This is a genomic window from Proteus sp. TJ1640, assembly GCF_003144445.1.
Lineage (GTDB): Bacteria > Pseudomonadota > Gammaproteobacteria > Enterobacterales > Enterobacteriaceae > Proteus > Proteus penneri.
Window position 1 is genome coordinate 57,672 of sequence record NZ_PENY01000018.1, and the last position, 218,391, is coordinate 276,062.

190 protein-coding genes, 14 tRNA genes, 1 rRNA gene and 4 pseudogenes (1 of these 209 cut by a window edge) are annotated in these 218,391 nt (G+C 38.9%); 67 read left to right on the plus strand and 142 right to left on the minus strand.

What is annotated here, in order from left to right; all coding sequences use genetic code 11:
- The 4 genes from DK861_RS06460 to DK861_RS06475 all read left to right on the plus strand — a co-directional run.
- On the plus strand, window positions 1–1,032 hold the 3' portion of the coding sequence (locus DK861_RS06460; RefSeq protein WP_109399611.1) for a restriction endonuclease subunit S. Its footprint begins 198 nt before the window's first position; only the last 1,032 of its 1,230 coding nucleotides appear in the window; its start codon lies off the left edge, out of view; it ends in the stop codon at window positions 1,030–1,032.
- Between the two features lie 14 nt (window positions 1,033–1,046).
- Window positions 1,047–4,271, plus strand: coding sequence for an HsdR family type I site-specific deoxyribonuclease (locus DK861_RS06465; protein WP_109399612.1), 3,225 nt, complete (start codon window positions 1,047–1,049; stop codon window positions 4,269–4,271).
- 421 nt (window positions 4,272–4,692) lie between these two features.
- The gene (locus tag DK861_RS06470; protein WP_109399613.1) at window positions 4,693–4,950 is read left to right on the plus strand and encodes a YjhX family toxin; all 258 of its coding nucleotides are present in this window, start codon (window positions 4,693–4,695) and stop codon (window positions 4,948–4,950) included.
- A gap of 10 nt (window positions 4,951–4,960) precedes the next feature.
- The gene (locus DK861_RS06475; protein WP_109399614.1) at window positions 4,961–5,707 is read left to right on the plus strand and encodes a class I SAM-dependent methyltransferase; all 747 of its coding nucleotides are present in this window, start codon (window positions 4,961–4,963) and stop codon (window positions 5,705–5,707) included.
- A 422-nt stretch (window positions 5,708–6,129) separates the two neighbouring features.
- Here DK861_RS06475 and DK861_RS18275 read toward each other — a convergent pair whose 3' ends face one another.
- The 28 genes and pseudogenes from DK861_RS18275 to DK861_RS18425 form a co-directional block, all read right to left on the minus strand.
- Window positions 6,130–6,561, minus strand: coding sequence for a hypothetical protein (locus tag DK861_RS18275; protein ID WP_202608836.1), 432 nt, complete (start codon window positions 6,559–6,561; stop codon window positions 6,130–6,132).
- A gap of 49 nt (window positions 6,562–6,610) precedes the next feature.
- Window positions 6,611–6,994, minus strand: coding sequence for a hypothetical protein (locus DK861_RS18280; RefSeq protein WP_204101257.1), 384 nt, complete (start codon window positions 6,992–6,994; stop codon window positions 6,611–6,613).
- Window position 6,995: 1 nt separating this feature from the next.
- Window positions 6,996–8,210: a hypothetical protein gene (locus DK861_RS06490; protein ID WP_239452144.1), complete on the minus strand. Its 1,215-nt coding sequence runs from the start codon at window positions 8,208–8,210 to the stop codon at window positions 6,996–6,998.
- 255 nt (window positions 8,211–8,465) lie between these two features.
- Window positions 8,466–8,731: pseudogene (locus tag DK861_RS18420) on the minus strand (PAAR domain-containing protein); the annotation flags it as partial.
- Window positions 8,732–8,821: 90 nt separating this feature from the next.
- The gene (locus DK861_RS06500; RefSeq protein ID WP_109399615.1) at window positions 8,822–9,658 is read right to left on the minus strand and encodes a DUF932 domain-containing protein; all 837 of its coding nucleotides are present in this window, start codon (window positions 9,656–9,658) and stop codon (window positions 8,822–8,824) included.
- Between the two features lie 698 nt (window positions 9,659–10,356).
- Complete coding sequence (locus DK861_RS06505; protein ID WP_109399616.1) at window positions 10,357–10,617, minus strand: IS1-like element transposase; 261 nt, start codon at window positions 10,615–10,617, stop codon at window positions 10,357–10,359.
- A gap of 183 nt (window positions 10,618–10,800) precedes the next feature.
- Window positions 10,801–11,715 carry a serine/threonine-protein kinase gene (locus DK861_RS06510; protein WP_162556767.1) on the minus strand — a complete coding sequence of 305 codons (915 nt, stop codon included), beginning with the start codon at window positions 11,713–11,715 and terminating at the stop codon, window positions 10,801–10,803.
- 12 nt (window positions 11,716–11,727) lie between these two features.
- Entirely contained in the window at window positions 11,728–14,376 is a 2,649-nt protein-coding gene (gene tssH, locus DK861_RS06515; RefSeq protein ID WP_109399618.1) for a type VI secretion system ATPase TssH, read from the minus strand.
- Window positions 14,377–14,408: 32 nt separating this feature from the next.
- A complete protein-coding gene (tssG, locus tag DK861_RS06520) occupies window positions 14,409–15,428 on the minus strand; it encodes a type VI secretion system baseplate subunit TssG (RefSeq protein ID WP_109399619.1) in 1,020 nt (339 codons plus the stop codon).
- Window positions 15,425–17,320, minus strand: coding sequence for a type VI secretion system baseplate subunit TssF (gene tssF, locus DK861_RS06525; protein WP_109399620.1), 1,896 nt, complete (start codon window positions 17,318–17,320; stop codon window positions 15,425–15,427). Before tssF ends, tssG begins: the two co-directional genes overlap by 4 nt.
- Before the next feature lie 4 nt (window positions 17,321–17,324).
- The gene (tssE, locus tag DK861_RS06530; RefSeq protein ID WP_109399621.1) at window positions 17,325–17,873 is read right to left on the minus strand and encodes a type VI secretion system baseplate subunit TssE; all 549 of its coding nucleotides are present in this window, start codon (window positions 17,871–17,873) and stop codon (window positions 17,325–17,327) included.
- Between the two features lie 12 nt (window positions 17,874–17,885).
- Window positions 17,886–18,689: a type VI secretion system accessory protein TagJ gene (locus DK861_RS06535; RefSeq protein ID WP_109399622.1), complete on the minus strand. Its 804-nt coding sequence runs from the start codon at window positions 18,687–18,689 to the stop codon at window positions 17,886–17,888.
- Window positions 18,686–19,489 (minus strand): protein phosphatase 2C domain-containing protein, encoded by an 804-nt coding sequence (locus DK861_RS06540; RefSeq protein WP_109399623.1) that lies wholly within the window; start codon window positions 19,487–19,489, stop codon window positions 18,686–18,688. Before DK861_RS06540 ends, DK861_RS06535 begins: the two co-directional genes overlap by 4 nt.
- Window positions 19,486–21,300, minus strand: a complete 1,815-nt coding sequence (gene tagH / locus DK861_RS06545) for a type VI secretion system-associated FHA domain protein TagH (RefSeq protein WP_162556768.1) — start codon at window positions 21,298–21,300, stop codon at window positions 19,486–19,488. Before tagH ends, DK861_RS06540 begins: the two co-directional genes overlap by 4 nt.
- Window positions 21,301–21,456: 156 nt before the next feature.
- Window positions 21,457–21,939: a type VI secretion system tube protein Hcp gene (locus DK861_RS06550; RefSeq protein WP_109399712.1), complete on the minus strand. Its 483-nt coding sequence runs from the start codon at window positions 21,937–21,939 to the stop codon at window positions 21,457–21,459.
- Window positions 21,940–22,102: 163 nt separating this feature from the next.
- A complete protein-coding gene (tssC, locus tag DK861_RS06555) occupies window positions 22,103–23,599 on the minus strand; it encodes a type VI secretion system contractile sheath large subunit (protein WP_109399625.1) in 1,497 nt (498 codons plus the stop codon).
- Window positions 23,600–23,602: 3 nt separating this feature from the next.
- Complete coding sequence (tssB, locus tag DK861_RS06560) at window positions 23,603–24,139, minus strand: type VI secretion system contractile sheath small subunit (RefSeq protein ID WP_109399626.1); 537 nt, start codon at window positions 24,137–24,139, stop codon at window positions 23,603–23,605.
- 73 nt (window positions 24,140–24,212) lie between these two features.
- Window positions 24,213–25,241: a type VI secretion system protein TssA gene (gene tssA, locus DK861_RS06565; protein WP_109399627.1), complete on the minus strand. Its 1,029-nt coding sequence runs from the start codon at window positions 25,239–25,241 to the stop codon at window positions 24,213–24,215.
- Window positions 25,242–25,302: 61 nt separating this feature from the next.
- Window positions 25,303–28,932 carry a type VI secretion system membrane subunit TssM gene (tssM, locus tag DK861_RS06570; RefSeq protein WP_109399628.1) on the minus strand — a complete coding sequence of 1,210 codons (3,630 nt, stop codon included), beginning with the start codon at window positions 28,930–28,932 and terminating at the stop codon, window positions 25,303–25,305.
- The gene (gene icmH, locus DK861_RS06575) at window positions 28,932–30,203 is read right to left on the minus strand and encodes a type IVB secretion system protein IcmH/DotU (protein ID WP_109399629.1); all 1,272 of its coding nucleotides are present in this window, start codon (window positions 30,201–30,203) and stop codon (window positions 28,932–28,934) included. Before icmH ends, tssM begins: the two co-directional genes overlap by 1 nt.
- A 38-nt stretch (window positions 30,204–30,241) precedes the next feature.
- Entirely contained in the window at window positions 30,242–31,579 is a 1,338-nt protein-coding gene (tssK, locus tag DK861_RS06580; protein ID WP_109399630.1) for a type VI secretion system baseplate subunit TssK, read from the minus strand.
- Between the two features lie 29 nt (window positions 31,580–31,608).
- A complete protein-coding gene (tssJ, locus tag DK861_RS06585) occupies window positions 31,609–32,172 on the minus strand; it encodes a type VI secretion system lipoprotein TssJ (RefSeq protein WP_109399631.1) in 564 nt (187 codons plus the stop codon).
- Window positions 32,173–32,222: 50 nt separating this feature from the next.
- Window positions 32,223–32,612, minus strand: coding sequence for a DUF4150 domain-containing protein (locus tag DK861_RS06590; protein ID WP_109399632.1), 390 nt, complete (start codon window positions 32,610–32,612; stop codon window positions 32,223–32,225).
- Between the two features lie 24 nt (window positions 32,613–32,636).
- On the minus strand, window positions 32,637–33,275 hold the full coding sequence (locus DK861_RS06595; RefSeq protein ID WP_109399633.1) for a DUF3540 domain-containing protein: 639 nt from the start codon (window positions 33,273–33,275) through the stop codon (window positions 32,637–32,639).
- Window positions 33,276–33,320: 45 nt separating this feature from the next.
- A complete protein-coding gene (locus DK861_RS06600; RefSeq protein ID WP_109399634.1) occupies window positions 33,321–34,364 on the minus strand; it encodes a pentapeptide repeat-containing protein in 1,044 nt (347 codons plus the stop codon).
- Window positions 34,364–36,889, minus strand: coding sequence for a DUF2169 domain-containing protein (locus tag DK861_RS06605; protein ID WP_109399635.1), 2,526 nt, complete (start codon window positions 36,887–36,889; stop codon window positions 34,364–34,366). The genes DK861_RS06600 and DK861_RS06605 overlap by 1 nt, the downstream gene beginning before the upstream one ends.
- A 95-nt stretch (window positions 36,890–36,984) precedes the next feature.
- Window positions 36,985–38,868 (minus strand): type VI secretion system tip protein TssI/VgrG, encoded by a 1,884-nt coding sequence (gene tssI, locus DK861_RS06610; RefSeq protein WP_109399636.1) that lies wholly within the window; start codon window positions 38,866–38,868, stop codon window positions 36,985–36,987.
- 968 nt (window positions 38,869–39,836) lie between these two features.
- Window positions 39,837–40,067 carry an IrmA family protein gene (locus DK861_RS18425; protein ID WP_275425645.1) on the minus strand — a complete coding sequence of 77 codons (231 nt, stop codon included), beginning with the start codon at window positions 40,065–40,067 and terminating at the stop codon, window positions 39,837–39,839.
- A gap of 53 nt (window positions 40,068–40,120) precedes the next feature.
- On the opposite strand from DK861_RS18425, the pseudogene DK861_RS06620 reads away from it, so the two are divergent.
- A pseudogene (locus DK861_RS06620) lies at window positions 40,121–40,300 on the plus strand (hypothetical protein); the annotation flags it as partial.
- Between the two features lie 8 nt (window positions 40,301–40,308).
- On the opposite strand, the pseudogene DK861_RS06625 reads toward DK861_RS06620, so the two are convergent.
- Both DK861_RS06625 and DK861_RS06630 read right to left on the minus strand, forming a co-directional pair.
- Window positions 40,309–40,419: pseudogene (locus tag DK861_RS06625) on the minus strand (Arm DNA-binding domain-containing protein); the annotation flags it as partial.
- A 197-nt stretch (window positions 40,420–40,616) separates the two neighbouring features.
- Window positions 40,617–40,701, minus strand: a tRNA-Leu gene (locus tag DK861_RS06630).
- A 1,324-nt stretch (window positions 40,702–42,025) separates the two neighbouring features.
- Here DK861_RS06630 and ampH point away from each other — a divergent pair.
- Window positions 42,026–43,255 (plus strand): D-alanyl-D-alanine-carboxypeptidase/endopeptidase AmpH, encoded by a 1,230-nt coding sequence (gene ampH, locus DK861_RS06635; RefSeq protein ID WP_109399637.1) that lies wholly within the window; start codon window positions 42,026–42,028, stop codon window positions 43,253–43,255.
- A 75-nt stretch (window positions 43,256–43,330) separates the two neighbouring features.
- Here ampH and lptG read toward each other — a convergent pair whose 3' ends face one another.
- The gene (gene lptG / locus DK861_RS06640) at window positions 43,331–44,410 is read right to left on the minus strand and encodes an LPS export ABC transporter permease LptG (RefSeq protein ID WP_072064532.1); all 1,080 of its coding nucleotides are present in this window, start codon (window positions 44,408–44,410) and stop codon (window positions 43,331–43,333) included.
- Window positions 44,410–45,507 (minus strand): LPS export ABC transporter permease LptF, encoded by a 1,098-nt coding sequence (gene lptF / locus DK861_RS06645; protein WP_072064533.1) that lies wholly within the window; start codon window positions 45,505–45,507, stop codon window positions 44,410–44,412. Before lptF ends, lptG begins: the two co-directional genes overlap by 1 nt.
- Before the next feature lie 286 nt (window positions 45,508–45,793).
- Between lptF and pepA the strand changes: the two genes are divergently transcribed.
- From pepA to DK861_RS06675, 6 genes are all read left to right on the plus strand, one after another.
- Window positions 45,794–47,302 (plus strand): leucyl aminopeptidase, encoded by a 1,509-nt coding sequence (pepA, locus tag DK861_RS06650; protein WP_006535637.1) that lies wholly within the window; start codon window positions 45,794–45,796, stop codon window positions 47,300–47,302.
- Between the two features lie 105 nt (window positions 47,303–47,407).
- Window positions 47,408–47,857, plus strand: coding sequence for a DNA polymerase III subunit chi (locus tag DK861_RS06655; RefSeq protein ID WP_006535638.1), 450 nt, complete (start codon window positions 47,408–47,410; stop codon window positions 47,855–47,857).
- Between the two features lie 13 nt (window positions 47,858–47,870).
- Window positions 47,871–50,759, plus strand: a complete 2,889-nt coding sequence (locus DK861_RS06660) for a valine--tRNA ligase (protein WP_109399638.1) — start codon at window positions 47,871–47,873, stop codon at window positions 50,757–50,759.
- Between the two features lie 374 nt (window positions 50,760–51,133).
- Entirely contained in the window at window positions 51,134–51,643 is a 510-nt protein-coding gene (locus tag DK861_RS06665; protein ID WP_109399713.1) for a GNAT family N-acetyltransferase, read from the plus strand.
- Between the two features lie 420 nt (window positions 51,644–52,063).
- Window positions 52,064–52,231 (plus strand): YhfL family protein, encoded by a 168-nt coding sequence (locus tag DK861_RS06670; protein ID WP_006535641.1) that lies wholly within the window; start codon window positions 52,064–52,066, stop codon window positions 52,229–52,231.
- Window positions 52,232–52,584: 353 nt separating this feature from the next.
- Window positions 52,585–53,454 carry a pirin family protein gene (locus DK861_RS06675; protein WP_109399639.1) on the plus strand — a complete coding sequence of 290 codons (870 nt, stop codon included), beginning with the start codon at window positions 52,585–52,587 and terminating at the stop codon, window positions 53,452–53,454.
- A 110-nt stretch (window positions 53,455–53,564) separates the two neighbouring features.
- Here the strand turns inward: DK861_RS06675 and rraB are convergent, their stop codons facing one another.
- Window positions 53,565–53,999 (minus strand): ribonuclease E inhibitor RraB, encoded by a 435-nt coding sequence (gene rraB, locus DK861_RS06680; protein WP_109399640.1) that lies wholly within the window; start codon window positions 53,997–53,999, stop codon window positions 53,565–53,567.
- 184 nt (window positions 54,000–54,183) lie between these two features.
- Between rraB and argF the strand changes: the two genes are divergently transcribed.
- From argF to DK861_RS06755, 14 genes are all read left to right on the plus strand, one after another.
- Window positions 54,184–55,188: an ornithine carbamoyltransferase gene (gene argF, locus DK861_RS06685; RefSeq protein WP_109399641.1), complete on the plus strand. Its 1,005-nt coding sequence runs from the start codon at window positions 54,184–54,186 to the stop codon at window positions 55,186–55,188.
- Between the two features lie 178 nt (window positions 55,189–55,366).
- Window positions 55,367–55,537: a hypothetical protein gene (locus DK861_RS18170; RefSeq protein ID WP_162556766.1), complete on the plus strand. Its 171-nt coding sequence runs from the start codon at window positions 55,367–55,369 to the stop codon at window positions 55,535–55,537.
- Complete coding sequence (gene pyrB, locus DK861_RS06690) at window positions 55,537–56,472, plus strand: aspartate carbamoyltransferase (RefSeq protein WP_109399642.1); 936 nt, start codon at window positions 55,537–55,539, stop codon at window positions 56,470–56,472. The genes DK861_RS18170 and pyrB overlap by 1 nt, the downstream gene beginning before the upstream one ends.
- 13 nt (window positions 56,473–56,485) lie before the next feature.
- The gene (pyrI, locus tag DK861_RS06695; RefSeq protein ID WP_006535648.1) at window positions 56,486–56,944 is read left to right on the plus strand and encodes an aspartate carbamoyltransferase regulatory subunit; all 459 of its coding nucleotides are present in this window, start codon (window positions 56,486–56,488) and stop codon (window positions 56,942–56,944) included.
- 324 nt (window positions 56,945–57,268) lie between these two features.
- On the plus strand, window positions 57,269–57,655 hold the full coding sequence (locus tag DK861_RS06700; RefSeq protein ID WP_006535650.1) for a RidA family protein: 387 nt from the start codon (window positions 57,269–57,271) through the stop codon (window positions 57,653–57,655).
- Between the two features lie 344 nt (window positions 57,656–57,999).
- Window positions 58,000–60,138, plus strand: coding sequence for an anaerobic ribonucleoside-triphosphate reductase (nrdD, locus tag DK861_RS06710; RefSeq protein WP_072064538.1), 2,139 nt, complete (start codon window positions 58,000–58,002; stop codon window positions 60,136–60,138).
- Window positions 60,139–60,142: 4 nt separating this feature from the next.
- On the plus strand, window positions 60,143–60,607 hold the full coding sequence (gene nrdG, locus DK861_RS06715; protein WP_109399643.1) for an anaerobic ribonucleoside-triphosphate reductase-activating protein: 465 nt from the start codon (window positions 60,143–60,145) through the stop codon (window positions 60,605–60,607).
- A 26-nt stretch (window positions 60,608–60,633) separates the two neighbouring features.
- Window positions 60,634–60,843, plus strand: a complete 210-nt coding sequence (locus tag DK861_RS06720; RefSeq protein WP_109399644.1) for a hypothetical protein — start codon at window positions 60,634–60,636, stop codon at window positions 60,841–60,843.
- A gap of 436 nt (window positions 60,844–61,279) precedes the next feature.
- Window positions 61,280–62,065, plus strand: a complete 786-nt coding sequence (locus DK861_RS06725; protein ID WP_109399645.1) for an arylamine N-acetyltransferase — start codon at window positions 61,280–61,282, stop codon at window positions 62,063–62,065.
- Window positions 62,066–62,070: 5 nt separating this feature from the next.
- Entirely contained in the window at window positions 62,071–62,634 is a 564-nt protein-coding gene (locus DK861_RS06730; protein ID WP_109399646.1) for an alpha/beta hydrolase, read from the plus strand.
- Between the two features lie 2 nt (window positions 62,635–62,636).
- Entirely contained in the window at window positions 62,637–63,818 is a 1,182-nt protein-coding gene (locus DK861_RS06735) for an MFS transporter (RefSeq protein WP_109399647.1), read from the plus strand.
- 27 nt (window positions 63,819–63,845) lie between these two features.
- Complete coding sequence (locus DK861_RS06740; protein ID WP_006535660.1) at window positions 63,846–64,751, plus strand: diiron oxygenase; 906 nt, start codon at window positions 63,846–63,848, stop codon at window positions 64,749–64,751.
- Window positions 64,752–65,052: 301 nt separating this feature from the next.
- A complete protein-coding gene (locus DK861_RS06750; RefSeq protein ID WP_109399649.1) occupies window positions 65,053–66,303 on the plus strand; it encodes an ATP-grasp domain-containing protein in 1,251 nt (416 codons plus the stop codon).
- Window positions 66,304–66,480: 177 nt separating this feature from the next.
- Complete coding sequence (locus tag DK861_RS06755; protein ID WP_109399714.1) at window positions 66,481–66,843, plus strand: hypothetical protein; 363 nt, start codon at window positions 66,481–66,483, stop codon at window positions 66,841–66,843.
- 23 nt (window positions 66,844–66,866) lie between these two features.
- Here DK861_RS06755 and DK861_RS06760 read toward each other — a convergent pair whose 3' ends face one another.
- Both DK861_RS06760 and DK861_RS06765 read right to left on the minus strand, forming a co-directional pair.
- Complete coding sequence (locus DK861_RS06760; protein ID WP_072064541.1) at window positions 66,867–67,307, minus strand: YhbP family protein; 441 nt, start codon at window positions 67,305–67,307, stop codon at window positions 66,867–66,869.
- A 114-nt stretch (window positions 67,308–67,421) separates the two neighbouring features.
- Window positions 67,422–67,673, minus strand: coding sequence for a YdgH/BhsA/McbA-like domain containing protein (locus tag DK861_RS06765; protein ID WP_072064542.1), 252 nt, complete (start codon window positions 67,671–67,673; stop codon window positions 67,422–67,424).
- Between the two features lie 287 nt (window positions 67,674–67,960).
- Between DK861_RS06765 and DK861_RS06770 the strand changes: the two genes are divergently transcribed.
- A complete protein-coding gene (locus tag DK861_RS06770; RefSeq protein WP_072064543.1) occupies window positions 67,961–68,251 on the plus strand; it encodes a GIY-YIG nuclease family protein in 291 nt (96 codons plus the stop codon).
- Between the two features lie 2 nt (window positions 68,252–68,253).
- On the opposite strand, the gene DK861_RS06775 is transcribed toward DK861_RS06770, so the two are convergent.
- Together DK861_RS06775 and DK861_RS06780 are read right to left on the minus strand one after the other, a co-directional pair.
- Window positions 68,254–68,760, minus strand: coding sequence for an N-acetyltransferase (locus DK861_RS06775; RefSeq protein WP_006535668.1), 507 nt, complete (start codon window positions 68,758–68,760; stop codon window positions 68,254–68,256).
- On the minus strand, window positions 68,754–69,287 hold the full coding sequence (locus tag DK861_RS06780; protein WP_006535669.1) for an SCP2 domain-containing protein: 534 nt from the start codon (window positions 69,285–69,287) through the stop codon (window positions 68,754–68,756). The genes DK861_RS06775 and DK861_RS06780 overlap by 7 nt, the downstream gene beginning before the upstream one ends.
- Window positions 69,288–69,503: 216 nt before the next feature.
- Between DK861_RS06780 and DK861_RS06785 the strand changes: the two genes are divergently transcribed.
- Window positions 69,504–70,499 (plus strand): peptidase U32 family protein, encoded by a 996-nt coding sequence (locus DK861_RS06785; RefSeq protein WP_006535670.1) that lies wholly within the window; start codon window positions 69,504–69,506, stop codon window positions 70,497–70,499.
- Between the two features lie 13 nt (window positions 70,500–70,512).
- The gene (locus DK861_RS06790; RefSeq protein WP_109399650.1) at window positions 70,513–71,391 is read left to right on the plus strand and encodes a U32 family peptidase; all 879 of its coding nucleotides are present in this window, start codon (window positions 70,513–70,515) and stop codon (window positions 71,389–71,391) included.
- 39 nt (window positions 71,392–71,430) lie between these two features.
- On the opposite strand, the gene DK861_RS06795 is transcribed toward DK861_RS06790, so the two are convergent.
- The 3 genes from DK861_RS06795 to DK861_RS06805 are packed head-to-tail and all read right to left on the minus strand — an operon-like array spanning window position 71,431 to window position 74,720.
- Window positions 71,431–72,594 carry an ABC transporter permease gene (locus DK861_RS06795; protein WP_072064545.1) on the minus strand — a complete coding sequence of 388 codons (1,164 nt, stop codon included), beginning with the start codon at window positions 72,592–72,594 and terminating at the stop codon, window positions 71,431–71,433.
- On the minus strand, window positions 72,594–73,739 hold the full coding sequence (locus DK861_RS06800; protein WP_109399651.1) for an ABC transporter permease: 1,146 nt from the start codon (window positions 73,737–73,739) through the stop codon (window positions 72,594–72,596). Before DK861_RS06800 ends, DK861_RS06795 begins: the two co-directional genes overlap by 1 nt.
- A gap of 9 nt (window positions 73,740–73,748) precedes the next feature.
- A complete protein-coding gene (locus DK861_RS06805) occupies window positions 73,749–74,720 on the minus strand; it encodes an efflux RND transporter periplasmic adaptor subunit (protein WP_109399652.1) in 972 nt (323 codons plus the stop codon).
- A 233-nt stretch (window positions 74,721–74,953) separates the two neighbouring features.
- Here DK861_RS06805 and DK861_RS06810 point away from each other — a divergent pair, with 233 nt between their 5' ends.
- Together DK861_RS06810 and btsR are read left to right on the plus strand one after the other, a co-directional pair.
- Complete coding sequence (locus DK861_RS06810) at window positions 74,954–76,657, plus strand: sensor histidine kinase (protein WP_109399653.1); 1,704 nt, start codon at window positions 74,954–74,956, stop codon at window positions 76,655–76,657.
- A 2-nt stretch (window positions 76,658–76,659) separates the two neighbouring features.
- Window positions 76,660–77,376 carry a two-component system response regulator BtsR gene (gene btsR, locus DK861_RS06815; protein WP_006535679.1) on the plus strand — a complete coding sequence of 239 codons (717 nt, stop codon included), beginning with the start codon at window positions 76,660–76,662 and terminating at the stop codon, window positions 77,374–77,376.
- A 274-nt stretch (window positions 77,377–77,650) separates the two neighbouring features.
- On the opposite strand, the gene DK861_RS06820 is transcribed toward btsR, so the two are convergent.
- The 16 genes from DK861_RS06820 to rlmE all read right to left on the minus strand — a co-directional run bounded on the left by DK861_RS06820 (window position 77,651) and on the right by rlmE (window position 95,746).
- Window positions 77,651–79,507 carry a DEAD/DEAH family ATP-dependent RNA helicase gene (locus DK861_RS06820; protein WP_109399654.1) on the minus strand — a complete coding sequence of 619 codons (1,857 nt, stop codon included), beginning with the start codon at window positions 79,505–79,507 and terminating at the stop codon, window positions 77,651–77,653.
- A gap of 171 nt (window positions 79,508–79,678) precedes the next feature.
- Complete coding sequence (nlpI, locus tag DK861_RS06825) at window positions 79,679–80,566, minus strand: lipoprotein NlpI (protein WP_072064550.1); 888 nt, start codon at window positions 80,564–80,566, stop codon at window positions 79,679–79,681.
- 112 nt (window positions 80,567–80,678) lie between these two features.
- Entirely contained in the window at window positions 80,679–82,808 is a 2,130-nt protein-coding gene (pnp, locus tag DK861_RS06830) for a polyribonucleotide nucleotidyltransferase (RefSeq protein ID WP_036914690.1), read from the minus strand.
- Between the two features lie 250 nt (window positions 82,809–83,058).
- Window positions 83,059–83,328 (minus strand): 30S ribosomal protein S15, encoded by a 270-nt coding sequence (gene rpsO / locus DK861_RS06835; protein ID WP_023583571.1) that lies wholly within the window; start codon window positions 83,326–83,328, stop codon window positions 83,059–83,061.
- Between the two features lie 123 nt (window positions 83,329–83,451).
- A complete protein-coding gene (gene truB / locus DK861_RS06840; protein WP_109399655.1) occupies window positions 83,452–84,405 on the minus strand; it encodes a tRNA pseudouridine(55) synthase TruB in 954 nt (317 codons plus the stop codon).
- On the minus strand, window positions 84,405–84,806 hold the full coding sequence (rbfA, locus tag DK861_RS06845) for a 30S ribosome-binding factor RbfA (protein ID WP_006535687.1): 402 nt from the start codon (window positions 84,804–84,806) through the stop codon (window positions 84,405–84,407). The genes truB and rbfA overlap by 1 nt, the downstream gene beginning before the upstream one ends.
- 302 nt (window positions 84,807–85,108) lie before the next feature.
- Window positions 85,109–87,865, minus strand: a complete 2,757-nt coding sequence (gene infB / locus DK861_RS06850) for a translation initiation factor IF-2 (protein WP_109399656.1) — start codon at window positions 87,863–87,865, stop codon at window positions 85,109–85,111.
- A gap of 22 nt (window positions 87,866–87,887) precedes the next feature.
- Window positions 87,888–89,396: a transcription termination factor NusA gene (gene nusA, locus DK861_RS06855; RefSeq protein WP_006535691.1), complete on the minus strand. Its 1,509-nt coding sequence runs from the start codon at window positions 89,394–89,396 to the stop codon at window positions 87,888–87,890.
- 20 nt (window positions 89,397–89,416) lie between these two features.
- Window positions 89,417–89,869, minus strand: a complete 453-nt coding sequence (gene rimP, locus DK861_RS06860) for a ribosome maturation factor RimP (RefSeq protein WP_036914691.1) — start codon at window positions 89,867–89,869, stop codon at window positions 89,417–89,419.
- A 202-nt stretch (window positions 89,870–90,071) separates the two neighbouring features.
- Window positions 90,072–90,148, minus strand: a tRNA-Met gene (locus DK861_RS06865).
- Between the two features lie 60 nt (window positions 90,149–90,208).
- Window positions 90,209–90,298 (minus strand) — tRNA-Leu (locus DK861_RS06870).
- A gap of 58 nt (window positions 90,299–90,356) precedes the next feature.
- Window positions 90,357–90,701 carry a preprotein translocase subunit SecG gene (gene secG, locus DK861_RS06875; RefSeq protein WP_036914692.1) on the minus strand — a complete coding sequence of 115 codons (345 nt, stop codon included), beginning with the start codon at window positions 90,699–90,701 and terminating at the stop codon, window positions 90,357–90,359.
- A 165-nt stretch (window positions 90,702–90,866) separates the two neighbouring features.
- A complete protein-coding gene (glmM, locus tag DK861_RS06880; RefSeq protein ID WP_075673622.1) occupies window positions 90,867–92,204 on the minus strand; it encodes a phosphoglucosamine mutase in 1,338 nt (445 codons plus the stop codon).
- Window positions 92,201–93,043 carry a dihydropteroate synthase gene (gene folP, locus DK861_RS06885; RefSeq protein WP_109399657.1) on the minus strand — a complete coding sequence of 281 codons (843 nt, stop codon included), beginning with the start codon at window positions 93,041–93,043 and terminating at the stop codon, window positions 92,201–92,203. Before folP ends, glmM begins: the two co-directional genes overlap by 4 nt.
- A gap of 82 nt (window positions 93,044–93,125) precedes the next feature.
- A complete protein-coding gene (gene ftsH / locus DK861_RS06890) occupies window positions 93,126–95,069 on the minus strand; it encodes an ATP-dependent zinc metalloprotease FtsH (protein ID WP_109399658.1) in 1,944 nt (647 codons plus the stop codon).
- Between the two features lie 47 nt (window positions 95,070–95,116).
- A complete protein-coding gene (gene rlmE / locus DK861_RS06895) occupies window positions 95,117–95,746 on the minus strand; it encodes a 23S rRNA (uridine(2552)-2'-O)-methyltransferase RlmE (protein WP_006535698.1) in 630 nt (209 codons plus the stop codon).
- A gap of 145 nt (window positions 95,747–95,891) precedes the next feature.
- On the opposite strand from rlmE, the gene yhbY reads away from it, so the two are divergent.
- Entirely contained in the window at window positions 95,892–96,185 is a 294-nt protein-coding gene (gene yhbY, locus DK861_RS06900) for a ribosome assembly RNA-binding protein YhbY (RefSeq protein ID WP_036914752.1), read from the plus strand.
- 121 nt (window positions 96,186–96,306) lie between these two features.
- Here the strand turns inward: yhbY and greA are convergent, their stop codons facing one another.
- Window positions 96,307–96,783, minus strand: a complete 477-nt coding sequence (gene greA, locus DK861_RS06905; protein ID WP_006535701.1) for a transcription elongation factor GreA — start codon at window positions 96,781–96,783, stop codon at window positions 96,307–96,309.
- Between the two features lie 408 nt (window positions 96,784–97,191).
- On the opposite strand from greA, the gene dacB reads away from it, so the two are divergent.
- Window positions 97,192–98,634 (plus strand): serine-type D-Ala-D-Ala carboxypeptidase, encoded by a 1,443-nt coding sequence (gene dacB / locus DK861_RS06910; protein WP_109399659.1) that lies wholly within the window; start codon window positions 97,192–97,194, stop codon window positions 98,632–98,634.
- Window positions 98,635–98,715: 81 nt separating this feature from the next.
- Here the strand turns inward: dacB and cgtA are convergent, their stop codons facing one another.
- The 3 genes from cgtA to rplU all read right to left on the minus strand — a co-directional run bounded on the left by cgtA (window position 98,716) and on the right by rplU (window position 100,604).
- Complete coding sequence (gene cgtA, locus DK861_RS06915) at window positions 98,716–99,888, minus strand: Obg family GTPase CgtA (RefSeq protein ID WP_109399660.1); 1,173 nt, start codon at window positions 99,886–99,888, stop codon at window positions 98,716–98,718.
- Between the two features lie 130 nt (window positions 99,889–100,018).
- The gene (rpmA, locus tag DK861_RS06920; RefSeq protein WP_006535706.1) at window positions 100,019–100,276 is read right to left on the minus strand and encodes a 50S ribosomal protein L27; all 258 of its coding nucleotides are present in this window, start codon (window positions 100,274–100,276) and stop codon (window positions 100,019–100,021) included.
- 19 nt (window positions 100,277–100,295) lie between these two features.
- Complete coding sequence (gene rplU, locus DK861_RS06925; protein ID WP_006535707.1) at window positions 100,296–100,604, minus strand: 50S ribosomal protein L21; 309 nt, start codon at window positions 100,602–100,604, stop codon at window positions 100,296–100,298.
- Between the two features lie 263 nt (window positions 100,605–100,867).
- On the opposite strand from rplU, the gene ispB reads away from it, so the two are divergent.
- Window positions 100,868–101,839: an octaprenyl diphosphate synthase gene (ispB, locus tag DK861_RS06930; RefSeq protein ID WP_006535708.1), complete on the plus strand. Its 972-nt coding sequence runs from the start codon at window positions 100,868–100,870 to the stop codon at window positions 101,837–101,839.
- A gap of 37 nt (window positions 101,840–101,876) precedes the next feature.
- Here the strand turns inward: ispB and DK861_RS06935 are convergent, their stop codons facing one another.
- Together DK861_RS06935 and DK861_RS06940 are read right to left on the minus strand one after the other, a co-directional pair.
- Window positions 101,877–102,293 carry a DNA-binding protein gene (locus DK861_RS06935; protein ID WP_006535709.1) on the minus strand — a complete coding sequence of 139 codons (417 nt, stop codon included), beginning with the start codon at window positions 102,291–102,293 and terminating at the stop codon, window positions 101,877–101,879.
- An 82-nt stretch (window positions 102,294–102,375) separates the two neighbouring features.
- Window positions 102,376–102,726 (minus strand): DNA-binding protein, encoded by a 351-nt coding sequence (locus DK861_RS06940; protein WP_109399661.1) that lies wholly within the window; start codon window positions 102,724–102,726, stop codon window positions 102,376–102,378.
- Window positions 102,727–102,912: 186 nt separating this feature from the next.
- Between DK861_RS06940 and DK861_RS06945 the strand changes: the two genes are divergently transcribed.
- On the plus strand, window positions 102,913–103,179 hold the full coding sequence (locus DK861_RS06945; RefSeq protein WP_006535711.1) for a helix-turn-helix transcriptional regulator: 267 nt from the start codon (window positions 102,913–102,915) through the stop codon (window positions 103,177–103,179).
- A gap of 103 nt (window positions 103,180–103,282) precedes the next feature.
- Here DK861_RS06945 and mdh read toward each other — a convergent pair whose 3' ends face one another.
- Window positions 103,283–104,221: a malate dehydrogenase gene (mdh, locus tag DK861_RS06950; protein ID WP_072064560.1), complete on the minus strand. Its 939-nt coding sequence runs from the start codon at window positions 104,219–104,221 to the stop codon at window positions 103,283–103,285.
- 447 nt (window positions 104,222–104,668) lie between these two features.
- Between mdh and argR the strand changes: the two genes are divergently transcribed.
- Complete coding sequence (gene argR, locus DK861_RS06955; protein ID WP_006535714.1) at window positions 104,669–105,139, plus strand: transcriptional regulator ArgR; 471 nt, start codon at window positions 104,669–104,671, stop codon at window positions 105,137–105,139.
- Between the two features lie 57 nt (window positions 105,140–105,196).
- On the opposite strand, the gene mpl is transcribed toward argR, so the two are convergent.
- Window positions 105,197–106,576 (minus strand): UDP-N-acetylmuramate:L-alanyl-gamma-D-glutamyl-meso-diaminopimelate ligase, encoded by a 1,380-nt coding sequence (gene mpl, locus DK861_RS06960; protein ID WP_109399662.1) that lies wholly within the window; start codon window positions 106,574–106,576, stop codon window positions 105,197–105,199.
- 164 nt (window positions 106,577–106,740) lie between these two features.
- On the opposite strand from mpl, the gene fbp reads away from it, so the two are divergent.
- Together fbp and ppa are read left to right on the plus strand one after the other, a co-directional pair.
- A complete protein-coding gene (gene fbp / locus DK861_RS06965; protein ID WP_006535716.1) occupies window positions 106,741–107,748 on the plus strand; it encodes a class 1 fructose-bisphosphatase in 1,008 nt (335 codons plus the stop codon).
- A gap of 203 nt (window positions 107,749–107,951) precedes the next feature.
- Window positions 107,952–108,479, plus strand: coding sequence for an inorganic diphosphatase (gene ppa / locus DK861_RS06970; protein ID WP_006535717.1), 528 nt, complete (start codon window positions 107,952–107,954; stop codon window positions 108,477–108,479).
- A gap of 93 nt (window positions 108,480–108,572) precedes the next feature.
- Here ppa and DK861_RS06975 read toward each other — a convergent pair whose 3' ends face one another.
- The 6 genes from DK861_RS06975 to DK861_RS07000 form a co-directional block, all read right to left on the minus strand.
- On the minus strand, window positions 108,573–109,751 hold the full coding sequence (locus tag DK861_RS06975) for an MFS transporter (RefSeq protein ID WP_109399663.1): 1,179 nt from the start codon (window positions 109,749–109,751) through the stop codon (window positions 108,573–108,575).
- A gap of 8 nt (window positions 109,752–109,759) precedes the next feature.
- Window positions 109,760–111,052, minus strand: a complete 1,293-nt coding sequence (locus DK861_RS06980) for a dTDP-4-dehydrorhamnose 3,5-epimerase family protein (RefSeq protein ID WP_109399664.1) — start codon at window positions 111,050–111,052, stop codon at window positions 109,760–109,762.
- 47 nt (window positions 111,053–111,099) lie between these two features.
- Entirely contained in the window at window positions 111,100–111,363 is a 264-nt protein-coding gene (locus DK861_RS06985; protein WP_109399665.1) for an XRE family transcriptional regulator, read from the minus strand.
- Window positions 111,364–111,719: 356 nt separating this feature from the next.
- Window positions 111,720–112,067, minus strand: a complete 348-nt coding sequence (locus tag DK861_RS06990) for a gamma-glutamylcyclotransferase (protein WP_036939401.1) — start codon at window positions 112,065–112,067, stop codon at window positions 111,720–111,722.
- A gap of 5 nt (window positions 112,068–112,072) precedes the next feature.
- Window positions 112,073–115,894: a translocation/assembly module TamB domain-containing protein gene (locus tag DK861_RS06995; protein ID WP_109399715.1), complete on the minus strand. Its 3,822-nt coding sequence runs from the start codon at window positions 115,892–115,894 to the stop codon at window positions 112,073–112,075.
- Window positions 115,894–117,636 (minus strand): autotransporter assembly complex family protein, encoded by a 1,743-nt coding sequence (locus DK861_RS07000; RefSeq protein ID WP_109399666.1) that lies wholly within the window; start codon window positions 117,634–117,636, stop codon window positions 115,894–115,896. Before DK861_RS07000 ends, DK861_RS06995 begins: the two co-directional genes overlap by 1 nt.
- A 138-nt stretch (window positions 117,637–117,774) precedes the next feature.
- Between DK861_RS07000 and msrA the strand changes: the two genes are divergently transcribed.
- Together msrA and DK861_RS07010 are read left to right on the plus strand one after the other, a co-directional pair.
- Complete coding sequence (gene msrA, locus DK861_RS07005; RefSeq protein WP_006535727.1) at window positions 117,775–118,401, plus strand: peptide-methionine (S)-S-oxide reductase MsrA; 627 nt, start codon at window positions 117,775–117,777, stop codon at window positions 118,399–118,401.
- A gap of 150 nt (window positions 118,402–118,551) precedes the next feature.
- Window positions 118,552–119,937 carry a hemolysin family protein gene (locus tag DK861_RS07010; RefSeq protein WP_072064569.1) on the plus strand — a complete coding sequence of 462 codons (1,386 nt, stop codon included), beginning with the start codon at window positions 118,552–118,554 and terminating at the stop codon, window positions 119,935–119,937.
- A gap of 79 nt (window positions 119,938–120,016) precedes the next feature.
- Here the strand turns inward: DK861_RS07010 and DK861_RS07015 are convergent, their stop codons facing one another.
- Complete coding sequence (locus tag DK861_RS07015) at window positions 120,017–120,223, minus strand: DUF1107 domain-containing protein (protein WP_006535730.1); 207 nt, start codon at window positions 120,221–120,223, stop codon at window positions 120,017–120,019.
- A gap of 282 nt (window positions 120,224–120,505) precedes the next feature.
- Between DK861_RS07015 and DK861_RS07020 the strand changes: the two genes are divergently transcribed.
- Complete coding sequence (locus tag DK861_RS07020) at window positions 120,506–121,066, plus strand: YtfJ family protein (protein WP_072064570.1); 561 nt, start codon at window positions 120,506–120,508, stop codon at window positions 121,064–121,066.
- Between the two features lie 53 nt (window positions 121,067–121,119).
- Here the strand turns inward: DK861_RS07020 and cysQ are convergent, their stop codons facing one another.
- Together cysQ and DK861_RS07030 are read right to left on the minus strand one after the other, a co-directional pair.
- The gene (cysQ, locus tag DK861_RS07025) at window positions 121,120–121,860 is read right to left on the minus strand and encodes a 3'(2'),5'-bisphosphate nucleotidase CysQ (protein ID WP_006535732.1); all 741 of its coding nucleotides are present in this window, start codon (window positions 121,858–121,860) and stop codon (window positions 121,120–121,122) included.
- Window positions 121,861–122,002: 142 nt separating this feature from the next.
- Window positions 122,003–122,623, minus strand: coding sequence for a peptidylprolyl isomerase (locus DK861_RS07030; RefSeq protein ID WP_006535733.1), 621 nt, complete (start codon window positions 122,621–122,623; stop codon window positions 122,003–122,005).
- A gap of 274 nt (window positions 122,624–122,897) precedes the next feature.
- Here DK861_RS07030 and DK861_RS07035 point away from each other — a divergent pair, with 274 nt between their 5' ends.
- Window positions 122,898–124,346 carry an NAD-dependent succinate-semialdehyde dehydrogenase gene (locus DK861_RS07035; protein ID WP_109399668.1) on the plus strand — a complete coding sequence of 483 codons (1,449 nt, stop codon included), beginning with the start codon at window positions 122,898–122,900 and terminating at the stop codon, window positions 124,344–124,346.
- A 138-nt stretch (window positions 124,347–124,484) separates the two neighbouring features.
- Here DK861_RS07035 and zinT read toward each other — a convergent pair whose 3' ends face one another.
- The 3 genes from zinT to DK861_RS07050 are packed head-to-tail and all read right to left on the minus strand — an operon-like array spanning window position 124,485 to window position 125,521.
- A complete protein-coding gene (gene zinT, locus DK861_RS07040; RefSeq protein WP_109399669.1) occupies window positions 124,485–125,132 on the minus strand; it encodes a metal-binding protein ZinT in 648 nt (215 codons plus the stop codon).
- A gap of 4 nt (window positions 125,133–125,136) precedes the next feature.
- Window positions 125,137–125,262 (minus strand): type B 50S ribosomal protein L36, encoded by a 126-nt coding sequence (gene ykgO, locus DK861_RS07045; RefSeq protein WP_006535739.1) that lies wholly within the window; start codon window positions 125,260–125,262, stop codon window positions 125,137–125,139.
- Between the two features lie 10 nt (window positions 125,263–125,272).
- Window positions 125,273–125,521 (minus strand): type B 50S ribosomal protein L31, encoded by a 249-nt coding sequence (locus tag DK861_RS07050; protein WP_072064574.1) that lies wholly within the window; start codon window positions 125,519–125,521, stop codon window positions 125,273–125,275.
- A gap of 235 nt (window positions 125,522–125,756) precedes the next feature.
- On the opposite strand from DK861_RS07050, the gene DK861_RS07055 reads away from it, so the two are divergent.
- The gene (locus tag DK861_RS07055; RefSeq protein ID WP_109399670.1) at window positions 125,757–127,451 is read left to right on the plus strand and encodes a hypothetical protein; all 1,695 of its coding nucleotides are present in this window, start codon (window positions 125,757–125,759) and stop codon (window positions 127,449–127,451) included.
- Between the two features lie 53 nt (window positions 127,452–127,504).
- Window positions 127,505–128,167 carry a LysM-like peptidoglycan-binding domain-containing protein gene (locus DK861_RS07060; RefSeq protein WP_109399671.1) on the plus strand — a complete coding sequence of 221 codons (663 nt, stop codon included), beginning with the start codon at window positions 127,505–127,507 and terminating at the stop codon, window positions 128,165–128,167.
- A gap of 82 nt (window positions 128,168–128,249) precedes the next feature.
- Here the strand turns inward: DK861_RS07060 and rplI are convergent, their stop codons facing one another.
- From rplI to tsaE, 17 genes are all read right to left on the minus strand, one after another.
- Window positions 128,250–128,699 (minus strand): 50S ribosomal protein L9, encoded by a 450-nt coding sequence (gene rplI / locus DK861_RS07065; protein WP_023583606.1) that lies wholly within the window; start codon window positions 128,697–128,699, stop codon window positions 128,250–128,252.
- A gap of 40 nt (window positions 128,700–128,739) precedes the next feature.
- Window positions 128,740–128,967 (minus strand): 30S ribosomal protein S18, encoded by a 228-nt coding sequence (gene rpsR, locus DK861_RS07070; RefSeq protein WP_000135199.1) that lies wholly within the window; start codon window positions 128,965–128,967, stop codon window positions 128,740–128,742.
- 4 nt (window positions 128,968–128,971) lie between these two features.
- Window positions 128,972–129,292: a primosomal replication protein N gene (gene priB / locus DK861_RS07075; RefSeq protein ID WP_006535746.1), complete on the minus strand. Its 321-nt coding sequence runs from the start codon at window positions 129,290–129,292 to the stop codon at window positions 128,972–128,974.
- An 8-nt stretch (window positions 129,293–129,300) separates the two neighbouring features.
- Window positions 129,301–129,699 (minus strand): 30S ribosomal protein S6, encoded by a 399-nt coding sequence (rpsF, locus tag DK861_RS07080; RefSeq protein WP_006535747.1) that lies wholly within the window; start codon window positions 129,697–129,699, stop codon window positions 129,301–129,303.
- Window positions 129,700–129,861: 162 nt separating this feature from the next.
- On the minus strand, window positions 129,862–130,605 hold the full coding sequence (gene rlmB / locus DK861_RS07085) for a 23S rRNA (guanosine(2251)-2'-O)-methyltransferase RlmB (RefSeq protein ID WP_006535748.1): 744 nt from the start codon (window positions 130,603–130,605) through the stop codon (window positions 129,862–129,864).
- 89 nt (window positions 130,606–130,694) lie between these two features.
- Window positions 130,695–133,184 (minus strand): ribonuclease R, encoded by a 2,490-nt coding sequence (gene rnr, locus DK861_RS07090; RefSeq protein ID WP_072064577.1) that lies wholly within the window; start codon window positions 133,182–133,184, stop codon window positions 130,695–130,697.
- Window positions 133,185–133,223: 39 nt separating this feature from the next.
- On the minus strand, window positions 133,224–133,652 hold the full coding sequence (gene nsrR, locus DK861_RS07095; protein WP_036914714.1) for a nitric oxide-sensing transcriptional repressor NsrR: 429 nt from the start codon (window positions 133,650–133,652) through the stop codon (window positions 133,224–133,226).
- Window positions 133,653–134,079: 427 nt separating this feature from the next.
- Window positions 134,080–135,378: an adenylosuccinate synthase gene (locus DK861_RS07100; protein WP_006535751.1), complete on the minus strand. Its 1,299-nt coding sequence runs from the start codon at window positions 135,376–135,378 to the stop codon at window positions 134,080–134,082.
- Between the two features lie 102 nt (window positions 135,379–135,480).
- Window positions 135,481–135,651: a hypothetical protein gene (locus tag DK861_RS18285; RefSeq protein WP_164525857.1), complete on the minus strand. Its 171-nt coding sequence runs from the start codon at window positions 135,649–135,651 to the stop codon at window positions 135,481–135,483.
- Window positions 135,652–135,837: 186 nt separating this feature from the next.
- A complete protein-coding gene (hflC, locus tag DK861_RS07105; RefSeq protein WP_006535753.1) occupies window positions 135,838–136,842 on the minus strand; it encodes a protease modulator HflC in 1,005 nt (334 codons plus the stop codon).
- Between the two features lie 2 nt (window positions 136,843–136,844).
- Window positions 136,845–138,122, minus strand: a complete 1,278-nt coding sequence (gene hflK / locus DK861_RS07110) for an FtsH protease activity modulator HflK (RefSeq protein WP_109399672.1) — start codon at window positions 138,120–138,122, stop codon at window positions 136,845–136,847.
- A gap of 92 nt (window positions 138,123–138,214) precedes the next feature.
- On the minus strand, window positions 138,215–139,498 hold the full coding sequence (gene hflX, locus DK861_RS07115; protein WP_109399673.1) for a ribosome rescue GTPase HflX: 1,284 nt from the start codon (window positions 139,496–139,498) through the stop codon (window positions 138,215–138,217).
- 94 nt (window positions 139,499–139,592) lie between these two features.
- On the minus strand, window positions 139,593–139,880 hold the full coding sequence (gene hfq, locus DK861_RS07120; RefSeq protein WP_075672788.1) for an RNA chaperone Hfq: 288 nt from the start codon (window positions 139,878–139,880) through the stop codon (window positions 139,593–139,595).
- A 109-nt stretch (window positions 139,881–139,989) separates the two neighbouring features.
- Window positions 139,990–140,931 (minus strand): tRNA (adenosine(37)-N6)-dimethylallyltransferase MiaA, encoded by a 942-nt coding sequence (gene miaA, locus DK861_RS07125; protein WP_072064581.1) that lies wholly within the window; start codon window positions 140,929–140,931, stop codon window positions 139,990–139,992.
- On the minus strand, window positions 140,900–142,912 hold the full coding sequence (gene mutL / locus DK861_RS07130) for a DNA mismatch repair endonuclease MutL (protein ID WP_109399674.1): 2,013 nt from the start codon (window positions 142,910–142,912) through the stop codon (window positions 140,900–140,902). The genes miaA and mutL overlap by 32 nt, the downstream gene beginning before the upstream one ends.
- Before the next feature lie 23 nt (window positions 142,913–142,935).
- Entirely contained in the window at window positions 142,936–144,261 is a 1,326-nt protein-coding gene (locus DK861_RS07135) for an N-acetylmuramoyl-L-alanine amidase (protein ID WP_072064582.1), read from the minus strand.
- Window positions 144,262–144,274: 13 nt separating this feature from the next.
- Window positions 144,275–144,742 carry a tRNA (adenosine(37)-N6)-threonylcarbamoyltransferase complex ATPase subunit type 1 TsaE gene (gene tsaE / locus DK861_RS07140; protein WP_072064583.1) on the minus strand — a complete coding sequence of 156 codons (468 nt, stop codon included), beginning with the start codon at window positions 144,740–144,742 and terminating at the stop codon, window positions 144,275–144,277.
- Between the two features lie 228 nt (window positions 144,743–144,970).
- On the opposite strand from tsaE, the gene queG reads away from it, so the two are divergent.
- Window positions 144,971–146,125 (plus strand): tRNA epoxyqueuosine(34) reductase QueG, encoded by a 1,155-nt coding sequence (gene queG, locus DK861_RS07145; RefSeq protein WP_109399675.1) that lies wholly within the window; start codon window positions 144,971–144,973, stop codon window positions 146,123–146,125.
- 716 nt (window positions 146,126–146,841) lie between these two features.
- On the opposite strand, the gene DK861_RS07150 is transcribed toward queG, so the two are convergent.
- The 6 genes from DK861_RS07150 to orn form a co-directional block, all read right to left on the minus strand.
- Window positions 146,842–146,917: transfer RNA gene (locus DK861_RS07150), tRNA-Gly, on the minus strand.
- A 37-nt stretch (window positions 146,918–146,954) separates the two neighbouring features.
- Window positions 146,955–147,030, minus strand: a tRNA-Gly gene (locus DK861_RS07155).
- A 37-nt stretch (window positions 147,031–147,067) separates the two neighbouring features.
- Window positions 147,068–147,143: transfer RNA gene (locus tag DK861_RS07160), tRNA-Gly, on the minus strand.
- 37 nt (window positions 147,144–147,180) lie between these two features.
- Window positions 147,181–147,256: transfer RNA gene (locus DK861_RS07165), tRNA-Gly, on the minus strand.
- 36 nt (window positions 147,257–147,292) lie between these two features.
- A tRNA-Gly gene (locus DK861_RS07170) sits at window positions 147,293–147,368 on the minus strand.
- Between the two features lie 166 nt (window positions 147,369–147,534).
- On the minus strand, window positions 147,535–148,080 hold the full coding sequence (gene orn / locus DK861_RS07175) for an oligoribonuclease (RefSeq protein WP_006535770.1): 546 nt from the start codon (window positions 148,078–148,080) through the stop codon (window positions 147,535–147,537).
- A 115-nt stretch (window positions 148,081–148,195) separates the two neighbouring features.
- On the opposite strand from orn, the gene rsgA reads away from it, so the two are divergent.
- From rsgA to DK861_RS07215, 8 genes are all read left to right on the plus strand, one after another.
- Window positions 148,196–149,254, plus strand: a complete 1,059-nt coding sequence (gene rsgA, locus DK861_RS07180) for a small ribosomal subunit biogenesis GTPase RsgA (protein ID WP_109399676.1) — start codon at window positions 148,196–148,198, stop codon at window positions 149,252–149,254.
- Window positions 149,255–149,341: 87 nt separating this feature from the next.
- A complete protein-coding gene (gene asd, locus DK861_RS07185) occupies window positions 149,342–150,238 on the plus strand; it encodes an archaetidylserine decarboxylase (RefSeq protein WP_072064586.1) in 897 nt (298 codons plus the stop codon).
- Window positions 150,239–150,260: 22 nt separating this feature from the next.
- The gene (gene mscM / locus DK861_RS07190; RefSeq protein WP_109399677.1) at window positions 150,261–153,596 is read left to right on the plus strand and encodes a miniconductance mechanosensitive channel MscM; all 3,336 of its coding nucleotides are present in this window, start codon (window positions 150,261–150,263) and stop codon (window positions 153,594–153,596) included.
- A 1,326-nt stretch (window positions 153,597–154,922) separates the two neighbouring features.
- Window positions 154,923–155,798 (plus strand): LysR family transcriptional regulator, encoded by an 876-nt coding sequence (locus tag DK861_RS07195; protein WP_109399678.1) that lies wholly within the window; start codon window positions 154,923–154,925, stop codon window positions 155,796–155,798.
- Between the two features lie 205 nt (window positions 155,799–156,003).
- The gene (locus DK861_RS07200) at window positions 156,004–156,525 is read left to right on the plus strand and encodes a fimbrial protein (RefSeq protein ID WP_109399679.1); all 522 of its coding nucleotides are present in this window, start codon (window positions 156,004–156,006) and stop codon (window positions 156,523–156,525) included.
- Window positions 156,526–156,583: 58 nt separating this feature from the next.
- Window positions 156,584–157,243, plus strand: coding sequence for a molecular chaperone (locus DK861_RS07205; RefSeq protein WP_109399680.1), 660 nt, complete (start codon window positions 156,584–156,586; stop codon window positions 157,241–157,243).
- Window positions 157,244–157,255: 12 nt separating this feature from the next.
- Window positions 157,256–159,781, plus strand: coding sequence for a fimbria/pilus outer membrane usher protein (locus tag DK861_RS07210; RefSeq protein ID WP_109399681.1), 2,526 nt, complete (start codon window positions 157,256–157,258; stop codon window positions 159,779–159,781).
- A 9-nt stretch (window positions 159,782–159,790) separates the two neighbouring features.
- Window positions 159,791–160,813 carry a fimbrial protein gene (locus DK861_RS07215; RefSeq protein WP_109399682.1) on the plus strand — a complete coding sequence of 341 codons (1,023 nt, stop codon included), beginning with the start codon at window positions 159,791–159,793 and terminating at the stop codon, window positions 160,811–160,813.
- A 70-nt stretch (window positions 160,814–160,883) separates the two neighbouring features.
- On the opposite strand, the gene yigL is transcribed toward DK861_RS07215, so the two are convergent.
- From yigL to pldA, 4 genes are all read right to left on the minus strand, one after another.
- Complete coding sequence (gene yigL, locus DK861_RS07220; protein WP_109399683.1) at window positions 160,884–161,684, minus strand: sugar/pyridoxal phosphate phosphatase YigL; 801 nt, start codon at window positions 161,682–161,684, stop codon at window positions 160,884–160,886.
- A 12-nt stretch (window positions 161,685–161,696) separates the two neighbouring features.
- Window positions 161,697–162,701, minus strand: a complete 1,005-nt coding sequence (gene pldB / locus DK861_RS07225; protein ID WP_072064589.1) for a lysophospholipase L2 — start codon at window positions 162,699–162,701, stop codon at window positions 161,697–161,699.
- An 18-nt stretch (window positions 162,702–162,719) separates the two neighbouring features.
- Entirely contained in the window at window positions 162,720–164,549 is a 1,830-nt protein-coding gene (recQ, locus tag DK861_RS07230) for an ATP-dependent DNA helicase RecQ (protein ID WP_109399684.1), read from the minus strand.
- Window positions 164,550–164,663: 114 nt separating this feature from the next.
- The gene (gene pldA, locus DK861_RS07235) at window positions 164,664–165,539 is read right to left on the minus strand and encodes a phospholipase A (RefSeq protein WP_006535791.1); all 876 of its coding nucleotides are present in this window, start codon (window positions 165,537–165,539) and stop codon (window positions 164,664–164,666) included.
- A gap of 232 nt (window positions 165,540–165,771) precedes the next feature.
- Between pldA and DK861_RS07240 the strand changes: the two genes are divergently transcribed.
- Entirely contained in the window at window positions 165,772–166,239 is a 468-nt protein-coding gene (locus tag DK861_RS07240; RefSeq protein ID WP_109399685.1) for a thioesterase family protein, read from the plus strand.
- A gap of 145 nt (window positions 166,240–166,384) precedes the next feature.
- Window positions 166,385–167,278 carry an EamA family transporter RarD gene (gene rarD / locus DK861_RS07245; protein WP_109399686.1) on the plus strand — a complete coding sequence of 298 codons (894 nt, stop codon included), beginning with the start codon at window positions 166,385–166,387 and terminating at the stop codon, window positions 167,276–167,278.
- A gap of 11 nt (window positions 167,279–167,289) precedes the next feature.
- Here rarD and DK861_RS07250 read toward each other — a convergent pair whose 3' ends face one another.
- The 7 genes from DK861_RS07250 to DK861_RS07280 all read right to left on the minus strand — a co-directional run bounded on the left by DK861_RS07250 (window position 167,290) and on the right by DK861_RS07280 (window position 173,535).
- On the minus strand, window positions 167,290–167,685 hold the full coding sequence (locus DK861_RS07250; protein WP_109399687.1) for a hypothetical protein: 396 nt from the start codon (window positions 167,683–167,685) through the stop codon (window positions 167,290–167,292).
- A gap of 146 nt (window positions 167,686–167,831) precedes the next feature.
- On the minus strand, window positions 167,832–169,985 hold the full coding sequence (uvrD, locus tag DK861_RS07255) for a DNA helicase II (protein ID WP_072064593.1): 2,154 nt from the start codon (window positions 169,983–169,985) through the stop codon (window positions 167,832–167,834).
- A gap of 144 nt (window positions 169,986–170,129) precedes the next feature.
- Window positions 170,130–170,846: a 5-amino-6-(5-phospho-D-ribitylamino)uracil phosphatase YigB gene (yigB, locus tag DK861_RS07260; RefSeq protein WP_109399688.1), complete on the minus strand. Its 717-nt coding sequence runs from the start codon at window positions 170,844–170,846 to the stop codon at window positions 170,130–170,132.
- A complete protein-coding gene (gene xerC, locus DK861_RS07265; RefSeq protein WP_109399689.1) occupies window positions 170,846–171,769 on the minus strand; it encodes a tyrosine recombinase XerC in 924 nt (307 codons plus the stop codon). The genes yigB and xerC overlap by 1 nt, the downstream gene beginning before the upstream one ends.
- Window positions 171,766–172,476 (minus strand): DUF484 domain-containing protein, encoded by a 711-nt coding sequence (locus DK861_RS07270; RefSeq protein WP_072064596.1) that lies wholly within the window; start codon window positions 172,474–172,476, stop codon window positions 171,766–171,768. The genes xerC and DK861_RS07270 overlap by 4 nt, the downstream gene beginning before the upstream one ends.
- 25 nt (window positions 172,477–172,501) lie before the next feature.
- Window positions 172,502–173,326: a diaminopimelate epimerase gene (gene dapF, locus DK861_RS07275; protein WP_072064597.1), complete on the minus strand. Its 825-nt coding sequence runs from the start codon at window positions 173,324–173,326 to the stop codon at window positions 172,502–172,504.
- A 41-nt stretch (window positions 173,327–173,367) separates the two neighbouring features.
- The gene (locus DK861_RS07280) at window positions 173,368–173,535 is read right to left on the minus strand and encodes a lipoprotein (RefSeq protein WP_006535806.1); all 168 of its coding nucleotides are present in this window, start codon (window positions 173,533–173,535) and stop codon (window positions 173,368–173,370) included.
- A gap of 79 nt (window positions 173,536–173,614) precedes the next feature.
- Between DK861_RS07280 and cyaY the strand changes: the two genes are divergently transcribed.
- Window positions 173,615–173,932, plus strand: a complete 318-nt coding sequence (gene cyaY / locus DK861_RS07285) for an iron donor protein CyaY (protein ID WP_109399691.1) — start codon at window positions 173,615–173,617, stop codon at window positions 173,930–173,932.
- Window positions 173,933–174,002: 70 nt separating this feature from the next.
- Here cyaY and DK861_RS07290 read toward each other — a convergent pair whose 3' ends face one another.
- On the minus strand, window positions 174,003–176,597 hold the full coding sequence (locus DK861_RS07290) for a class I adenylate cyclase (RefSeq protein ID WP_072064600.1): 2,595 nt from the start codon (window positions 176,595–176,597) through the stop codon (window positions 174,003–174,005).
- Window positions 176,598–177,595: 998 nt separating this feature from the next.
- Here DK861_RS07290 and hemC point away from each other — a divergent pair.
- The 4 genes from hemC to hemY are packed head-to-tail and all read left to right on the plus strand — an operon-like array spanning window position 177,596 to window position 181,785.
- Window positions 177,596–178,537: a hydroxymethylbilane synthase gene (gene hemC, locus DK861_RS07295; RefSeq protein ID WP_072064601.1), complete on the plus strand. Its 942-nt coding sequence runs from the start codon at window positions 177,596–177,598 to the stop codon at window positions 178,535–178,537.
- Window positions 178,534–179,271 (plus strand): uroporphyrinogen-III synthase, encoded by a 738-nt coding sequence (hemD, locus tag DK861_RS07300; protein WP_109399692.1) that lies wholly within the window; start codon window positions 178,534–178,536, stop codon window positions 179,269–179,271. Before hemC ends, hemD begins: the two co-directional genes overlap by 4 nt.
- Window positions 179,272–179,291: 20 nt before the next feature.
- On the plus strand, window positions 179,292–180,560 hold the full coding sequence (gene hemX, locus DK861_RS07305; protein WP_109399693.1) for a uroporphyrinogen-III C-methyltransferase: 1,269 nt from the start codon (window positions 179,292–179,294) through the stop codon (window positions 180,558–180,560).
- A gap of 4 nt (window positions 180,561–180,564) precedes the next feature.
- Complete coding sequence (hemY, locus tag DK861_RS07310) at window positions 180,565–181,785, plus strand: protoheme IX biogenesis protein HemY (RefSeq protein WP_072064604.1); 1,221 nt, start codon at window positions 180,565–180,567, stop codon at window positions 181,783–181,785.
- An 82-nt stretch (window positions 181,786–181,867) separates the two neighbouring features.
- On the opposite strand, the gene DK861_RS07315 is transcribed toward hemY, so the two are convergent.
- The 19 genes from DK861_RS07315 to trxA all read right to left on the minus strand — a co-directional run bounded on the left by DK861_RS07315 (window position 181,868) and on the right by trxA (window position 199,256).
- The gene (locus tag DK861_RS07315) at window positions 181,868–182,185 is read right to left on the minus strand and encodes a hypothetical protein (protein WP_109399694.1); all 318 of its coding nucleotides are present in this window, start codon (window positions 182,183–182,185) and stop codon (window positions 181,868–181,870) included.
- Between the two features lie 942 nt (window positions 182,186–183,127).
- A tRNA-Pro gene (locus DK861_RS07325) sits at window positions 183,128–183,204 on the minus strand.
- A gap of 28 nt (window positions 183,205–183,232) precedes the next feature.
- Window positions 183,233–183,319, minus strand: a tRNA-Leu gene (locus tag DK861_RS07330).
- A 22-nt stretch (window positions 183,320–183,341) separates the two neighbouring features.
- Window positions 183,342–183,417 (minus strand) — tRNA-His (locus DK861_RS07335).
- 64 nt (window positions 183,418–183,481) lie between these two features.
- Window positions 183,482–183,558 (minus strand) — tRNA-Arg (locus DK861_RS07340).
- 227 nt (window positions 183,559–183,785) lie between these two features.
- Window positions 183,786–184,523 carry a lipopolysaccharide N-acetylmannosaminouronosyltransferase gene (gene wecG / locus DK861_RS07345; RefSeq protein WP_109399695.1) on the minus strand — a complete coding sequence of 246 codons (738 nt, stop codon included), beginning with the start codon at window positions 184,521–184,523 and terminating at the stop codon, window positions 183,786–183,788.
- Window positions 184,523–185,890 carry an ECA oligosaccharide polymerase gene (gene wzyE / locus DK861_RS07350; protein WP_109399696.1) on the minus strand — a complete coding sequence of 456 codons (1,368 nt, stop codon included), beginning with the start codon at window positions 185,888–185,890 and terminating at the stop codon, window positions 184,523–184,525. Before wzyE ends, wecG begins: the two co-directional genes overlap by 1 nt.
- The gene (locus tag DK861_RS07355; RefSeq protein WP_109399697.1) at window positions 185,887–186,972 is read right to left on the minus strand and encodes a TDP-N-acetylfucosamine:lipid II N-acetylfucosaminyltransferase; all 1,086 of its coding nucleotides are present in this window, start codon (window positions 186,970–186,972) and stop codon (window positions 185,887–185,889) included. The genes wzyE and DK861_RS07355 overlap by 4 nt, the downstream gene beginning before the upstream one ends.
- Complete coding sequence (gene wzxE / locus DK861_RS07360; RefSeq protein WP_109399698.1) at window positions 186,969–188,225, minus strand: lipid III flippase WzxE; 1,257 nt, start codon at window positions 188,223–188,225, stop codon at window positions 186,969–186,971. The genes DK861_RS07355 and wzxE overlap by 4 nt, the downstream gene beginning before the upstream one ends.
- Before the next feature lie 2 nt (window positions 188,226–188,227).
- Window positions 188,228–189,358: a dTDP-4-amino-4,6-dideoxygalactose transaminase gene (gene rffA / locus DK861_RS07365; RefSeq protein ID WP_109399699.1), complete on the minus strand. Its 1,131-nt coding sequence runs from the start codon at window positions 189,356–189,358 to the stop codon at window positions 188,228–188,230.
- Window position 189,359: 1 nt separating this feature from the next.
- Window positions 189,360–190,073: a dTDP-4-amino-4,6-dideoxy-D-galactose acyltransferase gene (gene rffC, locus DK861_RS07370; protein ID WP_109399700.1), complete on the minus strand. Its 714-nt coding sequence runs from the start codon at window positions 190,071–190,073 to the stop codon at window positions 189,360–189,362.
- Window positions 190,051–190,932: a glucose-1-phosphate thymidylyltransferase RfbA gene (rfbA, locus tag DK861_RS07375; protein ID WP_072064612.1), complete on the minus strand. Its 882-nt coding sequence runs from the start codon at window positions 190,930–190,932 to the stop codon at window positions 190,051–190,053. The genes rffC and rfbA overlap by 23 nt, the downstream gene beginning before the upstream one ends.
- Before the next feature lie 19 nt (window positions 190,933–190,951).
- Window positions 190,952–192,019, minus strand: coding sequence for a dTDP-glucose 4,6-dehydratase (gene rffG, locus DK861_RS07380; RefSeq protein ID WP_109399716.1), 1,068 nt, complete (start codon window positions 192,017–192,019; stop codon window positions 190,952–190,954).
- Entirely contained in the window at window positions 192,016–193,278 is a 1,263-nt protein-coding gene (gene wecC / locus DK861_RS07385) for a UDP-N-acetyl-D-mannosamine dehydrogenase (RefSeq protein ID WP_109399701.1), read from the minus strand. The genes rffG and wecC overlap by 4 nt, the downstream gene beginning before the upstream one ends.
- Window positions 193,275–194,405, minus strand: coding sequence for a UDP-N-acetylglucosamine 2-epimerase (non-hydrolyzing) (gene wecB / locus DK861_RS07390; protein WP_006535832.1), 1,131 nt, complete (start codon window positions 194,403–194,405; stop codon window positions 193,275–193,277). Before wecB ends, wecC begins: the two co-directional genes overlap by 4 nt.
- Window positions 194,406–194,524: 119 nt before the next feature.
- Window positions 194,525–195,592, minus strand: coding sequence for an ECA polysaccharide chain length modulation protein (gene wzzE / locus DK861_RS07395; RefSeq protein ID WP_109399702.1), 1,068 nt, complete (start codon window positions 195,590–195,592; stop codon window positions 194,525–194,527).
- A gap of 24 nt (window positions 195,593–195,616) precedes the next feature.
- A complete protein-coding gene (gene wecA / locus DK861_RS07400) occupies window positions 195,617–196,705 on the minus strand; it encodes a UDP-N-acetylglucosamine--undecaprenyl-phosphate N-acetylglucosaminephosphotransferase (protein WP_036914738.1) in 1,089 nt (362 codons plus the stop codon).
- Window positions 196,706–197,103: 398 nt separating this feature from the next.
- Complete coding sequence (gene rho, locus DK861_RS07405) at window positions 197,104–198,363, minus strand: transcription termination factor Rho (RefSeq protein WP_023583649.1); 1,260 nt, start codon at window positions 198,361–198,363, stop codon at window positions 197,104–197,106.
- A gap of 566 nt (window positions 198,364–198,929) precedes the next feature.
- Window positions 198,930–199,256, minus strand: coding sequence for a thioredoxin TrxA (trxA, locus tag DK861_RS07410; RefSeq protein ID WP_006535838.1), 327 nt, complete (start codon window positions 199,254–199,256; stop codon window positions 198,930–198,932).
- A gap of 119 nt (window positions 199,257–199,375) precedes the next feature.
- Here trxA and rhlB point away from each other — a divergent pair, with 119 nt between their 5' ends.
- The gene (rhlB, locus tag DK861_RS07415) at window positions 199,376–200,680 is read left to right on the plus strand and encodes an ATP-dependent RNA helicase RhlB (RefSeq protein WP_109399703.1); all 1,305 of its coding nucleotides are present in this window, start codon (window positions 199,376–199,378) and stop codon (window positions 200,678–200,680) included.
- Between the two features lie 3 nt (window positions 200,681–200,683).
- Complete coding sequence (gppA, locus tag DK861_RS07420) at window positions 200,684–202,192, plus strand: guanosine-5'-triphosphate,3'-diphosphate diphosphatase (RefSeq protein WP_109399704.1); 1,509 nt, start codon at window positions 200,684–200,686, stop codon at window positions 202,190–202,192.
- Between the two features lie 76 nt (window positions 202,193–202,268).
- Here gppA and rep read toward each other — a convergent pair whose 3' ends face one another.
- On the minus strand, window positions 202,269–204,293 hold the full coding sequence (gene rep / locus DK861_RS07425; protein ID WP_109399705.1) for a DNA helicase Rep: 2,025 nt from the start codon (window positions 204,291–204,293) through the stop codon (window positions 202,269–202,271).
- Between the two features lie 172 nt (window positions 204,294–204,465).
- Here rep and DK861_RS07430 point away from each other — a divergent pair, with 172 nt between their 5' ends.
- Window positions 204,466–204,714, plus strand: coding sequence for a hypothetical protein (locus DK861_RS07430; RefSeq protein WP_004253075.1), 249 nt, complete (start codon window positions 204,466–204,468; stop codon window positions 204,712–204,714).
- Window positions 204,715–204,984, plus strand: a pseudogene (locus DK861_RS07435) (type II toxin-antitoxin system YafQ family toxin). It begins immediately after the preceding gene.
- A 258-nt stretch (window positions 204,985–205,242) separates the two neighbouring features.
- On the opposite strand, the gene ilvC reads toward DK861_RS07435, so the two are convergent.
- Entirely contained in the window at window positions 205,243–206,718 is a 1,476-nt protein-coding gene (gene ilvC / locus DK861_RS07440) for a ketol-acid reductoisomerase (RefSeq protein ID WP_109399706.1), read from the minus strand.
- A 170-nt stretch (window positions 206,719–206,888) separates the two neighbouring features.
- On the opposite strand from ilvC, the gene ilvY reads away from it, so the two are divergent.
- Complete coding sequence (ilvY, locus tag DK861_RS07445; RefSeq protein WP_006535847.1) at window positions 206,889–207,776, plus strand: HTH-type transcriptional activator IlvY; 888 nt, start codon at window positions 206,889–206,891, stop codon at window positions 207,774–207,776.
- Here ilvY and ilvA read toward each other — a convergent pair.
- The 6 genes from ilvA to ilvL all read right to left on the minus strand — a co-directional run bounded on the left by ilvA (window position 207,762) and on the right by ilvL (window position 214,351).
- Window positions 207,762–209,336 (minus strand): threonine ammonia-lyase, biosynthetic, encoded by a 1,575-nt coding sequence (ilvA, locus tag DK861_RS07450; RefSeq protein ID WP_109399707.1) that lies wholly within the window; start codon window positions 209,334–209,336, stop codon window positions 207,762–207,764. The two genes, ilvY and ilvA, sit on opposite strands and share 15 nt — an antisense overlap.
- Window positions 209,337–209,338: 2 nt before the next feature.
- Window positions 209,339–211,189, minus strand: a complete 1,851-nt coding sequence (gene ilvD / locus DK861_RS07455; RefSeq protein ID WP_072064621.1) for a dihydroxy-acid dehydratase — start codon at window positions 211,187–211,189, stop codon at window positions 209,339–209,341.
- A gap of 71 nt (window positions 211,190–211,260) precedes the next feature.
- Window positions 211,261–212,187 carry a branched-chain-amino-acid transaminase gene (gene ilvE / locus DK861_RS07460; RefSeq protein WP_109396579.1) on the minus strand — a complete coding sequence of 309 codons (927 nt, stop codon included), beginning with the start codon at window positions 212,185–212,187 and terminating at the stop codon, window positions 211,261–211,263.
- A 10-nt stretch (window positions 212,188–212,197) separates the two neighbouring features.
- Window positions 212,198–212,473, minus strand: a complete 276-nt coding sequence (gene ilvM, locus DK861_RS07465; RefSeq protein ID WP_072064623.1) for an acetolactate synthase 2 small subunit — start codon at window positions 212,471–212,473, stop codon at window positions 212,198–212,200.
- Window positions 212,470–214,119 carry an acetolactate synthase 2 catalytic subunit gene (gene ilvG / locus DK861_RS07470; protein ID WP_109399708.1) on the minus strand — a complete coding sequence of 550 codons (1,650 nt, stop codon included), beginning with the start codon at window positions 214,117–214,119 and terminating at the stop codon, window positions 212,470–212,472. The genes ilvM and ilvG overlap by 4 nt, the downstream gene beginning before the upstream one ends.
- Before the next feature lie 130 nt (window positions 214,120–214,249).
- Window positions 214,250–214,351: an ilv operon leader peptide gene (gene ilvL, locus DK861_RS07475; RefSeq protein ID WP_071788577.1), complete on the minus strand. Its 102-nt coding sequence runs from the start codon at window positions 214,349–214,351 to the stop codon at window positions 214,250–214,252.
- A 450-nt stretch (window positions 214,352–214,801) separates the two neighbouring features.
- Here ilvL and DK861_RS07480 point away from each other — a divergent pair, with 450 nt between their 5' ends.
- Window positions 214,802–216,334: a YifB family Mg chelatase-like AAA ATPase gene (locus DK861_RS07480; protein ID WP_109399709.1), complete on the plus strand. Its 1,533-nt coding sequence runs from the start codon at window positions 214,802–214,804 to the stop codon at window positions 216,332–216,334.
- A gap of 45 nt (window positions 216,335–216,379) precedes the next feature.
- Here DK861_RS07480 and DK861_RS07485 read toward each other — a convergent pair whose 3' ends face one another.
- A complete protein-coding gene (locus DK861_RS07485; RefSeq protein WP_072064627.1) occupies window positions 216,380–216,718 on the minus strand; it encodes a DUF413 domain-containing protein in 339 nt (112 codons plus the stop codon).
- A 115-nt stretch (window positions 216,719–216,833) separates the two neighbouring features.
- Between DK861_RS07485 and hdfR the strand changes: the two genes are divergently transcribed.
- Complete coding sequence (gene hdfR, locus DK861_RS07490; protein ID WP_109399710.1) at window positions 216,834–217,655, plus strand: HTH-type transcriptional regulator HdfR; 822 nt, start codon at window positions 216,834–216,836, stop codon at window positions 217,653–217,655.
- Window positions 217,656–217,898: 243 nt separating this feature from the next.
- Here the strand turns inward: hdfR and DK861_RS07495 are convergent.
- The 3 genes from DK861_RS07495 to rrf all read right to left on the minus strand — a co-directional run bounded on the left by DK861_RS07495 (window position 217,899) and on the right by rrf (window position 218,224).
- A tRNA-Trp gene (locus tag DK861_RS07495) sits at window positions 217,899–217,974 on the minus strand.
- Window positions 217,975–217,981: 7 nt separating this feature from the next.
- Window positions 217,982–218,058: transfer RNA gene (locus tag DK861_RS07500), tRNA-Asp, on the minus strand.
- Between the two features lie 50 nt (window positions 218,059–218,108).
- Window positions 218,109–218,224 (minus strand): 5S ribosomal RNA (gene rrf / locus DK861_RS07505).
- Window positions 218,225–218,391: the final 167 nt, after the last annotated feature.

The following is a 218,391-nucleotide window of genomic DNA, read 5'->3' on the forward strand; positions in this document are numbered from 1 at the left end:
CTAGTAAAAAACTACTATGGGATTAAAGCCGGTGATTATCTGATATCAAAGCGACAAGTCGTTCATGGTGCTAATGGAATAGTACCAGAGAGTCTAGATAATGCTGTTGTATCTAATGAGTATCTTATCGTTACAGATAGCGATGAAATTACAGCTAAATTCTGGTCAGTCATTTCAAAAAGACCTGAAATGCATAAACTGTTTTTCATTAGCTCTTATGGAGTTGATATTGAAAAATTAGTATTTGATGTTTCTGATTGGAAAAATAGAACTATCACAATCCCTGATGTGGCAGAACAAAATGCGATAACAGACCACTTTCAAAAACTCGACAGCCTAATCAACCAGCACCAACAAAAGCATGACAAACTCAGCAATATTAAAAAAGCCATGTTAGAAAAAATGTTTCCTAAACAAGGCGAAACCGTACCTGAGATTCGCTTTAAAGGATTTAGTGGAGAGTGGGAAGAAATTCAACTAGAGCAGATCGCTGGGGTAAGAAGAGGACTTACCTACAAACCAAGTGATATTTCTGAAGATGGGATTGTTGTATTAAGGTCTTCAAACATTAATGTAGATAAATTTGAACTAAGAAAAGATGACGTTAAAGTTAACCAAGAAGCTGTAAAAATTGGCTTAATAAAAAACGGTGATATCTTAATAACTTCTGCAAATGGTTCTAGTAACTTAGTGGGAAAACACACCGTAGTCAAAGGATTAATAGTAAATGCAGTACATGGCGGCTTTATGCTTGTGGCCACAACAAAAATCCCTTACTTCTTAAACGCCTCAATGTCTACTTATTGGTATCAGCGATTCCTTTCAATTAATGTATCTGGTGGTAATGGGGCTATAGGAAATATTAAGGGTAGGGCTTTAGAAGAAGTACGTTTGTATATCCCAAAACAAGAAGAACAAATCGCCATCGGCAATTATTTCCAAAAGCTCGACGAACTAATCCACCAGCACCAACAACAGATCACTAAACTTAACCATATCAAGCAAGCTTGCTTAAGCAAAATGTTTATCTAGCAGGGAGTGCCATTATGACAACGTTTAAAACTGAAGCAGAATTCGAACAGGCTTTTATTAACGTTCTCACCCAAAAAGGGTGGGAGCCTGAAATACTGAAAAACAAAACCGAAGCGGATTTACTGCAAAACTGGGCAAATATTTTATTTGAGAATAATCGCCAGCGTGATCGTCTAAACGATGTGCCATTAACCGATGGCGAAATGCAACAGATTATTGAGCAAATCAAAGCGCTAAAAACGCCAATCAAATTAAACGGTTTAATTAATGGCAAAACTATCGCCATTAAGCGCGATAACCCTGACGATACCTTGCATCTTGGTAAAGAAATCAGCTTAAAAATTTACGATCGCCAAGAAATTGCCGCCGGCCAAAGTCGTTACCAAATTGCACAGCAACCCGAATTTGAACGTGGTAGCCCTTTGCGTAACGATAGGCGTGGTGATGTATTATTACTTATCAACGGCATGCCTGTGATCCATGTTGAGCTAAAACGCAGTGGTATTCCTGTTAGCCAAGCCGTCAACCAAATCGAAAAATACAGTGCAGAAGGGATATTTAGCGGACTGTTTTCACTGATCCAAGTATTTGTGGCAATGGAGCCAAACGAAACCAAATACTTTGCTAACCCAGGAATGGACGGTAAATTTAACCCCAACTATCAATTTAACTGGGCCGATTTTAATAACGAGCCGATGAATCATTGGAAAGATATTGCATCAACCTTGCTTTCCATTCCCATGGCACACCAGTTAATTGGCTTTTATACCGTTGCAGATGATACTGACGGCATTCTTAAAGTGATGCGTAGTTATCAATATTACGCAGCCAATGCGATATCGGATAAAGTCGCTAAAACGCATTGGCACCAACTGGGTAGTGCAACAAATAATCCTGACCGCCTTGGCGGATATGTGTGGCATACCACCGGTTCAGGTAAAACCATGACCAGCTTTAAATCAGCACAGTTGATTGCACAATCCAAAGATGCCGATAAAGTTATTTTTTTAATGGACAGAATTGAATTAGGAACCCAGTCGCTTGCCGAATATCGTAATTTTGCAGGAGATGGCGAAGACGTACAAGCCACTGAAAATACCTATGTTCTTATTACTAAATTAAAAAGCAATAATCCAGCCGATACCTTAATTGTGAGTTCCATTCAGAAAATGAGCAATATTTTTGAGGAAGTTGATGATGAAGGAACGGCGACGAACTCTGCGGATATTGAAACAATACGTGCCAAGCGCTTAGTGTTTATTATTGATGAAGCACACCGCTCTACTTTCGGCGATATGCTGGTTATTATTAAACGAACCTTTCCACGCGCCCTCTTTTTTGGCTTTACAGGTACGCCGATCCAAGAAGAAAACGAAAAAAATGGGAATACGACTAGCACCGTTTTTGGCAATGAATTACATCGTTATAGCATTGCTGATGGAATACGCGATGGCAACGTACTGGGTTTTGACCCTTACAAAGTCCCTACATTTAAAGACAGTGACATAAGAAAGGCTGTCGCATTAGAGCAAGCTAAGGCTAACTCCGTGCAAGAGGTCATGGGTGATCCGGCCAAAAAGAAAAAATTTAATTATTTTATGAATGATGTTCCTATGGCTGGCTACAAAGATGCCAAAGGTAAATATCATAAAGGAATTGAAGATTATATTCCTAAAAGCCAATATTTGACGGATGCCCACCAAGAAAAAGTGGTAAGTGACATATTAGATAAGTGGGATGTCCTTAGCCAAGGTAATAAATTTCATGCCATTTTAGCCACTAATAGTATCGCCGAAGCCATTGATTATTACCGTCGTTTAAAAAAAGCCAATCCTGAACTAAAAGTATCCGCCCTATTTGATCCCCATATTGATAATGACGGCAGCGGTAACCGTGGCCCCACTTTTAAAGGCGATGGCTTAGAAGAAATTATGGCTGATTATAATGATCGTTATGGTCAAGATTTTGATTTTGCTCGCCACGCTGCTTTTAAGAAAGATCTAGCTGCTCGTCTTGCTCATAAAAAACCTTATGAGCGCATTCATACAGAGCCAACAAAACAATTAGATTTACTGATTGTTGTAGATCAAATGCTCACAGGTTTTGATTCTAAATGGCTAAATACGTTATATTTAGATAAAGTCATTAAATATCAAAATATTATTCAAGCATTCTCACGGACTAATCGCTTATTTGGCCCAGATAAACCCCACGGTATTATTCGTTATTACCGCTATCCACATACTATGGAACAGCACATTAACGATGCTGTAAAACTCTATTCGGGTGACAGACCGATTGGCCTATTTGTTGATAGATTAGAAAGCAATCTTGAGGCCATGAATACGTTAATGGTGGATATTTCAGAGTTGTTTGTTAACGCGGGTGTTAATGATTTTCAAAAATTACCTGATGATATCGAAGCTTGTGCCAAATTCGCTAAATTATTTAATACCTTTAACCAACATTTAGAGGCGGCTAAAGTACAAGGTTTACATTGGGATCAATTAGTCTATTCATTTACTGAAAACGATGAAGAACATGAAGTCACACTGTCCATTGATGAACAAACCTATTTAAGCCTCGTCCTTCGTTACAAAGAGTTAGTCAGTAAAGCGGATAGTAGTGGTTCTGATGGTGGGGATGTTCCTTTTGATATCAGCGGTTATTTAACTGAAATAGATACTGGAAAAATTGATGCTGACTACATGAACAGTCGCTTTGATAAATATTTAAAAGAACTTAATAATCCTCAAGACGTTGCAAGTATTGAAACCACATTAAACGAGCTGCATAAGTCATTTGCATCACTGACACAAAGCGAGCAGAAATACGCTAAGCTTTTCTTACATGACTTACAGCGCGGCGATGCGCAATTAATTGAAGGCCATACTTTTAGAGACTATATCAATACCTATAAAGATAACGCCGAGAATGCACAGATAGGTGCCGTTGTTAATGCACTTGGTTTAAATAAAGCATCACTGATGGCGTTAATGGCGGATAGTGTTAATGAGAAAAACCTTAACAATTTTGGTCGCTTCGATGCATTAAAAGCAACTGTAAATAAAGCGAAAGCGAAAGCTTACTTTGAAAAACAAGATGGTGTCACTTTACCTCCATTTAAATTAAATATTCGTATTGATCAGTTTTTAAAGCAGTTTATTTTTGCAAAAACAGATGATCTCTTAAGTGATGTTGTTGACACAACAGACAGCGAATGCGGTTTTCCATCATAATAGACATTTAGATTAAAAAACCTCTGTCCAATAAACTGGGGTCAGTTCATTTTCACTGCGCGTACGTGTGCGATCCGGATGGGAACAAGCTGGCATTTGTCTATTATGCCAAAACAGTCTGACACCTTCATTTCATAGCGACAATCCTACCGGTAGTTCGACACACTGCCGGCAGGGTTGCCTGTTTGAGATCACACTTTTCACTTCAGCTTTTTCACTTATAATAAACAGGTGTTATCATTCACTCTGTAAATACCTTTTCAACTCAACCCGAGGCTTTGATGCTGGAGAATGTCATCATCTGATAATCAGTTCCTTCGACCTTTACAGGCCGGACTGATTATCAATGCGCCGAAATCGAATGCGGACACTGCTGTGTGTTTGCACATTTTGCACATGATGATTAAACAGGTTTTCCAGTATGAATTTATCCCGTCAGGAACAACGTACCTTACACGTTCTCGCTAAAGGTGGACGTATTGCGTACGTCCGCGATGCATCTGGCCGCGTCACTTCCGTTGAATGCTACAGTCGCGAAGGGCTGTTGCTTGCCGATTGCACGCTCGCCGTTTTCAAAAAACTCAAAACCAAAAAGCTGATCAAATCCGTCAACGGTCAGCCTTATCGTATTAACACCACCGGACTGAATAACGTCCGCGCCCAGCCCGATAACCGTTAAGGAGAGGATCATGGATATCCCACGCATTTTTACTATCAGTGAAAGCGAGCACCGCATTCATAACCCTTTTACGCCTGAAAAGTACGCCACACTGGGACGTGTGTTACGCATGAAGCCGGATGCCCGCATCCTTGACCTCGGCAGCGGCTCGGGAGAGATGTTATGTACTTGGGCGCGCGACTACAACATTACCGGTATCGGTATCGACATGAGCCCGCTTTTCACTACTCAGGCAAAGCTACGCGCAGAAGAACTTGGCGTCAGTGAACGCGTCCATTTTATTCATAACGACGCGGCGGGTTTCGTGGCGGATGAAAAATGTGACGTTGCGGCCTGCGTAGGTGCAACATGGATTGCAGGCGGCGTCGCCGGGACGATCGAACTCCTGGCTAAAAGCCTCAAACCGGGTGGGATCATGCTTATTGGTGAACCCTACTGGCGTCAGATACCGGCAACGGAAGAAATAGCCCAGGCTTGTGGCGTTAGCTCGACGACTGATTTCCTGACGTTGCCAAAGCTTGTCAGCGCGTTCGACGACCTCGGCTATGACGTGGTGGAAATGGTACTGGCAGATCAAGAAGGCTGGGATCGGTATGAGGCCGCGAAATGGCTGACGATGCGCCGCTGGCTCGAGGCTAATCCTGATGACGACTTCGCTGAGGAAGTCAGGGCCGAGCTAACACTCTCGCCGAAACGCCACGTAACGTACGCGCGGGAATACTTTGGCTGGGGCGTGTTTGCGCTCATCGCCAGGTAATCACAGATTCCCGGTGTTTCTGGCTAGAAATACCGGGAGCTTCGCCTTTGCTTTGATCTTATCCATCACCTGTACAAAAATTATCGAAGTGACGTATATACTCACACGGAGGTTAATGTGGGTTGACCTTAGTATACTTGGAAAGACTGAAAAGTGGGGAAAAGCCTTGTAAAACTGGGATTTTAGATACAAAAAAAGACGTCTGTTGACGTCCATTGATGTTCTTATGGTGCGAAGACCGGACTCGCTTTTAGTAGACAATGCATTGTTTTTATTTGGTATAAATTTATAGAAAAAATTTTGTATACTTAAATGTATACTCAGTAGTTTGGGGTTTGAAAAATGAGTTAACCAATACTTACGCTAGCAATTACTAGCATTAGTGATTTTAACCAAATATTTTACATAGAAACTACTAACTTCTATTTAACGGTTATCTCATAAACCTTACTAAAATCTTTGCCTAGATACATTGTTCCATACGTGAATCCACTGACTTTAATTGTAACCCTACCTTTCTTTAATGGCTTTCCATAAATAGTTATATTATGAAAATCTTCTTTTTTAAAAGTTTCACCATTCCATTCTTGATTCCAAGTTTTTGGCTTCCAGCTTAAGCCTGAATCTGTTGGATTGATTATCACTCCAGTTGTTTTACCACCCAATGCACCTCCTGATATTTGGATAATCTGAGAATACATCTGATTAATCTTTGCATCTGGAAGCTGACTTGGCATTATTTTAGGTGTCGAATTAACACACCCAGCTAATATAAAAAAGAAACAAAAAATTATAAATTTCACCTTAAGCTCTTTTTTCAAACAAACACGAGCAAGACATAAATCAATAAACACTTATTAATCATATCGATAGGTTAATTTGAATTTCAGTAAATTTTATTGTTTAGTCAATTTCTATTTTATAGGTTTTATGAAACTCCTTGCCTGCGTACATAGTGCCAGAAGTATATCCATCAATTTTAATCTGAATAACTCCCTTTAATAATGGTATTCCAGTGATACTAATCTCATGGAAGTCCTCATCTTTTTGGGTTTTACCTTGAAATGTTAGATATGAAATCTTCGGACTCCATGTCAATCCAGAGTCTTGAGGTATTATTTTGACAGAAATACCTTTGGGGCTAATATACCCTCCGGATATATTAATTGTCGCATTATACGCAATGCCGGAGGTTCCTACTGGTAACTGATCAGGCGTTACTTTTGGAGTCGGGTTGCCGCACCCCATCAATATTAGTGATGCAAAAAATAAAATTATAATCTTCATTTTACAATATTCGCTTGAAAACAAGTGCACCAAATATATGGTTTAATACATAATTCAGTGATTTTTCTTTCTTAACCCAAGCCTTAACTTCACCCCAAGAAAAACAATTTAAATTCACTACGGTATCTAAATTAGTTTCATTAGTAAGAACCGAATCATCTGCTCCAGCAAGAGTTCCGTTCCAGACGACCCAATGATTTTTACTTGACGTGTCTTGGTTTGGTAAACCAGTTAGCATACCAGCAGATATTAACGAAACGACCAGATATCCTTTTCTCTGATATTCATTTAAATCAAGAATATCTTTAAAATTAGAGGAGGATAAACTTATGTTATCAAAAACTTTTTGGTAACCGACCTTTTCAAACCACTCAGATAACATCCCCCACATTGTGACCCCAGCAGCTTCATCTTCAGCTGAGCTATAACTAAATATGGCATTTTCAGAGTCTCGCAAACTCGCCAAAGTGATCCAATCTAATCCGCTAACTTTTACACTCCCATTGTCATAATAAAATGAGCCAGATGGCCTTTTGCAACTATTACCTGGTGTTATTCTTAGTTTTCCTATTTTTGTTGTTCCATACTGCCATAATTCTCTAGCTGCCTGTTTGTATATATCAGGCCTATCAATAAGCAAACTATAAAATAATGCAGCTGGCCCACAGAGACTAGTTGAACCTTGGTATGGATAATCAAAATGATCTAATCGTTGTACTAATTCAAACTCAAATAAATCCTTTTTGAAAAGGTCTCTAGGGCTTCCTACAGGATATTCTTTGGCAATAAATTGTCTTTCCGGTACGGAGATACGAAGCTCTATCGTATTATCCCCTTTGCTTTCTAGCTCAGTTTGTCCTGTAGATTCAAAGTAACATGCATTTTCTCTTTTTTTCTCGGAACAAGCTTTTCCTGCTATCAAGTCATCTAAGGTATACATTCTGATGAAAGATTCTTTTAACGCAGGAGATACATTACCTAAGTGCTTGCGATACAGCATAATCTCAACCATATAAATGGTTGTTGTTAAGTCAGTAGTCTCAGAAGTTTGATGCTTTAATGTTTCATAGTTTGACTGCACTGGTTGCTTAGAAATACCCGACAATATGTAATGTTTTTTCTTACTAGAATCCATCCTATAAATGGTTAAATCATATAACAAGTTATCGGCAGGAATGTTAGATTCTATTTTTGTAGAAACAGTATATATAGACATGATTTAATCCATTAACAAGTGAATAGTAACTTCATCTTTTCCTTTAGTATCATGCCATTGAGTATAGCCATCACTATCTGTTTTACCCTGAAATATCTGTCCATCAGGTAGATATATTTGATATTCACGTTGTGCAAATGGCTCACCATTATCATTAAGGCATCGGTAACGAATATGATGCTTTTGAATTGATACAGGTACTTTTTGAATCTCAGTGGATTGAGTATCTTGATAAGAGCGATTACTCTCATTACTATAACAATCTTGAATGGAATTAATGAATCGTGAATGGCAAGGGCATGAACTCAAACTTTCAAGTGTCCCTGCCAATTTTCGCCCTTCATCCCAAACACTATCACAGCCACCTATGATATAAAAGCGACCTGAATGCTTGCCACAACTGACTATATCGCCTTCACGAGCGCCAGCAACACATACCATTGCATGGTATTGTCTCCCGTTAATATTTGTCCTCCACAAGTGGTTCTATCACCGACTCGCAAAAAATATCCTATTGCCATAATCTACCCTCATCCTTAACTGAGGATAGATTATTTTACACTTAAGCCAAACTTACAATACTTAAATAAAACTCACCCTTATTTATGCGACTAAGTGCACTCTCTTCCAGAAAAATGCTCATACATCTTTTCCGTCATCACCCACAGCGCCTTATTCAATTTAATATCCCCATCGATACCATTGACAGAGCAAGTACGAGCGCGCTTACCTTTCGCATTCCTACCCGATAATCCACCCTTGATTAAATTCTCCTGCAACCGTTGATATACCGTCCAAAGATCATCTTTTTTATCCTCCCAGCGACGTGGCTGTAATACTTGTTCCTCAGTAATCGGTTGATATTCCTCACCGAAGCGATAAGTTAAAGCCGTTTGCGCCAAGGCTTGTTGTGCTGGTGGAGGTAACAAAAGAGATTGCATCTGCTCACGCTTTTCAGCAACCATATCAAACGTTTCTAGTACCTCATAAGCCTCTTCAATTACTTTACCCACCACATCACCTTTATGTGGCACTCGCACCTCACCAAAGGTATCTCCACAAACCAAACAATTTTGGCATACTGCTCTAAATAGACCCGGTAACATTTGATAGCTGCTTGAACCATCATGACTATTTAAAAGAATAATTTCAGGCACTTGAATACCTGTAATTTGATCATGTCGTCGAAGTCTTAATATATGCTTGGTATGCTCTCGACGATTCGTATCACGAACACGAGTCTGACAGGCAAAGAACGGGTAGAAACCTTCCTTTTGAAGGCTATCAAGTAAAGTAATGGTTGGGATATAGGTATACCGGTCACTTCTGAATTCGTGTTTTTCTTCAGAGAAAACACTCGGTACAGTACGGAATAATTCTTCAATGGTGAGTGGGTGGTCACGACGAATACTATTGGCACGCCCAAAGCGTGAGGCTAATCGACTCATCATCAATTCCTTAAATAATATATTGGGTTGAATAAATACATTAAATACAGTGAAATAATGCAAATAGAGATAAGAAAAGCAGGGGTGAATATAGGGGGGAGAGGAAAGCGTAAAATACGTAAAATAATAGATTAATCAATCAAAAAATTAGTTTAAAAAATATATTTTTTATAACATGCCGATATTTATCGTAAACAATAAGCTTTCAATAGTAAAAATGACATGTTTTTTATATATTTTTATACTTTGTTACACGATATATTAAATAGAAGTATGCTTACTAACAATATAAGCAATATAAAAAACTTAAAAAGCTATATATTAAGCTTATTTCACTAATAATCATAAAACATAAGAATTAACAACTAAAGTATGTTGAGATTGGATTTGGCTATTTAACAGATAAATATATCATTTATTTAGCTTAAAAAGATTCACCAGACTAATAAAAACAAATTTAAAGTGTAAAACTATACATTAATATTCTTATAAAGAATAACTGATAGATGAAATAATTAATAATAAGAACTATCATTAATCTATATCAACAACATTGACAATATTTATATTCTTAAATTATTTTCAAAAAGAAAATTAAGATAAGAGGATAAATAAATCACAGGTTTTGAATAGATTTTTTTGTTAGTGCTTTTTGAGTTATCTTTAATATAAAATTAACTCTCAAATTCACCACATAGCTATCCTTTTAAATGTCTTAATACTGTATTTAGGCTAACACCTAAGATACGTGCAGTAGCTCGACGACTTAGCCCATTTTTTATCATATTAATAATTTGTTCATGTGTTCCTGGTTTTGAGGCGTTATGGATAAAATTAAGTTGGAATGTTTTTTGACATTCACTGCACAAATAACGTTGGACTCCTGTAGGAGTATAACCATTGCAAACCACTTTTTTCTCAGAATTACAATAAGGACAAGTGACATTAATTATAGCCATTATAATACCTATAATTTATATTATATAAGTTAAATTATAGATAAAAAGACAGCTAATTCCATTAATTAAATGATATTTTGTGATGTTATTATCTATTAAAATAAATATTTTTAAATATAATTAGTTTTAAATCTATTTATGAAAGTCATAATACGCTAATTTCGTCAATAGATAATATGTTAATTAATATTTAAGTGCCCTATTAAGCTGTTGTATTAATATCTCAACGGTTTGAGGACGATCTTCTATCTTAAGAGAAAGTGCATGATCAATTAGTAATAAAAAATCTGTCGAATATCCCTCAAGCATTGTCAATGCTAAAGGTTGATAATTATCATCTATCGTACGGACTAAACTCACTGGAGGTATTTTCCCTGTAATCAAAGCATACGCCAATGCACCAATAGAATAAATATCAGACCAAGTCCCTATTTTTGTCATTCCTTCGGGATAATAAAGCTCTGGCGGTGAAAAACCTGGTTTTAAAATAATCGTATTTTTTTCATCTTGCTGTAATAATGAACATGCTGAGCCAAAATCGAGTAAGATAGCACTACATCTATTCTGTAGTTGAATATTATCCCATGAAATATCTAGATGTAGATATCCCTCTTTATGGACATCGCGAACAATCTCCAGCAAAGAAAGCAGAAAACAGATCAGCCAGTCTTGACTCAATCTCTTATTAGTTTGTTGATACCATTTTTTTAAATTTATTCCTTCAAAATAAGTGGTAATAATATAAACAGTCTTATTTTTATTTATATAATCAATATAGTGAGGAACATTAGGATGTGAAAGGTTCCGAAGGATCTCCGCTTCTTGATGAAAACAAGCCTTTCCAGTATTAAAAGTGGTTAATAAAATATCATCACGAACAATAATTTCTTGTTGAGAATTTCGTATCGACACTGATAAGGGAAAATATTCTTTTATCGCCACTTTTTGATGTGTATGTTTATCAATTGCTTGATAAACCAGACTAAATCCACCTTCACCTATCAGCTGTTGGATTTTCCATTGATCTAAATGATACCCAGGACGCAATGCGTGCTCACTACGCCCTGAGGTAGATAAAATCGTTGTTCTGTGCGACATTACCATTAACAGTTATACCTGAAAATCATATGCAAAATCTTGATCGATATAATCAATATCAAGATGGCGGTATTGATGTAGCGTTTTGCTTGCAATTAATAAGCGATGACTGATCTGAGGTAACAATGTATTGGTAATAATGGTATCGATTAGACGTCCCCCTGATTCAACTTCAGTACAACGATTAACGATTTGTTGCACCACTCTGTCGTTAAAGGAACAAGTCATATGATGGTTTTCTTGTAGTCGCTGACAAACTCGATTAAGTTGTAATTTTACAATATCGCCTAGCACAACATCACTTAATGGATAATATGGGATCACAGTTAATCGCCCAAGAAGAGCCGCGGGAAAGACTTGCAATAGTGGCGTTCTAAGTGCTGTTGTTAATTGCTCTGGATCAGGACATAAATCAGGATCAGCACAGAGCGAACTAATAATATCAGTCCCGACATTCGATGTTAAAATAATAATGGTATTACGAAAGTCAATTTGTAAACCTTCACCATCTTCCATCCAACCTTTATCAAAGACTTGATAGAATATTTCATGAACATCAGAGTGTGCTTTTTCTATTTCATCAAGCAAAACAACACTATAAGGATGACGACGTACTGCTTCTGTTAATATACCTCCTTCCCCATAGCCTACATATCCCGGAGGCGCACCTTTTAAGGTAGAAACCGTATGTGATTCTTGAAATTCACTCATATTAATAGTGATGACATTATCTTTACCGCCATAGAAACTTTCTGCTAATGCGTGAGCCGTTTCTGTTTTACCCACTCCTGATGGACCGCATAGCATAAATACGCCAATCGGTTTATTAGGGTTATCTAATGAGGCACGAGATGTTATTAAACGTTTAGTTATCTGATCTAAGCTATATCGTTGTCCAATAATACGTTGATTTAATGTATCTGCTAAACCTAATACCGCATCAATTTCACTTTGAACCATTCGACCTAATGGGATCCCCGTCCAATCAGAAATCACTGACGCAACGGTATTTGCATCTACAGTTGGGAAAATTAACGGTTCTCCTTGTTGTAAGGCTGTCAGTTGTTGCTGTAATTCATCTAAACGTAAACCCAATACTGTCAATTCTTCACTGTCTCTATCCTCCTCAACGTCATTTTCTTCTTCTCGTTGGTCTAACTGACAAATTTGACTGCGTAATTCAATGATCTCTTTAACTATTTCTAGTTCAGCATGCCAGCGTGAAATCAATGTTTCTAAACGCTGTTGAGCAATCACTATTTGTGCTTCTATTTTTTCAAGCCTTTCATTATTCATAGTGCCAATACGTATTTCACGTTTAGCAATATCGCGTTCAATTTCAAGTGATTCAATTTGACGACGGCAATTTTCTACTTTTGCTGGCTCTGAATGTTGGCTAATAGCACATCGTGAGCAAGCCGTATCCATAAGGCTAATCGCTTTATCTGGAAGTTGCCTATCTTGAATATAACGATGAGAAAGATGAACAGCGGCTTCAATAGCCTCATCAAGAAGAATGACTTGATGATGTTCTTCCAAGGTCTGGCGTAAATGTCGTAACATAATAATTGCTTTGTTTTCATTCGGCTCAAGAACTTTAACAACCTGAAAACGACGCGTTAAAGCAGGATCTTTTTCTATATATTTTTTATATTCAGACCATGTTGTTGCACCAATAGTACGTAATTGACCACGTGCTAATGCGGGTTTCATCAAATTGGCGGCATCGCCCGTGCCTTGGCTTCCACCAGCACCGATAAGCATATGGATCTCATCGACAAATAAAATGATTGGCGTAGTGCTTGCTTGAACTTCATCAACAATGGTACGTAAGCGCTGTTCAAACTCACCTTTCGCACTTGCTCCAGCTTGTAGCATACCAATATCAAGGAGATATAAAGTCACATTCCGCAATTTAGGAGGAACTTCTCCTGTGACAATACGAGAGGCTAATCCTTCAACAATCGCCGTTTTACCAACCCCTGCATCACCAATTAACAAGGGATTATTTTGCCGACGACGCATTAATATATCGATAAGTTGACGAATTTCTTCATCGCGACCCACTACCGGATCAAGTTCATGACGACACGCTTTTTCTGTTAAATTACTGCAGTATTGTTCAAGGGCACTTTGGCCTTGATAATTATTCGTCGATGGCGTTTCGTGAAACGCGAATGTTTCATCATCAATATCATTAAGAATTTGATTAAAATTACTCACCAGAATGTCACGATTGATTTGTGAGAAACAAGAAGAGATATCTAACATTTGATGATATAAATTGGGGGTGTTAAGCAAGCTTACTAATAAGTGACCACTACGAATCTTGTCTCCACCTAATGTTAATGAACAATAAGTCCAAGCTCGTTCAACAGCATTATCAATATGTTCAGATAAATCGCTGATAGAGCTAGCACCATGTGGAAGTCTGTCTATTGCAGTAATAATGTCATTTTTAAGTACCACACTATCAATATTGAAGTAATCGATAATGCGTGGCCAATCTCCCTCTGTTGTTTGCATTAACTGATGTATCCAGTGAGCTAATTCAACATAAGGATTTCCGCGTAATTTACAAAAAGCGGTAGCATTTTCTAAACTTGTCAGCAATTGCGTATTTAACTTGTTAAACAAAACACTGCGGCTGATTTCACTCATAATCATCCCTTAATATCTATTTTAAGTAATACCTAATATTCAGATTCAAAATTTTCGGGCATAAAAAAGAGGTCATTGGCATCTTCACTATTGTCTGCATCACGTAACCAGCTATCCAATCCTAATCGATGCATTCCCCCTAATTGGGTTCGAGTCACTTCTTCTTTATGAAGGATCAAACGCACATCCCACAAATATTCAATACCAACATAATGTCGAACCCAATCGCGTAATTCTGTGGCGTATTTATTTCCAGGTAAAAAGAGTTGGTACTGTGATAGCGTCATTGGCCCTAATTCGATACGAAATTTATGTTGTATATCGCGAGTCATTAATCCTAAGAAGGAGTTTTGTCCTAACTTTGCCGATTGCTCCATAGAGAGCCGAGTCTGTTGCTCTGTTTCAATCGGTAACCAAACGGGGATATTTTCGATTATTTGAACGGGCAGCTGAAAATAATGAGAAAGAATTTTTGCTAATCCTTCAGCATCATAATGCTGTCTAACGAAATGACCCGCCATATAACATTTAGCATCACAGGGAATAAGTCCCTTATCACTTCCCATACCAATCAAACTAGAAATATAGTGACTAAAGGCTTGATTATCTTCTCTATCAAGAGAAACCGTAGGTTGGCTATCCGCCCAAGCTCGATAAAACAGTAAGATTAAGCGGTGATGAAATAAATTAAGAAAATCAACGAAAGTACGATCTTGATGGTGCAAATACCGTTCTCGCACATATTCAGTAAAATGCAAAGGCATGGGGCCATTCGGACCTAAAAGACCAAAGCTATAAATCATCAACTCATGTAAATCACACTCTTTTTTAGCTTCGACACTAGCCAATGTCGAGGGTGCAAATGAAAGTGAGGGTTGTTGTCCTAAACGAATAGGCTCTTGATAAGGGTGCGGGGCTTTTCCTAATGGCCACGTAGCTCCCCCTTGAGCATCTAATAACCTAAGCACTTGAAATAAATCGAATTCATAAGGGTGATTTTTAAGTGAGATCCAAAAATCGTCGGCTAAACGAGAGGGTTTCTTTACACTCATATTAATGTTTTCCTACCCACTCGAGCAGGCCATTGAGCAATTTTACCTCGCTGAGGAGTACTCAATGTTGTTGCTACAAACGAATTCATGGAAACCATTCGACTAAAAAGACGTTCTAGTACGCAACCTAATAAATAGGGTGTTCCGCCAGAAAAAGCCAACTCATCAATCATAAGATTAATATTGATTCCTCGAGAAAAAGCGATAGGACCAGGACAGGGACTTCGTTGATAAGTCGGCGTTAATTGACAATTTTGTACACCACTTATCTCTTTTAATATATGTGGCTCTTCTAATTTTGCATATAACGTTAAAAACTCTCTGAGTTTACTGGAACAATTAGTGTTATCGGCTTCCATTAAACTGAGATAATCAAGCTGTAATTGGCTAATCAATCCCCAAGATATACGATCCTCTTCTAAAGCACCTTTTGGTAAAGAGGGAGTCTTTTTTAACGTTATTTGATGCAAAGGAATAGAGTCAGAAACGGTAAAAGCATAAAACTCCTGCTTTTGAAGTAATAAAGGTAAATCACGATTTGTCACTAATACTTCAGCAGTAATATATTCAAGATCATGACGCCAAGGTGTATTGTTCGCATCGACTAAAGAGAGAAAAACTTCTGAACCATGATAATTACTCCGTGAGCCCCGAGCTTTGTTCGTACTTGATGGAATGCGGGGCAGACGAGCTTGCGAAAAGTAAGCGCCATAATTTTGTCTATCTCGTCCTTGGGTACAATAAAAAGGGCGAAACTCTTGTTCATATTTATTATCTTTTTGCGTTCCCCACAAACGTTTAATAGAGAAAACTTCATAATCTAATGGCTGAATATTATCGACAATAAGATGATAATCGTTGGTTTTATTATTGAGCGTAATACGCTCAGCAACCTTAGGAAATAAATTAACAACCGGTGTGCAATATAAAGATAAATGACTGCGATCAATTCGTTTGGCTAAATCAGTTACCGTCTTATCTAGCAAAAGGATAATTTCAAATTCATTCGTCTTTTCATTTATTAGACTTTTTTGTAATTTTTCCCCATTAAATAGGCGAGATAATCCTGAAATACTAAAAAAGAGAAAACGAGCAGGGAAAGCAAAATATTCTTGTAATAGTCGATAACCATCAAAATTACGTAAATCATTCGGCAATAACGCTTGTTCAGGCTCAAACCCTTCATGTACTAGTTTATCTTTAGAAATATAGTAACGTAAGCTGGCATTATTGGTCGGTTGACAAAAAATACCTGTCGTATGTTGCATTAAAAGCTCAAGCAGTTGTGTTGCTTCAAGATCAGGTCCACTAAGATAGAATGTCAGCTTATCGAGGGTTAAATCTTGTAATTTGGTATTATCATTAAGCTGCAAACGAATACGTAAAGCATGGCTACTCTTTTCTCGATTAATCCTTTCAAACTCTATGATATCATTAGGTGCCGCGTCTAATGAAACATGGCTTATATTGAGAGGATAAAGCATCACATCATGTGCTGTACTATATTTACAAGTGATCCCTTTCTTTTTAAATACATCACACGTCATAAGGGTTCCCTTAGGAACGAGAAAACCATTATTAATATTCCCTTTTCGTCCATCAGGATGAAGTTCGGCAATTGCCATAGAAGGAATTGGCGCAAGATAATTAGGGTAGAGAATTTCAAGGATACGCTGTGAAAATTTAGGAAATTCCGCATCCATCTTTAGTTGGATCCGTGAAGTTAAAAATGCAAAACCTTCCAATAACCTCTCAACATAGGGATCATTAATATCGATACCTTGCATACCTAATCGTCCTGCGACTTTCGGATAAGATTTAGCAAATTCAGCGCCCATTTCACGCAAGTAAATTAATTCACGATTATAGTATTCAAGAAGTTTATTATTCATAAGGTTACCCTATATCTTTGAGATCAAAATAACCATTTTCCAAGTCCACATCGGAACGAAAACAGAATTCTAGCGGGTAAGGCGAATACCATAAAAAACCATGGATTTGAATGGATAACACATTGTGTAAATTCAGATCATCTTTATTAGAAATACACTGCAAAACTAACTGATCAGGAATAATTCTTGGCTCAAAATTAATGATCGCTTGAGTAAGATTTTTTTCTATATCAGACCACTCTATTTCTGACATCCTTTGGCCCGCTAAAGTGGCAACACCATAATTCAATGTCGAACGTCGAACTTCTGGATAATTATCTAACTCAAGGAGTGATTCATTATTTGTACAATTAAATAACCACTGTAAATCACGCAAAATCAATTTCTTAAGAGTACCATGTGAAATACTTTGATTTCTTTGTACTTCATGTTTTTTCCTCGGTTCTAAATCCGTTAATCTATCAAATAGAGTTGGCAACGTTCTGCTACGAGAAATGGTATCTCTTTCTTTTTTAGTCGGCATCCTTTCTGTTGTATCATAATGGTTAATCATCTTCCCTCCCTATTAATGTTCATCCCGTAAAAAATCCACTTGATGTAAAGTTAATAAAGGGTATTCATTATCTTCTGTTATCCAAGACTTTTGCCCTTGCCCTGCGTAATGCCCATCACCATCTAACAGGCTCCACTGCGTACAGCGTCCTAAACGGTGCATCTCTTCGCTTGCTTGCGTAAGGGGATAACGAACAGGAATTTGACAAACTTTTTGTTGTCCTGAATGTAACTTGACCAACGAATGTCGCCAGACCAAATGCACGATATTCATGGTTTTTTGAAAAGTAATCGATTTAATTTTATCGAACGGCACCCAGTAATACTCATTATCTATTAATAACTCACATACAGGCCCGAGACGATTATCCGCATCTGCAAGCCAGATAAATTTATATGATTCACTTGACTCATCAATAATAGTTCCAGCACTTTCCTCAGCGAGACTATAGGCATCATTTCGTTGCTGATATGCTTGTTCACCTGAGAGTGTTAAGGCTTGTGCTAATGTCGATAACCACTGTTGTGGCTGATCCATAAAATGCGGTTTTGCTTTTCCACAAAAAACCGCTTCTCGATAACGTTCAGCCTCTACCGTTGCTAATAACTGCTGAGTGATTGGCCGCGCTATTGGCGTCAATGCCTCCCACGCTTTGAGCTGTGTTTGCGCCCTGTCCCAATCACCATAAAGTAATAGAAGCTGTGCCCAATATGCACGCTTATCCGCATCAATTGGCGCGGCTTTAACCTGAGCTTCTGCCTCACTTAAAGCGGTTAATAAAGAGCCATTTTCCAGAACTGATAAAAGTGATTTCAATGTTTATCTCCAATAAATGGGTTAATAACGGCTGGACAGATAACTTTTTCATCCAAGGGAAGTGTTTGTAATAACGTAGACTCTTGCGGTGAGCCTATCCATACAGCGATTGCGCTATAGTTATCATCTTGTGGTTGATGTTGAGATAAGTGATTGATAAGAAGTAACCAATCTTCAGGCGTTTGTGCGAGCCGTAACGTATGTTCTAAAAGTGCTAAGTGATGGCGTTTCCAAAAACCATCACTGCATAATAAAAAAGCATCACCGTCATGAAGAGGTAAGATAGCGCTATAAGTCATATCTTGTTTTTGACTACCTAAAGCGCTCATTAATAAATTATCAGGAATATCATGCATCTGATAACCCATCTCTTTCATTTTTTGCGTTAAGCTGTGGTCTGAAGTGACTTGGCTAAGATAGCCGTGGCGAAAGAGATAAAGTCGGCTATCTCCGACATGAACCCAATGCGCTTGCTGTGTTCTTCTATCAATAAAAAGCGTCACTAATGTCGTCTGCATTTGTCTATATGCATAATTTTTTTGCTGTGCTTGCTGAATATATTGCTGGAGTTGTTTTACTAATAAAGGCACATTCTCTGGCGAATAAGGCTCATCATTGGAGAGTTTATTTAATAGAAAATGACAACTTAGCGATGCAGCTATTTCACCACCTTTATGTCCTGCGACCCCATCACATAGAATAAAACAGGCTGAATTATCACCGATATAGTGTGCTACTTTATCTTGATTTTGTGGACGAGCACCTTGATGTGAACAAGCAAAAAAACAGAGATCCATCATAATTCCTTACTCTTTTGCGTTGCTCGATATTGCCGAACCTCGAGATCATACGCAGGAAGAAAGGCATGACTAAATAACGTATAAAAATCATTATCTGCCGCTTCTACCATTTTTTTATGTTCTGTTTCCAAAACATGCCATAAAGCGTTTTTACGAGGCCTAAAGAAAGATTTTTTACTGTTAAGATCCCCTTGTTCTACAGCTTGCTTTTCCAGCTCTTCGGGTGAAAATTTTTGTAGCAGTGCTGTTATGATAGCGCGCACACCTGCGATCATACCGAGTTGATGCGCTTGTAGATCGATAAGGGCATCACGAACGGCACTTTCAGGCTCCATAAAACCCGGCATTGGCGTACTAAAAAGTTGCATAAGTGCCGTTTTACCAGAAGGCAATAATTTAAACGGATTATTTCCTTCCTCTAAAATCATGGTCATTTCTGCATTAATACCTTGTTTTAGCAGATGACGAGACGACAATAATGCCACTGCACCTTGCGAAAAGAGGCTTAATAATTTCCCGGCTTGATAAAGTTGTTCGGGTGAAAAATCGGGACGATTTGGAATATCATCCAAGCCTAACCCAGCAATCAAAGCCTCATAAAGTTCGCCATTTAATTGTGCTTGTGACGTTGATTTAGGGGTTTTTAATGGTTTGTGTTCGACGGGATCTATCCCCATTCGAGCTTGTTTCGTCGGTAATGTATCCGCAGTTTTTTCGCGAGATGGTTTTTTTTCTGGTGTTATTTGAAAAAGCGTTTCTTCAAATACGAAAGGCTCGTCATCCGTCAGTGATCCCTCTACGTTGTGAACAAGATTGTGCTCCTGCTCAAATAGTGGGTTATCTATCATCTCGTGAAGATCAGATGAAGGTACTGAGTTGGGCTGACGTTGTGGTTGCTGTTTTGACCATGGCGTTTCATCTGATGCTAATATCGCTAGATTATCGGGCGCAGGTGTTAATGGAACCGCATTATTTATAAATAAATCATCAACACCACTAAAGTCATTTTCATCATGATATTCATCGAGAAGAGGGCTACTAATAGACCATTCTGAAGCAGAATGATGGCGAGTTTCAGCCGGTGATGTTGTATTGATAACTATTTCAGTAGCCGTTTTTTTCTCCATTGAAGACGAGGATGATAAAGAGAGATCTTGTGGTGCTTGTAATACACTGGGCGTCGTATCTTTCATTATTGTTGGCTGAGAAAAGACATCTTCTTGTGCAAATAAACTTTCAGGCACATCATGCTGTTGATAAAGATCTTCGAGACTTGTTTCTTTTGACATTGCCAGTGGATCTTTTAATGTGGTTGATCCAGAAGGAGGAGTAAACAGTGGGTGGGTAGGATCATTATTGATTTCAGGTACCATCTCAGGCAAAGGCGATGGAAATTCAGCTTCTAATTCATCCCATATTGCATCATTAATATGGCAAACAGGTGTTACTACCTTACTGGCGTCTTCCTTTGGTAAGGGTGTATCAAGACCGGTGTTGGATTGAAAGGTCACTTTGAGTTGGTAGTCACCAACCGTAAGAATATCGCCCTCCGTCAAACTATGCTGACTATCATAAGACAAGTGATTACCATTCAATAAAAATGGAAGCGTACTTTTATGACTGGTGATAAAAGCCTCACCTGTAGTAGCAATATCTACCGTTGCCTGTAAACGAGAGATTGCACGGGAAGCGTCAGGTAGCACTAATGTATTATCAGCGCCTCGACCTATTGTTCCTTTTGGCGCAAGGAAATCACAATAGTCCTGAGATAACGTTTCATTATCTTTAGTTCTGATTATTATTAGCCGCATAGGTGCTGTTTCCATTTTTGTTTGCTACAAAGCTTAATCATTATCCTTCATCGCCAGTGACCAGTGACGTACAGGAGCGAGATAAATTTATTTTGCGAAGATGAGAGTTATCGAAATAACAATTTCCCCAATATCTGAGGAAATTGTTATCATTAATTAAGCTTCGCAGTTTTGCTTAATATCCCAGCCAGAACTACTTTCAGCACCTTTACCGCCTTGATCAGTTTGTTCCCAATACTGCTGCTGAACTTTGGATGCTTGGAAAGAATAAAGCACACCAACGGTGTCATCGTTATCTGCACCGATATACTGGATATTGGTCACTAATACATCGTCCAAGGTGATTTTGGCGTATTCCATTTGTCCACCACCGGCTTTACAAATAGATAGTTCAACTTTGGCTAAATGTTTACCACTCGCACAATGTTTCAGTAACGCCGGTGTTGATTTGTCAATTAATGCTTTAACATGCAAGTCATTGAAGCAAACTTTACCTGTACCGCCACCACCACCAACACCCATATTGCCTGGCTGAGCAGCGCCCCAAGAGAACGACACAATATCTGTCCAACCTTTATGGTTAGAATCTTTAGATTCACCGTTCGCACCATCAACTTTCATAAACATGTCAATTGCCATAATTAATGCCTCTTTTTTAGTTAAATAAAAAACATCGGTGACCACATAAAATCGGTATTATCGAAAATGATAAATCGTCTCTTTTACGTGGCTTGTTATGCTCTATATATTTAAATGACGAGATAACGTGCTTTTAAAATATGGTGAGCAAATTTCTCTCTCTTTATTCGCCTTGTTTTAATGACGGAAGTTTTGAAACTAGGCGTAAAGAAACAGTTAAACCTTCTAATTGATAATGAGGACGCAAGAAAAACTTAGCAGAGTAATAACCCGGAGAGTCTTCAATCTCTTGCACTTGAACATCCGCCGCAGCCAATGGTTTTCTCGCCTTGGTTTCTTGTGAAGAGTTCGCCGGATCACCATCGACATAATTCATAATCCAGTTATTCAACCACAGCTCCATTTCATCGCGTTCACGAAACGAACCGATTTTGTCGCGCACAATACATTTCAAATAATGTGCAAATCGACAGCAGGCAAAAAGATAAGGGAGACGAGCAGCCAACTGAGCGTTAGCCGTTGCATCGGGATCGTAATATTTTTCGGGTTTTTGCAGTGATTGTGCCCCAATAAAAGCAGCAAAATCAGAGTTTTTACGGTGGATAAGTGGCATAAAACCGTTAGAGGCTAATTCAGCTTCGCGTCTATCACTAATAGCAATTTCCGTTGGGCACTTTATATCTACGCCACCATCATCACTTGGGAAAGTATGACAAGGTAGATTCGCTACAGCCCCTCCAGATTCGACGCCACGAATAGCAGTACACCAACCATACTCTTTAAATGAACGATTAATATTGGCTGCCATAGCATAAGCCGCATTCGCCCAGGTATAATTTTGATGATTAGCACTATCGATACTTTCTTCAAAATTAAACTCATCCACCGGATTTGTTTTAATACCGTAAGGTAAGCGGGATAAAAAACGAGGCATAGCAAGCCCGATATAACGAGAATCCTCAGACTCTCGCAGACTACGCCAAGCCGCATATTCAGTATTTTGGAATATCTTGACTAAATCACGAGGATTACCTAATTCTTGCCAAGATTGCATTTGCATCACATTAGGTGATGCTCCGGTAATAAATGGACAGTGAGAAGCCGCACTTATTTTTGACATTTCACCTAATAATTCAACGTCTTGAGGACTATGATCAAAATAATAATCACCAATCAAACACCCAAAAGGTTCACCACCAAATTGCCCATATTCTTGTTCATAAATACGTTTAAAGAGTGGGCTTTGATCCCAGCCGACACCTTTATAACGTTTCAATGACCGACCTAACTCTTTCTTCGAAATACTCATAAAACGGATCTTTAACATCTCATCCGTTTCAGTATTATTCACAAGGTAATTCAGACCATGCCACGCACTTTCAATTTGTTGGAATTCTTCATGATGGATAATTTTATTGATTTGCTGAGAAAGCTTATTATCGATTTCAGCAATCAAGTCTTGGATGGTTCTATAAGCATCTTCAGATACAGTAACCGTATTTTCTAAAGCCTGCTGTGCCAAAGTCTTAACGGCATTTTCTACCGCTTTTTTAGCTTGTTCCGTTCTTGGTCTAAACTCTTTTTGCAGTAACGCATTGAACTCATTATGGCTATCTAATGTGGCTGCTTTGGTAGGTTGTACTTGAGATTGTAAACTCATATCTTACTCCTCCGATCCTTGTTGAACGTCTTGACTAGTTGGCTTTGGAGTTTGAGTTAATGATTGCAGCAACTCTGGGTTACTGAGTACTTGAGCAATTAACTCTTCTGCACCACTTTTACCGTCCATATAAGAAAGTAAATTCGACAGTTGAGTACGAGCATCTAATAGCACTTTTAAAGGTTCAACTTTACGAGCAATACTTGCGGGAGAAAAATCATCCATACTTTCAAAGACTAACTCCACATTTAAGTTACCTTCTTGATTCAAGGTATTTTCTACTTGAAAAGCAACGCGGGGTTTTAATGACTTCATGCGATCATCAAAATTATCAATGTCTATTTCTAGAAATTTACGCTCTTCAAGACTGGGCTGTGGTTCGAGTGGTGTTCCGATTAAATCGGACATTACACCCATAACGAAAGGCAATTGAATTTTTCGTTCTGAGCCATAAATTTCAACATCATATTCAATCTGCACTCGGGGGGCTCGGTTACGGGCGATAAATTTTTGCCCGCTATGAGATTTCATATTTGCCATGATTTTCTCCGTAACTCTATATTAAAAAAGCGTGTAATATTTATTCAGTACTGTTATGAGTAAATAGCCGATGCTATTTTTTTTCAGTCTCTTGTGTTCCTAAAATCGTTTCTAATTGACGCAGACTATCTGGCGCCAAATCCTGCATAATTTGCATAAAATTAAGATTAATAAGCTTTTGTAGTCGGTCGATCATTAAAGGGGCTGGATGGCTTGGTTCATACTGCACAAAGTACTCTTTAACTTTTTCTAATAAATGCATAGCATCAGCGCGAGATTGTACTTTCCCATAACCAAACTCTATTGGTGTTAGCGAAATAGCATCATCGCTTAAAGGAGTGGCGAGAGGGTCTAAAATACATTCCGGCTCCGAATCGACATCGGTGATACTATTAGCCTGCACAATGGCTTGACTGAGAACGTCAAAACCATCTAACAACAACGCCATTTCAGGTAACGCACTTTCATCTAATAGCAACACAATGGCATGTCGCAATTTAGCCAGTGAGTCTGTAATAGGCGCGATTAATTGAACGTTTTCTTGTAGTGGATTACCTAATTCACTCCTTAAACGAGGTAAACCATCAGGAAAGTGCTCTAATTCTTGTTTACTGCCATCCAGCAATGAACAAGCATCCCTTAGTGATAATTCACTATTGCTTCCTTTGATAAAAGGTGCAGAGCGCACCGCGTAAGTTAGCGGTGAGTTATCACCTAATAAGGCGAGTGCGTTAATTCGATAAATAGGATCATTTTCACCCTCTTCATCTAATAAGGGGTATAACTGAGGCCAATATTGTTCAATAGCAGAATAAATAAGTTGTAAACCATCTAAATATCCTTGTAATCCACGCAGTTGTGTCCAAGCTAAAGTGAGATATGACATCACCCGTAAATCTTTTGTGCGTGATAATAAATTAGATGCTATACGCTCTACAGCTGCCCAATCGGGTAATTCAGCGGGAATTATCGTATCGCCAAACTGTTGTTCTGTTTTACCTTCAGTAAACTGCTCTAATTTCATAAACTCTGCGTCATACTCCAAATTATCACCACAAGGGTTTTCTGGAGATATAGGCGTTAACAGTGATCCAATGGTCATAGATGCTCCCTAGCCAAACTGTTTAGTAAATAAAGACGCTTTTGACTCATCGCTTTTTCTCTTATGGGCAACGAAATGAAACTGGCTGAAACGGATTTCTGGCACTATTAGGTGTGAATTCCATCACCACACGGTGTCCATCAATATTGAAAGTCGCGATTTGCGCGAGAGAGGCGTTATGTGTTTCTATCGTTGCTTTATCCATTAAACGATGTAGCGCCCAATCACCAAAAGTCACTAATGTTGCTGTTTTGCCATTTGCGAGATTAAGCTGTAGCGTAATTTGATTGGTGTTATTAGGACCTGGCCAACTGACAATTAAAGGAACAAGTGGGCCATGGCTGTACCGAAAGACTTGTCCATCTAAGTCCAGCATAATATTAAGAATGTCGTTATCCATACTAATAGGCCTTATCGCAAGGGTGTAATAAGGCTTTTGACTTTGACCACTAAACCACGTATCTCTGATGATCCGTGCTTGTTGAAAAGAGCGTAATATATTCGACTTACTAAATAACGAACTACTTCCATCAACACCAGGATAAAAACGCCAAGTCGAGCGCGATGTATCCACTTTTCCATTCAAATTTTTATAGAAAAAACTATCCATAATGCCGGTATTAGGGGCAAACATCTGAGAGAAATCTTGGCTAGTGATCTCTTTCTGTGCATCACGTACTAATGGGTAACGCCCTTCAATCGCTTGATGGCAAAAATTTCTTACTTCAAATTCAACATTTTTCTGTAGCGCCTCTAATTCTTTGACTTGAGAATCACGACTCGCGCCATTAGCCAATGAGAGGATCATTTTTTTGAAAGGTTGAGGTAAACGCCCAGCTTCTGCTTGCAATGACAAAATCACTTCGCCTGAAGGGGGTTGCATACCGCTATTTGACGCCGTTTGAACAGCTAATAAATAGTTGTATAGTGTATCGGTTTGCTTAAGTACTGAGTCAAAAGCAATACTTTCTGACTCTTTCTCGCCACTACTTTTAGTCAACTCAATAATTGGTGAATAATGGTTTAAAACCACTTGCTCTGGTTGGGTAGAAATATCACCGGTATCATTTTCATTAGGTTGTTGATTGGAAAATAAGCTATTTAAAAAGGGTTCTGGATCGGTTGCATTCTTTTGTGAATGACTCAAGGTAATACTATTATCTTGGCGTTCAGCTTCATCAGTAAGACGTACGTTATTTACAACATTAATCAGAAAATTGCGCAGTGGGGAATTTTCTGCAGAGAGGATACGGGCAGTATTAATACGTTCTTTTAAACTTGATATATTTTTCATTTCTATATCATTAAGAAAACTATCCCATACTGTGATGAAATCCTGCATATACAATAGACGCACCGTTTTTTGCAGATCGATACGATTTTCTCTTGTTAATGCTGTTTCATCGATTTCTAACACCCAACCATCTTCATTCAGTAAAGTTTGGGTAATATCATTAATACGTTTATTAAACGCTAACCAATAACCTTTTGGTGTATAAAGCCCAGGGATGCCTTCCGATGAAAATTGACCACTTTTACTTTGGAAAACAAGCTCTGCTTGTGTACCAGCAAGATCGGTTAAGGAAAGAGGCTTGAGTGAGGCTTCTTTTAAAAGGATACGTTTTAATCGACCATAAATTCGTACAGATATCGGTGTTTTATTTAGACGTTGTTGTGCAGAACGTTTTAATTGCTCATCACGTAGATAAGGTGAAGTTTGTACTTGTTCATCAAGAAGTCTACTAAGATGATTATCAAGAGCGCGCCATGCCAATTTACTGGTACTTGGTGTCGCTGAACGTTGTAAGTTAAAGATTAACCATGCGCGTAAAAACTTGCCATCATAGTGCTCTGGCTCATAAAGCATTCGATATGCTTTAAGTGCTTCAAAACTAAAATCCGCATCACCCCCCATATCATTTTGTAATATCGCAGTCACTTGCCAAGCAACATAAGGCAATAGAATATTTTTTAATGCCTTTTGATATAACGCATCACTTGCGGTTTCGAGTTGATCGCCACGGTAGAGTCCTAAACGATAAGTCATAGGTGGATGTGAAAGAGAAAAATGTTTACTTTCAGCAAGATCACTCAAACTATCGAGATAAGGTAATAATGTAAAAATATTTTGGTTATTATAAAGCTCCATTCCTTGTGATTGACGTTCTATAGACGGAATATGGCTATCAACCTCATTTAGGTACTGTTTATTATGGCTATAACTTGAATATAAAAAGAGTGCGGCACTTAAGAAAAGAAGCCCTAATAATAAATATCCTATCCAATGTAACGTTGTACTACAGTAAATCCACCAGCGATTATTCGTTGCTAAAGCAGATTCACGAAAAATCACTTTTTCTAAGGCATCTTTAATAAAATAGCCTTTATTTTTAGCGCGGTTGCTTGATGCGCTATTATTTTCTTCAGCGGTGTTGTCTTTCTCATCAATACCCGTTGCAGCATTAAGTGGATCACTCAGTTCTGACGTTATATTGTCTGGAGATAAAGTATGTTGGGCACCACTAGTAAAATAGATCCCACGAGGAATAAACGCCGTTTCAAAGTGAGATGTGGCAAAAAGTGCATTTAAATAGTTACCTAACACATTACGAATACGTGAAAATGCTTGTGGAAAGAGGTAGATATCACCACATTTAAGTGGGTCTTCCTCATTAAGCATCGTATCAGCAAGCCCTTTGTTTAAGCGTTGTAAAAGTTGCTCAAAGTTTTTCTCATATGCCGAAATAAAAGAAAAATCAGCTTTCTTGGTGTCCTCTCGACTAAAAGTGAACCCCCATATTTGCTCACGTTGTTGAGCACTATACTTCTCAAAATAAGCCAGAAACCCACGTAGTAGATCTACTTTTGTGATCATGACGTATATAGGAAAATCTATTTTAAGAGAGTCTCTTAGTTCAACTAAACGCTTATGTTCTGCCTGCGCTTGTTCTAAACACTCTTCAGGGGTACGGTTCATTAAATCAGCCAAACTAATAGTAACAATGGCACCATTTATCGGTTGTCTGGGGCGATATTTTTTTAATAAACCGAGAAAACCGTTCCATTCATAATTACTATTTTCTGCCTGATTATTTGGCATTGAATAATGCCCTGAGGTATCAAGCAACACGGCATTGTCTGCAAACCACCAGTCACAATTTCTGGTGCTAACAATGTTTTGCAACATCGTTTTACCAAAGCGATCTACAAGAGGAAAATGAATACCTGAATTGACTAAGGCTGTTGTTTTTCCTGCCCCTTTAGCACCGAGGAGAACATACCAAGGTTGTTGATAAATATAATGTTTATTAAAGTGCCATAGCCAATGAGGTAGAGAGCGTAAATTTTTCTGATTAATATACGCTTTTTTTAGCAAACTTGTTGCTTCTTCAAAGCGTTCCACCAGTTTGAGATCACTCGTTTTTTCTTTAGGGGCTGACTCCTGCACTTTACTCTCTGCTTTTTTAGTAGAAAATCGTGCACGCCAAGCTATAGTAATGAGTTTTATCAATAACCAACCCCCCCAAATAATAACAATTGCTATTACTCGATTAACGGGTGACTCAAAAGGACGATAACCTCCAATAGAAATAAAAGGACTAATAAACCAAATAATGAGTGAAATAGCACTGATGCCAACCATCACCCAGAGAAAACGGCTACTTACTATAGATATCAATAATTTAGACATTATTCATCCCCCACTTGAGATGCGCGAATAACGGTGGGAAATTGAGTATTGGGCATATGAAGTACAGTAATTTCAACACGGCGATTTAATGCTTTGTTATCAAGGCTAGTGTTCGGAACAATGGGAACTAAAGCACCTTTACCTTCAATGGTGACTCGGCTTGGTTGTTGTAAATATTTTTTCAATACCGTTCCTACTGCATCCGCTCGTTCAAACGACAACTCATAATTAGAAGGGAAACGCGCATTATGTATACGGTCACTATCGGTATGACCACTCACGGTGATGGTTCCATTAATATGGTTAATTGCTTGAGCAATACGCATTAAAGTGGATTGGTATTTTTCATTTATCGATGTTGATGCAGAATCAAATAACCCATCCCCAGTCAAAATAATGGATATGCTATTGGGTGAGCCATGACGAATACTTAAATTATTTTCAATAATATCTCTTTGTAATTGGTTTTTCATTTTTGCAACAGCAGGCGAAAACGCGAGTGGTACAGAGATATCTTCAGACAGAACTGACGGTAAATCGATTTGATAAATTGACGAGATAACGGGGGTAGTTTCTTCAGTTAATCGCCAATTTAATATAATAAACCATAAACATAATAGAAGACTTAAAAATATAGCGTAGCCCCATAATGGCAACATAGGGCGCCAATTTTTCTGCTCTACTGGCGTATCGATAGGATGCGGAGATAGTAAGACAGAATAACTACCGCGCACTGAGTGAATAATTTGAGCAAGACGTTGCTTTAACGTTTCTAACTGAGAGTAGCCATTGTCGATAATATGATAACGACCTTCAAAACCTAATAATAAACAATAATTAATTAGTTCTAGTAATAAAATATTTTTCTTAGGTTGTTTCGATAGCCTCGCCAGTAATTGGAAGAATTTTTCTCCCCCCCACCCTTCATTGTGGAAGGTCACTAACAAACCATTTGTCGACCAAACGGTATTTTTCCCCCACGGCGTAGACATGACTGCTTCATCTAAAGTTGTACATAAACAATAACGAGCACCGATTAAAACATCGTAAGATAATCCTTTTTGCTGACCACGCACTTCAAAACGACGAATATCATCAATAAGCATTTGACGTAATTTCACTGGATTTTGTTGCGTTACTTGATTACGTATCACTTGGATCATATTCAGTAACGGGTTAGCGGCAATCACTAAAGGATTGTCAACCAGTTTGGTATTTTTTGGGGGATCTAATACTTGTTCAGTTGCCGTTTTAGAAAAATCATTCTGCATGATACATTCCTATTTCTCTCTATCGTAATAGTGCTAAATTACCGATGGCGAATAGCCCAAAACTCCATATTTAACCCAGGGAAGTCTCCTGCGAGATGTAATGCAAAAGCACCGGATTGGCGCATTTTTTTCCATAGATCCCCACTATTTTCCAACTCAAAATAGGTATAACCTGCGTGATAAGGTAATTGACGAGGTGCCACAGACATGCAATTCAATCCAATACCCGGTAGCTGTAACTGGACAAGATCACGAATACTGTTTACTGGGGCTATTTTGAGTTGAGCCGGAAAATGGGAACGAAGAATATCGGTAGGTACATCAGCATGTACGGCAATGACGAAACCAAATTCATTAAGCATTTCAGCATAAGGAACCGTTGCAATATGCAAACCATGAGAACGTTCAACCAAGGGTAACTGAATCGCATTTTCTTCGAAAACGATGGATAAACCTTGGCGTAACCATTTCATTAATGCGTCAAAAGATAGTGCCAAATTATCATGATCGTAAGTTGGTAATAATTTACCTACAGTACGAGAAGGCGAAAATGTCATCAATTCACAGGCAAGAGAAAGCCAATCTGTAAAAATACGTTCTGGATGCAGTTGCTTACTTTTATGAAAATGATGAGTGATCCCGATATAACGGTTAATGAGTTGCAACATCATAAAATCTGATGTTTCAGAGATCCCTCCTCTACCACTTTGATTAAGGCGTTGCCCCAACTGTTGGCTACGTTGTTGTAATAGCCCAAGAATATCTATCACAAAAGCACTTAATCGTGTATTTGCCTGACTCACAAGCATCGGAGGAATATAATTTGTATCTATTTTCAAACTTCCATCTGCAGACTTTTCTAATAGCTTTAATACTCCAATTGCACACCAGTCAGACGTAACTTCTTCTTTAGGTAACAGTTTTAGTTGTAACTTACCTAACTGTAATTCTGCGCTTCCTACCGTAATGGTATTCATATCTTCAATTTCTTTTTCATAAGCAAGATAGCGCGTTTGTGGATCAGGCGTTGCATGGAAACTGACTTCATGTTTACCTTCACGATAAATAGGTAAAGCCAATACAATATCCGTAATATTTTTACCCTCGGGAATATTTAAGGGTAGAGGCGCTTCGTTGGCATCGTAAAAAGAAAAAAAACTGCCATCTGGTAAAATACCTGTTGCTGCATTTAAAGATATTATTCCTTGTCTTAATGCATTTTCATCAATATCTAAAGAAATGAATCCCCAATAATATTCATTATGAGCCATTCCCCAAGAGCGTATATATTGTTCAAGATAGTTTTCTGATTGTTGAAAATGGTGTGGACGTAAAAACATGCCTTCCGTCCAAACAACTTTATGTGCTTGTTTCATTATTTAGAATCACCTTGAAAATAGAATATTTATTTTTTACTATCGTTATCTTCTACGATATATATTCCCTGACTATCAACGACGACATTAATTTTTTTTTGTGATGATGACGTAAGCCAAAATTTATAAAATGGTATTTTTTCAATAGGCTTAATAGAAAAAATTGTCCGCCAATTTCTATTATTTAAATTTTGAAATTCACCTGAAATACCAATATAAGGATATTCCTCAGTAACTTGCCCTACTACCTCAATAGGTTCACTTCCTGGTAATAAATAAACTTGCTTACTACTTGACAAATTCTTTCCTAATACATTATTCGGATTATAATGTAAGGTAAAGAAATCTGAATTCATAAATTCATTCTCAGATGATAAGTTAAAAATATTTATTTTTAATGGCGCTGGATCACCAATAGAATTAATATTTGCATCCGAAGTAGAAGAAATAGAAAGATTATATTTAGTTATCGTAGTTTGTATTTCTTTATTACCTCCATCACTTCCAGAACATCCAAAAAGGAATAGACTTACCATAAACAAATATAATAAGTTATTCGTATGAGGTATAAAAAAATAAGATATAAATTTCATTTTATTTATCTATTTTTCCTTTTTAAATACTTTTAATACGTTTTTTTACGCTATGCTCCCAATAAAAGGATCACTGGTTGACTAGGTACAATACGCATACCTATTGCATTTATGATATTTTGTTGTGTCATACTTGTAAGACGTGTTGCAGGAAAACCGACAACTAAAAAACTTTGTACTCCCGTAATATGTTTCGATAATCCTTTAATGGTTCCTGAGCAAACTCCCCCGAAACAGCCCGCTTCATCACCCGTTGTTACTGGGTTTATTGTGGCTAGATTATGTGCAGGCATTGAAGAAAACTGGACACCTAATACATTTGGAATTGCGGTTCCCCCCAATCCCATATTGGCATAAGGAATAGGGATAGGGATTGGTGGAGTTTGGCAAACATCCGGTGCTGCTAAATCTAATCCGCCTAATTGACAATTCGCAAACATAGCTATATTCCTTAAATTAAAAAATTAACCAACGTGGATCTGTTCTGAATCTATTTTGGTTATTTTTTCTGCCGTGATCAGTGTGTTATGTGAATGCAGTCTAAGATAGTCTTGTGCCTGATAATCAAGTTGTCCGGTACGAAGATGCTCGGTATTTTCAACGCGTCTAAATGAAAGTTGACTTAATTGTGTCGTGGTGTGCCAAACTGACTCATAACGTTCACCAATCCAACGATTAACCCCAACATGCACATCAATCTCATCGCCCTGATAGGTCAATTTTTCAATGGCATACTGAGCCTGAATAGTATTAATTTGTAAGGTATTACTGCGCATTTCTAAGGTTTGTTCACTGTTTAAAATAAGCGAACCGCCTTGTGTTGAAATCGTCAGATCACCTTGTATGGCAATTTCTGTTTGTGGTTTTTGAGTGGCTTTTTCTAACACCGCAAGTAACCATAATGTGTCATTAACGGGTTGACTTAACAGCACAACATCGCCAATTTCAGGCATAATTAAACAGCTAGCCGCACGCCGACAATGCCAACCGAGCCCATCAATATCAACAATAATGCTTTTGTCAGGCAAAATATTGACGACATAACCACTACTCTGCTGTGACATATTGGCTGATAGCGTTTTCGGTAAGGTTGCAATACTCATTCATTTATTCCTTTGATGACTTAATGGTGTTTTTTATTCATGGGTTTAACCCCAGTTTTCAGCCAGTAAAAGCTCAGGATCGTTTTCTAAAACACCTGTTTTATCACCCCACTGCGTCTGTTGTTGAATAGAACGATGAAACTGAGTCTGATTAAAGCGAGCGCCCTCAAAGTTTGCTTCACTGATATTGGCATATGAAAAATCAGCATATTCAAGGGATGTGTTAGTAAAAACAGCGCCTATCGCCTGGCTTTTACTAAACAGAGCTTGCGCTAATTGACTGTCGACAAAGCACGTTGATATCAAAGTTGCATTTATCCACATTGATTGATTCATTACGCTTTTTTTGCAATTGGCATACGATAGATCGGCATCAATAAATTGTGCGCCATCCGCATTAACTTGAGATAAATTGGCATGTTGCAGTGAAGCACCATGAAATAAACAATGTTTTAATGTTGCAGAGGCAAAATTGACATTATCAAGTTGATTGCGCGTAAATTGGCACTGTATAAAAACTAAGTGTTGATAAGCTAAGTTCTGTTGTTGACATTCAACAAAATTAACTTGTTCAAAAACAGTCTCCCTAGGAATATATTTACGCAGATCCATTTGATAAAAAACAATTTTAACCAAATGAGCCTGTGTAAAATCACTTTGATTAATTTCAGACTCTAAAAAAACACTTTTAGTCAGTTGTGCATTGCAAAAACGAACTTGCTCTAATTGACATTCATTAAATTGCAACACCTCTCCCGTTATTTTTTCAAAATTAGCCTGCTGCAAATCGCATTTACTAAAAATGATAAAAGAGAGAGCAAGATGACTAAAATTAGCCTTAGATAAATTTGATTCACTAAAACTTGTATTATCTAAATGCGCTTGACTCAATATAATCTCAGGCATAGCACATTTAATAAATAAACACTGTTTTAAATGACAACCTGTTAAATTAGCTCGGGTTAAATTAACATGACTGAAAACGCCTCCCGATAGATCACAATGAGATAAATCAATTCCCGATAAATCGAGATCTTCAATTACCTCTCCTCGTTTGATTTTCTGCTGTAACAACATGGCATTGATCATCAAGCAACTCCTTTATGGGTATATAAAGGATAAATCTTCATTTGCTTAATAAATGCATCTTCCATCGTCGTTGTTTCATCCATAATTGCTTGTGAAATATCAGCTCTAAATAAATTTGCTCGATTAAAATTACAACCGATTAAATATGCTTTCTTTAATAAGCTCCCCATTAGGTTTGCATGCTCAAAATTACTAGCTTCAAGATATGTACGAATAAAATTACTGTTATTTGCTTGTAAATAAGAGAGATCAGCAGATATTAAAGATGCTTCAGAAAAATCACACTCAATAAATTTAGCTCGATGTAATTCGCTATTATTGAGATTAATTTTAGCTAAATTACATTGCGCAAAGTGCGCACTACCAAAAGTAGTATTCGCTAATGAAGTTGATCCGAGAAAAGCACTCTGTTGTACTTTAGCTTGCGTAAAGTCACAGTGAGAAGCATTACAGTCCACCATGGCACAGTTTTGTAACTGTGCATCTTTAAATGAATTGAATGGCATTTCACAATCAGTAAAACTAGATTTAAAAAATTGGGCTGCGGAGAAATTTACCTCTTTTAAGATGGTTTCATTATTGAAAATGACATTCTTAAAAGAAGCCTTATAAAAATAGCAACCATCAAATGACGCTTTCTGAAAAAGTTGGTTTGATATATTTGCCTGAGAAAAATCACAATCATCAAAAACAGCCTCTTCGGTGACAGAATTCACTAATGTAGCGCCGGTAAAATCACATTGTTTACAATCACTTTGTGCAAATGTTACTTCATATAAAACACTATTGCGTAATAATGTTTTATGCATTTTAGTGCGAGCTAACAACGTTTGAGTTAACTGACAGTCATTAAATATTGCATCACTTAAATCCGCACTTTCCATCATGGTTCGCGTTAAGTTTGCGCCACTAAAATCAAGATGAGAGAGATCTGCACCAGTAAGATCACAATCGGTAAAATCACGATCTTGTGATAATTTAGCAATCACCCATTGGCGCAACTTCGCTTTTTCGCTGTTATTAAGGGGTGAAATACGATGTTGAGTTTGTACACTTAAACGATAAAGTTGATATAAATTTTCTCTTTGGGCCGGCTTTAACTCACCCTTTTGCTGTTGACGTAAGTTTTCGCATAATTGATAAAATGCAAAGGGTCCTGCAGGGCGTTTATCTTCAAACTCTTGGGCTGTCTCAATATGCTGATTTAAATGTTGTTTAGCTTCATTATGTGTTTGATCCGCCATCCCTTCTAATTGAGCCATAAATGCAGGTAACTGTGACAATGTCGGGGAAGCGAGATCAGGAGATGCTTTCACTTGCGCAGGTAATTGAGTGCCTACAGCTTGTAATTTACTCTCTATATCCTGATAAACAGATTGTTTACGTGCAGCTAAATTTTGTTGTAATGGGGTCGTTTCACTCGTATTTTGCTGGGTATCAATCCATTCACCAATAGCCTTTTCAGGTATTAAATCTTGATCTTGAAAAGCATATGTTGCGCCTTTCTCTTTATCGCTACGTTTAAGCCATACATCTCGATAATGTTCAATTGAGCGCGGTGCAATGCTCTCTTCCAGGGCTGGCATCAGTAAATGAACATTATGTGCATCATCTTCTTCAATTGGATACTCACCATGATAGACAAAAATCATCTTATCAAGGTGGGGTACAAACCAAACTGTCGTATGACGCATTTCAATTTCTGAAAAAAGTGTTTTCCCTAATGTGGTATGATGAATAAAACAACGCGCTTTCCAAGCGGGTAAAGTACCACTTTGCAGATGATATTCAGGGTGCATATTTTCAATCAGATAAGGCATCGAAAGTGGGAGTGATGTATGTTCTAGCCATTGTTGATCTTCAGGCGCCATATTAAACAAACGAGAGTCTGTATCTGAGGCAAAACCTAGTGCACCTTTTTTCACCCATTCTTCATCATAATTTTTACCGATGTATTGCTGACGAGCAGGCCATGTAAAATCTATTGGCCCAAAGCCTGCGGGTGTAATAATTTGCGAAGGGAACGTTAAGCGCTCTGAGGGTAATTCTATATTGGGTAGCCAATGTGAAAATTGACTATTTTCTGCACCAATCCCTTGAGGATTATCGAGAACATGCTCGCCACCATAAGCATGAGCCCAATCAATGGGCATAGAATGAAAAGTAGCTGGTTTTGAAGCCATGTCTGCATGCCACTGACGATCACCCGATACAATGAGCGATTTTCGTTTATCACCTAATGTAATACTGACTTGGCAAACATTCTCAGATAAATAACTATGCGGATAGGCATAACCAACGGCTAAAAATTCAGGATAAGACTTAGGATAAACAAGATCGATAATACCTTGACTGCAAGTTAGCTCATCTTTAGCTAATTGCCATAACTCAGGCTCTGGACGTAATTGCATTAATGCATCTTTCATATCAACCAAAGCTAAAATAGCAACACTTAAATAAGATGTATCATTTTTATAATAAGGACGATGCATAATACTAAGACGCAATGGCTTAATTATTTTCATTTTTAATTATCATCCTTAAACGCTATTTTGAGCATATAAAAATCAAATATAAACATCATCATATTAGATAATATCTTTTCTATTTATCGTTTTCACTAAAGATAAAGCACTAATAATTTTGCATTTAATTCCAAGGAACCTAATTCTATTTTATTTTTAAATAGATGGAGTATCGTGTTATCAGATAATATCTTGGCTGCGGTTACCCCTAAATAAACAGGTACAACTCTCGCTTCAAACTGTGTTGAATCAATATGCATACCTCTCACTTTAATATCAGCACCGACTGCTTCAACACGCAAACCTGCGGCAAATACTTTTCTTAAAGCAGCCTCCACGTCTGTTTGTACAACAACTTTTGCATGATTAGCGTTATACATCTCTACAGCATCTAGATTAACGACAGCGTTACTTGTTCCTTCAATTAATAATTTGAAATCATTTTCAACTGAAATATCCATATCTTTTTCAGCATGCATCGTAAAACTTTCATTGCCTTGAGCATCATCCATAAATAGGCTATTAGCATTAGCTATATTGCCATCTTTAGAACGAGTCATAATGCCCATGCGAGTTGCATTACCAGGCAAATCCCAAGGAGGCATATTTTCTTCATTATAAACTCGACCTATAATAATCGGCCGGTCTGGATCACCATTAATAAAATCAACAATGACTTCTTCACCAATCCTTGGAATTTGGACACCACCATACTGCCAACCCGCCCAATTACTAGATACTCGAACCCAACATGAACTTGTTTCATTACTTTCGCCATATCGGTCCCAACGAAATTTGAGTTTTACCCTGCCATAGCTGTCAGTCCATATTTTTTCATTTTTAGGACCAACAACTTCTGCTGTTTGTGGACCATGTGTTTTAGGCCAAGGCGTACTCTTTTTAGGTCGCCATTGGGTATCTGCAGGCAAGACAATAAAATCGATATAATGCTCCGCAGTATCATGGTCATTGCTTGAATAACTATTTTCTTTAAAGAAATAACTCGCACTAATAACCATATACTCGCGTGCATCGATAGGACGAGGCGCATTATCCAGTAAAAAACGACAACCTGGTGCAATACCTATTGAAGATGCACGACCCTTTATAAGTTCATGGTTTGCGACAAACTCTTGTTGGCGAATACTTGTATAAAATTGGCCATGGCTTTGTTCGGTATACACTCCCGGCCAATCAAAAATTTCACTTTTTTCTTTAGCATAAGAAAATGGATTACGACAATTTTCTAATAAATTAGCGCGAGGCTTTTTAAAATCATAATCATCCATGCTGTAAAGGCTTGGAGTGATAATATCGGAAATATTCCATTGATAGATTGAGGCGTCATTTTCTGTTAGCCCCCCTTCTATCTGACGATAAACAATTTTTGAATAACCTTCTAAAGGATCATGTTGTTGAGGAGAATCACTTAATACTAATGTATGACCATTAGCATGATGAGAAAAGTAGAAATAAATACCTTCATGTTCCATTAAACGACAAATAAAGTCGTAATCACTTTCTTGATATTGGACACAATAATTCCAAATCCGATAATTATGTGTAAGACGATTATCAACATTAATTTGATATTCATTCAAAATACTGAGAACAATTTCAGGAACACTTTTTTCTTGATAAATTCGACAATCTTTATTCTGAGTTAAATACCAAAGAGTCGGTGATAGTGTAACACGATAGAGATAATATCTTTTCTCTGATGCTTCTCTACCTAATAACGACATACTCGTAATAAGACCATTTAAATATCGTGTAGGTGCTCGATGGTCATCGATTTTAATAGTGAGAGATTTTCCTAAATGTTCTTTTAAATCAATGGTATTTTTCGGACAAAGTAATTCAACATCAAATTTGTAAATATCTGAGAGCTTCTCTTCACCTGTCAATTTATAGAATAGAAGAGGTTCGAATAAGTTTGTAATTTGCCCCACAGTAAAAAGATGTTTCGAATTTAGCATAATTATGTCCATTTATAGGAATAATAAAACTTTTTATTTCAAATGAAATCAAATATGAGATTTTAGATATCTTTTTCAAGTAATAGACTATATCAATTCGTTTTCATTTTCCATTAACCCGTTATCATATGTCAAATCAATTCTAGAAAATTAAAAAAAATGACTCAAAAATATGGCATAGTATATTGGTAATATTACTAATACAGTATTCAAATATTGAATAGTATTAATTTATTTCCCATTAAATAAAGAATAAATTAAATTACCTTTATTGATTAATATCAATAAAGGTAATCATTACAAAGAGAATATTATGTGTATCAATTTTATTGATTTTAACTCCACTTTAAAAATATTTTTAATTTTAAATTGAATGTTATTTTTAAGTAATAATTATTATATTATTTTAACTATTGTTATATTATTTTAATTTATTAAATTATATTTGATTGATAGGAGAGCAACGACGTAAAATAATAGTTTTTATTATTTAATGTGATGAATGAAACATTCCTTAGCTAAAATACAATTTTACTGTTTTCTTTGGGTTAGTTTCTGTAAACCTTAATAAGCTATCTATAAACGATAAGAACATCCTTACTTTAGGTAGGCTCGAAACGGAATTCAACACGAGTATGTTTACCTTGCGCATTTCTGCCTAATAGCACTCCTTTGAGTAAATTCTCCTGAAAACGTTTTGACATTCGTTGAATTGAAAACAGTTTACTAACTGATATTTAAGGAATTAGTTGATCACAGGATTAGAACACGAGTTAATTGATATTATTTTATAATGAAAATATCGTGTTCGATGAATTTTATACCAACAATTATATTTCTATCATAATACCGAAGCTTTTCTACTTCACTGAAATTGACATCTTCGCCAATTCTGGATTATTGACCTAAAAGAATGATAGTGGCAATTCAACCTTATGACCATTCTGATCTTCTACCGCTTTAACCACTTAAAACTCAGCGACATCCTCACAAGGTATTTCTAATCCAGTCAGCGTGGCAAAAGTGGCGCTAGAATCGCCAAAAGGTTCCACTTTCAGAATCGTATCCCTTAAAACTTTTCCTTGTCCATCTTTCATTCGTAACGTGAGTTCAAGCACACCAAACTCCACGTGGTCTAAAACCATATGGTTACCGCCATTATCGAGGGTAAATGAATAACCACTGTAGCCTTGGTTAATAAAGTTTTAACTTGTATGCGAGATGCTCGCATAACGTTGTTGTTGTTCAGCCAAACTATGATGAGTTTACCTCATTAAAGGCCTTACAAACTATTAATCTTGATGATCCTGATGCAGTAAAAGCCTTTAAAACCGAACATTATTTGGATGATGAGAAATTCGCAGAACTTCAAATAATACGTTTACCCGCAGATCGCAAGATCCAAGATTATCGCTCAAGTTATAATGTAGTGGTCAACTAAAATTTAGAACCATTGGGATGAACCAGAAGAAATAGTCCGTTACCATCTGTCAGCTTATACGCTTTATCTTCAGATTTTGCAGAACGAACCTTAGTATCGGAAAGTGCCATTTTAACTATCCTCGTAGCCAAATTGCGGGTACAAAACTTTATCGAATCGGCATATACCCGCAAATGTACCCACATCATTAACTTGATGTCGGTTGAGTTGAGTATACGTTGGTAGAGTTAAAACGCGAGGAAAGCCTTGTAAAACAAGGATTTTAGATACAAAAAAAGACGTCTTTTGACGTCCATTGATGTTCTTATGGTGCCGAAGGCCGGACTCGAACCGGCACACCCGAAGGCGGTTGATTTTGAATCAACTGCGTCTACCAATTTCGCCACTCCGGCACTGAAGTGTGTCTGGAAAACCCGCCCATTATACTTGCGTGAAGAACACTCGCAACAATTATTGTTTGTTTTCAGTTTGATTGGCGAAAAAAAGTGCATTTAAGGTTTGTTGCTATCATAAAACACAACTTATAGTTTACACTAGAGTATCTATCGTTAATGCTTTAATCATGTTGTATTGATAGATCACTTGTTTTGTGTCTGAATTTATTCGTTATCTTATTTTTACTTTTTTCTTATCTTTTTTCTTTTAAAGATTACATCATCATAATATAAATTTATTAAAACTAACTTATTCAATCGATATATTTTAAAATATATAGCGATAAATAAAAAAAGGATCAAAACTTGGGTTAGTGTTTTGATCCGACAGTACTGCTAATAGAGGGCTTAGTTTTATTTTAATGACTATAAGTTATTTTTATAGCGTCACTGCCCTTTTCTTCCCTGGTGTGAGGAAGAAAGTAGTTATGTTTCATTAATATAATGTACTTATTTACTGCTATTTTACTGCTATAACGAAGGTACTATTCTTTAATATAATGGTGTTGAAATATTACTATTAATATATAACTTACTTATTATTGAAGAGGCTCATTTTATATATGCCTTCTTATTGCTTCACTCTATTATTGCTGTGTTATCTTTGCTCTGTAACGCTTATATTCTCAGTCTCTCAACTTGATGAAGCTATAATAAGTTTAATTGTACAATCCCACAATCAGTAAATTATTACAAAATATGACACACCCTTATATTGCCTTTATAAACATCCAAAAAACAAATCAAACAAAGATACAATAAAGAATAATAAACTATAAAACATCGACAACCAAGATTATAACACCATTCATTAACATTTTCTTGATATACACTTCCTAACTCAATAATAAAGAAAAGCTAATGAAATGATTAAAAAAAGGGTAAACTGAGGAAAATTGTAACTTAACGGTAATACTTACCTCATTTTTAGAGGATAAATATAAGGAAAATGTCTTTTTATGATGCAATTTTTCTTCACTATCTTTTTCTTAGAGACAATTTGACACATTTAATGCCAACTTTTTGATAACAGGCTCTTGCGCTGATAGACATTCTTATTTCTGATAATATAATCAAAATTTGGTTTAAATCTGATTAGAAGGCGGTGTTATGGGCATTGTTGGCTGGATTATCACAGGCATATTTGTTGGTATTATCTTAGGTGCCGTATTAAAAATGATAAAGAAAAAATAGCGCGATAAGAAAGGCACCAATTTAAAACATAAATCATTTTATGTTTATCGCATTCCTTTCACTTCACTGACTTCTGTTGAAAGTAAAAATGAAAAAACATTTTCTAAAATATCTTATGATCCCCGTCGCTTTACTGACATTGAATGCGTGCAGCCAACGTTCGTCATTACCACCAGCGACACAACCTTCTATGTTAAATCAACAGAACAGTGTGCCTGAATTAACACAATGGCCTACGGCATTAAGCCCTAATGTAAGCAATGCAAGAACACTGTTTGATAAATATGCCTCACAAATTTATCAAAAGAGTCATCCTCAAGGTATGGTTATTGTCATGATCAATAACTCTCAAACCTTGAATCGTTCTTTTGGGACAACAACACCTGAAAGCCGTAATGCACCATCCATGAACTCACTGATCCGCATCGCGTCTATCACAAAACTGATGACGAGTGAAGTGATGTTAAAGTTACAAGATGATGGAAAATTATTAGTCACTGATCCACTGCAAAAATATAGCTACTATGGTGTAGACATCCCATTAGTCAGCGCTCAATCCCCTATCCGTCTTTATCATTTAGCAAGCCATACCAGTGGTTTTCCTCGAGAACAACCTGGCGGAAAATGGGGAAGACCTGTTTTTATTTGGCCAACTCATGGCGACCGTTGGAACTGGTTAAAAAAAGCAACATTAACATCGCCTGCGGGTAATCAAGCTGCATATTCAAATTTAGCGTATGACTTATTAGCAGATGCCTTAGTAAAAGCATCAGGTAAAAGTTATCCTCAACTTTTACAACAATATGTCACTCAGCCTGCCGGTATGACTAACACAACATTGACGCCAACCCCTGCACAATGCCAAAGATTATTAATAGGATATAAACCAAGCCCATGTTCTGACACTATTGCTGCAGCCGGAAGTGGTGGTGTGTACTCGACGCCTGCCGACATGCAACGTTGGATGCAAGGCTTTTTGACTTCTCATAATGCCATGCGAAAAGCAACGGCAAGCAAAGAGCAATCTGTCTATTTCCCTCGTAATCGACTCTCTTCAATAGAAGGAATGGATGTTGCGGGCCGTGCTGATGGTGTAGGTTTAGGTTGGGTTTATATGGCTCCCGCCAATGAAATTCCGGCAATTTACCAAAAAACCGGCGGCGGCGGCGGGTTTAATACTTATATGGCAACCATTCCTGAATTAAATATCGGTGTATTTGTGGTGATCACCCGTAAACCTAATGGCACTAAATTTAGTGAAGTGACTCAGGGGACTAATGCGCTTGTTCGAGCACTAGCAAAAGATTTTTATCAGTGATCGCAAACACTATAGCGATAAAAAAAGCGCCCTATCTAAGGCGCTTTTTGTTTTTCTAGCTGAAGTGGATATTACCTAGCGATTACGCCTCATCAATAACCATAGACTCAATGTTAGGAATAATATTGCTGGTACTAATGCTGCAATCACGGCAGGTATGCCATAAACCAAACTTAATCGTCCTGAAACTTCATTGACGATATAAAACAGGAAGCCAAAAGAGATACCCGTTAGAACTCTTAATCCCATTGGTACAGTGCGTAATGGGCCAAAGATAAATGACAATGCCATCAGCATCATTACCGCAACAGAAACTGGCGCAAAGATTTTTTTCCAGAAATTCAGCTCATAGTTTGCTGATTCTTGCCCACTCTGTTTTAGATATTTAACATATTGATAGAGTCCACTAATCGATAATGCATCTGGATCTAAGGCCACAACACTCAGTTTTTCTGGCGTTAATCGGGTTGGCCATTCAAGTGATACCTGTTTTTTACCGGTGATTTTTTGTGGATTGGTTAAGTCTGATTGTTCGACTTGTTTTAGCATCCACGTTTTTTTATCGACATCATAGGTTGCACTTGATGCATAACGCACCGTTTCTAGTTTTCTATCATTATTAAAATCATAGAGCGTGATGCCTTGCATCTCATTTTGGCTCTTTATTCGGTTGATATGAATAAATTGGTTGCCATCTTTAGCCCACATACCACGGTTAGTAGAAACTAAAGAGTTACCCATGATTTTTTCGGCACGATAGTTACGTGCATATTGTTCACCTTGTGGTGCCCCCCATTCGCCAATCAGAACTGTTAACAGTACTAATGGAATAGCGGTTTTCATCACAGAACCTGCGATTTGCAAACGTGTAAAACCAGATGCCTGCATCACCACCAGCTCACTACGTGTTGCCAATGCACCTAACCCTAATAATGCACCGAGTAACGCAGCCATGGGGAAGAAGATCTGCACATCTTTAAGGATATTTAAGATCGCATAAATACCCGCATCAAGTGTGGTGAAATCACCTTGCCCTACTTTACGGAGTTGATCGACAAATTTGATAATGCCAGACAGAGAAACCAGCAAAAATAGTGTCATCAAAATCGACTGTAAAATAGTACGCCCGATATATCTATCTAATACACCAAACATCAGGCAACTCCTTTCTTAAAGCGAGCTCGGAATTTACGCATAGGCAAGGTATCCCAAACATTCAATAAGATTGCCAAGGCAAGATAAACGCCATTAACACTCCACATCGCAATGAGAGGGTCAACTTTTCCTTTTTCGCCATTAGAATGTAGCGAACTTTGTAATAAGAAAAAGACCAGATAAAGCAACATTGCGGGTAACATACTTAATACGCGACCTTGGCGTGGGTTAACTTCACTTAAAGGCACGACCATCACCGCCATAATGACAACAGAGAAAATCAAAGTTAAGCGCCAATGGAATTCAGCGATAGATTCGGTTTCATTAGAATGCCAAAGCTCAGACATTGTCTTTTGTTCTACGCGATTGCGATTAATCGTGGATTCTCGATGTCCAATTACCGCTTGGTAGTCATTAAAATCGGTAATACGAAAATCACGTAGTACTGCCGTACCTTCATAGCGAGTCCCCTCACTCAATACGACTATCTGATTCCCGTTAGGTAATTCTTTGGTATAGCCTTTATCTGCCACTACAACAGAAGGACGTTGATCTTGTGTTGGACGCAATTGTGCAAGGAACACATCTTGGAATTGGTTTCCTTTTACACTACCAAGATAGAGTACCATATTGCGGTCACTGGACATTTTAAATTGCCCTTCCATTAACGCGGCTAAACTTGGGTTTGCTTTAGCATCCTCAAGGACTTGCTCTTGATGCACCGAAGACCAAGGAATAAGCCAAATGACATTTCCTGCAGCTAATGCGCTGGTCAGTAATGAGAGCAACAGTGCCGCTTGCACTAATGCTTTCTTACCTATTCCGCACGCATTCATGACGGTTATCTCACTTTCAACATAAAGTTTGCTGTAAGTCATCAGAAGCCCAAGAAAAAGGCTTAATGGAAGAATAAGCTGTGCCATCTCAGGAATTCCCAGCCACAGCAGAGAAACCACGAGGTTTGTAGGAATGTTACCTTCAACAGCAGCCCCTAAAATTTCAACCAGTTTCTGGCTAAAAAAGATAAGCATCAAAATAAATAAGATGGCTATCTGGCTTTTAAGGGTTTCCCGAGCTAAATATCGAATTATAATCACGCTAGTTATGCCTGTGAAAACTTGTCTTTTTGCAGGAAAATCGCTAACTTCGTTGTATATCTATCATTTGTGCATCTCAGTTAGACATTCTTGCAGCCCAAATGATATCAAAACATGCTATAAACAGGTTCCCAATAAGAACAAGCTTATAAGTTAGCTAAATTAGTTGTATTCAATTAATGCATTTAGCTTAACATAAAAAGTAAACTTTCTATGGGGTAGATTAATGCGGATCACTATTCTAAACGATACTTTCCGTTTTTGTCTTTAATATTCAGGAGAACGCATGGAGTTTAATGTAAAAAGCGGCAGCCCAGAGAAACAACGCAGCGCTTGTATTATCGTGGGGGTGTTTGAGCCTCGTCGTTTATCTCCGATCGCGGAGCAACTTGATAAAATCAGTGATGGCTATATCAGCGCCTTATTACGCCGAGGTGAGCTGGAAGGCAAAGTTGGACAATCACTGCTGTTACATCATGTACCTAATGTTCTCTCTGAGCGCGTTTTACTGATTGGTTGTGGTAAAGAGCGTGAATTGGATGAACGTCAGTATAAACAGATCATTCAAAAAACCATTAACACGCTCAATGAGACTGGCTCCATGGAAGCCGTATGCTTTCTGACTGAGTTACATGTTAAAGGTCGTAATAATTACTGGAAAGTACGTCAAGCGGTTGAGACTGCAAAAGACTGCCTCTATACCTTTGATCAACTAAAGAGCAATAAGACAGAATTACGTCGCCCATTACGTAAGATGGTCTTTAATGTTCCTACTCGCCGTGAACTACCTAGTGGTGAGCGTGCCATTGCTCATGGCTTAGCTATCGCATCAGGCATTAAAGCATGTAAAGATTTAGCAAACATGCCACCAAATATCTGTAATGCTGCTTATTTAGCTTCTCAAGCGCGTCAATTAGCAGACTCCTCTTCAAATGTTTCTACGCGTGTTATTGGCGAAGAGCAAATGAAAGAGCTCAATATGAATGCTTATCTTGCGGTAGGACAAGGCTCTCAAAATGAATCTTTAATGTCGATTATCGAATATAAAGGCAATAAAGATCCTGAAGCTCGCCCCATTGTGTTAGTCGGTAAAGGCCTGACATTTGACTCGGGTGGTATTTCTATCAAACCTGCTGATGGCATGGATGAGATGAAATATGACATGTGTGGTGCTGCAACGGTTTATGGTGTGATGCGTGTTGTTGCTGAACTCCAGTTACCGATTAACGTCATTGGTGTACTTGCGGGCTGTGAAAATATGCCGGGTGGAAAAGCCTACCGTCCTGGTGATATCTTAACAACAATGTCCGGCCAAACCGTTGAAGTATTAAACACCGATGCTGAAGGTCGCTTAGTATTATGTGATACGTTAACTTATGTTGAGCGCTTTGAGCCTGAGTTAGTTGTTGATATCGCAACATTAACAGGTGCATGTATGGTGGCTTTAGGGCATCACTATAGCGGATTAATGTCTAACCATAATCCATTAGCACATGAGTTAATGAATGCATCAGAGCAAGCGGGTGACCGCGCTTGGCGTCTACCATTAGGCGATGAGTTCTATGAACAAATCGAATCTAATTTTGCTGACTTAGCAAATACAGGTGGTCGTTTAGGTGGCGCAATTACTGCCGGTTGTTTCTTAGCGCGTTTTGCGACGAAATATAACTGGGCTCACTTGGATATTGCGGGTACAGCATGGCGTTCTGGTAAAGCCAAAGGCGCAACAGGTCGTCCTGTTTCTTTACTGTCTCAATTCTTACTTAATCGCGCGGGTTTGAATAGCGACGAGTAATACCGCATAATTATCAGGGTTAAGGTATTACCCTATTATTAGGGTAAATAGAGCAGACTCCAAGAAGGGTATTGCAACGCAATACCCTTCTGTTATCGGGATATCATGAAAAACGCCACGTTTTATTTAATGGAACACCCATCAATACACGATGATTTACAGGCTCATGAGTGGCTTGCCTGTCAACTTACCGCTGAACATTGGCGATTAGGCAAACGTATTTTGTTGGTTTGTGAGTCTCAGGCTCAAGCTGAATTGCTTGATGAGGCATTATGGGCAAGAGAACCTCATCAGTTTGTTCCTCATAATCTAGCAGGTGAAGGGCCTCGTTATGGCGCTCCTGTTGAATTATGTTGGCCTGGAAAACGTGGTAATGCACCTCGTGATCTCTTGATTAATTTGCAATCTCAATTCGTAGACTTTGCCACAGCTTTCCATGAAGTGATAGACTTTGTACCTATCGATGAACAATTAAAACAGTTGGCGCGTGAACGATATAAAATTTATCGTAGCGTCGGCTTTACTTTGACAATGGCTACGCCGCCAACCTATTGAATACGTAAAGAATATGGAAAATAAATCCGCACCGAAAGAGCCATCGCTCGACACAACTTATAACCCCGCAGAGATTGAACAACCTCTGTATCAGCATTGGGAAAAAAACGGCTATTTCAAAGCCAATGGCGATACAACAAAAGAGAGCTTCTGTATCGTGATCCCACCGCCAAACGTCACAGGTAGCCTACATATGGGTCATGCTTTCCAGCAGACCATTATGGATACCATGATCCGTTATCAGCGCATGCAAGGTAAAAACACCTTATGGCAGTCAGGGACTGACCATGCGGGTATCGCGACTCAAATGGTCGTTGAGCGTAAAATTGCCGCTGAAGAAGGTAAAACTCGTCATGACTATGGTCGTGATGCGTTTATCGACAAAATTTGGGAATGGAAAGCCGAATCAGGCGGTAACATCTCTAACCAAATGCGTCGTTTAGGTAACTCGGTTGATTGGGAACGTGAACGTTTCACCATGGACGAGGGTTTATCTAAAGCGGTTAAAGAAGCTTTTGTGCGTTTACATAAAGAAGATCTTATCTACCGTGGTAAACGCCTTGTTAACTGGGACCCTAAATTACACACAGCGATTTCTGATCTTGAAGTCGAAAACCGTGAAGTTAAAGGATCTATGTGGCATCTGCGTTATCCTTTAGCGGATGGGGCAAAAACAGCAGAAGGTAAAGATTACCTGATTGTTGCAACAACACGTCCTGAAACCATGTTAGGTGATACTGGTGTTGCGGTTAACCCAGAAGATCCTCGCTATAAAGATTTAATTGGTAAAGAAATTATTCTACCAATTGTTAACCGTCGTATTCCTATTTTAGCGGACGAACACGCGGATATGGAAAAAGGTACCGGTTGCGTAAAAATCACCCCTGCTCACGACTTTAATGACTATGAAGTTGGACGTCGTCATCAATTACCAATGATTAATATCATGGATTTTGACGGCAATATCCGTGTGAGTGCAGAAGTATTAGATACTAATGGTGTTGAGTCTGATATTTACAGCACTGAAATTCCAGCAGCCTACCAAGGTATGGAACGCTTTGCTGCCCGCAAAGCAATTGTCGCTGAATTTGAACGTCTAGGTTTACTAGAAGAGATCAAGCCTCACGATTTAACCGTACCTTACGGCGACCGTGGTGGCGTGGTTATCGAGCCTTTATTAACAGACCAATGGTATGTTCGCACAGCACCTTTAGCGAAACCCGCAGTTGAAGCCGTTAAAAATGGCGATATCCAATTTGTACCAAAACAGTACGAAAATATGTACTTCTCATGGATGAATGATATCCAAGATTGGTGTATTTCTCGTCAACTGTGGTGGGGTCACCGTATCCCTGCTTGGTACGACAATGAAGGTAATGTCTATGTCGGCCGTGACGAAGAAGAAGTTCGTCGTGAAAACAATATCGCCGCTGATGTGGCATTACGCCAAGATGATGACGTATTGGATACATGGTTCTCATCTGCACTATGGACATTCTCAACATTAGGCTGGCCTGAAAATACTAAAGCACTGAAAACATTCCATCCAACGAATGTCTTAGTCAGTGGATTCGATATTATATTCTTCTGGATCGCTCGCATGATCATGATGACCATGCACTTTATCAAAGACGAAGACGGTAAACCGCAAGTTCCATTTAATACGGTTTATATGACAGGTCTTATTCGTGATGAAGAAGGCCAGAAGATGTCAAAATCCAAAGGTAACGTACTAGATCCTCTGGATATGATCGACGGTATTTCATTAGAGAACCTGTTAGAAAAACGTACTGGTAATATGATGCAGCCACAAATGGCTGAAAAAATTGCTAAACGTACTCGCAAAGAGTTCCCAGAAGGGATTGAAGCACACGGTACAGATGCCCTGCGCTTTACCTTAGCCGCATTAGCGTCAACAGGTCGCGATATTAACTGGGATATGAAACGTCTATCTGGTTACCGTAACTTCTGTAACAAGCTGTGGAACGCGAGCCGCTTTGTTCTGATGAATACTGAAGAGCAAGATTGTGGTTACCAAGGTGGCGAAATGACATTCTCACTCGCTGACCGTTGGATCTTAGCTGAATTTAACAATACCGTTAAAGCCTATCGTGAAGCATTAGACAACTATCGTTTCGATATCGCTGCCGGTATTTTATATGAGTTCACTTGGAACCAATTCTGTGACTGGTATCTGGAGTTATCAAAACCTGCAGTACACAAAGGCAATGATGCACAAAAACGCGCAGCTCGTCATACTCTGATTGAAGTGTTAGAAGGCTTACTGCGTCTTGCTCATCCAATCATTCCATTTATCACAGAAACCATCTGGCAACGAGTGAAGGAAGTGAAAGGCATTGAAGGTGAAACCATCATGCTACAAGCTTTCCCTGAGTTCGATGCTTCGCTGGTGGATGAACAAGCACTTAACGATCTTGAGTGGATCAAAGAAGTGATTGTTGCCGTTCGTAATATCCGTGCTGAAATGAATATTGCACCAGGTAAACCACTTGACGTTATCTTACGTGGCGCTGATGACAATGCTAAACGCCGTGTTAGTGACAATATTGGTTTCTTAAAAGCTATGGGTCGTTTAGCTGATATTCGTCCATTAGCAGAAGGTGAAGAAGCACCATTATCAGTGACTAAACTGGTTAGCGGTGCAGAATTGCTGATCCCAATGGCTGGCTTTATCGATAAAGATGCAGAGCTTGCACGTTTAGATAAAGAGATTGAAAAAGTAGAGAAAGATATCACAACTTTAGACAGCAAATTATCTAACGATGGCTTTGTTAGCCGCGCGCCAGAAGCAGTTGTTGCTAAAGAGCGTGAACGCTTAGCGACATGTCTAAGCGCAAAAGAAAAGCTAATTGCACAGAAAATCTCTATCGCCTCTTTATAAGCACTATCGCTTTAAAGTCACAGAGATTGATAATGAAAACCCGCGTTTATCGCGGGTTTTTACTTAGTTTCTTTCAGTCAAAAAATAAAACCATTTTTCACTTTATTTCTTATTATTCTCGGTTCTAATCTCGTTAATATGTCTTTCTATTACTTATTTTCTCTTAAATTTAATCACTCACTAAAATATAACGCTAGCAATAAAGAGGGTAAGTAAGCAAAGAAAAAAGGTTTACGGTTTACAAACACGCTTAATCAATTAAGATAGTTTTTGTAGCCATCCGCGCTACTTTCAATGAAGAAGTTCCTTTCCGGTGCTCTCTCAATAAATAATCAAAAAATATTCTACTAATAAGTGAAACGATGAGTGCAACTATGACTGCAATCCAAACTATAACCCCAAATATTGTTATCCGAGCTATTGAAGAAAAAGACAACGCAGGTATTGCACGCGTTATTCGTGAAGTCTCTGCGGAGCATGGTTTAACTGCTGATAAAGGCTTTGCGGTTGCCGATCCGATTTTAGATACTCTCTATGAAGTTTATCATCAACCGCGCAGTGCTTACTGGGTGGTAGAAATGGATGGAGAAGTTGTTGGCGGTGGCGGTGTCGCACCACTTGCTGGTGGTGATGGCAATACTTGTGAATTACAAAAAATGTATCTTTCATCCAAGCTGCGTGGCAAAGGTATTGCGAAAAAAATCGTTCTGCAATCTCTTGAATTTGGTAAAGAGCAAGGCTTTAGCCGTTGCTATTTAGAAACCACAGATATCTTAAAAGCGGCTGTCGGTTTATACGAAAAGCTAGGATTCGAATTTATTGATGAAGCATTAGGTAACACTGGACATAGTGATTGTGAGATCCGTATGGTGAAGCCACTTTAAGCGTTCTTGCTGTTCCCTACGCCATACCATAAATAAAATAAGCTCTACTTTACCCGTATTTCTTATGCGGGTTTTTATTAGCCCCAATAGCATCTATTAGCACAAATTCTATTCATCAAAATGGTATAAACACAGTATATTTCTATGTTTGTTTTCATAATTAGTTTCTTAATTAAATATCATTAAAAAATTATTAATGAATTTTTTATCTTAAATATTATTAAAACTCACAAGTTTAAATTATTTTCCATTTCACTCTAGATAATTAGATCCCCCCTCTTAAATAAAATATTATTTATCTTGTTTTATATTTTAAAAAAAAGATTTTTTTATATTGCTATTTATAGCTAATTTAATATCTTTATACAGATAAAGTCATGTATTAGCTTTTATAACTCTAAAATTTAAAAGGAATTTTTGATGAAAAACTTTGTTAAAATTGCACTTATTGCTTCTGTCATTACTGTAATGACTGGTTGTACTGGTAGCGTATACAATAAAGAAAAAGACTGTAACTATGACTACTTACTGCACCCAGCCGTTTCTGTTTCTAAAATTATTGGTGGTTGTGGCGACACAAATAAATAAAGTTTAAGAAACAATCGTATTAATAAACTACATTCTGGCTTATTGTTGCTAAGAAAGAATGTAGTTTTTTCTATTAAATAGAAAAAACAATAATTAAATTTATTCAATTAAAATATCCTCACTCAATTATTCAAATATAACCTATTTATTGTTTCTATTTTCTTTATTACAGATCTTTTATTTTTATCCACTCAAGTTATTCATTTTTTTTGAACACCATCAACAAAATCCCCCTATTTTGTTCATATCGCGAACACTTTATGATCAGCTTCATTAAGAAATCGCAATAATCTGTATTACCTCCTTCTGTGTCTTGGTTATTGCGGTTTCTTTCCTAAACTTGGAGAACAATCATGACTATCAGACAGATTAATCATATTTATTCGGCGCCAAATTCACACTGGGTAGGCAATGGCTTTCCAGTCAGCACCTTATTTTCCTATCAGGAGAATGGTGAGAAACATAGCCCGTTTCTGCTGATGGATTATGCTGAACCAACACTGTTTAAACCTGTTACCAATGCCCGTGGTGTAGGCGCGCATCCTCATCGTGGGTTTGAAACTGTGACAATCGCTTATCAAGGTGAGGTTTCTCATCATGACTCTAAAGGTCATGCAGGAACTATTACCGCAGGTGATGTGCAATGGATGACCGCTGCTTCTGGTATTTTGCATAAAGAATATCACTCTGAAAAAATGACCAAAGAGGGTGGCGTATTAGAAATGGTGCAACTTTGGGTAAACCTGCCGACAGCATACAAAATGACAGAGCCTCGTTATCAGGCGCTGAAAGCAGAGGATATCCCTCATGTTGAATTACCTAATAGCCAAGGCTATGTCAGAGTGATTGCGGGTGATTATGCCAATACACAAGGTGTGGCAATGACCTACTCACCGCTAAATGTGTGGGATCTGCGTTTAAATCGCGCGGGTGTTTCACATCACAGTATTCCTGAAGGCCATAATGCAATGCTGTTTGTGGTGAGAGGTGCTGTACATATCAATGACAGTGAAATTGCACGTCAACACGATATGGTGATGTTAGATAATCATGGCGATACACTGACATTAGAATCAATGGGTGACACCATTGTTTTAATTCTAACTGGTGAGCCCATTAATGAGCCTATTGCAGGACAAGGGCCTTTTGTAATGAACACGCCAGAAGAGTTACAACAGGCTTTTGATGATTATGACAATGGCAAATTTGGTGTGATGGATTAATAGCTCTCCCCTTAAAACCAATAGTACCAGTCACAAAGTAACGATTTTGTGGCTGGTACTATTATTTTGCACTGATAAATCAGGTACAAAGGGACAACATTTAGCAAAAATTAATGTAAGCGTGATGACTTATCAGACTCTTCTTCTTCGCCGTCTTCGTCGTCACTATCTTCATCATCATACTCTGCGTCAGGATCTTCAAAATAAGTCCCCCAACCATCGTAATAGACACCCATTTTTTCAGCTAAATTCATTAATTGCTCAACTTGAGCATCAATAAGTTCAGCATTCAAACCACTTTCACTCACAGCATCAAAGCAAAATAAGATCTCACCTGATTCGACTTCGATTTCCTCAGGCTCTGTCACTTCGTAACCTAATTTAAAAACTTCAACAGCTGCTTTTTCTAGTGTTTCAAAATTTTCACAAGAAATATGGTGCTCAATGGCATACAGTGCATCAGGATCACTGCCATCTTCCAGTAATTCTTCAATAATAAGACGTGTTTCTTCACGTTGTTCTGCTAACTCTTTGCTGTCCGCCATAATCATGCTCCGCAATAGTCTGAAAAGGTATCTTGTTCATTCTCCCACAGGCAGGATCAACACTCCATACTTAATATGATGCCCTTATCGCATACTGTTTAAATTAAAAGTTTTCCTTTAGGGGTTGATGATGAATATTTATTGATATAAATTGAATATAAATTCAATGACAGGATATCACTCTATGAACCCTTTTTATCAAAAATCATTCTTACGTTTACTTGATTTTTCACCTGCAGAAATTCAGCAATTGCTGGCATTGTCAGCACAATTGAAAAAAGCCAAAAAATCAGGCAAAGAAACTCAATATCTTACTGGAAAAAATATCGCACTGATTTTTGAAAAAGACTCAACACGTACCCGTTGTGCATTTGAAGTTGCTGCATTTGATCAAGGTGCAAGAGTGACTTATTTAGGCGGCGGAAGCCAAATTGGGCATAAAGAATCGATAAAAGATACCGCTCGAGTATTAGGGCGTATGTATGATGGTATTCAGTACAGGGGTTACGGACAAAAAACGGTAGATGCACTTGCACACTATGCAAGTGTACCTGTTTGGAATGGTTTAACCAATGAATTTCACCCAACACAGTTATTAGCAGATTTATTAACTATCACTGAACACCAAACTAAACCATTATCAGAAACAGTCTTTGCTTACCTTGGTGACGCTCGTAATAATATGGGAAATACCATGCTAGAAGCGGCAGCATTAACCGGTATGGATTTACGTTTAGTTGCACCTAAAGCATGTTGGCCTGAAGCAAGTTTAGTGGCTCAATGCCAAGACATTGCCAAGAAAAATGGTGGAAAAATCACACTCACTGAAAATGTGGCTGAAGGTGTCGAAAATGCTGATTTTCTTTACACCGATGTATGGGTCTCTATGGGTGAACCAAAAGAAGTTTGGAAAGAGCGTATTGCGTTACTGAAGCCTTATCAGGTTAATATGGATGTAATTAAATTAACAGGCAATCCAGACGTTAAATTCCTTCACTGTTTACCCGCTTTTCATGATGAAGAAACCACAATGGGTAAAACATTAGCTAAAGAGTTTAATTTATATGGTGGCTTTGAAGTCACTGATGAGGTTTTTGAATCAAAACACTGCATTGTGTTTGATGAAGCAGAAAATCGTCTTCACACCATAAAAGCCGTGATGGTAGCGACCCTTGCCAATCCGTTCTAAAATACATAATCATGCAAAACACCTATTTTTTATTGATGAAAAAATAGGTGTTTTCTTCGTTTTACCTCAAGCTTATTGATTTTTAAATTAAAAAAATTTTTTTTGTAAAAAGCAAAAGCAAACGCTTGCGCGCAACACTAAGATGCGTATAATGCGCCACAATTTGTCAGGAGGAAAGATGAAACAGCGCCTATTCCAATTCGTAACAAAAACAAGCACCTTAACTGGTCGCAAGCGCATTCTCTTTTTTCCAATAATTCAATTTTTTAAAACCCCTCTTATTGAGGGGTTTTTTTTGGCCTATAAAAAACCACTCATCGCACAATTCATCGCTAAAGGAGAACTCTAATGACTAATCCGCTCTACCAAAAGCATATTATCTCCATCAATGATCTGGACAGGGAAGATTTGGAGTCTGTTCTTCACGTTGCTAACAAACTAAAACAGCAACCTAATAACGAATTGTTGAAAAACAAAGTGATTGCGAGCTGCTTTTTTGAAGCATCAACACGCACTCGCTTATCATTTGAGACAGCTATCCAGCGCCTCGGCGCATCAGTTGTTGGTTTTTCAGATGGAAGCAACACGTCACTGGGTAAAAAAGGTGAAACATTGGCAGATACCATCTCAGTTCTTCGCACTTATGCTGACGCCATTGTGATTCGCCATCCTCAAGAAGGCGCAGCGCGATTAGCTTCTGAGTTTGCTGGCGATATTCCGGTACTCAATGCAGGTGATGGGGCAAACCAACATCCAACACAGACTTTACTGGATTTGTTTACCATTCAAGAAACACAAGGCCGTTTAGATAATCTCAATATCGCGATGGTCGGTGACTTAAAATATGGTCGAACTGTGCATTCTCTGGCACAAGCATTAGCGAAATTTAAAGGTAATCATCTCTATTTTATCGCCCCTAAAGTACTTGCGATGCCAGAGCATATTCTTCACTTACTGGAAGAAAATGGCGTTGAATATAGCCAGCATGAAACCTTAGATGAAGTGATGTCAGAGCTGGATATTCTCTACATGACACGCGTACAGAAAGAGCGTTTAGACCCTTCTGAATACGCGAATGTAAAAGCACAATTTGTTTTAACTAGCGCAGATTTAGTGAATGTTAAAGACAACCTCAAGATCCTACATCCACTGCCACGTATTGATGAAATCACGACAGATGTCGATAAAACACCTTACGCTTATTATTTCCAACAAGCAGGCAACGGTATCTACGCACGTCAGGCATTACTTGCCTTAGTTCTAAATAAAAACTTAGTTCTTTAATAAGGAGCACACCATGACACATGATCACAAACTAAAAGTTGAAGCTATCAAACGTGGGACTGTTATTGATCATATTCCAGCGCAGGTGGGCTTTAAAATTCTTTCACTGTTTCGCTTAACAGAAACGGACGAAAGAATAACAGTAGGTTTTAATTTACCTTCAGAAAATTTAGGTAAGAAAGACTTAATTAAAATCGAAAATGTCTTTTTAACCTCTGAGCAAGCAAACCGTTTAGCCATGTATGCACCTCAAGCAACGGTCAATATTATCGATGATTATCAAGTCGTTAATAAGATGGCATTAAGCTTGCCAGAACTACTTGAAGATGTGGTGCCTTGTCCTAATAGCAACTGTATCAGCCATAACGAGCCAGTACAAAGTAGTTTCCGAGTCAAAAAACTGGCCTCAGATGTTGTATTAACCTGCAAGTACTGTGAAAAAGAATTCGAACGCCACGCGGTTATTCGTTAATTCTTTTAACTATCTGCTCGTAAGGGCAGATAGTTTTTTATAAAAAAAGAATAATTATCTCTTAAAAGCCTCAAGACTATTTTTAGTAAAAATGGAAATAGTCTATTTCCTCTTTTTTATAAAAAATATTACTATAGCTTTAGCATTTTTATGGGCTAAAACTAGCGCTAAACCGTAATTCAACTCTATGTTCATTTTCTTTTTATACTTACAGACTTTATGATAAAGCCTGATATCTGTCATATTGCTAACTTACAGCACTGGCTATAATAGCGCCGTGCTAATCAAGCGTTAGCCTTAATCTTATAAAAACAGGAGTTCTACATGTCTTACGAAATTAATACCGATAAAGCCCCTGCAGCAATTGGCCCTTATGTACAAGGCGTTGACTTAGGTAATTTAGTGATCACTTCAGGTCAATTACCTGTTGATCCTGCGACCGGTGAGTTTGTTTCTGATAATGCAGCAGAACAAGCTCGTCAATCTTTAGAAAACGTAAAAGCAATCATCGAAAAAGCAGGTTTAACTGTTGCTAATATCATCAAAACAACTGTTTTCGTAAAAGATTTAAATGATTTTGGTACAATCAACGCTGCTTATGAAGCATTCTTCAAAGAGCATAACGCTGCATTCCCTGCTCGCTCTTGTGTTGAAGTTGCACGTTTACCAAAAGATGCAAAAGTAGAAATTGAAGTTATCGCTATCCGTTAATTTCGTCTCAATAGCAAGCCATAAAAAAGCAAAGGTCTCTTTATGAGCACTTTGCTTTTTTTATGTTCTCACTTTTTGATGAATAATTTATCACTTCTGTTTTTGGCGCATATTTACAATTCTGCCAATCCCTCTTGATGCCTGATGTAGCAAAAATACCTTGATGTAGATCAGTTTTAATGAAGATTATTTTCCTGCCAATAACTATATATTGTGCTTTAATACATACAGACCTACAACATATAGTAATTATACACATCTTATCCACAATGAGCCTGAATGCTGTGCCATCACCTGCTTTTATGGGATTTGAGCCTGTGGATAAATAGTTAAGGAGTAAGATTGTGAAAACCATAGTGATAAAACGAGACGGATGTAAAGTCTCTTTTGACCAAACCCGCATCAGCGATGCTATCAAAAGAGCCGCCGTAGCTTGTGAGATCACTGATGATGATTATTGCGTATCTGTCGCTCAATCTGTTTCACAATCTCTCGCAGGACGTTCGAATGTCGATATCCGTGAGATCCAAGACGCCGTAGAAAATCAGCTGATGGCTGGCAAACATAAAGATGTTGCCAGAGCCTATATTGAATACCGTCATGACCGAGATGTTGCCCGTGAGCAACGAGGAAGATTAACTCAGGAAATCCGAGGTCTTATCGAACAAAGTGATGTCTCTATTCTTCATGAAAATGCGAATAAAGACAGTAAGGTTATCCCTACCCAACGTGATTTACTTGCGGGTATTGTGGCTAAACATTACGCAAAATTACATATCCTGCCAAGAGATGTGGTACTCGCTCATGAGCGTGGTGAAATTCATTATCATGATCTCGATTATTCACCGTTTTTCCCTATGTTTAACTGTATGCTAATTGACCTTAACGGCATGTTAAACAATGGTTTTAAAATGGGAAATGCGGAAATAGAACCCCCTAAATCTATTTCAACAGCAACAGCAGTAACTGCACAAATTATCGCACAAGTGGCAAGCCATATTTATGGTGGTACAACGATAAATCGTATCGATGAAGTATTAGCGCCGTTTGTAAAATCAAGTTATGACAAACACTATAAAGTCGCGCAAGAATGGCAAATTGCTGATAAAGAAGCCTATGCCAATGCGCGCACTGAAAAAGAGTGTTACGACGCATTCCAATCTTTAGAGTATGAAGTTAATACACTACATACCGCTAATGGACAAACACCATTTGTCACTTTTGGTTTTGGCCTTGGCACATCAAAAGAAGCACGTTTAATTCAACGTTCTATTCTTGAAAATCGTATGGCTGGTTTAGGCAAAAACCGTAAAACGGCGGTTTTCCCTAAACTCGTTTTTGCCATTAAAGATGGCTTAAACCATAAATTTGGTGATCCTAATTACGATATCAAACAACTTGCTCTTGAATGTGCAAGTAAACGCATGTATCCCGATATCTTAAATTACGATCAAGTGGTTAAAGTAACGGGTTCATTTAAAACGCCGATGGGTTGCCGTAGCTTCTTAGGTGTTTACGAAGAAAATGGTGAGATGATCCACGAAGGTCGTAATAACCTAGGCGTTATCAGCCTGAACTTACCGCGTATCGCTATTGAAGCTCAAGGTGATGAAGCCACGTTTTGGTCACTACTTGACTCTCGCCTCGAATTAGCGAAAAAAGCACTGATGACACGTATTGCTCGTTTAGAAAATGTCAAAGCCCGTGTTGCCCCAATCCTTTATATGGAAGGTGCTTGTGGTGTTCGCTTAAAAGCAGATGATAATGTAGCTGAAATCTTTAAACATGGCAGAGCATCAATCTCATTAGGTTATATCGGTGTCCATGAAACCATTAATGCACTGTTTGGTACTCAAACTCACGTTTTTGATGACGAGATCTTAAGAGAAAAAGCGGTGGCGATTATCAATCGTCTACGCGAAGCAACAGATCAGTGGAAAGCTGAAACAGGTTATGGTTTTAGCCTTTACAGCACACCAAGTGAAAACTTATGTGATCGCTTCTGTCGTTTAGATGCAGCTGAGTTTGGCATTATTCCTGGTGTTACAGATAAAGGTTATTACACCAATAGCTTCCACTTAGATGTTGAAAAGAAAGTAAATCCATACGACAAACTAGATTTTGAAGCACCTTATCCACCATTAGCCAATGGCGGTTTCATTTGCTATGGCGAATATCCCAACTTACAACATAACCTTAAAGCATTAGAAGATGTGTGGGATTACAGCTATACCCGAGTTCCTTATTACGGCACAAATACCCCAATTGATGAATGTTACGATTGTGGTTATACCGGTGAATTCTCTTGCACTAGCAAAGGGTTTACTTGCCCACGTTGTGGTAATCACAATCCAGCGAGAGTGTCTGTTATTCGCCGTGTATGTGGATATTTAGGTAGCCCAGATTCACGTCCATTTAATGCGGGTAAGCAAGAAGAAGTTAAACGTCGTGTGAAACATCTAGCAAATGGTCAGTTAGGTTAATAGTGTGAATTACCATCAATATTACCCTGTTGATGTTGTCAATGGTCCAGGTACTCGTTGCACCCTGTTTGTTTCAGGGTGCATACACCAATGCCGAGGCTGTTATAACAAATCAACGTGGTCATTAACGTCAGGCAAGCCATTTACACAAGAGATGGAAGATCAGATTATTGCCGATCTTCAAGACAATCGAATCAAACGACAAGGATTATCACTTTCAGGTGGCGATCCCCTACACCCTCAAAATCTTTCTGCTATATTAAAATTGGTAAAACGTGTTAAAACGCAATGCCCTGAAAAAGATATTTGGGTTTGGACTGGCTATTTGCTAGCAGACTTAACCCCAGAGCAGCAAGAAGTCGTTAACTATATTAACGTACTGATTGATGGAAAATTCATACAAGAACTTTATGATCCCGCATTACTGTGGCGTGGTAGTAGTAATCAGGTGATCCATAAGTTGAAATAATACACATTGAATTAACTGGAGGATGTATGCCTTTAAGTGATAATAAATATGTAAACTTTTCTGAAGAACATGAACTGAACTACCATTTAAAGAAATGGGATAAAAAACAGTCTAAAGCCAATCGAGCACAACTCGTAAAGCTAGGTACCGAATTGAAAAAGAAACTCGGTGTTAAACATCTTCAACACACTGAAATAGATGCAGAGATAGAAAAAAATCTTTCATCATTTGAGTAACACCTAAAAGCCCATTTTTTGAAGTGGATCCTTGAAATTGGACACTTTTATTAAGTAACTTGTAAGGCCTGATTCCGATATTCAACTGGGATCAGGCCTTTTAATATAATCAATAATTATTTAAATATTCTCATTTTTCATTTCAACTATAAATTTAATTAAATATATTTAAAATAAAAATCATTAAAAATATCAAAATAAAAAATAAAATAATTATTATTAAATCAATATATTTAAATATAATTAAAATACAAAGAAATTAAAATAACCGCATCTATTAATAAAAGATTCAATTTAGTAAAAAAAATATTGATCAGGATTTTTTTATGTAATATGTTTTTAACAACCCATATTTTAATTAAATATTTAAAATTATGATTGCATTATTTATCTTTTCTATAATTCCAGATAGAAATTAAATTAGAGATCAATAAATATGAAATACATACATCATTATCTAAAGCGATTAAATATAGATCTTCCATTAGTTGCAAATTATAAATTTCTATCTAAATTTCATCATGCACATTTTTATTCTATTCCGTTTGAAAATATTGAAATGAAAAAAAGCACTTTTAAACTTCTTTCTTATCAAAATATTGCAAATAGAATAATATTTAATAAAAGAGGTGGCATTTGTTTTGATTTTTCTATTTTAATTAAATCATTCTTTGAGCACATTGGCTACTCGTATAGTGTTAGGTTAGCAAGGCTTTTAACTCCATTAATAACACCTACAACACATCTACTCTTTATTGTAACAATTGATGAAACCAAATGGATATTTGATATTGGATATGGTGCAAAAGGACCTCGCTCACCACTGATGTTGATAGATGGTTATGTACATGAGCATTCTTTTCTTTCTTCAAAAGTTAATTGGCATTCTGAATTTGGGTGGATTGTTTCAATAAAGGAAAATAGTCAACATGATGCAATTTGGGAAAATATATATGCCTTTCACGATATAGAGGCACTAGAACCCGATATAAGTATGGCTCATTTTTACACAATTAATTCCTCAGAAAGTCTTCTTAATACCAATATAGTTGCTAGTTTACCAAAAGAAAATGGAAGAATAAGTATCCGAAATAATGTTTTTACTGAAGTTAGAGGATATCTATCTTCATCTTTTCAAATTGCGAATAAACGAGAACTATCGGATTTGTTATTAGAAAATTTTGGCATTGAAATTCCCTTTCAACAAATACGAGAGGAATAAATTAAATGAAAGCAACTTATCTCATCGTTCCTGGATATACAAATTCTGGTGCAGATCATTGGCAATCCTATATGGAAAAAAAATATACCAATGTCACTCGTGTACAACAAAATGATTGGAATAATCCCTCCCGTTCTGAGTGGATTGAAAAACTTAACGAAATTATTAATAAAACCGATGGAGATATTATACTTCTTGGTCATAGTTGTGGTGCAGTCACTATTGCGCAGTGGGCATCGTCTAACAGATGTAACAAAATAAAAGCCATTATCCTTGTAGCACCAGCCGATGTAGATGCTAAATCAGCAATCTCTCCAATTCATCAGCAACGACCACTACCATCAACACCATTAGGTGTACGATCATTACTGATATATAGCGATAATGATAAATACCTCAGTAAAACTCGTGCACGTGCACTCGCTGAATTGTGGGGAAGTAAAACATATTGCGTTCAAGGGGCTGGACATATTCATAGCGCATCTGGATATGGCGAATGGATAGAAGGTGAAAAATTATTTGAAGAATTCACGAGGATCCCATTATTACATACAAGAAAAAAGGTATAACAATGTTTAGAAAGATTAAACATTTCAATCCTATTGTGCTTCACTTTCTTATCGCAACATTTTTGATGGGATTAAGTAATGGGATATTCGATGCTATATATAATTTTTATCTTGAAACTCGTGGTGTAGACAAGACTACGACAGGTTACATATATGCAATAGCAATGGTAATGATGACTTGTGCCGTAATTCCTCTGATCTATTTGAGTAGACGAATGTCTCAAAAAAAGTTACTCCTTCTTTTTTCATTTGTTTATGCAATCCCATTTATTTTACTACCAATACTGACATCCGTATGGAGTAGTGCTATCGCATTAGGATTTATCCTTTCTGGCATGATAGCTCTCTTATCTTTGGGAAATTCTTTGATTGGTTCCAACATTAAGGTTGAATATAGAACAACATTATTCAGTTATTTCTTTGTTTCTTACTTATGGGCAGCAATGATAGGTTCAGTAGTAACCAGTTTAGTAACCTATTATTCTCCCGCAACAGCCTTAACCAATTACCAAGGGCTTCTCATTGCATCTTTTATAGTTTCTCTTTTAATGATTTATTTTCGTGCGAAATCTATCCAAGGTATCTCAGAACCTGAACGAGATATTAGAAAATTTACTTGGGATAACAATATGGAGTGGAAGAATTTCGTCGCTCTATTCATTGCATCACTACTTCTAGGAGCCTCTATTACTCTCATTTTTCGATTTATAAATATTGTGATTAGCCTAGCTTACTCCATAAATGTCAGTGAAATAGCCTTAATAATGGGAGGAGATAAAATTGTTAGCATCATTGGTGCATTATGTGCCCCACTTTTAGTTAAAAACTTCCCCCTAAAGCCAACTATTATTATTGTGGGTATACTAACTGCGTTATGCCTCTATCTAGCCTCATATAATATACCGTTAATCATTTTCACCTCACTCTATTTTATTAGGCTATTTCTCAACTATTGCCTAATGCCATTATTGGATACTCTTGCAATTACAGGTTTTGCCAAGAAGAGAATGCTTTTATCTACAAGTATACGACAGCTTGCCTTTTATCTGGGTAGTGCGCTATCTGCTGTCTTTTATGGAAAACTATTAGATGAGGCCCAATGGGAATATACATTAATAATTTCTTCTATTTTCGCACTTATAGGTGCCATTTTTATGAGTTTTATTCGCAGGGAAAATAAGTAGGAAATTAATATTTAAAAGGAATTAATTATGACAAAGGATATTGTAATACCAGATAGTGAAAATGTTGCATTTATGCTGAAAAAACTTTCTGCACTCTGGAAAAACCGAGCAGCGGTAAACAACAAACACACTGATTATTCTGAATTAGCTTTTGAACCATCAAAGAGTGATTTTAGCGAATCGTTATTGCCATTTCGAAACCATGATGCATGGAGAGAAGCATCTCAAGATATTAAAAGCCGTTGCTTATCTTATGCATGGGGTATTTATAACCTAAAAACAATCTATATAGAATGCGATGTCGTGACGCCTGCCTGTGAAGATATTATAAAACGTCCTCCAATAAATTCGATAAATAGAGTGGAATTACAGGATGTAATGTCCGAAGCCCTTTTGGATGAAGCATTACATACTAGAATGTCAATAATAGCCTGTAACTATATATACGACCGTCGAAGATTAGAGCCTCTACATTATACAGATTTTAATTTAATTAAATGTCGCCAGATGATGCTTGCTGATTGTAATGCAGAATGGCAAAGAAGGCTTACTTGTTTTGCAGTAGCATGTGCGAGCGAAACCCTCATAACTGATTATCTGAAAGTCATGGCTGAAGATAATAGTATTCAAAGACTTTGCCATGAAGTCACAAAAGTTCATGCTCAAGATGAATGGAGCCATTCAAGCGTATTCAGCTATGTTGCTTATGATATTGTGCGAGATTTAACCTTTAGTGAACGCAAGCACATGAAAAATATTATGTTAAGAACTGCTGATTTATTTGCCAATAATGAACTGGGAGCTTGGAAAGAAGCCTTCAGACTTTCTCGCATGCCCTATGCGAGAGAAATCATTGAAGAAACAGATAATTGTAATGAGATAAATATTTATCTTGAATCTGTGGAAGCTATTATTTCTAGAATTGGCTTATAGCGCCAATAATGAGCTAAAAATGGAATCTATCTGCATTATTCAAGTCCAGGATCTTAATTGTGAATTATTAGTCGATAACAATAAAAGTATTCTTGATAATCTGTTACATCACAACATTCCTATTAGACACAAATGCCATTTGGGAATATGTGGTAGTTGTAAATATAAATTAAAAAATGGAAAAGTCAGAAATAATCCCGATTTTTGTTTATCAGAAAAGGAAATAGCTGAAAACATCTACCTTGCTTGTTGTTCCTTTCCTGATGAAGATTTCGAGATTGAAATTATATAAGGAGGTTAAATGAACGATAAATATGTATTGATCGTAGATCCATTTTCCAGTGGCGCTATTTTTGCAAATAGAGTTAAAGAACTTTATGGATATAACGTTATTGCTCTGATTACAAATAATAATCTTCCTCCTACGATTGTGTCTACGTTCAAGGAAGAGGATTATTCTGCTGTGTTTAATTATGCTTCACATGAAGAAGCTGCACAGCAAATAGAATTAGCACTGGGGCGTGCACCTGATTTCATCATATGTGGTTCAGAGCCTGGAGTTCTTATTTTTGATCTACTTTGTCATAGATGGAATCTACTCCCTAATCTATTTAAACTCAGCCAAGCTAGGCGTGATAAATATCTGATGCAGAAACAATTGATGCTTGATGGGATTCGTTACATTCCTCACTATCGCTCGGGTCAATTATCCAAAATATTAACATGGTGTGAAGAAAACCCCTTCAAGGAATATGTAATAAAACCCGTTTGTTCCTTTGGAACCGAAGGTGTATTTTTCTGTAAAAATACGGCTGAAATAAAAAATGCATTTAACTTGTTAATAAATACATTTGATTACTCTGGAAATAAAAACAAAGAATTACTTATTGAACAAAAAATCAATGGTATAGAATATGTAGTAGATGCAGTGAGTAGCAATGGTGTACATTTCATTGTAAATATATTTAAGTATCTAAAACAAAAAGTAAATGGCATTCCAATTTATCATCAGATGGTTACGGAGCCTGTTAATCTATTTCCAGAACTGGTTGACTATACAAAATCTGTACTTACTTCACTCGGTATCAAAAATGGTACTTCACATAATGAAATAATTATGTCTTCAAATGGCCCAGTACTGATTGAATCTGGAGCAAGAATGCATGGAGGTCTTGGACCAAGCCTTGTTGAACGATGTAATTCACACTCTCTAATAGATATGAGTCTACTAGTCCGTATAGCCCCCCACCAATTCACAGACGCAATTTGCACTTCACCTGTTTTACAACGTTATGCAGTCGAGTATTTTCTCTGCGCCCCCAATCAAGGGCATATAAAAGAAATAAATATTGAGAAACAGTGTAGTACCTTAAAAAGCTATGGTTTTACCATCTGTAAATACAAACCTAATGATTATTTACAAAAAACGACTGATTTAGTGACATCTTATGGAAGAATTGTTTTGTTTAATGAAGAATATTTGGCTTTGTCAACCGATGTACAAGTTGTAGCTGATTTAGAAAAAAAAGGAGCATTAATTAGTATTATATAACTCACTAAATCTTACGATATTGGTCTTTATATATTTTATCCAGTAGTAGGTTATCCAAATACTTACTTAATCACTCCTGTTATCAAATGCGAATCATTTTCAAAAAAGATGGTAAAAGTGATTAGTTTTGTTTTATTATTAACACTCTTAACTATTCTTTTTATGATGATATTTGATATGAAATTGGCCCTTTTCTCTGTATTTTCAATGATCTTACTTTCGGGTTGCAGCACTACTTGGGAACCTCAAGGTGCATCAGATTACACATTACAAGAAGCAAAACTCATTTGCGATTTCGATGCCAATACTCGCTACCCTATCCGCAAAGAAGTGCTACAACGGACTGTCTATCGTGATGTACAAAAGACATGTCGTAAGGATGATAAAGACCATTGTGGTGATAAAAAAACCTACACTGAACGTGTACCCATGACAGAAAGCTATGTTGAAGACATTAATCAAGAAGACAGAAAAACCTTCTACACTTCTTGTATGTCTTTAAAAGGATGGGAACAAAAAAGTCATTATTTTTGGGAATAGTAGAAAGTTAAGAAAAAATAAGTTTAGTCACGCTGCCAATAGAGCTTAGTTCCAAAGCCTAATTGATTATTGACCATCTTAATTTCTTGTAATTGCAATTCCCATAAAGGCACATGGATGGCGGCTAATGCGACAGGAAAACGTAAACAATAATGTTTTCTTGCATTGATGTCGTCCTTACCAGCCAATAAAGCAACCGAACCTGTAAATTGAATACCTTGCAGATCGGATACTGCAATTTCTTGGGTGCTAATACTTCCTGCAACTAATAAATTTTCCTGCATCATTTGAGCATGCCGTGTTTTCTTTTCAGAAAGAAAAACAAGTCTCATCTGATTTTCATCAAACCAATAAAAACAATTAGCACACCAAACATCACTCAATGAACGTGTTGTGCATAAGGTAAATACATGCTTATCACGTATATATTGTTTAATTATTTTGATCGAATCTGAAGAAGACATAATATACCTGTATAGACACACAAAGAGACGCTGTTTAGTTGATAATTATATCACCAAAACGAGCGTCTTTCCGAATGTCTCTTATTGCCGGTTATTTATCTGAAAGAGTTAATATTAACGATAAATTTCAGCATCTACAGTGAGGTAATTATCGCCTGTTGCACCTACAACTTTAAAGCTTTTTGCGCCTTCATCTTTTGCGATTTGGGCAATCTTAGCAGTTAAGCCATCTAAAGTATCACTACCTGTGATTGTGATATACTCACCATTCATCGAAGAACTTTTTGATACACTATCAGATGCGATTGAACCAAATGAAATAGCGCTTAAAGCTAATGTAGCAGCGATTAATGTAGATTTTTTCATAATAAACTCCAAATATATTCTAATTTTGCTAAGTATCGCGGAGTGTCTCTCTGTGATGTGGATCATATTATGCACTTTCGTTTAACTTTAAAATTAGCAATAATTGCTGTTCATTTTCAAAAAAATTGAATGTTATTTTTTAAATGATAGAACCTATTGTCACAAATATTTCACAACATACTGATATATCTAATAGATTTTATTTTGATAAAACGATAAATTACTCACTTAAAAAATTAAGAAATATTATTTATCAAAAGAAAAAATAGCACGAAAAGGAAAAAATGATGACGGAGACAATATGGTCACTCTATATCGTTAGAAATCGTCTCGGTTCTCTTTATACAGGGATCACAACAAATGTTGAGAGGCGTTTTCAACAACATCAGAATGGAACTGGCGCTAAAGCACTGAAAGGTAAAGGCCCTTTATTACTAGAGTTTTATTGTCAGGTAGGAGATAGACAACGAGCTTCTCAACTTGAATACCAGTTAAAGCAGCTGAAAAAAACGCAAAAAGAAAAGCTGATCATTGACCAGCCTTCAGACATTGCACTGTATTTAATACAAGATAAATAAATTTAGCTAAATTGGTCAAACAATGGTGAATAGTTGACTAAACCATGGATATCATCAACATTGCCATTTTCTAACGCATAAAGCTGAAAAGCATCTTCTGTATCAGGCCATTTGCAATGTAAGCCTTGTGACTTAGCTGGGATAAATCCTGATTTTTGATAGTACTCAGGCTCACCCAACACCACAACTGCACCGTAACCAAATTCATTTAGACTATCTAGCCCTTCATTAATCAGTTGACGTCCAATACCTTGGTTTTGGAAATCAGGCGCAACAGCAAGTGGTGCAAGCCCTACCCACTGACAATCTTTTCCATCAATATCAACAGGTGTAAAACCGATATAGCCAATCAATTGGCCCTCATCGCTAATTGCCACCATGCCTAATGTTAATAACCCTTCTTCACGTAAGTGTCCGACTAAATCAGCTTCAGCACTTGTCGGAAACGCTTGGCGTAAAAGGTTATCAATTGCAGGAATATCAACGGGAATTTCAACACGTATTAGCATGAAGTTGAGCTCAGTTCATGGCTGTGTAGCGTGTCTTCTTTTTCTTCTTGAAGCCCACTTTTTACAAACTCAGCCAGTTGTAATAAACCAAAACGCAACACAGATGGCATTGAGTCTAATTCAATTGCATCCATCAGGTTCTTAACATATAACCCGAGTTCTGTATCACCCTCAATTTGTAGACGACGTTGGAAAAATAAGGTGTCAGGATCTTCTTTGCGGGCAGCTATTAAAATAAGATCATTAGCATTTCCACTAAAGCTGACATCTTCTTTTTCTAAGCGACTAACCACTAATTTATCATCACGAACACTGATAAACCACTGTAAATGTAAGTCTCTTATCTCAACTTTTAGCCATTTATCTTCTAAAAAGTGTAAATCACCTTCAGCTAACGATTCACGAAATTGCCAACTTAAGAACTGTTCTAAAATGTCACGTTGCAAAGCAAATGGCGTAACTTGTAAAGGGTAACGTAAAAAACGAGGTCCCTCTTTAACCAAATGGGTACGAATTTTGTTAAACACGTTCGGACTCCTATAAATAAAATTACGGGCTATTGTGCCAGATATAGACAGATATTCTGCGATCCTATATCAATATTCGGTTAATCCGTTGTTCACATTTTGAGTTCTTTGATTTTACTTAAGCAAAAAACAGAGTTCTCTGCCCTAAATCAAAACCTTTTTTTATCTTGCTCATTACAATTTCTGATCATTCTTAATTTCTAAAGGGAAGTGAAGATGGAATTGCTGTGCCCAGCGGGTAATTTACCTGCCTTAAAAGCGGCCATAGATAATGGTGCGGATGCCGTTTATATCGGCTTAAAAGATGATACTAACGCAAGACATTTTGCTGGTTTAAATTTCACAGAAAAGAAGTTACAAGAAGCGGTTAATTATGTTCATCGCCACCAGCGAAAATTGCATATTGCAATAAATACCTTTGCTCATCCTGATGGATTTGACCGCTGGCAAAAAGCCGTTGATATGGCAGCATCTTTAGGTGCGGATGCTTTTATCTTGGCGGATATCGCCATGTTAGAGTACGCTGCAGAGCGTTATCCTCATATTGAACGCCATGTTTCTGTACAAGCCTCAGCAACCAATACACAAGCTATTGAGTTTTATCAACGTAACTTCGATGTGGCGCGTATTGTTCTTCCTCGTGTTCTATCTCTTCATCAAGTGAAACAATTAGCACAAACGAGTCCAGTACCTTTAGAAGTTTTTGCCTTTGGTAGCTTATGTATTATGGCTGAAGGTCGATGCTATCTTTCTTCTTATTTAACAGGTGAATCTCCTAATACCGTTGGTGCTTGCTCTCCTGCTCGTTTTGTACGTTGGCAGCAGACTCCACAAGGCATGGAATCTCGTCTTAATGATGTGCTTATCGACCGCTATTCACCCAATGAAAATGCTGGTTACCCGACATTATGCAAAGGGCGCTATTTTGTTGATGATCACTGTTATCACGCCTTAGAAGAGCCAACTAGCTTAAATACCCTTTCCCTATTACCTGAACTCATGGCGATGAATATTGCATCCGTCAAAATTGAAGGTCGCCAGCGTAGCCCTGCTTATGTCACTGAAGTCGCAAGAGTTTGGCGCGCTGCAATTGATCAGTGCAAGAAAGATCCTCAAGGTTTTAGTACTCACCCGCGTTGGATGAATGCATTAGGAAAAATATCAGAAGGAACGCAAACAACCTTAGGTGCTTATCACCGTAAATGGCAATAATAAGGATATAAAAATGAAATATGCATTAGGTTCTGTACTTTATTATTGGCAAAAAGAGACGCTTGAAACCTTCTATGAAAAAGCAAAACAGTGTGATGCAGATATTATCTATTTAGGTGAAACAGTTTGCAGTAAGCGCAGGGAAATCAAGCCTCAAGATTGGATAAATCTTGCCAAAGAAGTCGCTAAAAGCGGTAAACAAGTGGTTCTTTCTACCTTAGCATTATTACAAGCACCATCTGAATTAAAAGAAATTGCTAAGTTAGTTGATAACGGTGAATTTTTAGTTGAAGCGCATGATTTTGGCGTGATCAACATGCTTTATGAGCGCAATCTTCCTTTTGTCGCAGGCCATGGGTTAAATTGCTACAACGCTTATGCACTACGTTTATTGTATAAGCAAGGCATGATACGTTGGTGTATGCCTGTTGAGCTTTCTCGTGAGTGGTTAAATAATCTGCTAATTCAATGCGAAGAATTAGCGATTAGAGATAAATTTGAAGTTGAAGTATTGGCTTACGGGCATCTTCCTTTAGCCTATTCTGCGCGTTGTTTTACTGCCCGTTCTGAAAATCGCTCTAAAGATGATTGTGAAACTTGTTGCCAAAAATACCCTCAAGGCCGTGAAGTATTATCGCAAGAGAACCAACAAGTCTTTGTTTTAAATGGTATTCAAACGCAAAGTGGCTACTGTTACAATTTAGGTAATGATTTAGCGTCAATGGCAGGTCTAGTGGATATTATCCGATTATCTCCTGAATCTGACACGATTTTTGATACCTTGCAGCAATTTCGACAAAATGAACAAGGTCAACAACCACTGACAACAATTCATCATCATGACTGTAATGGCTATTGGCGTAAATTGGCAGGATTGGAATTAGTAGAGTAAAAATATAATATGTTGGAATAAAAAGCCCATAAGGGCTTTTTATTTTGACTCACCGCGATGATGTAACCAATGCTTAAATTGGTGCGTAATATGTCTTAATTCACCATTACGTAACATACCCACCAGTACACCTAATACGGTGTAAATCACACCTAAAACCAGCATCATCACGATATCACCTAATATACTTTGGAATGACAATCCCATCTGGTTAATTCCAGCCATGGCGTTTACTGCCCATGTAGAAGGTAATGCAGATGAAATGGCAAATACCCAGTTAGGCATCGCTTGTAATGGCCAAATCGTACCGGAAATATAGAACACAGGGGTTGTAACAAATGCCAGTGTTAGATAAATCATCTCAACACTACGTAAGCATTCTGTAATTAATTTACCTAATCCTAAGACTGCCAATAAGAATGGAAATGTCAGCATCCAGATTTGATAAAGTGGAGCCTCTTGGCGATAACCTAATACCCAAGGCCATAATGCAAAGAATACCGCGGATAAAAATAACCAAATCGGAATAAGTGCCGATAGCGCTCCTAAATAGACCGCTAATGGTGGCTTTCCTTTTGGCGTACTTCTCACGGCAATACTGACACGCACACAAGCAATTAAAAGGGAATGTTGCAATAACATCACTAATAATCCTGGAAAAATAATCGCGGCAAAACTTACCCCAGGGTTATACATCGCAATAGTTTCACCCTGAATAGGCTTTAATAGGATTTTTGATTGCTTAACACTAAAGCCTGCATTTTGTAAAATGCGCCCATTGTAAGAATCTAATAACTGTTGATAAGCCAACATTAATTCCTGCTGAATTTGCCCGCTGGCAAGACGGTTTGTGGCATCACCAAAGACAGGAACAGTGACATCTTTACCATTGAGTAATTTCTTTTCAAAATCAGTTGGCACAATAATGATGGCAAAAAGCTCTCGCATAATCATATCGTGGCGTGCTTCATCTAAATTATCATAGTTCTTGATGCTTAATTTAGGTGTCGAGTTTAGTGCGCGAATAAGTGAATAACTGGCTGGACTGTGATCTTGATTGATAACAGCGACAGGTAGATCCCATAAAACAGGTTTGGCATAAACCAAACTCATCACACACAGAGAAACAATTAACAACATCCACATAGGTTTTTCTAGCATACCCAATAGAACGCGCTTAAAGGTTTGGAAGTACATCTGCATCATGCAACACCTACCTGTAATTCCAATCGTTTAAAAATACGTTTGCGAACTAAGAAGGCGATAGCAAAAGGATAAATCAGCAAGAGTGAGCAAACATACAAAATACCTTGTAATGATACTTCTCTTAAGAAGATATCAAACATCGCATTTAAGGCGTGAGTTAAAGGTTCTAGATTCGAAATAATTTGTGCAGGTAATATCATTGAGAGTTCAGGTACAGCCATGCCTGAAAATGCTAATGCAATACTCACCAACATCCCTATCATACTGTATGCCGTGATCGCACTATTGGTAAACGCAAAAAGCAGTAACCCCACACTTTGAGCCGCAATAATATAAAAGAATCCGACCAACACCATATATAGCGGATTACCATTCACCTTCGCCCCCGAAAAATGCACTAATGCTGCTAATTCAATAATTAATAAGGTTAAGAAAAACAGAGTGTAAGGAGTGAGCTTACCAATAAGTGCAAATGTGAAGGGCTTAATATTCAAGAGCATATTACCGCGCGACAACGAATAAATCGTGCAGGTCACGACAAATAGTTGAAGCATATGGATCGTAGCCGCAAATTGCTGATAATAAATATAACTACCACTGGCATTAAACAAACTGTCATAAGAGAAAGTCACTTTTGCCAATGGTGGAACAGGTTTATTCATTTCTTGCGCTAAGACCGTGCGATATTGCGCATTAAGTTCTGCAATTAGTCCACTAAAATCCTGTATTGCATAACTCCCAGCAGCATAATATAACCCGTTGTAATACATACGTGTGGTGGGCTGCTTTCCAGCTAATACGTTGCTTTCAAAATGGCGGGGGATCGTAAGTATCGCGTAATCCTTTGCGCTACCAAGCCGTTCCATTGCAGTACGAGGATTACCATCTAGCGTATTTAATTGCGCATGAGAGCCTGCATTTAAGTCTCTGATCAGTGTTCGCGATAATGGGCTATTATCATTATTGATCACAGAAACTGGCAAATTCAGCAATGTACCTTCAGAAAAGTTAGCACTAATTAACGTGAACAACATTAATGGAAATAACCAGCTTAGCCAGTGAAAAACCGGGCTACGAACTGCCATATGAGTTTCTCGTGAAAATGCGCTACTAAAGCCACGCCAAGCTGCTTTTACTCTCATTATTCGCCCTTATTTATCCCAGCGCCATAACGCACTCATTCCAGGACGTAGTCCCTCAATCGGCGCCACAGGATACAGTCGAATTTCAAACGTTTTTAAATCGAAATCACCCGTTGCTCTTGTCGCTCTTTTGGTTGCGTAGTCACCCATTGGTGCAATATAACGAATTTCAGCTTCTACCTCTTTATTACCTAATGCAGGAACCGTAATCGTAATACGATCACCTTTGCGAATATTCGCTAAAATATCTTCACGAAGGTTATAAACAAAATAAGCTTCAGGAAGACGAATAAGGGTAGCAAGCGGGCTATTGGCATTAAAAAGTTCACCTATTTCCGCAGGAATAGGACCAACTTCTCCGTCCACTGGCGCTTTAACTTGGAGATCGTTTTGTTGGATCTTCAATTCAATAAGTTGTTGTTCTGCCTGTTGTACTGCTGCTGTATATTTATGGCGTAATTCAATACGATCGCCATTTTTGGCTTCATCCAATTCTGCTTGCGCTGCTCTTACGCGTTGTGATGCAACATCTCGACTGCGGCGTGCATTATCCAATTCTGTCGCTGATACATAGCCTTGGCTAGCCACTGTGCTAATACGCTGATAATCTCTTGTCGCATTTGCTGCTTCTACTTTGGCTTGAGCCAGCACCGCTTCTAGGTTGCGAATGCTCTCTTCTCTTGTGCCATGTAATGACAAATCTAATTGAGCTTGAGCTTGTGCTTTAGCGGCCTCAAGTGCAGCAACTTGCGCATTAAGTTCAGGGCTTTCTAATGTGATCATCAATTGCCCTTTTTTAACATCATCACCTCGCTCTATATGACGTTCAATAACACGACCTTTGGCTTTAGAGGCAACAATCACTTCTGGAGCATCAACTTCTCCTTGCAATAATAAATATTGATTATGCGCGCGGAAAAGTACGGCTAATGCAATTAGTATTAGCATTAATAAAATAAGATAAATGGCTCTTTTTTTCATATAACGATTAGACCTTAATAGTGAAGTAGAACACTCACTGACTGAGTTATATTACACAATAACTCAGAATTTCTTTAAGAATTTTGTGCGCCAGATCACTGATGCAAAGGAATATTTTCTTTGATAGTGCGATTAAGTTATTCTTATATCGAACTTTATTGCCTAATTAATATCCCGCTTTATCTGAACTTTTTATATTTATCAGATAGAAAAGAGAACGGTACTCAATACTTATGTATGAATTTGATCTTATTTTGCTGTTATTACAGCAAATGTGCGTTTATTTAATTATTGCTTGGTTTTTAAGCAAAACACCTCTATTTACGCCACTTTTACAGGTCACTATAAAGCTACCACATAAATTGATGTGCTACGTCATATTCTCTATTTTCTGCATTATGGGTACTTATTTTGGGCTACATATTAATGATTCTATTGCTAATACGCGTGCTATTGGCTCCGTCTTAGGTGGGTTGCTAGGCGGCCCTTATGTCGGCTTTCTCGTTGGTTTTACGGGAGGCTTACATCGCTATTCGCTCGGTGGTATGACTGCATTTAGCTGTATGGTATCAACTATTGCAGAGGGATTAATTGGTGGGCTAGTTCACCGTTATTACGTAAAACACGGGCAGATGCACCGAATATTTAATCCGTGGACGGCAGCGGCAGTTACCTTCTTTGCTGAAATAATACAGATGAGCATCATCTTATTATTGGCACGCCCGTTTAATGAAGCACTTGCCTTAGTTAAAGATATTGCCGCCCCTATGATCGTAGCCAATACCATTGGTGCGGCGATGTTTATTCGAATATTACAAGATAGACGCGCTATATTTGAAAAATATACCAGTGCATTCTCAACACAAGCATTAAAAATCGCCGTTTGCACCGAAGGTATTTTGCGTAAAGGATTTAATCAAGACAATAGCACCCGAGTTGCAAAAGTTATTTATCAAGAATTAAGAGTCAGTGCGGTTGCTATTACAGATAGAGAAAAGCTGCTGGCTTTTATTGGTATTGGCGCTGATCACCATTTACCCGGTACGCCTATTTCATCAGAACAATCGAAACAAGCCATTAATAATAATGAAGTTGTTTATGCTGACGGTAATGAAACACCCTATCGTTGCACTCTTTCCCCTCATTGCAAACTAGGATCAACCTTAGTTATTCCGCTAAGAGGTGAAAATAATCAAGTCATTGGAACAATAAAACTTTATGAAGCTAAAAATCGCCTGTTTAGTTCAATTAACCGTACTTTAGGAGAAGGTATTGCTAGTTTATTATCTGCGCAAATTCTGGCAGGACAATATGAGCGAAATAAGCAATCACTTTTAGAATCAGAGATTAAACTTCTGCATGCACAAGTAAATCCACATTTTCTTTTTAATGCGTTAAATACACTACAAGCCGTTATTCGCCGTGATAGTGAACAAGCAAAACAATTAGTGCAATTTCTTTCTGCGTTCTTTCGTAAGAATTTAAAAAGACCTGAAGCCGTAGTGACATTAAGTGACGAAATTGAACATGTGAATGCGTATTTACAAATCGAAAAAGCGCGTTTTCAGGAACGGTTACAGATTGATATTCAAATTCCTGAAAATTTAGCTAATGCACGCTTACCGGCATTTTCTCTTCAACCCATGGTCGAGAATGCAATTAAACATGGAACATCACAGTTATTGGACACAGGAAAGATTACAATTAGAGCATATCAAGAGCACCATTTAATCATTATCGAAATTTGTGATAATGCTGGACTTTACCGTCATCAATGCCCATCGCATCAATTAGGTTTAGGCATGAGACTAGTGGATAAACGATTAAAATTACGCTATGGCGAGCTTTATGGTGTTTTAGTTGAATGCCAAGCCGATAAATATACAAAGGTGAAAATCTGCTTACCTCTCGAAAAAAGCATGGATAAAACTACATAAAAATGAATATATTAATCGTTGATGATGAGCCGTTGGCTCGTGAAAACTTACGTTGTTTACTTGAAGTTGAAAAGGATATTCATATTGTTGGTGAATGCAGTAATGCGATTGAAGCCATAGGAGAAATACATCGAAAAAAGCCTGATGTTGTTTTTCTAGATATTCAAATGCCTCGTATTACTGGTCTTGAAATGGTCACAATGTTAGATCCTGAACATCGCCCTTATATTGTCTTTTTAACTGCATTTGAAGAGTATGCAATTCAAGCTTTTGAAGAGCACGCTTTTGATTATTTACTCAAGCCATTGGAGCAAGAGCGTTTAACAAAAACATTAAATCGTTTACGCCAAGGTAAGAAACAGAATATTGATCTCTTAACACCTCCTGAAGAGCGTCTAAAGTGTATTCCCTGCACAGGTCATAGCCGTATTTGGTTAATGCCCATTGATGAAGCTGTATTTGCCACATCAAGACTCAGTGGTGTTTATGTCACCAATAATCAAGGCCAAGAAGGCTTTACTGAATTAACACTACGTACATTAGAAACACGTACACAATTAGTTCGTTGCCATCGCCAATATTTAGTGAATATGGATTATGTTAATGAGATTATTTTTGGTGACAATGGGCAGGCTGAATTGATATTACACAATAATAGCCAAATTCCTGTTAGCCGTCGTTATTTAAAACCATTAAAAGAAGCGATTGGTTTAAGTTAATTTTTCATCAATTTAAGGGACAATAAATAGCATACGGATTGTTAAAAGTAGAAATTCGCTTATGTAATGAGATCCTTGCGGCTGGGTTTAGTAACAAATATAAAAATCATGATTAATGCAAAACTCACACCACAGATAGAAACAAAAGTGATTGAGCTAATTAATAAAGCCTAGCAATAAAAATAAATACGCATAAAAAAACCAGCCAACTTTCGTTGACTGGTTTTTATTTTTTATCATCAACTCAATTTAATATTGAGTCGATTGTAGGCTCTTATTGGTTATGAGAGCTGCTACGACGACGTGGAGTACCTTCGTTACTACGACTACGGAAGTTACCGCGTTCACCACCACGATCGTTATTACCACGACGTTGTGGTTGGTCACCGTTACTAAAACGACGACCACCTTGTGGCTGACCATCACGACGGCTGTTATTACGACGCTCACGGAAAGGCTGAGATTGAGCATCACCCACTAATTGCATATTCAGTGGTTTGTTCATAATACGCGTACGTGTGAAATGGCTTAATAAATCAGTTGGCATACCTTTTGGTAATTCGATGGTTGAGTGAGAACCATACAGTTTGATATTACCAATGTAACGGCTGCTGATATCACCTTCGTTAGCAATCGCACCAACGATATGACGAACTTCAACACCATCATCACGACCCACTTCGATACGATATAAATCCATTTCGCCAGCATCACGACGTTCACGACGAGGAGAACGTTCGCGATCGTTATCACGGCGACGATCGTCACGATCGTTAAATTCACGACGAGGACGACGAACGGGATCAGGTGGCAGAATAAGTGCGCGCTCACCTTGAGCCATTTTCAGTAATACCGCAGCCAGTGTTTCCATATCCAGCGCTTCTTCACCTTGTGGAGCTAATTTAGGCAACAGAGCACGGTACTGGTCAAGGTTACTAGTTTCTAATTGTTGCGCGATTTGCTGTGCAAATTTTTCCTGACGACGTTGGCTGATGAGTTCTGCATTTGGCAGTTCTACTTCAGGAATTGTCATCTTCATTGTACGTTCGATATTGCGCAGTAAACGACGCTCACGGTTATCAACAAATAAAATTGCGCGACCAGCACGGCCAGCACGACCAGTACGGCCAATACGGTGAACATAAGATTCTGAATCCATTGGGATATCATAGTTCACAACAAGGCTGATACGGTCAACATCAAGACCACGAGCTGCAACATCAGTCGCGATTAAAATGTCTAAACGACCATTTTTCAAACGCTCTAACGTTTGCTCACGCAATGATTGGTTCATGTCACCATTTAATGCGGCACTGTTATAGCCATTACGTTCTAATGCTTCAGCAACTTCTAATGTTGCGTTTTTAGTACGAACGAAAATAATTGCTGCATCAAAGTCTTCCGCTTCTAAGAAACGAATTAATGCTTCATTTTTACGCGCCCCAAATGTCATCCAGTAACTTTGGCTGATATCTGGACGAGTTGTTACACTGCTTTGAATGCGAACTTCTTTAGGATCATTCATGAAGCGACGTGTAATACGACGAATAGCTTCTGGCATGGTTGCAGAGAACAGCGCAGTTTGGTGTTCTGCTGGGATCTTACTTAAGATATTTTCAACATCTTCAATAAAGCCCATACGCAACATTTCATCAGCTTCATCTAAAACTAAACCTTTCAGTTTAGATAAATCTAATGTGCCACGGTTTAAATGGTCTAATAAACGACCTGGTGTACCTACAACCACTTGTGGTCCTTGACGTAACGCACGTAATTGAACGTCGTAACGCTGACCACCATATAAAGCAACAACATTTACTTTTGGTAAATGCTTAGAAAAATCTTCAATTGCTTCAGCAACCTGAACCGCAAGTTCACGAGTAGGCGCTAAAACTAAAATTTGTGGTGCTTTTAATGATTCATCAAGATTATGTAATAATGGCAGGCTAAATGCGGCAGTTTTACCACTACCGGTCTGTGCCATACCTAAAACATCATTACCGTTTAAAAGGAAAGGAATACATTGTTGCTGAATTGGAGAAGGCTTCTCGTAGCCTAAGTCATTCAGTGCAGTCAAAATAGGTGCTGATAAACCTAGATCAGCAAAAGTCATATCGGTTTCAGTAGTCATGTCACTGTGCCTCATTCATTATGGCAGCCAGTTGACATAACATACCGCATGGTTTGTCGGTCTTTATCATCTAAAATGTGAACTGGCTCAAATTATATTATTAAACGAACAAACAAGCCCTCATCCTATGCAGATGATGGCTTTCAAACTGATTAGAGAAATGTTCGTCAGCTATTGCTGGTCCGATTCCGCTAGGTCTTCTTGTTGGCCTAACAGTGCTAATTCCAACAATGCGTAGCGGTGCTCAACAAAGTTATGTGCGTTGTTGGCAACCGTCAGCTTGAATAACGCTTCTGCGCTATCCGTATCCCCCAGACTTAGGTAATACTTACCTAAATAGAAGTTAGTTTCACTAAGATGCTCAGCGAGCGAAGTGTTATCGGTTGAAGCCTCATTTAGTTTCAACATTAATGTTTTCTCATTAATGTCGCCTAAATAAAACTCAACTATATTCCATCCCCATTGTCCCGTTTTATCCGCTTGCTGGTATCGCTGTTTTAGCTGTTGTTTAGCCAAATCAGTGTTTATCTCTTTTTCTACAAGATATAACCAAAGCGAACGAATGGGATCATTTGGATCGACCTGATAAAACGCCTGCAGATCATCCTGCGCCAATTTCAATCGGCCACCGTAGTACGAAGCGATACCACGATTAAAACGCGCATTATTGTAAGTTGGATCAAGCTCTAAAACAGAATCAAACGCTTCATAAGCAGCATCGTAATTCGCTGCTTGCGTAAAATAGATACCTAGAAAATTAAAAATTTCTAGCATATCTGGTCGTATTGATAGCGCCATTGAAAAATCATTACGCGCTAAAGCTCGTAAACCGAGGCTATCATACAGCACACCACGCTCATATAAAAGCTGTGCGTATTCATCTTCGGTTAATGAGCGGCTCGCTAGGATTTGTTCTATACGAGCTAATATCACTTCTTGTTGTAAAGAAGGCTGCAATGGTGTGGCAAAAACCGCATTCTGACGCCATTCTGGACTAGTGCTGCATCCGGAAATAAAGATGAAAACAGCAATAGAACAACTGCGCAGAAATGTTTTCATTTCTCACTCCCAAAGTCAGACCTTTCAACAAAAAGCGTTCTAGACGTCCTACTTGTCAATCATAATAAGTCTCTACCGATACCCATGTCTAGATATCGGTAGTAGAGTATCATTAATTAGCAGAATCTTCAGAAGAAGTTTCTGTTGCTTCCTGCTGATTAGCTTGAGCTTCTTTCATGCTTAAGCGAATACGGCCTTGACGGTCAATTTCCAGTACTTTAACTGGAACTTCTTGACCCATTTCTAAGTAGTCACTCACCTTCTCAACGCGTTTGTCTGCAATTTGAGAAATATGAACCAGACCTTCTTTGCCGCCACCGATAGCAACGAATGCACCGAAATCTACAATACGAGTGACTTTACCGTTGTAGATACGACCCACTTCAACTTCTGCAGTGATCTCTTCGATACGTGCGATAGCTTGTTTTGCTTGATCGCCACTTGTTGCAGCAATCTTCACAGTACCATCATCTTCGATTTCGATCGTTGTGCCCGTTTCTTCCGTTAATGCACGGATAACAGAACCGCCTTTACCGATAACGTCTTTGATCTTGTCTGGATTAATTTTGATAGTATGAATGCGCGGTGCGAATTCAGAAATATCAGCACGAGGTTTGCTAATTGCATCTTCCATTACGCCTAAAATATGTAGACGTGCGCTTTTCGCTTGGTTTAATGCGACCTGCATGATTTCGCGAGTGATACCTTCAATTTTGATATCCATCTGTAATGCGCTGACACCGTTACGGCTACCCGCAACTTTAAAGTCCATATCACCTAAATGGTCTTCATCACCCAGAATATCGGAAAGAACAACAAAGTTGTCGCCTTCTTTAACTAGACCCATTGCAATACCTGCAACAGATTCTTTAATTGGTACACCTGCATCCATCAGTGCTAAAGAAGCACCACATACAGATGCCATTGAAGATGAACCATTTGATTCAGTGATTTCAGAAACCACACGAACAGTATATGGGAATTCTTCAATTGTTGGCATTACAGCTAACACACCACGTTTTGCTAAACGACCATGACCGATTTCACGACGTTTTGGTGAACCCATCATGCCTGTTTCACCAACAGAGTATGGAGGGAAGTTATAATGCAGTAAGAATGTATCAGTGTGCTCACCCATGATGTCATCAATAGTTTGAGCATCACGTGCAGTACCTAATGTTGCCGTTACCAGAGCCTGAGTTTCACCACGAGTAAACAGTGCTGAACCGTGGGTACGTGGTAATAAACCCGTGCGAATATCTAATGCACGTACCATGTCTTTTTCACGACCATCAATACGTGGTTCGCCAGCTAATACGCGAGCACGAACGATGTTTTTCTCAAGACCTGAGAAGATTTCGCTAATTTCAGCTTCATCTAAGGTTTCATCTTCAGCGACTAATGTCGCGATAACTTCATCACGGATAGCTTCAATTTGCTCATAACGTTCTTGTTTTTCAGTGATACGGTAAGCATCACCAATACGAGCTTGTGCTAATTGTGCAATACGGTCATGTAAAGTTTGGTTGATAGCTTCTGGCGCCCAATCCCATTTCTCTTTACCCACTTCTGCAACTAATGCATTGATGTTTTCGATCACAACTTGTTGTTGATCATGACCAAATACGACTGCACCTAACATTTCTTCTTCTGATAATAAATCAGCTTCTGATTCTACCATCAGTACCGCGCCTGCTGTACCGGCAACCACTAAGTCTAATTTACTAACTTTCAGCTCATCAACAGTTGGGTTTAGAACATATTGTCCATCGATAAAACCAACACGAGCACCACCAATAGGACCATTGAATGGAACACCTGACAGCGCTAATACCGCAGAAGCACCAATCATTGCAACGATATCTGGGTTAACTTGTGGATTAACTGAAACAACGGTAGCAACGATTTGAATTTCGTTTAAGAAACCTTCTGGGAATAATGGGCGTAAAGGGCGGTCAATTAAACGTGCAATTAACGTTTCGCCTTCACCAGGACGACCTTCACGACGGAAGAAGCTACCAGGAATACGACCAGCAGCGTATGAACGCTCTTGGTAGTTAACCGTTAATGGGAAGAAATCTTGTCCAGCTTTAACTTTTTTCTTTGCAACAACAGTAACAAAAACAGCAGTGCCGTCCATGTCAACCATAACAGCAGCTGTTGCTTGACGAGCCATCATACCTGTTTCTAATGAAACAGTATGTTGACCGTATTGAAATTTACGAACTGTAGGATTCAGCAAAATAATATCCTTTATCTTATTGTCGCCAGATGTTTAGCGACGATGAATGATCTTTTCTCCGCTACGTCCCCTCGCGACTAATGAAAATATTAACCACTTAATGATAAACACTTTCATTAGCCGCGCGAATTGTCGTAACTAGAGAGACTAAATAACAATCACCACATTAAAACATAACGACTAATATTAAAAATAGCACTTTCTAGTAGAAAAGGGGCCAACAGGCCCCTTTCCACTGAAACTCTCTTGATTAGCGACGCAGACCTAAACGTTCAATCAGTGCAGAGTAACGAGCAACATCTTTACGTTTCAGGTAGTCCAGCAGATTACGACGGCTGGAAACTTTACGCAGCAGACCACGACGGCTGTGGTGATCTTTTTTGTGCTCTGAAAAGTGACCTTGCAGGTGGTTGATTTCTGCAGTCAGCAGTGCAATCTGAACTTCGCTTGAGCCAGTATCGTTAGCATCACGACCAAATTCAGCAACGATTTGTGCTTTCGCTTCAGTACTTAGAGACATAATAAACTCCAAATTAAGTAAAATTTTCAGATAGCCAATCTCTAATTCAGCTATCCAACTCAGCCACCTAAACAGATAGCCGCATTATTCTACGCTCCAAACACTTTTAGCGCAAGATTGCTATTAAGTGTTATCTTGTGCGCTATAGTCTACAACGACTCTTTTTGGTGCAACTAAGCCATCTTTAATGATAGCAAGGCCAATGAATTTTTTTTCATCACCTTCAGTTACTCTCACCCATTCGCCTTCATTGATATCATGATTAACACGAACAGGCTGTCCTAGCTTGAGATAACCCGCAATAATCGTGGTCAGATTCACAACAGGAAAATGTGCAACAGCGGTATCCATAGGCAATAACAGAGCATCAAGTGCCGCGAAAGGATCTTCTTGTGCAGTTTGTGCATTTTCTTTCATCGCGCTTAATTGCTCTAACGTTACCATTCGTTCTTTAGGATAATCGGCAACTTCTAGTCGACGTAAGAAAATAACGTGAGCACCACATTGTAATTTCTCACCAAGATCATCAATAATTGTTCGAATATAAGTACCTTTGGAACAATGAATTTCCAGCTCTAATTCATCACCTTCCCAGCGAATAAACTGAAGTTCATAAACGGTAATCGGTCTTGCTTCTCGCTCAACTTCTATGCCTTGTCGAGCATATTCATAAAGCGGTTTACCTTGATGTTTTAAGGCAGAGTACATTGAAGGAACTTGCAATGTTTCACCACGAAAACTATCCAAGGCATCATCTAAAGCTTGCTGTGTAAATTGCACAGGGCGCTCTTGAATAATCTCGCCATGTGCATCAGAGGTGTCGGTTCGTTGCCCTAAACGGGCAATAACACGATAACGTTTATCCGAATCCAATAGAAACTGTGAAAATTTCGTTGCTTCACCTAAACAAATAGGGAGCATACCTGTTGCTAAAGGATCCAATGCCCCCGTATGCCCTGCCTTACTGGCATTAAACATACGGCGGACTTTTTGGAGTGCATCGTTAGAAGAAATATCTTGGGGTTTATCGAGTAGCAATACACCGTTAATCTCGCGCCCCTTACGACGACGCCCCATTATTTGTCCTCTTTATGACGGCGCTCTTCATCGCTTTTAACGACGTTAGAAACTAAGTTAGACATACGCATACCTTCAACTAATGAGTTGTCATAAGCAAATGTCAGTTCAGGCACAATTCGTAAACGCATTGCTTTGCCTAATAAAGAGCGAATAAAACCAGCGGCTTCATTAAGTGCAGTTAAACCCTCTGCAACCATTTCTTCTTCGCTTTTTTCACCACCAGATAAGTTTAAAAAGGTGACGAATACTTTGGCATAAGCCAAATCACGAGAAATTTCAACGCCAGACACAGTGGCCATTCCAATGCGTGGATCTTTGACTTCACGTTGTAGAATGATGGCGATTTCTTTTTGCATTTCCTGAGAAACACGCTGACTACGGCTAAAATCTCTTGCCATTTTATCTCTCCCTGACAATAGGGTATCGCCCTGATTGTCATTATTAATTCAAATCTAAAATTAATGATATCTAAAGAGTATACATGAAGTGGTATTTAACAACCGCTTTCTCTGATTTCTTTCTTTAGAAATAAAATATTTCTTTGGTGCTATTTTACCCTGTTATTTCACTTTCATAAATTACTGAAAGGCTGTCTATTTCGGTTATATTGAAAATTGGAGAGGAAATAAGCGAAGAATACAACAAAGAAAGGAATAAGAAGGGAGCCCTTAAGCTCCCTTTTAAAACAAGACGTACTAAATTAATCAATAGAACGTTTGATTTCGATAACTTGGAAGACTTCAATCATGTCGCCGACACGGACATCGTTGTAGTTTTTCACACCGATACCACATTCCATACCATTACGCACTTCGTTGACGTCATCTTTAAAGCGACGTAATGACTCAAGTTCGCCTTCATAGATAACCACGTTATCACGTAGAACACGAATTGGGTTATTACGTTTGATGTTACCTTCAACCACCATACAGCCCGCAATCGCGCCGAATTTAGGTGATTTAAACACATCACGGACTTCTGCAAGACCCATGATTTCTTGTTTATATTCAGGTGCCAACATACCGCTCATTGCCAGTTTGATTTCATCAATCAGGCTATAGATGACGGAGTAGTAACGTAAATCAACGCTTTCTTGTTCAATGATACGGCGAGCAGATGCATCAGCACGAACGTTGAAACCAAGAATGATTGCGTTAGAAGCGGCCGCTAATGTTGCGTCAGTTTCGGTGATACCACCTACGCCCGAACCGATGATTTTCAGTTTAACTTCATTAGTAGACAGTTTAACTAATGCATCAGTAATCGCTTCACAAGTACCTTGAACGTCTGTTTTCAGAACGATGTTCAGTTCAGAAGTTTTACCTTCTTCCATGTTAGCAAACATGTTTTCCAGTTTAGATTTCTGCTGACGAGCCAGTTTAACATCGCGGAATTTACCTTGACGGTATAATGCAACTTCACGCGCTTTCTTCTCGTCACGAACAACCGTTGCTTCATCACCCGCAGAAGGAACATTAGACAGACCTAAAATCTCAACAGGCATTGATGGGCCAGCAGATTGAACGTCTTGACCTAATTCGTTACGCATTGCACGAATACGACCGTATTCGAAACCACACAGAACGATGTCACCTTTATTCAGTGTACCTTCACGGACAAGAATTGTTGCAACTGGACCACGACCTTTATCAAGGTAAGATTCGATAACAACACCGCTTGCCATACCTTCTTTAACTGCTTTCAGTTCGAGAACTTCAGCTTGTAAAAGAATAGCATCCAGCAGTTCGTCAATCCCTAAACCTTGTTTTGCAGATACATGGATAAACTGAGTTTCACCACCCCAATCTTCTGGCAGAATGCCATATTGAGACAGTTCAGTTTTAACGCGATCTGGATCAGCTTCGTGTTTATCAATTTTGTTCACTGCAACAACAACAGGTACATTTGCTGCTTTTGCGTGTTGAATTGCTTCGATAGTTTGTGGCATGACACCATCATCTGCCGCAACAACCAGAACAACGATATCCGTAACCTGAGCACCACGAGCACGCATTGAAGTAAACGCGGCGTGACCTGGAGTATCTAGGAAGGTGATTTCACCTTTGTCAGTTTTAACGTGATAAGCACCGATATGCTGGGTGATACCACCCGCTTCGCCTGATGCTACTTTCGTTGAACGAATGTAATCCAGTAATGATGTTTTACCATGGTCAACGTGACCCATAATAGTCACAACTGGAGCGCGAGATACTGCACTTTCTTCGCCAGTATCACGATCGCTCATAACTTGTTCTTCTAACTCGTTTTCACGACGTAAGATAACTTTATGACCCATTTCTTCAGCAACAAGCTGTGCAGTTTCTTGGTCTAAAACCTGATTAATGGTCGCCATCGCACCCATTTTCATCATAGTTTTGATAACTTCAGACCCTTTTACTGCCATTTTGTTAGCAAGTTCAGCAACAGAAATAGTCTCACCGATAATAACATCACGGTTTACAACAGCTGCCGGCTTATTGAAGCTTTGCTGTAATGAGCTACCTTTACGTTTACCTTTCTTGTTAGTACGACCAGCAGCACGTGCTTCTTCACGATCTGCTTTTTCAGAATGGCGGTTGTTTTTCTTAGGACGAGGAGCCTTAGCATTGCGACCACGACCGCGGCCACCTTCAACTTCAGCATCACTTTCATCTTCTGCATCACGAGCATAACGTGATGTTGTTACATGATAGTCTGAGCCTTCAGTTTCTGGCGCTTTAGGTTCAGCAGTCCATTTTTCAGCATTTTCTTCAGCTAAACGACGTGCTTTTTCTGCTGCTATACGTGCTTCTTCTTCCGCTTTACGGCGCTGTGCTTCTTCCGTTTTACGCTTCAGTTCAGCCTGTTCAGCATTGCGACGTGCTTTTTCCTGATCTGCTGCTTTATCAGCTTTTGGTTTATCGTTTTGTTTCACTTTATCTTTTTCCGCTGCTTCGCGCTTAGCTAATTCCGCTGCTTCACGTTTTGCTTCTTCAGCTTTACGTTTCGCTTTTTCTTCGGCGTCTTTCTTTGCCTTTTCAGCTTCACGTTTTGCTTTTTCTTCAGCTTCGCGCTGTGCTTTCTCTTGTGCTTCGCGCTGGGCTTTTTCTTCGGCTTCGCGATGCGCCTTTTCTTCCGCTTCACGCTGAGCTTGCTCATCCGCTTGCGCTTTTTCAACGGCGTCACGGTTCACATAAGTGCGTTTTTTGCGGACTTCGATGGCTACTGATTTACTTTTGCCACCTGTACCAGGAACACTTAACGTACTACGCACTTTGCGTTGTAACGTTAACTTTTCTGGTTGGTTGGTTGATACGTCTTTATCACGATTCAACCAAGCCAGTAAGGTTTCTTTCTCTTTTTGGGAGACGGAATCAGAGACGGTCTTCTTAATACCGGCATCAGCAAACTGCTGTACCAAACGTTCAACCGGTGTCTGAATCTCTTCTGCCAGTGATTTTACTGTTTCATCTGTCATTCTGTTCCTTCCTGCTCAGTTGTTACGCATCATTCCCAAACCAGCAGATATTACGTGCGGCCATAATGAGTTCGCCTGCGCGCTCACTATTTAAACCTTCAATATCAGTTAGGTCATCGATACCCTGTTCGGCAAGATCTTCCAGTGTGCAGATACCACGGGCAGCTAGATCAAATGCTAAAGAGCGCTCCAAGCCTTCGAGAGCTAATAAGTCCTCGGCCGGCTGGTTATCGCCTAGGCTTTCTTTTTGAGCCAACTCAATCGTTGTTAGTGCAGCTTTTGCTCTTTCACGTAGAGCTTCAACGGTGTCTTCATCTAATCCGTCAATAGCCAGCAGTTCACTGATTGGCACATAAACTAACTCTTCAAGGGTAGAGAAACCTTCTTCAACTAAAACAGTTGCGAAGTCTTCATCAATGTCGAGATGCTTAGTAAATATTTCAATGGCTGCGTTTGCTTCTGCCTGATGTTTTGCATTCAGTTCATCAGCAGTCATGACGTTTAATTCCCACTTGTCATCACCACGATGTTTTTTCAGTAACTGTGCTGCCAGACGAACGTTTTGACCATTACGGCCGATTGCCTGTGCAAGGTTACTGCTTTCGACTGCAACATCCATTGTACATTTGTCTTCATCGACAACAATAGAAGCAACATCTGCCGGAGCCATTGCATTAATGACGAATTGTGCAGGATTATCATCCCACAAAACAATATCAATTCGCTCGCCGCCCAATTCACTGGAAACGGCTTGTACACGTGCACCACGCATACCAACACAAGCACCCACTGGGTCAATACGCTTGTCGTTAGTTTTTACTGCGATTTTGGCACGAGAACCTGGATCACGCGCTGCAGCTTTAATTTCAATGATTTCTTCGCCAATCTCTGGTACTTCAATACGGAAAAGTTCAACCAGCATTTCAGGGCGAGAGCGTGTCACGAAAAGTTGTGCACCACGAGTTTCTGTACGTACGTCGTATAAAACACCACGTAAACGGTCACCTGGACGGAAGTTTTCACGCGGTAACATATCTTCGCGTAAAATAACCGCTTCGGCGTTATTACCTAAATCTAAAGTGATATTTTCACGGTTCACTTTCTTCACAACACCCGTGATAATTTCGCCTAATTGTTCGCGGAATTGATCAACAACCATTGCTCTTTCAGCTTCACGTACTTTTTGTACGATAACTTGTTTAGCAGTTTGTGTTGTAATACGGTCGAAAGTAACAGATTCAATCTGATCTTCAATATAACCACCTAGTTCAATACTAGGATCTTCATATTGAGCAGCTTCAAGTGTGATTTCACGAGTTGGTTGAGTCACTTCATCAACAGCAACCCAACGACGGAATGTATCAAAGTCACCGGTTTTACGGTCGATACAAACGCGAACGTCAATTTCTTGCTCGTATTTTTTCTTAGTTGCTGTCGCTAGTGCGGTTTCCAGTGCTTCAAAAATCTTTTCACGAGGAAGAGATTTTTCGTTAGAGACCGCTTCCACAACAGCCAGAATCTCTTTGTTCATCCTAGTTGCCTCTTCAAAACTTAAAAGTGGGGTACCAGGTTAGCTTTCTGGATGTTGCTCAGTGCGAACACTTCGTCTTTACCATCCACAGTAACCGTGATCATTTCGCCAGCGACAGACTTAATAATGCCCTGCCATTTACGGCGGTTTTGCATTGCAATTCGTAATACAATAGCGGCTTCTTCACCGATAAATTGTTCATAATGCGTTGCAGTGAATAAAGGTCGTTCTAAACCAGGAGAGGAAATCTCAAGGTTATAAACTGTTTGAATTGGATCTTCAACATCCAGCACAGCACTGACCTGGTGGCTAACATCAGCACAATCATCAACAGTGATACCGTCTTCACTATCAATATAGATGCGCAATGTTGATTCTCGGCCACGAATAAACTCAAGACCGACAAATTCAAAGCCTAATGCTTCTACTGGTGCTGAAACCATCGCTGTTAATTTTTGCTCTAATGTGGACAAACCCACCCCCAAGGCATAAAAAAAGGGCCTATAGCCCAGTATTCTATTCTCTGATAACAAAAAACCCCGAAATTCGGGGCTTTATGCAACTGGACCCTGTAACTTGCCATTCGAGAATAACCTCTTCTTACGGCACATTCCACTCAGGATCATAATCGGTTCAACAAGATGATTAATGAGAAAAGTGCTGTATTGTTAGAAGTGGTTGCGGGGGCCGGATTTGAACCGACGACCTTCGGGTTATGAGCCCGACGAGCTACCAAGCTGCTCCACCCCGCGTTCGAAAAACGTGGCAAATTTTACGCTGATAACAAGCAAAACGCAAGCTATCTGGAATAATGGTGCCGAGAACGGGACTTGAACCCGTACGCCCGTTTTATAGGCACTACCACCTCAAGGTAGCGTGTATACCAATTTCACCACCTCGGCACTTAATGAGACTGACACTGCGTAAATATTAACAATCTCATTTAAATCTTTACTTAGTTTACTGCGGAATATCTGTATTTGCTGGCGCTACAGGCGCTGCTAACTGCTCAGCTTTTTTAGCTTCTTCTGTAGTCTGCTCGATAGACATCCATTTGCTGTCTTCACGCACAGTTTTATTGGCACTTAGATTACCTAAAATAAGGGCAAGTACAATAAAAGCTGTCGCTAAAACAGCGGTCATACGGGTCATAAAATTAGCTGAACCGCTTGAACCAAATACTGTACCGGAAGCACCTGCACCAAAAGAAGCGCCCATATCAGCACCTTTACCCTGCTGTAACAGGATCAGACCAACTAGCCCTGTTGCTACAATGATAAGAATAACAATGAGTGCCGTATACATTTGCGTTACCTTTTCTATGGAACTTATCGAATTAACGATAACCTTCGATTGCTTCACCCGCTTTAGTTCAAGACCTTACTAAGCGGGTGTGAATACTAACCAAAGCTGAACTGACAAGCAAGGTTATTTTACTACAAAGTGATTGATTGAAGAAAAAATCATCAATTAACCAACGTGCTTCACTGCGTCAGCAATACGATTTGCCATCGCAGTAACTTGCTCTTCATTTTCACCTTCAACCATGACACGAATTAAAGGTTCTGTACCTGATTTACGCAATAATACACGACCTTTACCAGCCAGTTCGTCTTCAACTGCTTTAGCGACTTTCTGAACTTCTGGTGTTTGTAGCGGATCATGGCTACCCGTAAAGCGAACATTCACTAAAATTTGTGGTAATAGTTTCATGCCACTACATAGATCATGCAGACTCATATGGTTACGCACCATTGCACTTAAAACTTGTAAACCTGCAACAATACCGTCACCTGTAGTCGTTTTATCTAATAAAATAATGTGGCCTGAATTTTCAGCACCTAAACGCCAACCTTTCTCTTGTAATTTTTCAAGCACATAGCGGTCACCCACTTTTGCTCTGACAAAAGGAATACCCAGTTGTTTAAGTGCAATCTCTAATCCCATATTACTCATTAGAGTACCAACTGCACCACCACGTAATTGGCCTTGGCGTAACGCTTCTCTTGCAATAATGTAGAGAATTTGGTCACCATCAACTTTTAGACCTTGATGGTCAACCATAATGATACGGTCACCATCACCATCAAAAGCTAAACCAACATCAGCGCCTTCTTCTAATACGCGTTTTTGCAACATACGAACATCTGTTGCGCCACACTCTTCGTTGATATTGATACCCGTTGGCTCACAACCAATAGTGATCACTTCAGCGCCTAATTCACGAAATACGTTTGGCGCAATATGGTATGTTGCACCATGAGCACAATCGACAACCACTTTTAAACCATTAAGGTTGTTTTCATTCGGAAAAGTCCCCTTACAGAATTCAATATAACGACCTGCCGCATCCACGATACGATTTGCACGACCAAGCTCGGCTGATTCAACACAAGTAATTGGCTTTTCCATTTCAGCTTCAATGGCTTCTTCTACTTCATCCGGTAATTTTGTACCATCAATAGAGAAGAATTTGATCCCGTTATCGTAATAAGGGTTATGAGAGGCCGAAATGACAATCCCAGCTTCAGCGCGGAATGTACGCGTTAAATAAGCAACAGCAGGTGTTGGCATTGGCCCAGTAAATGAGGCTGATAAACCTGCAGCCGCTAAACCCGCTTCTAATGCTGATTCCAGCATATAGCCTGAAATACGAGTATCTTTACCAATAATGATTTTGCGAGAGCCATGACGTGCTAATACTTTACCCGCAGCCCAACCTAGTTTTAAGACAAAATCAGGTGTAATCGGACTATCACCTACTTTTCCACGGATACCATCTGTTCCAAAGTATTTACGTTCGCTCATTCATTATTTTCCTTTGCAGAAAGAGTCGCTTGTACGACTTTCATCGCATCAACAGTCTCTTTAACATCGTGTACACGAATAATTTGTGCGCCTTGCATCGCTGCAATAACTGCACAGGCCACGCTACCAGCAACACGCTCTTGTGGTGGCACATTCAATAGTTGTCCAACCATTGATTTGCGTGACATTCCGGCAAGTATAGGTAGACCAAAGTGATGAAGTTCACTTAAGTGTGCTAATAATTGGTAATTATGCGCTAAATTTTTACCAAAGCCGAATCCTGGATCAAGAATAATTTGATTTTTTTCGATCCCTGCATCAACACAACGCTGAATATTTTCTTGTAAAAAACGATCGATATCCATCATCACATTCTCATAATGTGGTGATTGTTGCATAGTTTTGGGGTTGCCCTGCATATGCATAATACACACTGGCAAACCTGTTTTAGCGGCTGCTTCAAGTGCTCCCGGCTCTTGTAAAGAGCGAATATCATTGATAATTGAAGCACCTACGTTTGCTGATTCAGTAATGACCTGAGCTTTGGATGTATCAACAGAGATCCAAATATCAAAACGCTGACGAATAGCCTCAACAACAGGAACAACACGCTGCAACTCTTCATCAATAGAGACATCACTTGCGCCAGGTCTAGTAGACTCACCACCAATATCGATGATAGTAGCCCCTTCAGCGATTAATTTTGCCGCATGATCAACTGCATCATTAAGTGAATTATGAGTGCCACCATCAGAAAAAGAGTCTGGAGTAACATTCAAAATCCCCATAACTTGAGGTGCTGATAAGTTAAGTTCTGTTCCTCTCGCCATTAATTTCATTTCATTGATACCTTCATAAAAAAACCCCAGAAGCCTGGGGTTTGTATTTATAGCTTACTCAATGTGCATAACCCAATAAGGATTAGTGAGTATTTTTATCAGAAGGTGTATCACTTTCTGACTCTGGCTTATCTTTTGGCTCATTCGCTACATGCGCTTGTGCTGGCTGGGCAGTAGTTGTACTACTATTGCCATTATTGCCTTCCCAACCCGCAGGTGGACGAACATCACGACGATTCATTAAATCATCAATTTGAGGCGCGTCGATAGTTTCATAAGTCATCAGTGCATCTTTCATTGAGTGCAGAATATCAAGGTTGTCCATTAAGATCTGACGAGCACGAACATAGTTACGATCAACGATAGCTTTAATTTCTTCGTCAATTGTACGCGCTGTTTCATCAGACATATGCTGCGCTTTAGCAACAGAACGACCTAAGAACACTTCACCTTCTTCTTCTGCGTACAGCAATGGTCCTAATTTTTCAGAGAAGCCCCACTGTGTCACCATATTACGTGCAATATTAGTTGCCACTTTGATGTCATTAGAAGCACCCGTAGAAACATGCTCTGCTCCATAGATAATTTCTTCAGCTAAACGGCCACCGTAAAGTGTTGAAATTTGGCTCTCTAACTTCTGGCGACTCGCGCTAATTTGATCGCCTTCTGGTAAGAAGAAAGTCACACCTAATGCACGTCCACGAGGAATAATCGTCACTTTATGCACAGGATCATGTTCAGGTACTAAACGTCCAATAATTGCGTGGCCAGCTTCATGATAAGCAGTTGATGCTTTTTGTTCTTCCGTCATCACCATTGAACGACGCTCTGCACCCATCATTATCTTATCTTTCGCTTTCTCAAACTCGACCATTGAAACAACACGTTTATTACCACGTGCAGCGAATAAAGCGGCTTCATTAACTAAGTTAGCTAAGTCAGCACCAGAGAAACCTGGCGTACCACGCGCTAAAATTGCTGGATCAACATCTGGTGATAAAGGCACACGGCGCATATGGACTTTAAGGATTTGCTCACGTCCACGCACATCAGGTAAACCAACAACCACTTGGCGGTCAAAACGACCAGGACGAAGTAATGCTGGGTCTAACACATCAGGACGGTTAGTTGCCGCAATAACAATAATACCTTCATTACCTTCGAAGCCATCCATTTCAACGAGCATTTGGTTCAGTGTTTGTTCACGTTCATCATGACCACCACCTAAACCAGCACCACGTTGGCGACCAACCGCATCGATTTCATCGATAAAGATGATACAAGGTGCTGCTTTTTTAGCTTGTTCAAACATATCACGAACACGAGAAGCACCCACACCCACAAACATTTCAACAAAATCAGAACCTGAAATGGTAAAGAATGGAACTTTCGCTTCACCCGCGATGGCTTTCGCTAATAACGTTTTACCTGTACCAGGAGGCCCCACCATCAGAATACCTTTAGGGATTTTACCCCCTAACTTCTGGAAGCGACCCGGATCACGTAAATATTCAACTAATTCGCTTACTTCTTCTTTCGCTTCATCACAACCTGCAACATCAGCAAAAGTTGTTTTGATTTGGTCTTCTGTCAACATGCGCGCCTTGCTTTTCCCGAAAGACATCGCACCTTTACCGCCACCACCTTGCATTTGGCGCATAAAGAAAATCCAAAGACCAATAAGTAATAGCATTGGGAACCAAGACACAAAAATTTGAGTCAGAAGACTTTGGCCTTCAAGTGGTTCGCCCGTTACTTTTACATTACGGTTCATTAAAGTGGTCAGCAGGTTGTCATCACGCATAGGCATATACGTGCTGTACTTTGAGTTATCTGTTTTAGTTACATTAATATCATAACCACTTATGCTGACCTCGCGTAATTGGTTATTAGTTAACTCATTGATAAAGGTAGAGTAATCCACCTTACGACTATTCGAATCGCTGGGTCCGAAGCTCTGGAATAATGACATCAAAACGACTGCAATAACTAGCCAGAGGATCAGGTTTTTCGCCATGTCACTCAAGGGATTAACCTCATATTACAACTGTGTTAACAAATAGCTTTAGGGTACTAAAGTTTACGCCCTGTGGCTACAATATATACCTCACGAGAACGAGACCGCGAAGCGTCTGGTTTACGAACTTTCACTTTCGTAAACAGGGAGCGTATTTGCCCCAGGTACTCATCAAAGCCTTCTCCCTGAAACACCTTGACAATAAAACTTCCCCCGGGAGCCAGTACATCACGACACATATCAAGCGCTAACTCTACTAAATACATGGATCGAGGGATATCGACCGCGGGTGTACCGCTCATGTTTGGAGCCATGTCAGACATGACAACCTGGACTTTGTTTTCACCTACTCTATCAAGCAATGCCTTCAACACAAGTTCATCACGAAAATCGCCTTGAAGGAAATCGACTCCGACTATAGGATCCATAGGTAAAAGGTCACATGCGATGATTCGACCTTTGCTTCCTAACTTCTGTACAACATATTGAGACCACCCTCCTGGGGCTGCTCCTAAATCGACAACGGTCATACCTGGTTTAAAGATATTGTCACTTTGCTGAATTTCTTCAAGTTTAAACCAAGCACGAGAGCGAAACCCTTTTTTCTGTGCTTGCTGAACATATTTATCACTAAAATGTTCTTGTAACCAGCGGCTAGAGCTTGCCGAACGTTTTTTATTGGCCATTGCGTTTTCCAACTATCATACACTTAGCTATCAATATTTTTACTCTTTCACTCATTTAACCCCGTATTAACGACATTTTATGGTGATAAATGAGAGATGGCGTTAGAATAGATCGTTTTCAATCCCAACAAAGCAAAAATTAATGATGACTCTTAACAAAAAACAAATTCAACACCTGAAAGGGCTCGCTCATCACCTGAATCCAGTCGTTATGATTGGTAACAACGGGTTGACTGAAGGCGTTCTTGCAGAAATTGAACTCGCTCTGGCGCACCATGAGCTTATCAAAGTCAAAATCGCAGGCGAAGATCGAGATGTTAAAAACTTGATCGTGGCAGCGATTGTACGCGAAAGCGGTGCACAGAATGTACAAGTTATCGGAAAAATTCTTGTTCTTTATCGTCCTTCAGAAGCACGTAAAATTATTTTACCGAAATAAAACTTGTATCTTTATATAAAAATGCCATAACTAACTCTATGGCAAAAAAGGCCTTTTAAGGCCTTTTTTATATTACCACAGGATAGCACTCTAGTTTTCTATAGAAACGTAAAATTATAAATTAAATATATTCTACGTTTAAAACTTCATACTCGACTTGTCCACCAGGTGTAGTAATAACAACGACATCATCTAACTCTTTTCCAATCAAGCCACGCGCAATCGGTGAATTAACAGAAATTAAGTTTTCTTTAATGTTAGCTTCATCATCACCAACAATGCGGTAAGTTTGCTCTTCTTCATTTTCAACATTTAACAGTGTAACTGTTGAACCGAAAATAATACGGCCATTGTTATTCATCTTAGTAATATCAATAACTTGAGCATTTGATAATTTTGCTTCAATTTCTTGTATACGACCTTCACAGAAACCTTGTTGCTCTCTTGCAGCATGATATTCCGCGTTTTCTTTTAAGTCTCCATGTTCACGAGCTTCTGCAATAGCTGCAATAATCTCGGGACGACGAACATTTTTTAAATATTCCAGCTCTTCGCGTAATTTTTCTGCACCTAGAACTGTCATAGGGATCTGATTCATGTGTTAATACCTCAATACTATTCCTAATAAAAAATAGGTATCATCCTGATTTTTTATACTAACAACACAGAGAAAAGGATCTATTTACTCTTCTCAAGACAAAAAAAGACACAGGCAACCTTAAATTGGGCCTGTCTCTACGTATATTCGGTGAATGAGGGGCGCTAATATATTCCCAACTCATGCTATTGGGACGTAAACTAAACCACCCATACTTAAAACTAAATCTAACACAACAAAAGCATTGCTTCACGCCTTATCTCTCTTTATGAAGAGATAAACAGACTTTTTCCGATAATGGGCTAATCCTGCTTGTTACCGTTTACTTTTGCCCTCATTGCCCTTTAGTATTAGCCTCTGGCAATCAATACTGTAACGTTACACGTTATAGTCACAGATAGAGAAATTATGCGCTTACTATCAACATTTCGACGGATACTTTACACATTAAGTATCATCAGTTTTTCAACCCAAGCGATACCTGTTGAAAACTATATATCCCTTCTTCCTGAAGGAACACAAGTGGGTTTAATAACTCAACCCGTTGGCGCTGCTTCTCCTAATCTTAATTATCATGCCGATCAATTAGCACTTCCTGCAAGTACTCAGAAAGTAGTGACCGCACTTGCTGCATTACTTCAATTAGGGGGAGATTATCAATTCACCACAACAATGGAAACAGAAGGTAAAATAAAGGGCAGTCAGCTTAATGGTGATTTGATCTTTCGTTTTACAGGCGATCCTACATTAAGTCGCCAGCAATTAAGAGCAATGGTTGCCGTATTAAAGCAATCCGGCGTGACAAAAGTACAGGGTGATTTGCTTATTGATACTTCTGCTTTTTCAAGCCACGATAAAGCACCAGGTTGGGTTTGGAATGATCTGACTCAATGCTTTAGTGCCCCCCCTAGTGCCGCGATTGTTGATAAAAACTGCTTTTCCGTTTTATTGCAAAGTGGTAACAAAGAAGGTGATATTGCCACAATACGTAAAGCTTCGTTCTATCCTGTAACCGTTTTAAGTGAAGTTGAAACTTATGAAAAAGGATCAACTCATACCCGTTTTTGTGAATTAGACGTCACTGTTCGAGACTTAAATACTTATGTCATCACAGGTTGTATTCCTAAACGTGACGATGCTGTACCTTTAATGTTTTCTATTCAAGATGGAGCTCATTGGGCCGGTACAATTTTAAAAGAAGAGTTACAGCGTGCCAATATTGAACTTGATGGCTATATCAAACGTCGATCTCAACTAAAAGCACCTGTTACTGTACTCGCACAGACGCAATCAAAACCGTTACATAACTTACTGACTACCATGCTAAAAGAGTCTGACAATATGATTGCAGACACCGTTTTTAGAACCATTGGTCGTGAGTATTATGGTGTTGCAGGGACTTGGCGATCTGGAGCAGAGGCAACCCGTGCTATTTTAAAACAAAAAGCCGGAATTGATTTAGGAAATACCGTTATGGTTGATGGCTCTGGTCTTTCTCGCCATAACCTCATTTCACCTGCAACCATGATGCAAGTCCTTCAATATATTGGACAGCATGAGAGTGATTTAAACTTTATCACGATGCTTCCCCTTTCAGGGCATGACGGTACATTACAATATCGAGGCGGTTTTCATGAAGCGGGTGTTGATGGCAAAGTTTCCGCCAAAACCGGTTCATTAAAAGGGGTTTACAATCTTGCAGGCTTTATGACCACGGCAAATGGGCAGAAAGTTGCGTTTGTACAGTACGTTTCAGCGTATTCACCTCCCACAAAGAATCGTAATGCTGGACGCGCTTATTTAGTGCGTTTTGAAACGAATCTGTATAAAGATATGTACAATAACCGCTAGACTTACACAAGATAAGTAACAGATATAAAAAACGCCTAATTAATCAGGCGTTTTTTATTTTAATCACAACCAGAATGATCATTAACGTTGGTAGATAAATTCAATACCATCATCGTCTTCTTCATCCCAATCATCGTCATCATCTTCTTCGAAATCAGGGTTTTCAAGCTGTTCTTTGTGATAATCATCCCACATAAAGTCAACTTTTCCTGACTCTGCATTTGTTGCAACAACATCTTGCTCACGCGGAGTAACATTCAGGAATTCCATGATATTCCAGCAAAGTTTTTTTACACCTTCTTGGTTGATGGCTGCTATCATATAATAGTTTTCATCCCAACCCAGTGCTTCAACAATTGCTTTTGCCTTCTCTTTTGCTTCTTCAGCATCAAGAAGATCGACTTTATTGAACACTAACCAACGTGGCTTCTGTGCTAATTTTTCGCTGTATTTCTCTAGTTCAGAGACAATAATTTTTGCATTCTCCACAGGATCTGATCCATCAATAGGATCAATATCGATCAAGTGTAATAACACACGGCAGCGTTCTAAGTGCTTTAAGAATTGGATCCCAAGACCTGCGCCATCAGCAGCGCCTTCGATTAATCCGGGAATATCTGCAACCACAAAGCTTTGGTGATTATCCATACGCACCACACCTAGGCTTGGTACTAACGTTGTAAATGGATAATCAGCAACTTTAGGCTTTGCTGCTGATACTGCACGAATAAATGTGGATTTACCCGCATTCGGCATACCTAACATACCTACATCGGCTAATAACATTAGCTCTAAGAGAACTTCTCGAGATTCACCCGGAGTACCCATAGTACGTTGGCGTGGAGCACGGTTAACCGAAGATTTAAAGCGAGTATTACCTAAACCATGAAAGCCACCTTTAGCAACCATTTGCTTTTGACCATGGACAGTCAAGTCAGCAATAATTTCATTGGTAGCTAAATCACGGACGCGTGTTCCAACAGGAACACTAATTGTAATGTCTTGACCACGCTTACCGGTGCAGTCACGACTGTGACCATTTTCACCACGTTCTGCGCGATAAGATTTTGTAAAACGGTAATCAATTAAGGTGTTGAGGTTTTCGTCTGCAATCATGTAGACATCACCACCATCACCACCATCACCACCGTCTGGTCCCCCATTAGGGATATATTTTTCGCGACGAAAGCTCACACAGCCGTTACCACCATCGCCCGCGACGATTAGGATCTTGGCCTCATCAACAAATTTCATGATTTTACTCCGTATAGTAGCCATTAACGTGCTGGATGGCCGAAATTACCCAGAGATGGCCTTTTTTAAATATAAAAAGCCCCGCAACAGATTTGCAGGGCTTTTGACTCGGTGCTTAAAGGACCAGTAATTATTCAGCTTCGATGCTGATAAATTTACGGTTGTTTGGACCTTTAACTTCGAACTTAATTTTTCCGTCAGCTAATGCAAACAGGGTGTGGTCACGACCACAACCAACGTTAGTACCTGCATGGAACTTAGTACCACGTTGACGAACGATGATGCTACCTGCTAATACAGCTTCACCACCGAAACGTTTAACACCCAGACGTTTTGCTTCGGAATCACGACCGTTACGAGTCGAGCCGCCAGCCTTTTTATGTGCCATTGAACTACTCTCCTAAACCTTAAGCGATACCAGTGATTTTAACATCAGTAAACCACTGACGGTGGCCCTGTTGTTTACGGCTGTGTTTACGACGACGGAACTTAACAATCTTAACTTTATCGCCGCGACCGTGAGCAACCACTTCCGCTTTAACTTTAACGCCCGCAAGGATTGGAGCGCCAATTTGAATGTCGTCGCCATTAGCGACCATCATTACAGTATCAAACTCGATTGTTTCGCCAGTAGCTACTTCCAGCTTCTCTAAACGAATAGTTTGACCTTCGCTGACTCGGTGTTGTTTACCACCACTTTGGAAAACCGCGTACATATAAACTCCGCTTTCCGCACACTCCCAATATGTATAATTTGAGTGCACAATTAAAATATTCACATAGGGCGCGAATTCTACGCAAATTTAGTGCCGATGACAAGTACAGATCGCAAACTAGCGTTAAAAAAAAGAGTTTTTTACACGATATTTATTTCAGCCATTTTTAAAGTACAATCTAAATTATAAGAGAGTAAAATCTATGGCATGATCATTTTTTATTAATAATAACGCGCTCATTGGCGAGCCAAAGTCGAAAAAACATGAATTTAGAATCTATTATAAAACTAACATCCGCTGATATGACTGCGGTAAATGAGGCAATCCTTTACCAGCTTAATTCAGATGTTTCTTTGATAAACCAACTTGGTTACTACATCATTAGTGGTGGTGGTAAAAGGATCCGACCAATGATCGCAGTGCTCACTGGACGAGCATTGGACTATCAAGGTGACAAACATATCTCGGTCGCCGCGCTGATCGAATTTATTCATACTGCAACATTGTTACATGATGATGTTGTTGATGAATCTGATATGCGCAGAGGAAAACAAACGGCAAATGCTGTCTTTGGCAATGCTGCTAGTGTACTTGTTGGCGACTTTATTTATACACGATCCTTTCAAATGATGACGGATCTTGATTCGATGCGTGTACTAAAATTAATGTCTAGCGCCACCAATGTGATCGCTGAAGGTGAAGTTTTACAGCTAATGAATTGTAACGATCCTGACATTTCTGAAGATGACTATATGCAAGTTATCTACAGCAAAACAGCTCGTCTTTTTGAAGCCGCTTCTCATGCATCAGCAATCCTTTCGGGTGCAACGCCTGAGCAAGAAAAAGCATTCCAAGATTATGGTCGTTATCTTGGGACTGCTTTTCAGCTCATTGACGATTTGCTTGATTATGATGCAGATAACAACCAGTTGGGTAAAAACACTGGTGATGATCTCGATGAAGGTAAACCAACGTTGCCATTACTTCATGCTATGCATAATGGCAATGAAGAAGAATCCAAATTAATTCGTCAAGCCATTGAGCAAGGTAATGGCCGTCATTTATTGGATACTGTTTTAAATACTATGAAACAGTGTGGCTCTTTGGAATATACCCGTCAAAAAGCAGAAGAAGAAGCAGACAAAGCGATTGAAGCTTTATCAATTATACCTAACTCACCGTATAAAGATGCACTTATTGGGCTTGCTCACGTCGCTGTGCAACGTCAATCATAACATTAATGTAATAATGTAAAAAAGCCCGCTAGAGCGACTACATCGATTCTGGTGGGCTTTTTAATTTATTGAGAACTTCTTCGTTTTCTCGTTCGATAGCATCTTGATTATCCGCATCAATATAGCTAATAAGCTTTGCTAGCCCTTCGCGCAGTACGAATTTCACAATCTTTTCTCGTTCTGATTTAGTCAATTGATAATAGGCTTCAACCCAAATCAAAAAGGCATCCTGACGTTTAGATAAATACTCTGCTGGAGGTTCATGTGCAGCGAGCACACTAATCACCTCATCAGGCAGACTTTTTACGGAATACTCGACAGCTTTACCCTGCACGCCACGTTTACGACGGTTTTCCCATCCTTCACGACGCGCCATCAAGTTAACTCCCTGCGGGGAGTTAGGTAACCCCGCAAGCCCCACTAATTCTTTCGCTGTATACCATTCTTTTTTCATGATCTCATCTCACATTCAACTAAGAGGTTAGTCAGATAGATATCTGTTGCGGATAACGCAATAATAGATTCTTTAAAATCACCTAATCATTAACGAATTTTTCTAAAAAACTTCTAATACCATCCCGCAATATCAGCTCTGTTAATGTTTTTTGTTCACCATCATTTAGTTGTTGGAATGCTTTCACCCAGATAACGAGTGGCTCCTCTTTTTTATTTAGTTTGTAATGTGCTAATGGCTCATAAAGTTCTAGAGCAATTAATGTTTCTTCTGGTAAACAAGAATAATGATATTCAACACCATTACCTTGCTTATTTTTTACATTCTGTTTTTGCCAAGACTCGCGTCTCGCTTTTGAATTTACACCTTGTGGTGATTTAGGTAATCCACCTATACCCGTCAATTCCTTTGCCGTATACCACTCTTTTTTCATTATGTTTCTCTAAAATTGTTATCAACTTCAAAAAAGAAATTATTAAGAAAAAAATCAGAAATCTTTTTAGAAAAATAATGTTATTTTATTTTCTAAATAATCAGTTTAAATGCTTTAGGACATTTCTAATAAACTGTTATTTATACCACTAACACAGCAATCAATTTTATAGAAAAAGGATTAAAAATGATTTCAAGGAAATCTGATTGGCATCCTGCCGATATTATTGCCGCACTTAGAAAACGAGGAACAACACTTGCTGCCATCTCTCGCAAAGCTGGGTTAAGCTCTTCAACTCTCGCTAATGCACTGTCACGACCTTGGCCTAAAGGAGAGAAAATCATTGCAGATTATCTTGGTGTAGCTCCTAGTGAAATTTGGCCTAGCCGTTATTTCCATCCTGAAACAGGAGAATTACTTGAACGAAAGATTCGTATCAAAACTAATAATTAACTAATAATTACAGGCATTATAATTAATAAAAAAAACCGCTGATATAGTATCAGCGGTTTTTATTTAAATTTGCATTATTTTTATAGCAAAAATAAGTATTTCTTTATTTATTAATAAATTCTTCACCAAGAATTATATCTTTTTTCAATACATCTAACATACCATTTAGAGATTGCTTTTCAAAATCACTCAATTTGCCAATAGATAAATATTCCTCTACACCGTTTTTACCTAAAAGAATAGGTTGTGCAAAGAAACGGGCATATTCTCCATCACCTTCTGTATAGGTACATTCAATAATATTTTTCTCGCCATTTAAAGCGCGAATTAATGAAAGACCAAAACGTGCGGCTGCTTGCCCCATAGATAATGTTGCAGATCCGCCACCAGCTTTTGCTTCAACAACCTCAGTACCTGCGTTTTGAATACGTTTAGTCAACGCTGCAACTTCATCATCGCTAAATGAAACGCCGTCAACTTGAGAAAGTAGAGGAAGAATAGTCACACCAGAGTGTCCACCAATCACAGGAACGTTGGTTTTTTGTGGATCTTTACCTTTTAGTTCTGCAACAAAGGTATTGGCGCGAATAATGTCGAGTGTAGTGATACCGAAAAGACGTTTCTTATCGTAAACGCCTGCTTTCTTAAGCACTTCTGCTGCGATAGCAACGGTTGTATTCACTGGGTTAGTAATGATACCAATAAGTGCTTTCGGGCAATTTTCTGCAACCTTTTCAATTAGGTTACGCACAATACCAGCGTTAACATTGAAAAGATCTGAACGATCCATGCCTGGTTTACGAGCAACGCCCGCTGAAATCAGAACAACATCAGCGCCTTTTAGCGCAGGGGAAGGATCTTCACCCGCAAAACCTTTTACAGTAACTTGAGTCGGGATATGGCTTAAGTCAGCTGCAACACCCGGTGTGACGGGAGCGATATCATATAAAGAGAGTTCACTACCAGCTGGAAGCTGATTTTTAAGAAGAAGCGCCAGTGCCTGACCAATACCGCCTGCTGCACCGAGAACTGCTACTTTCATTCTGATACTCCTTAGTTTACGAGATAGTGGAACGCCTTCGAGATACTCACTATTACGCAATTCACCTTTAAAAAAACAATTATTTAACAGCAATATTGCATAATAAGGCATTTTCAGTGAAAAATAATACTTTGGTTATTCTAAACAAATTGCTTATCTGTTAATGAGATAGCGGACACTCTTTTGATAAATAATTTCAATAAATATGATAAAGTGTTAAGTACACCATCATCCTTATGATAATCATTTAAGCTTATCATTTAATTAACAAATATTTTACTTTACTTAAATTATCACATTCACACGCTGTAAATAAATTTTTTTTGCAATACATTCTAATTTACAATTTTGAGGAGGCCATCACTCACCTTCCTTCGTCTTATGTTGCATAAAAATTCACTTCTCTGCATAATACACAGGTTATTGATAACTCACTAAAGGTGAACTATGCGCGTTCCTTCTAAGCAAGAAGACTTGGTTAAAGCGTTTAAAGCCCTGCTGAAAGAAGAAAAATTCAGTTCACAAGGCGAGATTGTGACAGCATTACAAGAGGCTGGATTTGATAATATTAATCAGTCCAAAATCTCTCGCATGCTAACAAAATTTGGTGCAGTAAGAACCCGTAATGCCAAAATGGAAATGGTGTATTGCCTTCCTACTGAGCTTGGTGTACCAACAGCAAGTAGCCCATTAAAAAATCTGGTACTCGATATCGATCATAACCATTCTGTTGTAGTAATAAGAACGAGTCCGGGTGCGGCACAACTTATTGCACGTTTACTAGATTCATTAGGTAAAGCAGAAGGGATCCTTGGCAGTATTGCGGGTGATGACACTATTTTTTCAACACCAGCACCAGGATTTTCCACAGAAGAATTACGAGACGCTATTCTGAATCTGTTTGATCAGGAATTATAATTCGTCTCTCTACCGCTTCAAAAAGTAAGCCACTGAATTTTCAGTGGCTTCTTATTTTTAATACGGATTATCAAGATCTTTAGGCTGTGCTAATTTTGCAAGTAGTTTTTCATGAATACCACCAAAGCCGCCATTACTCATAATCAAAATATGATCGCCCGCTTGTGCTTCTTTCGCAATCATATCCACTAATGTATCAAGATCGGTACTCCAACGAGCGGGCTGTACGCAATGCTCTGCAATATCACTCACTAACCATTGAATATTCGGTGGCTGGAATAAAAAGACTTCGTCAGCACGACCTAATGCTGGAGCGATATCATCCTTGCTAATGCCCATTTTCATGGTATTTGAACGAGGCTCTAACACCGCAATAATACGAGCCGTTCCGCCGACTTTACTGCGTAACGCTTCAAGTGTTGCCAAAATCGCTGTGGGATGATGTGCAAAATCATCATAAACACTGACTTGGTTAACCTCACCACGTAGCTCTAAGCGACGACGTGCATTAATAAACTTATTCAATGCTTCACAAGCATCAGCAGGTAAAACACCAACGTAGTGCGCTGCAACAATCGCCATTAAGCCATTTTGCATGTTGTGTTCCCCAGAAAGCCCCCAACACACCTCTCCGACTCGCTCATCTTTGTGAAATACTTCAAAATGACTACTGTCATTACTGAGTTTTTTGGCTTGCCAATCCCCAGTTTCTCCCGTGAACTCTTGTTCACTCCAACATCCCATGCCAATAGTCTGTTTTAAATTCATATCATTGTCAGGCATGATGATTTTCCCTGAGCCAGGGACGATACGAACTAAATGATGGAATTGTTTTTGAATTGCAGCTAAATCATCAAAAATATCGGCGTGATCGAACTCAAGGTTATTTAAAATCAGCGTGCGTGGAGAATAATGAACAAATTTAGAGCGTTTATCAAAGAAAGCACTGTCATACTCATCTGCTTCAATCACAAAGAAGGGGCTTTCGCCTAACTGTGCTGACACTTGGAAATTACCCGGTACGCCACCAATTAAAAAACCAGGTTTATAACCACAATCTTCTAAAACCCAAGCCAACATACCTGCTGTTGTAGTTTTACCATGAGTTCCTGCAACCGCTAATACCCAACGTTCAGGTAAAATATAATCATGTAGCCATTGAGGGCCTGAAGTATAAGGCAGGCCTTTTTCAAGTACAGCTTCAACACAAGGATTTCCTCGTGTCATCGCATTACCTATAATCACCATGTCAGGAGCAGGTTCTAATTGTTTAGGGTCATACCCCTCAATCAATTCAATTCCCTGATTTTCTAATAAAGTACTCATGGGTGGATAGACATTAGCATCAGAGCCTGTAACTTTATGTCCCTTCGCTCGAGCTAAAATGGCAAGACTTCCCATAAAGGTGCCACAAATACCAAGAATATGAATGTGCATGAATTTCTGTCCAATAGCATGAAGTTGGTCACTATTCTAACGATCAAAAAGCAGATAAGAAACGGATTAACCTTTGAATCATCCAATTCTTTGGCTAAACTTGCCACCACCAAGGAGTTTTTCCTCCTTTTTTACTTTACCCACTCACATTCAGGACCTGCGTCATGAAAACATTAGGCGAATTTATCGTCGAGAAACAACAAGATTTTCCCCATGCAACTGGTGAACTTACGGCATTACTTTCAGCAATTAAGCTTGGGGCTAAAATTATTCACCGTGATATCAACAAAGCAGGGTTAGTCGATATTCTTGGTACTAACGGTGTTTCTAATGTTCAAGGTGAAGCCCAGATGAAACTGGATCTTTACGCGAATGAGAAACTCAAGGCTGCATTAAAAGCACGTGGTGAAGTTGCGGGTATCGGATCAGAAGAAGAAGATGATATTGTTATCTTTGAAGGTGATCGTGCTGAAAATGCTAAGTATGTCGTGTTAATGGATCCATTAGATGGTTCTTCGAATATTGATGTAAACGTTTCCGTCGGTACTATTTTCTCTATTTACCACCGTATTACACCTATTGGCCAATCAGTAACCTTAGATGACTTCTTACAACCAGGTCATCGTCAAGTAGCTGCTGGCTATGTCGTTTATGGCTCATCAACCATGTTAGTTTATACAACAGGTTGTGGTGTTCATGCCTTTACTTATGATCCTTCTTTAGGTGTATTCTGTTTATCTCATGAAAGTGTACAATTTCCACCAACAGGAAATATGTACTCAATCAACGAAGGTAATTACATCAAATTCCCATTAGGTGTAAAAAAATACATTAAATATTGCCAAGAACAAGATGCTGCAACAAATCGCCCTTATACCACACGTTATATTGGTTCTTTAGTTGCTGATTTTCATCGCAACTTACTGAAAGGGGGGATTTATATTTACCCAAGTACGGCAAGCCACCCTACTGGTAAATTACGTTTGCTGTATGAATGCAATCCAATGGCGTTCTTAGCTGAACAGGCTGGCGGTAAAGCAAGTAACGGTAAAGAACGTATTCTTGATATCGAACCCAAAGAACTTCACCAACGTATGCCTTTCTTTGTTGGGACTAAATCGATGGTTGAACAAGCTGAAAGCTTTATGGCGCAATATCCTGACGAAGAATAATTCATTGGCTTAGTCGCCATCGCCATATAGATAAACCGGGCTTCTCTTTCGTCCGGTTTTTTCATCTTTAGAAATAGAGTCTCTTTTTATTTACTGCTCATTTTTGCATCATAACGCAACAGGTTTGGCAAAAAACGGGTATTGTTAAAAACTTTTCGCTATACTACAGGCCACGTAAAATTATTTTTTATAGGAAATTTTTTATGAGCCTGAATCATGTTCCTGCTGGTAAAGAACTACCAGAAGATATCTATGTTGTTATTGAAATTCCAGCAAACGCTGATCCTATCAAATACGAAGTGGATAAAGAAAGTGGCGCACTGTTTGTTGACCGTTTTATGTCAACTGCAATGTTCTACCCATGCAACTACGGTTACATTAACAACACGTTATCTTTAGATGGTGATCCAGTAGACGTTCTGGTTCCAACTCCATATCCATTACAACCAGGTTCAGTTATTCGTTGCCGTCCTGTTGGCGTACTGAAAATGACTGACGAATCAGGTGAAGATGCGAAACTGGTTGCAGTTCCACACACAAAACTGAGCAAAGAATACGATCACATTAAAGATGTGAACGATTTGCCTGAACTGTTAAAAGCACAGATCAAACATTTCTTTGAGCACTATAAAGATTTAGAAACTGGCAAATGGGTTAAGGTTGACGGTTGGGAAGGCGTAGAAGCAGCTAAAGCTGAAATTCTGTCTTCTTTCGAACGCGCTAAAAAATAAATCTGTATAATAAGAATTAGCTTGATAAACAATCTGTTGATTGCTTAACAAAAATAAGCCCACATCAATAAATGTGGGCTTATTTTATGAATATCAATTTTGATTATTTAACCGCATAATAAGCATTATGCCACTCATCAAGGTGATCGCCATGGCGATTATCATCAATGTATAGACTGTCGAAACATTCCCTGTGGAGAAAAAGAGTACCCCCCCAATAATAGGCAATATCAATTGGTTAAATAAAATAATTAGTGAGGAAATACTGGCTAATTGTGTTACAGGAATAATTTCTATTCTTAACATCCGTAAGATATTCCCTGAAAAAACCTTACCGATAATGGATAAGGCATAAAATATAATAAAAATAGTGATATCTTTTTGAAAAATAACTAGTAAAGAAGAACTTATTGTGATGATGAAAATCGATAGAGACATTAATAATTTTCGATTTAAATAGTGGGTTAAATAACCATATAAATAGGTACCTATTACACCACAGATCCCCGCAGATATATCAATAAAGCCATAGTATTTAATGGGTAAGTTCATCGATTGATCGATTAATGCCATACCACTCGACTCAATTAATCCGTCAAACATATTATTGCCGATAGCAATAAAAATAGAAAAAATCAAAATAGGAGACATGAAAATAATCACCATTCTTTTAGTCACTCGTAATGCCTTTGTTAGGCTATTTAATTGAGTGGTGGATTGGTTCTCTTTTGGCTCTAGATAAAAGAATAAAAAAAACACTGCATTAATGAAATAGAATAGACAAGGAATAATAAGTAAATAATGGTAACCATAATCAATAAATAACATACCAATTAATGGACCGATGATCATACCAAAAAAATCCATTCTAGACATTATATTAATATGATGTTCTTTATGGTGGCTCATTAATGCAATAATTTTTTCATATGAAATCAGTGTCTGTGAATTACCAATAGAAATTAAGCTTCCTACTAATCCAAAACTAATTGCAATAACTAAATCAGAGGAAAAACCTGAAGTTAATAAAAATAAACAACCAATAATTTTACTACTATCGGAAATAATAGAAATAGGGCGAACACCTAAGGCATCAATATATTGACCAATAAGTGGTATTAAAAAAATGCGTGGTAACCACCATAAGGCGTATGTCAATCCTGTATACTCAATACTTGTTGTTAATTGATAAACAATAACAGGTGTTAAAAAAAACATTAAACCATCAGCACTTAACACCAGAAAAAGCATATAAAAAAAGACAACACGCATAATAGAAGTTACACCTTTTCTTTAATTAATACTTTAATAGGCTGGTTATTTTCATCATAAACAATAATCGATTTTGGGGTATGATGAGTGGGCTTATGTTTCATTAATTCTTGTTGTTTAGAAACAAGGAATTGATAATAGCTTAAATCTGCTGGTATTTTATTAACACGATAAGATTGATAGTTTTTATTAGAAATTTTCCAGTCAACTACATCATGGCCTGGAATATATTCTTTTTCTTTGTCTAAATAAATAATCGGCCGATTAACAGTAATAATATTCGCCATATTAAATAAAGCATGGGCAACACCACAGGGGATCACTAATTCAATATTTGGGGCAGGATTGAAAACAATTTCATCTTCATAAAAAAGCGTGGGTGAATTTTCACGCATATCCACTAACTTAACGGTAATTTCATGAGATATATCTCCTAAAAAAGTTAAATGATCTTCTTGCCCTAAATGTAATCCATAAGAGTCAAAATCATAATCCTCATGACCATGCTCAACCAGATACATAGGAGATTGTCCCGTTAATGGGACAATACCACTCTCTTTGCCAGTATGTAGGGTAGCCATTTCGCGAAATTCCACACCTAAAATAGTCGATGTAGGTAATTGTTGTTTTTGAGTATCTACCATTTTCTCTCGAAACCGTAAATTAATCTCATCACCATTATCTAAGCGGACTTTGCGGGTTTCAGAGTGTAGAAATCGATGTTGACTTAACCACTGTTGTTGTATCTCGGCAATCCGATGATAGACCAGTGCAGAAGCTTCTTCTGTCATTGGTTCATAGCCTTCAATCTCATTAATATCGATATTTTCAGGAAGGTTTATCACATCATTATTAGGTGACCAATTTAGTGTTTCACTTGCGAATTGCTCGATAGTGGGTAAAAAAAGAGAGTAGCTATTTAAGGTAAAAACATTCTCTAGATAAGAAAAAGTATGAGCGACCCCAGGGGGAATAATTAGTGTTCTTGCTGATGATGGTGTTATCTCAAAAATTAATTCTGATTTAAATGTTGGTGAGTTTTTACGACAATCAATAAATTTAGCCAATATCTTTTGTTTTTCATCACCTAAAAAAGTTAATGTATCTTGTTGACCAAGATGAATGCCGTACTGCCCATATTTAAATTCACTTTTACCATGGTAAACAATATTAATAGGATAGGTTGTTGCGAAAGGAATAACATAAGAATGCTGTTTTCCATTATTTATTCGCCAGCGAGCAATCCAGTATAATCCTACAATATTAATATTTTTATTGAGTTCATCAATATCCTTATTCACGACTACCTCCTATGCAGTTAAAAAAGCAGCCTTATGGCTGCTTTTTATTAAATACTGACAATTTCGATATCATAACCAAGTAGCTTTGCACTTTTTTTTAATTCATCTAAATTAGTTGTATTTAATTTTAAATACTTATCATCTGCAGGTGCATTTTTAATACCGGCAAGATAGGCTAGTTTATCTAATGCATCTGTTGTTACAGTTTTTGTTTGTAATATCAAATCAGTAAAACGATGATTTACTATATTGTATTTTAAATCTTTTGGTGGATTATTATAAAGTTGAGTAATATCATTTAATTTATCCATAAAATTACCTTGTTTCACTATATTAATAATAGGATAATTATCTCTTTCCCTCTCAAACAAGACTGTTTTAACATTAAATTTATTTTGTTGTCAATCAGGTCTACTATTAATAATTTTCATATCATTATAGATAAATTTTAAATAAATAATTACCGACTTAAATTTAAAACAATATAAATAAATATATTAGAATATATGACTACCTCTACTATAAATAGTAAAGTAATAATAAAAATTAAAGTTTATGATTAATTTTATAGAAAATAATATTTTCACTAAAATAAAAAAGCGCGATATTTATATCACGCTTTTTTATCATTACTAAGTCATCTATCGTAATAGCTAAAGTTTGCTTATTACTCTTCTTCGTGGCGCTTTAACCAGTCACCACATTTTATTTCACGTAAACCATCCACAGGCTTTTGATAAAGGTAGATCCAAGCACTGCCATAAGGCGTTGAAATCAGTTGTCGCTTGTAATCCTGATCATTCTTTTTCAATTCATCAAGCTCTGTCAAGATAGAGGGCGTTATCCGATAGACTTCACACTCTATCTCTCCTTCACCTTCAATAACCGCGGGGTAAAACCCTAAATCATAGAGTTTATATCCCACTAATTTATGCTCACCCAAAAGCTGTGCATAGGTCATCCAGTGATGATTGCCTTGGTTTCGCCGTAAACTACCATAAACAATAATTCGCATATAATTTAAAACTCAAATTGATAAAGCAGATCTATTGCCTGATTCATACCAGACACTGCTTGTAAATACAACCTGGGCATCAAGCGATAACGTAAGGTTAACGTCGCTAGCGAATCAAATATACCCACTCCATACTTCACTTGTAGATCGTTCGTTATCTTACCACTGACCACAACTTGTGAGCTATCCCCCACACCTTGTGTATCAAGCGCTAAATCCGAAACACCAAAGGTTTCACCTATGCGCCCTACAAGCTGACCACTCTGACCAACGCCTAATCCTATCAGCATTGCTGTCATTTGTGATGAATCAGCATCACCACTGCTTAGACCTTCGCCTCTTAACAAGTAAGATAATGCTTCTTGTTGTGTTTTAGCCGGCTCAGAGAAAATTTCCACTTTAGGCTGGTCAGCAAGCCCTGTTACTCGAACCCCCGCAATGACATTATCTGCGGTATTATCTGGATTACGAATAGCTTCGATATTTAAGTAAGGTTGATCAACAGGTCCAGAGAACAAAATTTGTCCCTTACGTACTTGTAAGTCTTGTCCATAGGCTTTGAATTCCCCTCTTGGAATATCAACTTGACCATTTAAACCTAGCCCTTGTTTATTCTGATTGACTTTAAGTGTTCCCGTCAATCGGGCTTTAAGTCCAAATGCGTCCAGCGTCACATCATCACCAATATTAATCGCTAAATTGCTTTGAATTGGAATCGATGTCTCTTTTGGTGCTATAGGTTGCAAGTTTTTATCTAGCATGACTTCATCAGAAGATGCCGATACCGCTGATTCTGGTAATTCTTGAACCACAATACGAGCCCAAGGGATATCAATACGACCATCTAATTTCAGTAAATGAGGGTTAGCCTCAAACACTAAATCAGGATTAACATCAATACGCACCATTGGAGGCAATGACACTCGTAGCTTATTACCATTAGCAGCGACTACTGCGCGCCATTCATCTAACTTACGCCAATCTGCATTCCCAGTAAGATTTAAATAACCTTCTGGCGTTTCAATTCTGCCACCTAAATCCGATGTTGCTCCATTGAATCGAACATCAACATTACCTTTCGTAATATCAAATGGGATCCAATGCCCAACCACTTTTAATTGATTAATTCCAAATTGACCAAATAACAGTGGCGATTGAGCACTTCCCCCTAAACGTAATTGAGCACCAATATTCCCTTGAGCAATTTCACCTTTACCTAAGAACGGTTTGATTAAATCTAATGTCAAATTATCAATATCAACCGTACCTGATAGTTGGCGATTTTTCTCAAGATCGGCAACATGTACATTACCTTTAAAGTCACCATTACCTGCAATACTAATCAGCCATTGCAATGTTGCTTTACCATTATTCATACCCGCATTTAAGGTAATAGCATCGAAATCAATAGGTAAAATTGTTCCTTCAATATTCTGTTTTACCGCAACACCTTGCCCTTTTAGATTGACAGATGCTTTCGGTAATCCGCCTTTTGAGTTCCATGTTGCAGTGGCATCCCCTGTAAATACGCCTTGAACAGAAGTTTCAGGTGGCAAGAACGGCTTTATCATTGCTAAGTCAAAACGTGTTAGCGTAATTGCAGCAGTTCCACTTTCACCCACGGTTATCGCTTTAGGAACACAAACTTGCGCATTTGGGTTCACCCAGCAATGAGAACCAATAGTGATCTCTTGCTTTTCTGCCAACAAATTCAGCGCCATGGCTTTATTTAAACGCCATTCACCCACAGGAGTATCAAAAGCTGTATTATTTAGCGTTCCTTTCCACTGTTGTTTCTCTTTATCAAATGATCCAGCTAATGTCAGCCCACCAGAAACAGGCTCGCCATCCATTTTCAACGTGAGTTTATGCTGTTTTTCTGTACCAGCAGCATTCAACGTTAAATTGCGAATCACTAAATCGGCTTGTTTTAACTGACGAGCAGTAATAGCTAACTTACCACCAATTTCTTTGTCCGATTGAACATCACCTTTGATAGTGATGGATTCAACACTGACTTGATCTTGCCATTTAATACCATGAGCATTGATATCAGCGATAATCTTAGGTTTGTTCATATCACCGCGGATATTCACTTTCCCTTTAATAACGCCCGCAAACCCAGGAACAAAACCATTTAAACCAGGAGCATTAATATTGGCATCTAATGCCCACTTATCACCTAAATGCCCTTCAATATCGAGGTTATTTTTACCAAGAATGAGTTTTAGTTGAGGGATATTCCATTGCCCAGAATCGTTACCATACGCATTCCCCCTTGCCTTAATTAAATTATTTTTGAAATTACCATCTAAGGTAATTTCAGGAACACGTAATTGCCAACTTCCACCATACAGGCTTCCCGTTGTAGCGATACGCCCATCTAATTTAGCGGGTATATCAGGATACTGTTTTGCAGTATTAATTCCCGAAATAGTGAGCAATGCATTCCAGCTAATTGCCTTACTCCAATCAGCGACACCGGTAATATCGGCATGACCTTGCAAAGCGGCTAAACGTAAACGCGTTAGCTCTATTTTCTCTTCATTCCCTTTCGCATCCAGCATTAATTTTGCTGGCGGGATCTCCTGACCTTCAATATCAGAGCGTAATGAAAGATCATAGTTATCGGTCTGACCATTCAAGCGTAATCGAGTGTCATTAAGTTGATACTGTACATCCCCAGTTAATGGCCAACGTACTTTTTGACTCTCTAGCGTCAGTTTTAAAGGAAGATGAGGCTTAGCCAGTTCGGCTTGAGCATCAAGGGTTGCTGTAACCGTTCCTGTTAAAGAAAGGGCGAGTTTAAGTTCTTCGAGTAACGCACCTTGCAAAGAAAGTGTGGCTTTTTGATCTTTAAAATCTTCAAGCCCCACAACATCACGAATGGTTGCGTTGATATCTAAATTAACAGGCCATTGTTTATCAAGCGTGATCCCCCCATTTAAACTGACCTCACCTTCTGGTGCATCAACACGTAATTTAGTGAGATTAACTTGCTCGCCTTGGGTATTTGCCTCAAAAGATAATTGATTGATGGTAACTGGGGTATCCCCACTTACTTGTAATTGCTTACCTTCAATACCTTCAATATTGATATCTACAGGGATAATAATTTCCGGTAATTCAGCTAATAATGGCTTAGCAAAAAGCGTTTTAATTGTGTCTGCTAATGCTTGTTCTTTTTCTTCCGGTGTTTTAGGTTCAGCTTTAGGTTTTGCAGTTGCGACTTCTTTTACATCTTGGGCAACCGCTTCAACACTACCTTCTTCTGGCGTTTTGGGTAACGCCACCAGCAAATCATTAATGACGGTTGGATTTAATGTAACTTGGCGACCTTCCCACTGAGCACCTGTTTTAAACTCATCCAGCGAAATTGCCATATCGTCAATCTTCACATGCGTATTTTCTAATGAGAGCGAGTTTAAATAGATAGGTAACGGAGCATTGAGCTCAGTTAAAGGTTCTGATGGTGGGGTTTCTTCAGAGGGTGGGAAAGCACTAGTATCAACATTAACAACCACATCGCGTGTCGCCAATGTATCAATACAAACTTGTTTATCCGTCAGGCACGCTAAACGTAATCCTAATGATAACTCACCTACATTCACATCAACTCCGGGCATTTGATATTCAACACCCGTTAAACGTAGATCTTTCCAGCCACCATTAACATCTTTGATAACTAAACCTGGAACCCAGCGAGCTGCACTATTAATGGCAAAATGCAAACCAGATTGTGTTCCTAAGATCCAAGCTACAGCGCCAAATGTAAGCAAAATAATGATAAGGAGTGTTAACGCAATCCATTTCAACCACTTTTTTATCATAACTCTGCTCCTAACCCGATATAAAACTGGAGTCTACGTTTATCAACGTCACTCACAGGTAATGCTAAATCAAATTTAATTGGACCCACTGGGGATGCCCAACGAACACCTGCACCCGCACCTGTTTTAAAATCACTACGAGTAAAATCATTAACGGCTTCGCCACTATCAATAAAGACAGCACTCCACCAATTACCCGTAACGTTATATTGATATTCTACCGATCCAACGAGCATCCTTGATGCCCCTGTTAAATTACCTTTACTATCTTCTGGTGAAATACTTTGGTATTTAAAGCCTCGAACACTTCTATCACCACCAGCAAAGAAACGTAACTCAGGTGGTACTTGCTCAAACGCATTGGTTTCAATCCAACCAAAATTACCTCTTACCACAAAACGATGTCCTTCCCATGGTGTACGGATCCAAACCTGTTGAGCTTGGAATGCAGCAAACTCAACATCAGAACCCCATATTTTATTGGAGTAGTCTAATGAGTAACGTTGGCTGTCTCCCCAATAAGGCATCATTCCACCGCGTTGACGTACACGGCTGGCTGTAACACCGGGATAAAGCAACATGGTGGTATTTGTGACTTCACCTTGGGTAAAGTGGCTGAGACTCCAACGTGTATTCACACTGTATTGCCAGCCTGTCGACATATCCCAGTTACGAGACACATTTAGTGTTGTGGTATCAGAACGAGTATCATTTAAATCGGTACGTTTAAAACCACCTTGAACACCATAGTACTGCTCTAATGGATTCACTTTCAGTGGAATTTTATAGTTAGCACCAATAGATTGTTCAGGCTGAGAAACACTGATATTAGAGGTTAAACTATGGCCTCGTGAGTTCATCCAAGGCTTATCCCACTGCATATTAAGGCGAGGGCCAACATCTGTAGCATAACCACCACCAAGCTCAACATAGTTACGAGAGCGAGGTGTTACAACTGCACTCATCGGTAACAAATAAGAGCCTTCTGCACGCGCTTTAGCAATATCGGGCGTCACAACCGCAGAGTTAAACCACCCCGTTGCGGCTAAACGGCGATTAAATTCAGCCAGATCTTCTGATGCATAATATTGTCCCTCTTTAAAAGGAACGATATTTTGTAGGTAGTCTTCACGAATTTGAGATCCTGTATAATTCACTTTTCCAAAACGATAGCGTTCTCCACTATCGAAAACAAAATCCCAATATGAGGCATGATTATCTAAAGAAACGCCTAACTGGCTTTTATCCATTTCAGCATCAAAATAACCTCGACGGATAGCAAGTCCTGTTAATGAACCTTTGAGCTTTTCATAAGCTGCATGATTTAACACACTATCAAGAGGAGGCGTATTTTCTTTAATAACTTTTGCATATTGCTCATCGGTTTTAGCACCACCTTCTAGAACAATATCAACCCCTTTTAATAAAATAGGAATACCCGGTTCAACTTTAGCGGTTAATACTGATCGTGCAGGCGGTGTATTTTCTTGATAGGAGAATGTTATTGTTGGCTGATAATAGCCTAAAGGGCGAAGTCCTTCTTTAATTGCCTTTTCAACACGCGCGCGAAAACGCCCGTCAGGTGCAACTTCTTCTGTTGTAATGTTCGATAATTGGACTCGTGCATTTTTTTCGAGCTGCCCTTCTAAACCTTCTACTTTTAAACGCAAATTTGCCCCATAGGCAACAGGCGCGATAAAAGACAAACAGAGAACGTAGATAACGGAGTATCTCGGCACGTTTTCTCCTCAATATTATTTAATCCATGTGATGAATTGACGACAAACTATCTTAAGCTTTATTGTAGATTTAGTTTATAACAATATTAAATCTTTAATATAGTAAAGCGTTTACAAATATACAAATTGGAGTCTACCTTGCAACATAAACCTTACCAACCAGAGAATGCCTTAAGGGGTACTTCGACACCATTAGAAATATCTGCTAATCATGCAGTAAATGGGCATTCTATTAATGATATTCCAGCTAATATGGATATTGCTTATTTTGCGATGGGCTGTTTTTGGGGGGTTGAACGTCTATTTTGGCAACAACAGGGCGTTTACTCAACAAGTGCGGGTTATAGCGGTGGTGTAACAGAAAATCCTACCTACCAACAAGTTTGCCAAGGTTTAACGGGTCATAGTGAAGTGGTGAGAGTTGTTTTTGACCCCGCAATAATTAGCTACCAACAACTTTTGGCTCTTTTTTGGGAAAATCATAATCCATCACAAGGTATGCGCCAAGGTAATGATATTGGTAGCCAATATCGCTCGGCAATTTACACAGTTAATGCAGAGCAATACGCACAAGCTATTGAGTCCAAAAAACGTTATCAACAAGCGATGAATGCCCAAGGCGCAACAACGGAAATTACGACAGAAATACAACCAGCGGGTCCTTTTTATTTTGCTGAAGATTACCACCAGCAATATTTATACAAAAACCCACAAGGTTACTGTGGATTAGGCGGGATAGGTATCTGTTTTCCACCCGAAAAGTAACACTAGCAGAAAATAGCAGGGCGATGATATAATTGCGCCCTCTTATCTATCTTTGTGAATAATTTCATCACAATATATTGATTTATCTTCTATTTTTAACACTCTAGTATTACCCTTTGGATTAAATACTCGGGGTGATGTGAGCCTTATATGCTTAATAGTTTACTCATTGTGCTTTTGCTTTGTGCTATCAGCGCCTTTTTTTCGCTGTCTGAAATCTCTCTTGCTGCTTCTCGTCGAATTAAACTCAAACAACTTGTTGATGAAGGCAATATTAACGCTGCCCGCGTCTTAAAAATGCAAGAAATGCCAGGCATGTTTTTTACTGTCGTTCAAATAGGATTAAATGCTGTTGCCATTTTAGCGGGTATCGTTGGTGAGTCTGCATTCTCCCCTTCACTAAAAAGTTTCTACCTACAATTTTTTGAAGAGCCTCTCGCCCAACAGCTTGGATCTATCTGTTCTTTTATTATTGTCACATCAATGTTTATTTTGCTGGCTGACTTAACCCCAAAACGTATTGGTATGATTAAGCCTGAAGCTATCGCATTAAGAATTGTGAACCCAATGCGTTTCTGCCTTGCCTTCTTCCGCCCTTTGGTGTGGTTATTTAATGGTATGGCAGATCTCATTTTCAAGTTATTTAAAATCCCAATGGTCAGAAATGAAGACATCACTTCTGATGATATTTTTGCCATTGTAGAAGCAGGTGCTGTTGCTGGGGTTTTACGTAAACAAGAGCATGAGTTGATTGAAAATGTCTTTGAATTAGAATCTCGTACTGTACCATCCGCAATGACACCACGAGAAGATGTAGTCTATTTTGATCGTGAAGAGACTGAAAATGATATCAAAGAAAAAATTGCTACTCAGCCCCACTCTAAATTTTTAGTTTGTGAAGGGGATATTGACCATATTATTGGTTATGTAGACTCTAAAGAGCTTCTTAATCGCGTTATTAACGGACAAAGCCTAAATCTCAATGAAGGTGTTCATATTCGTAAAGCGCTGATTATTCCTGACACATTAACGCTTTCAGATATGTTGGAAAGCTTTAAAACATCTGGTGAAGACTTTGCCATTATCCTTAATGAATACGCCATGGTAATGGGTGTTATTACACTAAATGACGTGATGACAACCTTAATGGGTGATTTGATTGGACCCGGACAAGAAGAACAAATTGTGAGCCGTGATGAGCATTCATGGTTAGTTGAAGGCGGTACGCCAATTGATGATGTGATGCGTGTACTTGATATCGACGATTTCCCTGATTCAAGTAACTACGAAACAATCGCTGGTTTTATGATGTATCGTTTACGTAAAATTCCTAAACGTACTGATTATGTGAAGTTTTCAGGATATAAGTTTGAGGTTGTCGATATTGATAATTACAAAATAGATCAATTGCTTGTAACAAAAATTGATGATATCCCTCCTGTTAAACCTGTTTTACAAGAACATGTTCCTGTTACACAGACGACTACAACAGAAGTAGATACTCAAAAAAATGAGAATGATAAAGTAGCTAATTAGTTAGTAACGATTTGTAATTAATAACTGAGTCTTATCTAAATTATTAGAACAAAAGACTCAGTTATCTATCAGATAAAAGTTAGCCCATTTCTGCTTTCAGTAAAACGACCTGCTGGTTCACTTCACTCATGACATTAAAATGTAGCTTATCTCTTATTTTTGGTAATAAAATTTTACCGTAATCGAATTCAAATGCACCCATTCCTTTGATATAAAACCGTCCACGAAATAACGTCTTAACGTAGAGAGCAATTTTTTCAGGGTTATAGCGATTGAAGATTTTCATCTTTCAGTTGTCTCCCATGCTCGTTGTTGAGTTTAATAAGTCATAAAGACTTATCTTTATATATCAAATTTAAAGACCTAATTATAAGTACTAGGTTCCACTTATTTAGTTTTCTTATCTATTTTTACAATTATTGACAGTAAAGAATATAAATAAAGATAGCATGCGCATTATTTTACCCACTCAATGTTAAATAAATGTATCAGTGATGAGGTATTATTCTTCACTAGCTTCTATGCTTAGATAGAATCTAACGTCGATTTCAATAATAGGACAATGGCTATGCACAAAATAACCTTAGCTGCTCTTTTACTTAGCACATCCACATGGGCATTCGCACATAACATCACCGAAAATACAGTCCTTCCCGCTGTTACAATCAATGATAAAGGTGAGCTACTTTATGACACAACCAAAGATAAGTTTAGCTACCAAAATTGGAATAGTGGTCTGCTCAGTGGAAAAGTGCGTACTGTTCAACATATAGCAGGACGTAGCAAAGCGAAAGAGATGAATGCGCCGTTTATTGAAGCGGTAAAACTAGCTAAATTCCCACATGCCAGTTATCAAACTACAACGATTATTAATACTGATGATGCTGTATTTGGCACAGGCCCATTCGTTCGTGGCAGCGTTGAAGACAGTAAAAAAGAATTTCCTTGGTCACAATTTATTGTTGATGCCGATGGCGCAGCATTAAAAGGCTGGGGATTAGAAAAAGAGAGTTCAGCGATTATTGTTTTAGATAAACAAGGCAAAGTCCGTTTCGTCAAAGAAGGCGTATTAAGCGGCGCGGAAATTACGTCTGCTATCAACCTCATCAACGACTTAATTAAAGAATAATTGCTGAATCAGAGCCCTTCTAAAACAAAGGGCTCCAATTTCATAAAGCGGTACTAAAAGATAGAAACTCGAAATCCCGGATTTATTAGCGACTCTTTTGGCGAGTAATCTAACGTTACCCCTTTCCAATCCGTAACATGGGCGCCAGCTGCAATCGCAATAGCATGGCCTGCTGCAGTATCCCATGTATGCGTAGGTCCAAAGCGAGGATAAAGCTGTGCTTTACCTTCAGCGACTAAACAAAACTTCAAAGATGAACCAACGGCGACCGTTTGATGTTCACCTAGCTGTGATAAATATTCTTTTAATTCATCATCTTGATGAGAACGACTAATCACGATCACGGGTGGCTCAGCACGACTTGCATGAATGGGTAATCGCTGACCACACTCCTCTTTCCACGCTTTTTTATTGGCAGCCGCATATAACACATTTTGCACTGGTGCATAGACGACCCCTAAGACCGGAATACCCTTTTCGATTAAGGCGATATTTACCGTAAATTCACCATTTTTACTGATAAATTCTTTAGTGCCATCTAATGGATCAATTAGCCAATAGCGATCCCAATGACGGCGAACTTCCCATTCAGGTGGATCTTCTTCAGATAATTGAGGTATATCAGGAGCAATAGAAGCAAGTCCTTGTTTGATAATTTGGTGAGCGGCTAAATCTGCTTCTGTAACAGGTGAATTATCACTTTTTTCCTGTACTTGGATAGGCTCTGATTGCTGGTAAATTTGCATTATCGCCATACCTGCTTGGCGGGCTAATTTGCTGACTTGTTCTAACATAATGCACCTCGCTTATTTCTATAAGTAGATAACTTCTCTTATAAAAATCAATTATCCTACTGTCTATTTATTTTAGTCCAGAGGCAAAAATAGCCGGCAAAACCGGCTATTTTTTTACTCTGATTTACAGCAGAATAAGAAATTATAAAATTTCTAATAATTCTACTTCAAATACTAATGTTGCGAATGGAGGAATAGCCGCCCCAGCTCCACGTTCGCCATAAGCTAATTGGTAAGGAATATATAATTCCCATTTTGAACCAACTGGCATTAATGTTAATGCTTCAATCCAGCCAGCGATAACACCATTTACTGGGAATTCAGCTGGTTGCCCACGTTGAACTGAGCTATCAAACACAGTACCATCAATTAAACGCCCCGTGTAATGAACACGAACATGATCAGTACGCGCAGGGATTGCACCTTCACCGGCTGTCAGCACTTTGTACTGTAAGCCCGATTCTGTAACTTGAACACCTTCATTTTTCACATTTTCTTCTAAGAAAACTTTACCAGCATCAGCCAGCTCTGCTTGGCGTTCTTGACGCACAGCTTCCGCACGCTCGTGCATAGTACGTAAGGCATTGTGTAATGTTTCAACAGGTACAGAAGGTGCATTACCTTCTAATGCATCGGTCAAGCCAGCTAACAGTGCTGCGGGCTCTAATCCTTGAAGACCTGATTCAGTCAGTTGTTGACCGACTTGCAGACCAATACCGTAACTTGCCTGTGATTCGATAGAATCAAATGATGGTTTTGACATGAAAAATACCTGTTTTTTATGAAAGTTAGATCCAAGAATAACAGTGGTAAGGTACAGCGTAAACCTTCAGCCTTAAGTAATGGGGATTATTCGTTAAAAACCTAAATAATTGACTCTATTTATCCTGTCTTTAGTACTTTTTTAGTGTGATTTGTCATACTTATTTTCACAACATCGCAACACAGGCATATACTTATACGTAGGCATAAAACTGCCTAGCTCTGTTAATCCAGAGCTAAATATCAATATACAGAGATGTTCAGAGAGGTATTAAGTGAAAATAACTGCAAATCCCTATTTCCGCGAACAAGGCTATATTGATGGTCTGTGGTGTAATGCTAAAAACAACGAAACTGTTGAAGTTATCGATCCTGCCACGGGTACTTTACTAGGTACCGTACCCAATATGGCAACACAAGAAGCAATAATGGCTGTTGATGCTGCACAAAAAGCCTTACCAAAATGGCGTGCACTGACAGCACATCAGCGCGGAGCATTGTTGCAAAATTGGTTTAAATTAATTATTGAAAACAAAAGAAAACTTGCTGAATTGATGACATTCGAGCAAGGCAAACCCGTTGCTGAAGCTGAAGGTGAAATTACTTATGCGGCTTCTTTTATTGAGTGGTTTGCTGAACAAGGTAAAAGAACCAACGGTGAAATTATTCCCTCACCTTCTGCGGATAAACGTTTGATGGTGATCAAACAAGGTATCGGCGTTTGTGCCGCCATCACGCCTTGGAATTTTCCGGCGGCGATGATCACCCGTAAAGCCGCGCCTGCATTAGCTGCGGGTTGTACAATGGTGATTAAACCTGCCAATGAAACACCTTATACTGCACTAGCTTTAGCTGAATTAGCGGCTCAAGCGGGTATCCCCGCCGGTGTTATTAATATTGTCACAGGTGATGCGATTAAAATTGGCGAAGTCTTTACCTCTGATAACCGTGTTCGCAAATTAAGTTTTACAGGCTCTACGGGGGTTGGACGTTTATTAATGCGCCAGTGCTCGGATAGCGTAAAAAAAGTCTCTTTAGAGTTAGGTGGTAATGCACCCTTTATCGTGTTTAACGATGCTGATATTGATAAAGCGGTTGAAGGTGCTATGGGGGCAAAATTCCGTAATGCAGGACAAACTTGTGTTTGCGCTAACCGTTTTTATATTCATAAAGATGTTTATCAACAATTTAGCGAGCGCTTTGTTGATGCGGTTAAAAAACTTAAAGTGGGAAATGGTTTTGAAGAAGGTGTCTCTATTGGACCTCTGATTAACCGCAAAGCTGTTGAGAAATCACAATCATTACTTGCTGACACACTAAAACGCGGTGCAACACTGCTTTGTGGTGGAGAAAGTGATAACGCAGGTGAAAACTTTTTCCAGCCTACTGTTGTTGGTAATGTACCTACTGATAGCCATATTCTTGAAGAAGAAATATTTGGCCCTGTCGCACCTTTAGTGATTTTTGAACATGAAGATGAAGTGGTGCATTTAGCCAATAACACCATTTATGGCTTAGCTGCTTATTTTTATAGTGAAAATCCACAGCGTATTTGGCGCGTTGCTGAAAATTTAGAATATGGCATGGTGGGAATTAACACGGGGTTAATTTCTAATGAAGTTGCACCATTTGGTGGTATCAAACAATCAGGTTTAGGTCGTGAAGGCTCTGAGCACGGCATTGAAGACTATATGGAGATGAAGTACCTCTGCCAAGGGTTATAATCTTTAACGCTATTTATAAAAGTAAGTCAGCATGGATGCTACTGCTTTTTCCTTTTTTATCATTATTTTTAAAGAAAAATACCCTCGATAATAACCAAGGGTATAAGGTGTCAGCCCAATATTCTTATCAATAAGTTATCAGTGATAAAGCATTTCGTGAACAATATCATCTGCTTTCATTGAATAAGGGTAATATGTTGGCCAGTTACTTAGCTCTTTAAGTAATTCATCTTGCGATGTATTGCCCATATATAAATGGAAGTGCCCCGCTTTCTCTGGTGCAATAATGTGGTCGCTAAATTGAATAAATTTGGGCGCTTGGCTTTTGGCATCATCACAGCGAAAAAGATAACGTACTCCTTTTTTACCAGACTCATAATGTAGAATACGATAACCATCATAGTGATATTCACAGCTATCTACGTTCTCACCACGATGGAACTCAATAATATTGTTTTCAATACCAATCATATCCACATCCGTTTTATAGCCTTGTGTATAGTAAGCGCGGTACTCATCAACCGTTTTATCTTTTTTGGTTTCTGCTTTTTTCTGTAAAACCTCATCTAATTCGCCACTGAGAAGATAAGGCTCTACAGATTGCCATACACCTTCCCAATCACTGAGTTGGCGATCAAGCACATCCTTATCCTCAAAAATACCATTAGCAGCATCTCGTTGTGATTGTGTTTGTACTTTTTCATGATGATGCCCATGAGCCAAAACAGACATCGCACTACTCAATAGTCCCATAATCAAAACACAAGAAAGTATCGGTCTTTGCATGATGTTACCCCTGAACTGCTTTAAAACGTGGATTTGACTTACAAATCACATAAAGACGACCACGGCGACGCACAACCTTACAATCTGGATGACGTTGTTTAGCACTTTTTAATGAGCTTAATACCTGCATTATCTCTTCCTTACTTAATAAATTGACCAAAACGTTTATTAAAGCGTGCCACATTACCTTCTTGAGAATGTGTCTTTTGTTTACCGGTATAAAATGGGTGTGATTGAGAGGAAACATCTAATGTCACATAAGGGTATATTTGCCCTTCATACTCTATTGTTTTTTCCGTTTGGATGGTTGAACCCACTTTAAAATAAGCATCTGCACTAGTGTCATGAAAAATCACTGTTCGATATTGAGGGTGAATACCTAGTTTCATAATAAACCCCATTTGTTTGTTATGTTATATTGTAACAAATTAGAATTGTGCTAATGTACCGCTTTTTTATTTTATTGACCAGTTTTTTTTGATTTGTTTTTCTATTTCAAGAAAGAAAGTATGCTTTTGAAAGGGATTTTTTAAGTGATATAAATGGATTTTCTGGCTTTTTTTATCCAGTTTTCCTATTTTCCGCTAAAGTTATACTAAGATGGCAAAACAAATAGGATTTATTATGACTCATTGGCGCGATAAGCTTTTCAGTAAGTCACTTCTGTCTATTGATCGTAATATAGACTTTCCTAATGTTTTTCCTAGTTCTACACCTTCGCTTTTTTCATTATTAACTCCTTATGAAATAGGCGATGTGCCTTTACCTGATGAATTAAATCTATTGTCAGAAAGTCACTTAAAAGAAAAATCAAATAATGAATCTATTCCTTTCAGTTGGTCAGCAGGCGCTCGCGAAGGCATTATTCTGCATCAACGGATAGGTCGCGCGATCGAACAGCAGCCTTCACAACAATCATGTGAGGAATTTGTCCTCTCACTCTATAACGCAATCAAACATGTTGTGCTTTTACCCGATAAAGATCATATCACTTCTTTTTATGCAATAGCCTGTCAGGATAAACTTGCCCCGATAACTTATCTTTCCCAATTGATCGACCAAATAGAACAAGATGAAGTACTGGTTAAAAATGAGATCTATTTTCAGTTGATCTTATGGATCTTAAAACTGAGCCCTGATAAAAATCCCGTTAAAATCGCTTTAGGATTGTTAAGATCATTTCATGATAATACTTCTCAACATTTGCTTTTATTGTTTGCTCTTCATCCTGAATTTACACTTTATGCTATCCGTTCGCTAAAACAGCGTCTTTCTTGCGAAGAGTTTGAGCCTTTTTTATATTCCCTTGGTCAGCGAACCAAAGGCTGGGGACGTATTCAATTTATTGAATATCTGCCAACAGCACTTTCGGTAAATAACCGTTATTGGTTACTCACTGAAGGCTATAAAAATAATGTAATGATAGAATATGTCGCCTATGACTGTGTAACGAAAGGCAAACTATTAGAGATGCTTCATACGCATCCTTTGGATAACACACTGCTACTAGGCTGTAGTGATTTATTGCGTGCATTGATTAATGGTGGCCCAGCAAAAGATATTTATGATTACATTGAGGGTGTCCAAGTTTGCAAAGCGTTTATTTCACAAGTCGATGCACTGCCACCGAAAGAGCTAAAATTGCTTCATTGTGTTTGTGAAATCGCTGATTTTGTACAAAATAGTGGTGAAGATTGGTTATTACTCGAAGCATTAGGATGGGATGACCACGTCCAACAGCAAATTATGTCTGTTTCACAAAATATTATTCAAAGACCAGAGTGGTCAACACTCATTATTGAAGCATTACAACATCCCTCTCGCTCAAAAAATTACCAAGCAAGTTTGGTAGCAAAATCTCTTCGTCTTGATATTTGGGAATTGCTTTTTTCACTGCAAAAAGATAATCCCAATGCTGATTGGTGGCATCAGTTAATGCAAACAGGTGCTTCTCATAAAATAGAAAGAGTAGTCAAACTTGCAGAACAACAAATTGCATTAACAGCATTAGATAGCACAGATGATCCATTAATAACTATCTACTCTGAATATCAGTCTCATCATGCCGTTGAATATATTATGCAAGATCTTGGTGGTTTTCCCGGTATCGGCTGGTCACTCATCAAACGGCAGTTACATAGCCCAATATTGCGTGATAGAAATATGGCACTGAATGTTCTTTCAACATGGTCTGACACATTATTACCTCATGATCTTTATGGTGAATTAACACAAGCCTTAACCATAGAAACCGATAAAAATGCTTATCAACGTATGAAGCTATTTTTAGTTAACCATCAAGGAAATGAAGAACATTAATGGTTAGAGCGAATAGATAATTCTGAAAAGAATTCAGGGAGCAGGTTAGGATCATGGTTCGTGCTAGTATGGCTACAAGGAATAAAAAAGATGTTACAGCAATTCATAATACTGATTCACAGATCAATAATGAGGTGAATATGGGCAAATTCCCTGGCTTACATCGTCGAGCAATACTCGTTATTGCTATTGCTTTATTGGTCGTGTTTTTTTGGCCAACAAGTGAGAATAATGGTGAGCCGCCTCAACCGTCATCATCAACGCATGATCTTCCTGTACCAATAGCGCCTACCAATGATCCGGTGTATCAAGCACCGATCCCTCAAGCACAAGATAGCTTAAATGCCGACCCAGAGGTTTCTCCATCAATAGATAACCCAACGGAAAATGATCCCGAGGGAACGGTTGCTCAAACGACGCCACCACAAGACACTCAATCAACACCAGCGCAAAAAACATGGCAAACCTACACTATCAAAGAAGGACAAACCTTAGCGCAACTTTTTAGAGACAATCAACTTCCTGTCAATGATGCATTTTCTATGGCGAAATCAGAAGGCCAACAAAAATCATTAAGCCAATTACGCTCAGGGCAAACTATTCGTTTACAGCGCAATCCGCAAGGTGATGTTAGCATGCTAGAAGTGACAAATAGCGCCGGTACTGTTATCACTTACACTCGTTTAAGTGATGGAAGTTATTACCGTACACCATAGTAGAAGAGCTTTTATTTCCCCAAAGAAAAACGCCAGCTAAGCTGGCGTTTTTCTTTATCAACATTAACTGTTTAATCAGAGATTATTCAGCAACGATGATAACATTCAGTTCAGCGAATACGTCACTGTGAACTTGGAAGTGAACTTCGTGGTCACCAGTAGTACGCAGAACGCCATTTGGCAGGCGAACTTCGCTCTTACACATTTCAACGCCAGCTGCAGTTACTGCATCAGCGATGTCACGAGTACCGATTGAACCAAACAGTTTACCTTCGTCACCCGCTTTAGAGCTGATAGTGACAGAACCCAGTGCATTGATCTTCGCTGCACGAGCTTCAGCTGCTGCTAAAGTTTCAGCTAATTTAGCTTCTAACTCAGCACGACGCGCTTCGAAAAACTCAATGTTTTTCTTAGTCGCAGAAACAGCTTTACCCTGTGGGATTAAATAGTTACGAGCATAGCCCGATTTTACGTTAACCTGATCACCCAGGCTACCTAGATTCGCTACTTTATCAAGCAGAATAATTTGCATTACCTTATCCTCTACAAGTCATTAATGGACTATATACCTATTACTGATGACGATCAGTATAAGGTAATAAAGACAGGTAGCGTGCGCGCTTGATAGCACGAGCCAGCTGACGCTGGTATTTTGCACGAGTACCGGTGATACGACTTGGTACAATTTTACCACTTTCAGTGATATAGTTTTTCAGCGTAGCGATATCTTTATAATCGATCTCTTGTACGCCTTCTGCTGTGAAACGGCAGAACTTACGACGACGGAAATAACGTGCCATATGGCTAGTCTCCAGAATCTATCAATTCAATCTGCTCGGCATGAAGCACCAATTTAAATAATCCATTTCGCGCCTGATGGCTACTAATGAATCCTGAAACGGTGATTTGGCTGCCGACCGTTATACTGTGAGTAACTGCTTGTAACGCTTTCCCGCTAGCAATAATGGGCATTCGGCACCATGATTGTCTTTTTAATCCCGCCTCTTCTTGTATTGAACGATGTTCAATAACAAATTGACAGTGCGGGATCCCAGCGGGGCTAACTTTTCGTATTAATGCTTTGCACACTGTGCCAGTTAGCACCAAATGATTATTAGCCGTCACAGCACTAATTACTCTTCAGAATCCTCTGCTACATCATCAACTTCTTCTTCACCATCTAGGTCATCAGCGATATCACGACGGCGTTCGTCTTTTGCTTTAACCATTGGAGAAGCTTCAGTTACTGCGTGTTTAGTACGCATAATCATGTTGCGGAGAACGGCATCGTTGAAACGGAAAGTAGTTTCCAGTTCATCAATCACTTCCTGCGGAGCTTCAACGTTCATTAGAACGTAGTGTGCTTTGTGCAGTTTGTTGATTGGATAAGCTAATTGACGACGACCCCAGTCTTCTAGACGGTGGATCTGACCATTTGCATTAGTGATAGCGGTTTTATAACGCTCGATCATGCCCGGAACTTGTTCGCTCTGGTCAGGATGAACCATAAAAACGATTTCGTAATGACGCATTTGATATTGCTCCTTACGGATTTATCAGCCTCCTGTCAGGGTCAGTCACCACCCATGGAGGCAAGGAACTTGTTTAGTTGTGACTGAAAAAATTGACGCGTAACTATACCCCCGCGGTCAATAAAACTCAAGGGAGTATAGAGAATAAAATAAACTAAACGATTATTTCACAATAATACGCTGGCGCATCGCTTCAAATAAACAAACGCCAGTTGCGACAGAAACGTTGAGCGAAGACACCGTACCCGCCATTGGAATACTGATCAGTTCATCACAATGCTCACGTGTTAAACGACGCATACCTTCACCTTCAGCACCCATCACTAATGCCATTGGGCCAGTAAGTTTGCTTTGATATAAAGTATGATCTGCTTCGCCTGCTGTGCCGACAATCCAAACATTCTCTTCTTGCAGGAAACGTAATGTACGAGCAAGGTTAGTCACTTTAATTAAAGGAACGCTTTCTGCTGCGCCACAAGCCACTTTTTTCGCTGTTGCATTTAATTGTGCAGAACGATCTTTAGGTACGATAACAGCGTGTACACCCGCTGCATCTGCGCTACGCAAACAAGCCCCTAAATTATGGGGATCAGTAACACCGTCTAGCACTAATAAGAAAGGTGTACCAACTTTAGCTAACAAGTCAGGTAAATCTTGTTCTTGATACTGACGACCTGGTTTCACTTTTGCAATAATACCTTGGTGAACAGCACCCTCTGTTTGGCTATCTAACCACTGACGATTAGCCACTTGAACTAAAATCCCTTGGGCTTCTAATTCGTGAATAACGGGAGTTAAACGGCGGTCTTCACGCCCTTTTAATACATAAACTTCTTTAAAACGTGCAGGATCACGCTCAAGCAATGCTTTTACTGCGTGAATACCATAAATAATTTCTTCGCTCATAGCGGTACTTACTCATTAAAAAATAAAAGGCACAAAACAGCTAAAAGGCGGAGTCTCCGCCTTTTAAAAAAGAACTAGAAGAACAAATCTTATGCTTTATCGCGTTTGGCAGCGCGCTTAGCTTTAAGCTTTGCTTCTATCTTTTTGGTTTGTGATGATGCTTTCTTTCGTTTACTGCTTGCTTTATCTTTAGCAACTTGGTCTTTTACAGCGCTGTCTTTGTTTGCATTACTTTTAGCTGATTTTCCTTTTTTGAAGGCGCTATCTGGCTCAAAGTTTTTATCTTTACTTGCATCACGACGTCGAGACTTACTAGAACTTGCGTTTCTCTTGTCTTTTTCACCCTTTAACCCGCGAACTCGTGCTGTTTTACCCGGGTTACGCGCGGTACGTGTTGTTGAAATTAAGGAGAAATCGATAGTACGTTCATCCATACTGACTGCTTCAACTTTAACTTCAACTTCATCACCAAGGCGATAGACTTGTCCTGAAGACTCACCAATTAAACGCTGCCCCACATTATCATATTGATAGTAATCATTATTTAATGTAGAAACATGTACCAAACCATCAATAAACAGATCATTTAAACGAACAAAGAAACCAAAGCCCGTTACGCTGGTGATTATACCGGTAAATTGTTGACCAATTTGATCCAGCATAAAGTCACATTTCAGCCAATCAGCCACATCTCTTGTTGCTTCATCAGCACGGCGTTCAGTTAAAGAACAGTGCTCGCCTAATTGCAACATGGTGTCCATATCACTATGGTAGCCACCTGTTGGGGTCCAACGCTGTGAGCCATGGCCTTCTTGTTTGGCAATTTGATATTTAATTGCACGGTGCAAAGCTAGATCAGGATAACGACGAATTGGTGAGGTAAAGTGCGCATAAGATTTTAATGCTAAACCAAAGTGCCCACGGTTTTCAGGATCGTAAATCGCCTGCTTCATTGAGCGCAAAATCATGGTTTGTAGCATTTCACGATCAGGTCTGTCTTCAACCTCTTTCATGACTCGCGCATAATCTGCTGGCTCTGGCGTTAAGCCCCCTGGCAACGTTAAACCTAATTCATTAAAGACTGAACGTAAATTCAGTACGCTTTCTTCTTTCGGTTTATCATGAATACGATAAAGTGCAGGTTCTTCATTCTTCTCAACAAAACGAGCGGCTGCGATATTCGCTAAGATCATGCACTCTTCAATTAATTTGTGTGCATCGTTACGAACAACAGGCTCGATACGTTCAATACGACGCTCTGCATTGAAGATAAATTTCGCTTCTTCAGATTCAAACCCTATCGCACCACGTTGCTCACGCGCTTTATCAAGTGCTTGGTATAATTCATATAGATGTTCAATATCTTTAACGATAGGCTTATAGTGCGCACGTAGTTCTTCATCACCTTGAATGATTTTCCACACTTTGGTGTAGGTCATTCGAGCATGAGAACTCATCACTGCTTCATAGAATCTATAAGAAGAAAGGCGCCCTTGCTCAGAAACCGTCATCTCGCAGACCATACACAAACGGTCAACTTGTGGGTTTAATGAACATAATCCATTAGACAGAACTTCTGGCAACATCGGTACGACTTGAGAAGGGAAATAAACAGAGTTTCCTCGACTACGCGCTTCTGTATCTAATGCCGTCTGTGGACGCACGTAATAGCTAACATCAGCAATTGCAACCCATAAACGCCAGCCGCCACCCTTTTTACGTTGACAATAAACAGCGTCATCGAAATCTCGTGCATCTTCACCATCAATTGTGATTAAAGGCAAACCACGTAAATCAACACGGCCTTCTTTGGCAGATTCAGGCACTTCCTCTTTTAAATCAGCGACTTCTTTTGTGACTTTTGCAGGCCAAGTGTAAGGAATTTCATGGGTACGTAATGCGATCTCTACTGCAATACCCGTCCCCATCGTCTCACCTAAAATTTCGACAATACGACCTACAGCTTGAGTTCGTCGCGTTGGTCTTGTAGTGACTTCAACCACCACCACATTACCCATACGTGCACCCATGATATCTTCTTTAGGAATAAGAATATCAAAGCTTAAACGGCTATCATCAGGTACAACGAATCCCATACCTGACTCAATAAAATAGCGACCTACAATTTGATTATTTCGTGGTTCAATCACGCGAACAACACGACCTTCACGGCGACCTTTTCTATCCATACCTAAAGGTTGAGCAAGAATAACATCGCCATGCATGGTTTTTTTCATTTCATCTTGTGAAAGGTAAAGATCATCTTTTTGACCTTCTGCACGTAAAAAACCATAACCATCACGGTGACCAATTACCTTTCCTTTCCATAAATCAAGGCGTTCAGGTAACGCGTAGCACTGGCGACGGGTAAAAACTAATTGACCATCACGCTCCATCGCTCTTAAACGACGACGTAACGCTTCTAAGTCTTCTTCACCTGAAATTTTTAACGCCTGTGCTAAATCTTCACGGCTCATGGGTGCCGTGCGTTTTTTCATTTCTTCTAAAATATATTCGCGACTAGCAATTGGAGAGGCGTATTTTTCTGCTTCTCTATCCTGAAAAGGATCTTTTGACATTATGACCTCCAAGCTATCAGATTTGATGAAATAGTAGACTCAAACATCTTCTAATAACAATTTATATAAGGAGCTATTATTTTCAACTAGCTCAGCGAGTGTGTGACGGTCTAACTCTTTCAAAAACTGCTCAATTGCCTGATTCAAGACCAGTTTTAGTCGACACGCAGGGGTAATGTGGCAAAACTCAGCACTACAGTTTACTAATGAAAGTGGCTCTAAAGCACGAACAACCTCACCCACAATGATGTCTGTTGCAGGCTTACCTAAACGGATCCCACCATTTTTACCACGAATAGCCTCAACAAAACCTAAGTGGCTAAGTTGATTAATAATTTTCACCATATGGTTACGCGAGACACCATAGACTTGCGTCACTTCCGTGATACTCGTCATTTTGCCTTCTGGCAATGAAGCCATATATATCAATGCCCGCAATCCATAATCTGTAAAACTGGTTAATTGCACAATGACCTCTGAAAAGTGGTTTTCCCTATTAAAGTCGTTAAGGGATAAGTAATTAGTAATGAGAATATCATTTTATTAAGCAATATTATGTTTAATTTTTGGACATTTAGCAAAGATATGCTCAAAAGTGAGTTATTTCCATCTCTCACTTGACTACTAACAAAATAATAGCGACATCATAGGCAAAGAAAAAGCGATACTGTCGATTTTCAACAGATCGCTTTTCTATTTCTGGCATTACAACAATAACATTGTCTTATTGTTTTTACGCGTTACGGATAAAACAGAAGCAAAACCGAGTGTAAAGCTGTCTTATCTTATATGTGTAACGCGTATTTTTATCTCAATTTAATCAACAAACAGATACGAAAAAATCGCCCCTGTCATTTTCAGGGACGATTTTCACATCAAACCAATTTAATGCAGATTATGCATCAAATGGATGACGGAGAATGATGGTTTCTGAACGGTCTGGACCAGTAGAAACAATATCAACAGGAACACCTGTTAACTCTTCTACACGTTTGATGTAGTTCAGCGCTGCTTGTGGCAGTTGAGCGTGATCTTTCACACCAAAAGTACTTTCATTCCAACCTGGCATTGATTCATAGATAGGCTCGATACCTTCCCATTCATCAGCAGCTAAAGGTGTTGTATCAATGACTTCACCGTTTGGTAAGCGATAACCCACACACAGTTTCACTTCTTTCAAACCATCTAACACATCCAGTTTCGTCATGCAGAAACCAGACAGTGAGTTGATTTGAACAGCGCGACGAATAGCGACGATATCTAACCAACCAGTACGACGGCTACGACCAGTGGTTGCACCAAACTCTTGGCCTTTCTCACGTAAGAAGTCACCCACTTCATCAAACAATTCAGTTGGGAATGGACCTGCACCTACACGAGTAGAGTAAGCTTTGATGATCCCTAATACGTAACCAACATAACGAGGGCCTAAACCTGAACCTGTTGCTACACCACCTGCGGTTGTGTTTGAAGAGGTTACATACGGATAAGTACCGTGGTCGATGTCTAATAAAGTACCTTGTGCACCTTCAAACATCACTAACTCACCGTTTTGTGTTGCTTTGTACAGTAAGTCAGAAACATCAACAACCATACCTGTCAGAATATCAGCGATTGCCATGATATCGTCTAAGGTTTTTTGGTAATCAACAGGTTCAACTTTGTAGTAGTTAACCAGTTGGAAGTTATGGTATTCGATGATTTCTTTGAGTTTTTGTGCAAACGCTTTTTTATCAAACAGATCGCCAACACGTAAACCGCGACGAGCAACTTTATCTTCGTAAGCAGGACCGATACCACGGCCTGTTGTACCGATAGCTTTCTCGCCACGCGCTTTCTCACGCGCATTATCTAATGCGATATGATAAGGAAGGATTAATGGGCAAGCTTCAGACAGAAGTAAACGAGAGCGAACAGGAATGCCACGATCTTCAAGTTGGGTCATTTCCTTCATCAGCGCTTCCGGTGATAACACGACACCGTTTGCTATGATGCTAACAACATTTTCACGGAGAATGCCTGATGGGATCAAATGAAGAACGGTTTTTTCACCGTCGATGACTAGAGTGTGGCCTGCGTTATGGCCACCTTGGTAGCGAACAACATACTTAGCGCGTTCTGTCAGCAAATCGACTATCTTGCCTTTACCTTCGTCACCCCACTGGGTGCCCAATACGACAACGTTATTACTCATTTCAAAATACACTCGGTTGCTTAAAAAAGGATTCTACCATCTCAAATCAAGAGTTACAGTAGATTTTATCTAATTATGTCATCCCCGCTTTTAAGCAATAGATTATCTTGCCATTGTCAATATTTTTGCCCGAAAAATCCGCACCACAAACATATTGTGACTTTCATCAACAGTTTTGATCGCAAAAATAGGAAGCAGAGTGACATAAAAGTGAAAATGGCGAAGAAGACGCTTCGGAATTGCCGAAGGTTTATCTTGAAATGCAATTTTCACTTTATACTATCCCAGCTAAAACCATTTTGGAAACCATTAAGCATAAATTTTCATCTTTTTATACACAATTATTTATTTCTTAGCTTGATTATTAGCATTAACTTATTAATATCCAAAAAAAAATCCCCCACTTTTTAAAGATGGAGGATTTTATAATTTACTCAAACGGTTTAATACGTTTGGAAATTACTCTTCAATCGCTCGCGCTTTTGTTGGTGCTTTCATATAGCGTAAGAAATCGCTATCTGGGCTTAATACCATGACGTCATTGCCATCTTGGTTAAAGCTTTTCTCATAAGCACGTAAGCTACGAATAAAGGCATAGAAGTCTGGATCTTGGCTGAATGCATCAGCAAACAGTTTAGTTGCTTGGGCATCACCTTCACCGCGAAGACGTAAAGATTCACGCTCAGACTCAGCAAGTGTCTCTGTTACGGTTTTATCCGCAGCAGCACGAATTTTCACAGCTTGCTCTTGACCTTGTGAACGGTGACGACGAGCAACGGCCTCACGTTCTGCACGCATACGCTGATAAATCGCCTCAGAAACTTCCATAGGTAGGTTGATTTGCTTGATTCGAACGTCAATCACTTCAATACCTAATGCCGCCATACTGTTCATATTGATAGCGGGAGCTTGACCTTTAGTTTCTTCAGCTACCTTCTTCGCTGCAATAGCAATAGCATCATCAGCAGCACTTGTATCACGAGAAGGTGTACCTTCATTCAGAGCATTACGAACATCAATGGTTAAACGACCACGAGAATCTGTAATAATTTGGTTTACGCTCATACGACCAATCTCTGAACGTAAACGGTCACTAAATTTACGACGCAGTAAAGTTTCAGCTTGCGTTGTATTACCACCACCTGTTGCCAGATAGTAAGTACTGAAATCACTGATACGCCATTTCAGATAAGAGTCAACTAATAAGTCTTTATTCTCACCGGATAAGAAGCGGTCTTGCTGGATATTCATGGTTTGAATACGCGCATCCAGTTTTTTCACATTCTCAATAAATGGAATTTTAAAGTGAAGACCTGGCTCATAAACAACCGGTTTATTTTCAGCATCACGTACCACTTTCGCAAAGCGTAAAATAATGCCACGCTCATACTGTTGAACGACAAATACAGAAGAGTACAACAACGCTAAAATAATAACTGCAACAACAGCGATAACTTTACGCATGATTATTGTCCTCCTTGATTATTGCCGTAAGGCTGACCATAACCGCCATTATTACTACTACCATATCCACCATTACCATAAGTCGTTGTTGCTGGTTTTTGTGTCGGTGTTGGATTTACAGTTGGAGCGGGTGTGTTGATACGAGCCGACGCCTCAGGGGTATTTGATACACCCGTATGAGATGGCTGACGTAGCATTTGCTCTAAAGGTAGCACTAACATGCTGTTGCCTTTATCATTAGCGATGACTTTACGTGTTTTGGACAGCACTTTTTCCATCGTTTCAATGTAAAGACGCTCGCGAGTAATTTCAGGAGCAGCACGATATTCAGGTAAGATTTTAGCAAAACTTGCTACCTCACCTTCTGCTTTCATCACCACACTGGTTTTATAAGCCGTCGCTTCTTCAATCATACGTTGTGCGTTACCTTTTGCTAACGGTAACACTTCGTTTTTATAAGCTTCAGCTTGACGAATAGTTTTTTGTTCTTCTTCACGAGCCGCAATTACGTCATCAAATGCTGCTTTTACCGCTTCTGGTGGGCGCGCAACTTGGAAGTTGACGTCCACAATCGAGATACCCATGTTATACGGGCGGATAGTCTCTTCTAATTCTTGACGTGTTTGGTCACGAATTTCTGAACGGTTTGAAGTCAGAATTTTTTCCATTTCTGAACGACCAATAACACCACGTACAGCACTGTCAGTTGCCTGACCTAAGCTGTTAATTGGTGTTGTTAGGTTAAACAGGAATGTTTCTGGATCAGAGACAACATACTGCACGTTTATCTCAACTTGAACCATGTTTTCATCTGACGTTAACATCATGCCACCCGTAGTTAAATCACGGATAGTTTTTACGTTAACAGGCTGAACTTCATCAATAAAAGTCGGTTTCCAGTTCAGACCGGGTTCAACGATTTGGTAAAATTTACCAAAACGAGTCACTACGCCTTGCTCTGCCTCTTTGATGGTATAAAAACCACTTGCAGCCCAAACTACGACAACCGCACCTAATGCAAGAGAAATCAAAAGATTTCCAGCATTACCACGAGGCCCGCCATTTTGCCCAGAAGAGGAGTTCCCACCTTTTTTACCACCGAAACCACCAAGTTTTTCACTCAGTTTACGGAACATATCATCGAGATCTGATGCTCCACGATTCCGACCTCCTTGATTGCCGTTGGAGTTACCGTTACCATCGCCATTATTATTGCCGCTGTTTCGGTTACCCCACGGGTCGCGGTCTTGTCCGTTGTTACCGGGCTGATTCCACGCCATGTTCTAGCTCCATTATTATGATTAGATTTATCAGGCTTAAGAGCCGATTTCGTCGCCAGCTCTCAGTTAATGTTCATTATTATGGCCGAATATCAGACCACGTAATCCAATAAATTGGGTTCCTGCTTGCAAAGGCGGCGCCAGTCTATCATAGGCATACGTATGATTAGTCCAACTTTACCGTCTTTTTCAATCCATTCACGTTCTATTGACTGTAATTGATAAAAGCGGCTACGCAAGCGCCCTGTATCTTCTGGCGGTAAACGTAATTCTAAGTGTGCGATCTCACCTGAAAGACGTTCTGTCAACGCCTGATACAACAGAGGAATACCTTCGCCTGTTTGTGCCGAAACCCAAACCCTAACGGGTAAGTTTTCTTCATTTCGATCAATTCTTGGAGTGAAGTCTTCAAGAAGATCAATTTTGTTCATAACATGCAGTGTTGGTATCTCTTGAGCATCAATCTCTTCTAATACACTTTCAACGGCATGAATATTTTCCTCAAAACGACTATCTGCTGCATCAATAACATGAAGAAGTAAGGTTGCTTCTCGTGTTTCTTGCAAAGTGGCTTTAAAAGCAGCAACAAGATCATGAGGTAAATGTCGAATAAATCCAACAGTATCGGCTAATACAACCGTTCCCACATCCTCAACTTGAATACGTCTTAATGTAGGATCTAATGTTGCAAACAACTGATCTGCTGCATATACATCAGAGCAGGTAATATGATTAAATAAACTCGATTTCCCCGCATTCGTGTAACCAACAAGGGATAATGTTGGAATATCAGCTTTACTCCGCGCTTGTCGTCCTTGTTCACGCTGACGCTCAACTCTACCCAATCGCATTAGAATTTGACTAATTTTACCTCGGAGTAAGCGGCGGTCTGTTTCTAGCTGAGTTTCGCCTGGTCCTCGTAACCCAATCCCCCCTTTTTGTCTTTCAAGGTGAGTCCACCCTCTGACTAAACGGGTTGATAAGTGACGTAACTGGGCGAGTTCTACCTGTAGTTTTCCTTCATGGGTTCTTGCTCTTTGAGCAAAAATATCAAGGATAACTCCCGTGCGATCAACCACTCGGCATTCACAAAGTCTTTCCAGATTTCGCTCTTGTGCAGGTGTCAGTGCATGATTAAATAAAACAACATCTGCACCACTTGCTTTTACAGCCTCGGCAATTTCTTCTGCCTTACCTTCACCGACATAATATTTGGGATGAGGTGCTTTACGATTTCCTGTAATAATCTGAACTGGCTTAACACCCGCAGATGTCACCAAAGATTCAAATTCTTGCAAATCATCAACGTCCTTTTCTTGAGAAAAGAAGACGTGTACTAAAACGGCTAATTCGCCACCTTCATAACGATCAAACAAAGGCGAAACCTCTTGGACTTTATAAAAACAGGAAAAAACATAGGTAAAGTCTCCCTACCTATGTTTTTCTTATATCAAGAATAATATTGGATTATTATTCTGCAACATCATCCTGCTGAGCAGCACCACCATTGTAGCCTGTACCAGTTTGGTTCGTGCCTGTATTGCTATGATGAGAAACAGGACGCGAAGGTACCACGGTAGAGATAGCATGTTTATATACCATCTGACTGACTGTGTTTTTCAGCAAAATAACAAATTGGTCAAAAGATTCGATCTGACCCTGCAATTTAATGCCGTTTACCAAATAGATAGAAACGGGAACCCTTTCACGACGTAATGCGTTCAAGAAAGGATCTTGCAAAGATTGCCCCTTAGCCATTCTATGTTTTCCTTATTTTGTTGTTTTATATTAGAACCCAATTGGTTCGAAAAATGAACTACTCAAAAATTGCGCTTTGGCAACTATCAATTTTACACAAACCTACCATCTATGCACTAACTACCTGCAAAACAGTGTCAAGAGATTGTTTTGGATCTTCACTGTCAAGCCAGTGAATGTTATTCCAACCCCTTAACCAGGTGATTTGTCGCTTCGCTAATTGCCGGGTCGCGCAGATCCCTCGATAAACCATCTCATCATAATCTATTTCGCCTGATAAATATGACCACATCTGGCGATAACCGACACAACGTACAGAAGGTAAATCTTCATGCAAATCGCCCCGTTCATACAATGATTTTACTTCATCTTCAAATCCACACGTTAACATCTGTTTAAAACGAGCTTCAATGCGTTGGTGAAGAACATTTCTGTCTTTCGGAGCAATCGCAAATTGATAAACATCATAGGGCAAAGACTCGCCTGATATTTTTGTCAATTCCGTCATTGTCTTACCTGAAATCAGGTAAACTTCTAACGCACGAGAAAGCCGTTGAGGATCATTAGGATGGATCCGTTGCGCTGCAACAGGATCAACTAACGCTAACTCTTTATGTATTGCCTCCCACCCTTGCTCTGCTGCTTTTTTTTCTATTTCAGCACGAACATCCGAATTGGCACTAGGTAAAGGCGATAGACCTTCAAGTAACGCTTTAAAATATAGCATAGTCCCACCCACTAATAGTGGAATTCGTCCAACTGCAGTAATTTCTTCCATTGCATTTAATGCATCTCGTCGAAAATCTGCAGCAGAATAGGGAAATGCGGGGTCTAGAATATCAATTAATCGATGTGGAGCAAGCGATTGCTCATTCGCATCTGGCTTTGCTGTACCAATATCCATACCACGATAGATAAGAGCTGAATCCACGCTAATAATATCTACAGGCAGTTTCTGTCTCAGTGCAATTGCTAATGCTGTTTTACCTGACGCTGTAGGTCCCATTAGAAAAATTGCTTTAGGTTTTATTTGCGTGTTCACTTCGCTCATTATTTAATGCCACTACCACCGGTTGTAAATCAATTAATTGTAATAAGTTTTTTGCTGGCTGTCTGACATATTGAGGACAGAGTCTTTCAATATCAGCCAATAGTCCTACTGCTTGAGCTTGCGACCATTGCGTCTGCTCTGCCCCTAATTGTTTTGCAAACCACTGTCCAAGTTGTTGCTCGGTACAAGATTGCTCTGCTGACAAATAAGCGAATAATGCTGTCAGTAACACGGGTAAATTTTGCTGACGCAAAGGTAACGACACTGCATGTATTGTTGCTTTACCGTGAGAAATTTCGATAACGATCCCGAAATGACTGATTAGCGACTGAAACTGATTGAATACACTAATCTCCTCTTTACTCAACGCCAACTTTAAAGGCACTAGCAAAGGTTGTGGCTTCAATGTTTCATCTTTAGGCAGTAATTGCGCACATTTTAACAGAAAATCTGCTTCTTCCAATGATAACAGCCCAAGACCTTGTGAAGATTCTATTAACGCATATTTGTGCTGATAAATTGCCAATACTCGCCCAAAAGTATAATCAGTTTGTCCATCTTTCGCATTGACGGAACGAGGCATCACCGAAATAGTACCTTCTTCGATATTATTAGTTGTATGAACGATTTCACCTAAATTCAATGGGGCACGCTCAGGAAATAGGGGTATTTTTTCTTTATCTTTTGATGTTGATACACTTTCTTGCATCATTTTTTGATAAAGCGCACCTTGTGTCCGCTGATAACTTTCACCAAACTGATGGCGACCTCCAAATTGAGAGGCTTGCTTTTGATGTGAGTTACTGTTGTGCTCTCGTTCACTGTAATGGTGTGATGATGATCGATTTGACGGAGTTTGAGCTATTGGTGCTTGATAAGGCTGAGAAAATACGTTTTCACCTGCAACTTGACGATTTTCAGGGAAGTTTAACGCTGTTTCGTGTTCTTCTTCATCATCTGAAGCTAATGATAAAGGTTCTTGGGTTGCTTGTCGTAAAACACTCAACACACCTTGATAGATAAAATCATGAACCAAGCGAGATTCATGAAAGCGAACTTCATGTTTAGCGGGATGGACATTAACATCGACTTGGTGAGGATCAACACTTAAATACAAAATGTAAGAAGGTTGCTGTTCTCCTTGCAAATAACCTTCGTAAGCTTGGCGAATAGCATGATTAATTAATCTATCACGCATCATTCGTCCATTCACATAGCAATACTGAATTTCACTACTTTGCACTGGTGATAAAGGATGTTCTACCCAACCTTTTATTGCTAAATCACCATGTTCCCACGATAACTGCATTGATTGATTGACAAAATTATTTCCACAAATCGTACTCAAACGGCGATTTTGCTGACTTTCATCTTTTACTGCCCGGTATTGCCGAACACGTTTGCCGTTATGAGTAAGATTGATAGTGACATCAAAACGCGATAACGCAATTCTACGAATCACTTCATCAATATGTGCAAATTCTGTTTTTTCAGTCCGTAAAAATTTACGTCTTGCGGGCGTGTTATAAAACAGATCAAGAACTTCAACTGTACTTCCCACAGGATGAGCGGCAGGTTTAATGGTGACTGCCATATCTCTGCCTTCTGCATAAGCTTGCCATGCTTCTTCTTGATCTTGAGTACGTGATGTCAGGATCAAACGGGAAACAGAACTAATGCTCGCTAATGCTTCTCCACGAAACCCCATACTCATTATGGCTTCAAGATCGTCAAGAGTTGATATTTTGCTAGTTGCATGGCGAGCAAGTGCTAACTTCAAATCATCACGATTGATACCGCATCCATTATCACGAATACGAATTAGCTTAGCGCCACCTTTATCGATATCAATATCAATCGAGGTCGCGCCTGCGTCTAAACTATTTTCCAGCAGCTCTTTAACAACAGAGGCTGGTCTTTCAACAACTTCCCCTGCGGCAATTTGGTTTGCAAGCTGAGGAGGTAATAAATTTATCGCCATTACCTTTATTCCATTCTACTCAATCAATTAGGCGCGTTTTGTAAAGGGTGAGCCAGAAAATAATTTCTTAAACCTGCGTGAATAGATGCCGCGAGCTTTTCTTGATAAGCATTAGAAATCAGTAACTGCTCTTCTGACGCGTGGCTGATAAAACCTGTTTCAACTAAAATTGAAGGGATATCTGGTGAGCGTAAAACCCCTAAGCTGGCATGCTCTGGTGTTTTCTTATGTAATGAACCCACTTTTCTTAGCTCAGACAATACAGCAACGGCGACGTCATAACCCACTCGCTGTGAATTACCAAACTGCAAATCGAGCACCGTTTGACTTAAATAAGGATCAGCACCTTCTGATAAAGCATCACCAGCACCGCCTAACAATTCTGATTGTTTTTCACTTTGTTCAAGCCACTTACCTAATTCACTGTTTGCTCGACGATTAGAAAGCACCCACACAGAAGCGCCTCTTGCACTACGATTTGGTGCTGAGTCAGCATGAATAGACACTAACATATTTGCACTTTGCTTACGGGCAACTTCAGAGCGCCCCGCAACTGAGATAAAATAATCACCACTACGTGTTAGAACAGGTTTAAACATAGGATCATTACGTAATCGAGCTTCCAACTTTCTTGCTACACTTAATGTCACGTCTTTTTCACGATTACCTTTCTGACCAATCGCACCCGGATCTTGCCCACCATGTCCTGCATCTATCGCAATAATAATTTGGCGAGAGCCCGCTTGTGGCTTTGATGGAGTGGTGCGAGGTTTCACAATAGGAGCAACTGGAGCAACCTCTGCTTTAGGTGTCATGGTTAAAGGCGCCATTTCTCTATTTGTATTTGAGGCTGATGCCGTCATTGTTGTCGGTGATAACGCAACAACAGTGACTGTTGATTGTGCATTGCTATTTTGTCGACTATTCATAGCCTTTATAGTAAGCACTAACTTATATCCACCACCTACATTCACTAAACTCTCCGTCACCACAACGGGCTGAGCAAGTTCTACAACCATACTTTGGTATTGGCTATCTTTTGATTGCGTTGAGCGGATTTTATGAGCTAACTGCCCATTACCTAGTATTGCCGGTAATCCCGTGATTTTTGTGCTCTGTTTAAAATCCATCACCAAACGGTCAGGACTTTTTAATGAATAATATCGATAACTCGGCTTCCCATCACTAAACGTAAATGTGAGGATTGTTGCTGAAATGCTGTTTTCTGCTTTCACTTCTGTCACAGTAGCGGCTTGTGCTGTTTGCACAAAAAATAAAGACAAAACAACCAACAGAAAGGCAACAACATAGCGCTGACTTTGACTCACAATAGTAATGAGACTCGACATAATCAATATTCCTTTATGCAGACTGAATACGGGATAAAACAGTATTCCCTCTTTGTGAAAGGGCAACAAAACGCGCTTTTCGACCTTCATCTTCATAACTTAGATGAAGTTCTAAATCCGCGTTAGGTAAAAAGCCTTCGCCTTGCGATGGCCATTCAATAAGGCATAACGCGTCTTGCTCAAAATAGTCACGTATCCCCATAAACTCCAACTCTTCAGCAGAAGCTAAACGATAAAGATCAAAATGATAAACTGGATTTGGCGACAGCATATAAGGCTCAACTAATGTATACGTTGGGCTTTTTACATGTCCTTGATGACCCAGCGCTTGTAAAAAGCCGCGGCTAAAGGTTGTTTTTCCAGCACCAAGGTCGCCATATAAATAAATGATCAATCCGTGATGCTCCGTTGCCATTGCAACAGTACGCCCGAGTTCAACTGTTGCCGCTTCATCTTCTAATGTAACAACCCATTCTTTCATATTTATATAATCTATTGTTAAGTTATAACCGCTTAATAAAGTGAGATCGTTGGAGAATATCAAATACTAAGCTTTATATGTTTTCTTAAGGCAAATAGTTATCGAAATCACTATCAAATAACCATACCATAAATCTATTTATTGCGAAGATTTTTCCTACTGCCTCACTATGATACACTGCGCGCTCTTAGGACTCACCTCTTACCTATTTATTGATTTGGTTTATTCATGTCATCACTTGATCTTAATCTTCTCGCTCAAAACATAAAATTATGGGGCTCTGAGCTAGGTTTTCAACAAACAGGAATATGTGATACTGACTTATCACTTGAAGAACCTCGCCTGCAAGCGTGGTTAGATAAGCAATATCATGGTGAAATGGCATGGATGGAAAAATATGGAATGACACGAGCCAGACCTCACGAATTGGTTCCGGGTACATTACGTGTTATCAGTGTCAGAATGAATTACCTCCCTACGGATGCGGCTTTTGCACGCACCTTAAATAATCCAGAACAAGGCTATATCAGCCGTTATGCGCTTGGTAGGGATTATCACAAAGTATTAAGACAGCGTCTTAAAAAACTCGGCGAAAGAATTTCACAATATTGTCAGCAATTTGAATATCAAGGGATAGTCAACTTTCGTCCTTTCGTTGATTCAGCACCGATTATGGAGCGCCCATTAGCCGTTAAGGCTGGGCTTGGTTGGGTTGGTAAACACTCACTTGTAATTAACAATCAAGCAGGCTCTTGGTTTTTCCTTGGTGAACTACTGATTGATTTGCCATTACCTACTGATAGCCCTGTTGAAGAACAATGCGGTAAATGTGTCGCCTGTATGACAACCTGTCCGACAGGTGCCATTGTTGAACCTTATACCATTGATGCTCGCCGTTGTATTTCTTATCTCACCATCGAGCTCGATGGAGCTATTCCTGAAGAATTTCGCCCTCTAATGGGTAATCGTATTTATGGTTGTGACGATTGCCAGCTTATCTGTCCTTGGAATCGTTTTTCATCACTGACTGACGAAGACGATTTCTCCCCAAGAAGAGCGCTTCATACCCCAGAATTACTCGATCTGTTTCAATGGAGTGAGGATAAATTTCTGCGTATCACCGAAGGTTCCCCGATCCGTCGTATTGGCTATTTACGTTGGCTTAGAAATATTAGCGTGGCGTTAGGAAATGCACCTTATCAAGATAAAATTATACTTGCCCTGCAAGAACGCTTTGGATTGAGTGATGTTTTAGATGAACATTTAAACTGGGCGATTGCACAACAGACAGCGAAGAGAAATAAAAAAGAAGTAAAAATACAGACTTCACAACAAAAACGCTTAGTAAGGGCGATAACTAAAGGCTTACCTCGTGATGCTTAATTTTTAACAGATTAAACACATTACGAGTAACCATTAATTTCCTCTGTGAATAAAATAAAAATCCCTTGTCTATCAACATGAACAAAAAATTCAAGCGAACTAAGACTCAAAATTTAAAAAAATAAAATGAACTTAGTTATCAATTAGATATAAAATCCAATCAATTTATTGAAGAGAATAATATCCTTATCACTTAAGGATACGTACTTGTGGATAACTCTGTGCAGTAAAAAAATAAATAGTGCTTAGATGCGGTTATTATTAGCATCTCACTGTGGATAAATCGATTTGGAAAGATTTTAAGAATAGTAGAATATATATCACATTTTTTTAAAGAAAAGCCTGAGAAACCCTTTTCTTTTTCTAAAATACTATTCAATGCATGTTTAACAGAATAAAGGCCTAAAACCTAAAAAATGATCTTGCCTCTGATTTCCCCTCTAAATGAGGAAAGGCGCACATTCTAGTGCTGTCAAATTAGAAATGCAAGCAAAGATCAAAGATAGATCACAAAAAAATAGCTTGATCTTACATGTAGTAATGACATTTTCTTTTTTGAACAAATATTCCGCACGCTCTTTTTACGCGTATTAAGTTACATCCCTCAATCTGCACCCTAAAACAGTGTAGTCGATATTAAAAAATGTGAGAGAAAAAACTTAAAATTTCTTTATGGGGATTAAAAATGAGATTTGGTAAGACAGAAGAGAAAAACTTGGAGCGGGAAACGAGACTCGAACTCGCGACCCCAACCTTGGCAAGGTTGTGCTCTACCAACTGAGCTATTCCCGCATTTGGTAAGTTTTGACAATCACTAGTATAAAAGACTTGGAGCGGGAAACGAGACTCGAACTCGCGACCCCAACCTTGGCAAGGTTGTGCTCTACCAACTGAGCTATTCCCGCATTTGGTAAGTTTTGACAATCACTAGTATAAAAGATTTGGAGCGGGAAACGAGACTCGAACTCGCGACCCCAACCTTGGCAAGGTTGTGCTCTACCAACTGAGCTATTCCCGCATCTGGTAAGTTTTGACAATCACTAGTATAAAAGAGTTGGAGCGGGAAACGAGACTCGAACTCGCGACCCCAACCTTGGCAAGGTTGTGCTCTACCAACTGAGCTATTCCCGCATCGCATAACACAACTAATAACTGTCTAAGAAAGATTGGAGCGGGAAACGAGACTCGAACTCGCGACCCCAACCTTGGCAAGGTTGTGCTCTACCAACTGAGCTATTCCCGCGTCTTTCTTACACCCGTACAAATAAAATTCTTCATCGGTACGGGAAGCGCATTATACGAGAAAAATGCTTAACCGCAAGCCCTTATCAACAAAAAAATGCGTTTTTTTGATTACATGCCGATAAAATCATCATAGTGATGTAATATCAATCATGAATGCACGCTTTTTACTCTTTAATAAAGGTTTTACGATAATAAGCAAGCTCTGCAATGGATTCACGAATATCATCCAATGCCTGATGAGTATTCTTTTTCTCAAAACCTTCTAAAATTTCAGGTTTCCAACGACGTGCTAATTCTTTTAATGTGCTCACATCAAGATAACGGTAGTGAAAATATTGCTCTAGTTCTGGCATATAACGATATAGAAAACGTCTATCTTGCCCCACACTATTACCGCAGATAGGTGATACGCCTTTCGGTACCCATTTTTCTAGGAATTCAATTGTCGCTTTTTGTGCTGAATTATCATCATATGAACTGGCTTTTACGCGCTCAACTAAGCCACTACCTGTGTGGGTACGTGTATTCCATTCATCCATTAAGCTTAATTGTTCATCAGATTGATGTACTGCAATTACTGGGCCTTCGGCTAAAATATTAAGTTGAGGATCTGTCACGATAGTGGCAATTTCTATGATACGGTCACATTCAGGATCAAGGCCTGTCATTTCCAGATCTATCCAGATCAGATTGTTCTCGCTTTTTGACATAATATATCCTAGCTGTTTCTAAGTGTGAGACATGATATTTTAGCGTTTATCATAGCGCGTTTACTCAATAAGCACGATAGAAGAACATCTAACCGAATAATACAAGTGAGGATCGGTGACAAAACGTAAATTATCTAAAGGCCAGCAACGCCGAGTACAAGAAAATCATAAAAAGCGTTTGCAGAGCAAAGAGAAAAAAAACCACGTTGAATTAGACGATACGCAATTAGGCGAAGTAACCGAAGGGCTAGTGATCAGCCGTTTTGGTCAACATGCAGATATCGAAGCAGCTGACGGCACAATTACACGATGCAATATTCGACGCACAATTTCATCACTGGTAACAGGTGATAAAGTTGTTTGGCGCCCTGCGCTACAAACACAAGAAAATGTCCGCGTAAATGGCATTGTAGAAGCCGTACACGAACGAACTTCAGTGCTTACTCGTCCTGACTATTATGATGGTATTAAGCCTATTGCCGCTAATATTGATCAAATTATTATCGTTTCGGCTATTTTGCCTGAACTTTCGTTAAATATTATCGACCGTTACCTTGTAGCATGTGAAACGTTAAATGTTGAGCCTTTAATTGTTCTCAATAAAATCGATATGCTAGATGAAGAAAGCCGTAAGACCGTTAGTGAATGGATGCAAACTTATAAAAATATTGGTTATCGTGTCCTTGAAGTCTCTAGCTATACCAAAGAAGGATTAGAAGCGCTGACTCAAGAGCTTATTGGACGCATCTCTATTTTTGCAGGGCAATCTGGTGTTGGTAAATCGAGTTTACTTAACACGCTGTTACCACCAATGGAAGAAAGCATTGTTGTTAATCAAGTTTCTGATAACTCTGGTTTAGGTCAACATACCACAACAGCATCACGCCTTTACCATTTCCCACAAGGTGGCGATGTAATTGACTCTCCGGGTGTGCGTGAATTTGGTTTATGGCACTTAACGCCAGAACAAGTAACAAAAGGTTTTGTTGAATTCAGACCGTATCTTGGTGGTTGTAAATTCCGCGATTGTAAGCACTTAGACGATCCGGGTTGCTTAATAAGTGAAGCGGTGAGAAACAACGAAATTGCAGAAACACGATTTGAAAATTACCATCGAATTTTAGAAAGTATGAGTCAGGTGAAAGTTCGTAAGAACATTAATTTAGACTCTTAACAATTGATTCACTGACAACCCTATTAAGGGTGAGTACAATAGACCCCTTTTGTCTATTTTTATCGTTTAATCCCAGAGGTTGCCATTTTGGACAAGCTAAAAATTAAACTACAGTATTTATTGCCTAAATTATGGCTAACACAGTTAGCTGGCTGGTTCGCAAATAAAAAAGCGGGTGCTATCACCCAGTTTGTTATCAAGGCTTTTGCAAAAGCTTATAAAGTTGATATGAATGAAGCGAAAGATAGCCAGTTTCAAGCTTATTCCACTTTCAATGACTTTTTTATTCGCGCCTTAAAAGACGGTGCTCGCCCTATTATTGAAGGTAATGACAAACTTGCATTACCAGCTGATGGTGCAGTAAGCCAACTTGGTCCAATTCAAGATGATCAAATCTTGCAAGCCAAAGGGCATCACTACACCCTTGAAGCATTACTTGCTGGTAATTTTATGTTGGCAGATAAGTTCCGTAATGGTCAGTTTATTACGACATATCTTTCACCTCGTGATTACCACCGAGTTCATATGCCTTGCGATGGTTTATTAAAAGAGATGATTTATGTTCCAGGTGATCTCTTCTCTGTTAATCCATTAACAGCGGCTAATGTCCCTAATTTATTTGCACGTAATGAACGTATTATTTGTCTCTTTGAAACACAATTTGGCCCAATGATACAAATTTTGGTTGGTGCAACAATTGTCGGTAGTATTGAAACGGTTTGGTGTGGCATGGTCACGCCACCTCGCGAAGGTATTATTAAACGTTGGACATATCCTCAAGCGGATAAAGCAGGAGCGATATTCTTGAAAAAAGGTGAAGAGATGGGGCGATTCAAGTTAGGCTCAACAGTCATCAATCTTTTCCCAGAAAATACCGTTCAACTGAATAAAGATCTTATGAATGGCTCCGTTACATTAATGGGAGAACAATTGGGTTCCATCATTAATGTCGCTGGTAATGACAACAATGCCATCAGTGAATAACACGTAATTCGGAGTAACCTTTGTGCGCCTGATAATCAGTCTTTTCTTCTCGCTTTTTTTGACATTTTCATTCAGTACATCCGCAATATCAGCAGATGTAGAAAAATTGCGTCAAGATATAAAACAACTTGAAGGAAGTACCAATCCTCAAGATATTGAGACAGTTCAGGCGCTACAAGGCACTATCAATTGGATTAATGATGGTGAAAAAGCGCAAGCAAATGCAGATAATTATCAAAAAGCTATTGATGATTATCCAGAGATCACGAAAGAACTCAGAACTAAGCTTCTTGAAGAAAGCCACTCAGTTCCAACTATCCCAGAAAAAATTAGCATTCCTGATTTAGAACAGAAAATTATTCAAGTCAGTAGCCAATTAATGGAGCAAGCAAGGCTTCAACAACAAGAGCAAGACAAAAGCCGAGAAATTAATGAATCGTTAAACTTATTACCCCAACAGCTTTCTGAAGCACGCCGTTTACTCAGTGACGCGACAGCAAGACTCGCGGCTGTCAGTGCGTCAACAACACCGTTAACAGAAGCACAAAATAAGCTCACACAAGCAGAAGTTACCGCACGTAAAGCCATGGTTAATGAGCTTGAAATGGCACAACTTTCAGCTAATAACCGCCAAGAAATCGCTCGCCTTCGCTTAGAATTGTTTAAGAAACGCTATCAGCGCCTTGATGTACAACTACAACAATTACGCAGCTTATTAAATATAAAGCGCCAAGAAGTCGCTGATCTCGCATTAGAGAAAACAGAGATGTTAGCGGAGAAAGGTGGCGAGCTTCCTGAGTTTCTGACAAAGCAGATCCAAACTAACCGTGAACTCTCTCAAATCCTGAATAAACAAACACAGGAAATGAGCGAACTGTCAGAAAAACAGCGTATTACCACACAACAGACACAACAAGTTCGCCAAACACTCACCACGATCCGAGAACAAGCACAGTGGTTAAGTGGCTCGACAGCATTAGGTGAAGCATTAAGAACACAGCTTTCCCGCTTACCCGAAATGCCTCGTTCACAAGAGCTTGATAGAGATATCATTCAATTACGTGTTGAACGTTTACGTTATGAGGATATGCTGGAAAACTTAAGTAAAATCCAGCCACCAGAAACGGCTGATGGTTCTAAATTACCTGAAGCTCAGCAATATATTTTTGATTCTCTTATCCAGGCACGTCATGAATTATTGAATTCGTTGCTATCTGGTTATGACTCTCAAATTCTTGAATTAACAAAACTAAAAGTTGCGACAACACAATTAGCCGATGCTTTAAAAGAAACAAAAGACGCGACAAACCGTTATATGTTCTGGGTTGCTGATATGAGCCCAATCAAATTTAATTATCCAGTTCTATTAGTCAAAGATATCACTCGACTGCTTTCATTAGATACCTTTTCACAATTAGGTCATGCTGCTATCAGCATGCTTAAAAATCAGGATACATTCCTATTCTTATTTGTCACTTTATCCATTGTGGGCTTTAGCCTGCGCACTCGAAAACATTACAACGCATTCCTTGAAAGAGTCAGTAACCGTATCGGTAAAGTCACTCAAGATCATTTTTCACTGACGATACGTACCGTTTTTTGGTCTATTTTAATTGCACTTCCGCTACCGCTGTTATGGTCTGCCGTCGGTTATGGCTTACAAAGTGTTGAATGGCGTTATCCAATGGCCGGCGCGATTGGCTATGGTGTAACAGCCGCCGCTCCCGTGTTGTGGCTATTTATGATCAGTGCAACCTTCGCACGGCATAACGGCCTATTTATTGCTCAATTTAAATGGAAAGAGAGCCGTGTTAAAAAAGCAATGCGCTTTTACCAACTCTCTATTTTTGTCATCGTTCCACTGATGATGTCATTAATTACCTTTGAATATTATAGCGATAGAGAATTTGCACCGACGGTCGGTCGCTTCTGTTTCTTACTACTCTGTATCGCCCTAAGCTTTATTACGTCTAGCCTTAAAAAAGCTCACGTTCCGCTTTATCTTGATAAACATGGATCTGGTGATAACCTGATCAACACCATTTTATGGTGGTTCTTACTGGTTGCGCCTGTTATTGCAGGTTTAGCCGCCGTCTTAGGTTACCTTTCTACCTCGATTGTCTTGCTCGGTCGTTTAGAAATGTCTGTCGCCATTTGGTTTGCTCTACTGATTATCTACCATATTATTCAGCGATGGATGCTTATTCAGCGCCGAAAATTAGCCTTTGAACGTGCTAAACAAAAGCGTGCAGAAATTCTGGCACAGCGCGCAAAAGGTGAAGATGAAAATACGATTGTCGGAAGCAGTGGTGAAAGCACAGCAGGACTTGAAATTGAAGCTCAAGAAATAGATCTTGATGCGATCAGTGCGCAATCTATTGGTTTAGTTCGTTCTATTCTGACTATGATTGCATTAGTCTCGATGATCTTATTGTGGTCTGAATTAAACACAGCGTTCTCTTTCGTCGACAATATCCGACTTTGGGATGTCACCTCATCGGTGAATGGTGTTAACACAGTGCAACCTATCACCATGGGCTCTATTCTAGTGGCGATCCTTGTCATTATTATTACAACCCAATTAGTTCGAAATCTCCCTGCGTTACTTGAGTTGGCTATTTTACAGCATCTTGATTTAACGCCCGGTACAGGTTACGCCATTACCACCATGACCAAATACACCATCACCTTAATTGGTAGTATCGTGGGTTTCTCTTTATTAGGGATTGAATGGTCAAAATTACAGTGGCTAGTGGCAGCAATGGGGGTCGGATTAGGTTTTGGTTTACAAGAAATTTTTGCCAACATCATTTCAGGTTTGATGATCTTATTTGAAAAACCAATTCGTATTGGCGATACCGTTACCATTCGTAATTTGACCGGAAATATCTCTAAGATCAACACGCGAGCAACTACGTTAACCGACTGGGATAGAAAAGAAATTATCGTACCGAACAAAGCCTTTATTACAGAGCAATTTATTAACTGGTCACTATCAGATTCAATTACGCGTATCGTAATGACAATCCCAGCACCAGCAGACTGCAACAGTGAGCAAGTGACCAATGTGTTATTAGAAGCCTCAAAACGTTCTACGATGATTTTAGAAAACCCTGCGCCTGAGGTTTATCTGGTCGATTTACAGCAAGGTATTCAAATTTTCGAACTACGTGTTTATGCAGCAGAGATGGGACACAGAATGCCAGCAAGACACGAGATCCATCAAAATATTCTCTTAGCCTTTGCAGAACACGGTATTCCATTACCGTTCCCACCATTCCAAGCAAGAGTGGATATGATGGGTAATACAATTCGCAGCTCAATGCGCGCAACACCAAGAGAAGTCGGTGGATTATAAGTTCGGTTTCAATTAATTTGATAAAAAGCCATTATCTTATAGAAAAATTACGAAAGATAATGGCTTTACTCTTTCCTTTCTCATTTTTTTCAACCTCTTTTATGATGCTTTCTTCACCCTATACTGTGTATCTATTTCTCTTATAGCTCATTGATTGTATAAAATTAATCCGCATTTTCTTTTTAGTCTCTTATTTCTAAAAAAAGGAAAATTATTTTTTGATTTTTTGTTTAATAAAATTGATAAGTAATAACTCAAAGAAACTATCTATCACTCGATGGTAATATGAAGATAATAAAGTGAGCATCATAAAGAGAGTGTTACTTTTTCTGGTGAATATTATTAATACAATATATTTTTCTAACAAAACACCAATTCAGCCAGGTGATAAAACGCCATTTTGGATACGGCATTTAATTTATCTCAAGGTGAAATGTATTTTATCTCACCTTTATTATTTTACTGCCTCATTGACGACACTGAGCGCTTAACTAAAACCAACCTCCAACTATTGACCTAAATCATATTTTTACGTTTTTACACTTAATTTAACTCCCTCAATGAGTAGAAATTGCTTTTTGTTAGCTTTTAACTTTTAAAGTATTATCTTTAGCTGATCATTTTGCCTCTCTAAGTTAAATAAATTAAGCCATTTATAGCTAACAAAACTTAGCGTCTGCATTTAAAATACCAGCAGCTTTACATATTAAAATATCTCTGCATCCCCATATTTAACACTAAGCACAGTCTAATTTGGATTATCACATAGTGTTTGTTATCAAAAGTGATCTTCTTTTTCTTTCTTTAATCATTTTAAGCTAAATATAGAAATATTTAATATTTTAAGTTTTAATACTAAAAAAGAATAAGAACAAATTAAAAACAAAAAGTAAAACAATTAAAAATAATAAATTTAAGAAAATTAAAAAACAAAAAAATAAAAAACACCAATTAGTTTAAAATCGTGAATTAATATGATTAAAATTATAAACGAATAAAAAACAGAACCAATAAAAATATAGATATAAAATCTCATTAACTATTATAAATAATACTTTTTAATTATATGAACAATATTAAAAAAAGAATAAAAATGTTCTAAATCTTATTTATAAGATCATATTATCAAATAATAAAAATAAAAAATAATAAATATCTCTTCTAAAATTTTTTCTATTGATTGAAAAATAACATTACAGCTTATAATGTTAATATTTTTTAAACTTGATTTAAAAATGAGTATTCTTACCTATTAACAATGCTAAGATATATTGCTAGCTTCATTTTTAATGAGTATTAAATAAACAATAATAAGAAGGTTCCATTATGGAAAAATCCCGAACGACTCTCGATCAGTGGATTACCTTACAAGCCGTCGTTGACTACGGTGGCTTTGCTCAGGCCGCAGATGCATTACATAGAACACAATCATCAATTAGCTATACTATCAATAAATTAGAGCAAACTTTAGGAGTTGAAATCCTCTCTTTAGAAAAAAGACGTGCAGTACTCACTCACGAAGGTAAATTGTTACTTGAACTCTCTAGAGAAATAACTGAAAAAGCAATCTCATTAGAAAAAAAAGCTAAAAATTTAATGTTTAACAACAAGTTAAAGATAAACATAGTCATCGATCCTTTATATATTTCAGGTCTTTTCTGGAATAAAATTTCCCAATTTATTAAAGAAAATAAACACTATGATATTAATATTCATAAAACAGCACTCAGTAAATCAGATATTTTAGCGCAAAAAGATCAAGATTTGGTAATAACACATTATAATGTGAAATCACTACAACCCATTGATTTAGAAAGTATTAAAACAGTATTAGTCACACATCCGAAGAGTGTTTTACAACATCTTCAACATGATGAGTTATCTAAGGAATTACAAAGACATACCTATATTTCTCTACTCGCTGATGACTCAAATGCCGATCATAATAACCAAGTTATTCAAGTGGGCTCTGTGGAAACAGCGATAAACTTTGTCAAGCAAGGTCTGGGTTATTCTCGGCTTCCCCTGACCGTTGTTCAGGAAGAGTTGAATAAAAATACGATAAAACAATTAAATATACATAGTGAAGATAAAGAATATAAATTCTACCTTTATTTGAATAAAAATTCATTTTCAACAGAAGACATAAAAAACTTATTATCCTTAATAAACAATCCACATCAAAATTTAATTATTGATTAATTAAACGTTATTTTTAATTTTAAAAACGAACATTAAACAATTTGATATAAAGACAAAAAAAACTCATGTAAATCTTTATTAACTTAAATTTTTTGTGATGTTATATTTTATTGGCATATTCCCTATGCGAATAAACTAATACTTAAATCTATACTTATAAATAAATTAAAAAGTAACAATAACTACTTTTTATATAGGACCACTCATGAGCAAATTAAATAAACCTCTCTATTTATTAGGGATGAGTCTCTCTCTACTTTCTGTACCTGCTGCTTTTGCATCGGGCACAATTAACTTTTTCGGAGAAATAACAGATCAAGCCTGTACTGTGGATAGTTCTTCTAAAAATCTAACCGTAGATTTAGGAAAAGTATCATCAAAAAGTTTAGCAACAAAAGGGGAAGTTGCTGGCCTTAAAGATTTCACAATCAAACTGATTGATTGCCCTGTAAATACCACTGTCTCTGTCCGTTTTGGCGGGACACGTGATGCCATTGATAGCGATATTTTAGCCATTGAGCAAGTTTCAGGTGGCGCGACAAATGTGGGTATCGCTCTCTTTGAAAAAGATGCCGTATCTCAAATAAACCTATATGACGATTCGAAAGAAGTCGAAATCAATGGAACTGAAATTAACTTAGATTATGTTGCACGCTACAAAGCAACAGCACAAGCAACACCAGGGCCAGCTAACGGATCAGCCGTTTATAGCATCCAATATAAATAATAAAAACGAGGGTAATACTTATTACCCTCTTATTTCCCTTAATCTTGTGGCGCCATTTATGAAAAAGAATATTTTTCTAACTCTATTTTTATTATTTTCTCTCATAACGGTAAGCCATGCTGCTGGAATAAGTGTGGGGGGAACTCGGTTTGTTTATAACGATAATGCTCGTGAAATAAGCATTCCTATTCTAAATACCGATAAAGAAAAACCTTATCTTATCCAGAGTTGGGTCTCTGCTTTTCAAGGTACAGAAAAAACGCCTTTTATTGCAACACCCCCGCTTTTTCGTATCGAACCTGATGGCACAGGAACTGCACGTATTTCCTATACTGGTGAACCGTTAAATTCAAATACTGAAGTCGTCTATTGGCTGAATATAAAATCAATTCCACCTGTTGAAAAAAGTCCTGAAAATCAATTACAACTAGTGATTAACTCTCAATTTAAACTCTTTTTACGCTCTCATGATATTGAGCCGCTTAATTTTAATAACGTTGAGTTATCCAAACAAAGCCAAGGGTTGGTGCTTAATAACAAAACACCTTATCACCTCACGATTAAACATATTTTTATTGATGATAAACGCTACCCTTACGACCCTTTAATCAACCCTCATCAAGAAGTAGTGTTACTTAAAGAGAGTCCTATTTCCCAAAAAGTCACTGTGCAGTTTATTAATGACTACGGTGCAACTGTAGATAAAGTATTAAATTAAGAGTACAGAGTTATGACTTTATCCATCATCGCGTTATCTACAAAACGATTATCGGTATTTCCTACTGATAATCTCTATCGCCACTGTGTACTAGCTATGGCAATAGCCTCTATTTTATTTCCTTATCAGGTGATTGCTGAAGAGCAATTTAACCCTGATGCACTCAACTTAGGAATAGAAAATCAAGTCGCAGATATTAATAGCCTTGATTATTTTTCTTATGCGGGAGGACAGCTTCCTGGTGTCTACTCTGTTGATATTTATCTCAATAATAAATTAATCGATAATCGCCAAGTCCGTTTTATTTTCGATGAAGAAAAAAAGGTACTGACACCTGAACTCACCAAACAAGATTTATTAAATTGGGGAGTAAAAGAGTCTGTGACTTCGCAATTTAACCAGCAAGCGAGTACATCAACAGTTACCGATATTGCTAGCGTTATTCCGAATGCAAAATATGAGTATGATTTTTCACGAGCACGTTTGTCGTTTTCTATACCACAAATTGCTTTATACAATTATGGGCAAGGCTATATTCCACCAGCACAGTGGAACGATGGCATAAATGCCGCCTTTGTAAATTACACTTATCGTCAAAATCAGTATTGGTATCGTGACCAAAACAACAGTAACTCTATTTTCTTAGGATTACGAAGTGGTGTTAATGTTGGCGCTTGGCGTTTACGTAACCACAGTAACTACAATAAAAATAGTGATAACTCATCTCAATGGAATAGCTTGCAGACTTATGTTGAGCGAGATATTCGTCGTTTAAAAAGTCGTTTAACTATCGGTGAAACGGCTTCTGATAACGATGTATTGGAGAGCATTCCTTATCGTGGTATTAAATTAGCTTCTGATGAAAGCATGTTGCCACAAAGCCAACGTGGATTTGCTCCTATCGTCAGAGGTATCGCGCAAAGTAATGCCGTTGTCACCATTCGACAAAATAACAGCATCATCTATCAGACCTCCGTTCCACCGGGTGAGTTTGCTATTTCAGATTTATATCCCACTTCTTACAGCGGTGATTTACAAGTTACGATTGAAGAAGCCGACGGAACAACCCGTACTTTTTCACAACCTTTTTCTGCTGTTCCCATGATGCAACGCGCGGGTAGCCTAAAATACAGTGTAGATATTGGTAAATATTATGCAGATACGGCTGCGAGGAAACCTAATTTCTTTCAAACCTCAGCTATTTATGGACTTCCTTACAATCTCTCCATTTATGGTGGCACATTAATCTCTGCTGATTATCAAGCTTATGCATTAGGTACTGGGGTTAATCTTGGCTATTTAGGTGCCGTTTCTGCGGATATAACTCACGCGAGAACAACCTTAATAAATAACGATGAAGCCCAAGGGCAATCTTATCGTGTTCAATATTCTAAATATTTACCTGATACTAAAACGGGTTTTTCACTGGCTTCTTATCGCTATTCAACAAAAGATTATTACGATTTCTCGGCAGCTAATGAACGTTTTTCTCATCTTTATCGTAAGAAAAAACAGTTCCAGTTATCCGTATCACAATCTTTAGGAGATATGGGTTATCTCTCATTAAATGGTTATCAACAATATTATTGGTATCAAGACAGAGTCGATCGCAATATGAATGTGAGTTTTAACTCAAATTATCGAGCTTTAAGTTATAGCGTCTCTTATGCTTATAACAAGCGTCAAGAAAGTGGGTTAACCGATCAGATTTTATCTATTAATTTTAGTCTTCCGTTTAATGTTGGTCAGAATAACAACTGGTTAAGTTATCGCTATAACACCAGTAAACAAGGTGATTCTATTAGCTCAGTGAGTTTAAGTGGTACTCAGTTGGAAGATAACAACCTGCAATATGATATTTCACAAAACTACAATCATTCTCGTCAAGAATACAGTGGCTCTGTTAATGGCAACTACAGTGCTTCAGGGGGTGAAATCAGTGCGGGTTACAGTTACGACAAACGTTATCAATCAATGAATTGGGGGGCAACAGGTGCACTTTTAGTTCATCAAGGTGGGATCACACCATCACGAACCATTTACGATTCTGCCATTTTAATTAAAGCAGAAGATGTTGATAACTTGAAAGTCAGTAGCGCACAAAGCCTTTATACCAATGCACAAGGTTATGCTGTTATTCCTAATGTTTCACGTTATGAACGGAATAAAGTGACGGTTGATCCGGCTTCTTTAACGGGGAATAACGACGTTGAATTAACATCGACAACCGTTATTCCAACTAAAGGAGCAATTGTCTTAGCCGATTTCAAAGCAAGAAAAGGCGCTCGTGTACTTGCAAACTTGCACTACAACGGAACACCACTGCCATTTGGTACTCAAGTTGAAATTTATAAAGACGATCAGGTGCTTTCAAGTGGAATTGTGGCCAATGATGGTGAGGTTTTCTTAAATGGCGTACCCGAACACAGCCAGCTACGAGCTAAATGGGGCAACAGTGCTATTGAACAGTGCCAAACGACGTTAAATGTGGATCTTGCCTTAGAAAAAATCCAATTTTTACAACTTGAATGCAGATAGGTGATCACAATGAATAAATCTATAACTCTTGGTTGTCTGTCTGCTATTTTGTATACATCAACCACATTTGCAGAATTTAGGGCTGAATTTACCACTAAAACGGTCACCTATTCTGCTCCTATTTATGTCTCACGTTCAGCGCCGATTTTAACCGAAATCGCTACTATTCCGTTAGGAACGATGAACGCATGGACATGGTGGAACCTCTCCGGTAGTGCAGTAAGACCTGGGATTTATTTACCGGGCTCTTTAAATGCATCAAGCCCAAAAGTGAATGGCGCTTATGTCAAAGAACTTAACAGCAGTGGTGTAGGTTATACCTTACATGGCACCATTAACGGGAGTTGTAGTGGCTCTGCTTATGTCGATGGTCAGCAAAATATTGATGGTAACTACAGTAATCGCCTTATTTGCTCAACCTATGCTACCAGTGGTAATTATTCTGTTTCATTAGAAATGAAGCTTTATAAATTACGAGATAATGTAAAATCACAAACCATCCCTGCTTCATGGGTGGCAATGTTAATTATCTACAACAATGGCTTTATCACTAGTGACTATGTGGGGAAAGTAGAACCCAAAATTAACCTCTCATCATTAAATATTATCTCAAGTGGTTGTGATGTGGTGAATAACAACATTAATGTCCCACTCGGTGCAGTTCCTAAATCAAGTTTTAACGGTGTTGGCTCTGTAAGCCCCGAAAGTATTAAAAATTTTAATATCGACTTGAGTTGTGATCCTGTTTCACCAATCAAAATTCGGTTTGAGGGCGTCGCTGATGATCAACAAACTGCTGGAACCATTGGTTTAAGTAATCCAACAGACAGCAATACTGCCAAGGGTTACGGTATCCAAGTTAAATATAAAAATCAGCCTATTAAGCTAGGACAACTCATTACTGTGAGTGAAGAAAATAGCGGTGCAGGGAGTTATTCTATCCCTTTGGAGGCAGGCTATATCCAAACCGCTGATACAACGAGCGCAGGCAAAGCCAATGGGACATTACAGTTTACGATGCAATATCACTGACGAAATGTAGGCAGATTTAAAAAGAAAAAGGCGAACAACACATCTTATTCGCCTTTTTCTTTAGAAGGGATCACACTTGGTATAAGTTACGTAAATAATGAGGAACGGCTTCATCCGCGTTAGTACCGATCACTTCCATATTGGGTAGCAGATCTTTTAATGCCTGATGGGCATTTTCCATAATGCAGCCTTTACCCGCTATCTTGAGCATCTCTTTGTCATTCATACCGTCGCCAAACGCGATAGCATCTTTCGCAGAGTGTTGCATCAGTTCAGCTACTTTCTCTAGCGCCTCACCTTTAGATACACCACCCGCCATCACTTCTAAACAATTACGCAGTGAGAAACTCACATTGACCTTATCACCCCAGCGCTGATTAATTTCATTCTCTAGCTTCAGTAATAGCTCATGATCCTCAGAGGTGAAAAAGACCTTACAGACATTGGTAGTCGGGAATCCTGTTTTACAATATAACTCATAGCTAAAGTCTGATTCTCGAAAAAACTCACAAGCCCCCGGCATCTCTTTATTAACATACCAATAGTCACCAGCATAAATATTAGTTTCAATTTCAGGGTGATCAAAAACCATAAGAGCCAAGTCATAAGCAATTTCAGGCTCAAGATCTTGGCTAAAAATAAGGTCACCATGCGTGTTATGCACTCGTGCACCATTAGAGGTTATCATATAAGCGTTAATGCCTAATCCATCACGAATTTGAGCAACATCAACATGATGACGACCTGTTGCGAATACAAAATGCACCCCTTTATTAATAAGTAGGTGCAGGGTTTCTTGCGTATAGGGAGTTAATACATGATTAGGTGATAACAACGTGCCATCAAGATCTGAAGCGACTATCGAATACATACACATTCCTGATTAAAATAAATGCTTATCATAAAACTCACAGATTTCATTTAATGCTTGTGAGCGTAGCTTATCTATTTCGAACAAGATTTCATGATGCGCACCCTCAATCACCAGTGGCAATTTTTGTTTTTCTTCTCTTGTTCTGGACTGACTATAACGTTCACAGAAAGCCCTTAGCTCTTGATTATCTACCACCTTATCAAGCTCTGCTTCGAGCACTAATAGAGGGGTATTAATCTCTCCCGCATGTTCAATTAACCAATCTCCCATTTTTAGACTCTCTCCCATCCAATGATAAGTAGGTCCACCTAATCGCAGTTCTGGAAAATCAGCATAATAACGTAAATATCGGCGATATCGCTCATGGCTATGTGTTAACACATTAAGGATAAATGGCAGTGGAAACCATTTACCTGTTGATACCGCGTAATTATTTCTTTCAGATTGACTCTGTTCAGCTCGGTTAACTAAAAAATTAGCCACCCAGCGAGGTATGGGTAATTTAATACCAAACATCGGCGCACTTAATGCCGCAGCTTTAAAAACATGAGTTTGCTTTAGAAGATATCCCGCTAAGATAGCCCCTCCCATTGAGTGAGCTAATGCAAAATAATGCGGGTATTGAAAAGGCAGCACTATCGTATCGACGAACGTCGAGAAATCATCGATATAATCACTAAATTTCTCTACATGTCCTTTTTGCGTATCTTCTAACAGTCTGTCAGAAAGCCCTTGTCCTCGATGATCGAGAAGAAAAACATCATAGCCTGAGTGAAAAAAATCGAATGCAACTTCAGGGTACTTTACATAGCTTTCACTACGGCCCGAAGCAATAACTAGAGCTTTATTGTGCGATGGTGAGCGCCAATAAACATAGCGAATTTTGGCGCCATCAACACCAACAAACTCACCTTCTTCGCGTTGCCCCCAAAAATCCAATAAGACGCCGTTCGTAAATGCAGAAAACTGCTTTTCACGCGATAACCACGAATATTTAAACAAAGTGGTTGTCATTGACTCTCCTTATTAGCGTTATTCAAAGCCCTCAATATGGTCACGAATGAGTGTCATAAAAGCAGGTCCAAATCGTTCTAATTTTCGTTGTCCGACACCGTTTATTAATAATAACTCATCAGGATAAACAGGGCATTGTTCTGCCATTTCAATCAATGTGACATCATTAAAAACGACAAATGGTGGAATGTTTTCTTCATCAGCAATAGATTTACGCAATTTACGTAGTTTCGCAAATAATTTTCTATCGTACTGTCTATGGGTATTTTTTGTTTGTTGATTACGGCTTTTTGTCGGGCTTAATAATCTAGGCACGGCTAATTGTAATGGCACTTCACCACGTAAGATGGGTCTTGCCATTTCTGTCAGTTGTAATGCAGAGCGATGGACAATATTTTGTGTCACCATACCTAAATGAATAAGCTGGCGGATCACACTCACCCAATGTTCATGGCTTTGCGCTTTACCAATACCATAAACAGGTAATGTATCGTGTCCCAAATCCCGAATACGCTGATTATTCGCGCCTCTTAAAATTTCAACAATATAACCAATACCAAAGTGCTGACCAGTACGATAAATACAGGACAATGCCTTTTGTGCATCCACTAAACCATCATATTGCTTAGGGGGATCAAGACAAATATCGCAGTTACCACAAGCATTTTGTCGATGCTCATCGAAGTAATTTAGTAACACTAAACGTCGGCATGTTTGCGCTTCAGCAAATGCTCCCATTGCGTTGAGCTTATGCATTTCAATCGCTTTTTGGTCGCTTTCTGGCTTTTCATCTAAACAACGACGCAACCACGCCATATCGGCAGGATCATAAAATAATACCGCTTCCGCGGGCAACCCATCTCGCCCTGCTCGTCCTGTTTCTTGGTAATAAGATTCAATATTTCGCGGAATATCAAAGTGAACGACAAATCGGACATTGGGTTTATTAATGCCCATACCAAATGCAACAGTGGCAACCACAATTTGCAAATCATCACGTTGGAAAGCTTCTTGTACTTTAGCACGTTGTGCAATTTCCATTCCCGCATGATAACCCGCAATACTTAATCCTCGTTTACTCAGGCGTTCTGCGGTTTCTTCGACTTTACTGCGACTATTACAATAAATAATGCCTGATTTTCCTTTTTGGCCACGAATAAATAGCCAAAGTTGATCAAGTGGTTTGTATTTCTCTACTAAAGTGTAGCGGATATTCGGTCTATCAAAACTGCTGATATGAATTAAGGGATCACGCAACACTAGCTGATTAATAATATCGTAACGTGTTGTATTATCGGCCGTTGCCGTCAGTGCAATAATGGGAACATCAGCAATATATTGTCTTAATAACCCTATACCGCGATATTCAGGACGAAAATCATGTCCCCATTGTGAAATACAGTGCGCTTCATCAACAGCCAGTAATACCGGTTTCCACTGCACTAATTGATGAAGAAAACTCTCCATCATTAAACGTTCAGGGGCAATATACAGCAGTTTTATTTCACCCTTTTGACAACGTATTTGAACATCAAGCTGCTCTTCACGCGTTTGGGTTGAATTTAAATAAGCCGCTTCAATACCATGAAGGCAAAGTTGATCAACCTGATCTTTCATCAGTGAGATGAGTGGCGAAACAACCACTGTCAGCCCATCAAGCAATAAGGCGGGAATTTGATAACAAAGAGATTTACCACCCCCTGTCGGCATCACAACTAGACAATCTCTCCCAGTTGTAATGGTATGGATGACTTCTTGCTGACCAGGACGAAATTGCTGATACCCAAAGGTTTCTCGCAAAATAGCCTGTGCTGATGGCATTGAGTTAAGAACTTCTGCTGTGGACACACCGTTCCTCTGAAAAGCTGCTGATAAAAACTATGATGAGGAGTAAAAGAAAAGGCACCAATGTGAAGGTGCCATCATCATTTATAGCGCTATGCTAACCCAGAACGGAGAAAATTACAGCATATCATTCAGCATCACACCCACACCAACCCGTGTCTGGCGAAAATTATAGTCAATCATCGATTCGCCATAGCCACTAAATACTTGGGTATAAAAACGTACATGCTTAGTGATTGGGTAACTCCAGCCTAATTCAGCCGCCCCATAACCACTGTTCCAGTTATAACGTCCAGTTGCGGTGATCACACTTTCGCCTAGTCGATAGCCCACTTTTAAACGGTAATAACCCATATAGCGATTAATATCTGGATTATCATCACGTTGAGCACTTTCACTAAAGCGATACCAAGGCTTTAGATCAAGCTGTAAATTGCCTTTTTGTGCCATAAAACGCGCATAAGCGCGGTTCCAGCTACGAGAGGTGGGATCAGAACGACCATTCGATTCGTGATTAAAACCTGTTTCTATTTCACGAAGTGTCCAACCTGCAAATTTATAGTCTGTTGCCCAGCCTAGAAAAAGTTGCGGTTCATAGTTTGTTTCACGGAAAGGGGCTGATTCTTTCTTATTACTTAATTGCCACCAAGAACGTTGAGTATAAGATGCCGCTAAAACAGAGTTTTCGCCCGCAATACCGCGCCACAAAGGGAAGGCCAAACTGAGCTGAAATTTCACCTCATCTTTTTTAGCCTTATTACCCCAATCATAACTTTGAATAGCCTCTTTATTCATATCAGAGGTGTCAGTGTAAATAATATAATTGGATTCATAAGGATAAAGAACAAAAGGTGAATCGTATTCTTGTAATAAACCAGAAATGATACTGCCCTGAACAAGCGGTGCAGGAGATGATGATGCTTGAATTTCTGATGCAAATCCCCATGCTGGATAGAATAAAACCACCGCAAGTAAAGAACGGATGTAACGCATAGTTAATTATCCTGTTTCATTATTGAATAATATAGAAGTTAGTACTTACTTTAGAATTAGTTCTTATATATGTGCTTTATTGCACTTTAGCGTCCATATTTTACACGTAATTGCCATTAAATCTCGTATATTTTCACATCATTATATTTATAGCACGAATGTGCAATTACGAATTTGTCATGTATCATTAACATAATATTAACTTAATGATGTGATATTAGAGGTTCTAAAAATGGAAAAACTGTTAACATTAGAAGAGGCTCAAACACTAATTGGTCATGTTTTTGTTTATAAGATGCCCTTTAATCAATTAATTGGCTTAGAGCTAGTTCGTTTTGAGCAAGACTACGCTGAAATTCAATTTCGGTATCAAGATAAACTTGTTGGTAATATTGCTCAACGTATCTTACATGGTGGGCTTATTGCTTCTGTACTTGATGTCAGCGCGGGATTAGTTTGTGTCGGTAACGCATTAACACGTTTAGCACCAATATCCCAAGAGCAACTCGAACAAAAACTCGCTAATATGGGCACTATTGATTTACGTGTTGATTATTTAAGACCGGGACGTGGAGAATGTTTTACTGCAAGTAGCCATATTTTACGCAGTGGTAATAAAGTGTCTGTTGCTCGTGTTGAATTACATAATGAAAAACAAATTCATATTGCGAGTGGGACAGCAACTTATATTGTAGGTTAAGCCTTTGCTAAAATTCATTGTGCGCGATAATGCTTAGATTAGTATTAATTACTTGTAAAAATACATGCCTAATGACACATTAAATAATGTCATTGGGTATGATAACCCCGTCACACTTTTCCTTTCCATCAAATCCAGAGATAGCATGAGCCAGAAAAACACGATGAAAGGCGTTTTATGTGCCTTAGGCGCCTATTTGATCTGGGGTATTGCCCCTGTCTATTTTAAAAGCATTCAAGAAGTGCCCGCAGAAGAGATCTTAACGCACCGCATTTTATGGTCGTTCTTTTTCATGTTGATTTTAATGACTATCAGTCGTCATTGGCCTTATTTGCGCCAATTAATACGTCAACCTAAAAAAATTCTTCTTTTAGCACTGACTGCCATTATTATCGCAACTAACTGGCTTACCTATATATGGGCGGTTAACCATGGTTATATGCTAGAAGCCAGCCTTGGCTACTTTATTAACCCACTCGTTAACGTACTATTTGGCATGCTTTTCTTGAGCGAGCGGTTCCGCCGTATGCAATGGATAGCAGTAGGTTTGGCATTTACTGGTGTATTTATTCAACTCTGGCACTTTGGTTCAGTGCCCGTGATTGGATTAAGCCTTGCCGTGACTTTTGGCCTTTATGGCTTACTGCGTAAAAAATTGGGTGTCGATGCACAAACAGGTATGCTGGTAGAGACATTATGGCTATTCCCTGTTGCATTAGTTTATATCTTATTTTTCACACATTCGCCGACTAGCAATATGCTTGAAAATAGTTGGTCATTAAATACCTTGTTAATTGCAGCCGGTATTATTACAACTGTACCGCTACTACTCTTTACAGAAGCTGCACATCATCTGCGTTTATCAACTTTGGGTTTTTTCCAATATATTGGCCCCACCTTGATGTTTATTCTTGCCACAATGGTATATGGCGAGCAAATTGATGCAGAAAGATTAGTGACCTTTGGTTTTATTTGGGTTGCCCTGATCCTCTTTACACTTGATGCACTTTATACACAACGCCGTTTAAGACGTAGCTAACCTCCTAAAACTCACTCTTCCGCTAAATTACTAATTTGTGTAAAAGCGGAAGAGAGTTTTTTCTGCTTACTCTTCTTTAATGAATGCGCACTCTTTGATTTCGCTTCTACATAGCGATTTGAGTACCTAAATAACGTTGATATTGCATTATTAACCCATTGAATATGGTTAATCACAACGCTGTAATAGAGATTAACTCGAGGAACAAAATCACGTTGATGTCTCAATAACTTACAATACAAATCTTCTTCAAATTCATTGATAGGTTCACTGGGATGATAAGTATCACACAGGACTTCCTCAGTATTTTCAATCAATAATTCATTACTAGAAAAAGAGGCGGAAGAAGTTCGCGTGCAAGGTGAAACAAAAGAGTAGGTATAAAAGAATACGCTAGAGAGTTTCATCAATTAATCCCGTTGAGTAAGAATAGATAACGAGATTATTAAGTAATCAAATCGAACATCCCTTAAAAAAACACCCTTACTTATTTGATAGATAAGTAAGGGTGTTTTTTATATTAAGATAGTAACTGCTCACTTTAAATGACAACTTACTCTAGTCGAGCAAATGCAGCTACCAGCCATTTAATACCTTCACCATTAAAGGCGATTTGTAATCGGCAATGTTCACCGCTACCTTCAATATTGATAATGGTGCCATCACCAAATTTAGGGTGCTTCACACGTTGCCCAAGCGAATAACCGGTATCATTGCTAATCGGAGTGCCTAAACGGCTATGATTGACAGGACGTGAAACCGTCGCACGTAAACGAACTTCTTCAACACACTCTTTAGGTAACTCACCAATAAAGCGAGATGGCCGATGACTGACTTCTTTTCCATATAGACGGCGGTTTTCAGCGTAAGTAAGCGTTAACTTTTTCATTGCTCGCGTGACACCCACATAAGCCAAACGACGCTCTTCTTCTAAACGCCCACCTTCATCTAGCGACATCTGACTTGGGAACATACCTTCTTCTACACCCACAATAAAGACTTGTGAAAATTCGAGCCCTTTAGCCGAATGAAGTGTCATTAACTGCACAGCATCTTGATATGCATCAGCTTGGCTTTCGCCTGATTCTAATGCAGCATGAGAAAGAAACGCTTGCAGTGGCATCAAATCTTCGTCTTCATCTTGATAACTAAATTGGCGAGTCGCAGTAACCAGCTCTTCTAAGTTTTCAATACGAGCTTGTGCTTTTTCACCTTTTTCTTGCTCATACATCGCTTTTAAACCTGAATCACGAATAATTCGGTCTGTTTGCACATGTAATGGCATATCTGCCGTTTCAGAAGCGAGTGTTTCGATCAGTTCTAAAAATCGTTGGATTGCAGCGGTTGCTCGCCCTGCTAGCATTTTATGTTCGATAACCTGTAATGCGCTTTCCCATAAGGTAATTTGGTTATCTCTTGCAACTTGGCGAACAATATCTAATGTTCTATCACCTATACCCCGTGTTGGTGTATTCACAACACGCTCGAAAGAAGCATCATCATGGCGATTCGCCGTTAATCTCATATAAGAGAGTGCATCTTTGATTTCTTGGCGCTCGAAGAAACGTTGACCGCCATAGATACGATATGGCATCGCTGCTTGTAATAATGCTTCTTCCATTATACGAGATTGAGCATTACTGCGATAAAGAATGGCACAATCTGTCAGTGCACCGCCTTCTTCTTGCCAGCGTTTAATTCGACCAACTACATAACGCGCTTCATCTAAATCATTAAAAGCACAATACAGCGAAATAGGCTCACCTTCTGCACCTTCAGTCCACAGATTTTTACCTAATCTGTCACTGTTATTAGCAATGAGTGCATTCGCGGCTTTTAGAATATTGCTGGTAGAACGATAATTTTGCTCTAATCGGATAGTCTCTGCGCCGGGGAATTCATTTAAGAAGTTTTGAATATTCTCAACCTGTGCACCACGCCAACCATAAATGGATTGGTCGTCGTCACCGACAATCATCACTTTACCCGTTTGACCCGCCAGCATTCTAATCCATGCATATTGAATACGGTTAGTATCTTGAAACTCATCAACCAAGATATTAGTAAAGCGATTTTGGTAATGTTCTAAAATTTGCGGCTTATTCAACCAAAGCTCATGAGCACGTAATAAAAGCTCTGCAAAGTCCACCAGCCCCGCACGATCGCAAGCTTCTTGATATGCTTGATACACTTTCAACCATGTTGTTTCAACAGGATTACCATAGGTTTGAATATGCTGAGGGCGTAATCCTTCATCTTTTTTACCGTTGATGTACCACATTCCTTGTCGTGCAGGCCATTGTTTATCATCAAGGTTCATCGATTTAACAATGCGACGAATAAGACGATATTGATCGTCACTGTCAATAATTTGAAAGTCTTGTGGCAAATTTGCATCAAGATAGTGTGCGCGTAATAAACGATGAGCAAGGCTATGGAACGTGCCGATCCACATACCGCCTTGACTTGTACCAATTAAGTCCTCAATACGATGTCGCATCTCTGCGGCGGCTTTATTGGTAAACGTCACCGCCATAATCGAAAAAGGAGAAGCTTGTTCAACAGATAATAACCATGCGATACGATGTACCAGTACCCGTGTTTTACCACTGCCAGCGCCAGCTAACACCAGCATATTAATGCGAGGTGCGGCTACCGCTTCACGCTGTTTATCGTTAAGGCCTTCTAGCAGATATGAGACGTCCATAATTACCAATCATTTAGTGAAGAAAATACTGTGGATATATACAGAAATAGAGAGTAAGCAACAAACTAACAGGAATTCACGTGCTATGCAAAATAAAGCCTTTCTTAACCGCGTTTATCTGTGCCATTCTTACCGCATATCACATTAAACTAATTCTATTAGTTTACTTAAATCTGTAATTTCAATATGCGGCATTACTCTGGTTTCACCTTCTTCAAACAAACTACGGCTATCAAGGTTAATCCAACACGCTTGTAATCCACTACTAACGGCTCCCTCGACATCGGTTACAAGGTGATCTCCCACATGTAGGATTTTCTCATGTGGAAGATCTAACAGTGCGGCAGCTTTATCAAACATATCAGGATAAGGTTTAGAGCGACCATCAGGGCCAGCTTTTAAAATATGTGAAAAATACTGTCCTAAACCACAACTTAATGGGTTTGCATTACCATTTGTAATCGCAATTAATGGGATTTTCTGTGCCAATTCGGTGAGAACATGATGAGTATTATTAGGTACATTAATGCGGCTACGCCAATAAGCAAAGTGCGCCATAATTTCATCCGCACCTTGTTGTGCTTTGGCTTCACTGTAACCGTAATCTAACAACATATTTCTAGCCGCAAGCCAACGCCATTGCGTAATATCATGAAAAATATCAGGATCATTTTCTAAAAGTGGCTTTTTATAATCATTCACCTCTTTTTCTGTGAAATGATTAAAACGCAGATCATATTGACGAATAAAATCCAGTGTCTCTTTTTCAGTCCTGTCCATCACTGGCACATTGTCATACAGCGTATCATCTAAATCAAAAGTCATCGCTGCGATTGGCGTCAGAGTTCTGTAAAAGCGCATTATGATTTTTCTCTCTTAGCTCTCGGATGAGCAGCATCATAGACTTTCGCTAAATGCTGAAAATCTAAGTGGGTATAAACTTGTGTGGTCGATAAATTGGCGTGCCCTAATAACTCTTGTACAGCACGCAAATCACCACTGGATTCCAATAAATGTGTGGCAAATGAGTGGCGCAATTTATGAGGGTTCACATGGCTACTTAGTCCTTGCTTAATCCCCCAAAGTTCAAACCGTTTTTGTACACTGCGCACAGATAAACGTTTACCACTTTGGGTTGAGATAAAGACAGCTTTATCTTCAGGTGCATAGAGCTCTCGTATCGGAAACCAATTTTGTAACCACTCTAGCGCTTTTCTTCCCAGCGGCACTTTTCGTTCTTTACTCCCTTTACCTAAAACACGAACTTCGCCTTCATTCATGTCGATATCGCTAATATTTAAGTTAGTCAATTCTGATAGACGTAATCCTGCACCATACATCACTTCCAACATGGTTCTATCTCTAACAGAAAGCGGATCTTTTAGGTCGATATTCATCAATTGGCTAACTTCATCAACATCCATATTTTTAGGAAGGTGACGACCCGATTTAGGCGTGCGAATACCTTTTGCTGGATTAACCGCTAACATTCCTTGCGCCACTTGCCAATCAAGAAAGCTACGTAACGCCGAAAAGCGCAAAGCAAGGCTAGTCGGTTGTAACCCGCTACGATTACTTTTTGCTAATAACATGCGTACATGTTGGCTTTCGAGTGATATCCATTGTGTGATTTTCATCGCCACCATCATTTGTGCTAATGCCATCAGTTGACGATGATAATTTTCTACTGTGACAGGGCTTAATCGGCGTTCAACTTGAATATAACGCAGGAATTGCTCGATAGCGGTGGAGAGTGTTTCTGGAATATCTATTGGTTGATTCATTGCCTTGCAATCCAACGAAGTAATAATTCGGGTAAAATATGGGCTAGCTTATCCAGCATTACTGTTCCCATCCCTTCCTGAAAATGTTGGTTATCTCGGCTATTAAAAATAATCACCCCCAAATCACCATAATGCCCTAACAATGAAAGCGCAACGGAACCAGAACGTCGTACATTCGGCATCAATAGCATTATCTCTTGCCCATTTAATGGGCCTAAATAGTGATTATCATCACCCATACGTTGAATGCGAAAATGTTCAAATGCTTGACGAGATAATGGGAGATCTTGTGCATCTAAAGGTGGCTGCAATTGCCAGCGATCAGTAAATAGGCGTAATTGAACTGAATAAAGCCCTAATCCTTTTGCCCAGAGGTTTAAGCGTTCTAGCATTTCGTGAAGAGAAGCACTGTTGGATAGTTCAGAAATTAATAATAAGAGTTGGCTAAACAGTGCTTCATTTTCCGAGGCTTGTTCTATCAACAAACGCATATCTTCTTCAAGATAATGGATACGGTTTCGTTGACGCGACATTATCCATTCAACTAAAGAAACAGTTCCTCTGACGGGATGAGGAACTTTCATTTGCTCGATATAGCTTGCATTACGGATAAAAAAACCAGGATGCTCCCTAAGGTAACGGATCACTTGTTGATCATTAAGTTCGTTTGTTTCAGGGCAACAAAACTGCTCATTTTTATCCGTCATACAGATAGCCTCTCAAAAAATAATATTATAGCTGGATGATCCCATCATAAATATGTGTCGCTGGCCCAGTCATATAAAGAGAGTTACCCTCTCCTTTCCATTCAATTAGCAGTACACCACCGGGTAAAGTCACTTTCACTCGTTTATCTAATAAACCTTGTGAAATACCGATAGCAACAGCAGCACAAGCTCCGCTACCACAGGCATTCGTTTCGCCCGCACCTCGTTCAAATACCCGTAAATGAAGGTTGTTTCTGTCTACGATCTGCATAAAACCAATATTAGCACGTTCAGGAAAACGTTCATGTTGCTCTAACACAGGTCCTAACAACTCAACTTCGGCTGTTTTAATGTCTTCAACCTGAATAACGCAATGGGGGTTTCCCATTGAAACTACACCACATAATACAGTGCGTTCCATTGCCCTGATAATATAGGTCTTTTCTGCTTTTTGTGCACGGAAAGGGATTTTTTGAGGTTCAAATTCGGGCTCCCCCATATTGACGCACACATCGTCATTATCCATAACTTGCAAGGTCATTCTGCCAGACTGTGTACTGACTTTTATCTCTCTTTTGTTTGTAAGACCTTTTAATCTCACAAATCGAGCAAAGCAACGAGCGCCATTACCACACTGCGCAACCTCACTTCCATCCGCATTAAAAATACGATAATGGAAATCGAGTTCAGGATCATAAGGAGCTTCAACCACCAATAATTGATCAAACCCAACACCAGTATGGCGATTCGCTAATCGACATATTAATTCTGGTGAAAAATAAACATTTTGAGTCACAGCATCGACCACCATAAAGTCGTTACCAAGACCATGCATTTTTGAAAATTGCATCTTGCCCCTGCCTGAAACGAAATTACCGTTTCTAAAATTGACTAATTGGTCTGAGTTGAGGCGCTCTCAACTTGCTGGGTTGGCTGGGGTGACTGTGTCATTTTTGCCTGAGTATCTTCAGGTGGGAAATAAAGAGGGCCTTTCAAGCCACAACCAGAAAGAGAAATCAGTGTTATTATAGCAAGAGTGCAACGTAAATACGTTTTCATTCGAAATCTGCCTGTCATTTATTTGGTTAATATCCTCTATAATCGCAGTTAGATCTCGAAAAGCAAATAGGAAATGAAGATGAACGACAGTGAATTTCACCAATTAGCTGACGAACTCTTGTCAGAAATAGAACAAACTATTGATAATTATGAAGGTGACGCAGATATTGATTGTGAAATCAATGGCGGTGTAATGACATTAACCTTTGAAAATAATAGCAAAATTATTATTAATCGTCAGGAAGCGTTTCATCAAATTTGGTTAGCAACACGTTCTGGTGGTTATCACTTTGATTGGAAAGATGAGCAATGGATTTGTGATAGAAGTGGCGGTGAATTTTTAACCATGCTAGCACAAGCAATAACAGAACAAAGTGGGGAAGCGTTTTCTTTCTAAGAAGCGCGGTTAATTACAATAATGGGAGCTATCAAAGCTCCCATTTGTGTTTTTATTGGCTCGTACTCAATTAAGTGTGTTGCACAGCTTTATAATCTGTAAATCCGTGGGCAATAATATTCATCTCAGGTTGCGCTTCTTTACTACCTAGATCGGATAATTTACCAAATGATCCACCAGCAAAAGGTAACACTTGTGTTAAGCCTTCCACTTTCACAATTTGATAAAATTGTGGCAAGTTAAAATTGATAAAGCTTGAGCCATATGTAAATCGGTCATGAGAGGAAGAGTAGAAACGGCTAACATCTTTCACTAACTCTTCTTTACTTCCTTCACAATGGGAATAAATTTCGACGCGATTTGCTTCATCTAAGATATAGATATTAAAGACATTATTATCTTCTGTGGTTTCAAAGAAGAATTGGATAATCCCTTCACACGCAAAACCATCAATCACCGCAGGTAAATAGCGAGCATCTTTATCTAATTTAACCGGCAACCCATGAAGCTTGTTATATGAAATTGCACCATAAAACTCGATAGCATTTTCTAATTTTTGTACTGACACATTGAGGCGTTCAAAGAACAATCCCCACGTTTGCCCAGCAATACGCAAAGCTTTAAAACGCCCCGGCTCTAAACGATTCGTTGATAACCGCAATTCAATACATTCTGAAACTAACTGCTGAACACGAGTACGGATTAAACCACGCAAATGTTGGCTATAACAGAATACTTCAACAGAAGCAGGTGGAGCCGCATCTTGGTGCATTTTACCTAAAATCGTTTTTAACGATTCCAACATAGATTGTGTACCACTGAAATGAAGGGTTCTTACTTCATTCCAAGAGTTACGATACAACAAATCAATGCTACCAATAAGACACTGCTCTTTTTCGCCAAAACTAAAGACATCTAATTTTCTAAAATCAAAGTGAACCACTTGATCAGAAAAACTTTCTGTTGGGTCAGTTTCTAAATTGACAATAATCGCAAGGTGTCTAATTTCACAAGGGCTATACAGTGCTTTCGGTGTCGGTGCAGGTAAACGAATCGGGAAATGGCTCGACATATCCCTAACTAATTCATGTAGTTTAATTTCATCACAAGAGGATTCTCCTTGATGAATATAAACTCGAGACTCTTTCGTTAACAGCCCATTAAAGTAAGACCATGCCACTAATTTATTTAAATAGCGGTTATATTCTAATGGTTGATGTCCAACGATATTTTCAAAATCAGGGGCACGATTATATAAATACCAACCGCTACGATTTGCTCGGCCTTGTGGTACATAAATAAAGGTTAAATGCGACTCTGATAAATCAGGAGATATTTGCGGATTAACCAGTGTCACTTTACCAGGCAATGCTTCGAATGCCGCATAAAGTTTACGTGTTAATACACCAATATCTTGTGGACTTGCACTGACACTTAAATTATTGCGACGCGCGAAACGGATAAGATTACGATAGCTTTGCATCATCGTATCTAATAGTTCGTTGTGCGCATCACGTACTCGCTCGATTTTCCAGCTATCACGGGTATCGAGTATCGTTAACCGTTCGTTATCCCATTGCCACTGAGTGACCAATTGCGATAAAACTTGTCGTCTCCAACCTTCGGATTCATTTTGTGTTTTTTCGTTAGATAATTTTTCACACACTTTAAGGTAAAAACAGCGACGGATAAGATCAAGGCGGGTTAAATCATTGATAGAAACCAAATAACGAGTAACACGCTCAAGCATCATACAATAAGCATCTAAACCATAATTAACGATTTCGCCACGGTGTAGATGTTGCTTCATCTCTAATGCCAGCAGTTTTCCATTAGGATAATCCGCTGAATAAGCTTCTAATAAAATACTTTTTAATACCGCTTTATATGGTGAATCAACGCTTTTATAAAGTTGCCATAAACTTGCACCAAAATACTCTTCGGCTGAAAGTTCACCTAACCCCCCCAAATCTAACCACTCATTGGGTGTTAATACGCCCTGAGCATAAAGGGAGTTAACATATTCATCATAATGGTGTTCTTCTTCTACTGGCACCATCGTCCATAGCAAGCGTTTACCTGCAAGACGTACCGCTGTACGGTAAAATTCATCAAGTAAAAGAATATGTTGAGTAGAACCACAATCTTCCCCACCTAAGCTACCGCTTGCATGATGGCGAAATCTATTTTCATCGATTAAGAAAAATGTAACGTCAATGCCTAGCTCACCAGCCCACTGTTCAATCAGTTGGCACTTACGTTGTAAAAGCGCACGCTCATCCTGATCCAGCCATGATTGATGGCAGACCCAAATATCAATATCAGAGCAGTGACTTTGCCCAATAGAAGAAGTGCTACCCATCGAGTAGATGCCAGTAATTGGCAACTCTCCGCTGGCGTACCCTTCCATTGGCTCATCACATAATGCGTTAATCAGCTTATTGGCCCATTGACGTTGCATGTCATCAGGTTCAAAGAAACATGTGCCGTGAGGAACATTTCCTTGTATGTAGCCGGGCAACTCAGGATGGTGGTAATGCAATAAAACAGGAATTAAACCATAGACCTGTTTAAAAACATCACACATCGATGCAAATGCTCGTTCCAGTCTGAGTTGATTAATCGCATCCAGCCGTTGCTTCAGTGTTTCAATATAAAGATACAAGAGTTTCGCCTGAACAATACTAAGAAGATAGTAGAATCTGAGTTTATAAGTCACCAAGGTTGAGTTAAGTAATATTAATAGATAAAACTTTACTAACAAAATCTCGGAAACGTGATCAATTTAACACCTTGAACGCAAGGCGTAAAGAGGATCTCAAAATATAGCACCAAGATCTAAAAGTGATATTTAAACGCTTAATCGTGTAAAGCTATCGAATAAATACCCTTAGAATCATGAAGATAAATCACTTTACTTACATAAAAAATGATAAAAAAAATCGCTCAATCCTCTCTTTAGCCTATAAAAATCCCTGTTTACTTAATGATGAAACTGAAAATAAATTTTGACAAAACATCAAAAAGCGATAAAAAATCGGAAATAGAAACAACTGATTGATAATAATGAATTATTTATATTTTTTGATTGTTTTTCATTTTTATACTTAAAATAATAATTCTATTTTTAATATTGCGATAATAATATTTAAAATAATATTTAATTTTTATTAATTATTTATTTAAATTAAGACTAAATTCTTTTCTCTATTTTTATTATTTCTCTTTCTTTTATTTAATAATAATTTTGTTAAAATTTATCGTGTTTTTATATATTAAAAAAATAATAAGAAAGATAAGCATATTTACAATAATAGCCGTTTTATCAATATGTTCAGATAAAACATAATATTTATATCTCTTCTTGCTTATAGCTTGTTAATAAATATAATCTAATGTTTTAATCTTGTTAATAACCACACTTTTAATATAGATATAAAAAGAATAAAATTCTAAAAATAACTAAACCCAATAGTATCCATTAATAAATTACTTATTTTTTATTTCCTTTTTCTTTTTTTCTTTTTCGATGATGACCTCATTTCTTTCATTGTTATTACGATACAAAGCGCCTTAACTGGAAAATTGGGCCTTAAAGTGTTAAAACAATGGCTTATTTCTAAACAAAAATATCGCTAATCGCTCGGAAGAGATAATACTATTATGTCAAAAAGTACCATCCGTATTGCTACCCGCCAAAGTCCTCTCGCTATGTGGCAGGCGCTTTATGTGAAAGAACAACTGCAACTTACTCATCCAGGTTTAGTCGTCGAATTAGTACCGATGGTCACTAAAGGTGACATCATCCTAGATACACCTTTAGCTAAAGTGGGTGGCAAAGGGCTATTCGTAAAAGAATTAGAACTTGCTCTACTTGAATCACGTGCAGATATTGCTGTGCACTCTATGAAAGATGTTCCTATTGATTTCCCCGAAGGCTTAGGATTAGTTACTATTTGTGAACGTGAAGATCCTCGTGATGCCTTTGTTTCTAATCATTATAATGCGTTAGAAGAACTTCCTGCGGGTAGTATTGTAGGCACATCAAGTTTACGTCGCCAATGTCAATTAAAAGCACAACGCCCTGATCTGATTATTCGTGATTTACGAGGTAATGTAGGCACTCGCTTAAGTAAATTAGATAACGGCGATTACGATGCTATTATTCTTGCTGTTGCAGGCTTAAAACGCCTAGGCCTTAATGAACGTATTCGTACGCCATTATCAGCTGAGCAATCTTTACCCGCGGTTGGACAAGGCGCAGTGGGAATTGAGTGTCGCTTAGATGACAATGAAACTCGCCAGCTATTAGATGCGCTCAATCATTCCCGAACAGCAATTTGTGTTAAAGCAGAACGTGCAATGAATACGCGCCTTGAAGGCGGTTGCCAGGTTCCAATTGGAAGCTACGCTATTTGGCAAGATGACAAAATTTGGTTGCGGGCTTTAGTCGGTTCACCTGATGGTGAAACTATTTTACGAGGTGAACGTTTAGTGACGCCTGAAAACGCTGAAACCGCAGGCATCTCATTGGCTGAAGAGCTTTTAGATAAAGGTGCAAGAGCTATTTTAACGGCAGTGTATCAAGGTAGCACACCTGCATGAGTATTTTAGTTACTCGCCCCAACCCAGCAGGAAAAGCATTAACCCAGCGTTTAATTGATGCGGGTAAAACAGCTTTTCAAGCACCTTTAATCGAGATCACCGCAGGTCGTGAACTCCCTTTATTAGATGCTAAACTAAAAGGATTAAAGGCGGGTGATTGTGTATTTTTACTTTCCAAAAATGCGGTGTCATACGCAAACTGGCAGCTAAATCAATTACAACAATCATGGCCAGATACGCTATCCTATTATGGAATAGGTAAAAGCACAGCGAAAGATTTCCAACATTTAAGTAGCCTTCCAATTTGCTACCCTGAGCAAGGAGAAACCAGTGAGGATCTTCTTAACCTTCCTGCGCTTAATCAGGTGAAAAACAAGCGAATATTACTACTTAGAGGTAACGGTGGTCGTGACTTACTCGCAAAAACATTGAGTCAACGAGGCGCAATTGTTGATGAATGCGAATGTTACCAACGCCTATTTATTAATTATTCCCCTGAAGAATTTGCGCTTCAATGGGAAAAAGCACAGGTTGATACGCTTGTTGTCACTAGCGGTGAAATGTTACAACAACTGTTTGATCTAGTCGCTGAATCTAAAAAAGCATGGCTGTTAAACTGCCATTTAATTGTGGTCAGTGAACGATTAGCAACAATAGCAAAAACATTAGGGTGGGAAACTATCACCGTTGCTGAAAGTGCCAATAATGATGCTTTATTTCATGCATTAATATAGAACCTAAATGAGACGCCGATATGACGGAACAGAAAAATACAAATGATAATGACTTGCCAAAAGATGCAGTTAAAGCTGATGAGAATGTCCGCTATCAGGAAGTCAAACCTGTTAATAACAAGCGCTCAGGCCTAATTGGAAGTGCTGTTGCTATTCTTGTTATTTTGGCAATCGGTGGTGGCCTTTACTATTACACCAATCAACAAGCATCAAAGCTGAGTGTAGAAAATCAATCACTCAAATCTGAGCTTACCCAATTACAACAGCTCCAAAACACTTATCAACAACGCTTTGACAATATTGATAGCATGTTTAACTCACAAAAACAGACTATTGATAAGTTACAAAATGAGCGCCAAACAACAGAGCGCCAAATCCAAGATCTACAAACACGCTTTGCCGCTATTTCTAATGCAGATGTCAAAAGTTGGCTATTAGCACAAGCTGATTTTATGGTAAAAATGGCAGGTCGGAAGTTGTGGAATGATCAAGATGTCGTAACCGCAGTAAGTCTACTAAAAGGTGCTGATAGTAGCTTAGCGGAAATGAATGATCCGAGCTTACTTGAGATCCGCCGTGCTATTAATGAAGATATCAGCAGTTTAGCTGCTCTCACTAAAATCGATAATGATGGCACCATCTTACAATTAAACCAGTTAGCGAATCAGATTGATAATCTCCGCTTAGCGGGTTTGGAGCGTAATGGCTCACCAATGGATAAAAACGACGAAACCATTTCAGGTTCACTTTCTGATTGGAAACAGAATCTCAGCAAAAGCTGGAAAAGCTTTATGGATGATTTTATTACTATTCGTCGCCGTGATACCGCAGCCGTTCCTTTATTAGCGCCAAACCAAGATATCTATTTACGTGAGAATATTCGTTCACGTTTATTAATTGCTTCCCAAGCTGTTCCTCGCCATCAAACTGAGATCTACCAGCAATCGCTTGAGGCAGTATCCACCTGGGTTCGTGCTTATTTTGATACCTCTGATCCAAGTACAACCGCATTTTTAGATACGGTATCTGAATTAGAGAAACAACCTATTACGCTTGCAATACCATCAGAATTGAAGAGCCCGACCTTGCTAGAAAAACGAGTAGAAAAGCAAATCCGCAATTTACTGGCACAAAATGAGTATGCAGAGCCAAAAATTGCTGAAACACAAGCTGTTGAAGCCCAAGATGCCCAAGCTGTAGAAGCTGAACATAACGCATCAGAAAGCGTACAAGATGCCGCAGCTGATAGCACAGCAGTTGATGCACCAGTAACACCACGAGGAGAATAAGCTTATGTTAAAAATACTGCTCCTTTTTGTGGTGCTTATTGCGGGTATCATTTTTGGCCCACTATTGGCAGGCCATCAAGGTTATGTGCTTATACAAACTGATGATTGGGATATTGAAACCAGTGTAACCAGCTTGGTCATTATGTTTGTTTTGCTACAATTAGCACTACTACTGATTGGTTGGAGTTATCGCCGCTTTATTGGTACAGGTTCAAAAGCCTATAGTTGGTTTTCTTTCCGTAAACGTAATCGTGCGCGCAAACAAACCAGTATGGCATTAATGAAATTAGCGGAAGGTGATTTTAAAGAAGTTGAAAAACTGATGAGTCGCAATGCAGACTATGCTGAACAGCCAGTTGTAAACTACCTATTAGCAGCAGAAGCAGCACAACAGCGCGGTGATGAATTCCGAGTTCAGCAACACCTTGAACGCGCAGCTGAGCTTGCCGATACCAATCAACTTCCAGTTGATATTACACGGGTGCGTATTTTATTGGCGCAAAATGAAAATCATGCGGCGCGTACTGGCGTTGATGAATTATTAAATCAAGCACCTCGCCATCCTGAGGTTTTACGTTTAGCTGAAACGGCTTATACCCGAACCGCTGCTTGGCAAGCATTGCTTGATATCATTCCTTCCATGCAAAAAATTGCATTACACACGGATGATGAACTCGCTCAATTACGCCAAAAAGCCTACATTGGCATTATGGGGCAGAAGATGTCCGAAAATGGCTGTGATGGACTGAAAAATTGGTGGAAAGCGCAGCCTCGTAAAGTGCATCACGATAATGCATTACGTGTTGTTTTAGCTGAACACCTTATTGAATGCAACGATCCTGATAGCGCTCAAACGATCATCTTAGACGGCATTAAACGCCAATATGACGAGCGTTTGATCCTACTATTACCTCGTTTAAAAAATACAGATGCCAGTGTGATTTTGAAAGTACTCAATTCATTAATTAAACAGCATGGGCCAACACCATTACTCAATAGCACATTAGGTCAGATAGCAATGCAACAAGGGCAATGGGGTCAAGCTGAAGAGGCTTTTCGTAATGCATTAAAACAACGCCCTGATGTTCATGATTTTGCGTGGCTTGCTGATGCATTAGATAAACAGAAAAAATCTGAAGAGTCGGCGAAAGTGCGTAAAGATGCTTTATTAATGACACTGAAAAAAGACTCTGTCATTTTTGAAGAGCCTAAAAAAAGTAAATAAACACATTCGATGAGAACGTGATCATAAATCGTTTAATTAACTGATCTAAAAACCCTCTTTATTGAGGGTTTTTTTATGTGATTTAAAAGCCTCGTTGAAATAACAACACCACTTCTACACATAGAGTCAAAAACACATACACCCAAGCGATACGATAAAAGCGAGTGGGTATTCCCTTCTCATTTTCTTGCTTAAATGCCAAATAATGTTTTTTCGCTTGATAAAACACGACGATATAAATCAGTGCGATCCCCTGACAAAGAAAAACCACATATTTAGCCCATGATTTGCCACCTATAATGAGCATGATAAGAGGGATCAAAAAAAACAATAATGGGCCAAACTTCTCTATAAGAAAGAGTTTTTCTTGTGCAAGATATGCTTTTTGCTTATTTATCATATTGATGCTATCCCCAATCTCCCCTTGCACTGGATAATAGCGTGTTAATGCAGTGAATACAAAATGGATGTGTGGTTGGTATATAAAAAAACGCCTGTATAAAACTATACAGGCGCATAAATATACAATCAGGTCTACAGACGGATGGTGCCTCACTCAACGTTTCGTCCTGTTGATGATGAATGATGTTCATCGTTAACGTGGACGTAGGCACCGAATAATCGGCTCTGCATCATTCCTAGGTTTATGAAGTCATATGCTGTCATAAGGAGTGGAATGAGCATCTACAATATACATAAAGCATTTAGCGTGCCAATTTTTCATTTTTTATTAAAAATATCCCCTATCCCTAAAAAAGTAAGGTAACTTATTGAATTCTAGTTTTCCTTTCTGACTCTACTCATTTTCAATGATAAATAAGCGACGACCTGTACTTCCAACACGCTATTGCTAAGTAGAAAAAGAAAATATAGTGTCTGATATACGTCTCTTTTTCACGACAAGAAAAACACAACCAATATTTAACCCTATAAAATCAATGTATTACATGTCTCCTATTGGAGACACCCAAAGTAGCGAGTGTTGGCATTTGCCGACAAATAAAATAAAAGACTTATATTTCATATAATTACTATCTATTATTTTATGTATTTAATTCATCTTTTTTTGAAGATTAAAATTCAGCAATAAATTAAATTATTAATAACTCTTAAGTGATAAGAACGATATTTCTGTTAAAAGCATCATTTTAGTTTTCTTATCTGAAACACATAACACGAAATAAAAAACATAAATTGTAGATGTAAGATGTAGATGTAGATGTAGATGTAGATGTAGATGTAGATGTAGATGTAGATGTAGATGTAGAAAAAGTATGGCGGGTTTTAAAAAGCTAAATCGTAGATACGAAAAAGCCTCGATATAATCGAGGCTTTTTCTTATTGGTCGGCGAGAGAGGATTCGAACCTCCGACCCACTGGTCCCAAACCAGTTGCGCTACCAGGCTGCGCTACTCGCCGTCTGCATCACTGCTCTTATCTTGTTTATTGGTGCGAAGGGGGGGACTTGAACCCCCACGTCCGTTAGGACACTAACACCTGAAGCTAGCGCGTCTACCAATTCCGCCACCCTCGCATAAACAATAACTAAGATAAGATGGGGTGGCTAATGGGACTCGAACCCACGACAACTGGAATCACAATCCAGGGCTCTACCAACTGAGCTATAGCCACCATAACAGCTATCTTATTACTTCTTACAACAACGTTCTTCACCGTAACTCTTAGCACGCTTTAATGGCGCGCCCGACAGGATTCGAACCTGAGACCTCTGCCTCCGGAGGGCAGCGCTCTATCCAGCTGAGCTACGGGCGCTTCACGCCGTTGCGGGAGAGGATAGTACGGATTTACGCTCTGTCTGTCTAGTGCTTTTTGAAAAAAAAAGTTTGTTTGACGATAGTTTGTGCATTTCGTCGATAAATGGAGCGCTTTTACACACTAAACGCCCCGTCAGTATAATAATTAAACAACCAAGATGCTAGATAAAAGCATGAATAAATTATTTAATCAGCTCCATCTAACAAAAAAAGACGCTATTACGACTACAATTTATTGGAATAATAATACCCGACGAATTTTAGTAGCTTAAATTGACGCTTAATTCGGCTTGGTTGTGATAACAAACGATATAACCATTCTAAGCCAAGGTTCTGCCATGCTTTCGGTGCTCTTTTAACATGACCTGTAAATACGTCATAAGTTCCGCCAACGCCCATATATAAAGCATCAGGATAAATTTCACGACATGCACGAATAAATAGCTCTTGCTTCGGTGATCCCATGGCAATAGTCACTATCTTCGCACCAGAGGCCTTTATACGCTCAAATAACACCTCTCTATCTTGTGGTGTGAAGTAACCGTTCTGACTCCCCACAATATTTACGTTCCACTGTGCTTTAAGCTTATTTTCGGTTTGAGAAAGAATTTCAGGTTTACCACCGACAAGAAAGACCGGCGTTCCCTCTTTACCAGCCCTTTCCATTAATGCTTCCCATAAATCTGCACCTGCAATACGAGAAACATTTGCATCAGGATACTTGCGACGAATACCTCGCACGACACTGATACCGTCTGCATAAAGATAATCCGCTTCATTGAGTAGCTCATTGAGTGCTGAGTCTGTTTCTGCCGTGAGAATTTTTTCTGCATTAATGGCAATCAAAGAGCCGCTTTTTATTTGTGCTCCTTCATAGAGATAATCCAGAAAATGAGCCATATCGCGAAATCCCCAGATATTATGTCCACGGATTGAATACTTCGGAATTGAATTGGATCCCATTACTTTTCCTTTTTCTCTAAACAACGAAGTTCACTTTGTATTTGGCGGGTTACGTAATTACGCACTAATCCCGCACTTTCAAATAGCCAATAAAGCAGTTTGGCGGCCACCAAACATAAACCAAAAATTAAACAGAAAAACACAACGCGAGAAACGAAAGAATCAACACCTTCCCGCGCCAAAACAATCATATTAAAAATAGCCCCAAAGCAGAACGCTTGCAAAATAGCCGATTTATAACGATTGCTTTCATTGAGCCCTTGCTGATATAGCCAATCAAACCACTTAATAATCAGTCCTACAACAATTGCACCTAATGGGATAAAGGCAATGCCTCCCATTACAACTAATGAGCCAATTAAGGTCGGTGAAATGGCAAGCCCCGCGTGGTAATTAAGCACTTCCCATGTAAAGTAATTTGCCGAGTTCAGCACAACATCAGGGCGTTCTGGCCATACCCAAGAAGGAATAAAGACATAGAAATCACGAACGATTGGCGCAAGCCCTTGAAACTCAATCTTGTCATAATTATTAAGTAACAATGCTAGATTTTCCCAAGGAGAGAACGTATCGCGAGTGAGATACAAGAAAGTATAGAATGCCTCGGCACCACTGACATCAAGCCCATAACGTTTTAATGCCAGCCAAAACATGCCAACAATACTCATCACTCCTGCTGCAACCAGCATCCATAAGGTTATCCAGCCGCGAACAATACCGATAAACAAAAACAGCGCGAAAGCGATGATGATATTAGCGCGGGTTCCTCCCACGATAATGTAAGTTAAGATCCCAAAACCCACCGTTGCACAAAGGAAGAAGATCCAGCGCTGTTGAGTCGGTTTTAAGAAATAGACCACCAGCATGGCGGGAATAAAGAAATAGAAAAAGCGCTTAAGCGCCACACCCGATACTTGGCTTGAAAAAATTTGGCTATATGTTTTGAGCTTAAAAAGTAAAAAACCATTTTGTAGGAAGAAAATACCCACAGTTACAAAGGCAATTAATGCCAATAAAATCCAAGTGAGGTTGGTTTCTACTCTATTCATCGTAAATAACGACCTAGAAGGGCCGTCAACCGATTTTCTCAGTCTTACCTTATAAGTTACATAATAAATGGCATAGAAGCTGGTAGAGGCTAATAGTGCGTATAATAATGAGTCAACGGGTACAACTGCGACATCAAATTGGAATACCAACATACAAGTTAGTGGAAAGCCAAAATAGAAAGTCAGCAGATAGAGCATTGAGAAAAAAACATTAAAATTAAAACGAACTCGACGAAACTCTTGATAAGTCAGTAATAAGATAAAACTTAAAGAGATAAAATAAACAAGTGTTAAGCCACCCAGTTCCGCCAATGTCATTGCGGCTCTCCTGTACTCATCTCAATTAACGCTTTCCAACCGTCCGTAAAATTAGGCGCAAAGAAGGCAATATTTTGGCGATCAAGTATCAACAATTGACGTTTAGCCTCTTCAATTAGCGCAACATCTAATTTATCACCTGAGAAAAAGACTGGAACATTCTGTTCTGTTAAATCTTGCCAAAACGGGTTTTGACGGCTAATAACAAAAGGGATCGCAAATTGAATCAGCAGACAAAGGGTGCCAATACCTTGTTGTCGATGAAAAATAAAATAACCTAAATCACATGTTTTCAATAACGCTAGATAATCATCAAATACCAATTTATCACGTAATATTTCAACCTGATTATAGGGAAGCAACTGGCTAGCGGCTTGAGCGACTTCATCAATATAAACGCGATTGTTTTCAGGATATCCCATTGGAATAATCACTTTTGCACGTGTTCCATATTGCTCTGCAATTGCCTGTAACGCTTCAATGTGGCGATTCGAGCTATCCCCTGAATTACCCACAATAATGGTAAGTTGTTTTTCATCAATAGGCGCTTTTTCTGTCACCGTAAGCGCAGGATCCATTCTTGTTGGAAAATAGAGTAAATTGGCAGGAATATTAACGTTAAATTGCGCGAAGTAGTTAAGATCACCTCGTGTACCAAATACTCGCCCCACGCGTTTTTGAGCGAGTTTACGAAGAAGATAGAAAAGTCTAAATTTTAGCTGTTTAGAATCCTGATACAAATCAGCACCCCAAATATGCCACCAAAATTGATGACGTTTAATTTTGCCTGTTAATAATGCCAACCAAATAGGTGCATTAAACTGGCCTAAAAAAAGGAATCGTTGGTGAGTATCGGCTTTTGCCAATGTGACCACTCTCTGTGCAACCTGCTTTTTATCGACTAAACACTCAATATCTAAAGCTGGATAGCTTTCTTGCAGTGAAGTATTTTTACTGGCAACGATAAAACGAGGTTTATACATTAACCCCGCCTCAGTCACGAGGTGGTCGTTAAAAAAACGTAACATTGTGTTGTTATGATGCACAATGTCTGAACCTAGTACGTAAATCAAAGTTGTCATTTGCGCCTGCAATAAATCACGAAAACGGAACTACAGAGAAGGAAGTAAATAATGTACGTTGCCATATAGGCTTGAGCGGCACCTAGTGCGCCATGTTCAGGAATAAGCCAACGCGAAAATAGCGTTAATAAGGCAAATTGACTGACTTCTGTAAGGATATAAAAACGCAGTGCCGCTTTTGCAATGATGAGATAACCAAAGACATAAGCGCCTACCTTTAAAACATCACCGACAAGTTGCCATGCGAATAAATCACGCATAGCGACAAATTTATCTGAAAACAGTAACCAGATCGCGAAATCACGTAATAACCACACCATAAAACTTGCAACCGCTACCACGGGTAATACAAACTTCAGTGACTTAACAATCTCTTTGGTAATATCACTCTTTTGCGTTAATCGGGAGAGTGTTGGCAGTAAATAAACTGAGAACGATGCGGTAATAAACTGCAAATAAGCATCTGAAATACTGGTCACCCCTTGCCAAATCCCTACGTCTTCCCAACTATAGTGCTCAGCAAGTAAATTACGCATCATGATATAAGCGACGGGTAATGTAATCGAGGTCAGTATTGCCATAATGGTAAACTTACCAAGATGACTTGCTATCGCCTTATCCCAATGAGGTTTAAGCTCACTGAAAGCGAAGCGTTTACGCTTGACTACTAAAAATGTAGCAGGAAATAAAATAAGTGCTGGAACTAATGCTAATCCAATCAATGCACCGTGATAACCCGCAAACAAATAGCACAAATAATAAGCAACAACACCAATAATGCTGCCTGCAATCACAGATAAGGCATTACCTGCTGCGTCACGATAACCTTTTAATATGGCAAGAAAATAGTTGCTATATGCTATCCCCATTTGAATAAAAGCAACGGCTCTTACAATATCCTGATATTGATGATAATTATCACCAAATAACATTTGGCTAATGGGGGCAGAAAAAAGAAGAAATAAAATAGCCAATAGTGTGGAAAATAGCAAAATCATGGATGATGAAGTACCCAACACTTTTTTACGTTGAATATCATCATCTTGATATTGTGCGATTAATTTCGTCACACCATTAAAAATGCCCGCACCAGACAAGACGCCGAGTACGGTAATTAATTGACGAAAGTTACCCGCTAACCCGACTCCTGTTGGACCAAAAGAGACTGCAAGTAACTTAACGACAAGCAGACCAGCCCCGATTTTTATCAGGGTTGATCCCGCTGTCCAAATTGATGCTTTGGCTAATGACATAATTAAGCAAAGAAATCGCGAATGTGGCCAATAACAGTCTGCTGCTCTTCTTCTGTCATATTGTAGAACATAGGTAAACGCACTAAACGCTCACTTTCTTGTGTAGTGAAAATATCTTCACCATCAAAACGACCAAATTTCATACCTGCTGGACTGGTATGTAGTGACACATAGTGGAATACCGTTAAGACACCATGCGCTTTCATATAGTCATTAAACGCACTACGTTGCTCAATATTTTTCAGTTTGATATAGAACATATGCGCATTGTGTTCTAACCCTTCAGGAACGATTGGCAGCGCTAATAAGCCTTTTTCCGCTAATGGCGTTAATGCATCATAGTAAATCTGCCAAAATGCTAAACGACGCTCATTAATTTTTTCGGCTTCTTCAAGTTGAGCCCACAGGTAGGCTGCTTGTAAATCTGACATTAAGTAGCTAGAACCAATATCACGCCAAGTGTATTTATCTACTTGGCCACGGAAAAATTGGCTACGGTTAGTGCCTTTTTCACGAATAACTTCTGCGCGATTGATTAAATCAGGATCGTTAATTAACGTTGCACCGCCCTCACCGCCTGATGAGTAATTTTTAGTTTCATGGAAACTATAACAACCAATATGACCAATCGTACCAAGAGCCTTACCCTTGTAAGTTGACATAACACCTTGTGCCGCATCTTCAATCACGAACAGGTTATGTCTTTTCGCAATCGCCATAATGGTATCCATTTCACAGGCAACACCTGCATAATGAACAGGCACGATAGCACGAGTTTTTTCTGTAATCGCCGCTTCAATTTTTGTTTCATCGATATTCATGGTATCTGGACGGATATCAACAAAAACAATCGTTGCTCCACGTAATACAAACGCATTAGAGGTCGAAACAAAGGTAAAACTCGGCATAATGACTTCATCGCCTGACTTGATATCTAATAAGATAGCAGCCATTTCAAGCGATGCAGTACAAGATGGCGTTAACAGCGTTTTATGACAATGAAATTGTTCTTCTAACCACTTTTCACATTTTTTTGTGAAATTGCCATCGCCACAGAGCTTGCCACTTTCCATGGCCTGTTTCATATATTCTAATTCGGTGCCGACAACGGGTGGTTTATTAAACGGAATCATATTATCCCCTGTATAACCAATAAGTGGTGCTCTCTATTAAGCCCCCACTGTGTGTGTATAAACGCGAAGCTGCAATATTGCTGATTTGTGTTGCAACATATAGGGTTGAAATACCTTGCTGTTGACACCAAAACTTCGCGGCCGACATCAGTTGTTTACCAATGCCTTGTCCTGTTCTATTGGGCATTACCGCAAATAATCCCACTCTTGCTTCACTTTCAGATAGACGACGTAAAGTGACGAAACCACTCATGTTATTGTCAATATCATAAGTCAGTAAGCAGATATCATCGAACGTGCCTAGTACGGCTTTTTTAACCCATAATGCATAAAAACGACTGCTATCACCTTCTTGATACCAAGGTGTTCTAAAACGGCTTTGTACAAAAGCTTCTGAGGCTGTTGCCATCAATAAATCGATATCATCTTCATTGGCTTTTCTAAAACAGCATTCAGGCGCATTCTTACAAGCATTTTCTATGCCAATTGAAAGTTTAAAATCAATTTCGCCTTCCGCAAATTGAAAACCTAATTGGCTGAGTTTATCGATGAGAGAAAGCTCATGAGATGCGACTTTAGCTTGAACCACAGCAAAAGCATCAAGCTGTTCGCCTGTTAACACGGGCGCTTGTGTATCAAACTCAAGGCGCCCTGTTTTGAGGGAGAAAAATTCACTTTCCCACTCAAGATAATTAATATTGGCGAGGACGGACATGTAATAAATCCAATAGATAGCGACCATAACCCGTTTTAGACAGCGATTTTGCACTTTCTCTTACTTGGTCATCATTGAGCCATCCATTGCGCCAAGCAATCTCTTCAAGACACGCCACTTTAAATCCTTGGCGCTTTTCAACGGTTTGAACGAAAGTACTGGCCTCAATTAAACTGTCGTGAGTGCCAGTATCTAACCATGCAAAACCACGCCCTAACAGTTCAACATTAAGCTCACCACACTCAAGATACATCTGATTAATCGACGTAATTTCTAGTTCACCACGAATAGAGGGTTTTACTTTTTTAGCAAAATCCACCACACGGTTATCGTAGAAATAAAGTCCTGTTACAGCCCAATTAGATTTAGGTTGTTCTGGTTTTTCTTCAATCGACAGTACTTTGAAATCATCATCAAATTCAACAACACCAAATCGTTCAGGATCCATGACTTGATAACCAAAAACTGTTGCTCCCCGTTCACGTTGAGCAACTTGTTTTAGTTTTGGACTAAACCCTTGACCAAAATAGATATTATCGCCTAACACTAAACAGCAATGATCATCGCCAATAAATTCTTCACCTAAAATAAACGCTTGAGCTAAGCCATCTGGCGATGGCTGTATTTTATATTGAAGATGAACACCAAATGCAGAGCCATCACCCAATAAGCGCTGAAATGAAGTCATATCATCGGGTGTTGTGATGATCAAAATATCCCGAATACCGGCAAGCATTAGAACTGAAAGCGGATAATAGATCATGGGCTTATCATAGATAGGCAATAACTGCTTCGATACCCCTTTGGTTATCGGATGCAGTCGTGTACCAGAGCCACCCGCTAGAATAATACCTTTCATCATTTATCCTTTTACTTAATCAGTTTCCAAGCCCTAGACGTTCGCCTGCATAAGAGCCATCTAACACACGTTTCCACCATGTTTCGTTATTTAAGTACCACAAAACTGTTTTACGAATGCCTGATTCAAATGTCTCTGCGGGTTTCCAGCCTAATTCGGCTTCAATTTTTGCCGCATCAATCGCGTAGCGCAGGTCATGACCGGGTCTGTCTTTCACATAAGTGATGAGATCGACATATTGAGCAACACCTTCTGGTTTTGCTGGATATAACTCTTCTAATAGTGCACAAATCGTTTTAACAACATCAATATTGCGACGCTCATTGTGTCCACCAATATTGTAGGTTTTACCCGGTGTTGCTGTTGTTGCGACTAAATAGAGGGCGCGAGCATGATCTTCAACATAGAGCCAATCACGGATCTGCTCACCTTTACCATAAACAGGTAATGGTTTTCCTGAAATCGCATTTAGAATAATTAATGGGATTAACTTTTCAGGGAAATGATAAGGGCCATAGTTATTTGAGCAGTTCGTGATCACGGTGGGTAAACCGTAGGTGCGTAGCCAAGCTCGAACTAAATGGTCACTTGAAGCTTTTGACGCTGAATATGGGCTACTTGGTGCATAAGGTGTAGTTTCAGTAAAGAAATCATCTGTACCTTCTAAATCGCCATACACTTCATCTGTTGAGATATGGTGGAATCGGAACGCTGTTTTCTTCCCTTCAGGCAGTGCTTGCCAAAAGCGGCGAGCCGCTTCCAATAAGGTGTAAGTCCCCACAATATTGGTTTCAATAAACGCAGCAGGACCATCGATAGAGCGGTCAACATGGCTTTCAGCCGCTAAATGCATCACAACATCTGGCTGATATTGAGCAAATAAGCGATCAAGCTCAGCGCTATCACAGATATCGACTTGCTCAAAGGCATAGCGTTCACTGTCAGCAACAGTTGCTAATGACTCTAAATTACCAGCATAAGTCAGCTTATCCACCACAACAACGCTGTCATTGGTGTTTTCAATAATATGTCGAACAACAGCAGAGCCGATAAAACCGGCTCCACCTGTCACTAGAATGCGTTTCAACGCCATACTCCTTTAGTATCTACAATCCATTTTTGAGTCACTTTACTACCCGGGATCGCTTTAAATTGTTGGTGATCAACAAGCATTAAGACAATATCAGCATCTTTTAATGCTTGTTCTGTTGATACTAACTCTGTGATCCCTTTCAGTTTTGTTGGTAGCTCATGAATATTTGGCTCAACGGCTAATGTCGTACCACTGTGCCAATCTGCGATTTGTTTAGTGATATTCATCGCAGGGCTTTCACGTAAATCATCAATGTTAGGTTTAAAAGCTAAACCAAAACAGGCAATCTTAATTTCGTTTGCACGTTTACCTGTTTCAGTCAGGCAATCTGCAACTGCAGCTTTAACTTGATCGATAACCCACACAGGTTTGCCATCATTGACTAAACGCGCAGTGTGAATTAAGCGGGATTGTTTTGGATTTTGTGACACGATAAACCAAGGGTCAACTGCGATACAGTGTCCACCAACGCCTGGGCCTGGTTGTAAAATATTGACGCGAGGATGGCGGTTCGCCAAGCTAATTAGTTCCCACACATTAATATCTTGCTCAGCGCAGATCAGCGATAATTCGTTAGCGAATGCAATATTCACATCACGGAAGCTGTTTTCCGTTAGCTTACACATTTCTGCGGTACGCGCATTGGTGATAACACATTCACCCTCAAGGAAAATTTTGTATAACTCACTCGCACGCTCGGAGGATTTACGGTTCATTCCACCAACAACTCGGTCATTGCGAATAAGCTCAATCATAACTTGGCCTGGTAATACACGCTCAGGACAATAAGCAATATCAATATCTGCTTCTTCACCGTCTTGATGAGGAAACGTTAAATCTGGACGAGCTTCAGCTAACCACTGTGCCATTTGTTCAGTAGAACCAACAGGTGACGTCGATTCTAGAATAATAAGATCACCTTTTTTCAGTACAGGTGCGATAGAACGAGCCGCCGATTCAACATAAGCCAAATCAGGCTCATGTTCACCTTTAAACGGTGTTGGTACTGCAATAAGGAAAGCATCTGCTGGCTGTGGCGTGGTATAGGCTTTTAAATGGCCTTCTTCAACCGCTTGTTTAACGACTTTATCGAGATCAGGCTCAACAATGTGAATTTGACCTTTATTAATTGTATCAACAGCATGCTGATTAACATCAACACCAATGACGCTTTTTTTACGAGAGGCAAAAGCTGCCGCTGTAGGTAAACCAATGTAGCCGAGGCCGATAACAGAAATAGTTTCAAAACTCATAATGTCACCTGATTTTTTTTCAATGCTTCAAGAATACGTTGGCAGGCATGTCCATCACCATAAGGGTTTGTCGCCTTACTCATTTGGTGATACGCGTTTTCGTCTGTCAATAAAGAGGTTACTTCGCTAACAATACGTTTAGTATCTGTTCCCACTAAACGAACAGAGCCAGCTTCAACAGCTTCTGGGCGCTCTGTCGTGTCTCTCATTACCAGAACTGGCTTACCTAATGAAGGGGCTTCTTCTTGTATTCCACCAGAGTCGGTCAGAATAAGGTAAGCATGGTTCATTAGATAAACAAATGGGAGATAATCTTGTGGCTGTATTAGTTTAATGTTGTCAATACCGTGAAGAATACGTTGAACAGGCTCACTCACATTTGGATTTAAGTGAACAGGATAAACAACTTCAACATCAGGGTGTGCTAATGCAATTTCAGCTAAAGCTTGGCAAATCCGTTCAAAACCACCACCAAAGCTTTCTCGACGATGTCCTGTTACCAAGATCATTTTCTTGTCAGGCTGAATAAATGGATAGTGTACAGCAAGCTCATTTAAGAGTGTTTGATTGCCCATCACTCTGTCACTTACCCAAAATAACGCATCTATTACCGTATTTCCCGTGACAAAAATCTTTTTATCCGCAACCGCTTCACGTACCAAATTTAATTTTGCAGTTTCTGTTGGTGCGAAATGATACATTGCAAGATGTCCTGCAATGGTGCGGTTTGCCTCTTCAGGCCAAGGAGAGTAAAGATTGCCAGTACGTAATCCAGCTTCCACATGACCAACTGGAATTCGTTGATAAAATGCGGCTAAGCTTGCTGCCATGGTCGTTGTTGTATCACCATGTACTAAAACAACATCAGGTTGAAATGACGCTAATACTGGTTTTAACCCTTCTAAAATACGACAGGTAATATCCGTTAAATCTTGTCCTGGTTTCATAATATTGAGATCGTAATCTGGTTTGATCTCAAAAAGATTTAATACCTGATCAAGCATTTCTCGATGTTGGGCCGTAACACATACCTTCGCTTCAAACGAATCATCATTTGCTAAAGCGTGCACTAAAGGTGCCATTTTTATCGCTTCAGGGCGTGTGCCAAAAACAGTCAACACTTTCACAGTGGCTCTCTTTTTTTCATTGTTATATTGCTTATTTTTGGGAAAGCAATATGCCCTTATTCTCAAAACATCAGGTGCCGAAACACCTGATGTCTCGTTATTGTCATCAATGACAAAATTTAATTATTATTATTTTTTAATGAACTGCGTCTTACTAATGCAACACCTGCACCCACTAAAACGCCAATAGCGCCCCAAAGTACCATCATAAAGGCACGACGAGGGCTATCTCGTTTTACAGGATCTTCAGGGGTACGTAGAAAACGGTAAGTTTGGAAGTTGTCTTGTAATTTTGCGCCCACAGTAAGGGTCGCTAACATTGCCGTATTTTGATCATAATCACTATCAAAATCAGCACCTGTTGCGATTAAAGTTTCTAGCTGTGATTGCAACAGAGGAACACCTAACAGAAACAATTTAGAATCCGGTAACTCATCAATCGCAATCGAGGTCTGTTTTTGAGAAATACCTTGTTTCTCAGCCACTTTAATTGATTGCTCTAATAAGTTAATTTGGCGTTGATACGCAGATTGAGCCGCCATTTCTTGACGTTTAACTAGCGCTTTCATTGATTGAGTTCGAGTTGACCAAGCTGTTATCACTTCATCATTAAGATGGGTAGACGCTCTCTTATTAGCAAAAGCAATATACTCATTTAATAATTGGCTCGCTTCTTTTGATGTTTCTGCGATAAGTTTCAGTTGATCATTAACTAATTTTTTCTCATCGGCAGGCGTAAATTGAATATTGTTAATTAATTCATCCAATAATGCAGCATTAGCCTGTTCATCACTCTCTTTGCGCTGTTTAAAATAATCCGTTTGCAGCCAAAACTCACGACGTGTATCAAACGCAGCAACCTGAGTAATAAATTCTTGATAGGCTTCATCTGAAATAGTTAAAGCAGATGTTTGTGCGGCTGGATTAATTTGCGTATCAAGATTGCGCAAGAATTGAGATTGCGAATAATAACTACCTAAGTTATTAATCGTTGGTTTCTCTGTCATTGCGATCGCACTCCATTTAGGCTGCATCAAATAAGATGCACCCAGTGCAATCACGGCAAAAAGCAGAGCGAACCCTATAATCCAGCTTTTTCCTGACCAAAGTGCACAAAAAAGACCTCGAATATCGAGTTCATTATCTGGCTGATCACCCTGTCGGGAGGCGTTATTTTCCGAGTTCATCACGTTAAAAAACCTCTGCTTATATTAATGCTGTTGTGTTGCTCTACGTAAGCGACGCTTATGTCGTTTAATAAAACGAGCGACTCGCCACGCGCGTTTAATGCAATAACCATACATAACAAATGCAAGCAAGAATAATGCCAACATAAACCATTCAGGGACAAAAGATAGGTTCTGACCGATAATACCAATCGCGGCTAATAACGCGGCTGACAGTGTAATCAGAATGAAAGCTTGGCGGGAGGTAAAGCCTGCACGCATAATCAAATGGTGAATATGTTGACGGTCTGGAGAGAAAGGACTCATTCCTTTACGTAAACGACGATACATAATTGCTACCATATCCATAAGAGGTATAGCAATTATCCATAATGCAGTGACAGCTTTAACTGGGCGAGGCTGGGTTTGTGTTGATGCGACCAATAACCAAATAATAGTAAAGCCAATCAGTGTACTTCCTGCATCACCCATAAAGACTTTGAATTTTTTACCGCAAACCCCTAAGTTTAAAAGGATATAAGGCAAAATTGCCGCGATAAATGAGAAGCACCAGAATGCAAGAGCGGAATTGCCACCTTGATATAATAAAATACCAAGTGCACCAAAAGAGACACAAGAAAGACCGCCTAATAACCCATCAATACCATCAACCATATTAAAGGCATTGATTGCAGCCCAAACCGCGAAAAGTGTAACAATATAACCGAAAGGCCCTAAATGCATTTCCCAAGGACCAAAAGCATGACCTAGTGTGTCGAGTTTTAAACCCGCGCCCACCATCATCACGATCCCAACAAAAGCTTGAATTGTTGCTCTAATTTTGACACTAATATCGAAGCGATCATCTAATGCGCCGATAAAAACAAGAAGTCCCGCACATGCCAGATACAATTCCTTATGAGGAATATAGATATCTGAAATATAAAATGCGAAAACAATACCAAAATAGACTGATATTCCGCCAACGAGGGGGATCAATCCATGATGTTTTTTACGATAATTCGGTTTATCCACGAGTCCTATTTTTTTTGCAATTTTACGAGCCAAGAATAAAAATGCGAAAGAAAATAAGAACACATAAAAAACGCTTGTGCTCATTTTTAGTATATCCACAGTACTGTTCTCTATAATAAATATAGCTGGTTATTTTACCCTTCCATGTGTTTTTATTCTTTTTTCCAGCCTCACCACGACGAGTTTATTCGAAACCCACCACCCTTCATCAATTATAAGTTTTCCTTAACTATTTTCATTGATGCTATCGCTATTTTTATCAATTACTAAAACATGCAATATATATACCAATATCTCACTAAAATATTGCAATCTAAATTTGGATTACATCCATAAAAAACAAAAAACGCCACAACTATTGTGGCGTTTTCATCATATCGTCATTCTTACAAAGTAAACGAGCTTAACAGCATATAAATTGAGGTGATATTACTTATTCTATAATAGAGCACACTATTTTAATTCTATTCTCAGCTCAATCACTTTGTTAATACATTTTATGAACGTTTCATAAAGTCGAAGAATTCTTCATTAGTCTTAGTCATTGCTAACTTATTAATGAGGAATTCCATTGCGTCAATTTCACCCATTGGATGAATAATTTTACGCAGGATCCACATTTTTTGTAGCTCATCTTGAGACGTCAGTAACTCTTCTTTACGTGTACCAGAACGATTGTAATCAATCGCAGGGAAAACTCGTTTTTCAGCAATCTTACGAGACAGGTGTAATTCCATATTACCTGTCCCCTTAAATTCTTCGTAGATAACTTCATCCATCTTAGAACCCGTATCGACTAATGCTGTTGCAATGATAGTCAAGCTACCACCTTCTTCAACATTACGAGCAGCACCGAAGAAACGTTTAGGACGATGTAATGCGTTTGCATCCACACCACCTGTTAACACTTTACCTGATGAAGGAACAACCGTGTTATAAGCACGCGCTAAACGTGTGATGGAGTCTAACAGGATGATAACGTCTTTTTTATGCTCAACTAAGCGCTTCGCTTTTTCAATCACCATTTCTGCAACTTGTACGTGGCGAGAAGCGGGCTCATCAAAAGTTGAGGCAATAACTTCACCTTTAACTAAGCGTTGCATTTCTGTCACTTCTTCTGGACGTTCATCAATCAGAAGTACCATTAATACGCAATCTGGGTAGTTATGAGCAATATTGGCTGCAATGTTTTGCAGCAACATGGTTTTACCTGCTTTTGGTGGGGCAACGATAAGACCACGTTGACCACGGCCAATTGGTGCCGCTAAGTCAAGAACACGCGCAGTTAAGTCTTCTGTTGAACCATTACCACGCTCCATGCGTAAACGATTATTAGCATGTAAAGGTGTTAAGTTTTCAAAGAGGATTTTACTACGGGCATTTTCTGGTTTATCAAAGTTAACTTCATTAACTTTTAGGAGGGCAAAATAACGTTCACCTTCTTTAGGAGGACGAATTTTCCCTGCGATGGTGTCACCAGTGCGAAGGTTAAAACGGCGAATTTGACTTGGAGAAACGTAGATATCATCGGGACCAGCAAGGTAGGAACTGTCTGCGGAACGCAGGAAGCCGAAGCCATCCTGCAATATTTCCAGCACACCGTCACCGAAAATATCTTCTCCACTTTTCGCGTGTTGCTTCAAGATAGAGAAAATAATGTCTTGCTTTCTCATTCGAGCCAGATTCTCTAGCCCCATATTTTCGCCAAGTGCTATCAGTTCTGATACCGGCGTATTTTTTAATTCGGTAAGATTCATAATGGTGGGTTCTTAATAACTCGGGGTAACTCTCGAACTATGAACGTGAATAGTATAACAGCAAATTGCTGTCAGTTTCGTCATGTGTAAAATTACAGATTATAACTTTCTAACATAAGGGTATAACTAAAATGATAATGTTAGAGAGTGTTAATACTATTAGACCAGTCTGCTTTATCCCAGAGAAGTGACATTCATTTTCGCGATGCATGAGTGTACTTTCAACTTATGGGTTAGGAACATACTTTGGAAAAATTTATATCCCTTGAATACTATAGATTATTCTAAGGCAACTTGACTGGTTAGATGAATTCAGATTACTTATATTAAATATCATATTAGATTAAATATCATATCATGTTATTCAATTCTATTACTTTGCACGCTTGATATTCAATATCTCAGACTTATTTAATCATGTCTAATCATATTGACAAGTAGATTCGATATATTATGTAAGTAAGTGGCGCTAACTTATCATGCTTCGAAGCGGACGTCTAGCGGTCAATAACAGAAATACTGACAAGATCTAAACGTCCTGCTTTATTTTTGATATCTAAATCAAATTAGATATTTTCGTCTAAAAACTCTTTCAGTTGAGTTTTTGACAACGCGCCTACTTTTGTCGCAGCAACTGCACCATTTTTGAATAAAATGAGTGTAGGAATACCGCGAATACCGTATTTTGGTGCTGTCAGCGGATTTTGATCGATGTTTAGCTTCGCAACTGTTAATTTACCAGCGTATTCTGTTGCAACTTCATCTAGAATAGGAGCAATCATTTTACATGGGCCACACCATTCAGCCCAGAAATCAACAAGCACAGGGCCGGTTGCATTTAATACATCAGCATCAAATTTGCTGTCAGATAAGTGAAGGATTTTATCGCTCATTGTTCTACTCCAAAGAATAATATTGACCGTACCAGTGTAACATTAAATAACAAAAGTCTGTCTGCATTTCAGCGGATAAACTTTTGTAATGCAACCTATAACTGATATTCTATTACATTATGAGCAAAACATATTTGACAGAAAAGAAGTTTTCCGACTTCGCCTTGCATCCCAAAGTGATAGAAGCCCTTGAAAAAAAAGGGTTCTCTAATTGTACACAAATTCAGGCATTGACGTTACCTATCACTGTGAAAGGTCAAGACATTGCCGGGCAAGCCCAAACAGGAACAGGAAAAACGTTGGCGTTTTTAACCTCAACGTTTCATTATCTTTTAACACACCCTACTAAAGAAGGGCATGAAACCAATCAACCTCGTGCACTTATTATGGCGCCAACACGCGAATTAGCCGTGCAGATTTATTCTGATGCTAAAGAGCTTGCGCAAAGTACAGGAATTAAAATGGGCCTCGCCTACGGTGGCGATGGCTATGACGAACAACTCAAAGTATTAAGTAATGGTGTCGATATTGTTATTGGCACAACAGGTCGTTTAATTGACTACGTTAAGCAAGGACATATTAACCTTAACGCAATCCAAGTTGTGGTACTTGATGAAGCTGACAGAATGTACGATCTCGGCTTTATTAAAGATATTCGTTGGATCTTCCGCCGTATGCCAGTTGCCGCTGAGCGTATGAATATGCTGTTCTCTGCAACGCTTTCTTACCGTGTAAGAGAACTGGCTTTTGAACAGATGAATAATCCTGAATATGTTGAAGTTGAACCTGAACAAAAAACAGGTTTTAGCATAAAAGAAGAACTCTTTTATCCTTCAAATGAAGAGAAAATGCGTCTTCTTCAAACATTAATTGAAGAAGAATGGCCAGATCGCTGTATTATTTTCGCCAATACAAAACATCGTTGTGACGACATTTGGTCACACCTTGTCGCCGATGGACACCGCGTTGGTTTATTAACCGGTGATGTACCTCAGAAAAAACGTCTACGCATTTTAGAAGATTTTACCCAAGGTAATCTTGATATTCTGGTTGCCACTGATGTTGCCGCTAGAGGTCTTCATATTCCTTCAGTAACTCATGTTTTTAACTATGATTTACCTGATGATTGTGAAGACTATGTTCACCGTATTGGTAGAACAGGACGTGCTGGAAATAGTGGTAACTCAATCAGCCTTGCATGTGAAGAATATGCACTGAATTTACCTGCAATTGAAACTTATATTCAACACGCTATTCCTGTGAGTAAATATAATAGTGATGCGTTATTAACTGATCTTCCTGAGCCAAAACGCCGTCACCGTCCTCGACAAGGTCAGCCTCGTCGCAATAATGCGTCAGTGCGAAATAATAGAGGAAATAATACTCAACGTAACAACCGAAATAAACGCCCGAGTCATCCATAAATTATGCTGAAATCCTCATCACTTTATGCTGCTATTGATTTAGGTTCTAACAGTTTTCATATGTTAGTCGTTCGAGAAATCGCGGGCTCTATACAAGTCCTTTCCCGCGTGAAACGTAAAGTTCGACTCGCTGCTGGCCTAAATAGTGAAAATGAATTGTCAGAGCAGGCAATGGAACGCGGTTGGCAATGTTTACGACTTTTTTCTGAATATCTACGTGATATTCCAACTGAACAAATCAGAGTCGTCGCAACAGCCACATTACGCATTGCTAAAAATGCAGATATTTTTGTCGCAAAAGCGTCTGAAATATTAGGCAATACTGTTCATGTTATTAGTGGTGAGGAAGAAGCACGCCTTATCTATCGTGGCGTTGCACATACTACAGGTGGTGCAGAGCAACGTTTAGTCGTTGATATTGGTGGTGGCAGCACAGAACTGGTGACAGGTACGGGCGCTAAAACGACGCAATTAATGAGCTTAAGTATGGGCTGTGTCACTTGGTTAGAGCGCTATTTTACTGATCGCTCTTTAACTCAAGAAAATTTTGCTAAAGCACAAGACGCAGCCAAAGCGATACTCGCCCCAGTGGCGGATAACTTAATCGAACAAGGCTGGCAAGTGTGTGTAGGCGCCTCTGGTACTGTACAAGCGTTGCAAGAGATCATGATTGCTCAAGGTATGGATGAATTAATCACCTTACCTAAGCTTGAGCGACTCAAACACAAAGCCATTGAGTGTGGAAAACTCGAAGAGCTGGAAATTGAAGGACTTACTTTTGAACGAGCCTTAGTGTTTCCGAGTGGACTTGCTATCTTAATCGCCATATTTGAAACACTGCATATTGACAATATGATCTTAGCAGGTGGTGCATTACGAGAGGGCTTAGTCTATGGAATGTTGCATCTTCCTATTGAGCAAGATATCCGCCAACGTACTCTTCGTAATGTCCAGCGCCGGTTTCAAATTGATATTGAGCAAGCACATCGAGTTCAACAACTGGCAGAACACTTTTTTATCCAAGTCAGTAAGCATTGGCAGTTAGATAATCGTTGCCGTGAGTTGCTTAATAGTGCCTGTGCATTACATGAAATTGGCCTAAGTGTCGATTTCCGCCAAGCACCTTCACATGCAAGCTATCTGATCTCTCATCTTGATTTACCAGGATACACTCCGGCCCAACGACGTTTATTAGCTTCTTTGCTAAAAAACCAAACAGGGATCATCGATCTTGCACCTCTTAATCATCAAAATGCCCTACCGATAACTCAAGCCAATCGACTAGTGCGTTTACTGCGATTAGCCATCATTTTTGCTAGTCGTCGCCGAGATGATACGCTCCCAGCATTACGATTACGCACTGTCGATGAAACACTCATTATTACATTGCCATATCAATGGCTTAATGAGCACCCGTTACGAGCTGAAAATCTCCAAGAAGAGATCCAATTGCAGAGTTATGTACATTGGTCTTTAATGATTGAAGAACAAAATAGCTCTCGTATAAGCTAACTTTTTACTTATACAAAAATAAAACCCCCTTGGAGAGCAATAGGCCAAGGGGGTATTTTATCTACCATTCTCTATGCTATTGCGGTTTATGCCTTGCCAGCATAGCCCTTAATCCTGCAACACCTTTTTGCCCTTTCTCTTGTTTTTCCTCTGCACTTAACACTTTCTTTTTATTAGTATCCCAATTCAAATCATCTTGAGGTAACTCATAAAGAAAACGACTTGGATCAGGTTTGATTAATTCACCGTATTGACGTCGTTCTTTACATAACGTAAACGTGAGTGTTTTTTGTGCTCGAGTAATGCCCACATAAGCAAGACGTCTTTCTTCTTCTACATTATCTTCATCAATGCTACTTTGGTGTGGCAATATTCCTTCTTCCATTCCCACTAAAAATACATGAGGAAATTCAAGACCTTTAGAGGCATGTAATGTCATTAACTGAACTTGATCTAATTCTTCTTCTGTTTCTCCTCGCTCCATCATATCACGCAGGGTAAACCGGTTAACGACTTGGGAAAGCGTCATAGGTTCATGTAATTCATCACCTTCAAGCATTTCACTCATCCATAAAAATAGCTGATTAATATTTTTCATCCTCATTTCTGCTGCTTTCGCACTGCTTGAGGTTTCATATAACCAACTTTCATAATCCATTTCATGCAATAAATCACGTACAGCTAATAGTGGCTCTCGTTCTGATTTTTGTACTATACGCGACATCCATTGTGAAAATGCGTGTAATGAATTCAAGCCTCGACCTGTTAATGTTTGGCTTAACCCTAAATCAAAACAGGCATTGTATAAGCTTTTATCTCGAACTTTTGCCCACTCACCTAACTTTTGGATCGTCATAGGCCCGATTTCACGACGAGGCTTGTTCACAATACGCAAAAATGCTGCATCATCATCAGGATTAACAATGACTCGTAAATAAGCCAGAATATCTTTGATCTCTTCTCGTGAGAAAAAAGAGGTTTCACCTGAAATACGATAAGGAATGCGATTTTGCATCAAGTACTTTTCAAAAATACGAGACTGATGGTTACCACGATAAAGGATCGCATAATCCTTATAATTAGTTTTATTAATAAAGTGATGCGCAATTAATTCACCCGCGACACGTTCGGCTTCATGCTCTTCATTATTCGCCGTTAAAACGCGCAGTTCATCACCATAACCTAACTCTGAAAATAGTCGTTTTTCAAAGACATGGGGATTATTTTCAATCAAGATATTCGCTGATTTTAAAATACGCCCAGAAGAGCGATAGTTTTGCTCAAGCTTAATGACATTAAGTTGTGGAAAATCTTTTTGTAATAACACTAAATTTTGAGGTCGAGCACCACGCCAAGAATAAATGGATTGGTCATCATCACCGACAACCGTAAAGCGAGCCCTTTCACCGACCAACCATTTGACCAATTCATATTGGCTGGTATTCGTATCTTGATATTCATCCACCAGCAAATAGCGGATGCGTCTTTGCCAGCGCTCTCTGACTTCTTCATTTGTGCGCAATAATAGGGTTGGTCGGCTAATTAAGTCATCAAAGTCGAGCACGTTACAACTACGCAGATGTTGCTCATAACGTCGAAAACATTCGGCAAAAGTATGATCTTGTTGCGATCTCGCCATTCCAATTACTTGCTCTGGCGTGAGCATATCGTTTTTCCAATTAGAAATTTGGCTCTTTAACTGAGAAAGCAAATCTTTATCTTCTTCTAATAAATCAGCGGTTAATTCTTTGAGTAGTGCAGACTGGTCTTGATCATCAAATAATGAAAATTTAGCTTTAATCCCTAACGCTTTATATTCACGTTTAATAATTTCCAACCCCAATGTATGGAACGTTGAGATCATTAATCCTTTTGCTTCTTGTCGACCTAAAGTTTGAGCGACACGCTCTTTCATTTCACGTGCTGCTTTATTGGTAAACGTCACCGCTGCAATTTGCTTTGCTGGGTATTGGCATTGACGAATAAGGTGTGCAATTTTATGAGTAATAACCCGTGTTTTTCCCGATCCTGCTCCTGCCAAGACCAAACAAGGGCCTGACACATATTCTACTGCTTTTTGTTGACCAGGATTTAATCGCATACGTTTTCCACACTTCATTAGCCAAGAACATAACGGGAGACAATTGTAGCAGAAAGCGCATAGGAAAATGGTTCAGTTTTTTGAGCATTATTTCTCTAGGTAAAGGAAGTTTAACCTTGTTTAATAAAGTTTTACTTTGTATAATATTCAAACAAATATGGAGGTGTATATTATGAGTATAAAAAGCGAATTAATAGCCACTAAAGTTGATATAGAGCTCAAAGAGGCTTTTGTTGCAATAGCTCGAAATAAACACAGACCAGCCTCTCAAATCTTAAGAGATCTCATTCGAGTTTATGTGGAAAGTAATCAAACACAACCAAATGAAAAAACATTAAACACTTTTGCAAAAACAGATAAAGGTGATGATGTTTTTTATGCTGAAGATGCCCATGATTTATTCAAAAAATTGGATATCTAAATGCGAAAAGTGAGTTATTCAGGACAATTTAAAAAAGACTTAAAACTCGCAGAAAAACGAGGAAAGGATATTAATAAACTAAAAGAGATTATATTACTATTAGTGCAAGGAAAGCGACTACCTGCTCAATTGAAAGATCATCCATTAACAGGAAACTGGAAGCCTCATCGAGATCTTCATATCGAACCTGATTAGCTACTTATTTATAAAATAGACAATGATACTGTTCATTTCGACAGAACTGGCTCACATTCTGATTTATTTAAATAAAAACCACATATCAAATTGATAGATATGTGGTTTTATCTTTTTAAGATATATTTAGCACTTATTTTTCTAAGCTATCTATTTCAAGATAATAAACTTATATTCTGTTTTATCATTTAAAATATATTAGCACTTATTTTTCTAAGCTATTTGCGTGAGAATAAGGCGGCAAAAGAGGTTATCTCAAGGAGCATACATTAGTATGTGGCTTGGGTAACCAAGTGTAGCCAACGCACTTATCACGTAAAGAGCGACGAAAAATTAGTTGCCGACAGCAATCTTCTTCATATCCGTCATATACCCGCGCAATGTTTTACCTACAGCTTCAATTGGGTGCTGACGAATGGCTTCATTAATATCACGTAATTGTGCATTATCGGTTCCATTATCTTGAACTTTCTTCGCTAAATCGCCAGCTTGCAATGTTGTCATAAACTCTTTCAGCATAGGAACAACAGCAAACGAGAACAGATAGTTACCATATTCTGCAGTATCTGAGATAACCACGTTCATTTCATATAAACGCTTACGAGCGATGGTATTCGCGATTAATGGCAACTCATGCAGTGACTCATAATAAGCTGACTCAGCAAAGATACCCGCTTCAATCATCGTATCAAAAGCTAACTCAACACCCGCTTTAACCATTGCAACCATTAATACACCATGATCAAAGTACTCTTGCTCACTGATTTTACCCTCATATTCAGGATAATTTTCAAATGCGCTAGCTCCTGTCTCTTCACGCCATGTCAGCAAGTTTTTATCATCATTTGCCCAGTCTGCCATCATCGTTTCAGAGAATTTACCTGAAATGATATCATCCATATGTTTCTCAAACAGTGGAGCCATAATCTCTTTCAGTTGCTCTGATAATGCGTAAGCACGCATTTTTGCAGGGTTAGATAATCTGTCCATCATCAAGGTGATACCACCTTGCTTCAGTGCTTCTGTAATCGTTTCCCAACCAAACTGAATCAACTTACCTGCATAGCCTGGTTCAACACCATCGGCAACCATTTTGTCATAACATAACAGAGAGCCTGCTTGTAACATACCGCACAGAATGGTTTGCTCACCCATTAAGTCTGATTTTACTTCAGCAACGAAAGAGGACTCTAAAACACCGGCACGATGACCACCAGTTGCCGCAGCCCATGCTTTCGCAATGGCCATACCTTCACCTTTTGCATCATTTTCAGGGTGAACGGCAATCAGTGTTGGAACACCAAAACCACGTTTATATTCTTCACGAACTTCTGTGCCCGGACATTTTGGTGCAACCATAACAACGGTGATGTCATCACGAATTTTTTCGCCCACTTCAACGATATTAAAACCATGAGAATAACCCAATGCTGCACCTGATTTCATCAGCGGTTGAACTGCTTGAACAACCGCTGAGTGTTGTTTGTCTGGTGTTAAGTTAACAACTAAATCTGCTTGAGGGATCAACGCTTCATAGGTTCCAACCTCAAAACCGTTTTCGGTAGCACGACGCCATGATGCACGTTTCTCATCAATCGCTTCTTGGCGTAAGGCATAGGCGATATTCAAGCCTGAATCACGCATATTTAAACCTTGGTTAAGGCCTTGTGCGCCACAACCAACGATAACGACTTTTTTGCCTTTCAGGTAATTTGCTTCATCAGCAAATTCTTCGCGCGACATAAAGCGACATTTACCCAATTGCGACAACTGCTGACGCAGATTCAATGTATTAAAATAATTTGCCATGAGGGACTCCAAAATCGTTGTGTATGTGTTTGCTGTTATTATCCTCACTCTCTGTGAGGTGTTGCATGACTTTACTATAGGGGATGAAAGCCATTGCTTAAATTGATATATTTACAAGATAGTGTTGCAAAAAATGCAACGTTCTTTTTTATCACCTAAGGTGGGTGACAATGGATATTCGAGATCTCAAACTCTTCCTACATTTAGCTGAAAGTTGTCACTTCACTAAAACGGCACAAGCAATGCATGTCAGCCCTTCCACGCTCTCACGCCAAATTCAACGCCTTGAAGAAAGCTTAGGTCACCCACTGTTTTTACGTGATAACCGACAAGTCACTCTCACTGATGCAGGCGAACAATTAAAGCGCTATGCTCAACAAACTCTGTTGCAATATAAGCAACTGAAGCATACGCTAAACCAAAATAGCCCAAGCCTTTCTGGTGAACTACGACTATTTTGTTCTGTAACAGCGGCTTACAGCCATTTACCGCCTATTCTTGACCGTTTTCGTGCAGAAAATCCATTAGTTGAAATAAAGCTCACCACCGGAGATGCGGCTGATGCCGTCGATAAAGTGCTATCTGATGAAGCTGATTTAGGTATCGCAGGAAAACCTGAAAAGCTTCCTGAAAATATCTGTTTTGAAAAAATAGGTGAAATCCCATTAGTGCTGATTGCACCCGCTCTGCCTTGCAATGTTCGCCATCTTGCAACTCAAGAGAAGCCCGATTGGCTTAATATTCCGTTTATCATTCCTGAACATGGCCCATCAAGACAACGGATCGCGCTATGGTTTAAGCGCCATCGTATCCATAATCCCTCAATTTATGCGACGGTTTCGGGACATGAAGCGATTGTTTCAATGGTTGCATTAGGTTGTGGTATTGCACTTATTCCGCAAGTTGTCGTTGATAATTGCCCAGAGCCCGTTCGTAATCGCATCTCTTCATTGGATAATATTTCAATGGTAGAACCTTTCGAGTTAGGCGTTTGCGCATTACACAAACGCCTTCAAGAGCCAGTGATCAATGCTTTTTGGCGATTACTCCACAACTAAACTAGTCGTTTGTGGTGACAGGAATAACTGAAAAGAAGGATTTCCTGTCTCATCATGATACTCATAACCCAAGTCATCTAAATGTCGCTCAAAACGCCCTTGCGTTTCAGGGAGTTCAAACGCTACCAGCACACGCCCGTAATCAGTGCCATGACTACGATAGTGGAATAATGTGATATTCCAATAAGTCCCTAATGTTTTTAGAAACTTCATTAAAGCGCCTGGAGATTCTGGAAATTCAAAACTAAATAGGCGTTCTTTAAGTGGCTTATTAGGGCGCCCCCCGACCATATAACGTACATGAAGTTTTGCCATTTCATCGTCAGAAAGATCAGACACTTGATAACCCGCAACCGTGAGTTCACGTAAAATTTCTTTACGCTCTGTGAGTCCTTGACTTAAACGTACACCGACAAAAATACGTGCATTTTCAGGATCAGCATCGCTATAACGATAATTAAACTCAGTAACAACACGTTGACCTAAGATCTGACAAAAACGTAAGAAACTTCCTTTCTGTTCAGGAATAGTCACCGCCAATAGCGCTTCACGTTTTTCACCGAGCTCACAGCGTTCAGAAACATAGCGTAAGCCATGAAAATTCACATTTGCACCGGAAAGCACATGCGCAAGGCGCTCACCTTTGATTTGATGCTGTTCTACGTATTTTTTAAGTCCTGCTAATGCCAATGCGCCTGAAGGCTCTGCAATCGCACGTACATCTTCAAATAAATCTTTTACTGCGGCACAAATTGCATCACTATCCACTGTGATAACATCATCAACATATTTTTGGCATAAACGGAACGTTTCATCACCGATACGTTTAACCGCAACACCTTCAGCAAATAATCCCACTCTTGCTAATTCAACGGGATGCCCTGCCTCTAATGCTGCTTTTAAGCATGCAGCGTCTTCAGCTTCAACACCTATTACCTTAATTTCTGGCATAAGCTGTTTGATTAATACGGCAACTCCAGCAATTAAACCACCACCACCAACAGGTACGAAAATACGATCAAGATGAACATCTTGTTGTAAGAGTTCCATTGCCAGTGTTGCCTGCCCTGCAATGACTGCGGGATGATCAAAAGGCGGAACAAAGGTGTATCCCATCTCTTCAGATAGCGCGATAGCTTTTGTTTTTGCTTCATCAAAATTCGCACCATAAAGCAATGCTTCTCCACCAAATTGACGAACAGCATCAACTTTAATATCTGCTGTTGCCACTGGCATCACAATGAGTGCTTTTACTCCCATTCGATTAGCTGACAACGCAACACCTTGCGCATGATTCCCCGCTGATGCCGTCACGACACCTTTCGCTTTTTGCTCAGGAGTCAACCCTGCAATCATGGTATAAGCACCACGTAATTTAAAGCTATGAACGGGTTGTCTATCTTCTCGCTTAACTAAAATCGTATTTTCTAAACGTTCAGATATTTTTGTCATCTCTTGAAGCGGAGTGACTATTGCAGCTTCATAAACAGGTGCGCTCAGCGCCGCTTTTAAATATTCAGCGCTGCTTGGCGCTGAATTTAAAGGTCTAAAGGCAGCCATTCTTAGCCCCCTAACTTAGATTTATCACGCACCGCACCTTTATCGGCACTGGTGGCTAAAGAGGCGTAAGCACGTAAAGCAAACGAAACTTGGCGCTGCCTATTTTGTGGTGTCCACGCTTTATTACCGCGAGCATTTTGTGCATCACGACGAGCTGATAACGTTTTATCATCCACCTTTAATGAGATCTCGCGGGTTGGAATATTGATAGAAACAATATCGCCTTCTTCCACTAAACCAATCACGCCACCATTTGCCGCTTCAGGTGACACATGCCCGATAGATAAGCCCGATGTTCCACCAGAGAAACGCCCGTCAGTGATAAGTGCACAAGCTTTCCCTAATCCCATTGATTTTAAATAAGAGGTTGGATACAACATCTCTTGCATACCAGGACCACCTTTAGGGCCTTCATAGCGGATAATTACCACATCGCCTGCCACGACTTTGCCACCTAAGATAGCCTCTACTGCATCATCTTGGCTTTCATACACTTTTGCGGGACCACTAAAAATTAAGTTATCTTCATCAACACCCGCCGTTTTAACAATACAGCCATCTTCCGCTAAATTTCCTGATAGCACGGCTAATCCACCATCTTGGCTATAAGCATGTTCTTTGCTACGGATACAGCCATTTTCACGATCTGTATCTAAAGTTGGCCAACGACAATTTTGTGAAAAAGCTTTCGTTGTACGAATACCTGCGGGGCCTGCTTTGAACATCGATTTTACTTGCTCGTCTTGTGTTAACATCACATCATATTGCGACAATGTTTCTGGCAAACTTAACCCTAAGATATTATTAACATTGCGATTGAGTAATCCTGCTCTGTCTAACTCACCTAAAATACCCATAACGCCACCAGCGCGGTGAACATCTTCCATATGATATTTTTGTGTACTTGGTGCCACTTTACATAAATGAGGTACTTGGCGAGAAAGTCTGTCGATATCTTCCATGGTGAAATCAACCTCACCTTCTTGCGCGGCAGCCAATAAATGCAGAACCGTATTTGTTGAGCCACCCATTGCAATATCCAAGATCATCGCATTTTCAAAGGCTTCTTTTTTAGCGATATTGCGTGGTAATGCAGACTCATCATCTTTTTCATAATAGCGTTTGGTTAATTCAACAATACGCTTGCCTGCATTGATAAACAGCGTTTCACGATCTGCATGTGTCGCTAATAATGAGCCATTTCCGGGCTGAGATAATCCCAGTGCTTCTGTTAAACAGTTCATGGAGTTTGCGGTGAACATACCCGAACACGATCCACATGTTGGGCAAGCAGATCGTTCGATTTGCTCACTATCAGCATCGCTGACATTTGGATTCGCCCCTTGGATCATGGCATCAACCAGATCTAATTTGATCAGCTGATCTGAAAGCTTCGTTTTACCCGCTTCCATAGGGCCACCCGAAACAAAAATAACAGGGATATTCAAACGTAAAGACGCCATTAACATTCCTGGCGTGATCTTGTCGCAGTTTGAGATACACACCATCGCATCAGCACAGTGCGCATTAACCATATATTCAACAGAGTCAGCAATAAGTTCACGCGATGGCAAAGAGTAAAGCATGCCACCGTGTCCCATTGCGATACCGTCATCAACTGCAATGGTATTAAATTCTTTAGCAACACCACCCGCTGCTTCAATTTGCTCAGCAACGAGTTTTCCTAAATCCCGCAGATGCACATGACCTGGTACAAATTGCGTAAATGAGTTCACAACAGCGATAATGGGTTTACCAAAATCAGCATCAGTCATTCCCGTTGCACGCCATAAGGCACGGGCTCCAGCCATATTACGACCATGTGTCGTTGTTGCTGAACGGTATTTAGGCATTTTTCACACTCCTGCGATAAAAAAGCGAGCAGGGAACGATCTACCCGCTAAATAAATTTATTTGATTATGCTTATGAATTGATTGGATCTAACCAGCCGTATTTATCTTCTGTCTCACCAGTAAACAGTCCAAAGAAGGCTTTTTGAATTGATTTAGTCACAGGACCACAGCGCCCGATACCTACCTGAATACCATCAACACTACGTACTGGCGTTATCTCTGCAGCGGTACCTGACATAAAGACTTCATCGGCAAGATAAAGTGATTCACGAGAAAGTACTTGTTCACGCACCTCATAACCGAGATCTTTTGCTAATTTGATGATGGCATCACGCGTGATCCCCGGTAGTGCTGATGAAGTAAATGGAGGCGTAAAAATAACACCATCTTTTACTTCAAATAGGTTTTCACCTGCACCTTCTGATAAATAACCATGAACATCTAGTGCAATTCCTTCTTGATAACCATGACGGCGAGCTTCGCTTCCTACTAATAGTGAAGATAAATAGTTACCACCAGCTTTTGCTGCAGTTGGAATAGTATTCGGTGCAGCGCGATGCCAAGAAGAAACCATTGCATCAATACCTTTATCTAAAGCTTCTTCACCGAGATAGGCTCCCCATGGGAATGCGGCAATGATTACATCTGTTTTATAACCTGCCGGCGGATTAACCCCCATGCCGACATCTCCAATAAAAACTAATGGACGAATATAAGCGCTGACTAATTTGTTTTTACGTAAGGTTTCACGGCATGCTTCCATTAACTCATCAACACTTTGCTCAACAGGCATACGGTAGATTTTGGCTGAGTCATGTAAACGTTGCATATGCTCACGATGGCGAAATACCACAGGACCTTTATGAGAATTGTAACAACGCACACCTTCAAATACGGAAGTACCATAATGCAATGCGTGAGACATCACATGAACCTTTGCCTCAGCCCATGGAACCATTTCACCGTTAAACCAAATATAATCAGCTTGCTTTGTCATTCTTTTATCCTTACATGGCACTTAGTGCATTCATGAATCGTAATTTTTCTTTCTGTTGATGTAATACTTGAATACCTGCAACATCAGCTAATTTTGTTAACTGGCTGCACAGAAGTTCTAATGGTCGCTGACTACTCACCGTCAGGCTTAAGTTAATATTGTTGCTCTCTGTGATATTCATATTCATTGAGCATATATGAAAACCACGATGACGAATAACTCTCAGGATACGTTCTAAGATCTCTGGACAAAAACGGGCTTCAATTGTGATATTGTGTTGGTTCATTTTGATTTCTCCATCATCTCATCATTACTTGCGCCCGGCGGGACTAAAGGCCAGACATTTTCTGCGTCATCGATAGATACCTGTAATAAGTAAGGACCATCGCTCTCTAATAAACATTTTATTGCATCAGCAACTTGTGCTTTTTCTGTAATACGTTGCCCAGGGATATCAAACGCTTTGGCTAAGGCAACAAAGTCAGGGTTATCTGTTAAAATTGTTTCGCTATAACGTTGTTCAAAAAACAACTCTTGCCATTGACGAACCATACCAAGACGTTGGTTATCTAATAACACTAATTTGATAGGTAATTGTTTACGTTTAATTGTGCCCAGTTCCTGCACATTCATCATAAAAGAGCCATCACCAGATACGCAGATAACACAAGCGTCAGGTCTAGCAATTTGAGCGCCTACGGCCGCAGGGATACCAAATCCCATGGTGCCTAAACCACTTGAAGTAATAAAATTTTCAGGTGCATCAAATGTCATATGTTGCGCCGACCACATTTGATGCTGACCAACATCTGTTGTCACAACGGTATTTTTAGGTTTGGCGTCTGATAATTGTTTTAATAATAAAGGGGCATAAATTGCAGAGCCCGGATGATCATAACGCCAAGCATGTTCTGCTTTTAATGCTTGTACTTCTTGTTGCCAAGATGCGATAGATAATGGCTGAGACAAAACAGGCAACAACACCTTAGCATCCCCCAATAACGCAACATGAGCTTGTTTTAATTTATTTAATTCTGCATGGTCGATATCGATATGGATAACTTTGGCATTAGGTGCAAAAGTATTTAATCGCCCAGTCACGCGATCATCAAAACGTGCACCAACAGCAATTAATAAATCACTACGCTGAACAGCATAATTTGCCGCTTTAGTGCCATGCATACCAAGCATGCCTAGATAGTTGGCATTTGATGCATCAGCACAACCTAGCCCTTTTAAAGTAGAAACAACGGGTATTTCTGTTTGCTTCACAAATTCTCTTAACGTTTCCACTGCATTACTCATGGCAACGCCACCACCTACATACAAAATAGGTTTTTGTGCCTGTGCTAACATCTGCTTAGCTTGTGCTATTTCTTGTGTTGGGTAAGGAAATTCTTGCTCTTCTGGTAATTCATAATTTGATAAATGGGAAGCATCGGCTAATTGAACATCTTTCGGGATATCGATTAAAACGGGGCCGGGACGACCTTGAGAGGCTATAGAGAATGCCTCTGATAACACTCTAGGTAATTCATCAACAGATGAGACTAAAAAACTGTGTTTAGTACATGCCAATGAAAGACCTAAAACATCTATTTCTTGGAATGCGTCAGTACCAATCAAATCGGAAGCAACTTGTCCAGTGATAGCAACAACAGGCACAGAATCTAACAATGCATCAGCAAGTCCAGTGATAACATTAGTAGCGCCTGGGCCTGATGTCGCGATACAAACACCTGTTGTCCCCGTAGCGCGAGCAAAACCAATTGCAGCAATTGCAGCACCTTGTTCATGGCGACATAAAATATGTTCAACACCGCCATCATAAAGAGCATCGTAAACAGGCATGATCGCACCGCCAGGATAACCAAAGACTGTCTCGACTTGATGTTTTCGTAATGCCTGTACTAACCACTGTGCTCCATTCATTCTTTCACCCTGCCACTTTAACTTCTTGTTTAATTTAAATTTATTTTCTATTTCATCTCTTTTTCAAACTCTAGCTCAAAAAAAACCCCCGCGCCTTTCGGTGCGGGGGTTTTTAAGAGATCCGGCTAGTTTAGTTAGCCTTTCTTCGTCCTAGTGCAGCCCCGCACGGTGGGTTAATAATCACCACCACGCTGACAATAATTAGGCTAATCACTAGGACGATAGTATTCATAGTTTTATAATTTCTTTTCTTATTTAAAATGTATGTTTGTAATGTTGTGTTGTGTTTTCTTTCACTCTGTCCTTTTAGAGTTATCATGATATTTTAGAATTGACAATGTTTATTTTTAATAAAAATCTAACATACTGAATTTTATATATTTTTTATACCACAAAGTCACATCAGAGTATTCATCTATAAAATATTTATTTTTTAGTTATTAATGCCAACAAAGAACACATTATTTCATTTTTTCTACTATTGCATTTTATTATTTCAAGTTAAAAACCAATAATATTTTTCATTATATTTATATTAATTTATTAAATTATTTATTTAAAAAATTAATTATTATATTTCAATAAGTTATGCTTATTTCGAGATAACTCGCATTTATTTCATGTTTCATTTAACACAACAGAAAAAATAATTTAAAAAGAAAAAAATAATGGAGAATAAAAAATGGCATTAGCAATAATATATACACGTGCCTCTTTAGGAATATCAGCTCCGCTTATTACTATCGAGGCTCATATTAGTCAGGGATTACCCGGATTAACATTAGTTGGATTACCTGAAACTGTCGTAAAAGAAGCAAAAGACAGAGTAAGAAGTGCATTAATTAATAGCGGATATACTTATCCTGCAAAAAGAATAACGATTAATCTTTCACCTGCCGATTTACCCAAAGAAGGTGCACGTTATGATTTACCTATTGCACTAGCAATATTAATTGCATCTGAGCAATTAAAATCAGATAAATTAGAGTGTTATGAGTTTATTGGAGAACTTGCACTTTCTGGAAAATTACAACGAGTTAATGCTGTTATTCCTTCAATCCTTAGCGCTTCAAAAGATCATCGAATATGCATTGTATCAATAGAACATCAGACTGAAGTTTCATTATTACCCAATAGATCTGCTTTATTAGCCTCTCATCTTTTAGAAATTTGTCATCATCTAGAAAATAATACGCCATTAATTGAAACAGAAAGCTTTATTATTAACGATGAAATTGAAAATCAAGATAATAAAGATATGAGCGATATAATTGGTCAAAATAATGCAAAAAGAGCAGCAGAAATTACAGCAGCAGGAAATCACAATATTTTATTTCTTGGACCTCCAGGAACAGGAAAAACAATGTTAGCACAAAGGATAAGTACGCTTCTTCCCCCTTTAACGGCTAAAGAAGCACTTGATGTATTAATCATTAGTAGCTTAAGAGGTCTGACATTTAATGAAAGAAAGTGGCCTACAAGACCATTTAGAGCCCCACATCACACTTCCTCTGCTGTCGCTTTAACGGGAGGTGGTTCTCTTCCTAAACCAGGAGAAATTACATTAGCGCATCACGGTATTTTATTTTTAGATGAATTGCCAGAATTTGAGCGTCGTGTACTTGATGCATTACGTGAACCTCTAGACGCTAGAGAAATTACTATTTCACGCGCAAAAGCTAAAATAAGCTACCCTGCTAATGTATTATTGGTCGGTGCATTAAACCCAAGCCCAACAGGGCATTATCAAGGTAATCATAATCGAGTACCAATAAAACAGATCCTGCGCTATTTAAGCAAGGTTTCTGGACCTTTTTTAGATAGGTTTGATTTATCTGTCGAAATGCCACTTCTTCCTCAAGGTTCGCTTATTCATCCTACATTTACCACTGAAAATAGTTCAACAATTAGAGAACGAGTTCTAAAGGCTAGAGAAAGACAATTTTTACGATGTGGAAAAGTGAATACTTATCTAACTGGAAAAGAGATTGAAAGCTATTGCTCATTAAATACCAGTGATGCCACTTTTCTTGAAGATACGCTTAATAAATTAGGACTATCGATACGAGCTTGGCACAAAATTTTAAGAGTATCGAGGACTATTGCAGATCTCGAAAATGAAGAGAAAATACAGAGAAATCACTTGATTGAAGCTTTAAGTTTTCGTGCAATGGATAGATTAATGATCTATTTACAAAAACAATTAGATGGGTAAATAAAAGGAGCGAAAAAACGCTCCTTTTTACTAAAACTAATGATATTAATCATCAGAATCGGTATAGTCATCAGATGGATCGAGCTGTGGCTTTCCACCCGATAATGTATGAAAACGTTTTGGACGACTTATACGACTAGTATATTTCTTCCAAATTTTTTCTTCGATTGTTGCTGCTTCTCGTTCGCCACGACACATGGCAACAAATAATTTTTCCGCTTCAGTTATAGGCTCTCGTTTGCCTAAATCAAGCTCATTAAAGGCTTGACCATGACGTTCCAATATCTGGGATTCCTTGATAGTGAAATCGCCATGACGAGAAAAACCACGCGGATAATGTTTATTGTCAAAAAAACGATTAGTCGTGATAAAACTTTCTGCCATCTGACACACTCCTAATTCTCTATCGTCATACTTATGGCGCGGAGTATTAGATAGTCATGCGGTTCTGTAAAACAAAATATTTAAATCGTAACGACAAATTTTTTTGGAGATAGATGTGGATACCGAATTACTGAAAACCTTTTTGGAAGTCAGTAAGACTAGACACTTTGGACGAGCCGCTGAATCTCTTTATTTAACGCAGTCTGCGGTTAGTTTTAGAATACGACAATTGGAAACACAATTAGGCACAAATCTGTTTACTCGCCATCGTAATAACATTCGTTTAACTGCCGCGGGTGAAAGGCTGGTCCCCTATGCTGAATCGTTAATGAATACATGGCTTCTTGCTAAAAAAGAGATTAGCCATGCTTCTCAACATTCAGAGCTATCAATTGGCGCCACAGCATCACTCTGGGAAGCATATCTAACATCTTGGTTACAGGAGTCTTATTTAGAAAGAAAAGAGCTTAGAATCGAATCTAGAGTCTCTACACGGCAGTCTCTTGTAAAACAACTTCATGCAAGAGAACTAGACCTTCTTTTTACAACTGAAGCACCCAAGATGGATGAATTAGAAAGTAAAATTATTGGTGATATTACTTTTCAATTGATGAAAATAGCATCAAATAAAACAGAGAAAATAGTACAATTTATCAAAATTGAATGGAGTGCTGATTTTCAGCCTTTTCTTCCTAATAGTGAAGTGCAAAAGATTGACCCTATTTTAACCACTAATTCTGCAATGGTTGCTTATCAGTTAATGAAAACAACACAAGCAGTTGCATTCCTACCTACACATTGGCTCGATCTCTATTCAGATCTAGCACCAGCCTCAACAGAAATTATTCAAAAACCTTTATTTGCGGTTTGGCTAAATACTAGTGATCAACAAGTATTGATACAACAATTATTAAAACAACCGGTAAATCATCAATAAAGCTTAAATCCATTCTATATGTATTCATAGCATTAACAAATCACCCTTGGAATTAAGCTTTACTCTAGAATTTTCATTACATATTACAGGAAATATTATTGATAAATGTTAGTAAAATCAGCATATTGATAGATCAATCGATGGGAATATAGTGGAATAAATATTGAGAATAGATAACAAAAAGCCCAGTTAATTAACTGGGCTACAAAGAAGTATAAATTTTGTTATTACTTAATTGGTAATTGGCAGGGGCGGAGAGGCTCGAACTCCCAACACCCGGTTTTGGAGACCGGTGCTCTACCAATTGAACTACGCCCCTAAATAGTTGGCGGAACGGACGGGACTCGAACCCGCGACCCCCTGCGTGACAGGCAGGTATTCTAACCAACTGAACTACCGCTCCGCGTATTCTTTTCGCGATTAATGTTATTTAACATTAACGCTTTAATTGATGCCTGGCAGTTCCCTACTCTCACATGGGGAGACCCCACACTACCATCGGCGCTACAACGTTTCACTTCTGAGTTCGGCATGGGATCAGGTGGGACCGTTGCGCTATGGCCGCCAAGCAAATTCTGTATTACTACTCGTTACTTTGATTTCTCGTCATAACCAGCAATATTCAATCTTAAACAAGCCTACTTCATTAATCTTCGTCTCTCAGACAAAACACCTTCGGTGTTGTCAGGTTAAGCCTCACGGTTCATTAGTACTGGTTAGCTCAACGTATCGCTAC

Excerpts from the sequence above, each read along its gene's own strand:
- rbfA (WP_006535687.1), bottom strand. The coding sequence starts at position 84,806 with ATGGCAAGAGATTTTAGCCGTAGTCAGCGTGTTTCTCAGGAAATGCAA.
- rffA (WP_109399699.1), bottom strand. The coding sequence starts at position 189,358 with ATGATTCCGTTTAATAAACCACCCGTTGTCGGCACCGAATTAGAATAT.
- rfbA (WP_072064612.1), bottom strand. The coding sequence starts at position 190,932 with ATGAAAGGTATTATTCTAGCGGGTGGCTCTGGTACACGACTGCATCCG.
- rpsF (WP_006535747.1), bottom strand. The coding sequence starts at position 129,699 with ATGCGTCATTACGAAATCGTTTTTATGGTTCATCCTGACCAGAGCGAA.
- ilvC (WP_109399706.1), bottom strand. The coding sequence starts at position 206,718 with ATGGCAAATTATTTTAATACATTGAATCTGCGTCAGCAGTTGTCGCAA.
- ilvE (WP_109396579.1), bottom strand. The coding sequence starts at position 212,187 with ATGACAAAGCAAGCTGATTATATTTGGTTTAACGGTGAAATGGTTCCA.
- DK861_RS07015 (WP_006535730.1), bottom strand. The coding sequence starts at position 120,223 with ATGAAAATCTTCAATCGCTATAACCCTGAAAAAATTGCTCTCTACGTT.
- DK861_RS07050 (WP_072064574.1), bottom strand. The coding sequence starts at position 125,521 with ATGAAACTAGGTATTCACCCTCAATATCGAACAGTGATTTTTCATGAC.
- tssG (WP_109399619.1), bottom strand. The coding sequence starts at position 15,428 with ATGAGTGTAAAGAAACCCTCTCGTTTAGCCGACGATTTTTGGATCTCA.
- DK861_RS06605 (WP_109399635.1), bottom strand. The coding sequence starts at position 36,889 with ATGAAAATAATTAAGCCATTGCGTCTTAGTATTATGCATCGTCCTTAT.
- pldB (WP_072064589.1), bottom strand. The coding sequence starts at position 162,701 with ATGACAACCACTTTGTTTAAATATTCGTGGTTATCGCGTGAAAAGCAG.
- rpmA (WP_006535706.1), bottom strand. The coding sequence starts at position 100,276 with ATGGCACATAAAAAGGCTGGCGGCTCGACTCGTAACGGTCGTGATTCC.
- icmH (WP_109399629.1), bottom strand. The coding sequence starts at position 30,203 with ATGCAGAATGATTTTTCTAAAACGGCAACTGAACAAGTATTAGATCCC.
- rraB (WP_109399640.1), bottom strand. The coding sequence starts at position 53,999 with ATGGCGGACAGCAAAGAGTTAGCAGAACAACGTGAAGAAACACGTCTT.
- DK861_RS06740 (WP_006535660.1), top strand. The coding sequence starts at position 63,846 with ATGACAAAGGATATTGTAATACCAGATAGTGAAAATGTTGCATTTATG.
- DK861_RS06810 (WP_109399653.1), top strand. The coding sequence starts at position 74,954 with ATGTATGAATTTGATCTTATTTTGCTGTTATTACAGCAAATGTGCGTT.
- DK861_RS07030 (WP_006535733.1), bottom strand. The coding sequence starts at position 122,623 with ATGTCAAAACCATCATTTGATTCTATCGAATCACAGGCAAGTTACGGT.
- DK861_RS07480 (WP_109399709.1), top strand. The coding sequence starts at position 214,802 with ATGGCATTAGCAATAATATATACACGTGCCTCTTTAGGAATATCAGCT.
- DK861_RS06990 (WP_036939401.1), bottom strand. The coding sequence starts at position 112,067 with ATGCGAATTATTGTTTATGGTAGTTTACGGCGAAACCAAGGCAATCAT.
- ppa (WP_006535717.1), top strand. The coding sequence starts at position 107,952 with ATGAGCCTGAATCATGTTCCTGCTGGTAAAGAACTACCAGAAGATATC.
- rplU (WP_006535707.1), bottom strand. The coding sequence starts at position 100,604 with ATGTACGCGGTTTTCCAAAGTGGTGGTAAACAACACCGAGTCAGCGAA.
- nusA (WP_006535691.1), bottom strand. The coding sequence starts at position 89,396 with ATGAACAAAGAGATTCTGGCTGTTGTGGAAGCGGTCTCTAACGAAAAA.
- DK861_RS06985 (WP_109399665.1), bottom strand. The coding sequence starts at position 111,363 with ATGGATAAATTAAATGATATTACTCAACTTTATAATAATCCACCAAAA.
- DK861_RS07315 (WP_109399694.1), bottom strand. The coding sequence starts at position 182,185 with ATGATAAATAAGCAAAAAGCATATCTTGCACAAGAAAAACTCTTTCTT.
- wzyE (WP_109399696.1), bottom strand. The coding sequence starts at position 185,890 with ATGACATTGGCGGAACTGGGTGGCTTAACACTTGTTTATTTTATCTCT.
- DK861_RS06490 (WP_239452144.1), bottom strand. The coding sequence starts at position 8,210 with ATGTCTATATATACTGTTTCTACAAAAATAGAATCTAACATTCCTGCC.
- DK861_RS06790 (WP_109399650.1), top strand. The coding sequence starts at position 70,513 with ATGAAATATGCATTAGGTTCTGTACTTTATTATTGGCAAAAAGAGACG.
- lptG (WP_072064532.1), bottom strand. The coding sequence starts at position 44,410 with ATGTTTGGTGTATTAGATAGATATATCGGGCGTACTATTTTACAGTCG.
- truB (WP_109399655.1), bottom strand. The coding sequence starts at position 84,405 with ATGGGGCGTCGTCGTAAGGGGCGCGAGATTAACGGTGTATTGCTACTC.
- DK861_RS06660 (WP_109399638.1), top strand. The coding sequence starts at position 47,871 with ATGGAAAATAAATCCGCACCGAAAGAGCCATCGCTCGACACAACTTAT.
- DK861_RS06595 (WP_109399633.1), bottom strand. The coding sequence starts at position 33,275 with ATGAGTATTGCAACCTTACCGAAAACGCTATCAGCCAATATGTCACAG.
- pldA (WP_006535791.1), bottom strand. The coding sequence starts at position 165,539 with ATGCGTTACATCCGTTCTTTACTTGCGGTGGTTTTATTCTATCCAGCA.
- DK861_RS06655 (WP_006535638.1), top strand. The coding sequence starts at position 47,408 with ATGAAAAACGCCACGTTTTATTTAATGGAACACCCATCAATACACGAT.
- trxA (WP_006535838.1), bottom strand. The coding sequence starts at position 199,256 with ATGAGCGATAAAATCCTTCACTTATCTGACAGCAAATTTGATGCTGAT.
- wecG (WP_109399695.1), bottom strand. The coding sequence starts at position 184,523 with ATGGGATCCAATTCAATTCCGAAGTATTCAATCCGTGGACATAATATC.
- ilvA (WP_109399707.1), bottom strand. The coding sequence starts at position 209,336 with ATGGCTGCCTTTAGACCTTTAAATTCAGCGCCAAGCAGCGCTGAATAT.
- cysQ (WP_006535732.1), bottom strand. The coding sequence starts at position 121,860 with ATGTTAGAACAAGTCAGCAAATTAGCCCGCCAAGCAGGTATGGCGATA.
- rep (WP_109399705.1), bottom strand. The coding sequence starts at position 204,293 with ATGCGATTAAATCCTGGTCAACAAAAAGCAGTAGAATATGTGTCAGGC.
- DK861_RS06755 (WP_109399714.1), top strand. The coding sequence starts at position 66,481 with ATGAAATTGGCCCTTTTCTCTGTATTTTCAATGATCTTACTTTCGGGT.
- DK861_RS07280 (WP_006535806.1), bottom strand. The coding sequence starts at position 173,535 with ATGAAAACGTATTTACGTTGCACTCTTGCTATAATAACACTGATTTCT.
- DK861_RS07200 (WP_109399679.1), top strand. The coding sequence starts at position 156,004 with ATGAGCAAATTAAATAAACCTCTCTATTTATTAGGGATGAGTCTCTCT.
- DK861_RS07100 (WP_006535751.1), bottom strand. The coding sequence starts at position 135,378 with ATGAGTAATAACGTTGTCGTATTGGGCACCCAGTGGGGTGACGAAGGT.
- rplI (WP_023583606.1), bottom strand. The coding sequence starts at position 128,699 with ATGCAAATTATTCTGCTTGATAAAGTAGCGAATCTAGGTAGCCTGGGT.
- uvrD (WP_072064593.1), bottom strand. The coding sequence starts at position 169,985 with ATGGACGTCTCATATCTGCTAGAAGGCCTTAACGATAAACAGCGTGAA.
- DK861_RS06500 (WP_109399615.1), bottom strand. The coding sequence starts at position 9,658 with ATGAGTCGATTAGCCTCACGCTTTGGGCGTGCCAATAGTATTCGTCGT.
- DK861_RS07215 (WP_109399682.1), top strand. The coding sequence starts at position 159,791 with ATGAATAAATCTATAACTCTTGGTTGTCTGTCTGCTATTTTGTATACA.
- hemC (WP_072064601.1), top strand. The coding sequence starts at position 177,596 with ATGTCAAAAAGTACCATCCGTATTGCTACCCGCCAAAGTCCTCTCGCT.
- rpsO (WP_023583571.1), bottom strand. The coding sequence starts at position 83,328 with ATGTCTCTAAGTACTGAAGCGAAAGCACAAATCGTTGCTGAATTTGGT.
- DK861_RS18170 (WP_162556766.1), top strand. The coding sequence starts at position 55,367 with ATGAAACAGCGCCTATTCCAATTCGTAACAAAAACAAGCACCTTAACT.
- ilvD (WP_072064621.1), bottom strand. The coding sequence starts at position 211,189 with ATGCCTAAATACCGTTCAGCAACAACGACACATGGTCGTAATATGGCT.
- infB (WP_109399656.1), bottom strand. The coding sequence starts at position 87,865 with ATGACAGATGAAACAGTAAAATCACTGGCAGAAGAGATTCAGACACCG.
- DK861_RS06725 (WP_109399645.1), top strand. The coding sequence starts at position 61,280 with ATGAAATACATACATCATTATCTAAAGCGATTAAATATAGATCTTCCA.
- cyaY (WP_109399691.1), top strand. The coding sequence starts at position 173,615 with ATGAACGACAGTGAATTTCACCAATTAGCTGACGAACTCTTGTCAGAA.
- tagH (WP_162556768.1), bottom strand. The coding sequence starts at position 21,300 with ATGCGGCTAATAATAATCAGAACTAAAGATAATGAAACGTTATCTCAG.
- DK861_RS07055 (WP_109399670.1), top strand. The coding sequence starts at position 125,757 with ATGACTCATTGGCGCGATAAGCTTTTCAGTAAGTCACTTCTGTCTATT.
- ilvL (WP_071788577.1), bottom strand. The coding sequence starts at position 214,351 with ATGAATACTATCGTCCTAGTGATTAGCCTAATTATTGTCAGCGTGGTG.
- argF (WP_109399641.1), top strand. The coding sequence starts at position 54,184 with ATGAACCCTTTTTATCAAAAATCATTCTTACGTTTACTTGATTTTTCA.
- DK861_RS06510 (WP_162556767.1), bottom strand. The coding sequence starts at position 11,715 with ATGTCGCACAGAACAACGATTTTATCTACCTCAGGGCGTAGTGAGCAC.
- DK861_RS06700 (WP_006535650.1), top strand. The coding sequence starts at position 57,269 with ATGTCTTACGAAATTAATACCGATAAAGCCCCTGCAGCAATTGGCCCT.
- DK861_RS07270 (WP_072064596.1), bottom strand. The coding sequence starts at position 172,476 with ATGACGGATAAAAATGAGCAGTTTTGTTGCCCTGAAACAAACGAACTT.
- tssK (WP_109399630.1), bottom strand. The coding sequence starts at position 31,579 with ATGAAACAAGCACATAAAGTTGTTTGGACGGAAGGCATGTTTTTACGT.
- folP (WP_109399657.1), bottom strand. The coding sequence starts at position 93,043 with ATGAAATTAATGGCGAGAGGAACAGAACTTAACTTATCAGCACCTCAA.
- glmM (WP_075673622.1), bottom strand. The coding sequence starts at position 92,204 with ATGAGCGAACGTAAATACTTTGGAACAGATGGTATCCGTGGAAAAGTA.
- DK861_RS06760 (WP_072064541.1), bottom strand. The coding sequence starts at position 67,307 with ATGTCTTCTTCAGATTCGATCAAAATAATTAAACAATATATACGTGAT.
- DK861_RS06975 (WP_109399663.1), bottom strand. The coding sequence starts at position 109,751 with ATGCGTGTTGTCTTTTTTTATATGCTTTTTCTGGTGTTAAGTGCTGAT.
- argR (WP_006535714.1), top strand. The coding sequence starts at position 104,669 with ATGCGCGTTCCTTCTAAGCAAGAAGACTTGGTTAAAGCGTTTAAAGCC.
- cgtA (WP_109399660.1), bottom strand. The coding sequence starts at position 99,888 with ATGAAATTTGTTGATGAGGCCAAGATCCTAATCGTCGCGGGCGATGGT.
- hflK (WP_109399672.1), bottom strand. The coding sequence starts at position 138,122 with ATGGCGTGGAATCAGCCCGGTAACAACGGACAAGACCGCGACCCGTGG.
- btsR (WP_006535679.1), top strand. The coding sequence starts at position 76,660 with ATGAATATATTAATCGTTGATGATGAGCCGTTGGCTCGTGAAAACTTA.
- DK861_RS06505 (WP_109399616.1), bottom strand. The coding sequence starts at position 10,617 with ATGGCTATAATTAATGTCACTTGTCCTTATTGTAATTCTGAGAAAAAA.
- DK861_RS06735 (WP_109399647.1), top strand. The coding sequence starts at position 62,637 with ATGTTTAGAAAGATTAAACATTTCAATCCTATTGTGCTTCACTTTCTT.
- wecC (WP_109399701.1), bottom strand. The coding sequence starts at position 193,278 with ATGAGTTTTGAAACTATTTCTGTTATCGGCCTCGGCTACATTGGTTTA.
- zinT (WP_109399669.1), bottom strand. The coding sequence starts at position 125,132 with ATGCAAAGACCGATACTTTCTTGTGTTTTGATTATGGGACTATTGAGT.
- pyrI (WP_006535648.1), top strand. The coding sequence starts at position 56,486 with ATGACACATGATCACAAACTAAAAGTTGAAGCTATCAAACGTGGGACT.
- DK861_RS07205 (WP_109399680.1), top strand. The coding sequence starts at position 156,584 with ATGAAAAAGAATATTTTTCTAACTCTATTTTTATTATTTTCTCTCATA.
- mpl (WP_109399662.1), bottom strand. The coding sequence starts at position 106,576 with ATGCACATTCATATTCTTGGTATTTGTGGCACCTTTATGGGAAGTCTT.
- DK861_RS18280 (WP_204101257.1), bottom strand. The coding sequence starts at position 6,994 with ATGAAGATTATAATTTTATTTTTTGCATCACTAATATTGATGGGGTGC.
- mutL (WP_109399674.1), bottom strand. The coding sequence starts at position 142,912 with ATGGCGATAAATTTATTACCTCCTCAGCTTGCAAACCAAATTGCCGCA.
- dapF (WP_072064597.1), bottom strand. The coding sequence starts at position 173,326 with ATGCAATTTTCAAAAATGCATGGTCTTGGTAACGACTTTATGGTGGTC.
- DK861_RS06730 (WP_109399646.1), top strand. The coding sequence starts at position 62,071 with ATGAAAGCAACTTATCTCATCGTTCCTGGATATACAAATTCTGGTGCA.
- tssA (WP_109399627.1), bottom strand. The coding sequence starts at position 25,241 with ATGACCATTGGATCACTGTTAACGCCTATATCTCCAGAAAACCCTTGT.
- hflC (WP_006535753.1), bottom strand. The coding sequence starts at position 136,842 with ATGCGTAAAGTTATCGCTGTTGTTGCAGTTATTATTTTAGCGTTGTTG.
- ilvY (WP_006535847.1), top strand. The coding sequence starts at position 206,889 with ATGGATATTCGAGATCTCAAACTCTTCCTACATTTAGCTGAAAGTTGT.
- tssE (WP_109399621.1), bottom strand. The coding sequence starts at position 17,873 with ATGATTAACCATTATGATACAACAGAAAGGATGCCGACTAAAAAAGAA.
- DK861_RS07210 (WP_109399681.1), top strand. The coding sequence starts at position 157,256 with ATGACTTTATCCATCATCGCGTTATCTACAAAACGATTATCGGTATTT.
- DK861_RS07430 (WP_004253075.1), top strand. The coding sequence starts at position 204,466 with ATGAGTATAAAAAGCGAATTAATAGCCACTAAAGTTGATATAGAGCTC.
- pyrB (WP_109399642.1), top strand. The coding sequence starts at position 55,537 with ATGACTAATCCGCTCTACCAAAAGCATATTATCTCCATCAATGATCTG.
- DK861_RS06770 (WP_072064543.1), top strand. The coding sequence starts at position 67,961 with ATGACGGAGACAATATGGTCACTCTATATCGTTAGAAATCGTCTCGGT.
- rpsR (WP_000135199.1), bottom strand. The coding sequence starts at position 128,967 with ATGGCACGTTATTTCCGTCGTCGTAAGTTCTGCCGTTTCACAGCAGAA.
- rhlB (WP_109399703.1), top strand. The coding sequence starts at position 199,376 with ATGAGCAAAACATATTTGACAGAAAAGAAGTTTTCCGACTTCGCCTTG.
- wzzE (WP_109399702.1), bottom strand. The coding sequence starts at position 195,592 with ATGAACTCGGAAAATAACGCCTCCCGACAGGGTGATCAGCCAGATAAT.
- DK861_RS06590 (WP_109399632.1), bottom strand. The coding sequence starts at position 32,612 with ATGTTTGCGAATTGTCAATTAGGCGGATTAGATTTAGCAGCACCGGAT.
- yigB (WP_109399688.1), bottom strand. The coding sequence starts at position 170,846 with ATGCGCTTTTACAGAACTCTGACGCCAATCGCAGCGATGACTTTTGAT.
- hfq (WP_075672788.1), bottom strand. The coding sequence starts at position 139,880 with ATGGCTAAGGGGCAATCTTTGCAAGATCCTTTCTTGAACGCATTACGT.
- DK861_RS07010 (WP_072064569.1), top strand. The coding sequence starts at position 118,552 with ATGCTTAATAGTTTACTCATTGTGCTTTTGCTTTGTGCTATCAGCGCC.
- DK861_RS06940 (WP_109399661.1), bottom strand. The coding sequence starts at position 102,726 with ATGAAAAAAGAGTGGTATACGGCAAAGGAATTGACGGGTATAGGTGGA.
- DK861_RS06540 (WP_109399623.1), bottom strand. The coding sequence starts at position 19,489 with ATGATGGATCTCTGTTTTTTTGCTTGTTCACATCAAGGTGCTCGTCCA.
- tssC (WP_109399625.1), bottom strand. The coding sequence starts at position 23,599 with ATGAGTTTACAATCTCAAGTACAACCTACCAAAGCAGCCACATTAGAT.
- hemD (WP_109399692.1), top strand. The coding sequence starts at position 178,534 with ATGAGTATTTTAGTTACTCGCCCCAACCCAGCAGGAAAAGCATTAACC.
- tssB (WP_109399626.1), bottom strand. The coding sequence starts at position 24,139 with ATGGCAAATATGAAATCTCATAGCGGGCAAAAATTTATCGCCCGTAAC.
- rnr (WP_072064577.1), bottom strand. The coding sequence starts at position 133,184 with ATGTCAAAAGATCCTTTTCAGGATAGAGAAGCAGAAAAATACGCCTCT.
- rarD (WP_109399686.1), top strand. The coding sequence starts at position 166,385 with ATGAGCCAGAAAAACACGATGAAAGGCGTTTTATGTGCCTTAGGCGCC.
- yhbY (WP_036914752.1), top strand. The coding sequence starts at position 95,892 with ATGACTCTTAACAAAAAACAAATTCAACACCTGAAAGGGCTCGCTCAT.
- tsaE (WP_072064583.1), bottom strand. The coding sequence starts at position 144,742 with ATGAAAGAATGGGTTGTTACATTAGAAGATGAAGCGGCAACAGTTGAA.
- hemY (WP_072064604.1), top strand. The coding sequence starts at position 180,565 with ATGTTAAAAATACTGCTCCTTTTTGTGGTGCTTATTGCGGGTATCATT.
- DK861_RS07135 (WP_072064582.1), bottom strand. The coding sequence starts at position 144,261 with ATGTCGAGTCTCATTACTATTGTGAGTCAAAGTCAGCGCTATGTTGTT.
- DK861_RS06775 (WP_006535668.1), bottom strand. The coding sequence starts at position 68,760 with ATGCTAATACGTGTTGAAATTCCCGTTGATATTCCTGCAATTGATAAC.
- DK861_RS06800 (WP_109399651.1), bottom strand. The coding sequence starts at position 73,739 with ATGAGAGTAAAAGCAGCTTGGCGTGGCTTTAGTAGCGCATTTTCACGA.
- DK861_RS06465 (WP_109399612.1), top strand. The coding sequence starts at position 1,047 with ATGACAACGTTTAAAACTGAAGCAGAATTCGAACAGGCTTTTATTAAC.
- ilvM (WP_072064623.1), bottom strand. The coding sequence starts at position 212,473 with ATGAACCAACACAATATCACAATTGAAGCCCGTTTTTGTCCAGAGATC.
- ilvG (WP_109399708.1), bottom strand. The coding sequence starts at position 214,119 with ATGAATGGAGCACAGTGGTTAGTACAGGCATTACGAAAACATCAAGTC.
- DK861_RS07240 (WP_109399685.1), top strand. The coding sequence starts at position 165,772 with ATGGAAAAACTGTTAACATTAGAAGAGGCTCAAACACTAATTGGTCAT.
- gppA (WP_109399704.1), top strand. The coding sequence starts at position 200,684 with ATGCTGAAATCCTCATCACTTTATGCTGCTATTGATTTAGGTTCTAAC.
- tssJ (WP_109399631.1), bottom strand. The coding sequence starts at position 32,172 with ATGAAATTTATATCTTATTTTTTTATACCTCATACGAATAACTTATTA.
- DK861_RS07020 (WP_072064570.1), top strand. The coding sequence starts at position 120,506 with ATGCACAAAATAACCTTAGCTGCTCTTTTACTTAGCACATCCACATGG.
- DK861_RS06820 (WP_109399654.1), bottom strand. The coding sequence starts at position 79,507 with ATGACTACTGAAACCGATATGACTTTTGCTGATCTAGGTTTATCAGCA.
- hemX (WP_109399693.1), top strand. The coding sequence starts at position 179,292 with ATGACGGAACAGAAAAATACAAATGATAATGACTTGCCAAAAGATGCA.
- queG (WP_109399675.1), top strand. The coding sequence starts at position 144,971 with ATGTCATCACTTGATCTTAATCTTCTCGCTCAAAACATAAAATTATGG.
- ykgO (WP_006535739.1), bottom strand. The coding sequence starts at position 125,262 with ATGCAGGTATTAAGCTCATTAAAAAGTGCTAAACAACGTCATCCAGAT.
- wzxE (WP_109399698.1), bottom strand. The coding sequence starts at position 188,225 with ATGTCATTAGCCAAAGCATCAATTTGGACAGCGGGATCAACCCTGATA.
- rlmB (WP_006535748.1), bottom strand. The coding sequence starts at position 130,605 with ATGAGCGAAGAAATTATTTATGGTATTCACGCAGTAAAAGCATTGCTT.
- ampH (WP_109399637.1), top strand. The coding sequence starts at position 42,026 with ATGAAAAAACATTTTCTAAAATATCTTATGATCCCCGTCGCTTTACTG.
- DK861_RS06720 (WP_109399644.1), top strand. The coding sequence starts at position 60,634 with ATGCCTTTAAGTGATAATAAATATGTAAACTTTTCTGAAGAACATGAA.
- ispB (WP_006535708.1), top strand. The coding sequence starts at position 100,868 with ATGAATTTAGAATCTATTATAAAACTAACATCCGCTGATATGACTGCG.
- DK861_RS06750 (WP_109399649.1), top strand. The coding sequence starts at position 65,053 with ATGAACGATAAATATGTATTGATCGTAGATCCATTTTCCAGTGGCGCT.
- orn (WP_006535770.1), bottom strand. The coding sequence starts at position 148,080 with ATGTCAAAAAGCGAGAACAATCTGATCTGGATAGATCTGGAAATGACA.
- DK861_RS06935 (WP_006535709.1), bottom strand. The coding sequence starts at position 102,293 with ATGAAAAAAGAATGGTATACAGCGAAAGAATTAGTGGGGCTTGCGGGG.
- tssI (WP_109399636.1), bottom strand. The coding sequence starts at position 38,868 with ATGCTAAATTCGAAACATCTTTTTACTGTGGGGCAAATTACAAACTTA.
- dacB (WP_109399659.1), top strand. The coding sequence starts at position 97,192 with ATGCGCTTACTATCAACATTTCGACGGATACTTTACACATTAAGTATC.
- DK861_RS07060 (WP_109399671.1), top strand. The coding sequence starts at position 127,505 with ATGGTTCGTGCTAGTATGGCTACAAGGAATAAAAAAGATGTTACAGCA.
- DK861_RS06765 (WP_072064542.1), bottom strand. The coding sequence starts at position 67,673 with ATGAAAAAATCTACATTAATCGCTGCTACATTAGCTTTAAGCGCTATT.
- DK861_RS06475 (WP_109399614.1), top strand. The coding sequence starts at position 4,961 with ATGGATATCCCACGCATTTTTACTATCAGTGAAAGCGAGCACCGCATT.
- DK861_RS07355 (WP_109399697.1), bottom strand. The coding sequence starts at position 186,972 with ATGACAACTTTGATTTACGTACTAGGTTCAGACATTGTGCATCATAAC.
- fbp (WP_006535716.1), top strand. The coding sequence starts at position 106,741 with ATGAAAACATTAGGCGAATTTATCGTCGAGAAACAACAAGATTTTCCC.
- DK861_RS06795 (WP_072064545.1), bottom strand. The coding sequence starts at position 72,594 with ATGCAGATGTACTTCCAAACCTTTAAGCGCGTTCTATTGGGTATGCTA.
- tssH (WP_109399618.1), bottom strand. The coding sequence starts at position 14,376 with ATGAGTGAAATCAGCCGCAGTGTTTTGTTTAACAAGTTAAATACGCAA.
- DK861_RS07195 (WP_109399678.1), top strand. The coding sequence starts at position 154,923 with ATGGAAAAATCCCGAACGACTCTCGATCAGTGGATTACCTTACAAGCC.
- xerC (WP_109399689.1), bottom strand. The coding sequence starts at position 171,769 with ATGAATCAACCAATAGATATTCCAGAAACACTCTCCACCGCTATCGAG.
- DK861_RS06670 (WP_006535641.1), top strand. The coding sequence starts at position 52,064 with ATGAAAAACTTTGTTAAAATTGCACTTATTGCTTCTGTCATTACTGTA.
- DK861_RS07485 (WP_072064627.1), bottom strand. The coding sequence starts at position 216,718 with ATGGCAGAAAGTTTTATCACGACTAATCGTTTTTTTGACAATAAACAT.
- rlmE (WP_006535698.1), bottom strand. The coding sequence starts at position 95,746 with ATGGCCAATAAAAAACGTTCGGCAAGCTCTAGCCGCTGGTTACAAGAA.
- pepA (WP_006535637.1), top strand. The coding sequence starts at position 45,794 with ATGGAGTTTAATGTAAAAAGCGGCAGCCCAGAGAAACAACGCAGCGCT.
- mdh (WP_072064560.1), bottom strand. The coding sequence starts at position 104,221 with ATGAAAGTAGCAGTTCTCGGTGCAGCAGGCGGTATTGGTCAGGCACTG.
- DK861_RS06675 (WP_109399639.1), top strand. The coding sequence starts at position 52,585 with ATGACTATCAGACAGATTAATCATATTTATTCGGCGCCAAATTCACAC.
- tssF (WP_109399620.1), bottom strand. The coding sequence starts at position 17,320 with ATGAATAATAAACTTCTTGAATACTATAATCGTGAATTAATTTACTTG.
- rffC (WP_109399700.1), bottom strand. The coding sequence starts at position 190,073 with ATGTCCGTCCTCGCCAATATTAATTATCTTGAGTGGGAAAGTGAATTT.
- yigL (WP_109399683.1), bottom strand. The coding sequence starts at position 161,684 with ATGTATTCGATAGTCGCTTCAGATCTTGATGGCACGTTGTTATCACCT.
- rho (WP_023583649.1), bottom strand. The coding sequence starts at position 198,363 with ATGAATCTTACCGAATTAAAAAATACGCCGGTATCAGAACTGATAGCA.
- DK861_RS06550 (WP_109399712.1), bottom strand. The coding sequence starts at position 21,939 with ATGGCAATTGACATGTTTATGAAAGTTGATGGTGCGAACGGTGAATCT.
- DK861_RS06945 (WP_006535711.1), top strand. The coding sequence starts at position 102,913 with ATGATTTCAAGGAAATCTGATTGGCATCCTGCCGATATTATTGCCGCA.
- DK861_RS06785 (WP_006535670.1), top strand. The coding sequence starts at position 69,504 with ATGGAATTGCTGTGCCCAGCGGGTAATTTACCTGCCTTAAAAGCGGCC.
- DK861_RS06600 (WP_109399634.1), bottom strand. The coding sequence starts at position 34,364 with ATGATCAATGCCATGTTGTTACAGCAGAAAATCAAACGAGGAGAGGTA.
- DK861_RS06805 (WP_109399652.1), bottom strand. The coding sequence starts at position 74,720 with ATGAAAAAAAGAGCCATTTATCTTATTTTATTAATGCTAATACTAATT.
- secG (WP_036914692.1), bottom strand. The coding sequence starts at position 90,701 with ATGTATACGGCACTCATTGTTATTCTTATCATTGTAGCAACAGGGCTA.
- greA (WP_006535701.1), bottom strand. The coding sequence starts at position 96,783 with ATGAATCAGATCCCTATGACAGTTCTAGGTGCAGAAAAATTACGCGAA.
- DK861_RS06665 (WP_109399713.1), top strand. The coding sequence starts at position 51,134 with ATGACTGCAATCCAAACTATAACCCCAAATATTGTTATCCGAGCTATT.
- DK861_RS06470 (WP_109399613.1), top strand. The coding sequence starts at position 4,693 with ATGAATTTATCCCGTCAGGAACAACGTACCTTACACGTTCTCGCTAAA.
- miaA (WP_072064581.1), bottom strand. The coding sequence starts at position 140,931 with ATGAGCGAAGTGAACACGCAAATAAAACCTAAAGCAATTTTTCTAATG.
- tssM (WP_109399628.1), bottom strand. The coding sequence starts at position 28,932 with ATGTCTAAATTATTGATATCTATAGTAAGTAGCCGTTTTCTCTGGGTG.
- nlpI (WP_072064550.1), bottom strand. The coding sequence starts at position 80,566 with ATGAAAACATTTCTGCGCAGTTGTTCTATTGCTGTTTTCATCTTTATT.
- DK861_RS07250 (WP_109399687.1), bottom strand. The coding sequence starts at position 167,685 with ATGAAACTCTCTAGCGTATTCTTTTATACCTACTCTTTTGTTTCACCT.